The sequence below is a fragment of the Hyphomicrobium sp. D-2 genome, from assembly GCF_029872155.1.
GTDB lineage: Bacteria > Pseudomonadota > Alphaproteobacteria > Rhizobiales > Hyphomicrobiaceae > Hyphomicrobium_A.
The window spans coordinates 173,015-403,700 of the sequence record NZ_JARXLA010000005.1; the positions used below are offsets into that span (position 1 = coordinate 173,015).

General features: G+C 61.3%; 208 protein-coding genes, 6 tRNA genes and 3 pseudogenes (2 of these 217 cut by a window edge). 155 read left to right on the forward strand and 62 right to left on the reverse strand.

The features are described 5' to 3' along the window. From gatB to QEZ49_RS10905, 6 genes are all read left to right on the forward strand, one after another. Window positions 1-1,155, forward strand: partial view of an Asp-tRNA(Asn)/Glu-tRNA(Gln) amidotransferase subunit GatB gene (gatB, locus tag QEZ49_RS10880; protein ID WP_280386811.1) — the 3' portion only. It extends 324 nt beyond the left edge of the window; only the last 1,155 of its 1,479 coding nucleotides appear in the window; its start codon lies off the left edge, out of view; the stop codon is at window positions 1,153-1,155. Between the two features lie 201 nt (window positions 1,156-1,356). After that, window positions 1,357-2,694 (forward strand): APC family permease, encoded by a 1,338-nt coding sequence (locus tag QEZ49_RS10885; RefSeq protein WP_280386813.1) that lies wholly within the window; start codon window positions 1,357-1,359, stop codon window positions 2,692-2,694. A gap of 85 nt (window positions 2,695-2,779) precedes the next feature. Continuing rightward, complete coding sequence (locus tag QEZ49_RS10890; protein ID WP_280386814.1) at window positions 2,780-3,547, forward strand: alpha/beta hydrolase; 768 nt, start codon at window positions 2,780-2,782, stop codon at window positions 3,545-3,547. Between the two features lie 310 nt (window positions 3,548-3,857). Next, complete coding sequence (locus QEZ49_RS10895; protein ID WP_280387290.1) at window positions 3,858-4,439, forward strand: cytochrome b; 582 nt, start codon at window positions 3,858-3,860, stop codon at window positions 4,437-4,439. Between the two features lie 35 nt (window positions 4,440-4,474). Next, window positions 4,475-5,047, forward strand: a complete 573-nt coding sequence (locus QEZ49_RS10900; RefSeq protein ID WP_280386815.1) for a YceI family protein — start codon at window positions 4,475-4,477, stop codon at window positions 5,045-5,047. A gap of 170 nt (window positions 5,048-5,217) precedes the next feature. After that, on the forward strand, window positions 5,218-7,740 hold the full coding sequence (locus QEZ49_RS10905; protein ID WP_280386818.1) for an EAL domain-containing protein: 2,523 nt from the start codon (window positions 5,218-5,220) through the stop codon (window positions 7,738-7,740). A 70-nt stretch (window positions 7,741-7,810) separates the two neighbouring features. On the opposite strand, the gene QEZ49_RS10910 is transcribed toward QEZ49_RS10905, so the two are convergent. Next, entirely contained in the window at window positions 7,811-8,038 is a 228-nt protein-coding gene (locus QEZ49_RS10910; protein WP_280386820.1) for a hypothetical protein, read from the reverse strand. A 174-nt stretch (window positions 8,039-8,212) separates the two neighbouring features. Between QEZ49_RS10910 and QEZ49_RS10915 the strand changes: the two genes are divergently transcribed. Beyond that, a complete protein-coding gene (locus QEZ49_RS10915; protein ID WP_280386822.1) occupies window positions 8,213-8,962 on the forward strand; it encodes a class I SAM-dependent methyltransferase in 750 nt (249 codons plus the stop codon). 118 nt (window positions 8,963-9,080) lie between these two features. Here the strand turns inward: QEZ49_RS10915 and QEZ49_RS10920 are convergent, their stop codons facing one another. Further along, on the reverse strand, window positions 9,081-9,260 hold the full coding sequence (locus QEZ49_RS10920) for a hypothetical protein (protein WP_068461717.1): 180 nt from the start codon (window positions 9,258-9,260) through the stop codon (window positions 9,081-9,083). 269 nt (window positions 9,261-9,529) lie between these two features. On the opposite strand from QEZ49_RS10920, the gene QEZ49_RS10925 reads away from it, so the two are divergent. Further along, window positions 9,530-10,792: a DUF3419 family protein gene (locus QEZ49_RS10925; RefSeq protein ID WP_280386824.1), complete on the forward strand. Its 1,263-nt coding sequence runs from the start codon at window positions 9,530-9,532 to the stop codon at window positions 10,790-10,792. Window positions 10,793-10,802: 10 nt separating this feature from the next. After that, on the forward strand, window positions 10,803-11,471 hold the full coding sequence (locus QEZ49_RS10930; RefSeq protein ID WP_348534811.1) for a class I SAM-dependent methyltransferase: 669 nt from the start codon (window positions 10,803-10,805) through the stop codon (window positions 11,469-11,471). A gap of 85 nt (window positions 11,472-11,556) precedes the next feature. Here QEZ49_RS10930 and QEZ49_RS10935 read toward each other — a convergent pair whose 3' ends face one another. Next, entirely contained in the window at window positions 11,557-12,576 is a 1,020-nt protein-coding gene (locus QEZ49_RS10935; RefSeq protein ID WP_280386825.1) for a DedA family protein, read from the reverse strand. Window positions 12,577-12,683: 107 nt separating this feature from the next. Next, window positions 12,684-13,127 (reverse strand): hypothetical protein, encoded by a 444-nt coding sequence (locus QEZ49_RS10940; RefSeq protein WP_068461712.1) that lies wholly within the window; start codon window positions 13,125-13,127, stop codon window positions 12,684-12,686. 100 nt (window positions 13,128-13,227) lie between these two features. On the opposite strand from QEZ49_RS10940, the gene QEZ49_RS10945 reads away from it, so the two are divergent. From QEZ49_RS10945 to QEZ49_RS10955, 3 genes are all read left to right on the forward strand, one after another. After that, window positions 13,228-14,202: a quinone oxidoreductase gene (locus tag QEZ49_RS10945; RefSeq protein WP_280386828.1), complete on the forward strand. Its 975-nt coding sequence runs from the start codon at window positions 13,228-13,230 to the stop codon at window positions 14,200-14,202. 337 nt (window positions 14,203-14,539) lie between these two features. Next, the gene (locus tag QEZ49_RS10950) at window positions 14,540-14,809 is read left to right on the forward strand and encodes a hypothetical protein (RefSeq protein WP_246274753.1); all 270 of its coding nucleotides are present in this window, start codon (window positions 14,540-14,542) and stop codon (window positions 14,807-14,809) included. Window positions 14,810-14,966: 157 nt separating this feature from the next. Then, on the forward strand, window positions 14,967-15,524 hold the full coding sequence (locus QEZ49_RS10955; RefSeq protein ID WP_280386832.1) for a hypothetical protein: 558 nt from the start codon (window positions 14,967-14,969) through the stop codon (window positions 15,522-15,524). A gap of 64 nt (window positions 15,525-15,588) precedes the next feature. Here QEZ49_RS10955 and phaC read toward each other — a convergent pair whose 3' ends face one another. Continuing rightward, complete coding sequence (gene phaC, locus QEZ49_RS10960) at window positions 15,589-17,415, reverse strand: class I poly(R)-hydroxyalkanoic acid synthase (protein WP_280386834.1); 1,827 nt, start codon at window positions 17,413-17,415, stop codon at window positions 15,589-15,591. A 200-nt stretch (window positions 17,416-17,615) separates the two neighbouring features. On the opposite strand from phaC, the gene QEZ49_RS10965 reads away from it, so the two are divergent. The 7 genes from QEZ49_RS10965 to QEZ49_RS10995 all read left to right on the forward strand — a co-directional run bounded on the left by QEZ49_RS10965 (window position 17,616) and on the right by QEZ49_RS10995 (window position 25,563). After that, window positions 17,616-17,906, forward strand: coding sequence for a hypothetical protein (locus QEZ49_RS10965; protein ID WP_280386836.1), 291 nt, complete (start codon window positions 17,616-17,618; stop codon window positions 17,904-17,906). A 284-nt stretch (window positions 17,907-18,190) separates the two neighbouring features. Then, complete coding sequence (locus QEZ49_RS10970; protein ID WP_280386838.1) at window positions 18,191-19,417, forward strand: LL-diaminopimelate aminotransferase; 1,227 nt, start codon at window positions 18,191-18,193, stop codon at window positions 19,415-19,417. Window positions 19,418-19,431: 14 nt separating this feature from the next. Further along, complete coding sequence (locus QEZ49_RS10975) at window positions 19,432-20,763, forward strand: homoserine dehydrogenase (protein WP_173954520.1); 1,332 nt, start codon at window positions 19,432-19,434, stop codon at window positions 20,761-20,763. A gap of 65 nt (window positions 20,764-20,828) precedes the next feature. Next, window positions 20,829-21,812: a class II fructose-bisphosphatase gene (glpX, locus tag QEZ49_RS10980; RefSeq protein WP_068461701.1), complete on the forward strand. Its 984-nt coding sequence runs from the start codon at window positions 20,829-20,831 to the stop codon at window positions 21,810-21,812. Between the two features lie 100 nt (window positions 21,813-21,912). Beyond that, entirely contained in the window at window positions 21,913-22,428 is a 516-nt protein-coding gene (locus tag QEZ49_RS10985) for a hypothetical protein (RefSeq protein WP_280386842.1), read from the forward strand. A gap of 204 nt (window positions 22,429-22,632) precedes the next feature. Beyond that, window positions 22,633-24,471 carry a single-stranded-DNA-specific exonuclease RecJ gene (gene recJ, locus QEZ49_RS10990; protein ID WP_280386844.1) on the forward strand — a complete coding sequence of 613 codons (1,839 nt, stop codon included), beginning with the start codon at window positions 22,633-22,635 and terminating at the stop codon, window positions 24,469-24,471. A 360-nt stretch (window positions 24,472-24,831) separates the two neighbouring features. Then, window positions 24,832-25,563, forward strand: a complete 732-nt coding sequence (locus tag QEZ49_RS10995; RefSeq protein WP_280386848.1) for a porin family protein — start codon at window positions 24,832-24,834, stop codon at window positions 25,561-25,563. Between the two features lie 119 nt (window positions 25,564-25,682). Here the strand turns inward: QEZ49_RS10995 and QEZ49_RS11000 are convergent, their stop codons facing one another. Next, window positions 25,683-26,603: an autotransporter outer membrane beta-barrel domain-containing protein gene (locus tag QEZ49_RS11000; protein ID WP_280386850.1), complete on the reverse strand. Its 921-nt coding sequence runs from the start codon at window positions 26,601-26,603 to the stop codon at window positions 25,683-25,685. A gap of 8 nt (window positions 26,604-26,611) precedes the next feature. Beyond that, window positions 26,612-28,759, reverse strand: a complete 2,148-nt coding sequence (locus QEZ49_RS11005; protein WP_280386858.1) for a pertactin-like passenger domain-containing protein — start codon at window positions 28,757-28,759, stop codon at window positions 26,612-26,614. A gap of 1,147 nt (window positions 28,760-29,906) precedes the next feature. Between QEZ49_RS11005 and QEZ49_RS11010 the strand changes: the two genes are divergently transcribed. Beyond that, window positions 29,907-30,938: a hypothetical protein gene (locus QEZ49_RS11010; protein ID WP_280386860.1), complete on the forward strand. Its 1,032-nt coding sequence runs from the start codon at window positions 29,907-29,909 to the stop codon at window positions 30,936-30,938. Window positions 30,939-31,042: 104 nt separating this feature from the next. Then, a complete protein-coding gene (locus QEZ49_RS11015) occupies window positions 31,043-31,282 on the forward strand; it encodes a hypothetical protein (protein WP_280386862.1) in 240 nt (79 codons plus the stop codon). An 81-nt stretch (window positions 31,283-31,363) separates the two neighbouring features. Here the strand turns inward: QEZ49_RS11015 and QEZ49_RS11020 are convergent, their stop codons facing one another. The 5 genes from QEZ49_RS11020 to QEZ49_RS11040 form a co-directional block, all read right to left on the reverse strand. After that, the gene (locus QEZ49_RS11020) at window positions 31,364-33,784 is read right to left on the reverse strand and encodes an autotransporter outer membrane beta-barrel domain-containing protein (RefSeq protein WP_280386864.1); all 2,421 of its coding nucleotides are present in this window, start codon (window positions 33,782-33,784) and stop codon (window positions 31,364-31,366) included. A gap of 384 nt (window positions 33,785-34,168) precedes the next feature. Beyond that, on the reverse strand, window positions 34,169-34,759 hold the full coding sequence (locus tag QEZ49_RS11025; RefSeq protein WP_280386865.1) for a recombinase family protein: 591 nt from the start codon (window positions 34,757-34,759) through the stop codon (window positions 34,169-34,171). A gap of 1,122 nt (window positions 34,760-35,881) precedes the next feature. Next, window positions 35,882-36,139: a hypothetical protein gene (locus QEZ49_RS11030; RefSeq protein ID WP_280386866.1), complete on the reverse strand. Its 258-nt coding sequence runs from the start codon at window positions 36,137-36,139 to the stop codon at window positions 35,882-35,884. Window positions 36,140-36,325: 186 nt separating this feature from the next. After that, window positions 36,326-36,640, reverse strand: a complete 315-nt coding sequence (locus tag QEZ49_RS11035) for a hypothetical protein (RefSeq protein WP_280386867.1) — start codon at window positions 36,638-36,640, stop codon at window positions 36,326-36,328. A 70-nt stretch (window positions 36,641-36,710) separates the two neighbouring features. Then, complete coding sequence (locus tag QEZ49_RS11040; protein ID WP_280386868.1) at window positions 36,711-37,853, reverse strand: AAA family ATPase; 1,143 nt, start codon at window positions 37,851-37,853, stop codon at window positions 36,711-36,713. Between the two features lie 924 nt (window positions 37,854-38,777). Here QEZ49_RS11040 and QEZ49_RS11045 point away from each other — a divergent pair. Continuing rightward, window positions 38,778-39,284: a hypothetical protein gene (locus tag QEZ49_RS11045; protein ID WP_280386870.1), complete on the forward strand. Its 507-nt coding sequence runs from the start codon at window positions 38,778-38,780 to the stop codon at window positions 39,282-39,284. Window positions 39,285-39,300: 16 nt separating this feature from the next. On the opposite strand, the gene QEZ49_RS11050 is transcribed toward QEZ49_RS11045, so the two are convergent. From QEZ49_RS11050 to QEZ49_RS11065, 4 genes are all read right to left on the reverse strand, one after another. Beyond that, a complete protein-coding gene (locus QEZ49_RS11050; protein WP_280386872.1) occupies window positions 39,301-40,155 on the reverse strand; it encodes a hypothetical protein in 855 nt (284 codons plus the stop codon). Window positions 40,156-40,218: 63 nt separating this feature from the next. Further along, window positions 40,219-42,054, reverse strand: coding sequence for a site-specific integrase (locus QEZ49_RS11055; protein ID WP_280386873.1), 1,836 nt, complete (start codon window positions 42,052-42,054; stop codon window positions 40,219-40,221). Window positions 42,055-42,154: 100 nt separating this feature from the next. Continuing rightward, window positions 42,155-42,229, reverse strand: a tRNA-Glu gene (locus QEZ49_RS11060). A gap of 440 nt (window positions 42,230-42,669) precedes the next feature. Then, window positions 42,670-42,763 (reverse strand) — tRNA-Ser (locus tag QEZ49_RS11065). Window positions 42,764-42,951: 188 nt separating this feature from the next. Here QEZ49_RS11065 and QEZ49_RS11070 point away from each other — a divergent pair. Then, window positions 42,952-43,668, forward strand: coding sequence for a hypothetical protein (locus tag QEZ49_RS11070; RefSeq protein ID WP_280386875.1), 717 nt, complete (start codon window positions 42,952-42,954; stop codon window positions 43,666-43,668). Between the two features lie 719 nt (window positions 43,669-44,387). On the opposite strand, the gene QEZ49_RS11075 is transcribed toward QEZ49_RS11070, so the two are convergent. After that, window positions 44,388-45,677, reverse strand: coding sequence for an O-acetylhomoserine aminocarboxypropyltransferase (locus tag QEZ49_RS11075; RefSeq protein WP_280386877.1), 1,290 nt, complete (start codon window positions 45,675-45,677; stop codon window positions 44,388-44,390). A 483-nt stretch (window positions 45,678-46,160) separates the two neighbouring features. Between QEZ49_RS11075 and QEZ49_RS11080 the strand changes: the two genes are divergently transcribed. The 8 genes from QEZ49_RS11080 (at window position 46,161) to QEZ49_RS11115 (ending at window position 59,305) form a co-directional block, all read left to right on the forward strand. Continuing rightward, window positions 46,161-46,682 (forward strand): hypothetical protein, encoded by a 522-nt coding sequence (locus QEZ49_RS11080; protein WP_280386878.1) that lies wholly within the window; start codon window positions 46,161-46,163, stop codon window positions 46,680-46,682. Between the two features lie 367 nt (window positions 46,683-47,049). After that, on the forward strand, window positions 47,050-47,394 hold the full coding sequence (locus QEZ49_RS11085) for a hypothetical protein (protein WP_280386880.1): 345 nt from the start codon (window positions 47,050-47,052) through the stop codon (window positions 47,392-47,394). Between the two features lie 331 nt (window positions 47,395-47,725). Then, complete coding sequence (locus QEZ49_RS11090) at window positions 47,726-49,294, forward strand: hypothetical protein (RefSeq protein WP_280386881.1); 1,569 nt, start codon at window positions 47,726-47,728, stop codon at window positions 49,292-49,294. Between the two features lie 80 nt (window positions 49,295-49,374). Continuing rightward, complete coding sequence (locus QEZ49_RS11095; RefSeq protein WP_280386882.1) at window positions 49,375-50,814, forward strand: mannose-1-phosphate guanylyltransferase/mannose-6-phosphate isomerase; 1,440 nt, start codon at window positions 49,375-49,377, stop codon at window positions 50,812-50,814. A 671-nt stretch (window positions 50,815-51,485) separates the two neighbouring features. Continuing rightward, window positions 51,486-52,880 (forward strand): cyclopropane-fatty-acyl-phospholipid synthase family protein, encoded by a 1,395-nt coding sequence (locus QEZ49_RS11100; protein WP_280386884.1) that lies wholly within the window; start codon window positions 51,486-51,488, stop codon window positions 52,878-52,880. A gap of 198 nt (window positions 52,881-53,078) precedes the next feature. Continuing rightward, window positions 53,079-54,491, forward strand: coding sequence for an OmpA family protein (locus QEZ49_RS11105; RefSeq protein ID WP_280386886.1), 1,413 nt, complete (start codon window positions 53,079-53,081; stop codon window positions 54,489-54,491). Window positions 54,492-54,644: 153 nt separating this feature from the next. Then, window positions 54,645-57,386 carry a hypothetical protein gene (locus QEZ49_RS11110; RefSeq protein WP_280386888.1) on the forward strand — a complete coding sequence of 914 codons (2,742 nt, stop codon included), beginning with the start codon at window positions 54,645-54,647 and terminating at the stop codon, window positions 57,384-57,386. A gap of 347 nt (window positions 57,387-57,733) precedes the next feature. Next, complete coding sequence (locus tag QEZ49_RS11115; RefSeq protein ID WP_280386890.1) at window positions 57,734-59,305, forward strand: bifunctional aminoglycoside phosphotransferase/ATP-binding protein; 1,572 nt, start codon at window positions 57,734-57,736, stop codon at window positions 59,303-59,305. A gap of 122 nt (window positions 59,306-59,427) precedes the next feature. Here QEZ49_RS11115 and QEZ49_RS11120 read toward each other — a convergent pair whose 3' ends face one another. After that, on the reverse strand, window positions 59,428-60,126 hold the full coding sequence (locus QEZ49_RS11120) for a polysaccharide deacetylase family protein (RefSeq protein ID WP_280386892.1): 699 nt from the start codon (window positions 60,124-60,126) through the stop codon (window positions 59,428-59,430). Window positions 60,127-60,131: 5 nt separating this feature from the next. Here QEZ49_RS11120 and QEZ49_RS11125 point away from each other — a divergent pair, with 5 nt between their 5' ends. Then, entirely contained in the window at window positions 60,132-60,704 is a 573-nt protein-coding gene (locus tag QEZ49_RS11125) for a hypothetical protein (RefSeq protein WP_280386894.1), read from the forward strand. Between the two features lie 94 nt (window positions 60,705-60,798). On the opposite strand, the gene QEZ49_RS11130 is transcribed toward QEZ49_RS11125, so the two are convergent. After that, on the reverse strand, window positions 60,799-61,785 hold the full coding sequence (locus tag QEZ49_RS11130) for a polysaccharide deacetylase family protein (protein WP_280386896.1): 987 nt from the start codon (window positions 61,783-61,785) through the stop codon (window positions 60,799-60,801). A gap of 230 nt (window positions 61,786-62,015) precedes the next feature. On the opposite strand from QEZ49_RS11130, the gene mgtE reads away from it, so the two are divergent. After that, window positions 62,016-63,392 carry a magnesium transporter gene (gene mgtE, locus QEZ49_RS11135; protein WP_280386898.1) on the forward strand — a complete coding sequence of 459 codons (1,377 nt, stop codon included), beginning with the start codon at window positions 62,016-62,018 and terminating at the stop codon, window positions 63,390-63,392. A gap of 10 nt (window positions 63,393-63,402) precedes the next feature. Beyond that, the gene (locus tag QEZ49_RS11140; RefSeq protein ID WP_280386900.1) at window positions 63,403-63,843 is read left to right on the forward strand and encodes a GNAT family N-acetyltransferase; all 441 of its coding nucleotides are present in this window, start codon (window positions 63,403-63,405) and stop codon (window positions 63,841-63,843) included. A gap of 97 nt (window positions 63,844-63,940) precedes the next feature. On the opposite strand, the gene QEZ49_RS11145 is transcribed toward QEZ49_RS11140, so the two are convergent. The 4 genes from QEZ49_RS11145 to QEZ49_RS11160 all read right to left on the reverse strand — a co-directional run bounded on the left by QEZ49_RS11145 (window position 63,941) and on the right by QEZ49_RS11160 (window position 67,588). After that, a complete protein-coding gene (locus tag QEZ49_RS11145; protein ID WP_280386901.1) occupies window positions 63,941-65,269 on the reverse strand; it encodes a hypothetical protein in 1,329 nt (442 codons plus the stop codon). A gap of 103 nt (window positions 65,270-65,372) precedes the next feature. After that, complete coding sequence (locus QEZ49_RS11150; RefSeq protein ID WP_280386903.1) at window positions 65,373-66,299, reverse strand: DUF5655 domain-containing protein; 927 nt, start codon at window positions 66,297-66,299, stop codon at window positions 65,373-65,375. 11 nt (window positions 66,300-66,310) lie between these two features. Next, entirely contained in the window at window positions 66,311-66,916 is a 606-nt protein-coding gene (locus tag QEZ49_RS11155) for an isoprenylcysteine carboxylmethyltransferase family protein (protein WP_280386905.1), read from the reverse strand. A gap of 219 nt (window positions 66,917-67,135) precedes the next feature. After that, a complete protein-coding gene (locus tag QEZ49_RS11160) occupies window positions 67,136-67,588 on the reverse strand; it encodes a hypothetical protein (RefSeq protein ID WP_280386907.1) in 453 nt (150 codons plus the stop codon). A gap of 202 nt (window positions 67,589-67,790) precedes the next feature. Here QEZ49_RS11160 and QEZ49_RS11165 point away from each other — a divergent pair, with 202 nt between their 5' ends. From QEZ49_RS11165 to QEZ49_RS11185, 5 genes are all read left to right on the forward strand, one after another. After that, complete coding sequence (locus QEZ49_RS11165) at window positions 67,791-68,237, forward strand: hypothetical protein (RefSeq protein ID WP_280386909.1); 447 nt, start codon at window positions 67,791-67,793, stop codon at window positions 68,235-68,237. A gap of 32 nt (window positions 68,238-68,269) precedes the next feature. Then, window positions 68,270-68,707 (forward strand): DUF1489 domain-containing protein, encoded by a 438-nt coding sequence (locus QEZ49_RS11170; RefSeq protein ID WP_280386911.1) that lies wholly within the window; start codon window positions 68,270-68,272, stop codon window positions 68,705-68,707. A gap of 44 nt (window positions 68,708-68,751) precedes the next feature. Next, complete coding sequence (locus QEZ49_RS11175) at window positions 68,752-69,861, forward strand: pyridoxal phosphate-dependent aminotransferase (RefSeq protein ID WP_280386913.1); 1,110 nt, start codon at window positions 68,752-68,754, stop codon at window positions 69,859-69,861. Window positions 69,862-70,059: 198 nt separating this feature from the next. Next, a complete protein-coding gene (locus QEZ49_RS11180) occupies window positions 70,060-70,386 on the forward strand; it encodes a hypothetical protein (protein WP_280386915.1) in 327 nt (108 codons plus the stop codon). 197 nt (window positions 70,387-70,583) lie between these two features. After that, window positions 70,584-70,757: a hypothetical protein gene (locus QEZ49_RS11185; protein ID WP_280386917.1), complete on the forward strand. Its 174-nt coding sequence runs from the start codon at window positions 70,584-70,586 to the stop codon at window positions 70,755-70,757. Window positions 70,758-70,794: 37 nt separating this feature from the next. Here the strand turns inward: QEZ49_RS11185 and QEZ49_RS11190 are convergent, their stop codons facing one another. The 3 genes from QEZ49_RS11190 to QEZ49_RS11200 form a co-directional block, all read right to left on the reverse strand. Then, complete coding sequence (locus QEZ49_RS11190; RefSeq protein ID WP_280386919.1) at window positions 70,795-71,643, reverse strand: DUF4846 domain-containing protein; 849 nt, start codon at window positions 71,641-71,643, stop codon at window positions 70,795-70,797. Between the two features lie 99 nt (window positions 71,644-71,742). Beyond that, on the reverse strand, window positions 71,743-72,831 hold the full coding sequence (locus QEZ49_RS11195) for a hypothetical protein (RefSeq protein ID WP_280386921.1): 1,089 nt from the start codon (window positions 72,829-72,831) through the stop codon (window positions 71,743-71,745). 412 nt (window positions 72,832-73,243) lie between these two features. After that, entirely contained in the window at window positions 73,244-74,155 is a 912-nt protein-coding gene (locus QEZ49_RS11200) for a sensor domain-containing diguanylate cyclase (protein ID WP_280386923.1), read from the reverse strand. Between the two features lie 224 nt (window positions 74,156-74,379). On the opposite strand from QEZ49_RS11200, the gene QEZ49_RS11205 reads away from it, so the two are divergent. Further along, entirely contained in the window at window positions 74,380-74,697 is a 318-nt protein-coding gene (locus tag QEZ49_RS11205) for a hypothetical protein (protein WP_280386927.1), read from the forward strand. Between the two features lie 111 nt (window positions 74,698-74,808). Here QEZ49_RS11205 and glnA read toward each other — a convergent pair whose 3' ends face one another. Both glnA and QEZ49_RS11215 read right to left on the reverse strand, forming a co-directional pair. Next, complete coding sequence (glnA, locus tag QEZ49_RS11210; RefSeq protein WP_280386930.1) at window positions 74,809-76,218, reverse strand: type I glutamate--ammonia ligase; 1,410 nt, start codon at window positions 76,216-76,218, stop codon at window positions 74,809-74,811. Between the two features lie 92 nt (window positions 76,219-76,310). After that, window positions 76,311-76,649, reverse strand: coding sequence for a P-II family nitrogen regulator (locus QEZ49_RS11215; protein ID WP_068464298.1), 339 nt, complete (start codon window positions 76,647-76,649; stop codon window positions 76,311-76,313). A gap of 224 nt (window positions 76,650-76,873) precedes the next feature. Here QEZ49_RS11215 and QEZ49_RS11220 point away from each other — a divergent pair, with 224 nt between their 5' ends. From QEZ49_RS11220 to QEZ49_RS11230, 3 genes are all read left to right on the forward strand, one after another. After that, on the forward strand, window positions 76,874-78,403 hold the full coding sequence (locus QEZ49_RS11220; RefSeq protein WP_280387294.1) for an NAD(P)H-hydrate dehydratase: 1,530 nt from the start codon (window positions 76,874-76,876) through the stop codon (window positions 78,401-78,403). Between the two features lie 208 nt (window positions 78,404-78,611). Then, window positions 78,612-80,255, forward strand: a complete 1,644-nt coding sequence (locus QEZ49_RS11225) for a tetratricopeptide repeat protein (RefSeq protein WP_280386933.1) — start codon at window positions 78,612-78,614, stop codon at window positions 80,253-80,255. A 370-nt stretch (window positions 80,256-80,625) separates the two neighbouring features. Continuing rightward, window positions 80,626-81,390 carry a L,D-transpeptidase gene (locus QEZ49_RS11230; protein WP_280386935.1) on the forward strand — a complete coding sequence of 255 codons (765 nt, stop codon included), beginning with the start codon at window positions 80,626-80,628 and terminating at the stop codon, window positions 81,388-81,390. 403 nt (window positions 81,391-81,793) lie between these two features. On the opposite strand, the gene QEZ49_RS11235 is transcribed toward QEZ49_RS11230, so the two are convergent. The 3 genes from QEZ49_RS11235 to QEZ49_RS11245 form a co-directional block, all read right to left on the reverse strand. Next, window positions 81,794-83,032: a DUF1134 domain-containing protein gene (locus QEZ49_RS11235; RefSeq protein WP_280386936.1), complete on the reverse strand. Its 1,239-nt coding sequence runs from the start codon at window positions 83,030-83,032 to the stop codon at window positions 81,794-81,796. Window positions 83,033-83,107: 75 nt separating this feature from the next. After that, window positions 83,108-84,040 (reverse strand): polysaccharide deacetylase family protein, encoded by a 933-nt coding sequence (locus QEZ49_RS11240; protein ID WP_280386938.1) that lies wholly within the window; start codon window positions 84,038-84,040, stop codon window positions 83,108-83,110. A gap of 279 nt (window positions 84,041-84,319) precedes the next feature. Continuing rightward, complete coding sequence (locus QEZ49_RS11245) at window positions 84,320-85,081, reverse strand: PRC-barrel domain-containing protein (RefSeq protein ID WP_280386940.1); 762 nt, start codon at window positions 85,079-85,081, stop codon at window positions 84,320-84,322. Window positions 85,082-85,401: 320 nt separating this feature from the next. On the opposite strand from QEZ49_RS11245, the gene gyrA reads away from it, so the two are divergent. Continuing rightward, entirely contained in the window at window positions 85,402-88,203 is a 2,802-nt protein-coding gene (gyrA, locus tag QEZ49_RS11250) for a DNA gyrase subunit A (protein WP_280386942.1), read from the forward strand. Then, window positions 88,200-88,415, forward strand: coding sequence for a hypothetical protein (locus tag QEZ49_RS11255; RefSeq protein WP_280386944.1), 216 nt, complete (start codon window positions 88,200-88,202; stop codon window positions 88,413-88,415). The genes gyrA and QEZ49_RS11255 overlap by 4 nt, the downstream gene beginning before the upstream one ends. Before the next feature lie 63 nt (window positions 88,416-88,478). On the opposite strand, the gene QEZ49_RS11260 is transcribed toward QEZ49_RS11255, so the two are convergent. Continuing rightward, complete coding sequence (locus tag QEZ49_RS11260) at window positions 88,479-89,222, reverse strand: Crp/Fnr family transcriptional regulator (protein WP_280386945.1); 744 nt, start codon at window positions 89,220-89,222, stop codon at window positions 88,479-88,481. 293 nt (window positions 89,223-89,515) lie between these two features. On the opposite strand from QEZ49_RS11260, the gene QEZ49_RS11265 reads away from it, so the two are divergent. The 5 genes from QEZ49_RS11265 (at window position 89,516) to QEZ49_RS11285 (ending at window position 93,015) form a co-directional block, all read left to right on the forward strand. Beyond that, window positions 89,516-90,250: an OmpW family outer membrane protein gene (locus tag QEZ49_RS11265; RefSeq protein ID WP_280386947.1), complete on the forward strand. Its 735-nt coding sequence runs from the start codon at window positions 89,516-89,518 to the stop codon at window positions 90,248-90,250. Between the two features lie 186 nt (window positions 90,251-90,436). After that, on the forward strand, window positions 90,437-90,934 hold the full coding sequence (gene coaD / locus QEZ49_RS11270) for a pantetheine-phosphate adenylyltransferase (RefSeq protein ID WP_280386949.1): 498 nt from the start codon (window positions 90,437-90,439) through the stop codon (window positions 90,932-90,934). Between the two features lie 161 nt (window positions 90,935-91,095). After that, a complete protein-coding gene (locus tag QEZ49_RS11275; RefSeq protein WP_280386951.1) occupies window positions 91,096-91,641 on the forward strand; it encodes a peptidylprolyl isomerase in 546 nt (181 codons plus the stop codon). A gap of 352 nt (window positions 91,642-91,993) precedes the next feature. Then, on the forward strand, window positions 91,994-92,461 hold the full coding sequence (locus QEZ49_RS11280; RefSeq protein ID WP_068459188.1) for a peptidylprolyl isomerase: 468 nt from the start codon (window positions 91,994-91,996) through the stop codon (window positions 92,459-92,461). A 176-nt stretch (window positions 92,462-92,637) separates the two neighbouring features. Further along, complete coding sequence (locus QEZ49_RS11285) at window positions 92,638-93,015, forward strand: DUF423 domain-containing protein (protein WP_280386955.1); 378 nt, start codon at window positions 92,638-92,640, stop codon at window positions 93,013-93,015. Window positions 93,016-93,139: 124 nt separating this feature from the next. Here QEZ49_RS11285 and QEZ49_RS11290 read toward each other — a convergent pair whose 3' ends face one another. The 3 genes from QEZ49_RS11290 to QEZ49_RS11300 form a co-directional block, all read right to left on the reverse strand. Next, window positions 93,140-93,553: a thioesterase family protein gene (locus QEZ49_RS11290; protein WP_280386957.1), complete on the reverse strand. Its 414-nt coding sequence runs from the start codon at window positions 93,551-93,553 to the stop codon at window positions 93,140-93,142. A 152-nt stretch (window positions 93,554-93,705) separates the two neighbouring features. Then, complete coding sequence (locus QEZ49_RS11295) at window positions 93,706-94,392, reverse strand: Crp/Fnr family transcriptional regulator (protein ID WP_280386958.1); 687 nt, start codon at window positions 94,390-94,392, stop codon at window positions 93,706-93,708. Window positions 94,393-94,560: 168 nt separating this feature from the next. Then, window positions 94,561-94,857 (reverse strand): hypothetical protein, encoded by a 297-nt coding sequence (locus tag QEZ49_RS11300; RefSeq protein ID WP_173954581.1) that lies wholly within the window; start codon window positions 94,855-94,857, stop codon window positions 94,561-94,563. A 408-nt stretch (window positions 94,858-95,265) separates the two neighbouring features. Here QEZ49_RS11300 and QEZ49_RS11305 point away from each other — a divergent pair, with 408 nt between their 5' ends. Beyond that, window positions 95,266-95,919 carry a polymer-forming cytoskeletal protein gene (locus tag QEZ49_RS11305; protein WP_280386959.1) on the forward strand — a complete coding sequence of 218 codons (654 nt, stop codon included), beginning with the start codon at window positions 95,266-95,268 and terminating at the stop codon, window positions 95,917-95,919. Between the two features lie 47 nt (window positions 95,920-95,966). On the opposite strand, the gene QEZ49_RS11310 is transcribed toward QEZ49_RS11305, so the two are convergent. Then, the gene (locus QEZ49_RS11310) at window positions 95,967-96,248 is read right to left on the reverse strand and encodes a DUF3175 domain-containing protein (protein WP_280386960.1); all 282 of its coding nucleotides are present in this window, start codon (window positions 96,246-96,248) and stop codon (window positions 95,967-95,969) included. A 176-nt stretch (window positions 96,249-96,424) separates the two neighbouring features. Here QEZ49_RS11310 and QEZ49_RS11315 point away from each other — a divergent pair, with 176 nt between their 5' ends. Beyond that, complete coding sequence (locus QEZ49_RS11315; protein ID WP_280386961.1) at window positions 96,425-96,724, forward strand: hypothetical protein; 300 nt, start codon at window positions 96,425-96,427, stop codon at window positions 96,722-96,724. Window positions 96,725-96,746: 22 nt separating this feature from the next. Here the strand turns inward: QEZ49_RS11315 and QEZ49_RS11320 are convergent, their stop codons facing one another. Both QEZ49_RS11320 and QEZ49_RS11325 read right to left on the reverse strand, forming a co-directional pair. Beyond that, on the reverse strand, window positions 96,747-97,124 hold the full coding sequence (locus QEZ49_RS11320; protein WP_280386962.1) for a hypothetical protein: 378 nt from the start codon (window positions 97,122-97,124) through the stop codon (window positions 96,747-96,749). 36 nt (window positions 97,125-97,160) lie between these two features. After that, a complete protein-coding gene (locus QEZ49_RS11325; protein ID WP_280387296.1) occupies window positions 97,161-98,042 on the reverse strand; it encodes an ATP-binding protein in 882 nt (293 codons plus the stop codon). Window positions 98,043-98,287: 245 nt separating this feature from the next. On the opposite strand from QEZ49_RS11325, the gene yajC reads away from it, so the two are divergent. The 6 genes from yajC (at window position 98,288) to QEZ49_RS11355 (ending at window position 105,506) form a co-directional block, all read left to right on the forward strand. After that, entirely contained in the window at window positions 98,288-98,620 is a 333-nt protein-coding gene (yajC, locus tag QEZ49_RS11330) for a preprotein translocase subunit YajC (protein ID WP_068459202.1), read from the forward strand. Between the two features lie 52 nt (window positions 98,621-98,672). Then, window positions 98,673-100,295 carry a protein translocase subunit SecD gene (gene secD, locus QEZ49_RS11335; protein WP_280386963.1) on the forward strand — a complete coding sequence of 541 codons (1,623 nt, stop codon included), beginning with the start codon at window positions 98,673-98,675 and terminating at the stop codon, window positions 100,293-100,295. An 11-nt stretch (window positions 100,296-100,306) separates the two neighbouring features. Then, entirely contained in the window at window positions 100,307-101,293 is a 987-nt protein-coding gene (gene secF, locus QEZ49_RS11340) for a protein translocase subunit SecF (protein ID WP_280386964.1), read from the forward strand. Window positions 101,294-101,431: 138 nt separating this feature from the next. Then, window positions 101,432-101,821 carry an MTH938/NDUFAF3 family protein gene (locus QEZ49_RS11345; protein WP_280386965.1) on the forward strand — a complete coding sequence of 130 codons (390 nt, stop codon included), beginning with the start codon at window positions 101,432-101,434 and terminating at the stop codon, window positions 101,819-101,821. Between the two features lie 149 nt (window positions 101,822-101,970). Continuing rightward, window positions 101,971-102,816, forward strand: a complete 846-nt coding sequence (locus tag QEZ49_RS11350; protein ID WP_280386966.1) for a squalene/phytoene synthase family protein — start codon at window positions 101,971-101,973, stop codon at window positions 102,814-102,816. 77 nt (window positions 102,817-102,893) lie between these two features. Continuing rightward, window positions 102,894-105,506 carry a hypothetical protein gene (locus QEZ49_RS11355; protein ID WP_280386967.1) on the forward strand — a complete coding sequence of 871 codons (2,613 nt, stop codon included), beginning with the start codon at window positions 102,894-102,896 and terminating at the stop codon, window positions 105,504-105,506. Between the two features lie 41 nt (window positions 105,507-105,547). On the opposite strand, the gene trmFO is transcribed toward QEZ49_RS11355, so the two are convergent. Continuing rightward, window positions 105,548-106,966: a methylenetetrahydrofolate--tRNA-(uracil(54)-C(5))-methyltransferase (FADH(2)-oxidizing) TrmFO gene (gene trmFO / locus QEZ49_RS11360; protein ID WP_280386968.1), complete on the reverse strand. Its 1,419-nt coding sequence runs from the start codon at window positions 106,964-106,966 to the stop codon at window positions 105,548-105,550. 268 nt (window positions 106,967-107,234) lie between these two features. On the opposite strand from trmFO, the gene QEZ49_RS11365 reads away from it, so the two are divergent. The 3 genes from QEZ49_RS11365 (at window position 107,235) to QEZ49_RS11375 (ending at window position 109,446) form a co-directional block, all read left to right on the forward strand. Continuing rightward, window positions 107,235-108,341, forward strand: a complete 1,107-nt coding sequence (locus QEZ49_RS11365) for a DUF2157 domain-containing protein (protein WP_280386969.1) — start codon at window positions 107,235-107,237, stop codon at window positions 108,339-108,341. Further along, window positions 108,338-108,946, forward strand: a complete 609-nt coding sequence (locus tag QEZ49_RS11370) for a GDYXXLXY domain-containing protein (RefSeq protein WP_280386970.1) — start codon at window positions 108,338-108,340, stop codon at window positions 108,944-108,946. Before QEZ49_RS11365 ends, QEZ49_RS11370 begins: the two co-directional genes overlap by 4 nt. A 152-nt stretch (window positions 108,947-109,098) precedes the next feature. Beyond that, on the forward strand, window positions 109,099-109,446 hold the full coding sequence (locus QEZ49_RS11375) for a hypothetical protein (RefSeq protein WP_280386971.1): 348 nt from the start codon (window positions 109,099-109,101) through the stop codon (window positions 109,444-109,446). A 506-nt stretch (window positions 109,447-109,952) separates the two neighbouring features. Here QEZ49_RS11375 and QEZ49_RS11380 read toward each other — a convergent pair. Then, on the reverse strand, window positions 109,953-110,777 hold the full coding sequence (locus QEZ49_RS11380; protein WP_280386973.1) for a DUF937 domain-containing protein: 825 nt from the start codon (window positions 110,775-110,777) through the stop codon (window positions 109,953-109,955). Between the two features lie 553 nt (window positions 110,778-111,330). On the opposite strand from QEZ49_RS11380, the gene QEZ49_RS11385 reads away from it, so the two are divergent. Next, complete coding sequence (locus tag QEZ49_RS11385; protein ID WP_280386975.1) at window positions 111,331-113,505, forward strand: sodium-translocating pyrophosphatase; 2,175 nt, start codon at window positions 111,331-111,333, stop codon at window positions 113,503-113,505. A 401-nt stretch (window positions 113,506-113,906) separates the two neighbouring features. Here QEZ49_RS11385 and bamE read toward each other — a convergent pair whose 3' ends face one another. Beyond that, window positions 113,907-114,362 (reverse strand): outer membrane protein assembly factor BamE, encoded by a 456-nt coding sequence (bamE, locus tag QEZ49_RS11390; protein ID WP_280386977.1) that lies wholly within the window; start codon window positions 114,360-114,362, stop codon window positions 113,907-113,909. A 223-nt stretch (window positions 114,363-114,585) separates the two neighbouring features. Here bamE and QEZ49_RS11395 point away from each other — a divergent pair, with 223 nt between their 5' ends. The 16 genes from QEZ49_RS11395 (at window position 114,586) to QEZ49_RS11470 (ending at window position 134,458) form a co-directional block, all read left to right on the forward strand. Beyond that, the gene (locus QEZ49_RS11395; RefSeq protein WP_280386979.1) at window positions 114,586-115,167 is read left to right on the forward strand and encodes a ubiquinol-cytochrome C chaperone family protein; all 582 of its coding nucleotides are present in this window, start codon (window positions 114,586-114,588) and stop codon (window positions 115,165-115,167) included. A gap of 34 nt (window positions 115,168-115,201) precedes the next feature. Beyond that, on the forward strand, window positions 115,202-115,726 hold the full coding sequence (locus QEZ49_RS11400) for a YceD family protein (protein WP_280386981.1): 525 nt from the start codon (window positions 115,202-115,204) through the stop codon (window positions 115,724-115,726). Between the two features lie 188 nt (window positions 115,727-115,914). Beyond that, complete coding sequence (plsX, locus tag QEZ49_RS11405; protein WP_280386983.1) at window positions 115,915-116,967, forward strand: phosphate acyltransferase PlsX; 1,053 nt, start codon at window positions 115,915-115,917, stop codon at window positions 116,965-116,967. A 104-nt stretch (window positions 116,968-117,071) separates the two neighbouring features. Next, window positions 117,072-118,049 (forward strand): beta-ketoacyl-ACP synthase III, encoded by a 978-nt coding sequence (locus QEZ49_RS11410; protein ID WP_280386985.1) that lies wholly within the window; start codon window positions 117,072-117,074, stop codon window positions 118,047-118,049. A 134-nt stretch (window positions 118,050-118,183) separates the two neighbouring features. Beyond that, window positions 118,184-118,504 (forward strand): integration host factor subunit alpha, encoded by a 321-nt coding sequence (locus QEZ49_RS11415; RefSeq protein WP_068459234.1) that lies wholly within the window; start codon window positions 118,184-118,186, stop codon window positions 118,502-118,504. A 49-nt stretch (window positions 118,505-118,553) separates the two neighbouring features. Further along, window positions 118,554-119,078, forward strand: coding sequence for a MerR family transcriptional regulator (locus tag QEZ49_RS11420; protein ID WP_280386987.1), 525 nt, complete (start codon window positions 118,554-118,556; stop codon window positions 119,076-119,078). 174 nt (window positions 119,079-119,252) lie between these two features. Then, a complete protein-coding gene (locus tag QEZ49_RS11425) occupies window positions 119,253-119,963 on the forward strand; it encodes a hypothetical protein (RefSeq protein WP_280386988.1) in 711 nt (236 codons plus the stop codon). Between the two features lie 54 nt (window positions 119,964-120,017). Beyond that, a tRNA-Pro gene (locus QEZ49_RS11430) sits at window positions 120,018-120,095 on the forward strand. 463 nt (window positions 120,096-120,558) lie between these two features. Next, the gene (locus tag QEZ49_RS11435) at window positions 120,559-121,809 is read left to right on the forward strand and encodes an Hsp70 family protein (protein WP_280386991.1); all 1,251 of its coding nucleotides are present in this window, start codon (window positions 120,559-120,561) and stop codon (window positions 121,807-121,809) included. A 742-nt stretch (window positions 121,810-122,551) separates the two neighbouring features. Further along, window positions 122,552-124,933, forward strand: a complete 2,382-nt coding sequence (locus QEZ49_RS11440) for an autotransporter outer membrane beta-barrel domain-containing protein (RefSeq protein WP_280386993.1) — start codon at window positions 122,552-122,554, stop codon at window positions 124,931-124,933. A 271-nt stretch (window positions 124,934-125,204) separates the two neighbouring features. Beyond that, window positions 125,205-127,916, forward strand: coding sequence for a DUF2339 domain-containing protein (locus QEZ49_RS11445; RefSeq protein WP_280386994.1), 2,712 nt, complete (start codon window positions 125,205-125,207; stop codon window positions 127,914-127,916). Between the two features lie 89 nt (window positions 127,917-128,005). Then, complete coding sequence (locus QEZ49_RS11450) at window positions 128,006-129,325, forward strand: dicarboxylate/amino acid:cation symporter (protein ID WP_280386997.1); 1,320 nt, start codon at window positions 128,006-128,008, stop codon at window positions 129,323-129,325. 211 nt (window positions 129,326-129,536) lie between these two features. Beyond that, complete coding sequence (locus QEZ49_RS11455) at window positions 129,537-130,490, forward strand: rhodanese-related sulfurtransferase (RefSeq protein ID WP_280386998.1); 954 nt, start codon at window positions 129,537-129,539, stop codon at window positions 130,488-130,490. A gap of 131 nt (window positions 130,491-130,621) precedes the next feature. Further along, window positions 130,622-131,059 carry a DUF6636 domain-containing protein gene (locus QEZ49_RS11460; RefSeq protein ID WP_280387000.1) on the forward strand — a complete coding sequence of 146 codons (438 nt, stop codon included), beginning with the start codon at window positions 130,622-130,624 and terminating at the stop codon, window positions 131,057-131,059. A gap of 281 nt (window positions 131,060-131,340) precedes the next feature. After that, window positions 131,341-132,765: a TAXI family TRAP transporter solute-binding subunit gene (locus QEZ49_RS11465; protein WP_280387001.1), complete on the forward strand. Its 1,425-nt coding sequence runs from the start codon at window positions 131,341-131,343 to the stop codon at window positions 132,763-132,765. A 232-nt stretch (window positions 132,766-132,997) separates the two neighbouring features. Beyond that, the gene (locus QEZ49_RS11470; protein WP_280387003.1) at window positions 132,998-134,458 is read left to right on the forward strand and encodes an undecaprenyl-phosphate glucose phosphotransferase; all 1,461 of its coding nucleotides are present in this window, start codon (window positions 132,998-133,000) and stop codon (window positions 134,456-134,458) included. Window positions 134,459-134,494: 36 nt separating this feature from the next. On the opposite strand, the gene QEZ49_RS11475 is transcribed toward QEZ49_RS11470, so the two are convergent. The 3 genes from QEZ49_RS11475 to QEZ49_RS11485 form a co-directional block, all read right to left on the reverse strand. Further along, the gene (locus tag QEZ49_RS11475) at window positions 134,495-134,974 is read right to left on the reverse strand and encodes a DUF411 domain-containing protein (RefSeq protein ID WP_280387005.1); all 480 of its coding nucleotides are present in this window, start codon (window positions 134,972-134,974) and stop codon (window positions 134,495-134,497) included. Between the two features lie 65 nt (window positions 134,975-135,039). Then, the gene (locus QEZ49_RS11480) at window positions 135,040-135,387 is read right to left on the reverse strand and encodes a hypothetical protein (protein WP_280387007.1); all 348 of its coding nucleotides are present in this window, start codon (window positions 135,385-135,387) and stop codon (window positions 135,040-135,042) included. 197 nt (window positions 135,388-135,584) lie between these two features. Then, window positions 135,585-136,319 carry a ParA family protein gene (locus QEZ49_RS11485; RefSeq protein ID WP_280387008.1) on the reverse strand — a complete coding sequence of 245 codons (735 nt, stop codon included), beginning with the start codon at window positions 136,317-136,319 and terminating at the stop codon, window positions 135,585-135,587. A 229-nt stretch (window positions 136,320-136,548) separates the two neighbouring features. On the opposite strand from QEZ49_RS11485, the gene QEZ49_RS11490 reads away from it, so the two are divergent. Then, a complete protein-coding gene (locus tag QEZ49_RS11490) occupies window positions 136,549-137,883 on the forward strand; it encodes an aspartate aminotransferase family protein (protein WP_280387010.1) in 1,335 nt (444 codons plus the stop codon). A gap of 66 nt (window positions 137,884-137,949) precedes the next feature. Here the strand turns inward: QEZ49_RS11490 and QEZ49_RS11495 are convergent. Both QEZ49_RS11495 and QEZ49_RS11500 read right to left on the reverse strand, forming a co-directional pair. Next, window positions 137,950-141,070, reverse strand: a pseudogene (locus QEZ49_RS11495) (efflux RND transporter permease subunit). A gap of 13 nt (window positions 141,071-141,083) precedes the next feature. Further along, window positions 141,084-142,421, reverse strand: a complete 1,338-nt coding sequence (locus tag QEZ49_RS11500) for an HlyD family efflux transporter periplasmic adaptor subunit (RefSeq protein ID WP_280387012.1) — start codon at window positions 142,419-142,421, stop codon at window positions 141,084-141,086. On the opposite strand from QEZ49_RS11500, the gene QEZ49_RS11505 reads away from it, so the two are divergent. Continuing rightward, complete coding sequence (locus QEZ49_RS11505; protein ID WP_280387014.1) at window positions 142,392-142,841, forward strand: hypothetical protein; 450 nt, start codon at window positions 142,392-142,394, stop codon at window positions 142,839-142,841. The two genes, QEZ49_RS11500 and QEZ49_RS11505, sit on opposite strands and share 30 nt — an antisense overlap. 121 nt (window positions 142,842-142,962) lie before the next feature. Here QEZ49_RS11505 and QEZ49_RS11510 read toward each other — a convergent pair whose 3' ends face one another. Beyond that, window positions 142,963-143,337, reverse strand: coding sequence for a hypothetical protein (locus QEZ49_RS11510; RefSeq protein ID WP_280387016.1), 375 nt, complete (start codon window positions 143,335-143,337; stop codon window positions 142,963-142,965). Between QEZ49_RS11510 and QEZ49_RS11515 the strand changes: the two genes are divergently transcribed. The 3 genes from QEZ49_RS11515 to QEZ49_RS11525 all read left to right on the forward strand — a co-directional run bounded on the left by QEZ49_RS11515 (window position 143,327) and on the right by QEZ49_RS11525 (window position 146,784). Further along, entirely contained in the window at window positions 143,327-143,527 is a 201-nt protein-coding gene (locus tag QEZ49_RS11515) for a hypothetical protein (RefSeq protein WP_280387018.1), read from the forward strand. The genes QEZ49_RS11510 and QEZ49_RS11515 overlap by 11 nt on opposite strands. A 70-nt stretch (window positions 143,528-143,597) precedes the next feature. Continuing rightward, window positions 143,598-143,882, forward strand: a complete 285-nt coding sequence (locus QEZ49_RS11520) for a PepSY domain-containing protein (protein WP_280387020.1) — start codon at window positions 143,598-143,600, stop codon at window positions 143,880-143,882. Between the two features lie 208 nt (window positions 143,883-144,090). Beyond that, on the forward strand, window positions 144,091-146,784 hold the full coding sequence (locus QEZ49_RS11525; protein ID WP_280387022.1) for a bifunctional acetate--CoA ligase family protein/GNAT family N-acetyltransferase: 2,694 nt from the start codon (window positions 144,091-144,093) through the stop codon (window positions 146,782-146,784). A gap of 115 nt (window positions 146,785-146,899) precedes the next feature. Here QEZ49_RS11525 and QEZ49_RS11530 read toward each other — a convergent pair. Then, window positions 146,900-146,973: transfer RNA gene (locus QEZ49_RS11530), tRNA-Gly, on the reverse strand. A gap of 666 nt (window positions 146,974-147,639) precedes the next feature. Between QEZ49_RS11530 and QEZ49_RS11535 the strand changes: the two genes are divergently transcribed. From QEZ49_RS11535 to rplQ, 42 genes and pseudogenes are all read left to right on the forward strand, one after another. Next, the gene (locus QEZ49_RS11535) at window positions 147,640-150,090 is read left to right on the forward strand and encodes an autotransporter outer membrane beta-barrel domain-containing protein (protein ID WP_280387023.1); all 2,451 of its coding nucleotides are present in this window, start codon (window positions 147,640-147,642) and stop codon (window positions 150,088-150,090) included. 236 nt (window positions 150,091-150,326) lie between these two features. Further along, entirely contained in the window at window positions 150,327-150,647 is a 321-nt protein-coding gene (locus QEZ49_RS11540) for a YbjQ family protein (RefSeq protein WP_280387026.1), read from the forward strand. A 157-nt stretch (window positions 150,648-150,804) separates the two neighbouring features. Continuing rightward, window positions 150,805-150,880: transfer RNA gene (locus QEZ49_RS11545), tRNA-Trp, on the forward strand. A 98-nt stretch (window positions 150,881-150,978) separates the two neighbouring features. After that, entirely contained in the window at window positions 150,979-151,173 is a 195-nt protein-coding gene (gene secE / locus QEZ49_RS11550; protein WP_280387028.1) for a preprotein translocase subunit SecE, read from the forward strand. A 63-nt stretch (window positions 151,174-151,236) separates the two neighbouring features. Beyond that, window positions 151,237-151,773, forward strand: coding sequence for a transcription termination/antitermination protein NusG (nusG, locus tag QEZ49_RS11555; RefSeq protein WP_280387030.1), 537 nt, complete (start codon window positions 151,237-151,239; stop codon window positions 151,771-151,773). Window positions 151,774-152,030: 257 nt separating this feature from the next. After that, window positions 152,031-152,477 carry a 50S ribosomal protein L11 gene (gene rplK, locus QEZ49_RS11560; protein WP_068459032.1) on the forward strand — a complete coding sequence of 149 codons (447 nt, stop codon included), beginning with the start codon at window positions 152,031-152,033 and terminating at the stop codon, window positions 152,475-152,477. A 5-nt stretch (window positions 152,478-152,482) separates the two neighbouring features. After that, entirely contained in the window at window positions 152,483-153,235 is a 753-nt protein-coding gene (gene rplA / locus QEZ49_RS11565; RefSeq protein WP_083509390.1) for a 50S ribosomal protein L1, read from the forward strand. A gap of 370 nt (window positions 153,236-153,605) precedes the next feature. Further along, window positions 153,606-154,124 carry a 50S ribosomal protein L10 gene (gene rplJ, locus QEZ49_RS11570; protein ID WP_280387033.1) on the forward strand — a complete coding sequence of 173 codons (519 nt, stop codon included), beginning with the start codon at window positions 153,606-153,608 and terminating at the stop codon, window positions 154,122-154,124. A gap of 96 nt (window positions 154,125-154,220) precedes the next feature. Beyond that, window positions 154,221-154,592, forward strand: a complete 372-nt coding sequence (rplL, locus tag QEZ49_RS11575; protein WP_068459033.1) for a 50S ribosomal protein L7/L12 — start codon at window positions 154,221-154,223, stop codon at window positions 154,590-154,592. A 232-nt stretch (window positions 154,593-154,824) separates the two neighbouring features. Beyond that, window positions 154,825-159,000: a DNA-directed RNA polymerase subunit beta gene (rpoB, locus tag QEZ49_RS11580; RefSeq protein ID WP_280387035.1), complete on the forward strand. Its 4,176-nt coding sequence runs from the start codon at window positions 154,825-154,827 to the stop codon at window positions 158,998-159,000. Between the two features lie 177 nt (window positions 159,001-159,177). Next, on the forward strand, window positions 159,178-163,401 hold the full coding sequence (gene rpoC, locus QEZ49_RS11585) for a DNA-directed RNA polymerase subunit beta' (RefSeq protein ID WP_280387037.1): 4,224 nt from the start codon (window positions 159,178-159,180) through the stop codon (window positions 163,399-163,401). 404 nt (window positions 163,402-163,805) lie between these two features. Then, a complete protein-coding gene (gene rpsL, locus QEZ49_RS11590; RefSeq protein ID WP_068459036.1) occupies window positions 163,806-164,177 on the forward strand; it encodes a 30S ribosomal protein S12 in 372 nt (123 codons plus the stop codon). 92 nt (window positions 164,178-164,269) lie between these two features. Continuing rightward, a complete protein-coding gene (gene rpsG / locus QEZ49_RS11595) occupies window positions 164,270-164,740 on the forward strand; it encodes a 30S ribosomal protein S7 (protein ID WP_280387040.1) in 471 nt (156 codons plus the stop codon). Window positions 164,741-164,764: 24 nt separating this feature from the next. Beyond that, entirely contained in the window at window positions 164,765-166,855 is a 2,091-nt protein-coding gene (fusA, locus tag QEZ49_RS11600) for an elongation factor G (RefSeq protein WP_280387042.1), read from the forward strand. Window positions 166,856-166,948: 93 nt separating this feature from the next. Continuing rightward, window positions 166,949-168,139 (forward strand): elongation factor Tu, encoded by a 1,191-nt coding sequence (tuf, locus tag QEZ49_RS11605; protein WP_280387044.1) that lies wholly within the window; start codon window positions 166,949-166,951, stop codon window positions 168,137-168,139. A gap of 65 nt (window positions 168,140-168,204) precedes the next feature. Continuing rightward, window positions 168,205-168,513 (forward strand): 30S ribosomal protein S10, encoded by a 309-nt coding sequence (gene rpsJ / locus QEZ49_RS11610; protein ID WP_068459040.1) that lies wholly within the window; start codon window positions 168,205-168,207, stop codon window positions 168,511-168,513. Window positions 168,514-168,578: 65 nt separating this feature from the next. Then, window positions 168,579-169,292 carry a 50S ribosomal protein L3 gene (gene rplC, locus QEZ49_RS11615; RefSeq protein ID WP_068459041.1) on the forward strand — a complete coding sequence of 238 codons (714 nt, stop codon included), beginning with the start codon at window positions 168,579-168,581 and terminating at the stop codon, window positions 169,290-169,292. Further along, window positions 169,292-169,930 carry a 50S ribosomal protein L4 gene (gene rplD / locus QEZ49_RS11620; protein WP_280387047.1) on the forward strand — a complete coding sequence of 213 codons (639 nt, stop codon included), beginning with the start codon at window positions 169,292-169,294 and terminating at the stop codon, window positions 169,928-169,930. Before rplC ends, rplD begins: the two co-directional genes overlap by 1 nt. Next, window positions 169,927-170,220, forward strand: a complete 294-nt coding sequence (locus QEZ49_RS11625) for a 50S ribosomal protein L23 (RefSeq protein WP_280387048.1) — start codon at window positions 169,927-169,929, stop codon at window positions 170,218-170,220. Before rplD ends, QEZ49_RS11625 begins: the two co-directional genes overlap by 4 nt. Window positions 170,221-170,244: 24 nt before the next feature. Continuing rightward, window positions 170,245-171,066: a 50S ribosomal protein L2 gene (gene rplB / locus QEZ49_RS11630; protein WP_280387050.1), complete on the forward strand. Its 822-nt coding sequence runs from the start codon at window positions 170,245-170,247 to the stop codon at window positions 171,064-171,066. A gap of 27 nt (window positions 171,067-171,093) precedes the next feature. Next, window positions 171,094-171,375 carry a 30S ribosomal protein S19 gene (gene rpsS / locus QEZ49_RS11635; RefSeq protein ID WP_068459045.1) on the forward strand — a complete coding sequence of 94 codons (282 nt, stop codon included), beginning with the start codon at window positions 171,094-171,096 and terminating at the stop codon, window positions 171,373-171,375. Between the two features lie 24 nt (window positions 171,376-171,399). Beyond that, a complete protein-coding gene (gene rplV / locus QEZ49_RS11640; RefSeq protein WP_280387053.1) occupies window positions 171,400-171,861 on the forward strand; it encodes a 50S ribosomal protein L22 in 462 nt (153 codons plus the stop codon). Beyond that, complete coding sequence (gene rpsC / locus QEZ49_RS11645; protein ID WP_280387054.1) at window positions 171,861-172,658, forward strand: 30S ribosomal protein S3; 798 nt, start codon at window positions 171,861-171,863, stop codon at window positions 172,656-172,658. Before rplV ends, rpsC begins: the two co-directional genes overlap by 1 nt. A 34-nt stretch (window positions 172,659-172,692) precedes the next feature. Next, window positions 172,693-173,103, forward strand: coding sequence for a 50S ribosomal protein L16 (rplP, locus tag QEZ49_RS11650; RefSeq protein ID WP_280387055.1), 411 nt, complete (start codon window positions 172,693-172,695; stop codon window positions 173,101-173,103). A gap of 31 nt (window positions 173,104-173,134) precedes the next feature. Next, window positions 173,135-173,338, forward strand: a complete 204-nt coding sequence (gene rpmC / locus QEZ49_RS11655; protein WP_068459049.1) for a 50S ribosomal protein L29 — start codon at window positions 173,135-173,137, stop codon at window positions 173,336-173,338. Between the two features lie 10 nt (window positions 173,339-173,348). Continuing rightward, window positions 173,349-173,585 (forward strand): 30S ribosomal protein S17, encoded by a 237-nt coding sequence (gene rpsQ / locus QEZ49_RS11660; RefSeq protein ID WP_068459050.1) that lies wholly within the window; start codon window positions 173,349-173,351, stop codon window positions 173,583-173,585. Between the two features lie 89 nt (window positions 173,586-173,674). Further along, complete coding sequence (rplN, locus tag QEZ49_RS11665) at window positions 173,675-174,043, forward strand: 50S ribosomal protein L14 (RefSeq protein WP_068459051.1); 369 nt, start codon at window positions 173,675-173,677, stop codon at window positions 174,041-174,043. Next, entirely contained in the window at window positions 174,043-174,321 is a 279-nt protein-coding gene (gene rplX / locus QEZ49_RS11670) for a 50S ribosomal protein L24 (protein WP_280387059.1), read from the forward strand. Before rplN ends, rplX begins: the two co-directional genes overlap by 1 nt. A 183-nt stretch (window positions 174,322-174,504) precedes the next feature. Then, a pseudogene (gene rplE, locus QEZ49_RS11675) lies at window positions 174,505-175,036 on the forward strand (50S ribosomal protein L5). A 41-nt stretch (window positions 175,037-175,077) separates the two neighbouring features. Then, window positions 175,078-175,383 carry a 30S ribosomal protein S14 gene (rpsN, locus tag QEZ49_RS11680; RefSeq protein WP_068459053.1) on the forward strand — a complete coding sequence of 102 codons (306 nt, stop codon included), beginning with the start codon at window positions 175,078-175,080 and terminating at the stop codon, window positions 175,381-175,383. Window positions 175,384-175,398: 15 nt separating this feature from the next. Continuing rightward, window positions 175,399-175,797 (forward strand): 30S ribosomal protein S8, encoded by a 399-nt coding sequence (gene rpsH, locus QEZ49_RS11685; RefSeq protein WP_280387061.1) that lies wholly within the window; start codon window positions 175,399-175,401, stop codon window positions 175,795-175,797. Between the two features lie 53 nt (window positions 175,798-175,850). Then, window positions 175,851-176,390, forward strand: coding sequence for a 50S ribosomal protein L6 (rplF, locus tag QEZ49_RS11690; protein ID WP_280387063.1), 540 nt, complete (start codon window positions 175,851-175,853; stop codon window positions 176,388-176,390). A gap of 12 nt (window positions 176,391-176,402) precedes the next feature. Beyond that, window positions 176,403-176,756, forward strand: a pseudogene (rplR, locus tag QEZ49_RS11695) (50S ribosomal protein L18); the annotation flags it as partial. Window positions 176,757-176,786: 30 nt separating this feature from the next. Beyond that, a complete protein-coding gene (rpsE, locus tag QEZ49_RS11700; RefSeq protein ID WP_068459057.1) occupies window positions 176,787-177,362 on the forward strand; it encodes a 30S ribosomal protein S5 in 576 nt (191 codons plus the stop codon). A 36-nt stretch (window positions 177,363-177,398) separates the two neighbouring features. Continuing rightward, entirely contained in the window at window positions 177,399-177,602 is a 204-nt protein-coding gene (rpmD, locus tag QEZ49_RS11705) for a 50S ribosomal protein L30 (RefSeq protein WP_068459058.1), read from the forward strand. Between the two features lie 14 nt (window positions 177,603-177,616). Next, window positions 177,617-178,171, forward strand: a complete 555-nt coding sequence (gene rplO / locus QEZ49_RS11710; protein WP_280387065.1) for a 50S ribosomal protein L15 — start codon at window positions 177,617-177,619, stop codon at window positions 178,169-178,171. A 156-nt stretch (window positions 178,172-178,327) separates the two neighbouring features. Next, window positions 178,328-179,692, forward strand: coding sequence for a preprotein translocase subunit SecY (secY, locus tag QEZ49_RS11715; RefSeq protein ID WP_280387067.1), 1,365 nt, complete (start codon window positions 178,328-178,330; stop codon window positions 179,690-179,692). Beyond that, window positions 179,689-180,282 carry an adenylate kinase gene (locus tag QEZ49_RS11720; RefSeq protein ID WP_280387069.1) on the forward strand — a complete coding sequence of 198 codons (594 nt, stop codon included), beginning with the start codon at window positions 179,689-179,691 and terminating at the stop codon, window positions 180,280-180,282. The genes secY and QEZ49_RS11720 overlap by 4 nt, the downstream gene beginning before the upstream one ends. A gap of 203 nt (window positions 180,283-180,485) precedes the next feature. Further along, a complete protein-coding gene (gene rpsM, locus QEZ49_RS11725; RefSeq protein WP_068459062.1) occupies window positions 180,486-180,857 on the forward strand; it encodes a 30S ribosomal protein S13 in 372 nt (123 codons plus the stop codon). Window positions 180,858-180,957: 100 nt separating this feature from the next. Continuing rightward, entirely contained in the window at window positions 180,958-181,353 is a 396-nt protein-coding gene (gene rpsK, locus QEZ49_RS11730) for a 30S ribosomal protein S11 (protein ID WP_068459063.1), read from the forward strand. 145 nt (window positions 181,354-181,498) lie between these two features. Beyond that, window positions 181,499-182,521 (forward strand): DNA-directed RNA polymerase subunit alpha, encoded by a 1,023-nt coding sequence (locus QEZ49_RS11735; protein WP_068459160.1) that lies wholly within the window; start codon window positions 181,499-181,501, stop codon window positions 182,519-182,521. Between the two features lie 147 nt (window positions 182,522-182,668). Beyond that, the gene (gene rplQ / locus QEZ49_RS11740; RefSeq protein WP_280387072.1) at window positions 182,669-183,094 is read left to right on the forward strand and encodes a 50S ribosomal protein L17; all 426 of its coding nucleotides are present in this window, start codon (window positions 182,669-182,671) and stop codon (window positions 183,092-183,094) included. A 214-nt stretch (window positions 183,095-183,308) separates the two neighbouring features. On the opposite strand, the gene QEZ49_RS11745 is transcribed toward rplQ, so the two are convergent. Then, a complete protein-coding gene (locus tag QEZ49_RS11745) occupies window positions 183,309-183,755 on the reverse strand; it encodes a regulator (RefSeq protein WP_280387074.1) in 447 nt (148 codons plus the stop codon). 139 nt (window positions 183,756-183,894) lie between these two features. Here QEZ49_RS11745 and QEZ49_RS11750 point away from each other — a divergent pair, with 139 nt between their 5' ends. The 6 genes from QEZ49_RS11750 to QEZ49_RS11775 all read left to right on the forward strand — a co-directional run bounded on the left by QEZ49_RS11750 (window position 183,895) and on the right by QEZ49_RS11775 (window position 190,131). Then, window positions 183,895-184,902, forward strand: coding sequence for an AraC family transcriptional regulator (locus QEZ49_RS11750; RefSeq protein WP_280387076.1), 1,008 nt, complete (start codon window positions 183,895-183,897; stop codon window positions 184,900-184,902). Between the two features lie 105 nt (window positions 184,903-185,007). Next, the gene (locus QEZ49_RS11755) at window positions 185,008-186,036 is read left to right on the forward strand and encodes an NAD-dependent epimerase/dehydratase family protein (protein ID WP_280387078.1); all 1,029 of its coding nucleotides are present in this window, start codon (window positions 185,008-185,010) and stop codon (window positions 186,034-186,036) included. 253 nt (window positions 186,037-186,289) lie between these two features. Beyond that, complete coding sequence (locus tag QEZ49_RS11760; protein ID WP_280387080.1) at window positions 186,290-187,777, forward strand: Do family serine endopeptidase; 1,488 nt, start codon at window positions 186,290-186,292, stop codon at window positions 187,775-187,777. A 4-nt stretch (window positions 187,778-187,781) separates the two neighbouring features. Continuing rightward, window positions 187,782-189,101, forward strand: coding sequence for a replication-associated recombination protein A (locus QEZ49_RS11765; protein ID WP_280387082.1), 1,320 nt, complete (start codon window positions 187,782-187,784; stop codon window positions 189,099-189,101). Window positions 189,102-189,268: 167 nt separating this feature from the next. Then, window positions 189,269-189,814, forward strand: coding sequence for a type VI secretion system amidase effector protein Tae4 (locus QEZ49_RS11770; RefSeq protein WP_280387084.1), 546 nt, complete (start codon window positions 189,269-189,271; stop codon window positions 189,812-189,814). Between the two features lie 74 nt (window positions 189,815-189,888). Then, window positions 189,889-190,131 (forward strand): hypothetical protein, encoded by a 243-nt coding sequence (locus QEZ49_RS11775; RefSeq protein WP_280387085.1) that lies wholly within the window; start codon window positions 189,889-189,891, stop codon window positions 190,129-190,131. A 57-nt stretch (window positions 190,132-190,188) separates the two neighbouring features. Here the strand turns inward: QEZ49_RS11775 and QEZ49_RS11780 are convergent, their stop codons facing one another. Next, window positions 190,189-191,862, reverse strand: a complete 1,674-nt coding sequence (locus QEZ49_RS11780) for an L-lactate permease (protein WP_280387087.1) — start codon at window positions 191,860-191,862, stop codon at window positions 190,189-190,191. A gap of 275 nt (window positions 191,863-192,137) precedes the next feature. On the opposite strand from QEZ49_RS11780, the gene QEZ49_RS11785 reads away from it, so the two are divergent. The 5 genes from QEZ49_RS11785 to QEZ49_RS11805 all read left to right on the forward strand — a co-directional run bounded on the left by QEZ49_RS11785 (window position 192,138) and on the right by QEZ49_RS11805 (window position 196,815). Then, window positions 192,138-193,145, forward strand: coding sequence for an RluA family pseudouridine synthase (locus tag QEZ49_RS11785; RefSeq protein WP_280387089.1), 1,008 nt, complete (start codon window positions 192,138-192,140; stop codon window positions 193,143-193,145). After that, a complete protein-coding gene (locus tag QEZ49_RS11790) occupies window positions 193,142-193,822 on the forward strand; it encodes an HAD-IA family hydrolase (RefSeq protein ID WP_280387090.1) in 681 nt (226 codons plus the stop codon). The genes QEZ49_RS11785 and QEZ49_RS11790 overlap by 4 nt, the downstream gene beginning before the upstream one ends. Further along, a complete protein-coding gene (locus QEZ49_RS11795; protein WP_280387092.1) occupies window positions 193,819-194,610 on the forward strand; it encodes an ATP12 family protein in 792 nt (263 codons plus the stop codon). Before QEZ49_RS11790 ends, QEZ49_RS11795 begins: the two co-directional genes overlap by 4 nt. A gap of 63 nt (window positions 194,611-194,673) precedes the next feature. Next, window positions 194,674-195,006 (forward strand): hypothetical protein, encoded by a 333-nt coding sequence (locus tag QEZ49_RS11800; RefSeq protein WP_280387094.1) that lies wholly within the window; start codon window positions 194,674-194,676, stop codon window positions 195,004-195,006. Between the two features lie 276 nt (window positions 195,007-195,282). Further along, window positions 195,283-196,815 (forward strand): acyl-CoA carboxylase subunit beta, encoded by a 1,533-nt coding sequence (locus QEZ49_RS11805; protein ID WP_068459076.1) that lies wholly within the window; start codon window positions 195,283-195,285, stop codon window positions 196,813-196,815. A gap of 155 nt (window positions 196,816-196,970) precedes the next feature. Here the strand turns inward: QEZ49_RS11805 and QEZ49_RS11810 are convergent, their stop codons facing one another. Next, the gene (locus QEZ49_RS11810; protein ID WP_280387096.1) at window positions 196,971-197,135 is read right to left on the reverse strand and encodes a Flp family type IVb pilin; all 165 of its coding nucleotides are present in this window, start codon (window positions 197,133-197,135) and stop codon (window positions 196,971-196,973) included. Window positions 197,136-197,543: 408 nt separating this feature from the next. Between QEZ49_RS11810 and QEZ49_RS11815 the strand changes: the two genes are divergently transcribed. From QEZ49_RS11815 to QEZ49_RS11830, 4 genes are all read left to right on the forward strand, one after another. After that, window positions 197,544-197,885, forward strand: coding sequence for a hypothetical protein (locus tag QEZ49_RS11815; RefSeq protein ID WP_280387098.1), 342 nt, complete (start codon window positions 197,544-197,546; stop codon window positions 197,883-197,885). 301 nt (window positions 197,886-198,186) lie between these two features. Further along, entirely contained in the window at window positions 198,187-199,197 is a 1,011-nt protein-coding gene (locus QEZ49_RS11820) for a hypothetical protein (RefSeq protein ID WP_280387100.1), read from the forward strand. Between the two features lie 347 nt (window positions 199,198-199,544). Next, window positions 199,545-201,548 (forward strand): acetyl/propionyl/methylcrotonyl-CoA carboxylase subunit alpha, encoded by a 2,004-nt coding sequence (locus QEZ49_RS11825; RefSeq protein ID WP_280387102.1) that lies wholly within the window; start codon window positions 199,545-199,547, stop codon window positions 201,546-201,548. Further along, window positions 201,548-201,937: a RidA family protein gene (locus QEZ49_RS11830; protein WP_280387104.1), complete on the forward strand. Its 390-nt coding sequence runs from the start codon at window positions 201,548-201,550 to the stop codon at window positions 201,935-201,937. The genes QEZ49_RS11825 and QEZ49_RS11830 overlap by 1 nt, the downstream gene beginning before the upstream one ends. A gap of 167 nt (window positions 201,938-202,104) precedes the next feature. On the opposite strand, the gene QEZ49_RS11835 is transcribed toward QEZ49_RS11830, so the two are convergent. Next, window positions 202,105-202,953 (reverse strand): LysR family transcriptional regulator, encoded by an 849-nt coding sequence (locus tag QEZ49_RS11835; RefSeq protein ID WP_280387106.1) that lies wholly within the window; start codon window positions 202,951-202,953, stop codon window positions 202,105-202,107. 304 nt (window positions 202,954-203,257) lie between these two features. Between QEZ49_RS11835 and QEZ49_RS11840 the strand changes: the two genes are divergently transcribed. Beyond that, window positions 203,258-203,605, forward strand: coding sequence for a hypothetical protein (locus QEZ49_RS11840; protein WP_280387108.1), 348 nt, complete (start codon window positions 203,258-203,260; stop codon window positions 203,603-203,605). A 113-nt stretch (window positions 203,606-203,718) separates the two neighbouring features. Here the strand turns inward: QEZ49_RS11840 and lipB are convergent, their stop codons facing one another. Together lipB and QEZ49_RS11850 are read right to left on the reverse strand one after the other, a co-directional pair. Further along, on the reverse strand, window positions 203,719-204,420 hold the full coding sequence (gene lipB, locus QEZ49_RS11845; protein WP_280387298.1) for a lipoyl(octanoyl) transferase LipB: 702 nt from the start codon (window positions 204,418-204,420) through the stop codon (window positions 203,719-203,721). Between the two features lie 196 nt (window positions 204,421-204,616). Continuing rightward, a tRNA-Leu gene (locus QEZ49_RS11850) sits at window positions 204,617-204,701 on the reverse strand. Window positions 204,702-205,088: 387 nt separating this feature from the next. Between QEZ49_RS11850 and QEZ49_RS11855 the strand changes: the two genes are divergently transcribed. Beyond that, window positions 205,089-206,054: a hypothetical protein gene (locus tag QEZ49_RS11855; RefSeq protein ID WP_280387110.1), complete on the forward strand. Its 966-nt coding sequence runs from the start codon at window positions 205,089-205,091 to the stop codon at window positions 206,052-206,054. 22 nt (window positions 206,055-206,076) lie between these two features. Here the strand turns inward: QEZ49_RS11855 and QEZ49_RS11860 are convergent, their stop codons facing one another. The 4 genes from QEZ49_RS11860 to QEZ49_RS11875 all read right to left on the reverse strand — a co-directional run bounded on the left by QEZ49_RS11860 (window position 206,077) and on the right by QEZ49_RS11875 (window position 211,652). After that, window positions 206,077-208,035, reverse strand: coding sequence for a hypothetical protein (locus tag QEZ49_RS11860; protein ID WP_280387112.1), 1,959 nt, complete (start codon window positions 208,033-208,035; stop codon window positions 206,077-206,079). A 67-nt stretch (window positions 208,036-208,102) separates the two neighbouring features. Further along, the gene (locus QEZ49_RS11865; RefSeq protein WP_280387114.1) at window positions 208,103-209,080 is read right to left on the reverse strand and encodes a hypothetical protein; all 978 of its coding nucleotides are present in this window, start codon (window positions 209,078-209,080) and stop codon (window positions 208,103-208,105) included. Between the two features lie 231 nt (window positions 209,081-209,311). Next, window positions 209,312-210,820 carry a globin-coupled sensor protein gene (locus tag QEZ49_RS11870; RefSeq protein ID WP_280387116.1) on the reverse strand — a complete coding sequence of 503 codons (1,509 nt, stop codon included), beginning with the start codon at window positions 210,818-210,820 and terminating at the stop codon, window positions 209,312-209,314. A gap of 448 nt (window positions 210,821-211,268) precedes the next feature. Then, the gene (locus QEZ49_RS11875; RefSeq protein WP_280387118.1) at window positions 211,269-211,652 is read right to left on the reverse strand and encodes a DUF1622 domain-containing protein; all 384 of its coding nucleotides are present in this window, start codon (window positions 211,650-211,652) and stop codon (window positions 211,269-211,271) included. Between the two features lie 187 nt (window positions 211,653-211,839). Here QEZ49_RS11875 and QEZ49_RS11880 point away from each other — a divergent pair, with 187 nt between their 5' ends. Next, a complete protein-coding gene (locus QEZ49_RS11880) occupies window positions 211,840-212,658 on the forward strand; it encodes a YdcF family protein (RefSeq protein ID WP_280387119.1) in 819 nt (272 codons plus the stop codon). 21 nt (window positions 212,659-212,679) lie between these two features. Here the strand turns inward: QEZ49_RS11880 and QEZ49_RS11885 are convergent, their stop codons facing one another. Together QEZ49_RS11885 and QEZ49_RS11890 are read right to left on the reverse strand one after the other, a co-directional pair. Next, the gene (locus QEZ49_RS11885; protein ID WP_280387121.1) at window positions 212,680-213,603 is read right to left on the reverse strand and encodes an alpha/beta hydrolase; all 924 of its coding nucleotides are present in this window, start codon (window positions 213,601-213,603) and stop codon (window positions 212,680-212,682) included. A gap of 95 nt (window positions 213,604-213,698) precedes the next feature. After that, a complete protein-coding gene (locus QEZ49_RS11890; RefSeq protein WP_280387123.1) occupies window positions 213,699-216,017 on the reverse strand; it encodes a lytic transglycosylase domain-containing protein in 2,319 nt (772 codons plus the stop codon). Window positions 216,018-216,369: 352 nt separating this feature from the next. Here QEZ49_RS11890 and dapA point away from each other — a divergent pair, with 352 nt between their 5' ends. From dapA to QEZ49_RS11910, 4 genes are all read left to right on the forward strand, one after another. Then, window positions 216,370-217,260, forward strand: a complete 891-nt coding sequence (dapA, locus tag QEZ49_RS11895; protein WP_280387125.1) for a 4-hydroxy-tetrahydrodipicolinate synthase — start codon at window positions 216,370-216,372, stop codon at window positions 217,258-217,260. A 78-nt stretch (window positions 217,261-217,338) separates the two neighbouring features. After that, window positions 217,339-217,815, forward strand: a complete 477-nt coding sequence (gene smpB, locus QEZ49_RS11900; RefSeq protein WP_280387128.1) for an SsrA-binding protein SmpB — start codon at window positions 217,339-217,341, stop codon at window positions 217,813-217,815. Window positions 217,816-217,818: 3 nt separating this feature from the next. After that, window positions 217,819-218,400, forward strand: a complete 582-nt coding sequence (locus QEZ49_RS11905; protein WP_280387130.1) for a peroxiredoxin — start codon at window positions 217,819-217,821, stop codon at window positions 218,398-218,400. After that, a complete protein-coding gene (locus tag QEZ49_RS11910; RefSeq protein WP_280387132.1) occupies window positions 218,376-218,969 on the forward strand; it encodes a peroxiredoxin in 594 nt (197 codons plus the stop codon). Before QEZ49_RS11905 ends, QEZ49_RS11910 begins: the two co-directional genes overlap by 25 nt. Window positions 218,970-219,008: 39 nt before the next feature. Here the strand turns inward: QEZ49_RS11910 and QEZ49_RS11915 are convergent, their stop codons facing one another. Beyond that, window positions 219,009-219,707 carry a uracil-DNA glycosylase gene (locus QEZ49_RS11915; RefSeq protein WP_280387134.1) on the reverse strand — a complete coding sequence of 233 codons (699 nt, stop codon included), beginning with the start codon at window positions 219,705-219,707 and terminating at the stop codon, window positions 219,009-219,011. Window positions 219,708-219,722: 15 nt separating this feature from the next. Then, window positions 219,723-220,367, reverse strand: a complete 645-nt coding sequence (locus tag QEZ49_RS11920) for an NYN domain-containing protein (protein WP_280387136.1) — start codon at window positions 220,365-220,367, stop codon at window positions 219,723-219,725. Window positions 220,368-220,796: 429 nt separating this feature from the next. On the opposite strand from QEZ49_RS11920, the gene rpoZ reads away from it, so the two are divergent. The 8 genes from rpoZ to QEZ49_RS11960 form a co-directional block, all read left to right on the forward strand. Then, on the forward strand, window positions 220,797-221,231 hold the full coding sequence (rpoZ, locus tag QEZ49_RS11925; RefSeq protein WP_068459096.1) for a DNA-directed RNA polymerase subunit omega: 435 nt from the start codon (window positions 220,797-220,799) through the stop codon (window positions 221,229-221,231). A 103-nt stretch (window positions 221,232-221,334) separates the two neighbouring features. Further along, the gene (locus QEZ49_RS11930) at window positions 221,335-223,599 is read left to right on the forward strand and encodes a bifunctional (p)ppGpp synthetase/guanosine-3',5'-bis(diphosphate) 3'-pyrophosphohydrolase (RefSeq protein WP_280387139.1); all 2,265 of its coding nucleotides are present in this window, start codon (window positions 221,335-221,337) and stop codon (window positions 223,597-223,599) included. 76 nt (window positions 223,600-223,675) lie between these two features. After that, on the forward strand, window positions 223,676-224,257 hold the full coding sequence (locus QEZ49_RS11935; RefSeq protein WP_280387141.1) for a DUF2062 domain-containing protein: 582 nt from the start codon (window positions 223,676-223,678) through the stop codon (window positions 224,255-224,257). A 45-nt stretch (window positions 224,258-224,302) separates the two neighbouring features. Beyond that, entirely contained in the window at window positions 224,303-225,058 is a 756-nt protein-coding gene (locus tag QEZ49_RS11940) for a pyridoxine 5'-phosphate synthase (RefSeq protein WP_280387143.1), read from the forward strand. Between the two features lie 253 nt (window positions 225,059-225,311). Further along, on the forward strand, window positions 225,312-225,746 hold the full coding sequence (locus tag QEZ49_RS11945) for a hypothetical protein (protein ID WP_280387145.1): 435 nt from the start codon (window positions 225,312-225,314) through the stop codon (window positions 225,744-225,746). A gap of 442 nt (window positions 225,747-226,188) precedes the next feature. Next, window positions 226,189-229,080, forward strand: a complete 2,892-nt coding sequence (locus tag QEZ49_RS11950; RefSeq protein WP_280387147.1) for a monovalent cation/H+ antiporter subunit A — start codon at window positions 226,189-226,191, stop codon at window positions 229,078-229,080. After that, a complete protein-coding gene (locus QEZ49_RS11955) occupies window positions 229,080-229,418 on the forward strand; it encodes a Na+/H+ antiporter subunit C (RefSeq protein WP_280387149.1) in 339 nt (112 codons plus the stop codon). Before QEZ49_RS11950 ends, QEZ49_RS11955 begins: the two co-directional genes overlap by 1 nt. A gap of 14 nt (window positions 229,419-229,432) precedes the next feature. Next, window positions 229,433-230,686, forward strand: the 5' portion of a protein-coding gene (locus QEZ49_RS11960) for a monovalent cation/H+ antiporter subunit D (protein ID WP_280387300.1). 444 nt of this gene lie beyond the right edge of the window; only the first 1,254 of its 1,698 coding nucleotides appear in the window; the start codon lies at window positions 229,433-229,435; its stop codon lies beyond the right edge, outside the window.

The window sequence follows — 230,686 nt, forward strand, 5'->3', positions numbered from 1 at the left end:
CAGATCAGCCAGTTCAAGCAGCCGATCGTCGGCGAGGGCGAGATCGAGATCGATGCTGACGGCGAGACGCTGACGATCGGCATCGAGCGCCTGCATCTTGAGCAGGACGCCGGCAAGTCCGTGCACGATCAGCATCCGGATTATTCCTACGTCGATCTCAACCGTTCCGGCGTTGCGCTGATGGAGATCGTGTCGAAGCCCGAGATGCGCTCCTCCAGGCAGGCGCAGGCTTACGTCACCAAGCTGCGCACCATTCTGCGTTACCTCGGCACGTCCGATGGCGACATGGAAAAGGGCAACCTGCGCGCGGACGTGAACGTCTCGGTGCGCAAGCCCGGCGATCAGCTCGGCACCCGCTGCGAGATCAAGAACGTCAACTCGATCCGCTTCATCGGTCAAGCGATCGAAACGGAAGCGCGGCGCCAGATCGACATTCTGGAAGCTGGCGGCAAGATCGATCAGGAAACGCGGCTGTTCGATCCCGGCAAGGGTGAGACGCGCTCGATGCGCTCCAAGGAAGAAGCGCACGACTATCGCTACTTCCCCGACCCCGATCTGCTTCCGCTTGAGCTGACGATGGATTTCGTCGGCGAGCTTGAGGCGTCGCTGCCGGAGCTGCCGGACGCAAAGAAGCAGCGCTTCACGCAGGAGTTCGGCCTCAGCGACTACGACGCGACTGTTCTGGTCGCCGAGCGCGCTTCGGCTGACTACTTCGAAGCTGTAGCCTCAGGCCGCGATGGCAAGGTTGCTGCGAACTGGGTCATCAACGAGTTGTTCGGCCGCCTGAACAAGGAAGGCAAGGACATCGCCGACTCGCCGGTTTCCGCTTCCCAGCTCGGCGCGATCGTCGATCTCATTTCGTCCAACACCATCTCGGGTAAGATCGCCAAGGATCTGTTCGAGATCGTGTGGTCGGAGGGTGGTGATCCGGCCGAGATCGTCGAAGCGCGCGGCATGAAGCAGGTGACCGACACCGGCGCGATTGAGAAGGCTGTCGATGAAATCATCGCGGCAAACCCTGACAAGGTGGAGCAAGCCAAGGCCAAGCCGACGATGATCGGCTGGTTTGTCGGCCAAGTGATGAAGGTCTCCGGCGGCAAGGCCAATCCGCAGGCCGTCAACGAGATCCTGAAGCAGAAGCTCGGTATTGAATAAATCTCACCCCTGAAGGGTTGAGGCTGATTAGCGATGGCAAGGCTTATACGCCGATGCCATCGCTTCTTCCTGCTGCATAGAAGGTTTTGTTACGTCTCGCCGCCGTAGCGTTTTGCTAAGCGCGCGCCGCTTGATGGGCATCCGGATCAATCAGATCAGCATCGGTGTGTTCGCGCGTGGCATCCACGTGGGCGAGGCGCCATGCAGCACAGCACCGTAAAGTCCGTCGCATCCGGTTCTTCATCCGGCACACGCTCAGGCGCCGGACAGATCGGCATGGCAGCCGCTGTCTCGATCGGCATCGGCGGCATGGTCGGGGCCGGTATTTTCTCCATCCTCGGTGTAGTTGCGGAAGCCGCTGGCAACGCGATGTGGGCGGCGTTCGCAATCGGCGGCGTTGTGGCGCTGCTCTCCACTTACTCTTATGCCAAGCTGGGCACGCGTTATCCGTCAGCCGGCGGCGCAGTCAGCTTTCTGGTTGTCGGATATGGCGACGGCGTGTTCGTCGGCGGCCTCAACCTGTTCATGTGGGCCGGATACATTATCTCGCTGGCTCTCTATGCGATGGCGTTCGGCAATTACGCCGCCACTTTCATTTCCACAACGCCCGATCCCGTGCTGATCAAAGGCTTGGCCATCGCTTCAGTGCTGCTGGTGACACTGCTGAACGCGTTTGGCGCCAAGGTGATGGGGCGGGGCGAAACCATCATCGTCGGCATCAAGCTGGCGATCCTCATCCTATTCTCTGTCATCGGACTGTATTTCGTGAAGGGAGAGAACCTCTCGCCATCGCAATGGCCGGGTCCGGAGTCGGTGCTGTTCGGCGCCGGGCTGCTGTTCATCGGCTATGAGGGCTTCGGCCTCATCACCAACACGGCAGCCGACATGCGCGATCCCAAGAAGATGCTGCCGCGTGCGCTCTATACCGCTGTGATCCTCGTCATCATTCTGTATCTGGCGGTGTCGCTCACCGTTTCGGGCAATCTCACCAACGCGGAAATCGAGCGCACGCGCGACTACGCGCTGGCTGAAGCGGCAAAGCCGTTTCTGGGTGAAACCGGCTTCCGGCTGATTGCCATCGCGGCGCTGTTGTCGACCGCGTCTGCCATCAACGCGACGCTCTTCGGCTCGGCCAACATCTGCTACATGATCGCGCGCGACGGCGAACTGCCGAAGCGGCTGTCGCAAATCGAATGGCGGCAGGCGACGGGCGGCCTTCTGTTGACGGCGGCGCTGGTGATCGTGGTGATGCTGATGTTCGATCTCGCCGGTATCGCGATGATGGGCAGCGCTGCGTTCCTGCTGCTCTATGCGGCGGTCAATGGCGGCCATCTGCGGATACTGAAACAGACCGGCGCCAATCCCTTCATCGTCTGGCTGGCGATGCTCACCTGTCTGGCGATGTTCTGCATCCTTGCGGTCTACACCTATCAGAAGGAGCCGGCAGCCATCATTGCCCTGGTGGGCATCGGGCTGGCGGCCTTCGCCTTCGAAGCGATCTACCGCCACTTCACCGGTCGCCGCATCAATCTGCCCTGATTGCTTCTTTCGGCCGTGTGGAGACGCGCGCAAAAAATGGTAACCCTCTGTTGGCATGCTGCTCCAGTCACAGGGGGAACTGGGTATGACCAACACGGCGGTGCTTATTCACGGCGCTTTTTGCGGCGGCTGGTGCTTCGCGGACATGATGCCGGTGCTGCAGCAGCGCGGCTGGGAATGCCACGCGCCTGATCTGCCCTATCACGTGCCCGGTCCGGCCCAGCCGGCCGATCCCAGGCTCGCCGAACAGAGCGTCGCCGACTACACCCGCGACATGGCTGCCTTCGTGAAGCAGTTTCCAGAGCCACCGGTGATCTTCGGCCATTCGATGGGTGGGTTGATTGCCCAGAAGCTTGCGGCGCAGGGGCTGGCCAAGGCCATTGTGCTGCTGACGCCCGCAGCGCCCTGGGGCGTGCTGCCATCTACAACGCGGGAGATGGCGCTGGCCAAGGGCCTGATGCAGGCGTCGCCGTTCTGGAACAAGGCGCTCAATCCTTCATTCGAAGTTGCGAAGGGTGACTCGCTGGCCAGCCTGCCGCCCGATGCGCAGCGCCGCGTGTTTGAGATGTTCAGTCCAGAGTCCGGCAAAGCGCTGTTCGAGCTGTTCTTCTGGATGTTCGATGCCGAGCGGGCGACGACGGTGGAAACGCACAAGGTGCAGTGCCCGGTGCTGGTCGTTGCGGGCGCGGACGATCTCGTCATCTCGCCCGAAACATGCCGGGCGGTTTCAGGCCTATATGCCAATTCCACATTCCGCGAGGAGCAGGGCCGGGGGCACTTCCTGGTGATGGAGGATGGCGCTGCTGAGCTGGCAGGCCGTTGTGCCGACTGGATTGATGCCTCGGTCAAGTGACGGCTTCTGTTGAGGCTGTAAGCACTGCGCATCGCGTGCAGGGCAGTCATGCGTGTTCTGCAAGCGGTGCTGCGGCCGCATGAAGCATCGTATTTGATGCAGGTGAGAATCGGCTCTGATTAGCGTCAGCTGAGGCCGCTTCCAGGCTCGCAGACAAGTTCAACCTTGCGACTAAACGTATTGGCTGGCCGGTTTCCGTCGTTTTGCCAACTCGTTCTATCGTATGATGTTTTTCGCCTTTAGAAACATCTGCTCGTTGTTCTGATCCGGCTTGATCTTCACGCCCGGATGCCTACATCACCCCGTGCTGATGACCGCAGGGGGCGAGGCGAACGGCATGATGATCCGCGATACGAGCGCAGGCTACGGCGTGCCGACACGGGTGCTCCATTGGGGCATGGCGGTGGCCATACTTGGAATGTACGTGCTCGGCCTCTGGATGGTCGATCTCAACTATTACAGCCCCTACTACCAGCTCGCGCCCGACATCCACCGCAGCATCGGCATGGTGCTGCTGACGCTGCTGCTCGGGCGCTTCCTGTGGCGCATCGTCAACGACAAGCCCGACGACAGTGAGCTGTCGACGATGGAGCGCACCGCTGCCCGCGTCGTGCACTGGGGCTTTTATCCATTGCTGCTGGCGCTGATGATCAGCGGCTACCTGATGTCGACCGCCGATGGCCGTGCGATCGAGGTGTTCGACTGGTTCAGCGTTCCGGCCATCATTGAGAACAAGGGCATGGAGAAGCCGGCCGGTGCCGCGCACGCGCTGCTGGCGCACCTCACCATCCTGCTTGTTATCGTTCACGCCCTGGCGGCGTTGAAACACCAGTTCTACGACCGCTCCGGCGTTCTCGGCCGCATGTGGTCTGGTTCATCCAGCAATCGCTGACCCCCATTATCCATTCCAATCCTGAGGAGCTTAGTATGAGACTGACGACCGCCACTCTGGCGCTGGTTGCCGCTGTGCTTGCAGCACCGGCCGTGCAGGCCGCCGACTATGTAATCGACACCGCCCGCGCGCACGCCTCCATCAACTTCCGCATCAAGCATCTGGGCTTCAGCTGGCTGACGGGCCGCTTCGACAAGTTTAACGGCACATTCACTTTTGATGAAGCCAAGCCGGAAGCTTCGAGCGTGAAGGTCGAGATCGACCCGAGCAGCATCAACACCAACCACGCCGAGCGTGACAATCATCTGCGCGGCAAGGATTTCCTTGATACCTCTGCATTCCCGAAAGCCTCGTTCGAGAGCACCTCGGTGAAACTGGATGGCGACAAGGCGAAGATTACCGGCAACCTGACCTTGCATGGTGTTACCAAGGAAGTAACGATTGACGCCACGCGTATCGCCGGCGGACCCGATCCGTGGGGCAATCACCGCGAAGGCTTCACCGGCACCACCAACCTGCGTCTGAAGGATTTCGGCATCAACTTCGATCTTGGCCCGGCATCTGAAGTTGTCGAGCTGGCGCTTGAGGTCGAAGGTGTCCGCCAATAGGACACAACGGGCATTGATGTCATAGGTCGTTAACTGCGCTTGCATTCATTGATGCAAATGCGGGCATCAACTGCCCAACGAACAAACGGATGGTAACCGCCCTCTGTCAGCGTGCACCTCCGAACGCGTGATGTCTGACCCGCTTCCCTTTGGGGAGGCCGGGACAGGCGTTGTCGCGCGGAGGTGTACTGCTGTGGGAGGGTACGTTGGTAAGCGCGCCGACGTCCAAATCAGACGGGTGGGGGGACGGTGTTGGCATAGCCAACGGCGTCAACGGTAGCTCGCGCCGTCTGACACAGAGTTTGCTTGAGCAGGACGTTCGCAGCGAGAAGGCGATCGCCTGTGCGCAAGGTGGCCTGGCCATCTTTATCCTTCTGCTGAATACATTCGGTTTGCGTAACGGTCTGCCCGATCTCAACGGCTGGCTTGCGCTGGCGTTGGGCGCACTGGTCGCGACATCTGCGGCGCGCTGGTATTTGGTTCGCGCCGGACGCCTGCCCGAGCGCCGTCTCGATATTCTGACGATGCTCGACGTCATTATCGTGCTGGCGGCGATCTGGAGCTATCAGTTCGTATTTGATCATCCGGCCAGTGGGATCTTGAAGGCGCCGACCTTCGTCATGCTGCTGGTTCTCATCGGCGTGCGCGCGCTGCGGTTCCATCCGCGCCCGATTGCCGTTGCCGGCGCATCTGCAGTCGTTGGCTGGAGCGCGCTGGTGCTTGGCGTGGTGATGGCCGACGGGTTGCCGTCCGTCACCGGCGATTACCGCTATCATCTGACCTCGTTTGAAGTGCTTCCAGCGGCGGAGGTTGAGCGCATTGTTGCCTTGGCCGCGCTGACGTTTGTGCTGGCGCTTGGTGCCTGTGCAGCGCGCGGATTGCTGGGCCGTTCTGCGCATATGACCGACTATGGCGAAGCGCTGGATTCGGCGCGTCACCACCTGCGCGAATCCGTGCAGGCCCGCGAGGAAGCTGAGGCAGCGTTCGACGCGTTGGCGACGCGGGATGTCGAGATCAGCGAACAGAACCGGATGTTCACGACGGCCTTGGATAACATGTCCCAGGGCCTTTGCATGTTTGACAGTGAGCAGAAGCTGCTCGTCTGCAATCATCGGTATCTTGAGATTTACGACCTGCCGAAACGGCTGGCGCGGCGCGGCACCAGTTTCCGCGATATCATTGAAAGCCGCATAAAAGCCGGCAATTTCCCGGGCGGGAATGCTGACACGTATCTCGTCGAGCGGCTCGCTTCAGTGCGCGAACCGGTGCGTAACACGCAGCTGCATGAGTTGCAGGATGGGCGGATCATAGCCATCACGCACCAGCCCATGGAAGGCGGCGGCTGGCTTGCAACGCACGATGACGTTACGCAGCTGCGGCGCATCGAGGCCAAGCTTTCCTATATGGCACGTCACGATGCGCTGACGGATCTTCCCAACCGCACACAACTCAAGGAACGGCTGGAGCAGCTTCTGCCCGTTTCCGACGGACGCAATCTGGTCGTGGCTGTCGTTGAAGTCGACCGCTTCAAGGAGATCAACGAAACGCTAGGTCCATCGGTTGGCGATGTGCTGTTGCAGGGCGTGGCCCAGCGACTGCTCCGCCGTATGGAAGCGGCGGAAATCGTGGCCCGCATCGGTGCGGACGAGTTCGTTATCCTGCAGTGTGTCGACGACGCCAATGAAGTCGATAATATCGCTACGCAGGCGCAGTCCGTGCTCGGCACTTCGTTCGACATCGAAGGACATTCTCTGACGATCACGGTAAGCGCAGGCGTTGCGGTTGCGCCGGCCGATGGCGAAACCGCTGATGATGTGTTGAAGCGCGCTGAACTCGCGCTGGGCCGTGCCAAGGAAGATGGGCTCGGCAATATCCGCTTCTTCGAACATGAGCTGGATGGGCGCATGCGCGCGCGCCATAAGCTTGAGCAGGATATGCGCATTGCTCTGCGTGAAGGGCAGTTCGAACTCTATTATCAGCCGCAGATAAATCTGGCCGATGGCAACATCGCGGGCTTTGAAGCCTTGCTGCGCTGGCAGCACCCAGAGCGCGGCTTCATTTCGCCATCGGAGTTTATCGCCGTGGCCGAAGATTGCGGTCTGATTGTACAACTGGGCGACTGGGCGTTGCGGCGGGCGTGTGAAGAAGCCGCAAGCTGGGCACAGCCCAAACGCGTTGCAGTGAACCTGTCCGTAGCTCAGTTCCGATCAGGCTGCGTGCGTCAGTCGGTAATATCCGCGCTCGGTTCATCCGGGCTGCCGCCGAACCGGCTGGAGCTGGAAATCACTGAATCGGTGTTGATGCAGGAGGGAACCGAAGTTCCCGCCGTGCTCGGCAAGCTTCAGGACATCGGCATCGACATTGCGCTGGATGATTTTGGCACCGGTTATTCGTCGCTCAGCTATTTGACACGGATGCGCTTCGACAAAATCAAGATCGACAAGCACTTCATAAGCGGTGCCGGACAGGAGCTTGATAGCGCGCTGGCCATTCTGCGATCGGTTGTGGCGCTATCTCAGAGCTTGCACATCAAGACTGTTGTTGAAGGTGTGGAGACGGCCGAGCAGCTTGCAATGGTGAAGAGCGAAGGCTGCACAGAGGCACAGGGCTTCTATGTCGGGCGCCCCATGCCGGCGCAGCAGGTTGCGGCGTTGCTGTCGCGGGAAACATCTGGCCGCAAAATGGTATCGTGAGATACATGCGGGGCTGAAAGCTGAGGCCTGTTTAGGCCCTCAGATTCAGTCGGACGTCTGGTTGTCTGGGCTATTGTTCCAGCGACGCCGGTGGCCAGGGCCAAGCTTCTTCGTAGCCGCCCTCAGGCTCAAGGAAGAAAAAATCAATGCCGATGGGCAGCACTTCAGGATCACCGACAGGGCGCACCGTCTGCTGCTCGCTGTAATCTGATGGTGGCGATCGATATAGCGTTTCGCCATGGGAGCTGGCGGCCAGAAGCGGGACAAAGACAAGCGCCAATACGCCGACGCGAGACATGGATCATCTCCAGAATGGACGAGATGCATAGTGCATGTCCGCGCTTAAGGAAGGCTCGGCGCTATGTGTTCGAGTTGAAGCAAATAGCGAACAGTGCCGTTCCGCTGAATCGCGAAGCGCTTTACTATCGGCCATGGAATGCGAAGCATGGCCACGTCAGGCCGTGGCGAATAAATGATCGATGAGGAGACCATGGCGGAAACGGCGCAACGGGGCACGAGTGTGCCGGACGAAGAAGCCCTGGTGATTTTTCAGAACCAGTGGGACGTTTATCGCAAGTTCCTGCAGCACGATTATCTGTCCAACGGTGTTGCATGCAGCGTGTTGCAGCGCTTCCTTACCAAGGACATAGCGCGTCCGTTTCATTTCATAGATCTTGCATGCGGCGATGCCAGCGGCATTGCTAAAGTGCTGCGTGATGCGCCGGTTGAAAGCTATCTCGGCGTTGATCTGTCTGCGCCTGCGCTTGCTTTGGCAGCTGACAATCTGGCCGCAGTCAATGCGCCGGTCACGCTGACAGAGGCGGACTTTTCAACTGTGCTGCAGGGGCTGGAGCAGCCGGCCGACATCGTCTGGATCAGTCTGTCGCTGCACCATCTGGAAACGGACGGAAAGCTTGAGTTCATGCGCGGCGTAAAACGCGCGCTGGCTCCGCAGGGTGCGTTCCTGGCCTACGAGCCGACCTGCCGCGATGGCGAAACGCGGCCGGCATACCTTGAGCGCTTCGATGAGATCTGCCGGCGGGAATGGACTGCGCTCACCGCGCATGAATACGCCGAGGCGATACATCATGTGCGAACCTGCGATCTGCAGGAGACAGCCACACAATGGTTGGAGCTAGGGCGGGAAGCGGGTTTTGCTTCGGCTGCGGAGCTTTATCGCTCGCCTGACGATCTGTTCCGCTTGTTCCTCTATCGGCACTAGGCTGCCGATCTGAATTGCGGGCGACATGCGCAACAAAGACGCCTGCACAACAAAAAAGGGACGCTGAAAGCGTCCCTTTTGAAATCCGTCATTGCTGATAAGTCGGTTTTCCGACCGATCAGGCCTGGGCGGAAGCCGCCGCGGCACCGCGACGCAGGCCGGCCAGCTTCTTCAGGCGCGTGCGGCCACCGGCAGTGTTGCCCTGGGTCCGCGTGATCGTGGCGCGCGGAATAGCCCGGCGTGCCTTTTTCTTGCGGGTTTCAACGTTGCGGAGGCTGCGTTTGCTGCTGCTGCTCATGGCGTTCACCGAATTGGGGCGCGCGCGCCCTTCACAGAATTGGATTAACGCTCTCGGAGCCGGTACGGCCATTCAAGCGTGAAGGGCGCTTCCTAGGTCATCTTTCGCCCTGACGCAAGGGCTGCCGCCGAATTGGGCGACATAAAACTGCAACATGAGTCCCTTAGCCGGACGCCAACGCCCCCCCGCATTCCAGCCCATGGCTTTGGGCGCGGCGGGGCCAATGGGATCAGCCTGCGGGCTTTGATTAACGGCGAGGATCGAACAGCATGGCTGTGGGTGAGGATGCCGTCGCGCGCGGTGACAATGGACTGCGGCGTGGACGCAACCAGCGGCTGCGGCAGGCGGTGCATCGCCACCGCGCTGTAACGCGGCAGGGCCTTCAGGAACGTCTCTTCACGCTGGCGTTCAGCGGTCTCGTCTACCCCCAGATCTGGGAAGATCCGATTGTCGATCTCGAAGCGCTCAATCTGCGCGAGGACGAGCATCTGGTCGCGATTGCTTCGGGCGGATGCAACGTATTCAGCTATCTGGCCACCGTACCGGTGCTGGTAACGGCGATCGATCTCAATCCGGCGCATGTTGCCCTCAACCGGCTGAAGCTCGCCGCGTTGCGCTATCTGCCGGACTATGACGCTTTCCGCAGCTTCTTCGTTGATGCCGATAGCAAAGACAACGTCGAGGCATACTTCGACTATCTGCGCGACCACCTTGATCCGCAGACGCGGAAATATTGGGAATCGCGCGATCGGCTGGGGCGTCAGCGCATCGGCTATTTCGCCACCAACTTTTACCGGCACGGCCTGCTGGGTAACTTCATCGCGGCCGGGCACAAGCTCGCGCGACTGCACGGCAAAGATCCGCGCCGGGTACTGGAAGCCAAATCGATGGCGGAGCAACGCACGTTGTTCGACAGCGAATTGGCGCCGCTGTTCGAGAAGCGCCATATCCGCTGGCTGCTGAACAAGCCATCGGCGCTGTTCGGGCTGGGCATTCCACCGTCGCAGTTCGATGCGCTGAAGGGCGGCGCCGACAGCATGGCGGATGTGTTGCGCGCACGGCTGGAGCGCTTGGCGTGCGGCTTCGACCTGAAGGAAAACTACTTTGCATGGCAGGCCTTCGGCCGCCGCTATTCGACGGCTACCGATGCACCGTTGCCGCCCTATCTGCATCGGCAGGGCTTTGAAAAGCTGCGCCGCCGCGCATCGGATCTCAACGTCGTGCATGCCTCGTTCACCGAGCATCTGGCGGCGTCTCCTGCCGCTTCATGCGATGCTTATGTGCTGCTCGATGCGCAGGACTGGATGACGGACGAGCAACTCGGCGCGCTGTGGAGTGAGATCGTGCGCACCGGACGCCCGGGCGCCCGTGTGATCTTCCGCACCGCTGGCGAAGAAACCATCCTGCCGGGCCGCGTGCCCGACGCAATTCTTTCGCGCTTCAGCTACGACCGCGATTATGGCCGTACACTGACGGAAAAGGATCGCTCGTCGATCTACGGCGGCTTCCACCTTTATACGCTCAACGCCTGAGGAGCAGCGCGTGGCTCAGCCGGCTTCGGGATCATCCGCCAGTGCGCACATGGATGCCATCTACCGGCGCCAGCGCTACATCTACGATGCGACGCGCAAATATTATCTGCTGGGGCGCGATCGCCTGATCGGCGAATTGCGCCCGCCAGCCGATGGCGCAGTGCTGGAAGTGGCGTGCGGTACCGGCCGCAATCTCATCGCGGCAGCCCGCGCCTATCCCGACGCGCGGTTCTATGGCTTCGACATTTCCGCGGCGATGCTGGAGACGGCGCAAGCTTCCATCAACGGCGCTGGGCTCGATGGCCGCATCCAGATTGCGCACGGGGATGCAACCAGCTTTTCCGCCGTTGAACTGTTCGGCGTCGAGGCGTTCGATCGCATCTTCATTTCGTATGCGGTGTCGATGATTCCGCCGTGGCGTGAAGCGTTGCAGCAGGCATTGCATGCGCTGGCGCCGGGCGGCCAGTTATTGCTGGTGGATTTTGGCGATCAGGCTGGGTTGCCGGGCTGGTTCAAGCGCGGTTTGCGGCGTTGGCTGGCACACTTTTCAGTTACGCCGCGCGATGCGCTGGCCGATGAGCTCGCCCGCATCGCCGCTAAGTCGGGATTCAGCGTGCAGTGTAACCAGCTCTATCGCGGCTATGCGGTTTACGCCGTCATCAGCAAAGATCCGGCTTAAGCCGCAGCACACCGACAACATGCGTCATCCGTTGCGCCGTTGCAGTTGAAGCTGTGCTGGGCAGATGCCGCTTGGATGCCGCGGGCTAGCCGGCGAACATGCCCCGCGCGATCAATCCCGGCACCAGCAGGGCAGCGGACCACAGCGCAGCGGCGACCACGCTCAGCGGGATGAAACTCGCCAGCGGCATGTTCTCAACGCCCGCTGCAATCGGAACCGTTGCCCGGCGCGTTCCCAAAGCCTTGCTGGTGATGACACCGATCACACCGTTCTGGCGCAGGAAGCTGCGCGCTGCCGCAACGCCTTTACCGGCGTCATTGATGTACCAGGCGTCGGAAAGTTCGCCCCGTGATGTCGCGCCGGCACGATGAAAGAACAGGTCGGCGGCGAGAGCACCGGCGGCACCCGCAAGGAAAATGGGCAGGAATGAACCGCCCGCATAAAGGTGCAGGCCGCCAATGAAGGCAAAAACCACCATCATCGGAATAACCAGCGACGCCATCGGGATCGCGCCCGCGAAGGCAACGGCGAACATGATCGCCGCGATCAGCCATTCGTGGTCGCGCATGAAAGCGAAGATCGCGTCCTGATAGGCGACAAAGAGCACCGGCCACAGGATGACCCAGATGGCCCAGATGAAAGCGCTGGCGACATTGGCGATCTGAAACGGGACCTGCGGCATGGCAAACATGCCCGCCACGACTGGGATCACCGCGCGCACCGGGCCGACGAAGTGGCCGAGGAAAACGCTCCACAGGCCATGCTCTTCGAAGAAGGCTTCACCGCGCGGAATGAGCGTTGGGTTGTTCTTGAACGGCCAGACGTTCGGAATGGTGTCCTTGAAGTAGAGGCCGATCCAGTAGGAAACGGTATAGCCCGCCACGCCGCCTAGCCCTGCTGCTACAACACTCCACAGCAGAACGCTGGAGCCGACACCGCTGGCGGCCAGCAGAAAGGCCAGCGCGGTGAGGATGGCCCAGCCCGGCCACACGATGGAGAGGAAGCAGAGCGATTCACCGAAGGCGACCAGAAACGCAATCGGTATGGCCCAGCCCTGACCCTGTCGCACTACGGAAACGATCGATTCGACGAGGCTATCGGTCATGGCGTGGTCCCATTGTTATCGGAGCGACGGGCGCTTGGACGTGGACAGGTTGGCCGATGCGCAAGACCGGCAATTAGTGCCGCCCGACGCGGGACTCAACCCGGCCATCAACCCCGGCGGCAGCGGCGCTTCATTTCGGCGCCCAGTTCCCTTGATACCTCGGTGGCCAGCATCATGCCGCGCGAGACCTGTGCCGGTGTCAGGTTATTTGCACCGCGCAGCACACCCGGCGCGCGGTCGGCCTCGTTCTTGCCATGGGCAAGCTCTTCGCAGGAGAGCTCTTTCTTTTTGCTCTTGAGCGCAAACAGGCGCACGCCGGAAGCATAGGCCTCGGGCGGGGCAGGGGCTCTTAGCCAGGCGCGATCATGGTCATCGACGAGATGGCGCAAGGTGCGCTGCCGCTTGGCGATGCAGTCGCTCGAATCGTCAACGCAGGTCAGGCCGGAACTGGCGCCCCCGGTGGTGACGTTAGGGCCGGTGCAGCCGACCGGCGCGAGGGGCACAAAAACGATGAGCAGAACCGGAAACCTCCGGCGTCGGTCGAGATTCATTCTTGGTCCCTTGTCGGCGCACGGTTAAAGCCCGTAGAAGGCCACCATGGCCGCGTCAAGGCGAATTCGATGCGCGGCGGCAACAGCGAAAGGCGTTCCCATGGCACACGCGATCCGTATCCAGGCAAATGGCGGTCCGGAGGTGTTCTCCTGGGAGGCAATCGCGGTGGGCGCGCCGGGACCGGGTGAGGCACTGCTGCATCAGCGGGCGGTGGGCCTCAACTACATCGATGTCTACCATCGCACGGGGCTTTATCCGCTGGCATCCTTCCCGGCCATCATCGGCATGGAGGGCGCTGGCGTCGTTGCCGCGGTCGGGCCGGGGGTGACGGACGTGGCCGTCGGCGATCGCGTCGCCTATGCCGGTGTGCCGGGCGCCTACGCCGAGGAGCGCCTGATCCCGGCCGATCGGCTGGTGAAGCTGCCGGACGACGTGAGTTTCGAGACGGCGGCGTCGGTGATGTTGCAGGGTATGACCGCGCGTTACCTGCTGCGCGAGACGTATCCTGTTTCCGCCTCCACGGTGCTGCTGTTCCATGCCGCTGCCGGCGGTGTGGGCCTCATTGCCTGTCAGTGGGCGAAGGCGCTGGGTGCCACCATGATCGGCACTGTCGGTTCGCCGGAAAAAATGGAGCTGGCCAAGGCCGCCGGCTGCACGCACGTGATCAACTACCGGACAGAAGATTTCGTCGCGCGCGTGCGCGAGTTGACCGGCGGGCAGGGCTGCGATGTCGTCTACGACAGCATCGGCAAGGATACGTTCCCGGCGTCGCTCGATTGCCTGAAACCGAAGGGCCTGTGGGTCAGCTTCGGCAATGCTTCCGGCCCGGTGCCGCCGTTCGATATCGGTCTGCTGTCAGCCAAGGGATCGCTGTTTGCCACCAGGCCCTCCGTGATGGCCTACACCGCGACCCGCGCCGACCTTCTCGCCAACGCCAATGAGCTGTTCGGAATGATCGCCAGCGGCGCCATCCGGCCGAACATTTCGCGCACCTATCCGCTGCGTGATGTTGCGGAGGCTCACCGAGATCTGGAATCGCGCCGCACTACGGGTTCGATCGTGCTGACGGTTTAACGCCCGCTGCACTTTACCTGCCTGCCGCTGCTGCCGATCTTTCGCGGGCCGTTTCTTGCGCCCTGGCGCAAACCCAAAACTAGGGTTAGCGAGCAACTTCTGGTTATGGTTTACCGCAGGTAACCATGACGGTGAACGCTTGCTTTCCGGCTGCGCGGAACCGAGCCATTTGCGCCAGCTTGGAGCGCATTTGAACGGTGCCGTTTACCTATATGGCGGCCGCCATTTACCAGTTTTCATCCCCTGCCTGCCATCCTCGATCATGGTTATCGAGACGCCGGGATAAGCAACAAAAGCGGCGTCGTCCGAAATGTAATGAGTACGGGCGGGACACGAAATGGCACGGCTGGAACTGAGAAACCACGGATTTGAGGAAAGCACCGATTACGCAGCAGCGCCGGATGCTTTTTTCCAACTCGGCCTTAGGTATTGCGTAGGCCGGGATGTGAAACTCGATCTCATCGAAGCGCACAAATGGTTCAACCTTGCCGCCATGCGCGGCAACGACGACGCCAAGCGCTATCGGCTTGAGATCTCACGCGAGATGACGAAAGTGCAGATCTCCCGTGCGCAGCGTCTTGCTCGCGAGTGGATCAAGAAGCACTGACGCATCCCTATCGGAATGTGTTCCGGTTGTCCGTTGCGCTGGATCAAGATCATTGGCTGTCTGCCGCAAATAAGTCTGGAGCTGGGCGCTACTGTCTGCGCGGCTCGGATTGCGAGCCCGTGATAACTCCAGCGCTATCGCAAGGGGCAGCCAGAACATGTGGGAAGCCGTCGCCGGTTTTGTCTCCGCAATCATCGCCGCCATCGGTCTCATGGTGGCGTGGCGGCGCAGCAGGGAAACCGCGCTTCGCACCGGGGAAGTGTTGAGCTGGTCTCAACAGGTCATCTCGGCCATGCAGCGGCTCAATCTGATCTGTCAGGGACATGCTTCCATCGATCCTGAGATGGAGCGTGATGCGCTGCGTCAGGTCTATTTCGAAACGTCGGTGCTGGCCGAGCAGGGGCGGCTGTTCTTCAGGAACGCGGCCGCAGGCGATCATGGGGCTGACAAGCCCGAAGCCTATCGCGGTCGTCGCCCGGAAATTCTCGATCAGATCCTCGTTGCCCACGCGATCGCGGGCACCTTTACCGCTGCCGATAAGGAGCGCCGCGCCCGCATGTGCTGCGTCGCGCACGATGCCGCCCGCCGCTTTGTCACGCTGGCGCAGAAGGAAGTGGGCCGTAGCCGCACCGTTTCGGCCGAAACCAGCAAGGGCGGCACCGGCACCAATCTCGATATTCTGTTGGCTGAGGTCGCGCCGGAGCGGCTGGCTTAGCTTCGGCAGATGCGCGCCCGAACGTGCGCGCATCCCATCGGGGAAAGTGAGAGGCAAAGACGTGTTACGTCTTCGCCTTCACATAGCTGCCCGGTGCGTCTTCGATTGCACCCAGCGTTTCGCCCGGCTCGCGCGGAACAGTCCAGTCGCCCGAACGCTCATGCAGCCACTCTGACCAATAGGGCCACCAGGAACCGGGATGCTCTTTGGCGGTCTTCAGCCAGCCGTCCAGCGTGTCGGCGTGCTTGCCATCGGTCCAGTACTGATACTTCATCTTGTCAGGCGGATTGATAACGCCGGCGATGTGGCCTGAGCCGGACAGCACAAACTCGACATCACCGCCCAGCAGCAGCGACCCCGCATATACCGACTTGGCCGGCGCGATATGGTCTTCCTTAGCGGCCAATTCGAACACCGGGATTTTCACCTTGCCGACATCCAGACGCGTTCCGGCAACGGAAAGCTGGCCTTTCGCCAGCCGGTTCTCGTTGTAGAACTCGCGCAGATAGAAGTTGTGGTTGACCGGCGCCATCCGCGTCGAATCCTGGTTCCAGAACAGCAGGTCGAACGGAAACGGCTTCTTGCCCAGCAGGTAGTTGTTGACGATGTACGGCCAGATCAGATCGCGCGGGCGCAGCATGTTGAACACGTTGGCCATGCGCGAGCCGTCAAGATAACCGCGCTCGGTCATCAGTTCGTTCAGCGATTCAAGCTGTTCTTCATCGGTGAACAGCAGCAGGTCACCGGCAAAGGTGAAGTCGATCTGCGTCGTGAGGAAGCTGGCGGAGTTGAACAGATCTTCGCCGCGCGTCGCTAGATACGACAGCGTTGTGGCCAGCAGCGTGCCACCGACGCAGTAACCGGTGACGTTGATCTTATCGACGCCGGTTTCGCGCTTAACGGCATCGGTGGCGCTCAGGATGCCTTCCTGCATGTAGTCCTCGAAGGACTTGTGCGCGAGCGTGGCATCCGGGTTCACCCACGAGATGACGAAAACAGTGAAGCCCTGATCGACGAGATACTTGATGAGGCTCTTGGCCGGCGTGAGATCCAGCACATAGAACTTGTTGATCCACGGCGGTGCAATCAGCAGCGGAATTTCGCGCACCTGATCCGTCGTCGGCGTGTACTGGATGAGCTGCAGGATGTCGTTCTGGTAGACGACCTTACCCGGCGTGGTCGCCAGATTGCGTCCCACCTCGAACGCCGTCGCGTCCGTCTGGCTGATCTTGAGCAGATCGCCGGACTTCTTCATGTCCTCTGCCAGCAGTGTCATGCCCTGCACGAGGTTTTCGGCGTTGGTCGCCAGTGTTTCGTGCAGCACTTCCGGATTGGTCAGCGGAAAGTTTGATGGCGAGAGCGCGCTCGTCACCTGACGCATGTAGAATTCCGCGCGCTGGCGATCCTTGCCCTCCAGCCCGTCGGTGTTGAGCAGCATGTCGTCAGCCCACCGTGCCGTGAGCAGATACGCCTGCTTCCAGAAGTCGAAGTAGGGATTTTGCGACCATTCGGGGTGCTTGAAACGGTTGTCGCCGGGATCGGGTTCGGCCACCGGCTTCACGGTCTCGCCGAACATCCGCATCACGGTGTTGTTCCACAGCTCCGCGTAGGAGTGCATCAGCTTGCCCTGCGCCTGTGCGAAGCGGGCAGGATCGGCAAGCCACTGCTGGGTCAGCTCGGTCATGGTCGTGGTAGCCTCGGTAATTTCCGAGGCCGCCGAATAGGGGCCCATCTTTGCGTCGTCGCGTTCGATGAACTCGGCCAGCACATGGCCACCCTGTTCGAACAGGCGCAGCAGGTTGCGGGACAGCTCTTCAGCGTTCACCGCGGGGTAAGGCGGTTGCTGGCTGCCGGGTCCGGCTTTCGGAGGCTCCTGCCTGGTCTTGGTCATTGAACCCTTGAAAATTAACTGCGGCCGCACTTATCGGCCATCTATCCTATGCCAATGTTTTGCGACATTGCGCGGCTAGTGTCACTTGAACGTGTGGACAAACTGCGACCGTGGCGGCCTCTGCTGCTCACGATCAGAATCGCGTAATCTCACAGCAGAAATAAGCATTTGGAGGCCGGATGCCGGACGGGCTGCCCAGGATGTCGCAACGCGGCCTTTTCGCACCTGCGTGCGCTTCAGTGCTGCCGACGCGTCCATTGCGCAGCACAGGTGACCGCATCCTGCGAGCCGCGTCCGGTGCAGCCATCGCATTCGGAATTTGCCTCAGCCTGACCGCATGTGCCGGCAGCACCACGCCGCTGCCCGACCTGAGGCGCGCGTCGGCGCCCTCGCTTTCCCAGCAGGAACAGAAGGAGGCGATGGAGGCGCTGAGCCGCAAGGGCAATCATCACGCCGACGACGCTGTGCGCGAAATCGAGGGACAGGAATAGCGTACTCAGCCTGTGAAGGCGGCCGCGTTCGGGGAGAGGCAGGCGTCTGCAGGCAAAGTTTACCTTCCTGGCCAGAACTGGACGGAAGCAGACATCTTCTGTTGGGGCAGATCGCACTCTGTTTGCGCGCCATAAAATTCGCGCTCTACTCCAACAATAGTGCAGATGCCGCCCATGCATTGCCGTCAGGTCTGGACGGAGGGTGGCGCGAGGGCGTAAACACGCGAACATCATTTGAAATAGCCGATTGTTCCAAGCGATCCGGCTCGACCGAGAGGCGTCCTGTGCACGAGGACTTTCACCGTATCAAACGCTTGCCACCCTATGTGTTTGCCGAGGTCAATAGGCTGAAGGCGGCCGCCCGTGCACGGGGCGCCGACATTATTGATCTCGGGATGGGAAACCCCGATCTGCCGACGCCGCAGCACATCGTCGACAAGCTGGTCGAGACAGTGGCGCGTCCGCGCACCCACCGCTACTCCGCTTCCAAGGGTATTCCGGGGCTTCGTCGCGCTCAGGCCGCCTATTACGAGCGCCGCTTCGGCGTGAAGCTCGACCCTGAGACGCAGGTGGTTGCGACGCTCGGTTCGAAGGAAGGCTTCGCCACCATGGCGCAGGCCATTACCGCGCCGGGCGATGTCATTCTGGTTCCGAACCCGACCTATCCCATTCACGAATTCGGTTTTCTGCTGTCGGGCGCCGCGATGCGCCACCTGAAAGCCGGGACGGGTGAGGAGTTTCTGCGCCAGGTTGAGCACGCCTGCGTGCACACTATCCCCAAGCCGCTGGCGCTGGTGCTGTCGTATCCGTCGAACCCGACGGCGATGGTGGCCGACCTTGATTTCTACAAGGATGCGGTTGCGCTGGCGAAGCGTCTGGGTCTGATCATCCTGTCGGACATCGCCTACACCGAGATTTATTTCGACGGCAATCCACCGCCATCGGTGCTGCAGGTGCCGGGCGCGATGGACATCGCGGTTGAGTTCACGTCGCTGTCGAAGACCTACAACATGCCCGGTTGGCGCATGGGCTTTGCGGTTGGCAATGAACGCCTGATCGCCGCGCTGGCGCGCATCAAGTCCTACCTCGATTACGGCGCCTTCACGCCGATCCAGGTGGCCGCCGCTGCTGCGCTCAACGGTCCGCAGGATTGCGTCGAAGAGATCCGCGCCACGTATCACAGCCGCCGCGATTGTCTGGTGGAATCCTTCGGCCGCGCCGGCTGGGATATTCCGCCGCCACCCGCCACAATGTTCGCATGGGCGCCCGTGCCGGAGCAGTTCAAGGAACTCGGCTCGGTCGAGTTCGCCAAGCTGCTCATCGAAAAGGCAGAGATCGCCGTCGCCCCGGGCCTTGGTTTCGGCGAATACGGCGAAGGTTTCGTCCGCATCGCGCTGGTTGAAAACGAGCATCGCATCCGTCAGGCAGCCCGCAATCTCAAAAAGTTCCTCGCCCAGCCGGGTGAAAGCGGGCATAACGAGTTTCCGATTCAACAGAACGCGAGCCGTTAGTTCGCGGCAATCCAATGACAAAATCACTGAAATTAGGCGTGGCCGGCCTTGGCACAGTCGGCACCAGCCTCATCGAATTGCTTGCCACCCATCGCGACCGTCTCGCCAATCTGGGCAGCACGGTTGATGTCGTCGCTGTTTCCGCACGCTCGAAGGACAAGCATCGGGCGATCACGGAAACCGCTGGTGTCACCTGGTTCGATGATCCGATTGCGCTGGCGCGCGATCCCGCCATCGACGTGTTCGTCGAACTGATCGGCGGCGAGGACGGCGTGGCGAAGGAAGCGGTTGAAGCCGCGCTGAACGCCGGCAAGCATGTCGTCACCGCCAACAAGGCGCTGCTTGCCAAGCACGGCGTTGCGCTGGCGCAGCTGGCGGAGGAAAAGGGCGTTGCGCTGAACTTCGAGGCGGCGGTTGCAGGCGGCATTCCCGTCATCAAGACGCTGCGGGAGTCGCTGGCGGCCAACAGCGTGCGCCGCGTCTACGGTATTCTCAACGGCACCTGCAACTACATCCTTTCGACGATGACGGACGAGAAGCGCTCGTTCGCGGATGCGTTGAAGGAGGCGCAGGATCTGGGCTACGCGGAAGCCGATCCGACGTTCGACATCGGCGGCTTTGATACCGCGCACAAGCTTGCCATTCTCGCCAGCCTCGCGTTCGGCACCGAGATCAACTTCGACGAAATCGACGTCGAGGGTATCCAGTCCATCACCGACGCCGACATCGAAGCGGCCGAGGACATGGGCTACTGCATCAAGCTGCTGGGCGTCGCGACGCAGACCGATAGCGGCATCGAGATGCGCGTTAATCCCGCCATGGTGCCGGAAGAATCCGCCATCGCCGAAGTGTGGGGCGCGACCAACGGCGTCGCCATCGATTCCGACTTCTGCGGCAGCCTGCTGCTGGTTGGTCCCGGCGCGGGTGGCAAGGCCACCGCGTCGTCGGTTGCTGGCGATATCGTCGACATCGCGCGCGGCATCATCCTGCCGCCGCTGATGCGCAAAGCCGCCAGCCTAACGCCCTGCGTGCGCTCGAAGCTCGGCTCGCATCAGGGCGCCTACTACGTGCGCCTATCGGTTTACGACCGTCCCGGCACGATGGCCGCCATCGCCAAGCACATGGGCGATCGCGACATCTCGATCGAAAGCATGGTGCAAGGGCAGATGCGTGCTGGCGTGCCGGGTGCAGAAGCCCGCACCAAGGTGCGCGGCGCGCCGGCGCCCGTTCGCATCATCACCCACGAGACCACCGAGGAGGCGATCCGCCAGGCGGTGGAGGCGATCGAGCAGGATGGTAAGGTGTCCGAGCGTCCGCAGGTCATCCGGATCGAAAAGCTCGGCTAACGATTTTTTCGCGCTCCAGCAGGAGCGCGGTTCAGTGGCAACGCGACTGTGTGAGGATTTGAACTATGGCGGAGCCCGTCGGCAATTCTGGGCTTGATCGAGTGCTGGTGCTGGAGGTGACACGCGTCACTGAGGCGGCGGCGATTGCAGCGGCGCGCCTGCGCGGACGCGGGGCGGAGAAAGCGGCCGACAAGGCTGCGGTTGATGCCATGCGTCGCGAGTTGGCGCGGCTCAGCATTCGCGGCACCGTCGTGATCGGCGAAGGCGAGATGGACGAAGCGCCGATGCTCTACATTGGCGAGAAGGTCGGCTCGGGCGAAGGCCCCGAGGTCGACATCGCCGTCGATCCGCTGGAAGGCACCACCATCTGTGCCAAGGCGATGCCGAATGCGCTCGCAGTGCTGGCGATGTCGGAGCGCGGCGGCCTGCTGCATGCGCCCGATATGTACATGAACAAGATCGCCATCGGTCCAGGCTATGCGCCGGATCTTGTCGATCTCGACGCTTCGCCCGCCGACAACATCAACGCGCTGGCCAAGGCCAAGGGCGTGCCGGTTTCGGGCATCACGGCCTGCATTCTGGATCGGCCACGCCACGCCGAGCTGATTGCGGCTGTGCGCGCTGCCGGCGCTGCGGTGCAGCTCATTCCCGATGGCGACATTGCGGGTGTGATCTGGACCACCGATCCGGAAGAAACCGGCATCGACATTTATCTCGGCTCGGGCGGCGCACCGGAAGGCGTGCTGGCTGCTGCCGCGCTGCGCTGCATTGGCGGCCAGATCCAGGGTCGTCTGATGCCTGCCAACGATGAGGAGCGCACGCGCGCGGCGTCGATGGGCATCACCGACATCAACCGCAAGTTCAAGCTTGAGGACATGGCGTCCGGCGATGTCATCTTCTCTGCCGCTGGCGTCACCGATGGCTCGCTGCTCGACGGCGTGCGCTTCAACGGTGAATTCGCTGAGGTTGAATCCATCGTCATGCGCTCGAAGACAGGTACCGTTCGCCGCGTCCATACGCGCTGCCGCGACACCTCCGGCGGTGCCTAAAATTCAGCGGCGCAATGCCTGAAGTTGAGGCTTGCCGCAACCTGCTGCCTCCCTGAAGATCATACACGGCAAACGTGTACCTGATCCGGGGAGGTGCAGCGTGGACGAGCGCAACGCGGGCGGCTACTCAATCACCTACGGCGGTGAGGAAATTGAAACGCCGGTTTATGTGGCTGCCGGGCTGGCGGCTGTGCTGTTCGCTGCCTGGATCGCAACCGGGGCCACCCTCTGGCTGGTGCCCGCCGTCGCCGCTGCCGGTGTCACCTATTATAATGTGCCGCTGCTTGAACGCCGCCCGGCCATGGGCGCGAACCAGTACGGCATCTTCATTCAGGGGCTTGGTCTCATCCGCTGGCGCGCGATCGACAGGATCGAGCTGGTGGAAGTGGCCGTGCGCGCCAGCACCATCCACGAGCTGCAACTGAGCCTGAAAGAGCGCCTTTCCAGCGCGCTCGTTGCCGACTGGCGCAAGCAGCCGTTCTATCGCTCATTGATGCGCCTGCCGTGGAAGATGGCCAGTACCAACGTCGTCAGCATCAATCTTGAGCCGTTCAACCGGGAACCGGAAGAGGTGCATCGTACGGTTTTGCGGCTCTGGCGCCATTACCGCAGTTAGACCTGCACCGGCGGCCGGCTCCCCGGAGGGGAGGCGCCGAGCGCCAACTTAAAATGCGCTGGCGGCCGGCTGCGCGGAGCGCAGTCGCCAGCGCGAGAGAAGTCGCTGCGACGCCTGTTGAAAAGTCTCGCTTCCTATCGCCAACGCGGGAGCAGGGTGGTCAACTTCGCTGGTGGGCGAATCGAAATCATCCGGGGGCGGTCAATGGCTACGGCGCTGAAACAGCGGGAAATCGATGCAGAACTTGCGCCCCCGTTTCTTGGTATTGCGTCATCGGCGCGTGGATTTACGTGGCGCGAGCGGCTGACGCCCGATGCGCATCTGCGCGCGACCACCATCAGCCAGCGCCACGGCTTGCCGGAATTGCTCGGCCGCATGCTGGCTGCGCGCGGCGTTGCAATCGATGACGTACCTGTGGTGCTCAATCCCACACTCAAGGCGCTGATGCCCGATCCCAGCACCGTGCGCGACATGGACGCCGCTGCTGCCCGTATTGCTGACGCTGTCGTAAAAGGGCAGCGCGTGGCTATCTTCGGCGATTACGATGTCGACGGCGCTTCTTCGTCGGCACTCGTTGCGCGTTTTCTCAGCCATCACGGTTTGCAACCACGCATCTATATTCCTGATCGGCTGTTTGAAGGCTACGGGCCAAATCCCGCAGCCATCGAAACGCTGGTGAAGGAGGGCGCGCAGCTCATCATCACCGTTGACTGCGGCACCACCAGCCGCGAGCCGCTCGCACGTGCCGCTGAGCTCGGCTGCGATGTCGTCATCATCGATCACCATCAGGCCGACGAAGAGCTTCCCATCGCATGTGCGGTGGTCAATCCCAACCGGCAGGACGATGTGTCCGGTCTCGGTCACCTGTGCGCGGCCGGCGTTTGTTTCATGGTTCTGGTGGCCGCAACGCGCGAGCTGCGTCAGCGCGGATTTTACGGTCAAATCGCGCCGCCGGATCTGATGGGCGAAATTGATCTCGTGGCGCTGGCAACGATTGCGGACGTCGTTCCGCTTGTCGGTCTCAATCGCGCTTACGTCACGCAAGGGCTGCAGGTGATGCGCTGGCGCAAGAACATCGGCCTGCGCGCGCTGATCGACGCTGCGGGGCTCAACGAGCCGCCGACACCCTATCATCTCGGTTTCATTCTTGGCCCGCGCATCAATGCCGGTGGCCGTATCGGCGATGCAGCGTTGGGATCGCGGTTGCTTGCTGGTGAGGATGAGACGGAGGCGGCACGCATCGCTGCGCTGCTCGACCGTCTCAACAAGGAACGGCGCGATCTTGAAAAGCAGATGCTGGAGGAAGCGCTGGGTGCGGCCGAAGCGAAGCTCATGCAGGAGCCAGATACGGCCGTGCTGCTGGTCGGGTCGCACACTTGGCACAAGGGTGTCGTCGGTTTGGTGGCCAGCCGTCTGACTGAAAAATTCCGCCTGCCATCCTGTGTTATTGCATGGGCCGATGAAACGGGCGGTGAGGGGACGGGCTCGTTACGGTCGCTGCCCGGTGCGGACATCGGCGGCGCAGTGCGCGCCGCTGTAGCCGCAGGCCACCTGATCAAGGGCGGCGGTCATTCGATGGCCGCTGGCCTCACCGTAGCGCGCGAAAACATCGCCGTGCTGGAAGCATTTCTGCAGGAACGTTTGCAGGGCAGCGTGACGGAGGCGCGCGCGCGCGATGCGTTGCAGATTGACGGCGCGCTGACGCCGGGTGGCGTAACGGACGAGTTAATCGACCTCATTGGTCGCGTCGGCCCATACGGCCAGGGCAATCCGACGCCGCGCTTTGCCTTTCCGGCCGTCAACGTCAAATTCGCGAAGATCGTTGGCGAGGCGCATGTGCGCTGCGTGCTGCAATCGGCTGACGGCTCCAAGCTTGAGGCCATTGCGTTCCGGGCTGCGGGGCAACCGCTGGGCGACATGCTGCTGAGCTCGGGCGGGCTGCCGCTGCACGTCGCGGGCAGCGTCAAGCGGTCGTCGTTCAACGGTCGCGACAAACTGGAAGTGCACATCGACGATGTCGCCGATCCACGTCGCCAGGGTTGAGAGCGCTGCTGCGGCGCGTCCCGCTTGCGGGCTGCGATCTTCATGCTTGAGCGCGCGCAGCGTCGATACTGTATCGTATCGCGATATTCAATCGCGGCATCGTCCTATGTGGGCCGCTGCCCCATTGTCGCCGCGCGCGACGCTTGCATCCCACAGATTCCAGGCGTTCGGAACAGGTGAGCAGTTAGCTGCGCTACCTTTGATGGAAAATTACTGCGTCAAGCAACTGTAAATTGCAGTGCCCTAACAAACACAGTCGGCATCCCAGAGCGGACGCAGTTGTCGAATCAGGTTGTCTCCGCTGAGGGCGAACAGGATTATGGAAGAAGTCTAGTTTAGTGTGTGTGTTGGGAGTTGCGTATGTTGCGTTCAGGCATTTGTGGTGCCGCATTTGCGGCCATTCTCGCTGCATCCCCTGCGGTTGCCCAGGATCATAATTGGTCCGGCCTCTATCTCGGCGCTCATGGCGGCTACGGTTGGGCAGATACCGACTATCCAGGTACCCCCGCACACCCACGGGGAGCTCCGCGCCCTGATCTTGAGGGCGGATTGGTCGGTGGCCAGGTCGGCTACAATCACCAGATCAACAACATCGTGCTGGGCGTTGAAGCGGATTATTCGTTCACGCATATGGCTGAGACCGCGCGCGACGGTAATTTCATCACGCAGGATCACGAGTTGTCCGGTTTCGGCAGCATTCGCGGCCGCCTTGGCTTCGCTTCTGGCAACTGGTTGATTTACGGCACCGCCGGTTGGGCATGGAACCGTGCGGACCATAACCAGACGTGCCCCGCAGGCGCATTGGCTGGAACGCATTGCGCCACTGCAGGACAGTACAACCTCAGCAAGTCCGAGACCGAAACTGGTTGGGTTTATGGTGCTGGTGTTGAAACCGCGATCACCGAAAACTGGTCGCTCCGCGCAGAATATCTCCGCTACGACTTCGACAGCGAAGGCTATAATCTCGGCACTGCGCCGTCCGGCGTCGTGATCGGCACCAAGACGCTTGAGCATGAAGTCGACGTCGTTCGTCTTGGCGTAAACTATCGTTTTGGCGGACGTTCCGATCATCATCCGGTGTCGCTCAAGTAAGTAAGCCGGCGCGTCCGGACGACGGGCAAGGAATATAAAAAGGGGCCGTAACTGGCCCCTTTCGTGTTTCAGTTTGTTGGGCTGGGCATGTCGCTAAGAGCGGCTTCACTGTAGCCCGATCACCACGCAACCTTGACGCCGAGTTTGCCGTCGTAGGCGTTTCCGTCGGCGTGTTCACCGATGCCGACGAGGTACGATGCGTTGGCATAGATCGCGGCACCGTCGCCTACATCCGCTGTGAAGCCGGTGTTGATTTCGAATGTCGTGCCGCCCATGTCGGCTGCGAACGGGATGAAGCCCGTTGCAGACGAGAACTTCGTCTTTGGATCGCCAAGGAATTCGTACCAGAAGTTCGGCCGTACCCACGCGGTGAAGCTGGATGGTTCGCCCGTCAGCCAGGTCGGCGTGCCGAAGTCCTGCGCGAAGCGCACACCCACGCGGCCCACCAGCGAGTTGACGTTGTCGAAGTGCACCTGTGCGGCGACATCCGAACCGTTGTTGAGGTTGATGGTCTGATAGGCGAGCTGCACCTGCGGCTCGATGCTGAAGCCACCAGGCTCCGTGTAAACCGGATAGCCGCCTTCAAGCGATGCACCGAATGCGCCGCCATCGGTTTTCAACTTGTCGATGCGGTTGGACTTGGCGTCAATATCGTACCACGAGCCTAACAGCAGCGCGTCGACGTACGCGTTGTCCGGGGTGTAGTGCGTCCAGTAGGCGCCCCATGAGTAGGCCATGAAGCTGTTCTCGCCCGCCTTGCCGTCGCCGATGTGCTGCACATCGCCGGAGCCGTGACCGATGGCGAAGAAGGCACCGGCATGGTTGCGCGAGGTCCCGACATCGCCGTCGCGATAAAGATCCATGCCGCCCTGGAAGGCCCAGAAGTCATAGTCATACTTCGGGCCGGCGCCGTAGATGCCGCCTTTGCCGCCGTCGCGATCGCCGTGCTGACCGATGACACGCGCCCAGGCTGCGTTCGGTGCGCCTTCAGCGTATGCGCTAACGACTGTCCCGCGCCGCTCATGCAGCGTGTCGAGCATCAGTCGACCTACAGCAGCGTCATGGCCGGAACGGCGGCATAGAGCGAGGTTTCCTGGCGCCAGTCGGGAATGTCATCGCCGCCACCGCCACATATCGCCGCCGATGGATCGAGCGCGCAATCGAGATCGGAGCGCAGATACCAGTTGTCGGGATTGGCGCCGTTCTCGCCACCGCGATAGAGGGAGTATTCATACGGACCAGCGACGACCGGAGCTGCGAGCGTGAACAGGCCTGGCACCGTCGTGCTGCCGTTGATCGCATCGACAACGAGAATGCCGTCAAGCGTAGTGAGATCGCCCCCACCGCCGACGTTGTTGACACGAAGTGACGATGTTCCAATGCCGACGCCGTTATCAATCACAAGCCTATCAGACGGTGAACCGTCTGTGCCTAGATGAGTGTTGATACCCAGTGCGCCACCAGCACCACTGTAGGTATTGACGGTCAGCGTTTTGAACGGACCGGCAGCGGATGCGGGCGGCGTGAACTGCACCAAACTGTCCGCCCCATTGCTGAGCGATGTGAGGGATGAATTATCCGGGATATGCCAAGTTGATTGAAATAGATTCACGTCAGAATTACCGCCCGCTGCCGTCGTAGCAGCACCGAAAAGCGTGGAGTTGGCCGCTTCAAACGTTAGCGTTGCCCCGGCGTCAACATTCAAAAGGCGATCAGCATTAAGGGTCGAATTTCCGATCGTTGCGTCCAACGATCCACCGGTAACGTTGATGCCGATACCATCCGCCGCGCTCGTTGAGCTGTTGTAGAGGGTGATGCTGTTGGCGCCGGAAATGGAGCGAAAATTGTCTGAGGCTGGCCCATGAGATGTCAATGTAACACTATTGAGATCCATCGAACTGCCGTTAGCAAGCATTGCTGTTACGGCATTGCTGCCTGAAGTAACGACTGCGCCCGTGTTGAGTGTAATCCGCCCGATGGTGTCGACGTAAAGACCATGAGCGTTGTCCCCTTCGGTGCTGATTTCCGTATCGATTAACGTAATTAACGCGCCTGGACTGACAGCCCCAGCACCCACGGCTCCGTCACCGGTGGTGATGACCGTACCTCCAGTCATCTCAATTATACCGCCTGATGTTGCATTTAAGCCGTAGGCGTCGGAGCCTTCGGTCGTGATCGCGACACCGTTACTCAGCGTGATGAGGCCGTCTAATGCCCAGGCGCCGTGTGCCTCATCGCCTTCCGTACTTATCGTGCCGCCATCAGAGGTGATCGTGTCACCGAGCTGTGCATTTAAACCATGGCTCTGTTGACCTTGGGTGTTGATGATCACTCCGGTCAGTTCAATATTAGAGCCAATGCCAAGGGCTGACCCGGACGCACCGTAGGCGGCTTCACCCTTAGTTGTAATTGTGCCGCCCACGGCTGTGATAGTTCCGCCGTTATAACTAGCCAGACCATGGCCATTTTTGCCTTCAGTGCTGATCGCCACCCCTTGCAGGGTGATGAAGGAATCGCTGCTCTGCGTAACGGCCCCGAACGAAAATTCGCCCATTGTACTGATTGTGATACCGTCAGCTGTGACGCCGCCTCCGGAAGCCTCCAGCCCTGCGCTCTGTTGACCTTGGGTACTGATCGCCACGCCATTTAGCAGCGTGATGATTGAACCCGTGCCCCTTGCATAGGCGCCGACTTCATAGTCGTCCATTGTGGTGATCGTGGTTGTGCCGGCGGTGATGCTGCCGCCATCTAGCGCATACAGACCATAGCTGGAGTTGCCTTGGGTAGTTATCGTGCTGTGCTCCAGCGTGATGCGCGCATCGGCGCCCCATGCGTAGACGCCGAATGCCGAAGTGCCGGTTGTGGAGATAGATGATCCAGGAGAGGTTATGGTGATTGATCCATTCTGATCCGCATATGCTCCGTACGCGCCGTTTCCGCTTGTTGTTGCCGTCACGACTCCGCTGCTTACAATGGTTCCGCCGTTCAGCGCCCAAAGCGCATACCCGGCGCTGCCGGATGCTGTTGTGTCATAGTTCCCGCTGGCAATCTCATTGGTGCCATTCGCTATAAGTTGCTGAGCTTGCGCTCGCCCTCCTTGCATCACGGCAAACATCGCGATGATTGAAAACGCGCAGCAATGCGCATGGCATGACAAGGTCATAACCGTCCCTCTCGAAAAACTGGTTGCGGTCATGCCGCTGAAAATTGGAAGTGTCGCGCAGCGCAATGCAGCAACACCTGACGCGCTAGCTGGGGCACGGTATGAAGGTGACTAAAACAGCGGACGTCATCGCGCGTCATAGAGCGACCCCGACTGATCTGAACACAGACCAGCATCGGTGATTCGCAACGTGCGGCTATTCCTGCTCGCTGGGGCAAGAGTAGATGTGCTCAGTACCGTCGCAAATTAAGCACGGTGCACTGATTAATTTGAGATGACAGACATCCACTATCGGGTAGTGCAGTAATGGCGGAGTACTCCACGCTTCGATCTGGTCTCACTTCGGCTGAGAGGATCATCCAACTTGATGACTACAAACGTCGCAGAGCCGAAAACATCCGCTGTGAAAGAGAACCCGGGTGACTTCGTCACCTGACTCATTGCCTTCAGCGGAATGGGCATCGCGAGATTGATAATGCCATCGTCCCGGCACATCTGCTGTTTGCGCAGTAAAACTGACGACTTGCGTAGGCTGCCAGCTCATTCTTGGCGAGGAATATAATAGTGAGCAAACCGATGCGCTCTATCGCAACCGACATTTGCCTAGCAGTTTATTGACTGACGATGGTCGCGACCGTGGTGCTGCGGGATGTTCGGTCGCCCAACTTCACAAGGCTGCGTCGAATGTCTTCGATCCGCATATCACCTATGTTGGTGATTAGGGCTGATTGAGTGCCGCAACGTGAGCCACGCGGTCCTGCGCGATCTACGTATGATAGATCACGCCAGTCTTTATCCTACCGTACAGGAGCCGGTGGAGGAACCAGAAAAGAGGAGGATCAAGAAAACCAAGCTTTACCCGCAGGTTAGCTTGTGATGCTGGCGGTCCCTACGGGAAGACCGCTTCGGCCCGACAAGGCCAGCAAAATCAATGACTTACAACGTCGCCCCGCTCCAATTGATACCACCTAGCGATAGCCCTGAAGGGCTCGAAGATGGCCGTTCGGGAGCTGTATCACGTTCGCGCTTCAACGTCGCGTCGATGATGTATCGTGTTCCGAGGGTCGCAACTGTTGCTTCCGCTGTTACACTAGTGGCGGCTTCCGCTGGCTTCGGGGCATTTTACGCGTGGACCACGGGCAATCATCACGGGCCCTTCATTGGCGCTTTGAGCGTCTGCATGGCGCTCGGCCTTGAGGCTGCAAAGCCCTTTGCGATTGAAGGCGCGGCCGCTGCGTTGCGCTCATGGTCGCCAGTCCGTGCAGCGGCCCTTGCGGTTCTCAGTATCGTCGCCGTCACCTACAGCCTGACCGCCGAGCTATCGCTTATGGCCGCGTCCCGCGCCGATGCCTCCGCAACGCGCTCACAAGCTGCCGACGCCGCCGACGCCGCTAAAGCCCGCTATGACGCCGCCCGTCACGAACTCGCCACTTTGCCCGTAACGCGGCCCGTAGCAGCCCTTGAAGCGGAGATCGCCCGCCTCAAGACGACGCCAAGGCTAGCGCCTTGTGACGACACGGGCTCCAAGGCGTTCGGCAAGGTTTCTCGCCGTGTCTGCGGAGAGATCGCCACGCTCACCGCCGAAGCCGCGACCACGGCCCGCCGCACGGAATTGCAGACGGCGCTTGCAGCCGCCGAAAGTGACCTTGCATCGGCCCCGCTGGCGACTGACGCCGATCCGGCCGCCGCTGCATTGGTCACATACCTAGGGGCTCTTGGTGTCCGCGCCGACGCCGCCGAGCTGTCCCGTTGGTTGGCCTTGGTGCCGGTGCTGGCCCTTGAGGTCGGGAGCGCGTTCGCGGTTCTTCTCGTGGGCGGTACGCACTCTGTTTCAAGCCGTCCCAAAGGTGTCCCGGACAGCGTCTCAGAAGCTGCCCACAAGGCCTCTGGCGAGGCCATTGCGTCCGATGTTGCAGCGTTCGGTACTGTCCCACCCCTCCCGGCACTTGCCGCGCAAAGGCCCGTTTCTGAGGCCTCATCGGCAGCCCTGAACGATGGCGGTGCAACGGCCTCGGGCGGCGCTTTGAAAGCAGCCTTGCTGGAACACCTACAGGAACATGGCGGAGAGCTGCGAACGGGGCAACGAGGGCTGGCGAAGGCGCTGGGAACATCCACGTCGGAGCTGAACCGGACGCTCCACAGCCTAGCCGCCGCTGGCGTCATCGCCCTCAGCACGGCCCCGCACGGCACCGAGCTGCGCTTGATTGGCTGATCATAACCACCGCAGCCACCGCCTCAGAAAAACACTGAGGCCCGGCTGAACGCATCCACAATTTCACCGGCCAACAACGGCCACAACACCAAGGGGACACGATCATGATGACGACCACCACCGACTTCACGACCTGCGAAGCCCTTACAACACCTCTCACGGCCCGTCAGTACGTTGAGCGGCACGATGAGGACGTGTTGAACTACGTCGCAGACCTCGACAAGGCCCTAGAAGAGATCACGTCACGGGCCCACGTAGAGGCCGCGCGGCTTGGTGTTCCTCATTCCGCTGACGGCCGTTATCCGGCTGCGGTATGGGCTCTTGAAGCCACCCGCAACTGCTGAGGCGCAAGCCCATTCCTGCCCTAGAAGAGGCCCGTATCGCTTAGCAGCGGTGCGGGCCCTGCTGTTACCGGGGGGCTTATCTCACCACGCGACCTTGACGCCGAGCTTGCCATCATAGGCGTTGCCGTCGGCGCGTTCACCGAGGCCGACGAGATAGGATGCGTTGGCGTAGATCGCCGCGCCGCCGCCGATGTCAGTGCTAAAGCCGGTGTTGATCTCGAACGTGGTGCCGCCCATGTCGGCCGCGAACGGAACGAAGCCGGTGGCCGATGAGAACTTCGTCTTAGGATCGCCGAGGAACTCATACCAGAAGTTCGGACGCACCCATGCCGTGAAGGTTGACGGTGCTCCGGTCAGCCATGTCGGCGTACCGAAGTCCTGAGCGAAACGAACGCCCACACGTACGACCAGCGAATTGACGTTGTCGAAGTGCACCTGAGCGCCAACATCCGAGCCGTTGTTGAGGTTGATCGTCTGGTAGGCAAGCTGGGCCTGCGGTTCGATGCTGAAGCCACCGGGACCGGTGTAGACCGGATAGCCGCCTTCGACCGAAGCACCGAACGCGCCGCCATCGGTCTGCATCTTCGGGATGCGGTTGGACGCCGCGTCGATATCGTACCACGAGCCCATCAGCAGCGTGTCGATGTAAGCGTTGTTCGGTGTGTAGTGGGTCCAGTAGGCACCCCATGAATAGGCCATGAAGCTGTTTTCGCCCGCCTTGCCATCACCGATGTGCTGCACGTCGCCGGAGCCGTGGCCGATGGCGAAGAACGCACCGGCATGGTTGCGCGACGTGCCAACATCGCCGTCACGGTAGAGGTCCATACCGCCCTGAAAGGCCCAGAAGTCGTAGTCGTATTTCGGGCCAGCGCCGCAAATGCCGCCTTTGCCGCCGTCGCGATCACCATGCTGACCGATGACACGCGCCCAGGCTGCGTTCGGTGCGCCTTCAGCGTAGGCGCTGACAGCCGTGCCGCGCCGCTCGTGCAGCGTGTCGAGCATCAGGCGACCGTACAGCAGCGTCATGGCCGGAACGGCCGCATAGAGCGATGTCTCCTGCCGCCAGTCGGGTGTATCAGGGGCGCAAAGCGGCGCTGATGGGTCGAGTGCACAATCGAGCACGGAGCGCAGATACCAGTTATCGGGGTTGGCACCGTTCTGGCCGCCGCGATAGAGCGAGTATTCATAGGGTCCGACTACCACCGGCCCGGCGAGCGTAAGCAATCCCGGCACGGTTGTGCCGCCGTTAATTGCATCGACCACGAGGATGCCGTCGAGTGTTGTGAGATCACCGCCACCGCCAACGTTAGTCACGCTAAGCAGCGAAGAGCCAAGGCCGCTGCCGCCGTCGATTATAAGTTTATCGGATGGCGAGCCATCGGTGCCGAGGAACGTATTAACGCCCAGCGTGCCGCCAATGCCTACATAGTCCTGCACCGTCAGCGTTTTGAACGGACCGGCACTCGAACCGGGTGGAGAGAACTGCGCGAGACTGCCAGTCTGATTGATCAGTAGCGTAAGGTTGGAATCGTCGGTGATATTCCACACGGATGAGCCTAGAAGGTTTATTTGCGCCGTGCCGCCGGCGGCCATTACCGCGCTACCGGTAAGCGTCGTGCTGTCCGCGTAGATGTTGAGTGCGCCGATGTCGCTCACATTCAATAGTTTATCGCCGCCGGTGATGGTGGCGTTTGTGAGCGTGGCAGTGAGCTGGCCACTAACAACTTCAAAACCCGCTCCATCTGCGGCGCTCAAGCTGCTATTGGTGATCGTGACCGTGCTTGGGCCGGTTGAATGCACGATATTGGCGATAGCACCGGAAGTAGTCACCGTGCTGTCAGTCAGAGTGACCTCTCCACCGGATGCTAGTACGACACCATGCGATCCGGCTCCGGAAGTGCTTACGGTGGCGGACGTGGCAATCAAGTCCGTAGAAGCGTAGAGGCCGGCGGCATCACTGCCGGATGTCGTTACTGTCACATTGTCCGCCGTAAGCACACCCTGTGTGAGGGCCCGGAGCCCTTGGGCGCCTGTGCCCGACGTCGTGACAGCCCCATTTATGAAAGTGACCGAAGCGGAGTTCGCAACGACACCGAAGGCTCCGTCGCCGTTGGTAACGACGGTGACGCCGTTTGCATCAACTGTACCAAAGGTGCCTGCAAGGATGCCTTGGCTGTTGTTTCCGTGCGTGGTTATCGTTGTCCCGGTCCCGATAGTAATTAGCGACCAAGATGAGGTCGCCCGCGCACCGGCAGATGCGTTGCCAGATGTTTCGATGGTTGATCCGGAAGCAATGTCGATCTGTCCTCTGCTCGTCGCCCTCGCGCCATCGCCACCGGCTCCGGTTGTGGTGATGGTCAACGGCGACGTGCTGACGATGATGCCGTCGATGTCCGCTAGCAGGGCAGGCTCCCCAACCGTGATGATGGTCCCGCTGGCCGTCTGGGTTGCACCGCCCGTTGCGTGAACTTGCTGAGCTTGCGTTTCGGAAGACTGCAACACTGATAAAAGTGCCAACATCGAAACCGCGCAACAATGCGCATGGTATGGCGCGGCCATAACAAGTCCTTTCAATTCGGTGCGCGGCGTTGCCGCTGAATTTGGAACTCTGTTGACGCGCTCGCGCTCTATCTGGCGCGGCATTAACCTAGTCGCGGCTCACCTGAGCTGTTTAAGCATCAGCGATCTGATCATGGCAGTGAGCGACGTTCAGGCCATACGGTCGTGTTATGCTCAGGACCGTCGCATATTAAACACGGTCCACTGAACGTTGTTCTCAGTGCTTTGACGGATAGTGTTTAGGTCAGCCACAAACGCAAAAGGGCTCGCGAAGAGCCCTTTCCGTGCCGTGCTAACTGTTGTGCAAATGCCCCTTTGCAGAGGCCTTCACGAGTCAGCATCGGCCTTGTAAGAGAACTCACGCTTCAGCCCGCGATCATCCATGATGCGGTAAACCGACGACCTGCCGATGTTTAGAAGCTTCGCAACTGCTGTGGGGCTTTCACCCGCCACAAGCATAGCCTCAACCTCGTCGGCCTTTGCCATCGCAGTCGGCGCACGGCCTTTGTACTTGCCCTCTGACTTCGCCTTTGCGATGCCCTCGCGCTGGCGCTCCAACATTAACGAGCGCTCGAACTCCGCTACGCTGCCGAGTACGTTGAGCATCAGCTTCCCGGTGGCGGTGGACGTGTCGAGGTTCATTGCGAGGATGCGCAGCGAAGCGCCCTTTGCCTCGATCCTATCAACAATCGTCAGCAGGTCGCGCATCGACCGTGCAAGGCGGTCCAGTTTCGTGACGACAAGCGTGTCACCGTCTCGGAGGTAGTCGATAGCCGCTTCCAGCTCCTCGCGTTGCGCCACCGACGAAACTTGTTCGGTGAAGACTTTCTCGCAACCTGCCGCCGCAAGGTCGCGCTGCTGCGCCTCAAGTCCAGCCTCTTGCTCGGAGGTCGAGGTCCGTCCGTATCCAATCTGCATGTGCTTCCCCTATCCCACGTCATGCACCGTATGATCTAAAGATATGAAGGCACAAACGTCCCAAAATAGCAATGCCGCTTTAATGGGACACTCTTCACGGCTCTTGCCGGTCGCCCTCAACGAGTCACTAGGGCCTGCTCTTGTGGGACACTCTCTAGCCGTCACCGTTTTCCAGCGGACGGGGTTTCGTCGGCACTGGCACCCGTAGCGCCCTGAACCGCCAAGCACCCGTCAGCCGGAAAACGGTCAGGCTCTATGCAGCGGCTTTGAAGGTGCCGTCGAAGGGCTGGTAGCGGACGACCACGGGCCCCTCCAAGGCGCTCTCACGGGTGTGCAGCCGCGCCGCATCGCTCACTCGGCGGTAGCGCAGCGTCGGCGTCCACTTGTCAGGTGTGATGAGTGAAGGGGCGAAGACGTGTAAGGGGCGGTTTCCCGTGCCACGAGCGACGCTAGTCGCGTCTCGGTTTTCCAGCACACGGGCGGCGACGTGAACCGGGTCTTTGGCATCCGAGACAATCTCTTCTCCGTCCGGCGAGTGCAGCGTGACGGTGTAACGAAGGCCCTTAGAAGGGATAGAGGCAGGGTGCAGGTAGATGGATAGTGGCGCTATGGCAGTATCTCCGTGGGTGTTGGAAGGGCAGGTGAATGCTCGCCGTCGATTGAGAGACGGACGCGAGTGAGGTGTTGGTGCGCGGGACGGGAAGCCGAGGAGGTCTAGCGCCGCTTGAGACGCGACTGCATCGGCCGGGAGACAACAGCCCCCGCCCCCCTGCTGCTGCTCAACGGCGACCGACACTCAACGAGAAGCCAAGCATCCGAGCGGCGAAAGCCTCGCGCTCAAGAACGTCTCAGAAATTCGGAGGTCGGTCGCCGGAGCAAACCTATAGGAACGGGCCCGGCGCGGGGGGAATGGCGGGCGGCGGGATATTCTAAATACCCCCTCGCGTTTTCGCAGCAAAACATCCGGGGTCTCTTCCACCCCGTCCACGGTCCTAGGACACCGCTCACAGCCCCTACCGTATCCCCCCGTACAGAGCCTCTTGAGTGGTTCCGGCTATATGGGTCGCCAGCTTCTTCAAGATGCCGCTGTACGGGCCTTGTTTGGGCACCTATCGGCAGCGTTTACACGCCAGCTAGGCCGGGAGTTGCCGCCCACGCCGTCGCCGCCTCCAACGCCGCCCTGCCAAGCTTGAGCTGCCGGACTGCGTTGGGAACATAGCGGGCTCTGGTGAGATACTTGCGGCCGGTCCATCGGTCGGGGCCGTCTCGATATTGAATCGTCCAACACGTTGCGTGACTGCCGTCTACGCCGCTGGCGATGAGGCGGTGGCGCTCATCGAGTTGCAGTACGACACCGGGGAAGTCGTCCGAAGACAACATGGGTTTTCGTGCAAGGGTCCGTTCGGGTGCGGTGAAAGATGGTGCGATCGTCTCTGTCGAGTGTGGCGGTGCGAGCGTTATGTCGTTCTCCGAGGTTTCAGGTTGCGGGACGTGGTCTTCACAGCAAACGACAACGCCCCTGAGGGGCTTCCTCAAGGGCGTGTCATCGGCGTTTAGCGGGTCGTGTTAGGTCGTGCGAGGTGTTGGCACGGGCTGTACAAGGCAGCCGCGTTCGGCTTCGATCTTGTCCCACACCTCCGGCTTTATCCCCGACCAGAAGCGGAGCCAGAGCGCGTAGTGATCCTGCCGGAGCCAGTAACGGGCATTTGTCACGGTCATTCCGGTCTCGACCGCGACCTGAGTGATGGGCTTTGCACGGAACGGAGAGAGGCCGCGACGTTTCCGGTCGGCGTCGAAGATGAGGTGGAAGCCTTCGGAGAGATAGGCGGCGAGCTTTCGCTGGTGCCGCGTGGGGTATTCGCTCTTCCGAGGTATCGCCACGCCTTTCGGAGCTTGGCTTGAGGCGGTTCGAGAGGGCTTGTCGGTCCGGACTTTGGGGCGGGAAGTCATTTCAGTGAGCCTCGCCATCTTCTGCGTTTCGTTTCGCCGCCGCCATAGCGGCCTGAATTTCCGCCTTTGTCGTCAAGCCCGCAGCATAAGCTTTCCCGAGACGCTTTGAGACCTCGCCCTTTGATATGCCGAGGACTGATGCAGCTTCGGCTTGCGACTTGAACTCGCCGTCGAGGAAACGACGCACCAGCTCTGCAATAGCGGGATCAACTAGCGTATCCCAATGCCATCGGGCATCGGCGAACGACACGTTGAACACCTTGCGGCTGTCCGCCGACTGCATTCGCGTCTTCGTGAAGTCTAACAAGAACGCAGCACCGTCCGATGCAGCCTCACGAGGGTTAGGCCGTAGTCGGACGATTGCTTCAAAGGTCGTCGCGATCTTGGAAGAGCCCCGATACTGCTCGCCGTTCTTATTCGAGTGGTGGACGACAAGCACGGCCGCGCCTGCTGACTTTATCCGCAGCAAGAGCTTCAGGAAGTTGTCCCACGCGGCGGCTGCGTTCTCGTCATCGACGGTCGCTAACGTGCTGAGGTTGTCGAGGACCACGAGTTGGGGGCGGTGCTGCCGAACGATGGCAAGGATCGCGTCCGCGTCGTCGGGATTGCTGAAGTCAGGGAAGTTGTCTTCCTCCTCCGGCTGGTCGTGCCTTGCGAAGAGGACGACGTTCTCGCGGATGAGGTCGGGGTTGCCGCCTTCTGCGGCCTTGATGGCGAGCTTAGCGCGTCCCTTCAGGTCCGCCATATCCATTTCGCCGTCGATATAGAGAACCCTGTTCGGGCTTTCCGCTGACCAGTGCCCGAACGTGCCGCACGTTGCCACGGCGGTTGCGACGGCAAGAGAGAACCAGCTTTTGCCTACGCCGGGTGGGGCGAAGACCATGGTAGCGCCTCGCTCAAGTAGCCAAGGACCGAGTAGGCGGTTCCTCGGCTTGATCGTCTCGTCGTCGAGAACGTCGCCAAGAGGCCGGATGCGGGGCGCGGAAGGGGTTGGTGAGGTAGTCGAAGCATTGGTGGTGGTCGTTGAGGTCTTCATAATCTCCGTGAGGAAAGCGCCACCACCGAACGGTGAGCGCGGGTTGATGCCGACGAAAGGGAGGAAATTCCACCCGTATCGGCGGGTTTGTAAGACACTGACAATCAATAGTATTTCCGGGTTTCCTAGCTATATAAGCAAGAGAAACTGGAAACATCTGTACTGAACTAGGGTGAGACCCGAAGGTCTCTCTCATCCCTTAGGTCTTCCAGACACAGCCAGCAGGTAAGAGCTGAGACAGCAGGCTCAACCCTAAGGGCATCGGCAGGGCCTTTGACTGGTATCTCAGGGCCTCTTAGGGGGTGGTGTCTTGGAAAGACGGGCACCTAAGGAATTGTCTGAGGGTGGGGATCTTGGTGGCGGGGCTGCTGATAGGGGAGCCCCTTCAACAATCGGCACCACCAGCATTCCCACCGCAAGAGCCTCTGCTCCGCACAATCCTGCGATTGTCATGCAACGGCTTTGCCGATGCCTTGAAGATGGGGCTGCTGCCGGGAGCCTTGCGCCTATGTTGTCGGCCGACGCGGATGCGTCTGCTTGTCCAAATTGGGCAACCTATGTTGTCGGCCGACACGTCTCCTTAGACCGGAGGAGGCAACCTTTCGTTCTCTCCGTCACCTTCGAGGGCCCCGACGATGCCTTCGGAGCCACGTCTGATTATCCGGACTAGGCAACCTATTCGGTCTTTCACCGCCGTCACCGCCCGAGCGGCACCCCTCCCACACCCCTGCACGGAAGCCTTTGTTGTCTTCGCACGACTTCCCCGGCACACCACCGCCGCTCGGACAAGGCTTCGTCAAAGAGCCGATGAGGGGCTTTTCAGAGGGGTATGCGCCCGACTTTGAGGTCGGGGGGTACTATGGGAGGGTAAGGGCGGCGAAGGGCCTGTAGCGGGGTTTCTGAGGGGCTGTGACACGGGCGGTCGTCGTGGCGTAGAGCGCCCGTCTGACGGACCATGCGAGCGCGGCGCACTAGCTGCGGATCAGCAAATCAGGCAGCGTTCACGCGAAACCTTTTGCAACGGAGGGGCTAGTGAGCTGGTTGTGGAACTGGTTGTCGGGAAATGCGCAGAGCATCTCAATCTTCGGCGGTGGCTTCTTCACACTCTGCATCGCTTTATGGAAGTGGCGCACCAACACTCAAAAAGTGAAGCTCGATTTATTCGACCGCCGGTTGGCGATCTACAACGCCACGATGGATTTGGTGTGTTCGGTGCGCCGCGACGGGCAACTAAACTGGGATCAGTTGAGAGCTTTCAGCAGAGACACTAGGGACGCTCGTTTTTTGTTCGGAGATAAGCTTGCGAAGCATCTAGCCGAAATGGACGTTCGTGCAGAGCTGTTGATCCGAGAGGAAAAAGAATACCGCCGCATTCGGGACGAAAACCTAGAAGGCATTGAGCCGGTTTTAGATCGGCTTGAAGCGATAACTGACTGGTTCAAAAACACCTCGGAAGAACGTGACCGGATGTTTCAGAAGAGCTTGAGCTTGGCAGGTTGGCGGCCGTCGCTTGGGTGGCTTACACGTGCTCGGAGCTAGAACAGCCGGTGGATGCTTAGGCGTCCCTAGTGAGCGAGGGGGCGTCGTTGCGCCTTACCTTGAATAGACGCCACGCGAGGCCTATTTCCTGCCCGCAAATACAGGTCCAGTGAAACACTTCGCCCGGCTTTGTCCGGTGAACTGGAACCCAAGGCACACTCTGCGAGACGCCACATTCGTGACAAGGAACTTCTATGATACGTCGCTCGAACGAAGTTTCTGCCAAGTGGAAGACATAGCTTTCGTAACATTTAGGACTGGCGCAGCTAACCACCTGCTTGTCGCTTAATAAGCTGCCTGTTCGTTTGTTGGGGAATCCGCACACGCAAACAAAGGATATCGTTCCGAGCGTACCTGTTATTGATAACGTACTTCCTGAGATATTTCTCAGCTCTGCTAGAGCCTCCTCGACTTTCGGTCGGATGGCTCCGCTCGCACCGTACTGCCCCACATAATCCTGACCGTCTTCGGGGAGTCGCAAATGCAGAGCAACATTTGCTAGAGCATTCCATAGTCTCCCCAGCGTCCGGGGATCAAATCCAACTTGCGTTCCAACTTCGGTCCAAACCTGATTTGCGAAGTCGTCTTCTGTCTGCTCACTCCTATCGCAAATGGGCATCCGCGAGATTGAGAACGTAGCCGTCGCGGCGGCTAATTCGTCTGCTGTTTGTGCAATGAAGTTGACGACTTGCCTAGGCTGCCAGCTCGCCAATTCTTTGCGCGGAATGTAAGCGTGAGCCATCCGCAGCCGGTCATAGCAAATGCGCTCTATCGCAAGGCGGCACTCTAGCGCTGCGTAGGTCAAATCCCTCGCCGTTCCTGCCAGCAACAGCTTTTCGATTTGTTCAATGGTGTCCTTAAGATCAATCAATGCGGCGTCTCCTGAGCTTTACGCGCACATCAATCTTCCCCTCACACAACGCGGTTGAACTGTTTATCCGTTTTCGGCCGCGTCTACGCTAGGGTAAAGGTGCTCAAGCGAAAGCCCCGGATATTCCACTTTCGCCACCGCATCGGCCAACCGTTCCATACCAAAGCGGCGAGCGCTGTCGCGAGCCCCGTATCGTCGCCCTACACCGCCCCCTGAGTGTCCCGTAAGAGCGTCGTTCACGTCTTCGCTTTCAGCCTTCCAGCGCAAGGCGTCCTTGAACCCGTGCCGGAACGAATGGAAGACCGGAGCATCGGTCCCCTTGATTCCGAGCTTGGTTAGGTAGCGGCCAAACCACTTCGACCAACGCTCCGCAAAGCCGTCGCGCGGGCCTTTTTCCATGAGCGGGAAGAGCGGCGCTTTCTGTCCGCCAAGGCGGCGACGAGCATCGACATAGGTAAGGAAGCCGAGGCGCTTTAGCTCAGGGTGGACGGGCACGACACGACGCGATGATTTGTTCTTTACGCGAGCACCGCGCTCTTCGTCGTTGGTGATGCGGAAGTAGCGGATGCCGGTGGGCTCATCGGTCTCAACGTCATCCGCCGTGAGGGCCGCTAACTCGCCCTGCCGGGCCCCCGTAAAGAGCGCCAGCAGCGGCATCCAATACGCGCCTTCGCCACCGCCACCCTCCGGCCTATCGCCCTGAGTGAAGACGCTTGAGTTGAACAGAAGCTTGAGGCGGGCCGTATCCCAAAGAACAGGGTCCGGCTCCGGCTCATCGACGCGCATCTTTGCAAACGGATCGGCCCAAATCCGGTCGTCGGGAATAAAGCCGTTGTCGTAAGCCCAATTGCATATAGCCTGCCCTCCGCCGAGCAGCTTGTTCACCGACGCGGGCCCGAGGCGCTTTGCGGCGGGGTGTGCTTCCGACCACTTCACAAGTTCCGGCAACTTGGCCTTGCGCAACGGACCGGCTCGGTTCGTGGGGATCATCTGCACGGCCTCGCGGTACTCGCGGACGTGGCTCCGGCGAATGTCTCTGATCCGCATATCGCCGTGAAGTTCTATGAAGCGCTGGATGGCGTTGTAGTATTCGCGGTCAGTGCTCGCCACGGATGAACGAGCTTTCTTCCAGCCTTCGTAAGCGGCGCTCAAGGTGTCCTTGGCGGATGATGCCGACGACGCGGGACGCTCAGAAGCGCTCAACGGCGGCTCAAGAAGGGGCGGCGTCTCCACCACCTCGCCAGCGTTGCGCCGGTCCAGAGCTTCGAGGTGCTGCACATAGCGTTTGAGAACGGCCGTGCCGAGGGCCCGGTAGGCCTTGGAAGATGGGTCTAGGCCGATGCGGAAGACGGCCATCAACTCGTCTAGCTCGTCATCGACGAAGCTGAGGTCGCCCCTTGCAAGGGCCTTGCGGGCTGCCGGTAAGAGGAAGTCCACGGTGCTCTTGTGCTTGTCGAACTCGCGTTCGCTCATCCCGTAGGGCGGTGCAGCCTCATCAAGGTCGAACGCCGACGCGACGACCACGCCAGACACTTGGTCGGCGACTTCCCGAAAGAGCTGCTGCGATCCAGCGCCATCGCGCCGGACCTCATCGTCTTCGCTGAGCAGCGAGGCATAGAAGTAGTCGGCCATCGTCTTGACCTCGCCGTCGCTGAGGTCGTCACGCTGCGGGATGGGGCTCACGAGCGCCGCCGCCTTCGCCAGCACCGCATCGAACTCTATCAGGATGGGCTTGGCGGCTACGTTGGCGATCTTGAGGTCTTTGGTGCCGAGTGAGCGCTGCAACCACGCCACGCGTTGCCGCTCGTCCCCGAGCACTCTTGCAACGGCCTCTTCAAGGCCCTTGGGCACTTTCTTGCGGACGACATAAGTGCCGTGCCGATTCTTCACGACGCCCATGAGTACCCGCACGATTGATACCACCCGTTGATACCACCGGGGCGGTTGCAAGTTGCTGATTTTGCGATATTCTCGTCGGGCCAATCACTTAGGATGGCTGTGGCGGTCCCTACGGGAGTCGAACCCGTCTTTTCAGATTGAAAATCTGACGTCCTAACCGATAGACGAAGGGACCGCAGGCGCATGGGTATAGGGGTGATTTGCCGATCGCGCAAGCAACACTCGGGCGCGGCGAAACGGCCCGGGTCTGCGGCTGGCGATTTGTCCACATAATACCGCCGGACAAGCATCTAACCCACTGATGCAACGTGTTTTCCTGTAGGGCATTCTATTTCTGGTGGCACCGGGCGATCGCGACGCTGGTCGATGTATATGGCGCTGAAGTTGGCGTGGGGTTTCGGAGATAGGCGACGTGACCGGTTCCGGTGCTCAGCACCAGTGTGTGACCAGCGTCTGGAGCACCGCGGAGGGCAAGGATTTGGGCGCCGCCATTCCGCAGAAAGTACGCTCATGGCGTGGAGATGATGTCTGACAATCGCGCCGGCGCAAAAACACTCCCTAGGGAATGGCGAACGCCCTAATAGCCGGATTTAAAAAGATGTTTTCTGAATGATATGGCGGAGACGGAGGGATTCGAACCCTCGATACGTCTTTAAAAACGTATAACGGTTTAGCAAACCGCCGCCTTCAGCCTCTCGGCCACGTCTCCACAAGCGTGCGGTAATAGATGCGACCCGCTGCGAATGCAAGCCGCCGTTTGTCTCCATCCCACCTATTCAACGGGCTGCGCCAAAAATGCGCAATCAGCCTTGACGCTCCGCCCGTAAGACGCCCATCGTCAAGGGGCGGTTAACTGTTGGCAAGACGATGGGAAACACTGGTTTCAGAGAGTGGCTCATGAACACGGCGTCGAAGCCTGCCGCTGTGAAGTTTGCCGCTGTGTCGGGCGCTTTGATCGTCCTTGGTACGGCTGCGCATTTCACGGGGGCACAAGCTCAGGAGTTCTGCGTCGCCTGCCAAGGACCGGAGGCCAGCTATCGCTGTCTGATCGGCGGCGAAGGCACCCCGGCGGCGCGCTCCTCCAGAGGACAGTTCCTCTGCATCACGGAACTGGCCAAAGCCGGGGGGCATGCAACCCGTAGTGTTTCGCGCAGTCAGGCGACGCCATGCCCTGGTGAAACGCGCTCGGTGCTGTTCTCTTTGGCCGACCCCGAAACATCGCCACTGGGCCAGGCACGGACAGACGGTGCGACCGCTCCGGCAATGGGGCTTTCGGGCTCGCCCCAGATCCCCCCTGCAGCGGTTGGTTCGACGGTTCCTCACGCTGCTCCGGGGGGTGGCATGCCACCGATGACACCGGTGGGCACGATCGATGGTGGGGCATACCCGCCAGGACATGGACAGCCTGCGGGTGAGGAGGGCTATCCGACGCCACTGCCGCCGGAAACTGCCGCGGAAGCCGAGCGTGCTGCCGCCGCCAAACCCCAAAAGCCGGGCGCCCTGCAGGATATGGCGAACAAGACCGGGAAGGCATTCAACGACACCGGCAAGGCCGTGGGCAAAGCCGTCAAGAAATCGTGGGACTGCGTGACGTCTCTGTTCGGTGACTGCTGACAGAGGAGCAGGCGCGTTCGGCAGCGCGGACGGTGGTGGTCCGCTGGTCGATCTCGGATTGCGTCCTTCTTTAGCAGGTGAGCGCAGAGGCGCGTTGCTTGATTGCGCACGAACTGGCGCCGAAGCCCGCAAGGGTGGCCTTTGCGCGTGCAAATCTATCGCCTGACGATGTTCTTTTGGCGGTGTGCGGAAGCAAGCGGATGAAGCTTCAATCCCGGCTTCGCTCACCGATGCGGCAGGACAATCACGCACCGGCAGCCAGCTACCCGGAGAGGAGTCGTCGGTGCGAAAAAGTTCAACTTGGCATGGATCCCGGCCGTTGTCGGGATGACGGTGTGAGGAGGTGAGCGGTTTCAGCGCGACACCCGACTTCACTCACCGAGGTGCCGGCTGCGCCGGGGCGTCGCCGCGCAGTTGCGAAAAAAGACGTCGAGCATGTGTGCTGCCAACATTGGTGGAGGGCGGAGCCGTCCTCGACCAGTTTGGCGCCGCACGGGCAGCGCGTGCGTCACGCCAGAAAACCCGTGGGTGCGGGACGGCAATCATGCACCGGCGGCCGGCTACCCGGAGGGGGGGCGCCGGTGCGAAAAAGTTCAAACTGGCGTGGATCCCGACCGTTGTCGGGATGACGGTGTGCGGAGGTGAGCGGTTTCAGCGCGCACCAATCAGCGCTGGCGGCCGGCTGCGCGGAGCGCAGTCGCCAGCGCTAACTTAAATCGTCAGATCTGCGCCAGTGCCTGTTCCAGGTCGGCGATGATGTCGTCCTTGTCTTCAATGCCGACCGACAGACGCACAACATCCGGCCCGGCACCGGCGGCGATGCGCTGTTCGTCCGTTAGCTGACGATGTGTGGTTGAAGCTGGGTGAATGACGAGGCTGCGCGTGTCGCCGATGTTGGCCAACAGGCTGAACAGCTTGAGGTTGGATACCAGCTTCACGCCGGCCTCATATCCACCCTCAACGCCGAAGGTGAACACGGCGCCTGCTCCGTTGGGGCAAATGCGTTTGTGCAGATCAAAATAGGGGCTGGAGGGCAGCCCCGCATAACTGACCCAGCGAACCTTCGGATGTTTTTCCAGCCAGGAGGCAACCGCAAGCGCGTTCTCACAATGGCGCGCCATCCGCAGCGACAGCGTTTCAGAGCCGGTCAGCAGCATGAAGGCATTGAAGGGCGAAATGGCGGGGCCGAGATCGCGCAGGCCCATCACGCGGGCAGCGATGGCGAATGCCATGTTGCCGAAGGTGTCGGCGATCTTGAGGCCGTTGTAAGAGGCGTTCGGATCCACCAGCGTTTTGTAATGGTGTGGACTGGCGCACCAGTCGAAGGTGCCGCAATCGACAATGGCGCCGCCGATAGAATTGCCGTGACCGCCGATGAACTTCGTCAGCGAGTGGACAACAATGTCAGCGCCGAATTCCTTCGGACGGCACAGGTATGGCGTTGCGAGCGTGTTGTCGACGATGAGCGGCACGCCAGCCTTTTGGGCAACCGCAGCTATGGCAGGCAGATCGACAACAACACCGCCGGGATTGGCCAGCGATTCAACGAAGATTGCGCGGGTCTTTGGCGTGACGGCCTGCTCAAAGCTGGCGGCATCGGTGGCGTCTGCCCAACGTACGTTCCAGTCAAACTTCTTGAACGAGTGATTGAACTGGTTGATGGAGCCACCATAGAGCTGACGACCGGCGACGAATTCGTCGCCCGGCTCCAGCAAGGTATGGAAGGTGAGGAATTGCGCGGCGTGGCCGGACGCGAGCGCAAGCGCTGCGGAGCCACCCTCAAGCGCAGCCAGCCGGCCTTCCAGCACAGCCTGCGTCGGGTTTGTGATGCGCGTGTAGATGTTGCCAAAGGCTTCGAGGCCGAAGAGCTGCGCAGCATGGTCGGCGTCGTTGAACACGTAGGATGTGGTTTGATAGATCGGCGTCGCCCGCGCATTGGTGGTCGGGTCCGGCGCCGCACCCGCATGAACCGCGAGGGTGTCAAATTTGGGCGCGCGAGAATCCGTCATCGTTATCTCCCTATTCCTGTTCTTTGACCGATTAGGGAAGGGAAGGGGCAGTGCAAGTCAACGGTCATTCTGATCATAAACAACGCGCGGGGCATGGACTTGGGGAGGAGGCTGCGCGCGGGGCAACTTTACTGCAACGTTTCTCAAAGGCAGCGCAAAAGTGGCCGGGAACAGCGCGCGGGTATGCCAGCGGATGCAGCTTTAAATCGGGCTGCGATGCAACGGAAATGACGGAATAGTCAGCAGTTTGCAGGGGCTTTTCTTTGCAGCGGCTGCCTGCGTTAACGCCGCGCGCCAGCCGTTATCGCGCGCTGACAGCGGACTGTTGCCCAAACCATGGCTCTATCGGCTATAGTCCGGCCCGCGGCATTGACATCGTGCGCGGGGTTCATCCACTGGCCCCCGTGATGGTGGCTATTCGTGAACGGTAGTCGCTCTCACGGATACTTCGTGCGCCGTTGCATTCTCTACTGGAGACACGCCTTGATAAACTCGCATCTTTCCGGCCGGTCCGCAGCTTTGATCGTCGTCGGGATCGTTGCTGCCATTGTGGTCGGGTTGGCCGTGGTGGCGATATATCAGGTGGAGAAAACCTTGACGCCGACTCCGGTTGCGGAAGTCGTTGAGGAAACGCGTGAAGCGGAGTTGGCGCCTTCGCTCGATTGTGCGTTCCGTCCCTTCATCACTCGCAGCAACGCGTTCTATTTCTATTTCGATGTCGATTATGCGAAGGGCAAGACGCCTCTTTTCTATGAGCGTGCGCTGGTTTCAGCCGATGGCAGCCGGAAGCGCTACGCGGGCGATGAGCGGCCGGTGTGGACGTACGCAATCAACGAAGATGGCAAGCCGACGATCAAGTCGGCCGACGGCACGCTGATCGTGCTGTATGGGCTGAAGCTTGGCGCTCCCGGCATTGTGCCGGTGGAAGCGGGCATCAGAAGCACCGTGTTGCGCAACCTGGGTGGCGAATGCCGCCAGACCAATCTTGACGGCCTGCCCCACTGATAAGCGCGCGCAGTCAGGTCGTTGCTGCGTGATTAGCGAATGCGATGGCAGCGGATGGCTGCAGCCATAATATCGCGCTGCGATATTTGTCGTTCCGCGTCGCGCTGAGCTGAGCTGCTTTAGCCATTGATCTGTTGTGCGGATCAAATTTCACGGCGCAATCGGGCTTGCGTTGCGGCGCACCCGTGCGGACGGCGAGGCAAAGCCGCTCTCCACCATAGATCGCGTATTAAAAGCGTTAAGCACGTTGCAGGCGGAGTTGATCGTGGTTATATTCGGTGCGACAAGTTGGCAGGTATTCTGTCTGTCACAAAGGTTGCTGACTTAGCTCTGGCCAATCGGCTGGTGGGGTCAGCCGGAGGCTTCCATGGCCACACTTGAGCAGCCTATTGCCGCCGAGAGCACAGTCATTGTGCATTTTGCTGAGGCGGCTGAGCCATCGATCGTCCGGTCGCAAGCCTTTGATGTCGCGAAAGTACCGATGCTGTTACAGGTTCTAGGATTGAGCTGGTTGATCGGGGCGGCGATAAGCGTGGCTTTTGTGTCCACGCTTTTGTTGTTCAACGTCGCCGGTCTCAAGGATCTGATCGTACGGTCGGACGTCTACTTCCTGGCGATGTTTTTGCTGTATTTCTTCAATATGTTGACGTTCTCAAGCGTCTCCATGGGCATCACGATCATGCGGTTGCCCTGGGACGACGATAAGCGCTAGCCGGAGTTCGGGCAGCGCAATCGCGCCGTAGCGGCAACTTGTGGTTCCTGATCCCCGCAATGAGAGGCGGCCGCAGCGCTGGGCGGCGGTGCTCCGTGGCGTAGCTACGGAAGTGACGGCGGATGCCGGGTGGGCGAGCCACCACCGGCGCCGCTCCGATGGCCATCCAAGCCGTCTTCGGCCTGCCTTTTTCAACGATAACCATGGCCGCAGCCTTATGCGCTGAATGGGTGCAACCCGTTGTAGGGTTCGCGCATCGGTTGGCGGGGGATTTGCTGTGTCCGTTGGCGGTGCGGCGGCGCCCGTATTGGGCGTTGGAAATAGGGGCAGCATGGCTACGATCGTCACGGTCCATGGCACATTTTCGAGTGGACCGGTTGAGGGGCAGAAGTGGTGGCAACGGGGAAGCCGCTTCAGCACGCGCATTGCCGAACTGGTCGAAGGCAGCAACGGCAAGGTTCAGGTTGAGCCGTTCATCTGGGATGGCCTCAACAGCGAGATGGCGCGCAACGCGGCCGGGGCGCGACTGGCGGCGAGGCTGCACGAGCTTGATGAGCAGGGCGAACCATTCGCCGTTATCGGCCACAGCCATGGCGGTTCGGTGCTGAGCGCGGCGCTGCTGAATGCGTCGCGCATGAAGCAGTCGATGCAACACATGCAGCGCTGGATCACCGTTGGCACGCCGTTCATTGAAACGCGTCGGCAGCGGTTTTTATTCTCGCGGCTGAGCGTTCTGGGCAAGGCGGTCTATCTCACGCTGCTGATGTTTCTCGTGTTGGGCATCATGATTGCTATGGGCGGTTCAGTTGATTCCGCGCCCGAGGCGTGGGTGATGCTGGTTTTAGTGTTTCTGACGCCGATTGCGGTTTTCTATGCGGTGCTGCGGTATCGGGAATCGAAGCGCTCACTGCGGTTCAATCGCAGGCTGCTGGGCTTTGCCGACAAGCATTTTGCCGATCGCTGGTTTTCGCTGTGGCACGCGAAAGACGAGGCGGTGCAATGTCTGAAGGCGGTGAAGCGCCTGGATCTGACGATCTTTCCGCGCCACTTTGCGGTATCATCACTTAATCTGCTGGCGGTTGGTTTCGTGCCGCTGCTGTGTCTGCTGGCGCTGAATTCGCAGACGGTGATGAATGCCATTGCCGCGCGTGTGTTCAGCAGTATCGACGCGCTGGCGGCGGAGCAGCTTTATCCTTCCAATGGCACCAATATTTTCGAGAATGCTGCAGTGCTGTTTCTTGGCCTGCTGGTCATTCCCGCCAATCTGATCCTGCCTGATGTGCAGTTCGACGGGACGCCGCTACCGGTGCAGATCGGGCTGGTGGTGTTTGGCATCGCGGTGCTGATCGGCGCTGTTTATCTGCTGACGCTGGTGTTCCACGCCATTGCGCGCGCCATCAGTCACGGCCTGAGCCTGATGCTGAACCCGGTAACGCTTTCGCAGCTCAAGGCCGCCACCTACGGCAGCGATGCGCGCGAGGATTTTGCCATTGATGCACGCGAGTGGCCGATCTGGCTGTCGCGCGGCTTTCCTCCGCTGACGCCTGACATCGCCGCTCCGCTGGAGCAGGCGAGCGATCGTGCCATCGGCAACGCTGTGCCAAAGTTCCGCAACATTATCGACAGCCTCACCTGCGCTGAAACAGCGGAGGCGACGTCCGATGTGGTGGCGGATTATCTGACCTGGCAGGAGCTGATCCACACGTCGTATTTTGACCAGGACAGCGTCGTGAAGCTGATCGCGTTTGCGCTATGCCAGTCCGATGGCTTCAAGCCCTCGGCGAAATTTGCGATGGACCCGGACTTCACAGCCGTGCAGCGGGCGTATGCTGCGATCATCCATGGTGAAGTAAAAATTGCCGGTAGCCACGCGGAACCGCAGCCGCTCATACCCGGCTAACGGTATTGGCAATTGATGTGGTTCGGCGAGACGAATTGCTGGTAAGCCACAACTCTCCAACCACGCGAAAATCGTTGATCATGCATATTCATCCAGTACTTCTATGCGGCGGCTCCGGCACCCGGCTGTGGCCGTTGTCGCGTCAAAGCTATCCGAAACAGTTCTCGCGCCTGATCGGTGATGAAAGTCTGTTTCAGCAGGCGGCGCGGCGGCTGTGTGGCCACGGTTATGCTGCGCCTGTCGTGGTGACGGGCAATGATTTCCGCTTCATCGTGACGGAGCAACTGGCGGCGGTCGAGATTGCTCCGCAGGCGATCCTGATCGAGCCGGATGGCCGCAACACTGCGCCTGCGGTTCTTGCCGCCGCGCTCGTTCTGGCGCAGAGCAACGCGGACGCGTTGATGCTAGTGGCGCCATCCGATCACGTTGTTCCCGACGCGCAGGCTTTCCGCGCTGCTGTAGCCGCTGCTGTGCCGCGTGCGCGCGCTGGCGATCTGGTGACGTTTGGCATTGTGCCGACGCGGCCTGAAACCGGCTATGGCTATCTTGAACTGGCGGCGGATGGGCGCATCGATGCCGATGATCCGCAGCGGTTGGCGCGGTTCGTAGAAAAGCCTGATGCCGACCGCGCAGCCGCGATGGTCGCCGCCGGAAACTTTCTCTGGAACGCGGGCATTTTTCTTTTCACCGCGCGCACGCTGATCGATGCATTTCGCGCCCATGCGCCGGACATTCTGGCGCCGGTTGAAGCATCCGTTGCGGAAGCGACCACGGATCTTGGCTTCACGCGGTTTGCTCCCGAACCCTGGGCGCGTGTGCCGTCCAACTCGATCGATTATGCGATCATGGAAAAGGCTTCGAACCTTGCGGTGATGCCGTATCGCGCCGGATGGTCTGACCTTGGCGGCTGGGAAGCTGTGTGGCAGGAGACCGGGCCCGATGGCGCAGGCAATGTGTGCTCGGAGCACGCAACGGCGATCGACTGCGAGGGTTCGTTGTTACGCTCGGAATCGGAACGGATCGAGCTTGTCGGCATCGGACTGAAAGACATCGTTGCCATTGCTACAGCTGATGCAGTGCTTGTGGCGCCGAAATCGGAAAGTCAGCGCGTGAAAGAAGCGGTGACCGCATTGCAGTTGGCCGACCGGCATCAGGCTACGACATTCCCCATCGATCATCGGCCGTGGGGCTGGTTCGAGAGTTTGGCCATCGGGCCACGCTTTCAGGTGAAGCGCATCGTGGTTCATCCTGGCGCGGCGCTGTCATTGCAGTCGCACCATCACCGCTCGGAGCATTGGATTGTTGTCGAAGGGACCGCGAAGGTCACAATCGATGGCGAGACAAAGCTGGTAACAGAGAACCAGTCCGTCTATGTGCCGCTCGGTTCCATCCACCGCATGGAGAACCCCGGCAAGGTGGCGATGGTGCTGATAGAGGTGCAGACCGGCAGTTATCTCGGCGAGGACGACATCACCCGCTACGAGGACGTTTACGCGCGCGGGCAGGGCGCGAAGGGATAAGCGCTGTCGCGCTGAGGTGGCGCGGATGATTGATGTGACCGGCGCACTCTAGAGCATTGCCGGAAGCTTATTTTAGCTCACTGCTTGCTGGCGATAATTGCATCGCAGCCCGATTGCATTTTTCAGACCGGATAAACATCTAGAGGACTTAGATGGCCGGGGTGCCCGGGTGTGATCTTGTAGTGGAGTACGCGTGATGGGTTTTGTCCGATTGATTGTTGCGGCGGGAGTGGGCGCTTGCATGTTGGCGCCGTCCGTTGTTTTAGCCGACTCCTATTGGGAAGTTGAAGCCGCGCGCGCAAACGCCAGAGCGGGTGGGCCGACGAATGCGCGGGATGCAGAGTTGTTGAATCGGTATGGCTGCCTGAGCGGCACCAGAAGCCGCTTTTGTGAAGCGCAAGCTGCTGGCGAGCGGCCTGTTTATCGCTCGCAACGGGGCAAGGTGCGTCGCTGATCAACTGGCTCTGATGTTCGTCTGAATAGTCGTCGGGCAGGTTCGTTATGCGCAATATGCACAAACATTGTGCGGAATTTTCTGCGCGAATGTGTTGGCGATAGCGGCGTGACGATTTAGTCTCTCATAAGACAATACGCGTACGCTCGCAATTTTGGAGCTGACGCACGTGTGACGTACGTCGTTGGCCTTTCGCACATTGCCGGTGGTCGTACATATGGAAAAGATACTTACGACAGTACTTGCCCGTCTGGTGAAGCGCGGCTCGTTGGTGGTGGTGAGCGCCAGCGGCAAGGAATACACACTGGGTGACGGCACAGGCGAAGAAGTGCGGGTGCGCTTCATGGATCGCGGTGCTGAGCGCGCTGTAGCGCTAAATCCAGAATTGCGCCTCGGCGAAATGTTCATGGATGGCCGCTTTGTTGTCGAGCGCGGCACGATCTACGATTTTCTCGAACTGGTGATGCGCGATGCGGCGGTCGAAGATCGCTCGCTGGCGGCGCGGATGCTCGGCAAGCTGCGGATGGTGACGCGACGCGCCGTGAGTGCGAACAGCCGCTGGCGCTCCCGACGTAATGTCGCCCACCATTACGATCTCGATCATCGTCTGTATGATCTGTTTCTCGATCCAGACAAGCAATATAGCTGCGCCTATTACGAGCGCCCGGGATGCACGCTGGAGGAAGCGCAGGCATCGAAAAAGCGGCTGGTGGCGGCCAAGCTTCTGGTCGAGCCCGAGAGCAGGGTGCTGGATATCGGCTGCGGCTGGGGTGGGCTGGGCCTTTACATGAAGCGCGTTGCGGGCGCTCGACAGGTGTATGGCGTTACGCTTTCAACCGAGCAACTCGAAGTGGCGCGCGCGCGGGCGGAAGCTGCCGGTGTTGCTGACAGCGTGCGCTTTGTGCTGCAGGATTATCGCGAGCTTGAAGGTAGCTTCGACCGGATCGTGTCGGTTGGCATGTTCGAACATGTGGGGCCGCAGTATTATCCGGCCTACTTCAACAAATGCCGTCAGGTGCTGAAGCCCGACGGCGTGATGGTGCTGCATACCATCGGCCATATGGATGGGCCGTGGTATCCGAACCCGTGGCTGGACAAGTACATCTTCCCCGGCGGGCAGCTGCCGGCGCTGTCTGAAATTGTGCCGGCGATCGAGCGCGCGGGCTTGATGGTGACGGATGTTGAATGCCTGCGCATGCATTATGCTGAAACGCTGCTGGATTGGCGCAAGCGTTTCCTGGCGCGCCGCGATGAAGCAAAGGCGTTGTACGACGAGCGCTTCTGCCTGATGTGGGAATATTATCTAGCGGCCCGTGAGGCGGCATTCCGCTTCCAGAACGTGGCCGTATTCCAGCTCCAGTGTGTGCGTCGCGTCGATGCGGTGCCGCTGACGCGAAATTATATCGCTGAGCGATATGAAGACCTGCGGATGCGCGAGGCTGAGCTGGCGCGGGCAGAGGCGGTGCGCAGCGGCAATGACGGCGTTGAGCGTATTCGGCCCGACGTTGTCCGGGCGGAGCAACGCGAGAGCGGCGCCGTGAACGGTACTGTTTCTGGCCACGGTGCTGCGGTCCCCGAGCCAACGCCTATCCGCAAGCAGCAGCAGAATTAGCCATTTTTGACTTTTGGCCAGCGTGTGTGGCCGGGCATCCGCTTGGAAAGCCAACAGCATTTGACTATAGTTGCGCAGGCACGGGCACACCCGTGGCTGAAGTGTATCAGGCGCCCGGCCGCGGGCGGGGGGATCCAGGGGACGGGGTCTCGGCAACAGTAGCGTAACAGCGCTCAATGCGGAGGCGCACGAGTTCGTATGAGATGCCATCCGGCACGGTGGCTGTGGGGGCTCATTCCGGTTGCGATGTTGAGCTGGCTCGCCATCCATGTCGAGACAGATGCCATCGAAGCCGAGCTCGAACAGCGCAGCGCAGCAGCACTTGCGCGCTCCGGCCATGGCTGGGCTTCCGTTGCATTTTCCGGCCGCGATGGTTTGCTCGTTGGCTTTGCCGATAATCAGCATCAGGTCGATACGGCCGCCAACATGGTGCGCGACTTGTGGGGCGTGCGCATGGTTAACGTGCGTGCGCGGCTGCCGGAGACGGGCCGCATCCCGGCGTTCGTGGGCGATGACGCGCTGCCGGTGCCGAAAGAACCCGACGACGGTCCGTCGTTGCTGGCGGATGAGTATCCGGTGGCGGCGCTCGGCTCGGATGGTCCGTCGGAGACGGTTGCGGCGGGTGTTGCCGGTTCCATGACCGTGACGGCGTTCAGCGGTTTTCCGATCGAGACGGTGCGCGAACAGGCGCCCGCGCGTTCAGCCTGGCAGGCGGTTGCGGCCTGGGCCGGTTATCCCGATGGCGATGTTGGTCCCGTTGCGGAGATTCCGGAATTGCTGGCTGACCGCAAAGCGCCGCGTAGCGTGCGGGCCCGCACGGTGGCGGTCTACGACATCAAGACCGGAGCTGAGGAGGCGGAGGCCGAGCCGCCCGCGCCGGAGCTGAAAGGGCCGCCGGTGCCGGTGATGCGTCTGACGGCGCGGATGCCGGAGGCGGAGGCATGGCCGTTTGGTCCGGCAGTGCCGGTGCTGGAGCCGGGCGAGCCGGTGGCGGCATGGGATGCCGATGAGCCGGAGCCGGAATCCGAGGCGCAGATGCCGGTGCCGGAACCGGAGATTGCCGCTCTGGAGCCGGAGCCGGAGCCCGAACCGCTGGTCGTGGTTGCGCCGAGGCCCGAACCGAAGCCCAAACCCGTCCGCAAGGTCGAGCGCCCGGCTGCGGAACCGACCGCTCCGCGCTTTGACACCGCTGCGTTACCGCAAAGCAACAGCGATCCGAATGCGGGTTGTATTCTGGGGGTGCTGGAAGCGGCTGAACGGGTGGAAGTGCATTTCGCCCATGGTGTTGCGCGGCTTGATCGGATTGAAAAATCGATACTCGATCAACTGGTTGATGCGTTGCTTGGATGCCCCTACGCGTCGTTGCGAATTTCTGGACACGCCGATTCAACGGGCAGACCGCGCAGCAATCTGGCACTGTCAAAACGCCGTGCACGGGCCGTTGTAGCGTATATGGTCGATAGGGGTATTGACGCCGAGAGGCTAACCGCCGTTGGCTTTGGCGATACGCAACCCGTCGCGCCGAACACCACGGGCACCAACCGGGCCAAAAACCGCCGTGTCGAGGTGATCGTCATGGTGCGCAGGACGGGTCCGGACGCGAGGGGATAGGGGAGATCGATGGACTATCTCATCGTCAATCTCGGCTGGTACATCGCCGGTGCGTTTCTGATCGGTTTCGTTGTTTCGTGGATTTTGTGTGCGCGGGTGGATGGCTAACCGCACCGGGATGCGGCTGGTCTGTTTGTGGGGGAGTGGGAAGTTATGTCGGAGTTGGCTTGGCAGGCGTGTCTGCTTTTGGCCGCGGCCTTCTTTTTCGGTGCCGTGCTGGCCTGCGGGCTGAAACGCCACTTCTATTATAGCCGCGCCAGCAAGGCTGCCGCCGTCGCCGCTGCCGGCACGGCATACGCCGCCGCCCCCGGAGAGCCGCGCATTGAGGTGACGCCCCGCGGTGAGGTGGACGATCGCTTCAATCGGGCCATCAGTGGCCAGATCGCTTCTGGCGCCCGCCGCGATTTCATCCCACACACCGCACTGCCAGTACTGGGCCCCAACTTCATTCCCATTCCGAAGCATGGCGAGGGTGGCGTCGGAGCAGCCGTTGCGAGTGTGATTGCAGCCGGCGGCGTGGCATCCGCTGCTGCTGCCACCATCGTGCCGGTGACGGCCGCACGTGGCGATGACCTGACGCGCATTCGCGGCATCGATCAGGTCATGCAGAAGCAACTGCATGATCGCGGGATCAAGAGCTTTGCGGCATTTGCTGCGTTGAGCGATGATGAAGTGAAGGCGGTTGAAGACGGGCTCGGCGTTGCGCGCGGGCGTGCTGCCGCTGACAACTGGCTGCGTTCCGCCCAGGTGCTGGCTGCTGGCGGATCGACCTACTACGCGCTGCGCGCCGACAGCGGCGTTCCTGTGCCCGCATTCACCGTTCCGGTTGCGACCACTTCCCAGCCTGTTGCGATCAAGCCGATCGAGCTTGGCTCGCTGCCGCGCATTGTGGGTACCGATCCGCATCAGGATCTTACGCGCATCTACGCAGTTGATACCGGCATCGAGGGCGAACTCAACCGCCTCGGTGTAGTGCGGTATGAGCATGTCGCGGCGCTGAACGACACCGATGTGCAGACGATCAGCGAGCGGCTGGATTTGGGCGATCGCGTTGGTAGCGAGAACTGGCGCGGGCAGGCCCGTGTTCTTGCTGAAGGTGGCACGACGTATCAGATGCTGAAGCGCAATCGCGCATCGGCCGCCGCAACGGCGGCAGCTTCCGCTGCGGCGGTGGCTGCGGTTGCGGCGCGGATCGGTGGCCGGTCGGCGCCTGAGACTGCTGCGCCCGCTGCTGTGGTTGTTGCGGAAGAGACGATTGCCGAGCCCGCCGTTGTCATTGAGCAGGAAGTGGTGGCGCCCGCCGCAGCTGTCGAGCCTGAAATAATAGAGCCGGCATCGATCGATCCGGAGCCAGAGTCCGAAGCGTCCAGCGTGGCGACGGACACCGTCGCTGACGATGAAAATGTTGACCTGGCAGCTGCCGCCGCCGCTACGCTTGCTGCTGCTGCTGCTGCTGCTGCTGCTGCTGCTGCTGCTGCTGTGGCGAAGGACGAGGCGCCTGCTCCCGTCGTCGAAAGCTCGGTTACCGTTCTGACAGCACCTACGGATGATTTTACCCGCATCCGCGGTATCGACAGTGCATTGCAGAGCCAGATCCAAGAACTGGGCATCACGCGGTTCCATGAGCTGGCGTCGCTTTCGGTTGGGGATGTCGAAGAACTCGAAGAGGTGCTCGAGATCGAGCGCGGCCGCGTTGCACACGAGAACTGGGTGCGTCAGGCGCATATTCTGGCGACCGGCGGTGAGACCTATTACGCGCGCCGCGCCGACAGCGGTGATCCGGTGCCTCCGTTCACGGTGCCGATGACGTCGACCGGCAGCGTGACGGCTGCTGCTGAAACACGGTATCAGCCCGTGGCGCCGGGAACGCTGCCGCGCGAGCTTTCTGCACGCGGCCCGAGCGATGACCTGACGCGCATCCGTGGCATCGATGTTGGCATGCGCAGGGCTTTGAACGAGCTGGGTATCCGCCATTTCCGTCAGCTTGCATCGCTGAACGCGACGGATGTTGCCGACCTCAGCGCGCATTTTGGTCTGGGCAATCGGATCGTCGACGAAAACTGGCTCGGGCAGGCCGGCGTGCTGGCGCGGGGAGGCGAGACTTATTATGCGCGCCGCCACGACCTTGCGACCGCTGCTGCCGCCGCTGCGATTGTTGTTCCCTCGGCAACGGTAGCTTCGCTGTGGCCGGAAATTGCAAGCGCACCGGAACCGGAGCATGTGGCTGAAGCCGTCGCCGACGTTGCGCCAGCGGCCGAGCAGATCGCCGAACCGGCGTCCGCTGAAGCAGTGGCAGCGGTTGAGGAGATCATTGCGGCGGTGAGTGGGGCATCGGCCGCAGCTGAAGCCGAACAGCTATCGGATGAGGAAGTGCCGATCGCCGTCTACGCCGAGGCGGAATATGCCAGGGCGGCAGCGGAAGCTGAAACGTTGGCGGAGAACGCTGCTGTTGAAGCGGGCGAAGATGCGGGGGTTGCGATCGCTGAAGTGGCATCGCCGGTTGAGCCTGCAGTAAGTGAGCTATCGTCAACCGACGACAGTGCTGAACCGGTGACGCATCACACTCAACCGCATCACACCGGTAGCGAGCTGGGGGCGATGCGTTCGGTCCGTTCGGAGCTGCTGCTGGGCGATGCATCGCGTGCGCTGTATCTGGATGGCAAGCCGGACGACCTGAAGCGCATTCGCGGTGTGGGCGTGCTGATCGAGCGCAAGCTGCATGAGCTTGGCGTTCATTATTTCGAGCAGATCGCCAACTGGTCGGTTGAGGACGTTGAGCACGTCAGCAATCTGCTCGATTTCCGTGGCCGCATCGAACGCGAGAATTGGATCGAGCAGGCGCGCATTCTGGCGTCGGGCGGACAGACGGAATTTTCGCGGCGCGGAGACAGCTGAAGCCTGATGGCTGGTGGTGGTCGGCTGCGGTGCGGTGCGGTGCGGTGCTCTCAGTAACGGATGCTGACAATGGAATAGGCACTGCCGTTTAAAGGCGGTGCCGTTTCATGTGTCGCCGCCCAACTGCTGTTGCCCGGCTGTGCATCGGTTAGCGGTGGGCTTGCCCTTGTCCCTGCGCAAAGACCAGCGCGTGCCGGCCTGTCATATTAGCCAGGAATATAGCGGTGATGCGGGATGCAAGCGCAAGCGCTAGACGTTTGTCCGGGCGGGCTGCGGCTGTTATAGCCGCATTTATCATTGCACCCGCATTGATAATCTGAACCAGCGCATACCGATGGGGTGAACCGATGGGTGATTCAGTGTTCACCTTCGCCGATGAAGAAGAGCGCGATGTCTGCGCTCTGTTGGGCGATCCGGCGACCTACGGTGTTGACCGGGTGGATGTTGTCGAAACCCATATCGGGCGCGTGTTTTTGGCCGGCGAAGACGCCTACAAACTGCGCAAGCGGGTGAACTTCGGCTTTGTCGATTTCTCGGCGCTGGCCGCGCGTCATGCCGCTGCGCTGCGCGAGCTGGAGCTCAATCGGCCGCATGCGCCGCGCATGTATTATGGTCTGCGTCCGATCGTGCGCTGTGATGGCCAGCTTCAGCTTGGTGCGGGCGATGGGCCGGTTGCGGGCGAGATCGTCGACTGGCTGGTGCACATGCGGCGCTTTCCGCAGGAAGCCGTGCTGAGCTTCAAGGCGCAGCAGGGTCCGCTTGGTGATGCGCTGGCAAAGGCGCTGGCCGATATGGTGGCGCGCTATCATCAGGACAGCGCCATTGCGACGCTGTGCGATGGCGCCGGTCGAATGCAGGCGGTGGTGGAGCAACTCGCTACGGCGCTGGCGCAGGAGCGTCCGCAGATTGCCAGCGGGCTGCGCGGTGCGTTTGATGCCGTGCGCACACAACTTGCCGAACGCGGCAACGCGGGCTGCGTGCGCCGCTGCCATGGCGACCTGCATCTGGGCAACATCGTGCTGATCGATGGCCAGCCAATTCCGTTCGACGCGCTGGAGTTCAGCGAGGCGCTTGGCACCATCGATGTGCTTTACGATCTGGCGTTTCTGCTGATGGATCTTGAGGCGCGGGCCGATCATGCAGCCGCGAACGCCGTGTTCAACGCTTACTGTGCGTTTGAACCGCTGGGCGGCGAAATCGAGGGGCTGGCCTGTCTGCCGTTGTTCCTCGCCTGCCGCGCTGGTGTGCGTGCCATCGTTGCAATGGCGCGGCTCAGCCAGGTGGTGGAACGCGAACGGGCGGAGGTGGAGCGCGTCGTCGATCACTATGCGCGTCTGGTCGAGGGCTATCTGACGCCATCGCCGCCGCTGCTTATTGCCGTCGGCGGGTTGTCGGGAACCGGCAAGACGACACTGGCAGCCATGCTGGCGAGCCATATCGGGTCGGCGCCCGGCGCGCTGCATGTGCGCAGCGATGTCGAGCGCAAGCGGCTGTTCGGGGTGCCGGAGACGCAGAAACTCGATCGGCAGCATTATCGCGTCGCCACCGCGCAGCGGGTTTACGGCATGCTGGAAGATCGGGCCCGGCGCGGGCTGCGCATTGGCCATGCGGTGATCGTGGATGCCGTGTTTGCCAAACCGGAGGAGCGCGCCATGGCGGCGGCTGTTGCCGAGGAGGCTGGTTGCCAGTTCGCCGGGCTGTGGCTGACGGCGCCGGAAAGCACGCTCATTCAGCGCGTGGAGCAACGGGTCGGCGATGCTTCGGATGCGGATCGTCGCGTGGTGCGTGAGCAGTTGAAGTATGACATCGGGCCGATGGAATGGACCGAGGTTGATGCTTCAGCCAGCATGTCGGGCAGTCTTGATGCAGCTCTGAATGCGCTTGCAGCTCAGGGCATCGCGCTGCGTAAGCTTGGTTAGAGCGCGCACGCTTTGCAAATTAGCGCTGGCGGCTGCGCTTCGTGCATCCGGCCAAGTATTTTCTCGCACCGGCGACTCCGCTTCGCGGAGCCGGCCGCCGGTGCGTGATGGCACGTAGCAGCCTACCAGCGTCCGCCGATCGCCTCGCCGAGGCTTGAGGGAACCGAAAATTCTTTCTGTTTTTTGGCTGCAGCTTTGGCGCGCGCCTGTGAGGGTTTTGGTGCCGGATCGCTGTCATCCTCGTCCGTCGAACCGGTGTCGGCTGCTACGGCGCGATCGACGGGATGCGTGCTCTTGCCCGTGCGGGCACGGTCTTTTGCATCCGGCTCAATCGTCGTCACCTCAGGCTCGCTATTGGTGTCGAGGTTGGTGACGGCGAAGAACGGCACCAGTTTTGACCTTGCCGGTTGTTCCGGGATCGCCTTGGAGAGCTCGGCAGTCAATTCGGGCAGCGGCTTGAATTCGGTTTTGGAACGCAGATGCACGACCTTGTAGCCGCGCTTTTCCAGCTCGGTGAGGATGGTCGGCAGTGCTGCGGCGGTTGAGGCCTTGATGTCGTGGAACAGGACGATGCCGCCGTTGCGGGCCTCAACCTGCTGGATGGTGCGTGCAACAAGGCGCTGGGGGTTGGCGATGTAACTGTCGTTGGAGACGACGTCGACTGTGAATGAGGCGATGCCGCGCTCCTGCATATGGGCGAGCATCGGCCCGGAATCGGACAGGCCGGGGAAGCGGAAGAACGGTGCGATCGGGCGTCCGGCGGCGAGCGCAACGGCGGCAAACCCGCGCTCGATCTGATCGGTGGCCTTGGACAGCGGCAACGCGCATGTTCATCGGATGCGACGGTGTGCGTGCCCATGGTGTGGCCGCGGTCCATCACCTCTTTGACCATGCTGGGATAGGCCTGCGCCATCCGGCCGACATAGAAGAATGTCGCCTTGGTGCAGAACTTGTCGAGCGTGTCGAGGATGCGGTTGGTGAACTTGGGCAGCGGGCCGTCGTCAAATGTCAGCACGACTTCCTTCGGACGCAGGAAGCGCGGCTCCTGCTCGTACTTGGTGAGGCCACCGAACAGCGGGCCGGTGGATGGGTCGATTTCGACGATGCGTTCAACGCCGAGCGCGCCTTTCGGGGAGGCGCAGGCCTCTTCGGCTTTCGCCCTGACGGCGCCGAGGGAGGCGGCTGTGATGCAGATGGCGATGGTCAGGGAAAGTCGGCAGATCACAGGCTTTTCCTCGGTTGGTTCAGAACCCTGAAATCCCATCTACATTGTGTCGGCGATAAATCACAGGGCTGTGCGCGCACTTCGTGCCAGGGTGAGGCGCAATTCCCACGGCACGCTGAACACAGGATGGATTGGACCCAGCAAGCTGTATGCATTGAGCAGGCTGAATGTTGAGCTTGTGGGGACGTGGCGCGGCGCGGACACGGACATGTACGGCGCGGACGCCAGCGGCTGGATGCGTGCGCCGCAGATGGCATCAGCTTAGCTACTAGGGATCAGTGGCCTTGCGCGCCCAGGGCAGAATCTCGCGTCCGTTTTCGTCGGTCTCGATAGCGGCTTGCGTATCGGCATTTGGCCAGGTAACCGCGCGCTTGGCCAGCGGCTGCTTGTTGGCGGCGGCCAGCTTGTGCGCAATCAGCTTGCTGGCGCGCTCGTCGTATTTCGCCACCGTTTCCACGTCGTCCTTCGGCACCACGTGCACGACCTTGAAGCCACGCTCTTTCAGCTTGGTCAGCAGGCTCGACAGCGCCTTGGCGGTTGAGGGCTGAATGTCGTGAAACAGGATGATGCCCTTGCCCCGCTCCGCCAGCTGAGCGAGCACGGTGCGTTCTACCGTTGCTGCATCCTTGGTGCGGAAGTCGCGCGAGTCGATGTCGATGGTGAAGTTGGCAACGTTGCGCTGCTTCAGGTAGTCGGTGCCGGTTTTGTTGAAGCTGAGATAAGGGAAGCGGAAAAACGGTGCGACGTCGCCCTCAAGCGCCTGCGAGAGCGCGCTGAAGCTGAGCTCGATTTCCTCTTCCATTTTCTCCTTGGACAGCGATGGCAGGCGCGCGTGCGTCCAGGTGTGTGCGCCGACGGTATGACCGGCGGCGGAAACCTCTCGCACCATCGCAGGATCGGCGACGACCATACGCCCGACCATGAAGAAGGTGGCTTTGGTGCAGTGCTCGGCGAGGGCCTTCAAAACCGTGCGGGTGTGGGACTTCAGCGGGCCGTCATCGAACGTCAGTACGATCTCGCCCTTGTTGAGGAAGTCGTGGTGACCGCTGACGGTGCGCCCGAACGAAGGGCCGCCCGTGGTATCCACTTCGACGATGCGTGACAGGCCGATGCCATCGCCGCCGCTGGCGCATGCTTCCACCTGCAGAGCGCCGTGCGCCAGCAATGGCGAAGCCTGCCCCAGAACAAGGCAAAGCAAGCCAACGGTGAAAGCTTTAAACAGCCGCATCCCCGCAACCCGTTCAAATCCAGCCATCAGCAGCGCCCTCCGCCGATAAGCTTCATGAGCCTGTTAGTAGGCCGAAACGGCAAAGAGTTTCCGCCTTTTTTGCTTTTCCACGGCACAACATCAGGGCGCTGTTGCATCTGCGCACACGGATGTATTCATCGTCGCAGCGTGCTAAAGGCGTTGCATCGCGCATCATATCATCTCTAAACGGGCAGACACCGGCCGTTACCTGCCGCCATCCGGGGTGCCTCCTTGCCATGACGAACGCTGACGAGACCGTCGCGCCAGAGCGCGGCAACACACCCATCGCCGAATGCATTTCTACCATCTCGGAGGCGCTTGAACGCCACGATCTGGCGAAGGTGCGCGAGGTTGCCGCGGGGCTGGAAAATCCGGATCTGGCCGACGTCATCGAGGAGCTTGCGCCGGAGCAGCGTGTCGAGCTGATCGAAGCGCTGGGCGCCGATTTCGACTTCGAGGTGCTGACCGAAGTTGACGAAAAAGTCCGCGACCAGATTTCCGAGGCTTTGCCGAACGACGTTCTGGCCAAGGCCGTTACCGAGCTGGACAGCGACGACGCCGCCTACTTGCTTGAAAGCCTTGAGGCCGACGACCGGCAGGAAATTCTCGACCAGCTGCCGCAGAGCGATCGCGCCGCGCTGGAACGCAACCTGCTTTATCCCGGTGAAACCGCCGGCCGACTTATGCAGGCCGACTTTGTCGCCGTGCCGCCGTTCTGGACCGTGGGCCAGGTGATAGACTTCGCCCGCGATACCGAAGACCTGCCGGAGACATTCTCGGAAATCTTCGTCGTCGATCCCGGCTTTCATCTTCTGGGCAGCGTGAACATATCCCGGCTGTTGCGCACCAAGCGGGACGTGCCGATCAGCACCATCATGGATGCCGACCGCCATATGATCTTGGCGACGGCCGACCAGGAGCAGGTGGCGCGCCAGTTTGAGCGCTATGGCCTGATGGCGGTACCGGTTGTCGACAGCGACGAACGGCTTGTCGGTGTTGTGACCGTCGACGACGTCGTTGAGGTGATCGAGCAGGAAGCGGATGAAGACGCCAAGCTGCTGGCCGGTGTCGGCGACGAGCGGCTGAGCGACAGCGTGCGCGAGATTGCGCCGCCGCGGTTTCTGTGGCTACTCGTCAACGTGATGTTCGCGATGGTCTCGGCTTCGATCATCGATCTGTTCGGCGGTTCGATTGAGCAGATGGTGGCGCTGGCGGTGCTGATGCCGATCATCGCGTCGATGGGCGGCAATGCCGGCACGCAAACGATGACCGTGACGGTGCGCGCGCTGGCAACCAAAGAGCTGAGCGACATGAACGTGCGGCGCGTTGCGCTGCGCGAGGTGACGGTGGCGTTGATAAACGGCGTGCTGTTTGCCTGTCTGCTGTCGGCGCTGGCGATCCTCTGGTTCGGTGGCGCGGGGCTGGGTGTTGTGATCGCCATTGCCATCATGATCAACCTGCTCGTGGCCGCCGTTGCAGGCATGTTGATCCCGCTGGGATTGCAGCGCCTGGGGTTTGACCCTGCCGTTGCGTCGACGGTGTTCGTCACCTCGATCACCGATGTCGTCGGCTTCTTCGCCTTCCTTGGGTTGGCGACGTTCTGGCTGCTGTGAGGATCGGAGCATGGCGATAACCATCAGGCGCCTGAACGCGGATGATCGCGACGGCTGGGAAAGGTTGTTTCGGGACTACATCCGTTTTTATGAGGCGGAGGTGCCCGACGAAGTGATCGCGCTGACATGGCAGCGATTGCTGGGCGAACAGGACGGCATGCTGGGGCTGCTGGCTGTCGGTGCTGACGGTAATGCGGTGGGGTTGGTCAACGCAGTGTTTCACCGCTCCACTTGGTCGCCGACGGAATATTGTTATCTGGAGGATCTGTTCGTCGATCCTGCTGCGCGCGGTGAAGGCGTCGGCCAGATGCTTATCGAGGCGGTCTATCGCGAAGCCGATCAGCGCGGTGCCACGCGCACCTATTGGGCGACGCAGCACAACAACGAAACCGCGCGGCGGCTCTATGACAAGCTGGCGACGCTGAGCCCGTTTGTGCAGTATCGGCGCTGAACTGCTGCTGCTGTTGTGCGTGTAGCGCGGTGGCTCCAGCCGTTTGTTTTCTCGTGCTTCTTATCGGAAAACCGGTTCCCACTTTTCCGGAAGCACTCTAGCTCGACGGCGCGTCGAGACGGCGGGTCAGGTTTTCAAATTCCTGCCGCAGCGCTTCATTGCGGAAAATCTGGTCGAAGGTCGGCGCCTCCAGCTTCTGGATGGCTTCGAACGACGCGGCGCTATCTTGCATCAGGTTCTTGAGCTGGAAGCTTGCTTCGACCGTTTCGTAGGTGTTGTCGGCGATGCGCAGGTCATGCACCGCGCGCGTGCGGGCGCAGGCGATCTGCTCACGCTGCTGCTGCAGATATCGGCGATAGGCCTTGGCTGCTTCCGCCGCCACCTTCTGTGCTTCGCGGTTGGCTTCCAGCGCGCGCCGCTGATCGGGGCGGTTTTCAGCCTGCAACAGCCGCGCGGTTTTGCCCTGCGCGGTTGCGATGTCCTTCAGGATGGCATCCAGCTTCGGCATGTAGTTGGTGTCGATGCGCTCGATGGCGGACGACTGCGCGTGCACCAGCATGGCGAACAGCGCCGCGTGCATGGCGAAGTATTTGCGCGCCGCGTTCATGTTGTCGCCGGCGGCGTTGAGAAGCTTGCCAAGCTGGCTGTCGATCACCTTGGCTGCGCTGAAGGCTGCAACGAGCCGCACCAGATCGCCTGACAGCACGCTGTCGAGCAGCAGATCCACCTGGTCGGGCGAAAGCTGAACGCCAGCTTCAGCCAGCGCGACGGCGACCTCGGTTTTCGCCTTGGCGATCTCTTCGCGGTTCTTGTCGATGCGCTTGTGCGCGTCCTGGATGTTGCCTTCAAGGCTGTCGACCGTATCGGTCAGCAGGCCGGGCAGCATGGCATCCTTCGGCGCGGTGAGCTGCTTCTCCTTCATCGTCGCGATCTGGGTTTCGATATCGCGGATGTTTAGGCGCAGCGTCTCGATCTTGCGCTGCATCTCCACCACCGGCACATCGGTGACGATGCCAAGCGCGGAATCGAGCAGGCCACGGATGCGCGCCTCGCGGTCCTCGCGCGTTTCCGTCCACAGCGGTGTCAGGATGAACTCGTCGCGGCCGGGCAGCTTCTGTGCCTGCGCGCGGTGGTCGGCGGCATCGCGCAGTACGCTGTCGATCTCGCGCATGAGGCGGCGCGCCTGCTCAAATGCCTTGTCGCCCTCGCGCGGATCGGCGGGCTGCTTGGGCTGGGCCTGTGCATTGCCGGGTGTCTGGGGCGGTGCTTGTGCGGATGCCGGTGATTTGTCGGCGCCCGTTTCGGCAAGCCGCAGCAACTCCGCTATGCCATCACGACGGGCGGTCTGCGCATCGGCGGCAAAACTGGATGCAGCGAGGATGAGCGCTGCTGCTGCGGTGGGCCAACGGACGTCGGCGGCGGACATGGCGAAAGCCTCCAAACATATGTCACCCCAGTGGGCAGCAAATTCGGGCCTTTCAATGGTCCGAACCGGCGCGCACGCGTTTTAGCGGCGGAAAACCGTGCCTTCAGGTGCTTACAGTGCCGGAGGCGCGCGCCAGAAGATCGCTGAACCGCTGGTCGATCTGGCGCGCATCCGTCAGCACAAGCATGTGGGAAAGCGCTTCGCCCTTGCCAACCCCGCCGCCAGCCTGACCGCGCCGCACAAAATCGTCCGTAGGGTGATCGCCGAGCGCCAGATGCAAGCGTAGTTCCTTGCCGGTGATGCCGAGCACGGCGAACGGTGCGGGGCTGCCGAACGACAGCGAGCTTTCCTGAACAGCCAGCGGGGCCTTCGGAACGGCGCCTTTGATCCGCGCGAGAATAAGCTGGGCGAGCGGGCGATAGGCTTTGGCTTTGGCGAGCACACTGTCGATGTCGCGCGGGCCTGTTGCGGCTGGCGATGGGGCGCTGCGCTGCGGGGCGCGTGCGGCTGCTGGATCCGATGGAGGTGATGTGTCCGCAGCGGAACCCGCGGCCGCGCCGCCCATCACGACAGTCAGGCGTGGTGGAGCAACGATGCGCTCGGGCGTCGGGGCAGATGACTGCGGTGGCTGTTGCTCCGGCAGCGGAGTATGTCCGTCGGCAATGGATCTCGACGCGCTTGGGTTTTCGGTCGGCTGGCGCGAAGGCTGTTCACCTACGGTTGCTGTCGGCGCTGCGGGCAGAGACGATGGCGCCAGCACTTCGCGCCGCCGTCGCGCGGCTGGACGGCGCGGAGCTTCCTCCTTCGCCACCTCCGCATAGATCGGTCGGCCGCCGTTGTGATGGATACGCTCCAGCCACGACGCCTTTGAGAACATCAGCCCTTCATGGCGCAACCAGTCGATGATGTCGTTGCGCTCGGTTTGACCGCTCTGCGCAATCGCGTGCATCCACTGTTGCAGGTTGCGCCCGGTGTTCTCCTCGAGCCCATCAAGAAAGGTGCGTTCCTTTTCACCGAAGCCTTTAGTCATGCCCTCCTGCCTCAGATCCAACGGCGCGATCTGGATTTGTAGTCGAGATATGCTTGTCCGAAACGCCGTTCCAGATGGCGTTCTTCCGGCACGATGGCGAGCTTCGTAACAAGCGCGGCGAACGCAGCGGCGGCGCCAACCAGCCAGATGTTTTTTGTCAGCTCGGCCGCGCCAAGCAGGATCATGGCATCGCCCAGATAGATCGGGTTGCGAAAGCGCCAGAACGGACCGGACGTGACGAGGTGCGTGGCCCCGACGTCGGGAAGCATGGTCGTGTCGTGGGTGCGAAGTGTAACGATGCCCCAAACGACAAGCACGATGCCGAGCACGCCGATGCCAAGCCCGATGAAACGTGCGGGCGTATCGTCAACGCCGGGCCACTCAATCGGTGCGGCATAGCCAAGGATGATCGCCAGCGCAGCAAAGCCCGCCAGCAGCAGCGGCGGCCATGGCACCGAACTCGGCCGCAGCTCGATATCGCTATCGTCCTGCGTTTCGGCATCGCGCTGCATTTCAGCGCTCTCCGACGCATCCTCGGCCAGTGGCTCAGCCGATTGCTGACCGGGCTGCTGCGTTGCCTGTCGGGAGGCGGCGTTGTCTGGTTCGTTAATCGACATGAAATTCCCGTCGTGGGCTGCACCGCACAACATCTACACCAGAAACATGGCGGGCTGCGAATCGGCGCTAGAGCAGGGTTCGATTATTCAAAACGCACCGTGCTCTAGCTTCTTTGTGAGACCGATGATCCACATCCCGAACTGGAAGGGCCGGAGCGATCACGATCTTGAGGGCAGGCGCGGTTCTGTGAATTGCGATAATGCGAAAGCGATGACGGTCTAGTTTGTCGGTGAAGCTTTGAATGGCTCGGGCGTTGCGCCGGATGTGTCGGCCAGCGCCGCCGCAATGTTGAATGTCTTGCAGTTCTTGCTGGCGAGGCGCTCGTTGTAGGCATCCAGCATGGCTCGTTCGCGACTGTATTGCGCGTCAGGGTCCAGCCCTTCGCGCGTGCCGCCCCAGATCGGTGTTGTGACGCTGCGGATGCCACGGGCAATGGCGGACGGTTGCGCATCGGGATTATAGCCGCGCAACTGCATGATGCGGATCTGCATGGTGCCGGTCAGCTTGCGGCAGTCAAAGCTGAGTTCCTCGGCGGTGAGCTGATAGCCGGGAGAAGGGGGAACCGAGCCTGTTACGATGCCGTCAGCGGAAGCGGGTGGAATGTCGCTGGCCAGTGAGGGAACGGGCGCGGAAGGCGAGCCGGCGCATCCGCACAGAAGCGCGGTTGCCATCACGGCCAATGCCCGTATTCGTCCCAGCCGCATCATTCCCCCGCTCAGGGCCGTTTATCGGGTATTAATAGGGGCGGATTAAGGGCGCGCCTAGCGGCGCTGGGCCGCAATCCAATAGTTTTATGAACCGGTTGCTTAGCGCGAGGGGCCGGGCTTCAATGGCGCCGCTTCAAGGACGCACACCGGCGCGCGGGATGGGTATATGCACATCAAGACTTCTGTTTTCGGTCAGTCATTGCTGATGGGGCTGGCACTCGCCGTAGCTCTGCCAGCGGCCGCCCGCGCTGAAAATGAGCCCACCGGTTATGTGTGCACCTTCGCGAAGGGCACGTCCTGGACTTTCGAGGACGGTGCATTCAAGGACAAGGCGCCCGAGGCGATGGGCTTCACCATTGCCGATATCGATCTTGAAAAGCAGTCGGCCAAGCTGCAGGCGGACGGAGCGGCAGCGCCGGGCGAACTGAAGATTGTGCGCGCCATCAACGCCAATCACTTCCTTGAGGTCGTCAACGAAGGCTTCCTCAATCTGACGACCGTCTACGACAAGGACGATGCCAGCGGAGTGTATCCGGCCGTCCATTCGCGCCATTTCGGCGTGTTGGGTCAGCCGGTGATCGCACAGTACACCGGCACCTGCACCGCGAAGTGAGCGTCCGGCCGGTTCATCTTGGAGCGTGACGGGTGGCTCTGCATCTCATCAAGCTGTGCGTCGGCGTCGACAGCATTGAAGAGCTGGCCGAGTGGCAGCAGGCGCGCGTGGCGGAGCAGAAGCGTGCGGGCTTAGCACCACGCATTGTGCACTCAACCTTCCAGTCGCCAAAACGCGATGCTGAGCTGCTGGATGGCGGCTCGCTGTATTGGGTAATCAAGGGCACGGTGCAGGTGCGCCAGCGCCTGCTGGGGCTGGAAGCGGGTACGCGCCCCGACGGCCGGGCGGCCTGCCACATTCTGCTTGATGCTGAATTGGTGCCCGTGCGTCCGGTGCCACGCCGTGCCTTTCAGGGCTGGCGCTATCTTACCGCCGATGATGCGCCGCCGGACCTCGCCGCGACCGGCAACATTGCCGACGATATGCCTGATGCCTTGCGACGGGAGCTTGCGGCGCTGGGCTTGCTCTGAGATCTAGGTGCAGCATCCATCCGATTTGCGGAGCACGCACCACCATGGCCAAACCGCGCCTGACCCAGTTGATTGAAAGCCTGCCCGCCATGGTGCCGTTTGTCGGCCCGGAGGCGCTGGTGAGGGCACGCGAGAAGCCGTTCCGGGCCCGTATCGGCGCCAATGAAAACGTGTTCGGCCCATCGCCGCGCGCCATTGCTGCGATGGCGGAAGCGGCTGCTGGTAACTGGATGTATGCCGATCCGGAAAGCTTTGAGCTACGCGAGGCGCTGGCCCAGTTCCACGGTGTTGATCGCGCGAACATCGTGGTGGGTGAGGGCATCGACGGACTGCTGGGGCTGACGGTCAAGCTCACGATTGACCCCGGCCATACGGTTGTGACGTCCAACGGTACCTATCCGACATTCAACTTCCATGTGGCAGCGGCCGGTGGCCGTCTGGTACGCGTGCCCTATCGCGACGACCGGCAGGATCTTGGCGCGTTGCTTGATGCCGCAATCGCCGAGGATGCGCGCCTGCTCTATGTGTGCAATCCGGATAATCCGATGGGATCGTTCTGGGCGGCTGACAAGCTGCAGGAGCTGATTGCGGCGTTGCCGGATGGGCTGTTGCTGTGCCTCGACGAAGCCTATTGCGACACCGCCACGGCGATGCAGCCGCTGGCGTTCGATGTCGGCAATCCGCAGGTCATCCGCATGCGTACGTTCTCAAAAGCATACGGGCTGGCAGGCGCGCGCATCGGCTATGCGGTGGGTGAAGCCGGGTTGATCGCGCAGTTCGAGAAGGTGCGCAATCACTACGGCATCAACCGCGTCGGTCAGATCGGTGCACTGGCTGCGCTTGGCGATCAGGCATACCTGGCCGATGTCGTTGGGCGCATTGACCGGGCGCGCGGGATGCTGGGCGACATCGCGCAGCGCAATGGATTGCAGCCGCTGCCCTCGGGCGCCAACTTTGTAGCGATGGATTGCGGGCGCGACGGTGCCTATGCACGCCGGGTGCTGGACGGATTGCTGGCGCGCGATGTGTTTGCCCGCATGCCGGGGACGGCAGGGCTGGATCGCTGCATTCGCGTGAGCTGTGGCACCGAGGCCGATCTCGATGTGTTCGCGGCGGCTTTGCCGGAGGCGATAGCCGATGCCGACGCGGGTTGATGGGCGCGGGGATTTTGATGACCACAGCGGGCTGCAAATCCGCGGTCGGACGCTGCGGTTTCATGCGGTGAGTGGGTGACGGGCTAATGCTGCTGCGGTTGCAACCTGTGCGGCTGTCGGTGGGATTGGCAAAACCTTAAGTCGGAGCGGGCATTATGCGCCGTCCCGTTTGAAGCCTGCCGATCAAAAAGGCCCGCCATGCACGAACAGCTGCTTGAATACTCGTCCTGGTCCTTCCAGCTCGCATTCGTCATTATCGTTCTTTATCTGGTGCTTGGCCTGATCAAGCCGTCGCTGGTGCTGGCCGCAAAACGGTCGACCGTGGTGGTGGTGTCGGTGATTGCGATGCTGCTGGCTGCGACGGCGTTCTATGTTGCGGTTCGTCCGCTGGATAACGTGGGCCCGCAGCCACCGGCGGCCGACATCATTCCTGAGCCCGCACCTGCACCGGCTGAAGCTGATGCGCCGGCACCGGCCGATCACGATCATTCCGCACCGCAAGAACCCGCTGCCCCGCAACAGTAATTCGCGGCTCCCCGCTCCCCTGCCTGGCGACGCTGGCGCGTGGTTTGACCACGCCCAGCTTGATGCGCGTCAAGCAACTATTGTGCTGCACACGATTCTATTGATACTGCTGCTCACTAGGGGAACGGGGAAGCTCTGCGTCAGCGCCCCGAAAAGAAGCCGGCACAGGCCGGCGATCGAATGGGAGAGAAGCGATAATGAGCGGGACCTTGGGATTTCTTGTCGGCGTGGTGCTGTTGGTTGTTGGTCTGGGCGGCCTTGGTTTGGCGCTGCATCAGATGATGATCGACGCAACTGTGCAGGGTCCGATAGCCGGTGGCCTGGTGACATTCGTCGTCGCCGCGTTCGCTTCGCTGCTGATCATTCGTTGATCCTGTCCGCACTGGCGTGGCGGTAGAGGTGCCGTCTCTAGGGCCAGCGTCGTAGGGACTGCCGCGAGAACGTCCACTCAGGCGTAATCAATTCGCCGTCGAAGGCCGCCGGATACCACGGTGAGCCATCGGCGGCGTTTTCGTTTGCGGGGGGATCCGGGGCAGGATTATTGGCTATTGCGCCCACCATGTGCATGTTCCGGAGCACATGGATGTTCTGCGCTGGCATATAGCTTTGCAGCAGCAGGAAGCGCTTTTCGCCGGTGCCGGGATTTTCCACCATGTCGGCCACCAGCACGGCGTGCCCCGGAAAACCGCCCTTGATGAAGACGTCGCCGATGGCGATTTCGGTCAGCGCAACGGGTTTCAGCTCGCGCTCAAGCGAGTAGGTGCCCGCGTAAGCAAACACGTAATCCATGTATTTGCGGAATGAAGGATAGCTCTGGTCGCGTCGCGCCGAAAAGGCGAGCGGCTTGCCTTCGGTATTGTTGAAGCGGATGTCGCGCTTGCGATCCTGGGTGAACAGCCATTCGCCGCGCAGGCGCATGATGGCATCGGCGCATTGCTGCAGGTCGCGCCTGCCGACATCGATATCGATCACCGCCGCGTGCACATCCTGCCGCCATTTGTTGGCGCCGGTGAAGGTTTGCACCGGCGTACCCGGTGGCTTCATCGGCAAACCGCGCAACCATGTGGCCCAGCTTCCTGCCGAAGCGGGCACACGCACGAAGCCGGCGGGTGGTGGCACGGATTGCGCGAGTGTCGGCGCGTCAGGCGTATGCGGCCGGGCGTAGCCCGGCGCTGCAATGGCGGGTGCTGACGGCGTCAGTGACGCCAGCATCAGAATGGCGAACAGGGCAAAGCGGAATGGTGGTGAATGCTGCATGTCCGTTGCATGCAGCGTTCCTGTGGCACGGCCAAGGCGATGCGCAAACACTTGGCCATGCGCGAGCGGAAGCAGTCGCAGAGGGAGAGGCAGACGCGATCAGCGATTGTAAGAGAACGCCTGCGAGTGCCAGGTGGTGGCGTACATCTGCTGAGCCCACGCCGGTGCGCGCTGCGCCAGATGGGCGTTCGTCACTTTCTTTTTGCGCTGACGCTTCACCTGATGCACCGGCGTGCGATAGGCGCGAATTGCGCCGCGCTTGCGGCTTGAGCGGGCATGACGCCGGTCGTCATCGTCATCATCCGATTTTGCGCTGGTGTCGCGCCGCGCTTTTCTTTCGGCAGCCACATCGGCGTTATTTTCGGAGGCTGCGGCGTGATCGGCATCGGCGCTGTCGGCAGGGTTGTCGGCCAGCGCGGCGACGGTGAGCGGCGCTTCCGGCGATGCGTCGGCTGCTGGTGTTGATTGAGCCGACGTTACATCGGCAATTGCTGCTGTGCTTTGAGGGGCAGCGGCTTCGGCATGGCGCGCCTGGGTCGTGGGCGCGGCCGCAGGTTCGCGATCAGTGGCGTCGATGCCCTGGGCAAGCGATGCGGTGACCGTCGGCTCGCGTTCCATCAGCGGGCGATCGCTGGCAAGAAACGCCAGATCGTCCGGCGAGGCAGGTGGATACGAGGGGGCAGCGCCGCTGTCGCGCGTGTCAATGAAGGCCGCGTTCTGGATGTAATCCATACGATCGAGATCCGCCTGATCGAACGGCGTTGAGCATGCGCAACTCGAAGGGCCGGAAAGAACCGCGACCGCAAGTCCACCGATAAGCAGAACCGAGAGAAAGCCGCTGGTCTGCAGGCGTCCACCGCCAGTAACCGCAAGCGAAGCGATTTTTGAACTGTGCCGGACAATCCGCTCACGCATGGCGGCGAGTGCAGGCTCCAGGCGCTCAACTGTCACGGGGGCGGCGTCGCGGAACCGTTCCAGCAGCCATGACGAGGAGCCACTCAGCCGATCACCGAGCCATTCCATCCAGTTCGCGGGGAGCTGCGGTTTGGTGGGCGCAAGCACCCGGTAGCCGCCAATCGTCGGCTGGGCGCCTGCATAGCTGCGCAGGGCGGCAAACTGATCGAGAACCTGCAGAAAATTTTCCGCCGGGTCGATGCTGTCACGATCCGAGGTCGTGTTTGCCCGCATGGCGTTACTCCGCTTGCTGTCCCGCTGTCTCTGCTTTTTGAACGGATCTATGACCCGTTTAGCCAGGAAACAGCGTCTGTTGTGCCCCCACGATCACGCAAATACTCAACTGTCAGGGCGCAGATCCCTGAATAATCGCAACAAAGGTGCGATCTGCATTGTTAAGCTGGCACGGATATAGTGAATTTTTTCCAAATATTATGGATAGATACGGCGAGCGGTTGATATGATGTTTTAGCCATAAGTCCGGGGCCTTAGCGGGCCAAGAAAAGGCTCAGAATGCGGAGGAATGCGCGTAGGTGGCCGGCGCGGATCGGCCCGGTCGCTGCGATGTTGGACGCATCGGCCGCGGGCTCATGGCCCGGCGGCGGGCTCCACCGGAGGCGAGTCGGCCGGGTTCACTAAATAAAAATCAGGCCGCCATCGGTTTCTTGAACCACTCCCAACCGCCTTTGCGGTCGACCTTGCGGCGGTACAGCGCCTCGTCGGCGCACTTGAGCAACGAGCGCAGGTCTTTGCCGTCCTGAGGCGCCAGACTGGCGCCGATGCTGGCGCCGACGGTTGCCGGTCGCGACATCAGATTCATGGGACGCGTCAGTTCGGTCTGGATGCGCCAGCAGACCTGCTCGACCTGATCGGGAATTTTGAGACCGCTCAGCAACACGACAAATTCGTCGCCGCCCATTCGGCAAACAAGGTCGCCGCTGCGGACACTGTCCGTGAGGCGCTTGGCGACGATCTTCAGGGTTTCGTCGCCCGCGTCGTGACCCAGCGTGTCGTTGATGGCTTTGAAGCCATCAAGGTCGATCAGCAGCATGGCGGTGAGAGTTTGCTCGGGATTCGCAACGATCCGCGCCCAGTGCTGTTCAAGGGCGCGGCGATTGGGGAGGCCGGTGAGAGGATCCTCAAGTGCGACGCGGCGCAGTAGCGTTTCGGTGCTGCGCTGCTCCGATATGTCTTCAAACAACGCAATAGCGATATTCAGATCATGAAGCAGGATGCCACGGATCTGCGCTGTCTTCACACTGCCGTCGGCACACAAAATATCGACTTCGGTCTGTTCGACGTCGGAAACGCCATGGTTGCTGTTGGTCCAGACATTGCCCCACTTCTCCTTCGAGATCTCGCGATCTTCCGGACGCGGATAGGCGCGAACGATCCAGTCGGTGATGGTGTCGAATTCCGACGCCTTGTAGCCAAACGTCTTGGTAAACGCATCGTTCATGAATTTGATGCGCTCGTCGTCAAGGCTCGCCCACGACACCGGCATTGGAAGGGCGTTGAGGATCGCGAACAGATGTTCTTTTGAAAGAGTGAGAGGCATGGACGCTCGACAATTCACAGCCAATTGGAGATCCGATTGCGCTTTGTCGGGGAACGAGCGCCGGCAGTCTTAAAATTATTCCAAGCCAATTGCGTATGAATGAATCTGATCGCGTGGCATTTAAATAGGCAGGAAGAACGTGGGGGCTGTGGCCCGGCATGGTTAAGGTATTGTTGAAACCCGCACCGCTATTCTCCGATCGAGTGTTACATCGCAGGTGGTCGATGCGGGCTGTTTTAAATCTGATTTCGTTGCTGGCGGTCGGGCTGATAATGGCCGCCATCATCATGGCTGCGCCGACTGAAACAATGCGCGGCACGGAGCTGAAGCAGTTTCTTGAGGGCTTCGATTTTGCGGCGCCGGCATTGGACTATCGCTCTGTGCTGGCCGGTCTGGCGCTGGGTGTCGTGATCGCGCTGATCGCCCGGATATCCTGGGTGGATATCGCGCGTCGCACCGCCGGATGGATCGCCAATCAGGCGCACCGGCTGCTGTTGCTGGCGCTGGCCGCCATTCTGATCGGCGTCATCATCTACGTGTAGCGCACGCACATTCGCAATTCGGTTTCGGCGTCTTCGGCCCGGACATAAAAAGAAGGCCCGGAATTGCTTCCGGGCCTTCTTGCGTATTTGCAACCTGATGGTCCGCGCCTGTTACAGCGAGTAGTACATGTCGTACTCGACCGGATGCGGCGTCATTTCATAGCGCTGATTTTCAGCCATGCGCAGATCGATGTAGGCGTCGATCATGTCGTCGCTCATCACGCCGCCAGCCTTGAGGTAATCGCGGTCGGCGTCGAGGGAGTCGAGGGCTTCACGCAGGCTGCCGCACACGGTCGGGATGCTGGCAAGCTCAGCCGGCGGCAGGTCGTAAAGGTTCTTGTCCATCGGGTCGCCCGGATTGATCCGGTTGAGGATGCCGTCGATGCCAGCCATCAGCATGGCCGTGAAGGCCAGGTACGGGTTTGCCATCGGATCGGGGAAGCGCACTTCGAAACGCTTCGCCTTCGGGCTCGATACGTGCGGGATGCGGCACGAAGCGGAGCGGTTACGCGCCGAGTAGGCGAGCAGCACGGGGGCTTCGTAGCCCGGCACCAGACGCTTGTAGGAGTTGGTGGTCGGGTTGGTGAAGGCGTTGAGCGACTTGGCGTGCTTGAGGATGCCGCCGATGTAGAACAGCGCGTTCTCCGACAGATCGGCATAGCGGTCGCCAGCGAAGGTCGGCTTGCCTTCCTTCCAGATCGACTGGTGGACGTGCATGCCCGAACCGTTGTCGCCGAACACGGGCTTCGGCATGAACGTAGCCGACTTGCCGTAGGCCTGGGCGACCATGTGCGTCACATACTTATAGATCTGCATGTGGTCGGCGATGGTGACCATCGGGCCGAACTTGATGCCGAGCTCGTGCTGGGCAGCGGCCACCTCGTGATGGTGCTTTTCAACCGACACGCCCATTTCAACCAGCACCGAGATCATCTCGGAACGGATGTCCTGGCAGCTGTCGATCGGCGGCACGGGGAAGTAACCGCCCTTCATGCGCGGACGGTGGCCGAGGTTGCCCATTTCATACTGGGTGCCGGTGTTGGTCGGCAGCTCGTTGGAATCGACGCGGAAGCCGGTGTTGTACGGATCGGAGGTGAAGCGCACGTCGTCGAAGATGAAGAACTCGGCTTCCGGACCCATGAAGATGGTGTCGCCCAGACCGGTGGACTTCAGGTAAGCCTCGGCCTTCTTGGCGATGCCGCGCGGGTCGCGGTCATAGAACTGGCCGGTGGAAGGCTCGTGCACGTCACAGAATATGGCGAGCGTCGACTGGGCGAAGAATGGATCGATGTGGGCGGAGCTTGCGTCCGGCATCAGCAGCATGTCGGAGGATTCGATGCCCTTCCAGCCGCCAATCGACGAGCCGTCGAAAGCATAGCCATCGGCAAACACATCCTCATCCACCGTCGAGGCGTGCGCAGTCACGTGCTGCATCTTGCCCTTGGTGTCGGTGAAGCGGAAATCGACAAACTTGACGTCCTTATCCTTGATCGTCTTCAGGACATCACTCACGGTCTGCATGGGAGTTCCCCTATTTGAGTGCCGTTTTGACGGCGTCTTCAGTGCGTTTGATGGATGAACGGGCGCTGGCTGCCCGGTCGTCGGGATACGGGTTAGATCGCGTCGCCGCCGGTTTCGCCGGTGCGGATGCGGATGGCGGTGTCGATCGTCGAGATGAAAATCTTGCCGTCGCCGATGCGGCCGGTTTTGGCGGCCTTCTGGATTGCCTCGACCGCCTTGTCGACGAGTTCGTCGGCGAGAACGACTTCGATTTTAACTTTCGGCAGGAAGTCCACGACATATTCGGCGCCGCGGTACAGCTCCGTATGCCCTTTCTGGCGACCGAAGCCCTTCGCTTCGAGTACGGTGATGCCTTGCAGGCCGATTTCCTGCAGGGCTTCCTTCACTTCATCGAGTTTGAATGGCTTGATGATCGCTTCGATCTTCTTCATGACCCTTGGCCCCTTCGCGTTATGTCATTTCCAGCAAGGGCGGCTTGCGTGAACGGCCAAGAGTTAGCACGGTGCGTGCCAGTTCAAGCGCCATGTAAAAAATGCTGAAAACACAAACTGTTATGTGTTTGCCTCGGCAAGCCGCCGTCAAAAACAACGGCATGAGTGCCTATCAAGTAGGCAGCGTGCATGAAAAGTAGTCAGAGCCGGTGACCAACACTTTAATGTCGATGCAGGGCGCTCATTCCTTGGGCGGCGGACGCAACCAAGGTGTGCTTTTAAGCACCGAAGAGATGGGCCGTGCCGACCATCTGGCGGTGGAACTGGGCGTGCCAAGCCTGACGCTGATGGAAAACGCGGGTGCGGGCGTGGCGGCGCAGGCCCGGCTTTTGCTGCCGGGTGGTGCGGGGCGGATCGCGGTGTTGTGCGGACCCGGCAACAACGGTGGCGACGGCTTTGTCGCCGCCCGGCTGCTGCGGGAAGCCGGCTTGGACGTTCGCGTCGCGCTGCTGGGCAATGTGGCGGCGCTCAAGGGCGATGCCGCCGAAATGGCCGCGCGGTGGGCGTGGGAGATCGTCCCCCTCACGGCGGATGCAATTGCTGGCGCCGACCTGATCATCGACGCGCTGTTCGGCGCCGGGCTGGACCGGCCAATCACGGGCATCGCTGCGGAGGCGATCGCGGCGCTCAATGGTTCTGGCGTCCCGGTGTTGGCGGTGGATGTTCCGAGCGGCCTTGATGGCAATACGGGACAGCCGCTAGGCCCGGTTGTGCGGGCTTCCCACACGGTCACTTTCTTCCGTCGCAAGCCGGGGCATCTGCTGATGCCGGGGCGGGCGCTGTGTGGCGGTGTGACGGTGCATGACATCGGAACGCCGCCGGAGGTGCTGGACCGGATCGCCAGCAAGACCTGGGTAAACGGGCCGGACCTGTGGCGCGGCGCGTTTCCGTGGCCAAGGCTTGAGGGCCATAAATACGGTCGCGGCCATGCGCTGGTCGTGTCGGGTGCTGCGGCGTACACGGGAGCGGCCCGTCTTGGCGCGCGCGGTGCGTTGCGGGCTGGGGCGGGTCTGGTGACGCTGGCCAGTCCGGAAAACGCCCTGATCGTCAATGCTTCTCAGCTTACTGCGGTGATGCTGCTGCCGTTTTCAGGTCCGGAAGGCCTGTCGGGCATTCTGGCCGATCGGCGCAAGAACGCCGTGCTGCTGGGCCCGGCGCTGGGCGTCGGCGAGGAAACCCGTGCGCTGGTTGAGGCCGCTCTGGCCGCCGGGGCTGCAACCGTTCTCGATGCAGATGCGCTGACGTCATTCGCCGGACATCAGGCCGAGCTGTTTGCCGCCATCGCCAGCATTGCCGAACGGCCGGTGGTGCTGACACCGCACGATGGCGAGTTTCAGCGGCTGTTCCCGGATCTTGTGTCGGCGGCCAAGCCGGAACGGGCCCGACAAGCGGCGGCTCGGTCTGGAGCGGTCGTTGTGCTGAAGGGACCGGACACCGTGATTGCCGCTCCCGATGGCCGTGTGGCGATCAACGATAACGCGCCGCCGTGGCTGGCAACGGCCGGGGCGGGTGACGTGCTGGGCGGCTTTACCGTCGGTCTGCTGGCGCAACGGATGCCGCCATTCGAAGCGGCCAGCGCGGCGGTCTGGCTGCATGGTGCTGCTGCAGCGGCGTTCGGGCCGGGCCTGATTGCGGAAGATCTGCCGGACTCGCTGCCGCAGGTTTTGCGCGGCCTGATTGATCCGGTGTCCTGAGACGCATGCAAAACATCAATCCGGCGCCACAATCGCCGGCTATTTGTCCCGGACAGGCTTGGCGCGATGCTATCGGCGCACTAGAGCCTTGCACCGTTTCGTGCTTCTTGTCGGAAAACCGGTTCCCACTTTTCCGGAAGCACTCTAGTCTAGATTCGATGGGCGGCGCTTGGCTGCCGGTGGCACAATCTCGATCTGCGAGAGGCGAATGTTTCGACGGGCCCTGATGGCTTGCGCCCTGTTGCCTGCTGTAGGCGCTGGCGCTCTGGCCGCTCCGGCGGAAACGGGTTTGAAGGCGCAGGACGCCGCCACAGCGTTGGTGCGTGGCGATGCCGGTCAGGCCGTTGTCGGTTACACGGACGCGCTGAAGGATGCCGGGCTGACGAACGATCGCCGGGCCACGCTGCTGAACGATCGCGCCGTAGCCTATGCGCGCCTTGGCCAGACCAAGCTTGCGATTGACGACTTCAATCGCGCTGCGCAGCTTTTTCCCGAATATGCGGCGATCTACAACAATCGCGGTAATCTGCTGCTGGCGCTGGGCTATACCGAAGAAGCCATCAAGGATTTCAACCGCGCTATCGTGCTGGCGCCGGGTTATGCCGCCGCGCTGTCCAATCGCGCCGGTGCGCTGGCAAAGGACGGCGACCACGGCGAGGCCTTGCGCGATTACACTGCCGCCGTGCGCCTGATGCCGCAAGCTGCTGCTCCGCTGGCTGGCCGGGGGCGGGTGCATATGGCGGCGGGTCGGCCCCATGCCGCCATTCGCGATTTTTCCCGCGCCGTGACGTCCGATCCGCGGTTTGCGGCGGCCTATCGCAATCGCGCCGAAGCCAAGCTCGATATTCTGCGTATGGGCGATGCTATCGAGGATCTGTCCCGCGCCATCGCCTTCGACGTCAGCAATCCGGAACTATATCTGCTGCGCGGGCAGGCCTATCTTGCTTCTGATAACGCAGCGGCGGCGCTTAAGGACTATTCGCACGCGATCACGCTCGCCCCGGCCATGGCGCGCGGCTATGCCGAGCGGGGCCTCGCCTACGGCCTGACCCAGTCGTTTGATCTGGCGTTCGCCGATCTCAATCGGGCGATTGAGCTTGATCCACGCGGGGCGCTGGCGTTCGCCTATCGCGCGGTCGTCTATAAAATGAGCGGGCAGACAGACGTCGGCCTGAAGGACGCCGAGACAGCGGCCAAGATCGATCCCGATGGCGCGGAAGTGCTGTGGGCCAAGGCGGAGATCGAGGAAGCGCAGGGCCGCGTCGAGTTGGCGGTGGCCGACTACAAGAAGGCGCTGGCGGCCAAACCGCGCCTGAAGCTAGCATCCGATGCGCTGACGCGTCTGGGTGCCGACGGCGCCGATGCGGAAGATCGCGAAATTGCCGACGCAGGGGTCGACGTCTGGCGGGTGGTGCAGCGTGGCACGCAGTTTTATGCGGTGAGCGAGCGCTATCGCCGCCTTCGCATTCCGCTGGAAATGGCGGGCGCGGGTACGCCCAAGCTGCTGGAATTCGAAATCAAGAAGCCGCCGCTGCGGGGCATCGCCATCCTGCGGTTTTCTGCCGGTGCCATAGCCAGTGAGACGGGGCCGGCGCCGACGGAGCAGGTGGCCATCCTCGATCTGCAGGCCAACTCGGTGATAGGCATCGAACCGCACCGCGAGGGCGACAAGGTCGCGAACTGGACCTGGCAGAATGATCGCGTTGTCGTCGCCAGCGTCGATGGCGCGACGGACGAGTTCATGCTGCGCAATGCGCAGGTGCGCGCGGCAGAGCAGGAGCAGCGCCGCCAGAGGCGCCAGCAGCAACAGCGCGCCAAGCCGAAGACGTTCTTCCAGTTCCTATTCAACTAATTTTGATCACCGCGAATTTAGCGGCGGGCGGCAGCGGCGTGTGTGCCCGCCCGTTGCTCTAGGCGTCTGCGTGACGGCTGAAGTGCTGCAACAAGGCTACAGCCATCGCGGGAAATGCTGCCTGCAATGCTGAATTACACCGCGAGCGGTTGAGCTTAGCTGTCAATCAAGGAATGCTGCATGGATAGGTGCTGCAACTTTTGCTGCGCCCCGTAATGCCTCTGGCCGGGGGCTTCGCGTTTGCTGCGCGGTTAATATGCGTTCTGCGCGTGAGGCCATAAACATCGGTCAGAATTAAGCTTTCTGCATCATTCACCATCTATTCTGGTGCGAGGCTTTGAGTGTTCAGTTTCTTTAGTAGGTGAGAGCAATGCGTTCGGTTGCGGCAGTGTTTGCGGTCCTCGCGGCTGTGAGTGTGATTTCAACAGCATCGGCGGCTACGGAAATGCAGGTTGCCGCTGCTGATCCGGTTGAAGCGATTGATGCGGTGCGCCCGGATGTTCAGCATCAGGCGCTTGATGCGGCCCTGCCGCCGGCGGTTGCCCGCGATGGCGGGGAGACTGCCGAAGCACCGGCAGCAGCATTGCCACCTCCGCAGCCAACGCTGTTTGCGTCGATCGATCTTAGCAAGCAGACGATGACCGTCTCCGACAAGAATGGCGTGATCGCCAGCTGGAAGATCTCGTCCGGTCGCCACGGCCATCTGACGCCGACGGGTACCCACACGCCGCATTACACGGCGCGGATGCACTACTCGAAGCAGTATTACAATTCGCCGATGCCCTATTCGGTGTTCTTCAATCGCGGCATCGCCGTGCATGGCACCAATGATCTGCGCAACCTGGGCCGTCCGGCTTCGCACGGTTGCATCCGGTCCCATCCGAAGAACGCCAAGGTGTTTTACGATCTGGTGCAGAAGCACGGCCGCGAAATGACCCGTGTGACGGTGCACGGCAAGGTGCCAGCTTCGTCGGCTCCGGCGGTGGCCCGCAAGCAGCAGCAACAGCGTTACGCCCAGCCGCAGCAGTGGAACGGTGGCGGCCTGTTTGGCTACTCGCAGCAGGCGCCGAAGGCGAAAGCTAAGGCCAAGGGCAAGCAGAAGCAGCAGTACGGCGGTGGCGGTCTGTTCTGGTAAGCCGCTGCTACGGCTGTCCCGCCGCGCGTGACACGTGTCCGTGCGGCGGAGCGTTATGTGATCGGCAGAAAGCTAAACTGACTTCAGCCGACCCGATGCGGAAACGGGCGTAGATGCTGGCCTTCTTTTCTGGCGCTCGGCGACTCTCCGTCGGGGAGCCGGCCGCCGAGCGCCACAAAAAAACTAACTGTCATCTCGCTGGGGCGGTTCCATGGGGTGGCTGGAAGGACGCTCTGTTGGGGCTGCGAATGATACTTCGGCCGATCAAAGGCTGAAGCTGGCGTGGATCCCGACCTTCGCCGGGATGACGGTGTGCAGCGGCAAGCCGGTTTGGCGAGCACCAATCAGTGCTCGGCGGCCGGCTGTGCGGAGCACAGTCGCCGAGCGCAACAAAAAACCGCGATCAGAACGGGTTCCACGTCGGGCGCGGCGTGAAGCGGATGTAGCCGATGTTGGCTCCGAGCCTGAGGCCCAGACCGGTGCGGATCGGCGCCATCATGACCTGCCCGCCCTTCAGGAACGTGATGCCCACGCCGCCAATGAGATAGGCTGAGCCGTCGATGCCGGTGAAGTGGCGATAAAGATCGTCGGGCTGATGCACGCGGTAGATCAGGAACATCGTGCGCGAGCCGGCGGCGCCGAAGTCGGTGCCGATCGAGGGCCCGTGCCAGTAGATCTTGCTGCTGCCACCCGAGCGCATGTAGAGCGTGCCGCTGCCGTAGCGCACACCGGCCAGAAACGCGCCGCCGCCTTCGGTGCCGAGAACATAACCGGATGGGCGGCCCGCGCTTGAGAACGCGTATTCGATGACGCTGCCGAGCTCGGTGGAAATGGTGCCGAAGAAGCCGCGCGTGATCTCGCGGATTTCGTCGATGTCGTAGCCCTGTTCCTCCGGCGGCAATGGCTCCAGCATCGCGAGGCCAGCGCCGGGCTCCATCGTTGGCACGGACGGTCCAACGCGCAGGGTGTCCAGCGTGTGGGGCGTTTGAGGCGTGGTTTGTGCCGCCCAGTTCTGAGCCTTGGATTTTGCAACCGGCTTGGGTGGTGCAGCCTGCTCGGCGGCGGTCGCCTTCGCGGCAGGCGTTTCATTAGAACGCGGAGCGGCTGGCGATGGCGATGCTGCAGGTGCCTTGCTGGCGGCAACCTTTTTATCGCCGGCAGCGCCGCTGGCGATTGCGGCATCGAGCTTTTCGAGCGTGTAGCTGGACTTCGCCTTCATGACGCCGAGCAGCTCAAGCCCGGCGGCCTCAAGCTCGGTCAGCTTGCTGCAGTCGAGCAGGGCGTTCTCGGGGGGGCGGCCCAGCATGTCGATCTTGGTGATCAGATCCTCGGCGTCGGCATCGAGCTTTTCGGTGCGCGCATCGCGTAGCGCATTAAGCGCCTTTTCCTCGCTGTCGGCCTCGTTCCAGCCGCGCTTGGCGCCAAGCTGGCGGATCTTGTCCTGGATCTTCGGCAGCACTTCGGCGTTGAAAGTCCGTAGCGATGCGCCCGAGCGGTCCACCGCAGCGGCAAAGTCGTCAGCCGAGCAGGTGGCTGCTGCGGCCTGTTGCTGGGCCTGAGCGTAGGCCGGTAGCGGCGCGGCCAGGCTGAGAAGCTGGGCCGCAGCCGTAGCAGCGATTGCAGTGAGATTTCGGGGCAGCATCGCGACGCCTGTGATTAGCTTTGTCAGTTCACCGGCGCTGGAAGCTTGCGTGCAACGTGATCGTGGCGTCGCCGATTATTCGCCGTCGATCGTCTTGATGACAGAGTTCATGGGCCGGTCGGTCAGCACCGTGGGCATGCCCTTCATGTCCTTGGCGACCAGCTCGTCATACTCCGGCAGGGTCTGGATAGGATCTTTGGCCGTCATGTGCACGATCTTGTATCCGCCAGCCTTAAGCTGCTTCAGCAGGTCGGGCATTGCTGCCGCCGTATGGGGCTGGATGTCGTGCATCAGCAGGATGCCTTTGCCCTGCTTATCCAGCGACGCCATGATCCGCTTCACCAGAGCTTTGGCCGTGCCACCCTTATAGTCGAAGCTGTCGATATCGGTTGAGAACACGGCCACATTGCGGTCCGCCAGGTACTGCAATGTGTCATTGGAGTGGCGCAAAAATGGGAACCGGAAGAACGACGCAGTGGGCCCGTTGACGGCGCGACGGATGACGCTGAACGAGCGCTCGATTTCTTCCTTGGCCTGATCGAGCGTGAGCTTCGACAGATCCTTGTGGTTCATGGTGTGGCCGCCGATGGTGTGGCCGCTCTTGGCAACTTCGGCGAGGATGTCGGGATATCCGGCGGCAACCTTACCGACCGAGAAGAAAATCGCCTTCGTGCATTCGGCGTTCAGTGCCTTGAGAATGGCCGTAGTGCGATTGGGCAGCGGGCCGTCGTCGAAGGTAAGCACAACTTCCTTGGGCTGAAGGAAGTCATACATCTTGTAATGCTGGAAACCGAAGCCGGGTGCGCCGGTGGTATCGATTTGAACCGTGCGCGAAACGCCAAGCGGATTGGGATTGCCCGGACACTCAGCCTGCGGCTTGGCGCTGGCGGGTGCAGCGGCTTCGACCTGTGCCGCTGCTTCATCGGCGCCGTCCTGCGCATATGCGCCTATGGCGAGCGGCGTACACAGAAGTGCAGCGATGATTGCCTTGCTGACGGTCGAGCGCATTCAAACCTCCCCCGGAAACTTGCGAACTGATTCTCAGTTGTTAGCCGCAAATCTGCCGGTTAGCGGTGCGCGCTTGCAAGGAGTTTGTCTGCTCTACCGCAGATTTCACCGTCTTCTGTGGGTTAAATGTTTGCGACTGGTGTCGCGAGTGCTGGCACCGATGCCCTTTCGAATTAAGGGTGGGCTATCGAGCCTGAACCGTGCACGGCCGGATGTATGGCCGGAGCGGATGCGTGCCCCGTCATGCAGGTCACGCATCCGATGTTCCTGACGCTGAGCTTACGGAGCCGGCGTGGTCGGAGCGTCAGTTGCAGGCGCTGCCGGAGCCGGTGTTTCCGCGGGAGCTGCCGGAGCTTCTGCCGGGGCAGCCGGTGCTGGCTGTTCCGGTGCTGGCGGCGTCGCAGCCGGTGTTTCAGTCGGGGCAGCCGGAGCGGCCTCAGTTGTAGGCGTTTCGGTAGCAGGCGTTTCAGTCGCTGCGGGGGCAACAGCCTCCTTGGCGGCGTCATATGCCTTCTTGGCTGCTTCGCCAGCGCGTTCCATCGCCGGGCCGGCTTCTTCCTTGGCCCGCTCGTAAGCGTCCTTGGCGGTTACGGAGCCCTTGTCAGAAAGCTCCTTGGCCTTTTCGATGGCGCGATCCATCAGCGACTTCGCCGGCTGCTTGCGCTGGAATTCCGGCAGAGCGTCCAAAGTTTCTTTGGTGGCCTGCGGCAGAGAAACGTTCACAAGACCGTTCTCATGCTTGATGACGAGAGCGGGCAGCGCCACGGCGATGCGCTTCTCACCGAAGCCGGCGAACCCGCCGACGCCCATGATGACGCCTTCAACCTGATTGTCGCCGTTGAGGATCAGATCTTCGATGTCGCCAATGATGGCGCCATCGGCGTTATGTACCTTAGCGCCGAGCAGAAGATCCCTGGCGAGGTACTGATTCTCGCCCTGTGCGGTGAGAAACACATCCTGGGGAGCGGGGGCCGTCTGGGCCATTGCCGGCAGGGTCCAGAAAACCGCTGCGGCCGCCAATCCCAACACGCCTTTGTGCATCAAAATCTCCTTCGCTATGGGGGCCAGATGCCGTGTTTTGCGGCATCCGGGCGCTGCGGTTGATTAACCAACGCGCGCGATCAGGCATGTAAACCCTACATGTGGCGTCCACAAGTCAGCCAGGATGCGACGTCGAAGGAATGTGTGGGTTCGCGCAACGCCCTGAAATCGCGCTATAAATTATCCTAAGGCGGAAAAGTCGCGAGACGTTGCGCGCATTGCTTTCACGCTGGCCGATGGGGTATCATTGCGCCGAATTTCTATGCCGATGCGCGCCCTTAGCGGTGCGCCTCTCGCCCTGAAGCGGATAGCAAACCACAGTGGCCGATAACACCGACGACAAGACGCCCGGCAAGCCCGAGCCGAGCGATATTCGCCCTATTTCGATCTCCGAGGAGATGAAGCGCTCATACCTTGAGTATGCGATGAGCGTTATCGTCAGCCGTGCGCTGCCCGATGTGCGCGACGGCCTGAAGCCGGTGCATCGCCGCATTCTGTATGCCATGCAGCGCCTCGGCCTCGACTGGAACAAGAAGCATATGAAGTCGTCCAAGGTCGTGGGCGACACGATGGGCGACTTCCACCCGCACGGCAACCTGGCCATCTATGATGCGCTTGTGCGTCTGGCGCAGGATTTCTCCATGCGCGTGCCGTTGATCGATGGCCAGGGCAACTTCGGCTCCGTCGATGGCGATCCGGCTGCTGCCGAACGTTATACCGAAGCGCGCCTGTCGAAGATCGCGCAGTACCTGCTCGATGATCTCGACAAGGAAACGGTCGACTACAAGCCCAACTACGACGACCGTCTGCTTGAGCCGTCGGTGATGCCGGCGAAGTTTCCGAATCTGCTCGTCAACGGTGCGGGCGGCATCGCCGTCGGCATGGCGACGAACATCCCGCCGCACAATCTGGGCGAAGTGATCGACGCGTGTCTGGCCCATCTCGACAATCCGGAAATCTCGATCGATGAGCTGTGCCAGATCATCCAGGGCCCGGACTTCCCGACCGGCGCGCTGATCATTGGCCGCCACGGCATCCTCTCCGCCTACCACAAGGGTCGCGGCTCGATCCTGATGCGGGCGAAGGTTGAGGTGGAGGAGATCCGCAAGGATCGCGAGGCGCTGATCGTCACCGCCATCCCCTACCAGATCAACAAGAAGACACTGATCGAGAAGATCGCCGATCTGGTGCGCGAGAAGCGCATCGAGGGCATTGCGGACATCTGGGACGAAACCAACCGCGAAGGCATGCGCATCGTCATCGAGCTCAAGCGCGATGCGGTTGCGGATGTGGTGCTGAACCAGCTCTATCGCTATTCCGATCTGCAGACGACATTTGGCGCCAACATGCTGGCCATCAATGGCGGCCGCCCTGAGCAGTTGCACCTGAAGGACATCATCGAGGCGTTCACGCACTTCCGCGAAGAGGTGGTGAGCCGGCGCACGAAATACCTGCTGCACAAGGCGCGTGACCGTGCGCACGTGTTGGTGGGTCTCGCCATTGCTGTCGCCAACATCGACGAAGTCATCAAGCTGATCCGCCACGCGCCGAGCCCCGCCATTGCGCGCGAACAGCTGATGGAACGCGCCTGGCCGGCAATGGACATCACGCCGCTGGTGGAGCTGATTGCCGATCCGCGCCATACGGTTTCCAGCGATGGCACCTACCGTCTGTCGGAAGAGCAGGCCAAGGCCATCCTAGAACTGCGCCTTGCCCGCCTTACCGCTCTGGGCCGTGACGAAATCGGCGATGAGCTGAAAAAGCTGGGCGAAGAGATCAAGGAATATCTCGCCATTCTGGCTTCGCGCCTGCGCGTTGTGGAAATCGTCAAGGGCGAGCTGACGGCGATCCGCGATGAGTTCGCCACGCCGCGCAAGACCGAGATCCTCGACATCGAGGGCGACGTTGACGACGAAGACCTGATCCAGCGCGAAGACTGCGTCGTTACCGTTTCGCACAAGGGTTACATCAAGCGCGTTCCACTCGGCACCTATCGGGCGCAGCGCCGCGGCGGTAAGGGTCGCTCGGGTGCCGGCACGCGCGATGAGGACGTCATCACCACGCTGTTCGTGGCCTCGACGCATACGCCGGTGCTATTTTTCTCATCGCGCGGCATGTGCTACCGCATGAAGGTATGGCGCCTGCCAGCGGCAACTCCGCAGGCGGTGGGCAAGGCGCTGGTGAACCTGTTGCCGCTGGCGCAGGGCGAAGTCATCACGTCCATTCTACCGTTGCCGGAGGATGCCGAGACCTGGGGCACGCTGCAGCTTGCGTTTGCCACGCGTTCGGGCCGGGTGCGCCGCAACGCGCTGACCGATTTCGAGAGCATCAATCGCAACGGCAAGATCGCGATGAAGCTGGACGATGGCGATTCCATCGTATCGGTGAACATCTGCACGCCCGAAAATGACGTGCTGCTGACGACTGCCAAGGGCCGTTGCATTCGCTTCCTGCTTGAAGATGAAGTGCGTCTGTTCAAGGGCCGCGATTCCGATGGCGTGCGCGCCATCAGGCTGGATGATGGCGACAGCGTCATTTCGATGACGGTGCTGACCCACGTCGATGCCGATGCTTCCGAACGCACGGCCTATCTAAAGCAGGCCAACATGCTGCGCCGTGCGCAGGGCGATGATGTCGCTGACGATGCCGTCGAGGTGGTCGAGAGCGATGCCGAAGCCGATGCGGAAGAGGAAGTGATCGAGGGCAACGCCGAGCTTACGCCGGAGCGTTTTGCCGAGCTTTCGGCCAAGGAGCAGTTCCTGCTTACGGTCTCGGAGCGTGGTTTCGGCAAGCGTTCGTCGTCGTATGAATACCGGACCTCGGGCCGTGGCGGCAAAGGCATCGTCGCTATGGTCATGAACGATCGCAACGGCCCGCTGGTGGCGTCGTTCCCCGTCGCCGATACGGATCAGATCATGCTGGTGACGGATGCCGGTCAGCTCATCCGTTGCCCGGTGCATGACGTGCGCATCGCCGGCCGCAATACGCAGGGCGTGCGCATCTTCAGAACCGACGCTGACGAAAAGGTCGTTTCGGTTGAGCACATTCCGGACGACGGCAGCGACGGCGACGAGGAGGGTGTCGACACAGCCCCCGACACCACCCCTCCAACCGCCGAATGAACGAGGAGACGGCAAAGGCTCTGATCGCCGAGTACCTCAAGTGGGGCGAATGCTTCAATCGCCTCACTGAGCTGTCGAACGAGTTGCCGGAAATGCAGGCGAAAGCGCTGCGCGGTGTTACCGCTGAGGCTGAATTTGCACTTTACGACGGTCTCGTAAAGATGGTCACGAGGGAGTTCCCAGAGCTCGAACCGTGGCCGGATGAGGACTAGGGCGGTCCATCCTCCCACCGTCATCCTCGGGCTTGTCCCGATGATAGCGAGGCGAGTAGTCGACTAACCCGGTGGCGTGTGAAGCGCCTTCAGCGTCGTCGCGATGGGGCTCGCCGCGCACAGCTCTTCCCAACTGGGCAGCAATATCTGGCCGCCACCGAGAGGGACTAGCAAGCCACGGGCACGGAACCGCGACGTGATACGGCTCAGCGTATCGGGATTGAGCGCCAGATAATCGGCGATGTCGGTGCGCGAGAGCGGATTGTCGATGCCAATGCCGGCAGCACCGCGCTGGCCGATGCGTAGCCCCAGTTCGATCAGCAGCGAGGCGAACCGTTCGTCGCCGGAAAGGGCGCCAATGATGGAGGCGTGCAGCGACGCGCGCGCATGCTGTTCGCCAAGGCGGCGCTGCATGTTTGCGTGCTGGTCGACGTTGGCGGCGAGCAGTGCCTCAAAGCCGCGCGCAGGCAAACGCCAGACTTCGGAGACGTTCAGCGCCGTCAGCGTTGCGTTCGGCAGTGGTGGCATGTTCGCGCGGCGAATGATGTCGCCCGGATAAAACAGCTCCAGCAGCTGGCGCGGCTTGCCAAGAATAGCAGCCTCAATACCGAGCAGGCCTGAGCGTACGATATAAACTGTATCGGGCGTCGGCTGATCGAGCGACAGGCGTTGACGCCTGCGCACCCGCACGGGCGTGGCATGCTCGCGCAGAGCGGCGTCAGTTTCTGTCAGCCGCGCGACCGGCAACTCGCCAACGCGGTCGCGGTTTGCAGTATCGGACATGGCGTTTTGTAGAATGATGGTCATGCGCGGACAGTGTCCGTGCAAAGGCGGAGGTTGGCTTTGATCGCCGTCAAAGGGCTTCGCGCCTTGGTGAATCGGGAACTGGCCACGCCGCCGCAGGGGGTTTTGATCCCGATCAACAGATTTGTTGCGGCCTCACCACAGCGCTGTCCGGAGCGTGCACCGGGCTGACAGGTGTCAGCTTGAGGCTTCGATAAACGATAGGAAAAGCGCGCAGTTAGGACGAACGCTCGCAACGATGGGCCGATGAGTCGTGACGCGATGCGCAGATGGCCCCGTTTGGAATGGGGGACGGAATGATGGGATTGAAGGCTTTGATGCTGGGCACCGCCACGATGGCGACAGTGGCTGCTGCCACGCTGGCGACGGTGGTCGCCGGGGCGATGCCAGCGCAAGCGGGCGACAACAACGGTAACTTCATGGTGCGCGTGCTGGCGACCGGAGTGCTGCCCGATACCGACGCAGGCGCAATTTCCGTGAACGGTGTGCCGACGTTTGCATCCGGTAACCTGGATGTGCCGAATGAGATCATCCCTGCGCTGACGCTGTCGTACTTCTTCAACAAGAACGTGGCGCTGGAGTTGTTCTGCTGCTTCGCGAACCTCGATGTCGATGGCAAAGGCGCGCTCGCTGGCACTGACGTTGCTTCAACGTGGATCTTCCCGCCAGCGCTGACACTGCAATATCACTTCGATCCGGTTGCGGGTCTGAAGCCCTATGTTGGCGCTGGCGTTCAGTACATCGCTTTCTTCGATACCAAGTCGAAGGCGCTGGGTGGCACGATGGATATCGATAACGCGTGGGGCTTCACGCTGCAAGCTGGCGTTGACGTCGAAATCGGCCAGGGCTGGTATCTCAACGCCGACGTGAAAAAGACGTGGCTCGATACGTCCTGGGAGATCAACACCGGCGGCAATGTTTTGTCCGGCAACATTGATGTCGATCCGTGGATCGTCAGCGCGGGTCTGGGCTACCGCTTCAATCTTGAGGACATTTTCGGCGCACGCACCGCGCAGGTGCCGCTGAAGTAACGCTTTTGGCGTTGGTTGTGCACGTTGACTACCGTCGTTGCTGAGAGACGGTTGACTGGGTGAGCGGGGCTGTTGCAGCGCCCTGTCTCACCCTTTTTTGTGCGGGCCGGTTGTTCAAAGCTGCGTTGGCGCGATATGACTGTTGTGGGCGTGCGCGCCGCGGCGAACAACGGAACACAACAGGCCATGGAACGCATCGGATTCTATCCCGGCTCCTTCGACCCGGTGACGTTGGGACACACGGATATCATTGCGCGTGCGTGCCGGCTGGTTGATCGCCTGGTGCTGGGCGTCGGCACACACGATGCAAAGCGCCCGATGTTTTCGCCGGATGAGCGCATCGGCATGCTGCGCGGCGATGTTGCGTCGATCGCCGCACGAACCGGCACGACGATCGACATCGTCACGTTCGGCGGCCTCGCCGTCGATGCCGCGCGGGAGGCGGGGGCGCAGGTGATCGTGCGTGGTCTGCGCGATGCCACCGACTTCGACTACGAAATGCGGATGGCGGGCATGAATGGCGAGATGGCGCCGGATGTCGAGACCATCTTTATCGCTGCGGGTCCCGGCGTGCGCCACGTCGCTTCCAGTCTGGTGCGTCAGATTGCGATGATGGGGGGCAATGTTGCGCCGTTCGTGTCCGCGGCCGTGGCGCAAGAGCTGGCCCAGCGGGTCGGCGGTTAACGCTTGCTGAACCATATGCGCGGCGACGCAGCGCTGGAACATGCTCCGTCGATGTCTGCCGCAGCGGGAAGTTGCGCGGCCGGTATGAAACGCTAAGAATGCGCGGCCGGCCGCCTGGAGCTGCCAGCGAGACCTTTGGCAGCGAGCGGAGAAACAGCGCCATGCGAATGTACAAGTGTCTGGCCGTAGCGGTTTGCATGATGGCCGGAGCGGCCTTGACAGGGCAGGCCAGCGCCGCCGGTTCGGAAGATATTCTCGTCATCGAGACGAAGGACGGCAACGTGCTGGTGCAGCTGCGTCCGGATCTGGCGCCGAAGCATGTCGAGCGCGTCAAGCAGCTTGCCAAGGAAGGCTTCTACGATGGCGTTAAATTCCATCGCGTGATCGATGGCTTCATGGCGCAGACGGGCGATCCCACCGGCACCGGCATGGGCGGTTCGAACCACCCGGATCTGCCCGCAGAATTTTCGAAAGAGCCATACAAGCGCGGCACGCTGGGTGCGGCGCGCACGAGCGATCCCAATTCCGCCAACAGCCAGTTCTTCATCTGCTTCACTGACGATGGCTGCTCGTTCCTCACCGGCCAATATACGGTTTTTGGTCAGGTGATTGAGGGCATGGACAACATCGACAAGGTTGCCAAGGGCGAGCCGCCGGCCAACCCCGACACGATGAAGAAAGTCTATCTGCAATCCGACGCGAAGTGATCGCGCCGTTGATGCTGATACTGTGATTGAGGGCCGTAGCGATCGATTGCTGCGGCCCTTTTTGCATTTTATGGCCGTATTGCTGGTCGATAGCGTGTGCGGTGTGGGATGCCCATGGAGCGCTGCTTCAGGGCGTGCTGTCATTCGGCCATTTGCCATAAGGGCGTAATAATCACCACATGCAGCGCAACCCAAGTGGCGGGCAATGCGTTGTCTTCTTCGGTCTTTGCAGGCGGCACGTGCTGTCTCACCTGCGCTGGCATTCGCCATTGCAGTGGCTGCGGTTCAGGTTTAAGCCCTGCCACGAACCTTTCCCCCAACAGATCAATCAGAAAAGCAACGGAGACCTTCCATGGCAGCCGATCCCGAAAATACGCTGATCATCGAAACCACGAAGGGCCGCGTCGTGATCGAACTGCGCCCCGACCTTGCCCCACAGCACGTCGAGCGCATCAAGAAGCTGGCCCGCGAAGGCTTCTATGACGGCATCGCGTTTCATCGCGTGATCGACGGCTTCATGGCGCAGACCGGTTGCCCGCGCGGCACTGGCACGGGCGGCTCTGAGTATCCGAACCTGCCGGCTGAATTCAACGCTGAGCCGCACGTGCGCGGCGTGTGCTCGATGGCCCGTGCCCAGAGCCCCAACAGCGCCAACAGCCAGTTCTTCATCTGCTTTGATGATGCAACCTTCCTCGATCGCCAGTACACGGTGTGGGGCAAGGTGATCGAGGGCATGGAGAATGTCGATCAGATCAAGCGCGGCGAGCCGGTGCAGGATCCAGATCGTATGGTCTCGGTGAAGGTTGGCGCAGACGCCTAAAAGTGCTTCCGGAAAAGTGGGTACCGGTTTTCCGATAAGAAGCACGGTTAGAAGAGTGCTTCCGGAAAAGTGGTCACCGGTTTTCCGATAAGAAGCACGGCAAAACAAATGCTAGAGCTGTCTCGCGAGCCGACGGCAGCGAGACGGCTCTAAGCTCACATTGAGGAACGCGTGGGATGAATACGCAGGCCGGTTTGCTTGTACTTTTCGCCGGGTTGGCCGGTGCTGCTGGTGTAGCGCTGGCGGCGATGGGTGCTCACGGCGGCGACACGGCCGGCCTGACAACGCCTGCGCACTTCCTTATCATGCATGCCGCTGCGGCGCTGGGCGCGGTGGCGGTTGCATTGCGCGCCGACAGAGCGTGCATCTTTCTGCTCGCGGGCTTCGTCATGCTCGTGGGCGTGACGCTGTTTTCTGGCGATATCGCGATGCGGACTCTGAGCGGCGACCGGCTGTTCCCGATGGCCGCTCCCATTGGCGGTTCGACGATGATGCTCGGCTGGGCGCTGGTTGGCGTCGCAGCGCTGCGCGAACTGTTTGCCCGCCGCGCCTGAGAAGGCGAAGCGCTTCACTTCACACTTCCGTACTGAAATCAATGTTCGCGTATCGGTATCGCCGCGCGGTGCATTCGCACGGCTTTGCGCGCCAATGCATTTCGCGCGCAGCTGGACGTAGGCGTCAGGCCGCGCCCTTAGCCTGCACCTTGGCGCGAAAACGCGCGCTGTCGACGATGATGCGCGTGTGATGGCCACGGCCAATCAGTTCACGTCCGTCGCGCGCTTCGAGTGCGAATGTCAGTTTGCGGCCATCGCGCTGGATCAGCTCGGCGCGGGCCGTCACCTCCATGCCTTGCGGCGTAGCGGCGATGTGCTCAACATCGATGTGGATGCCAAGCGTCTCCTGGCTGTCGTCCAGCGCGCTCTCGACGCAATCGACCGCAGCAGCTTCCATCAGTGCGACGAGCGCAGGGGTGGCGAAAACAGGCGCGCGCCCGCTGCCCATATGCGGTGCCATAAGGGTTTCGACGACACGGACCGTCGCGCTGCCGGTCCGGCCCAGTGGCAGCTCTGCTGAGTTGCTCGTTGCTGTCATTGTCGTCCCCCGCTTTGATGATGACGCAGCGTTACCATTTATTGCGGGGCGAATGCACGTGAGGAGAGTGGTGCCGGAGTCGATTGTGGCCAATCCGTGGCCGGGACAGCTCTGCGGCTGTGGAGGCGCGTCGGTGGCAGGGCTGGCCGTCGTCAGCGAAGCGGTTTGCCGTCGGCAAGTTGTTCAAGCGCCGTGATATCCCGGATACGCAAGCCGGATCCTTCAGCAGCGATGATCCCTGCCTTTTCAAGCAGCCTCAGCGTAGCGGCCAGCTCATTGACGCCCAGATCGAGATATCCGGCGACAACTCCGCACTTAAGATCATCCGCAATCAAGGTTGGGTCGCGGCCTTCGTAGGAATTGCATCGGGAGATGGTGACGAACAGGGCGGCGAGGCGACCGGCGACGTCCGGCAGCTTGGCGGCACGGGCCTCCGCATTGCGCAGGAGTGAGACCTCGCGTTCGATCGCGGCGGTGAGGGGCGCGGGTACGCCAGTGTCTTTATTCTGCGGCGCGGGCATCTCTGCCCTTGGGATGCAGCGAACGGTTGCCGGGATGTTGGCTTGGGCCGAGCAGGCGTGACGGTCGAGATAGCCAAGGCCGACGATATCGCCCGGGAACGCGAATTCGATGACATCCGCAGTGCCATCGGCGCCGGAGGTGAAGATGCAGATTGCGCCTTCCTCAACCCGAAAAACGTGAGTGCGGAGATCGCCAGCGCGGAACAGCACTTCGCCCTTGGCGAGGCGACGCACTTCTGCGGCGTTGCCGAGGTTGGCCGATTCCCGCGTTCCAGTGTGGCGGGCGCTTACTGATACTGGGTCAGATGGTGAGAGCATGGCGGTGGCGAGCTCGATACCTACGCAGACCACTGAATATTATGTGGCTACAATACAACAAGCAAGCAATTATGTGTTAATAATTGCTAATTTGTGCTAGACGCTTATGCAGGAAACGGAACAGGCGCCGCGTTTCCGTCGCGCCCACCCCAATCTCCAGCCAGTGGCTTACTGCGGCAGCCGGCAGGCATATGAAGTTGCAGCGCATTCCACGCCGAAGATGCCGGCTGAGGTGCAGGATTGCAGCTTGGCTTCGCCGATCACGGTGTAACCGCGATTGGACGCGACGTTGACGGCGCCCTGGGTTGCCATCAGCGTGGCGATGCTTTCTGTCAGGCCGCTGCCGACGGCGCGGAAACCTTTGCAGTCCTTGGCGCCGCGCGGAACCGCGGGATTGGCGGATGCGATAACGGGCGTCAACGCAACAAGGCTGACTGCGGCGGTGGCGAGCAGGAACTTCAACATGACGAGATCCCTCTGATGTCCGGCCGGCGCGTGCCGGATGGGCCAGCGCCCGAAGGCCGATTTCTTCAGTAAGCTGCGCTTGAGGCCTGTCATTCTCAAGGCGCCGGGGCACACAGTGTTGTGGATTACGCCCAGTGTTGCGCGGAAGCTTCTATCGCCGTCGAAGGAATCGGGGTGCGCGTCTCAGGGCTCCGTGGGGCAGGGGAAGTGGCGTGGGCTGCGCGGCCGGGAGGGCGGGGCCGATCCCTATAGCGAGTGCGAGAGGGGGCGCGATGCCTAGCGTGCCGCGTTTAACCTCGTGGAGCGTTCGTCCTCGGAACTGTCGTCAGCGTGGCTTATTCAAATGCTTCATGATCGGGGGAAGGCATCGGACCGATCGCCTCGATGCCATTGGGAGCAGGTCGACCCGTGGAAGACAAGTCGCGCGTCATCATCATTCGAGAAGATACGTTCCTTAAGGGCGAAATCCGCAACGCCGGTCGCATTGAGGTGTTCGGCTACATCGAAGGCGATGTCTTCACCGACAAGCTGATCGTGCAGCAGGGCGGCCGCTGTTTCGGCCGGATCAAAGCCGGTTCGGCGGAGGTCCACGGCCAGTTGCAGGGCGAGATCCACGTGCGCGAGGTGATCAACATCCGCGCAACGGGCGATGTGGCCGGCAATGTTAAATACGGCAAGCTTGGCATGGATCTGGGCGGCTCGTTGACCGCCGAGGTGCGCAACATTCCGCCTTCCATTTCCGGCGATCTCGACCTCTCCGTCGATCGCGGCAGAACCGCCCGCATTACGCTGCAGGATTTGTCTGCACTCGACCCCGATGACCGCGCCGAGGATCTGACCTTCACGGTGTCCGAGGTGCTGAACGGCTATGTCGTGCTGGCTTCCGATCCCGCGCAAGCGGTTGCCAATTTCACGCAGGCCGATCTGGAGCAGGGCTCGGTGCTGTTCCATCACGATGGCACGGGCGCAGAGCGCGCCGGGTTTGCAGTCGTCGTCGCGGATCGCGCCGGTGCGATGTCAAACGTGGCACAGGTGAACGTGGCGGTCCGCCCGGGCCGCTGACGGTCGCGTGCTGGCTCTAGTCAGCGATTTGGCTAATCGATTAGGCGCTAGCTGTGCGCAGCTTTGCCGAAGCGCTTGCGCAACGCTGCCTTGGCCTGTTCCAGCGTTGCCATCTCGCTGTCGTCCAGATTTTTGCCGGCGCGATTGATGTAGAAATCCAGCATGGACATCGCAGTACGATAGGGATCCTTCGTGTCCCGCTGCGGGTCTTCGGCCGAGTGCTGGAGCGCTGCGGCGATGACATCGGGATCAGCCGATTTGAAAATGCCCGGCGGCAGATCGTAGGGATGATCGTGCTCGGTAACGTCCTTCGACCATTTGTGGACCATGACGTTGCGTCCTTGCTGATGCGCAAACTGATATCTGAGCAAACTCGCCAAGATCAGAATGTTCCGTGACATCGACCGGAATAATTTTCGACAAATTGCGATTTAGACCGCAGCGGCTTTGCGAGAAATTGCGTCTACTATTGGCCGCATACTGAGCTGTCGCGGGGCTGAGTCAGATGCGGATATTTCGCTGGATCATGCTGCTAATCGTGGCCATCTGCGTGCTGCCGTTTATCTGCACACTGCTGGCGGATCTGATCGCCGCTATGGCGGGCTGCGATTTCAGTCTTGGCGCCAGCCACACATGTGCTATCGGCGGGCTGGACATCGGGCCGGCGCTGTATGTTCTGGCGATGCAGGGATACGCGCTGTTCTTCACCGTGCCGGTGCTGATGCTCGCGCTGCCGCTTTGGGCGATCGTCGAGATCGGGCATTGGCTGCGCAGCCGCCGTGCTGCACCGCTCAACGTAAAATAAGCGCGCCATCGGAGCGGCAGCGCTACTTGCAGCGAAGCAAATCGTCCGTGAAAGAGCTGTCGCGGAATGTCAGCGTGTCGCCCGATACGGTCAAAGTGAAGTTGTAATCAAATTGGGTGCCCTCGGCGCTGCATTGCGCGGATACTTTCCAGCCGCCCTCATGTTGGCTCAACGATGTGAACGTGCAGCGGCGCTCGAAACGCTCGTAGGTCGAGGCAGTGAAAACGTAAGGCGCGTCTTCACTCGCTTGCCCGACCGAGCACTGGGCTGGATCGAGTGACCAGGTGCCGACGAATGGCGGCTCCTCGGCATGCAGCGCTGTGGCGCCGAACAGCGCCGACGCCACGATGGCAAGCACCAGCGGGCGGATATGGCGAACGGTAGTCGTGGGCGTCGTCATGGCGTGTGCTCCGCTGGCGTTTGCTATCAGCAACTATCAAACGTCGAGGTGTTTGCCGAGGCGTCCGGCTACGTGCTGGGTGAACTGCCAGGCAACGCGACCCGACCGTCCGCCACGCGTGATGCTCCATTCCAGAGCCTCCCGCACCAGCTCATCGTCCGGTACGCCAAGACCGAAATGGCGTGCGTACCCGCGCACCATTTCCAAGTATGCGTCCTGACCGCAGTTGTGGAAACCGAGCCAGAGGCCGAAGCGGTCGGAAAGCGAGACCTTTTCCTCCACCGCTTCCGATGGGTTGATCGCCGTCGAGCGCTCATTCTCCATCATGTCCCGCGGCATCAGATGGCGCCGGTTCGAGGTGGCATAGAAGATGACGTTGTCGGGCCGCCCCTCGACGCCGCCTTCCAGCACCGCCTTAAGGGATTTGTAGCTGGTGTCATCGTGGTCAAACGAGAGGTCGTCGCAGAACACGATGAAGCGGTGCGGGCTGGACCGCATGGCGGCGAGGCATCGCGGCAGCGAATCGATATCTTCGCGGTGGATCTCAACCAGCTTCAGGTCGCCCGATTTTGCCGGGTCACTGGCCAGCCGCTCTCTCACGTCTGCGTGAACGGCCTTCACCAGCGATGACTTGCCCATGCCGCGCGCGCCCCACAACAGAGCGTTGTTCGCGGGCAGGCCACGGGCGAATTGCTCGGTGTTGGCAATAAGCTGCGGCGCTACGTTGCCGACGCCCTTCAAGAGCTCCAGCGGTACCCGGTTTACCTTGTGGACCGGTTCAAACCGCTCTTTTTCCGCCGACCAGACAAAAGCCGATGCGACCTCCAGATCGATCGGCTCCGGCGGCGGCCCGGCCAGCCGTTCCAGTGCGGTGGCGATGCGCTCCAGCTGAAGCGTCAGTTTGGCGTCGTCGTTCATGGTCGGACCTGTAAATTCAGTCATCTAGGGCTTTTTTGCTTGCCGGAGAGGGGCAGTGCTTCTATAGCGCCGCCGAGCGGCAAGTCACACGGGTTGTGTGGCATCGCACAACCGGTCCCTGTATTGCAAAGAAGCTGTTGGACACTATAGTCACGGCTCTTTTCACTCAGGGCAGTCGCGCTTATCTGCGCTCGCGCAGGTAAATGCACGCCGTCCGCCTATCATCGGCAAGGGGAAGCACTAGCATGTTCATTACGCCAGCATACGCGCAGGCTGCCGGAGCGAGTGATCCGTTCATGGGTCTGATCGCACCGATGCTGGCCATGATCGTCATCTTCTATTTTCTGGTGATCAGGCCCCAGCAGCAGCGCGCCAAAGCCCACCGCGAGCTCATCAATCAGATCCGCCGCGGTGACACAGTTGTTACGGCAGGCGGGTTCGTTGGCAAGGTGACAAAGGTTTCCGACACGTCCGACGAAGTCGAGGTTGAGCTTTCCGACACGATGCGCGTGCGGGTGCTCAGGTCGACGCTGATGGATGTCCGCAGCAAGGGCGAAGCTGCGAAAGAAACGGCGTAAAAGGTCGGCCGCCGCCACTTGGCGTTGGCTGCAAACGGGATCGGTTGAATAGATGCTGCACTTCGAACGCTGGAAGATCATCGCAATCGTCATGACCTGCATGGCGGGCATCTTCTTCACGCTGCCCAACTTCTTCTCCAAGGAGACGGTTGAGAGCTGGCCGAGCTGGATGCCGCACAGGCAGCTTCCGCTTGGCCTCGACCTGCAAGGCGGCGCCCATCTTCTTCTCGCCCTTGACACCAAGGAGCTTGAGAAGGACTGGCTGACGACGATGCGCGATGACGCCCGCAAGCAGCTGCGCGAGGCGAAGCCAGGCTTCACCGGTCTTGGTATCGTCGGCAACGCGGTGCAGGTGAAGATTTCGAAGCCTGAGGAGCTGGAGAAGGCGAAGGAAGCGCTCGACAAGCTGGTGCTGCCGATTGGCAGCGCGCTTATGGGCACCGGCGCCAACGACATTTCCGTTACCGTTTCGGGCGCCGACACCATCACGTTGGCACCGACCCAGCCCGGTATGCAGCACCGCATTTCCAGTGCGGTCAGCGCCGCCATCGAAACCGTCAACCGGCGTGTGAACGCCATGGGTACGTCGGAATCGACCGTGGTGCGCCAGGGCTCCGACCGTATTCTGGTGCAGTTCCCCGGTCTGCATGACACGACGCTGCTGAAGGACCTGATCGGTCAGACGGCAAAGCTGACGTTCCACTCTGTGCATCCGACCATGTCGGCCGAAGACGCTGCGCAGTCGCGTCCGCCGGTGGGCTACAAGGTTTATCCGGGCGTTGAAGGCGAGGAGAGCGGCCGAAGCTATCTGCTGCGGGATTCGCCGGTTGTTTCGGGCGAAGACCTTGTCGATTCTCAGCCCGGCTTTGACTCGCGCACCAACGAGCCGATCATCTCGTTCCGCTTCAATCAGTCCGGCGCGCGCAAGTTCGGCAATTTCACCAAGGATCATGTCGGCCAGCCGTTCGCTATCGTGCTGGACAACAAGGTTCTGTCGGCCCCGGTGATCCGTGAGCCCATTCTCGGCGGTTCGGGCCAGATCTCGGGCAGCTTTACGGTTGAGAGCGCCAATACGCTGGCGGTTCAGCTCCGTTCCGGCGCGCTGCCGGCCAAGCTGACCGTGGTGGAAGAGCGCTCGGTTGGACCCTCGCTCGGTGCTGACTCGATTGAAGCCGGTAAGCTTGCCGGTCTCGTTGGTCTGCTGCTCACCGCTATTCTGACCACTGTCGCCTACGGCACGTTCGGCGTCATCGCCTGCGTCGGCCTGCTGGTGCACGGCTTCCTCATTCTGGCGCTGATGACGATGATCGGCGCCACGCTGACGCTGCCAGGTATCGCGGGCTTCGTGCTCACGATCGGTATGGCCGTGGACGCGAACGTTCTCATCTACGAGCGCATGCGCGAGGAGTTGCGAAACGGCAAATCGCCGATTGCGGCCATCGAAAATGGCTTCCAGCGCGCGTTCGTCACTATTTTCGACAGTCAGCTCACGACGCTGTTTGCGGCCATCATCATGTTCTGGCTCGGCTCGGGTCCGATCCGTGGCTTCGCCGTTACGCTGACGCTCGGTATTCTTACTTCGGTGTTCGCTGCGGTGACGGTGACCCGTCTGCTGGTGGCTCTCTGGCTTAAGAGCGCCAAGAGCAAGGGCCGCATCACCGAAGTGCCGGTTTAAAGGGGCAAGCGATGTTTTTTCCGATTCCCGATTTCAAGGGGTTCGACTTCTTCCCGCACGGAACGCGCCTGCCCTTCATGAAGTACAAGGGCGTTGCGCTGGTGGCTTCCGTGGTTCTGATGGTTGCGTCACTGGCATTGTTCCTGACGCAGGGTCTGAACTATGGCGTCGACTTCAAGGGCGGTTCGCTCATTGAGGTGCAGTCGAAGTCCGGACCGGCGGATCTGTCCGAGGTGCGTGCCAAGCTCAATGGCCTTGGCATCGGCGACGTGCAGATTCAGGCGTTCGGTTCCGACACCGACTTGCTGATCCGCGTCGAGCAGCAGCCGGGCGACGAGGCCGCTCAGCAGGTTGCGATGAAGAAGGTCGTCGACGCGCTGGGTGATGGCTATGTCCAGCGCCGCATCGAAGTGGTGGGGCCTGCGGTTTCCAGCGAGCTTCGCTCGACCAGTATCATTGCGGTGTTTGCATCGCTGATCGCGGTAAGCCTTTACGTCTGGTTCCGGTTCGACTGGCAGTTTGCGGCTGGCGTTATCCTGTCGCTGTTGCATGACGTGCTGCTGACCATCGGCATTTTCTCGCTGTTCTGGCTGGAGTTCGATCTGTCGATCGTGGCTGCGGTGCTGACCATCGTCGGCTACTCGATGAACGATAGCGTCGTGGTGTCAGATCGAATTCGAGAAAACTTGCGCAAGTTCAAGCGCATGGAATTGAACGAGTTGCTCGACCTTTCGATCAACGAGACGCTGTCGCGTACGGTGCTCACGGGTATGACGGCGATTGCAGGTATCACGGCGCTGCTGCTGTTCGGCGGCGAGGTGATCCGCAACTTCTCGCTCGCCATGCTGCTCGGCATCGTCATCGGCACCTATTCGTCGATCTTCATCGCCGCACCGCTGCTTGGCTTCATCGGCATCAAGCGCGAGAACCTGATCGGCACCGCCAAGCCTGCACCCGGTGCAGAGAAGAGCAAAAAGGAACCGGCCGGCGCCGTTTGACGAGTGTAGCCCGCCGCTTCGCCATCGGGCTTGGCCGGTGGCGCCATGTTCCGCGCTTAGCAATCTGGGATCGTTGGCATAGCTGGCGATCCCATTATGCTGTTTGCTGTTCGACGAAATGCTCGCTGAGGACGCCGGATGCATGAAGCGCAGCCATATTTTCCCGGTCGTGCGCCGATTGACGCCTACGGTAACGGTGGTTTCCGCTTTGCCGACATGAGCCATCGCGGCTCGCTGCTGATCGTGCCGAGCGGCGTCTACGCGTGGGACATTGCCGATTTCGATGCCCTGATCGCCAACCCGCGCGCACCCTCGCTTGCGCGATTTCTCGACGAGCTGAAGCCGCCGGCGTTCGTGCTGCTGGGAACTGGCATTGAGCGTCGCATGCCGCCGAAGCCGATGGCAGATTTGTTCATGGCAGCCGGAATTGCGCTTGAACCGATGGCAACAGGGGCGGCGGCGCGGACCTACAATGTGCTGCTGGCGGAAGGGCGCACGTTCGGGGCGGCATTGATCGCGGTCGATTAGAAGTTTTTCTGCGGCGCTCCGTACTCGGCGGCCGGCTCCACGTAGCGAGTCGCCGAGTGCGGAATGGAAACCATGCGCTATTGCCCGGGCTGTGCTAGGCGCTGCATCGGAAACCATGACAACCATGTGCTGCGGGAGGGCCGAAGTTCATGGACGATAAAGATCGGTCGAGCGGAGCAGGGGTTGTGCGCGATGAAGCGCGCGTGCTCGATTATGATCGCTATCTCGCGGCGCTGCTTGCGCCGGTATCGGCCCGACACAATCTCATCACTCTTGCGGCGTTTCACGGCGAGATTGCACGCATTCCGCAGCAGGTGCGCGAACCCACGATGGCCGAGATCCGCCTGCAATGGTGGCGCGATGTGCTGGATGAGATCGCCACCGAAGTAACGGCTCCCGTTCGTGCTGAGAGCGGGGAGGACGAGGCGGCGATCGGCATGCCGCTGGCCGATGCTGTGCGGCGCGCGGTGGGCGCGGGCGGCATGGATGTGGCGCTGTTGGGTTCCATTGTGGATACCTATGACCACCTGATTTATGGTGGTGATCTAGCGGCTTCCGGCGCGGTGAGCGCGTTCGCAGCAGGCAGTCAGGGGGCCGCGTTCAGCCTCGGAGTGGCGGCGCTCGGCGAGGATGCGGGGGCGCCGGAATGTGATGCGCTAATCGCGGCGGCGGGGCAGGCGTATGGGCGGGTGCAACTGCTGCGGGCGTTGCCGGTGCTGTGCGCGCTTGGACGAAATCCATTCGGAACCAATGACTTGGATGCGGTGGTGACAGAACTGCGCACGGAAGCACTTGCATGGCTGGCTGAGGCGCGGGCAGGGTTCAAGGATGCGCCCCGCGGCGTGTTGCCAGCCATGCTGCCGCTTGCCCTCGTGGAGCCGTATTTGAAGGCTTTTGAAAGACTTGGCGACCGCTGCGTGACGACGGAAGCGAACGTCTCACCGCTGACACGGGTATGGCGGATATATTGGGCGTACCGGCGAGGACGGTTTTAGCTATCTTCGGGACCAGAAATTGGTGCGCTGCGTTCAAGACCCATCAATGGTTTTTCAAGGCGGATAAAGGATCGTTCATGGTGCGATCGGCCACCCGTTCGTTAGCGGCGTTAATCCTGTCGGTTTGCTCGCTGATGATGGCCTGCGGAGCTGGTGCACCGGCGATCGCTCAGAGTGCCGCTTTGCCATTGCCGCAGATCGCCTGGCGGGTGGAAAACCCGTTTCGCTTTTTCACCGATGCGACGGATACGGAAGTTCACCGCGCGACGTTTCTGGCGCTGCCACCGGCAGACCAATTGCAGCGACCCATCCTGGCCGCCGAGCAGGCGCTGAGTGTTCGCCATGACGTGAGCTGGGCAGAGACGATGTTCCGCGACACCTGCTGGAACTCGGACACCAACCAGTTTGTCTGCAAGGACGGGCGTTCGTACATCAATCCGACGTCGCACCGCGCAATTTTCCGCATCACGAATATCGATGAGGCGGCCGGACTGAGCTGCACCTGGCTGACGGCGCCGCGCAGTGGACCCGTCCGGGGTGACGCAGTGACATTGCCGTGCAGCGAAGAGGTACGTTTCGACATTCCCTATCCGTCGGGTGCGCGCGTCACGGTTGAGATTGGCGGGCGTGAGGTTGCTGCCGAGGATGTGCAGGTCAAGGATCTGCTGGTTGTCGGTATGGGCGATAGCTTCGCATCGGGTGAAGGCAATCCAGACCTGCCGGTTCGCTTCTCGCGCGACCGCAGTTCCGATTACGGCACGCACGGCGGCGTTGCGCTCAACGGGTATCCGGCGCGCATCGGTCCGTGGAAGCAGATCGGCGACAAGGGGTTTGTGAAGGAGAACTCGCGCTGGCTGGACCAGGCGTGCCACCGCTCACTCTATTCGCATCAGTTGCGCGCGGCGATGCAACTCGCCGTCGAGGACGACCATCGCTCGGTTACGTATGTCGGTGTGGCGTGCTCGGGTTCGGAAGTGACTTACGGCCTGTTTCTGAAATACGCAGGCAACGAGTGGGTGCCGAACCCGACTGACATGTCGCAAATTTCCGCGATTGCCGCCGCGCAATGCGAAGGCGACAACGCGCCGACGCAGGATCTTCCGGAAGCCTATCACATGAACGGCGCCATTCCGGAGTTGCGGGGCGGCCTGGTGCTGCGCAAGTGCGATGCCATCAATGCGCGGAAGATCGATCTGATGTTTGTCTCGGTGGGCGGCAACGATGTGGGCTTTTCGCGTTTGCTGGCCAACTCGGTTCTGGACGATGCTTCAACGCTACGCATGCTAGGCGGCTGGTTCGGACAGGTGCACGGTCTTGATGATGCGAGCCTCGGGCTGGAAGCGCTTATCAAGCGTTACAAGTCGCTCAATCGGGCGCTGCATTATCTGCTGCATATCCCGTGGGAGCAGTCCGATCGGATTTTGCTGACGGCGTATCCGGGCCTTGCGCTGCAAGGAGATGGCGTGAGCACTTGCCCCGATGGCGCGGCGGGCATGGACGTGCTGCCAGATTTCAAGTTCAGCGAGTCCAAGGCGCGCATTGGCACCTGGGTGGCCGACAAGCTGCACGTGACGATGAAGAAGGCGGCCGATCAATATGGCTGGAGCTTCGTCGATTCGCATCGGCGTGAGTTTATTGGCCGTGGCATCTGCGCAGGCAACACCACCGACGGCACGCGCATTGCTGACGATCTGCGTTTGCCGCGTAAAACGGCGGACGGCTGGCGCCCGTACAACCCGGCGGATTATCGCCCCTATGTGCCACGTCAACGCTGGTTCCGTACGCCGAACGACTCGTTCATGACCGGCAACTTCCATGTTGCGCCATCGCTGCTGCAGAAAGTGCTGAAGCTGGATGCGTTTGCATGGGTGCAGTTGCTGCTGGCGGCAACTTACTCCGGCGCATTCCATCCGACGGCGGAAGGTCAGGCGGCGATTGCGGATGCGGTTGCACACCGGGCGCGAACCGTGTTGCAGAAGTATGGTCAGGGCACGGAGAAGCCGGCGTTGGCGGCGACGGCACCGTCGATGCTGGACGAAACAGGCGCTGCTGCGTCGTCGATTGGCCCCGGCGCCGATAGTCTTCTGATTGCACCGGGTGGCGCTGTTCCGCCACCTGCACCGATCGAGCAGGCGCCCTTGCCGGGTGTTGCGCCGTCAGGAGTTGAGACGCCGGCCGGTGCGCAAGGCGGTGTGCTTACCGCACAGCCCGGCACGCTGAAAGCACCGGTTGCGTCAGGGGCTGTCGCTAAGGCAATCGATGCGCCAGCACCGCCGAAGGTGGGTGCAAATGGCGCAGTGCCTGCCCCGGCTACTGCGGGGCCAGTGTTGGAAAACCTGCCACCGGTTGCACCACCCGTTGCGCCTGCTGCGCCGAATGCGGCACCGGCTGCAGTGCCTGCTCCGGCAACCGGCGCTGCTTCAGCGCCCGCTCCGGCAGCCGCCGTGACGCCACTCGCTCAACCGGCAGTCGGTGGGGCATTGCCATCTTCGCCGCCAGCAGCCGATGCTGGCCCTTCACTTGATGGCGCGATGGGCGAGCCAGATGACGCGGCGCTGACGATGCCGGATCTGACGTTGCCGGCCGATCTGCTCAACGCGCCGCGTTCAGCACTTGAGGATGAGCAGGGCGGCGACGCGCTCAATTCAAAGGCTGTACTGCCGCCGTCGTCTGCTGTGCAGGCGCAGTGACACGCGACGCGCCCGGTGGTGCAAGCGCGCTGTGCTGCGCATCAGGCCGACGCGGGTAAGGACACTTCCGCCAGCCATGCGTCGATGTCTGCGAGCGCGCGCACGCTGACGGCACGCTTGCGCGCACGGCCGCGCTCCTTGCCCTTCAGCCGCTTGCCATCGGCATCGGTGGAAGGCTTCTCGATATCCGGCAGCAGACCGTAGTTGATGTTCATCGGCTGGAACGAACGCGCGCCGCTGTCGTCATCGTCGGCGGTGATGTGCCCGCCGGTGATGTGGCCGATCAAAGCGCCGAGCGCGGTTGTGTTCGGCGGCGGCGGACAGGGATGCCCCCGACGTTCAGCCGCTGCGAAGCGACCGGCCAGCAGGCCGATGGCGGCGCTTTCGACATAGCCTTCAACGCCGGTGATCTGCCCCGCGAAACGCAGGTGCGGCGCTGCCTTGAGGCGCAGTGCTGCGTCGAGCAGCTTCGGCGAATTGAGGAACGTGTTGCGATGCAGACCGCCGAGGCGCGCAAACTCCGCATCCTGAAGACCGGGGATCATGCGGAAGATGCGCACCTGTTCGGCGTGCTTCAGCTTGGTCTGGAAGCCGACCATATTCCACAGCGTGCCGAGCGCGTTGTCCTGCCGGAGCTGCACGACGGCATAGGGCCAGCGGCCTGTGCGCGGATCATCGAGCCCGACCGGTTTCATCGGGCCGTAGCGCAGCGTGTCGCGGCCGCGCTCCGCCATCACTTCGATCGGCAGGCAGCCATCGAAATAGGGCGTTGAGGCTTCCCATTCCTTGAAGCTGGTTTTCTCGCCGGCAATGAGCGCGTCGATGAAGGCTTCGTATTCCTCGCGGTTCATCGGGCAGTTGAGATAGTCGGCGCCGGTGCCTGCGGGGCCGGCTTTGTCATAGCGGGACTGGAACCACGCGATTGTGGTGTCGACGCTGTCGCGGTGGATGACCGGGGCGATGGCATCGAAGAAGGCGAGGTCGGCTTCGCCGGTGAGTTCGCCGATGGCGCTGCTGAGCGCGGCGGAGGTGAGCGGGCCGGTGGCGACAACGACGCTTTCCCATTCGTGCGGCGGCAAACCGGCAACCTCGGTGCGCTCGATGGTGATCAGCGGGTGGTCGCTGAGGCGGCGCGTCACCTCTTCGGCGAAGGCATCGCGGTCAACGGCCAGCGCGCCGCCAGCGGGCAGCTTGTGGACATCACCCGAAGCCATGATGAGCGAACCGGCGCGGCGCATTTCCTCATGCAGCAGCCCGACGGCGTTATATTCCCAATCGTCGGAGCGGAACGAGTTGGAGCAGACAAGCTCGGCCAGGCGATCGGTGCGGTGCGCGTCGGTGCTTTGCACGGGGCGCATCTCGTGGAGCACGACGGGCACACCGGCGGACGCGATCTGCCAGGCAGCTTCGGAGCCGGCGAGGCCCCCGCCAACGACGTGAATGGGTTTGATATGTTGCATGGCGCGGCAAGCTAGTGGAAAGCGCGCCGGGCCTCAACGGGGATGCGATTAACAGAGGGTGAAGATCGCCGGGGCGGATCGTCGGGCGGCGATTGTGGCGGAGCACCTGCCCGCGTGGGTTGTTGTGCTGGCGTTGGCAGCGCGGCCTGGGTCCGGCCCATTGCGGACATAGTTTCGCAACAGGTGGCGGACTATCGTCCGGTCGCCTTTCAATCACGCCGGTGGCTGCCTTTGCAGAAGGTGGCCCCGCAAGTTCTCAGAGATAAGCATGTCACGCTATGCCAAGCGGCTGGACCGCGATCTGGCCCGCTGGCGGGAGGCCGGATGGCTGAACGCCGAAGGTGAGGCCGCCATCCGGCAGGATGTCGCCGCGGGCGACCGCAACAAACTCGACCTCGCAACGGCGCTGGCCATTCTCGGTGCGGTGCTGATCGGGTTCGGCGTCATGAGCTTCGTTGCGGCCAACTGGAGCGAGATGCCGAGGCTGTGGCGTCTGGTGATGATTTTCGCCGGGCTGTTCGCCTCGTATGGCATTGCGGGCGCGTTGTACGAACGCAACCATTCCAACTTTGCCGATGCTGCGGTGCTGGCGGGCGTGGCGATCTTCGGCGCGGGCATCATGCTCATTTCGCAGATGTTCCACATCGAGGGCAATCCGCCCGATGCGGTGCTGGTGTGGGCGATCGGCGCGCTGGCGGCTGGCGTGCTGCTGCGCTCGAATGCGGCGCTGGCGGTGGCGCTGCTGCTGGTCTGCCTGTGGAGCGGATGGCAACGGACAATCGATGGCAGCGTGCATTGGTCATTTCTGCTCGGCTGGCTTGCGGTGGCGGCAGCAATTGCCGCGCAGCGCTGGGTAGGTGGATTGCATCTGGTGGCGGTGGCGCTGGCGGGCTGGATTATCAGCTTGGGCTACAGCCTGCTTGACGGCAGCGGCGGTGGCCATGGCGTGGTTGTCGTCATCGGCCTGCTGGTGTTTGGCGCCGGTGTGGCGCTGGCGAAGCTGGATGACGGCAGGCTGCATGACTGGGTGATCCCGGCCATCGGCTATGGTCTGGTGATCGCGTTCGCGGGGCTGTTTGCGATGCAGTTCATCGAAGGCGCGCCGCTCAATGAGTTTATCGTGCTCGCAGTCGCGGCGCTGGCGTTGGTGCTGGCTGGCATCGCTCTGGGACTGCAGCGGGGCAGCTCTGGATTGCTGTGGCTGGGCTATGCCGGTTTTTCGATTGAAGTGCTGGGGCTTTATTTCAAGACCGTGGGCACGCTGTTCGGTTCGTCGCTGTTCTTCCTGACCGTGGGCTTTGTTGTGGTTCTGCTGGCTTACGTGGCCTACCGCCTGCATGCGCGGGTGCACCCTAACCTGGAGGCTGCGCGATGACCGACGTATTCGCACATCGCAAACTTGAAACGCCGCGCCGTAATCTGTGGCTCGCGATTGCCGCCGTCGCGCTGGGACAGGCTGCGGTGCTGGGCTGGATGATCTGGGATCGCGCGTCGCTGCTCAGCCATGGGCGCGAGGTGGTGCTGGATGTGATCCCGGTCGATCCGCGCAGCCTGTTCCGCGGCGATTATGTGATCCTAGGGTACGACATCTCGCGCGTGAAACTGCCGGCCGGGTCGGTGGTGCCAAAACGGGGCGATGCGTTCTTCGTGACGCTGCACAAGGGTGACGACGGCAGCTGGACTTCCGTGGCGACGTCGGCACATCCGCCGGAGAGCGTTGCAGCGGGCGACGTGGTGCTGCGCGGGCGTGTGACCTATGCCTATCAGCCGTCGCGTAACGAAGCCGATCAGCAACCGAACATCGGGCTCAGCTATGGCATCGAAAGCTATTTCGTGCCGGAGGGAACAGGGCGCGAACTTGAGCGGATGGTCGGTGACCGGAAGATTTCCGCTATATTGGCCGTGGACGACAGCGGAACGGCGGCCATCAAAGGTCTGATGGCGGATGGAAAGCGCGTTTACGAGGAACCGTTGCTCTGACGGGCATCAGATTCCGGCCTCTGCTGTGACCTGATTGCCGCGTCGTGCGGCTTAATTCAGGTCTGGGGCGCCACTGCCTATCGAGGTGTCATAGAGAATCTGTCAGTGTCCATTGAATCACTGGCAAGAATTCACGCACCTGGGGGGTGGAAATGTTGCCTAGAACTATGTTGGCGTTGGCGGTAGCCGCCGTCACGATCACGACTGTAGTACCGGTGGCCATCGCGCAAGAAACAGGCCTGGCAACGGCCCTTCACGCTGTGCGCCGCGAAGGTGGAAAGCTGTGTCTGACTGACCATTGGCATTACGGCAGCAGCGGACGTCATTCGACCAAGGCCGCTGCCCAACGGGATGCCATTCAGTCCTGGCAGGATTTCACCAATCTTGAATATGGCCGCTCATGGGCGTTCTTCAGCCGCGCCGCCAGCAAGAAGGTGGGCTGCTCGCAGACCGCCGCCGGCTGGAGCTGCGATGTGGAAGCACGCGCCTGCAAGCGTTGATCCTGGTTTAGATGTCCCGCAGCGTCACTTGAGGGCGCTGGGCCTGCATGACGAATAGCAAAACGGCCACGTTGCGACGTGGCCGTTTTTTGTTGTGGTCGACGGTTGGTATTTTCCGGGATCAGGGCAGGCGCTGAAAATCTGCGTGCTGATCGTGCGCGTGCACTCATAAAGCAGGGGTGAGCGTGTGCGATACTTCGATGGGTCGCTCGGACGCGAGAAGTACGTTTTCCCGACGCAGGCCGGGAGCCGCGCAAGTCTCCGCGATAATTCCGCTGAAGGCACCCTTTAAACTGCACCGGCGGCCGGCTCCTCGCAGCGGAGTCGCCGGTGCGAAAGAACAATCACCGGCGGCCAGCGCCCCGCAGGGGTGTCGCCGGTGCGAAAAATGAAGCTGGCGTGGATCCCGACCGTCGTCGGGATGACGGTGTGCGGAGGTAGCGCGCACCAATCAGCGCTGGCAGCCGGCTGCGCGGAGCGCAGTCGCCAGCGCTAGCTAAAAATTCTCACCGATCCTCGTGCCGCATCCGGGTGCGGAACTGGTTGAGACGCTGCTGCGCCTGCGTGCCAGCGGACTGCAATGCCGATGTGCCCCATACGTGCAGTTTGGCGAACCAGGGTACGTACCGCGCCCGCATGCCGAAACCGCGCGCAATGATGCGTCGGACTGGCTCGTAGGGATCTGCCGCTGCCGCATTGGCGCCGAGACGGATCTCTTCCGCCAGATGGCGAAACAGATCTGCGCGCTCAGCGTCGCCATAAACAGTGTGGGTTGCGAGCGTGAGGCCGTTGAAGAAGCCGCTGCTGCCGCGCCCAACCGGCAACTGCAATGCAGCGGTGAAATCCTCAGGGATCGCCGGTTCATTGCGGATGAAGCCGATCACTTCGGCGCGCGTCAGGAAAGACAGACCACCAACGATCATCGCGGCTACGACCGGCAACAGATACTCGGCAACCGTGACGCTGATGCCGGCGGCATTCGCGACGTGACTGGACAGGTTTGCTGCGGCCTCAGGGCCGAACAATACATTCAATGCGTCTTTGCCGATGGTCTGCGTTGACGGTGCGCCCATCAGCGTGGGGGTCTCAAGCACGCGCTCATAATCGCCGTTGCCAAGCAACGTGATCAGGCGTGCAAGCCTGTCGCGCGAGAGCGCGTCTTCATCGAGTGACTGCGTGAGCGCATCCAGCATGACCAGTACGGCGGTCTTTGCCTGCATGCGCGGAAGATGAAAGGCTCGTGCCAGATTGCTGACAGCTTGCCGGTTCTGCGCCCGTGTGAGTTCGCCCCAGATGGGGCCACGGACGTTCTGTTCGGCGCCCAACGTCACGGGCGTCCTTCGCTCAGTACCAGAAGGTTTGGCAAGGCGTTGTCCTCCATGTTCGAGGTGTGTCGTTCACAGATTGTGTACGAACGTTTCCAACGTCGCGCCCTGACTAACACAACAATCGGAAAAATTAGCAGAAAAATCGCACATGGCGGTGAACGGTCGCGATTCGCGTGTGACCGATGCACCATTGTTTCAACATGTTGCAGACTTCGGCGACAGCTCTGTGACGGCTGTTTCGAGCGCGGCCGATTTTAAAAATATTGCGCGATCCTAATCGCTTGTCCGGCTGAACTGGAACGCTTCGAAGCTGTCCGTGGCCGCAATATTGATTCGCATGTCCGTTAGTGGCGGACGAATAATCGACTTCCTCCAAATGGCTACTTTCACCGCTATCTGACGGCGCACTAAGAACTGGGTAGGGACTGCCGAGCCGTGTTGCAAGCGGCCCACACATTTGGCATGTTCCGCCGCGAATTGTCACAGAGGCGTTAGGTCAGCAACTTGCGTTGAAGGCCGACAACGGTACGTAAGCCGCTATAGGGGATTACAAAAAATGACGGAAGTGCTGTGGGGGATCGTCGCTTGCGGCGTGCTAGCCCTCGCCTACTCGGCGTTTACAATCCGCTCGGTCATGAGCGCTGACGCCGGTACGGCGAAGATGCAGGAGATTGCGGGCGCCATTCGCGAAGGCGCGCAGGCCTATCTCAATCGCCAGTATACGACGATCGCCATCGTTGGCGCCGTCATCTTTGCTGCCGCATGGTTGCTGCTGGGCTACCTGGTGGCCATCGGCTTCCTGATCGGCGCAGTGCTCTCCGGTCTTGCCGGTTATGTCGGCATGAACGTGTCGGTGCGCGCCAACGTGCGTACGGCGCAGGCGGCAACGCACTCGCTGGCCCGCGGCCTCGACATCGCGTTCAAGTCGGGTGCTGTCACTGGCATGCTGGTTGCCGGCATGGCGCTGCTTGGCGTCGCTGGCTATTACTTCTTCCTGACCGCCGGGCAAGGTTTCGCGCCGGATTCCCGCACCGTGACCGACGCGCTGGTTGCGCTGGGCTTCGGTGCATCGCTGATCTCCATCTTCGCCCGTCTCGGCGGCGGCATCTTCACCAAGGGTGCTGACGTTGGCGGCGATCTCGTCGGCAAGGTGGAAGCTGGTATTCCCGAGGACGATCCGCGCAACCCTGCAACGATTGCCGACAACGTCGGCGACAACGTCGGCGACTGCGCCGGTATGGCGGCCGATCTGTTCGAGACCTATGCGGTGACGGTTGTCGCCACCATGGTGCTGGGCTCGATCTTCTTCGCCGGTCAGCCTAACCTTGAACTGCTGATGGTCTATCCGCTCGCCATCTGCGCCGCGTGCATCGTCACCTCGATCATCGGCACGTTCTTCGTCAAGCTGGGCTCCAACAACTCGATCATGGGCGCGCTGTATCGCGGCTTCCTTGCCAGCGCCATTCTCTCGGTTGCGGGTCTGTGGGCGGCGACGCACTACGTGCTGGGCGGCTTCGGTGAAATTGGAACGGCCGCTGGCCAGACCATCACCGGCTGGAACCTGTTCCTGTGCGGCCTTGCCGGTCTCGGCGTGACGGGCCTCATCATCTGGATCACCGAATACTATACCGGCATCGGCTATCGTCCGGTGCGCTCGATCGCCCAGTCGTCGGTGACGGGCCACGGCACCAACGTGATCCAGGGCCTCGCCATCTCGCTGGAGTCGACTGCGCTGCCCGCGCTGGTGATCGTTGTCGGCATCCTCGTGACCTACGCACTTGCCGGTCTGTTCGGTACGGCAATCGCCACCACGACGATGCTCGGCCTTGCCGGCATGGTTGTTGCGCTCGACGCCTTCGGCCCGGTGACGGACAACGCCGGCGGCATTGCGGAAATGGCGGGTCTGCCGAGCGAAGTGCGCCGCTCGACCGACGCGCTCGACGCTGTCGGCAACACCACCAAGGCCGTGACCAAGGGCTATGCCATCGGTTCGGCTGGTCTGGGTGCGCTGGTGCTGTTCGCAGCCTACAGCTACGACCTGCAGCACTTCATCGATGAAGCCAACAAGTCCGCTACCGGCGCCTATTCCTACTTCAAGGGTGTGTCGCCGGACTTCTCGCTGGCCAATCCGTACGTGGTTGTTGGCCTGCTGCTCGGCGGTCTCATTCCGTACCTGTTCGGCGGCATCGCCATGACGGCCGTTGGCCGCGCCGGTAGTGCCATCGTTGAAGAGGTTCGCCGTCAGTTCAAGGCCAAGCCGGGCATCATGCAGGGCAAGGACCGTCCGGACTATGCGGCGGCTGTCGACCTGCTGACCCGTGCAGCGATCAAGGAAATGATCATTCCTTCGCTGTTGCCGGTGCTGTCGCCAATCGTGCTGTACTTCGCGATTTATTACATCGCGGGCGGCGGTGCAGAGGGCAAGAGCGCGGCGTTCTCGGCTGTCGGCGCGATGCTGCTGGGCGTGATCGTCAACGGTCTGTTCGTCGCCATCTCGATGACCTCGGGCGGTGGCGCCTGGGACAACGCGAAGAAGGCGATCGAAGACGGCTTCGTCGACAAGGATGGCGTGAAGCACAAGAAGGGTTCGGACGCCCACAAGGCAGCCGTGACCGGTGACACCGTCGGCGATCCCTACAAGGACACCGCGGGACCGGCCGTGAACCCGGCGATCAAGATCACGAACATCGTTGCGCTGCTGCTGCTGGCGGTTCTGGCTGCACAGGGCTGAAAGCTGAGCACGTACGTTGCATTGAAAAACGAAAAGGCCCGGAGCGATCCGGGCCTTTTTTATGGCGCTCAGCGACTTCGATACGCGGAGCCGGCCGCCGAGCGCGTAGGAAGCCTTCGCCGGCAAGACGGTGCGGGGAGGTGGGGGCAGCGCTACTGCCTGCCCGCTCACCGATAAGAGCACCAAGCATGCACCGGCGGCCGGCTCCCCAGAGGAGAGTCGCCGGTGCGGAAGGAGAAGCGAAAGCGTAAGCTGGCGTGGATCCCGACCTTCGTCGGGATGACGGCGCTCAGGGGCGAGCGGCAGCGCCAATACTGACTCTTCCAGCACCGGCGGCCGGCTCCGCGGAGGAGAGTCGCCGGTGCGAGAGAAAAGTCGCCGGTGCAAAAGAAGAAAGTCTCTTAGTCGCCGAAGATCTGCTTGGTGCCGAGGTTGCGGAACAGCTGCTTGATGATGCCGTCGTCGTTGCCGCCCGGCGCTGGCGTGGTGCGCGAGACATAGTCGAACACGCGGCCGTCCTTCATGCCATAGTTGGCGACGCGTTCGACGGTGCCGCCGGGCGAGAAATAAACCGCAACGACCTGGCGGTCCTGCTCGGTGGGCAGCATGAACGCGGTCTGCGTGGCGGTGCTGGAGATGTAGTAATAGGCTTGGCTGGTGCCGACCACCGCGGTGGTGGACGGCGTGCCGAGGTTCATGCGCACCTGCTCCTGCGTCATGCCGGGCTGGACCTGCTGCAGATCGCCCTCATGGAACTGCACGCCATGCTTGATGACGTTGGAATCGCAGGCGGCGAGAGCGAGCGCGCTGGCGAGCAGGCCGACAAGCGAAAGGCAGCGGATGCCTCCACGCTTCATGGCAGGCTCAACAGGCTTGAGGCGCTGGGGGGGCGTGTGGCGTTGGTGGTCGTTCATCTCTCGGCGCATTATGTTATGTGTTCCCGAGACTGCATTGAGAGCAGGGCGAAATTGCGCTTAGCCCGTGGGCTGCGCGATTGCAACGGCACAGATACAACCCTGCGTCCTCTTTCCCCGATAGGTTCGTTTACCAAAGGCCCCGGCACCCATGCTGGAATCCCTGATGTTCCGCTCCAGGACCCGCCGTAAGGCAGGAAAAATTTATGGCGCGGTCGTGACGCAATCCCGCAGCCCAGAATTTTACACCGCGCTGGGTGTGCCGGACACGCCCGTCGGCCGTTACGAAATGCTGGTGCTGCATCTCATTCTGGTGCTGGAGCGGCTGCGGGAGCAGGGTGTCGCCGACAGCAAGCTGGATCGGCTGCTGGTCGAGATGTTCGTCGCCGACATTGACGACAGCCTGCGCGAGTTGGCAACCGGCGATCTGTCGGTACCCAAGAAAGTGCGGCGGGCCGCGACTGGGCTTTACGACCGGCTGATGGATTACCGTGACGCGACGGCCACTGACGCCGATGCGGCGGCGCTGGCGGCGTCGTTTGCCCGGCACGTCTATGATGTCGAGGGCAATGCGGACGCTGCCGCCGAGATCAGCGCATATGCGGCCGTGCTGGCGCGCTATGCCCAGGCGGGGCAGCGGGCGCTGGCCGATGTGGATGTATCTGCGGGCGAGGTAATTTTTCCGCCAGTAGCAGATTTTATTGGTGAAGCTGGCGCGCACATCACCGGCGCTGGCGCTACAGATTAACGAACACACGAACGAGCACAGGCGATCACGACCCATGACCGAAGCAGCATTACTTGGCTGGTCCTATCGGACGACGCAAATCCCCGATGGCGGCCTGCGCGAAAGCCGCGTCGCAACCGAGGCCGAACGCGCCGCCATTGCTGCGGAGCTGGGGCTGCTGGCTTGCGACTTTCTCGATACCCGTTTTTCCATCCGGGCGCTGGGCAAGGGCCATTATCGGCTGGCGGGCGATCTGAAGGCGCGGTTGAAGCAGAGCTGCGTGGTGACGCTTGAGCCGCTGGACGAAGATGTGAAGGCGGCGTTCGACGTCGAATACAGCCCGGCGCAGGGTTTGCCTCAGAGCAGCGCGGATGAGGTGGAAGCGCTTTCGGCGGCAGAAATCGAGCCCATCGAGCGGGGCGAGATCGATGCTGGCCGGATTGTTTTCGAGACGCTGGTGGCGAACCTCAATCCCTATCCGCGCAAGGACGGAGCTGCTTTTGAGGGCGGTGACGCGGACGATGATGAGCGGCCAGCGGGGCCGTTCGATATCCTGAAAAAGTTGAAGGACGGGGCCTGAAGTGCGGCACCCTTGCGGTGCGGCATCGTTGCATTATGGCCGCAGTGGCACACAAAGCCGCGGTGGGAGAGCGCCAGAATCCGGTTGTTTCGCATATGCAAAAGAGTATGGTCCGCTACTTCAAGGGGTGGCCAATCGTGTCCTCCGCTACCTCTCCATAGGCGAAAAACTACGAGGCGAGCCGCGCTATGTCTCAGCCGCGGACAATTGCGCTTGATGCCATGGGTGGCGATCATGGCCCTTCGGTTGTGATACCCGGCGCAGCACTGTCATTAGAGCGCTCTCCAGCGCTGAGTTTTATTTTTTATGGCGACGAGCCGGCCATCCGCGCCGAGCTTGAGCGGCTGCCTGCGCTGGCGGCCAAGTCACGCGTTGTGCACACCGATCGCGTCGTGGACATGAGCGAGAAGCCCAGCCAGGCGCTACGGCGCGGCAAGGGCACCAGCCTCTGGATGACAATCGATGCTGTGCGCAACGGTGAAGCGGATGTGGCCGTTTCAGCCGGCAACACCGGCGCGTTCATGGCTATGTCAAAGCTGATCCTGCGTCCGATCAAGGGCATCGAGCGGCCCGCGCTGGCGGCAATCTGGCCGACTGTAAATGCCGAATGCATCGTGCTCGACGTCGGCGCCAATATCGGCGCTTCCTCGCGCGAGCTGTGCCATCTGGCGCTGATGGGCGCGGCGATGGCCCGCGCGCTGTTCCATATCGAGCGGCCGACCGTTGGCCTGCTGAACGTGGGCGTCGAGGAAGTGAAGGGCGTCGATGAAGTGCGCGAGGCGCACAGCATCCTCAAGGGTACGGCGGAGCTGCCGCTTGATTATCGCGGGTTCATCGAAGGCGACCAGATCGGGCAGGGCAGCGTTGATGTGGTGGTGGTTGAAGGGTTTGCGGGCAATATCGCGCTGAAGACAGCCGAGGGCACCGCCAAGCAGATTGCCCAATATCTCCGCGCGGCGATGCGGCGTACCTGGCTTTCAAAGCTGGGTGCGGTGCTGGCTTCGGGCGGATTCCGGGTGCTGAAGGAAAAAATGGACCCGAGGCGGGTAAATGGCGGCACGTTCCTGGGCTTGAACGGCATTGCCGTGAAAAGCCATGGGGGAACTGACGCGCTTGGCTTTGCCAGCGCCGTCGATCTCGCGTACGAAATGGCCCAGAGCCACCTCATTCCTCGGCTTACGGCTGATCTGACGGCGTTCCATCACAAGCTTGAGGCGACGACGGACACAACAGCCGGCTAATGGTCAGGATCGTGAGTGAACTACGTCCTGACCGCTTGTGTGCGCGTGCCATCGGGTTTAGGCAGCAGGCCCAAGGCCAACAATAAGATAAGCAAGGCAGCTCAGTGGCAGTCATCCGTTCAGTGATCCGAGGCGTTGGCGCCTATCTTCCCAAGCGCGTCATGACCAACGCCGACCTCGCGAAGATCGTCGATACCAGCGACGACTGGATTGTTGAACGTACCGGTATTCGCGAGCGCCACATCGCGGCTGACGGGGAAATGACCTCCGATCTGGGCATCGCGGCTGCCAAGCAGGCGCTGGTTCGCGCCGGTATCGATCCGGTTGATGTCGATCTGGTTATCTGCGCGACCGCTACGCCGGATCGCACTTTTCCAGCTACCGCTGTGCGGATCCAGCAGGGTCTGGGCGTCACCAAGGGCGCCGCGTTCGATGTGCAGGCTGTGTGCTCGGGCTTCGTCTACGCGCTGACCATCGCCGATAACTTTATCAAGACCGGGCAGTTCAAGCGGGCCGTTGTCGTTGGTGCCGAGACCTTCTCTCGCATCCTCGATTGGGAGGATCGCACCACCTGCGTGCTGTTCGGCGACGGCGCCGGTGCAGTCGTGCTGGAAGCGCAGTCTCAGATCGGCACGCGCGAGGATCGCGGAATTCTGGCTTCGCGTATCCGCTCCGATGGCCGCTTTGAAGATCTGCTGTACGTGGACGGTGGACCGAGCTCGACCAAGACGGTTGGCCATTTGCGCATGAATGGGCGCGAAGTGTTCCGTCATGCAGTGCAAAAGATTTCCGGCGTGATCGAGGAAACTCTGGTCATGACGGGTTACGCGCCGGACGAGATCGATCTCTATGTGCCGCATCAGGCCAACCAGCGCATTCTCGATGGCGTGCTGCGCAAGCTGGGTGTTCCGGCTGAGAAAATCGTCGTAACGCTCGACAGGCACGGGAATACGTCGGCGGCTTCAATCCCGCTGGCGCTTAACCAAGCCTTTGAAGATCACCGTATTAACGAAGGTTCGCTGGTACTTATGGAAGCGATGGGCGGCGGATTTACCTGGGGTGCCGTGCTGGCCCGTTGGTGAGTGCACCGATCTTTTCTGCAACGCGGCATGTTTCTTTGTTTGATTTCAGCTAGTTGAAATGTTGTCTCGATTGACGCTGGCCGCGCCCGCAAGTAGCATCGGAAAAAAGATGTGGAGTGGGAGGCAAAACGGCCATGAGTGGCAAGACGTTAACGCGGGCTGATCTCGCTGATGCGGTCGTGCGTAAGGTTGGATTACCGCGCAACGAAAGCCAGGAGTTGGTGGAACTGGTGCTGGGCGAAATCTCTTCGAGCCTTGCGCGCGGGGATTCGGTGAAGCTTTCTTCGTTCGGTTCTTTCGGCATTCGCGAGAAGGGCGAGCGCATGGGCCGCAACCCTAAAACAGGGGATGAAGTGCCGATCACGCCGCGCCGGGTATTGGTCTTCCGGCCCAGCAACATTATGAAAGAACGCATCAACCAGGGTCACGCCCGCCGCAGCAAGGCAGCCGAGTGAGCTGCCGCCCGTTTGCGGCGGTGTGCTGGCGCAGCCTGTGGAGGCGTAATTGACGAAGACGGCAGAAGCCTTTCGCACCATCAGCGAGGTCGCCGACGAGCTCAATGTCCCGAAACACGTTCTGCGTTTCTGGGAAGGGCGTTTCCCTCAAATCAAGCCGATGAAACGTGGTGGCGGCCGCCGCTACTACCGTCCGGAAGACATGGATCTTCTGCGCGGCATCTGCCAGCTTCTGCATGCTGAAGGTTACACCATCAAGGGTGTGCAGAAGATCCTGCGCGAGCAGGGGGTGGATACCGTGAAGGCCGCCGGTCTGGGACCGGAGCCGGAAGCGGAAGTTGCGGTAGCTGTGGCTTCCGTTGAGGATGCGCCGGAGCCGACTGCCAAGCGTTCGCGGCTGAAGCGTTTGCGGACGGGGCGTCAGGCGCAGGCCGCTGCAAAATCCCCCGCGCGTGAGCAGATTCTGGCGGTGATCGCTGAGCTGGAGAACTGCCGCAGTCTGCTGCTGGGTGAGGCGGTGGAAACGTCTGAGCGTCGCGCCCAACCGCAGGCACGCCGCAGCGCCCGCGCGTAAGCGGGCTTGCGGATGCCGCATTCGGCTTCAGATGACGTCCGACACACAAACGTCCTGCATTCAGACGTTTGGCATAGTGAAATCTGGTTTGTTGATATTGCCGCTGCTGCGCCCGCGCTGCAGGCGTTCGAGGCGCGCCATCTGCTGTTGAGCGCGGCCGAGCATGAACGGGCTGTGGCGCTGCGCGATGATTTGGTGCGCAGCGAATGGCTTGCTGCACACATCGCATTACGAGCTATTATTGGTCACGTCGGCGGCCCGGATGTGGCACGACAAACATTCGCAGTGACGGAACGCGGCAAGCCTTATCTCGCGCAATCGCCTTACGCCTTCAGCCTTTCGCACGCGCCGGGCGTGGCGCTGATCGGGCTGACTACTGGGTGGACGATCGGCGTTGATATCGAGCGCCATCGCGAGGTGCGGATAGGCGAGGTGCGTCGTGCTGGTATCGAGGCTGCGGCTGAGCATCTCTCCGCGGACGTGTTGCAGTGCGATCCGACAATGCGGTTTCTGCAGGCGTGGGTGCGAATTGAAGCGCTGGCCAAGGCCGATGGCTGCGGGGTGGGGCGGATGCTTACGCGTTTGGGGGTGAGGGGTGGGGCTGTATCGCCGCCATCGGCTGACGCAAGCCGTTTGGGCGCGGATATTGCTGTGTTCGCTGCCCGGGCGCGGGCCGTGCTGGCCGGTGCGGATCAGGACGTGGAATTGGCGGATCAGGCAACCTCTCCGGTGGCTCCTGTCCGGGGCGCGAGCGTGCTGACGGTGGTCGATCTGGCGTTGGGGGATGGCTTGTATGCCGCTGTGGCGTCAGAGGCCGGCGCGGGACGGGTGGTTTGTCGGCGATTGCCGGACCACTTGGAGGGGATTGAAAAGCTTTTTGGGTAAAGGTTTTAAGGCCCCGCTTGACCGATGCGGCGGCAGTTGGCAAAAGGGGCGCTTCGGAGCGTAGCGCAGCCTGGTTAGCGCACCAGTCTGGGGGACTGGGGGTCGGAGGTTCAAATCCTCTCGCTCCGACCATTATCTCAATAAAATCAACGCATTGCCCGACAGGCCCCGGCAGGAGCTGTTTCTGCGTGGGGCTTTTTTGCGCCCAATTCGCTGCGCTGAACGGCCTAAAACGGCTGCGATCGCAATTTCTACCACGATCAATGGACGCCCAGTCCGGTGGCGCCAGTTTTAGGCGGCGCGGGGCGCCTTAGAGATGGCTCAAGCACCTGCTGAGTTCGGTCGAGGCACAAAATCTGATCAGGTATGCGCGGGGTATCAGCTTGTGTGCGGAAGGCTGCGCCGGCGGGACGACGTCGACCGTCCGGCTACACGGGATCGCAAGTGAAACTTGCGGACATCTTCGTAGCTTGCTAGCCCATGCGCCCCTGATGCAGTGCGGGTGTATTTTCGTCCTTAAAGCGTCCGCTCGGACCGCCCACAGACAGCCCCAGCATCGCCTTGCGGCACCTCCAAATCCTCACAGGAAGCGACTATGACACTTGCCTCCGGCGCGTGCGGCCTTGACTTCGGCACCTCTAACAGCGCCATCGGCCACGCTGCGGAAGCCCACCCCGCGCTGATCCCGCTGCAGGACGGGCGGGTTTCAATCCCCACCGCAGTGTTCTTCAGCTTCGAGGACGCAAGCGTCACCTTCGGCCGCGATGCCGTCTCCCGCTACTTGCAGCGCGAGAACGGCCGCCTGATGCGCTCGCTGAAATCTGTGCTCGGATCTTCGCTCATCAACGAGCAAACGCAGGTTGGAGCAAAGCGCCTCCGATTTGACGAGATCGTCTCTCTGTTCCTCAGCTACGTGCGCAAGGCCGCCGACGAGCCTTCATCGGTCGTCATGGGCCGCCCTGTGTTTTTCGTGGACGAGAACCCCGAGGCCGACAAGAACGCGGAGGATCAACTGCGGCAGGCGGCGCAGCATGCAGGCTTCAAGCACATTGAATTCCAGTTCGAGCCGATCGCCGCGGCCCTCGACTACGAGCGTCAGGTGAGCGCCGAAGAGCTTGCGTTCGTGGTCGATATCGGCGGCGGCACGTCGGACTTCTCCATCGTCCGCGTCTCTCCGCATCGGCGCGGCAAGCCGGACCGCAAGTCCGACATTCTTGCCTATTCGGGCGTGCACATTGGCGGTACCGATTTTGACCGCCGACTGGAACTCGATGCCGTGCTTCCCAGTCTTGGACTTGGTGCCAAGCTTCGTCACAAGAACATGGAAACACCCTCATGGTGGTACCAGGACCTTGCAACCTGGCAGCGCATCAACTTCCTCTATGACACGAAGATCTTCGCCGACATTCGCCAGGTGCGCCGCGATATGTTCGAGCCTGAAAGGCTCGACCGGCTGCTTGAGGTGCTGGAGAACAGGAAGGGCCACGCGCTGTTGACCGCCGTCGAGGACGTCAAGATCCAGCTCTCATCCGTTAGTCAGGTGTCGATGGATTTGCAGAGGCTCGCGGGCATCGCGCCAATCGACATCACGAGGCAGCAGTTTGAGCGCGCAATCGCAGACCAGATCAGTCGGATTCATACGACGATCAGAACTACGCTGAGCCAGAGCAACGTGGCGGCCGATGCCATCGGCGCAGTGTTTCTGACCGGCGGTTCGTCGCGGATACCGATGCTGCTGGCGACGTTGCGCGAGGCGTTTGGCAATGCCCGCATCGTGGAAGGTGATGCGTTCGGCTCCGTGGCCACAGGGCTCGCACTCGAAGCGCACAGTCGCTTTGGTTCGTAGCGCGCTTGATGCCGCGCTTCTCCAACGGCAGACGCCCCCGAATGAAGATACCGCGTTGTTCAGTGGTGATGTCGGTGGCGGTTTTTCGTCTGGAACGGTCGAGGGCGCGGCTTCAGCTTCACGACAAGAAGGGGGCAGCGCAGGCCGGTGCGCAAAATTTAAACGGTAGCGTCTAGCAGCGGCCTTTAAATTTCAATTTGCAACGCTCAGCATCGGTCTCTGATTGCGACAGAGTATATAGCGCGAATGTCTGACGGTCATTTGTCAGTGTACCGTGTTTTCTTTGTGACAGAGTTAAACGCATCTCTTTTCGTGCTGGCGATCAGCGTCGCTGGGCGATGCAGATCAATCATTGTGATCCGTGATCTGAGTTGTTGGCGACGATGGCCAAGACCAGAATAAATTTTGCTTACCCGTTTGTATGCAGAAATTTAGAAAAGTCGACTACGGCGACCCAGCCTCTGTTGCGATTTTCCGCGTGATGTGAAGACGGAGTTTTCGTCCGTCACAGGCTTCATTTTATTGGCAGCCGACATGGGCGGCATGACGTTCGATATCAGCACAAGTTTCGCGGCTGCCGTCGGCGACGGCGCCTGACAGGGTTTTTGGCAGGGAGAATTTCCTGCCGTTTGAGCAGCGGCGTGCGGTTCCGGCAACAAGGAGCTCAGCTTTGAAGCCTTCGGTTTTTCAAAACATAAAATCGCGCGGGAGACATCCGTTTTTTTGGGGCTGTGCAGCGGTATTGGCGCATATCTCGATCGAGGTCGCCGTGGTGGCCGATGCTGCCGCTCAAGCCGTGATTGCAAACGGAACGACTGTGAACGCAACAGGCTCTTATAATACCGGTACAACCGACGGGTTGCCCGGTGTTGGTCTGTTTGCAAGGGATGATGGTGTCATCAACGGCGACTCTGCGCTGTCTGTAACGACAGGTGGAGTTGGCGCTCACGGCGCCTACGCTTATACCCGCGGCTTGATTGCGCTTGAAGGCTCGACCATCACGACGAGCGGTAACCTGTCCGATGGTGCGTCTGGAATATATGATAGTGAGCTGCGCATCCTCGCCGGAACGAGCATCACGACAAACGGTAGCTCCGCACGCGGCGTCTCGGCATTTACAAATACAGTAATCTTCGTTGACAGCTCGACCATCACAACGACCGGGAGCTTCTCCAATGGCGCTGTTGGGAGTAACAATGGCACGATCAACATCAACAGTTCGAGCATTACGACGAGTGGAGATGACGGTTGGGGCATGTACGCTGATGGCTATAGCGTTATCACTCTCAACGGTTCGAGCATTGTGACGAGCGGGGCTGGGGCTCATGGTGGCTATTCATATTGGCTCGGCACGTTCAACATCAACAGTTCGAGCATTACGACGAGTGGTATTGGTGCAGACGCTATTCATGTCAATAGCGGCGACAACTGGGTCACTGTCACCGGCAGCACGTTGAGTGCAGCGAACGGTGCCGGCTTCAATGTCGAGGCGGGTAAGCTGTTTGCTACCGTCACAAACTCCACTGTGACGGGAGGCGATGAACTTCTGAACGTTGCCATTGGTGCCACACTTGATTTTGAGGCCGTCGGTTCGACATTGACGGGCTCGGCAACAACTGCTGTTGGCGGCACTTCTACGCTCATTTTGCGGGACACGCGTTGGAACGTCACCGACGACTCAAACGTTACGCTTTTGCTCAATCATGCAGGCAGCGTTGTGCAGTTCACGCCGCCGGGTTCTAGCGCCGGGCCGTTCAAGACGTTGTCCGTAAATGACTACGTCGGTCAGGGCGGCACGCTGGGCATAAACACGCAGCTTGGCGGCGATGGATCGCCTTCCGATAAACTTGTGATCGATGGCGGAGCTGGCGTCGGCACGTCTCAACTCGCGGTCAACAACGTCGGCGGTGGCGGCGACCTTACCCAACTAAACGGAATTCTGGTCGTCGATGCGATCAACGGCGGCACAACGGTGCCAGGCCTGTTCACGCTCGCAGCTCCGGTCATCGCTGGCCCTTATGAATACTCGCTCTATCGGGGCAGCGAAGATGCTTCCAATCCAAACGCCTGGTATCTGCGCTCCGAGCTGAACTGCGCACTCGATCCATCGGCGCCCATCTGCGGCAATGACATCCCAGACTGGCGACAGGAAACTTCGCTCTACGCGGCTGTGCCTGCGATGACGCTGCTCTATGGCCGCCTGATGCTCGACACGCTGCATGAGCGGCGCGGCACGTTAGTCAGTGCATACGCCGAAGGCGCACCTAATGCTGCATGGGCGCGTGTCATCGGCCAGCATGGTGATCGCGACGGCGGCAAGGGCGGCATCTATGGCGCCGGCCCGAAATACGATTATGACTTCTGGGCCTTCCAGGGCGGTATGGACCTTTATCGCGACGGCGATGTCGGAACGTCACGCAATCACGCCGGTGCATTCTTCGTCATCGGCCATGGCTCCGGCGATGTTCAGCACATCGGCGATGGCAAAGCGGGTGAGAACAGCTTCATGGCCTACAGCTGGGGCGCCTACTGGACCCATTACACGCCAGAAAATGCCTACGTCGACGCGCTGCTGTTAGGATCGTGGTACGATATTGATGCCAAGTCCAACCGCATCCCGAAGATGAAAACAGATGGCGGCGCCTTCGGTGCTTCGCTTGAAGGCGGCTATCCGGTTTACACGGGGCCCGGTGGCTTCAGCATCGAACCGCAGGCGCAGTTCGCCTATCAGACCATCAACCTCAACAACGGATCGGACGTTGCCGCGCAGGTGCACTTCGATAACGTCAACTCGCTGGTGGGCCGTGTGGGTGTTCGCTTCGCGCAGGACTTCGGCACCCCGACCTGGCTGACCGGTGAACCATCTACCTTCACCGCCTGGGTGCGGCCGAACTTCTGGTACGAGTTCCTCGGCGATCCGAAGACGAAGTTTTCATCCGCCACCGGTTTCATCCCGTTCGCGGCCGACATGGGCGGCACGACGTTCGAGATCAACACCGGCTTCTCGACTGACATCGGCGATGGCACCGCGATCTACGCCAACGCGTCATATCTTGTCGGCATCGGCGAACACGCGGACGGCAACGCCTATGACGGCAAACTCGGCGTCAAGGTTGCTTGGTGAGGCAGGCAACGCCCCCGCGATAAAACGGGGCCTGTTCCGCCGACAAGCGATGCCGGTTTTTCACGTCATCTCATCGTTCGCTCTAATGAAAGCGACGCGGGTTGCGGTTGCTGAATAGGCAACTCGATCAACGCATGAAGCTGCGCGGCCGGCACAATGCGGGCGAACTTAACCATCGCCGCTGCGAATGCGCCATTTTTCTGTGGCGTGGTCATGGTCTCTGTTAAAGGGTGACGCGATTTGAGCCCGACGCAACACAGGCCTTCAATACATGCTGGCAACCCTCATTTTGATCGCGGTGTTGACTGTTTGGCTGCTGGTTAGCGGACAGCTCACGGCATTGAAGGAGCGCCTTGCGAAGGCGGAGGCCGCAATCCGCGCGCTTGAACTTGAGCTTCAGGGTGCCGGTGTACTGACAGCGCGGGCGGCTGCAGAGCCCGAACCGCTTGCCGACGAGCAATCGGCGCAGGAACCTGCTGCCGTGGAGGAAACGCCGCAAGCGTCAGTTCCGCAAGCTCCGGTTGCGCCTGCGTTGCCGACGCGCGTATCGGAGCAGTCGGATGCCCATGCGCCCGGATTTGAGGAACGGATCGGCACGCGTTGGGCAGTGTGGGTTGGCGGCGCGGCGCTTGCCGTTGGTGGCATTTTCCTCGTCAACTATTCCATCGAAGCTGGACTGATCGGCCCGACAACCCGCGTTGTCTTCGGTGCGTTGTTTGCCCTTGCGCTGGTGGGCGCGGGCGAGTGGATGCGTCGTGGCGAACGCGCGCTGCCGATGGATATTGTGCCGACAGCGCACATTCCCGGTATTTTGACCGCAGCGGGAACGATGGTGCTGTTCGGCACTATCTACGCCGCCCACGCGCTTTACGGACTAATTGGTTCGGGGACGGCGTTCGTGCTGCTCGGCGCGGCGGGATTGACGACAATGCTGGCGTCGGCGCTGCACGGCCCGGCGCTTGCTGGCATCGGCCTCGTGGGTGCCATGGTGACGCCGCTGCTTGTCAGTTCGTCGGAGCCCAATCCCTGGGCGCTGGTTATCTTCCTGGCGATTATCAGCGCTTCGGCGCTTGGGCTTGCCCGCTTGCGCCGCTGGCTATGGCTGGCGCTGGTGAACACAGCAGGTGTCGTGCTGTGGGGCATTGTGCTTGCGCAGCCCGATGAACCATGGGTTTCGGCAGCGTTCGCGCATACGTTGATCCAGCTTGCACTGGCCAGTGTTTGCTTCGCAGTCGCGCCACATACACGAACGCCGGACGCTGAAGCGCAGCCGGATTGGATCGCGGTTGTTTCGCTGGGTGCGCTGACGCTGCTGGTGACATTGGTGCTGTTCGTGAGCGCTTCCGCGGGCGCCGATGCCGGATGGGGTCTGTTCGCCGCCAGTGCGATGGCCATTCTGGCCGCGACGGCATGGCTTTCAGCGCCATCCGCCGTAGCGTCTGTGTTCGCGGGCGTCGTGGCGATTGCCGTTGCGTTGCTGTGGCGGGGTGTTGATGCGCCGCCGCCGGAGTCGAGCCTGTGGCCTGCGGTAGGCGCGATCATGCGACTGCCTGACGTGCTGCATGTTTACTTCCCGTTCGTGGCGTTCTCGTCGCTGGCGGTTTCACTTGTCGCCGCAATGCGCCTGCACAACGGGCGCGAACTGCCGGTTGCAACCGCAGCGCTCTATGCGCTTGCGGCTACGGTGCCGCCGCTCGCCGCACTGACGGTTGCGTATTTGCGCATCACGCAGTTCGACGGCTCGATACCCTTCGCGCTGTTTGGGCTTGTGCTGGCGTTTATCTTCGCCGATGCCGCGAGCCGATTTCAGAACAGTGAAGGTGATCCGCCGTCCGCAGTACCGCATCTGGCAGCTGGCGCGTTCGCCGCTGCGGCGATCGCTGCGCTGTCGTTCGCGCTGGTGGCAATGCTCGACCGTGGTTATCTCACCGTAGCGTTTGCGTTGTCGGCGCTTGGTGTTTCGTATGTGGCCACGCAGAAGCGCATTCCGGTGCTTCGCTATGCTGCTGCGGCGCTGGGTGTCGTGGTGTTGGGACGTGTCGCGTGGGATCCCGTCATCATGGGGGCCGAGGTCGGCTCCTGGCCGATATTCAACTGGCTGCTTGTCGGCTATGGCGTTCCGGCGGTGTGCTTTGCATTTGCCGCACGGTTGTTGCGCCGTGATGGCGATGATTTCGCGGTTCGCTGCGCCGACAGCCTGAGCATTATCTTCGCGGGGCTGCTCGCATTCTTCCAGATCCGTCATCTGACGAACGGCGGAGATCCGCTGGTTGATGGATCGAGCATGATCGAGCAGGGGCTTATCACCTTCGTCAGCCTTGGTTTCGCGGCGGGCTTGCTGCGGCTCGATCTGGGGCGCGCGAATGCCGTGTTCCGCGCCGCTTCCTATGCGTTCACCGGCGTGGCGATCGTCAGCGCCATCGTCGGGTTGGGCGTGGCGTGGAACCCTTACATTAGAAACGAACCGGTAACGGGCGGTTGGATCGTCAACGATCTTCTTCTCGGCTATCTGCTGCCGTCGCTGATGGCACTGTATCTGGCGCGGATCTCACGGAGCGTGCGCCCGCGCTGGTACACGGTCAGCGCAGCGAGTCTGTCGTTCGTGCTGGCGTTCCTTTACGTGACGCTGAACGTGCGTCACCTGTTCCACGGCGCCAACATAGGCTTTATGCGGCCAACGACCGGCATGGAGCAGTGGGCCTATTCGGTTGCATGGCTGGCGCTCGGGCTGGTGCTTCTTGCCTATGGCATCTGGCGCGGGTCTTCCGAAGCGCGGTTGGCGTCGGGCGTGTTGGTGTTGATGGCGACGCTGAAGGTCTTCCTGTTCGATCTCTCCGGTGTCGACGGGATCTGGCGTGCGCTGTCCTTCATCTGCCTTGGCGTTGTGCTGATCGGCATCGGGCTTGCGTATCAACGGGTGTTGTTCGCCCGGCCGCGTCCGCAGGTCGACCTTGCCGGAGATGGCGAGCCGACGGGGGCCTAGCCGCTAACCTGGCAGAATTTCCACCGCACGCCCTGATCGGTGATTTATATATGGCCTAAACAACACAGCCTTTCTGGGGGGATACAACGATGACGCTTTCTGCGCCGCTCGGCGATGCGGGATCGGGCGGCCCGGCGAAGCGGGCGTTCTATTCGCACCTTTATGTGCAGGTGCTGGTGGCCATCGCGATCGGTGTTGCGCTGGGCCATTACTATCCGGAATTGGGCGAGAAGATGCGCCCGCTGGCGGATGGCTTCATCAAGCTGATCAAGATGATCATCGGCCCGATCATCTTCTGCACGGTCGTGCATGGCATCGCGTCGATGTCAAACCTGCGGGCTGTCGGCAGTGCCGGTATCAAGGCGCTGATATATTTTGAGCTGGTGACAACGGCGGCGCTGGCGCTTGGCCTTATCGTGGCCAACGTGTTGCAGCCGGGCGCGGGGATGAATGTCGATCCCAGCAAGATCGATGCTGCGTCGGTGGCCAGTTACGTCGACAAGGCGGAACATCAAAGCACGGTTGAGTATCTGCTCGACATCATTCCGCGCACGGTTGTGAGTGCGTTTGCAGACGGCAATATTCTGCAGATCCTGCTGTTCTCGCTGCTGTTCGCCTTCGCGTTGCAGGCGACCGGTGCGCGCGGAAAGCTGGTGCTCGATTTGGTGGAACAGACGTCGCAGGTGCTGTTCAACATCGTTGGCTACATCATGAAGCTGGCGCCAATCGGGGCGTTCGGCGCCATGGCTTTCACCATCGGCAAATACGGTTTTGAAACCCTTGGTTCGCTGGCTAGCCTGATGGGTGCATTCTATCTTACCTGCGTTGCCTTTGTCGTGTTTGTGCTGGGCCCGATTGCCTGGCTTACAGGCTTCAGCATTTTCCGCTTCATCCGCTACATCAAGGATGAACTGCTGATCGTGCTGGGCACGTCATCATCAGAGTCGGTGCTGCCGCGCATGATCCAGCGCATGAAGAAGCTGGGCTGCGAGGAATCGATCGTCGGGCTGGTGATCCCGACCGGCTATTCGTTCAACCTCGACGGCACGTGCATTTACCTGACGATGGCGACGCTGTTTCTTGCGCAGGCAACGAATGTCGATCTGTCGCTGGCGCAACAGCTCGGTATTCTGGGCGTGTTGCTGCTGACATCGAAAGGTGCGGCGGGCGTTACGGGATCGGGGTTCATCGTGCTGGCCGCGACGTTGGCCTCAACGCACACGATTGACGTTGCGGCCATGGCGCTGATCCTTGGCATCGACCGCTTCATGTCGGAAGCGCGGGCGCTGACCAACCTGATCGGTAATGGCGTTGCAACGGTTGTGGTGGCGCGCTGGGAAGGTGCGCTGGATGTGGACAGGATGCATGCCGAGCTGAACGGAGCAGGCAGTGCCGAGCGCACGGCCTGACACGCATCAGGGGCATGGTTGCTGAGCGGCCCGGCGTTGATATGGCCTAGTAGGGCCGCAAGGCCAAGGTGCGCCGGTTTGATGGTGATCAAAGCCCGATGGCCGCGGTTCATAGCGCTATGGCCGCAGGTGCCTGTGGGTGCTATCTGCGCTATGCTTGCCGGCCAAAACCTTCACCGCTGACGTTAATGCTTACGACTGGAACGATCCCGTGGACCTGCCTATCTGCGTCGCTGCGCTTTACAAATTTCATCCGATTGACGATTGCGCCGCTGCCCGCGAGCCGCTTGCCAAACTGTGCTGTTCGCGCGGTGTGAAGGGTACGCTGCTGCTCGCGCGTGAAGGCATTAACGGCACCATTGCGGGCTCCGACGAAGCCATCGCCGAAGTGCTTGATCACGTGCGCGGGCTTGTGGGCGAAGACAATCTGGAGGTGAAGTTTTCGCGGGCCAAGACGCAACCGTTCTATCGCATGAAAGTGCGCATCAAGCATGAGATCGTGACGATGGGTGAACCCGACATCGATCCTCGACGGGATGTCGGCCAGTATATCCAGCCTGAACAGTGGAACGCGTTGATCCAGGAACCGGGCACAATCCTGATCGATACGCGCAACGATTATGAGGTGGAGGTCGGAACGTTTGCTGGCGCGATCAATCCGCAGACCAAAACGTTTCGTGAGTTTCCGGCCTGGTTCAAGGCTGAGCGCGAACGGCTGCTGGGGCAGGGCACTGCGCCGAAGGTTGCCATGTTCTGCACCGGTGGCATCCGGTGCGAGAAGGCGACCGCGTATCTCAAGGCGCAGGGGCTCGATGAGGTTTATCATCTGCACGGCGGCATTCTGAAATATCTTGAGACGATACCTGCGGAGCAGAGCCTTTGGGAAGGCGAGTGCTTTGTGTTCGACGAACGCGTGACCGTTGGGCACGGGTTGGAGCTTGGGCACTATGCGCTGTGCCGTGCGTGCCGGCGGCCGCTGCGCGACGAGGATCGCACGTCGCCGTTGTTTGAGGATGGCGTGAGTTGTCCGGCATGCCATGGCGAGCGCAGCGATGAGCAGCGCGCCCGCTATCGCGAACGTCAAAAGCAGGAACGTCTGGCTGCGGAGCGTGGGGCGACGCACATCGGTGCGAACCCGAATGAACGGGCGGATGAAGAAATCTAAATACGGGCGTTGCACGGGCCTGCACCGACGTTGCCTGCCGATTGAAAGCGTGCAATTGCTGCGTATGAAGACGCGTATATTTTAGAAGTATTCCGCCAGCGGACTGGCGTGGTGTGCGTTAGGGTTTCGATATGTCGTTGCTCAGCCAAAAGAATATGCTGGCGATAGCCTTCTTGCTGGCTCTTGGTGCCGGATTGCAGGCGCAGGAGCTCAGCGGCTTTCAGGCGCCCTCGGGCAACATCCATTGCATGCTGGAAGTGCTGGGCGATGTGCCGGGCGAGCCTGCAGTATTGCGGTGCGATGTACTGCAGATATCGAACCAGCCGCCTCGCCGTCCCGCCGATTGTGACGGTGAATGGGGACGGGCGTTCCATGTGATTGCGGGCGCGGGAAGTGGCCTCAGTTGCGTCGGCGATACGGTGCGCAACGACGACTGGCCGGTGTTGCGCTACGGCGAGATGTGGCAGCAGGCGGGGTTCACCTGCCGCTCGGAGCAAACGGGTATTACCTGCGCCAACGGCAACCTGCGCGGGTTTGTGCTGTCCCGTGCCAAGCAAACGCTGTTCTGATCTTCGATTTTCACGCGCCGCGGCCAGGGCTTTTCAAAAGACGTTGGTTTTGCTTGCGGGCGGTTGGTGCTGCGGCAGTGCTGGGGGGTAGCGTGGCTGCTGAAGGGAGATCCTGCCCGCATGCCGCCCTGATGCTGCGCCAGGATTGCCAGCGGTTGGGGTCGGCATCGGCCATAGCCGCCATTGGATAATCGCCATTGGAATGTCACCGCGCGATGACTCCAATGGCGTGTGCGAGCTGTTAGAACGTCTGCTCTGGTCAGAAGGTGTCGGGGTTTTCAATGTCCAACTTGCCCAAGATTCTCACGGTCATCGCGTTGAGTGTCATGGCATTGTTTGCGGCCGGCTATTACGCTTTGACCGGTGCGCCGGGCCCCGATGGCAAGATCACCCTCGCGACCGGTGGGGTCGGGCACTATCAGGAGCTCGGGCTGGCCTATCAGAAGGCTTTGGCGCCCTACGGGGTAGACGTCGTTCTGCAGCCCGGCGTGGAGGGGTTTCGCACCCTGCGGGGGCTGGTTGCCGAACCGCCTGAGTTCGATGCGGCCTTCGTGAAGGGCGGCCTGGTCGGCAGCATGCAGGGGCGGCTGGCCCGTGCCAAGGCGCAGGAATGGCAGAGCAAGGAGCTGGGCAAGCTGCGGGCGGCGGGGCGGCTGTTTTACGAGCCGATCTGGGTGTTTGTGCGCTCAGATTTCACCGGCAACACGCTGGCCGATCTGAAGGCCAAGAAAATTCTCATGGGCGCACGCGGCAGCGGAACGCGCTTCATCGCCGGGCAATTACTGCGCGCCAACGGGGTGGACACGTCGCGGGATAACCCGTTGCTGATCATGGGTGATTTGTCGCCCGACGCCGCCGAACTGGTGAGCGGCGACGCCGAAGCTGCCATTTTGGTCCAGCCTGCGGATTCCGAACTCATCCAGAAGCTGCTGCGACTGCCGTCGATCCGGCTGATGGATTTTTCGCTTGAGGCCGATGCATACGTCAACCGGTTCCCCTCGCTCAGCAAGGTCAGGCTGGACCGCGGCGCGGTCGAGTTTGAGCCGCTGATCCCCGCCAAGGACATCACGCTGCTGGCGACCAGCGCCGTTCTGGTTGTTCGCGCCGACCTGCCGCCGTCGCTGGTCAGCCTGCTGACCCACGCGGCACTGCATAATCCGCGGGCGCCGTTCGATAAATCCGGCGATCCGGTACTGTTCCACAAGCCCGGCCTGTTTCCGCACCTTTCAGACCCGGAGTATCAGGTGATGGAGGCTTCGCGTCAGGTCTACAAGAGCGGCGACCTGCCGGTGGCGCTGCGGACGGCTGCGCCTGCTGTGAAGGAAGCGGGCTTCCCTTATAAACTCACAGCCTTCATCTCGGATCACGGCGCGGCGACTGTGCTGTTCGTCATTCCATCGCTGGTGATTTTACTGCCGCTGCTGCGCTTCATGCCCAGCCTCTATTCGTGGACGGTACGACGGCGGCTGATGTACTGGTATCGACAACTCAAGACGTTGGAAAAGCGCCTCGACAAATCGCCATCGACTGTCCAGCGGGCAGACTATCTGGCGGAGATCGAGCGGATCGACAGCGGCGTGCGGCGCATCCGCTATCCGCTCTACTTTTCCGATCAGTTCTATCATCTGAGGCTGCATATCGATCTGGTGCGCCAGCGGCTGACCGAGATGCCGGAAGCACCGGCGCCCCGGATGGCTGCCGAATAACGCTGCCAGCGCGGCGGCATCGGTTTCTCGCGAATGGGCGTCCCAGGCGTGCCGTTATGAGACGGCACGATGCCGCGCAATGCTTTGTCCTGCGACGGATTATGGTATCCAAAACGTTGATATGTGGCGTCTGGGCGCTTTCGGCGTCGGTTTCACTTTGGCACAGGGTTTGCCTTGTCCGGGTTGAAGCCAGCCGTCCGGGCTGACTCACGAACTGGATGCCTTACTTTCGATGAGCCACACTCTGATTTCACGCCATGGAGCAGTCGCAAGTCAGCGCCGTCGCAAGCGCCTGATAGGCGAGCTGTTGTCGGTCGCGATCGCGATCGGCGACGTGCTGTGCATTGTGGCGATGGCGGCGATCAGCGGCGTGGCCTATCACCAGTTCGTCTACGGCGGCCCCGGTGACGTCTATTCCTACATGCGCCTTGGCGGTGTGATCGCCACGGTGGTGGTGATTTCCAACCTGTTTCGCGGCGAATATCAGCTCGGCAATTTTCTCAGCGTTGCGCCCCACACGCGGCGGACGCTGCAGCTTTGGAACATCACCTTTGTCGGCCTGCTGATTGTCGCTTTCATCGGCAAGGTCACCGACGATTATTCGCGCGGCTGGCTGCTGCTATATTTCACCACCGGCCTTGCTGCGCTGCTGACACAGCGCCTCGTCGCGGTGCAGCTCGTGCGCCATTACACCGGCTCGCACGTCATCGCCACCAAGCGCATTTTCCTGATTGGCAATGCGGGTGAGATAGAGCGCTTTCTGGCGGAGCAGAAGCCGCGCCGTGGCGGCATCGAAATCGTTGGCTGCCGTTTTCTCAGCGCTGCTGTGCAGTCGGGATCGGTGTCTGAGCGCCAGCGCGCGCTGACGCGGGAGCTTGAGGCCGTCATTCCCAGCATCCGCCAGCTTGAGCCCGATGCGGTATTCATTCTCACATCGTGGGCGGATCAGTCTGTCGTCGAAGGCTGCATTGAAATGCTGCTGACGTTGCCGGCGGAAATCCATCTGCTGCCCGGCTATACGCTGGATAAGTACAGCAACGCCCGTCTTACCCGGCTTGGGCCGATTGCCAGCCTGCAGCTTGTGCGCCTGCCGCTGTCGCGTTTCGAGCTGCTGCAGAAGCGTTTGTTCGATATCGTGTTGTCGGCGGTTGGGTTGGTGTTGCTGGCGCCGTTGCTGGCGGCGATTGCCGTGCTCATCAAGCTCGATAGCCCGGGGCCTGTGTTCTTTTTCCAGCGCCGCTATGGCTTCAACCAGCAGCCGTTCCGCATTTTCAAATTCCGCACGATGACGACGCTCGACGATGGGCCAGTGGTGCGGCAGGCAACGCAGGGCGATGCGCGGATCACCCGTGTCGGCCGCTGGTTGCGCGCGACCAATCTCGACGAGCTGCCGCAGCTCATCAACGTATTGAAGGGTGAGATGTCACTTGTGGGCCCGCGCCCGCACGCGCTGGCGCATAACCGCGAGTATGAGCATGTCATCGCGCGCTATGCCAGCCGCCACAACGTGAAGCCGGGCATCACCGGCTGGGCGCAGGTGCATGGCGTGCGCGGCGAAACCGATACGCCCGACAAGATGCAGAAGCGCGTTGAATACGACCTGTTCTACATCGAGCACTGGTCGCTCTCGCGCGATTTTCTCATCCTGCTGTGGACGGTGATTTCGCCAAAGGCCTATCGTAACGCCCATTGAGCAACGGATCTGGCGGCGCGGGAATGGTCCCGCGCGTCAGCCAATCCGGGTGCTGGCCCGGTAACGCCCGAATGACTGCCGCGCCGTTCGCGTGAACAGCGTGACGTCATATTCCTCCGGCGCCCCGCCCATGCCCGGCGACCCCATGGGCATGCCGGCTACAGCCAGCCCGATTGCCTCCGGCCGTTCCTTCAACAGGCGCAAAAGCGCATCCGGCGGAACGTGCCCCTCGATCACATAGCCATCGACAATGGCGGTATGGCAGCCCGCAAGATCCTCGGGAACGCCGAGCGTGTCCTTCAGAGCTTTGACCGAGCGTGACTGGATCGCGTGCACTTCAAAGCCCGCGGCCTGAATGTGCTTGCCCCATTCGGTGCAGCAATCGCAATTGGGATCTTTGTGCAGCGTGACGGCGGGCAGGCTTTCATCCGCAGCGCGGGCGGTATGGGCTGCGGAAGCAATAAAACACGCTGAAACTGCGCCGATTCCGGCAACCACTTTTCTGCGGGTGATCATTGCGCTTCCCTTGCCGCTGCATGCTGTCGGCAGGCTAGCACATGGCCGGGTTTGGTCCAGCAGCGTCAGAGCAGCGATGCGATGAACCAGGCAATGGCGGCCCAGAAAAGCGCTGTGGCAGCGACCAGCAGCAGAACCGGCCAACGCGATCGTATGCTGGTGACGCTCTGAACCGGTATCACTTCGCCGGCGACAAGATCCGGCTGCACCGAGCACAGCAAGGCAGAGGCACGGTCTATCTCGGCCTGATAGTCCCGCTGGCGCGCAAGGGCGGCAATGTCGTAGTGCGAATAGCCGCCGGGGCGCTGCTCTTTGGCGTCGCTTGCGGCGGCAGTCGGCTGAGCGGCAGCGGAACGGAGCAGCGCTGCTCCGCCAGCTTTGGGATCCGTATTCAGTTCGATTTTCTCAGCCACACCGATACCGCCTTCGACCGATTGTCCGCGCGACGCTAGAGCGTTCCGTCCGAGGATGAAGCGCAAACGATGCGTACGCTTAAAATATCGTGCCGGGAATGCGGTAAAGCGCGGGGGGGTGCAGGCCGAGGCTTCAAAGCTATCGGCGGGCGAGGCGGCCGGATGGGCGGCCGCTCGCGAGAATGGGGTGTGCGACTTTAGCAGTAGGCCGGCTGAGGCGGCGGCGGTGCAAATGGAGCGGGATACTTCAACACGGGGGCGTTTTCCCGCGTGGCGGTGGCGGCGGCCTGAAGCAAGCGGTGCTTGTCGAGCACGCGGGTCAGCAGAGCACCCAGCAGGTGTCCGGCTGAAGCGGTGAGATCTTCACCGGGAATTTCGATGAAGGCGAGACCGCGATTATGCGCTTCGCGGTAACGCGCGTGATCCATGATTGCGCCAGGAAGCACGGAGAAGCCTGCAACATCGACATAGGCCCGGGCTGCTGTTTCCTCATCGGGCTCTGACAGGCGCGACAGGGCGATCTGCAGCCTTGCCTTCGGTACGCCTGCGTTGGCCAGATTGTAAAACAGCTCCATGGCCGGTTGCAGGTCGTCAAAGCAGGCGCCGCATGGCTGGACGACCGTGTGCGCGACGCTGGCGATCTCGGCGGTCAGCTCAAGGTTCTGGCCGGGGCCGTCGATGATAAGAAGGTCGGCATCTGACGACGTCGCCACAGCGGAATCGGCGTTGTCGAAAGCGGCGACGGAAATGGACGGCAGCACCAGATTGCGGTCGCGCAGGCGCTGCCACCGGCTGGCGGTACGCTGGGCCGGATCAAGATCGGCAAGCTTGGTTTTGAGGCCTTTGCGGGCGGCAACCGCGCACAGCGCGCGCGCCATCGTTGATTTGCCGACGCCGCCCTTGCGGCTCAGAAACGCGACCACGACAGTCATAAAACCCCCACGCATACTGCTGTTGACCGATCCCGCTGCCCTAATGCCTATGGTTAAAAAACGGCGGCAGCTTGGCGCTGAGCGAGTGAAAATGTGGCGGCCGGTGGGGATTGGCTTCACCTTCCGATGCGATCATATGGGTGCGGGGATGCCTCGCGCCTGTCGTGACGGATAACAGCGCCGTTTGGCAGGCGGCAAAGGCATCGATGTGAAACGGAACTCAACGCCCATGAGCAATGCAATGTCGTCGATGCAGACCAACGATCTTGATGCGTTCTGGATGCCATTCACCGCCAATCGAAGCTTCAAGCAGGCGCCGCGTCTCTTTGTTGAGGCGTCGGGTATGTATTACACGACCGCCGACGGCCGGCGTGTGATGGACGGGACGTCAGGGCTTTGGTGCGTCAATGCCGGCCACTGTCGTCCGGAGATTGTCGAGGCAATCCGTAAACAGGCAGGTGAACTCGATTTCGCCGGTACGTTCCAGATGGGTCATCCCAAGGCGTTCGAATGCGCATCGCGTCTGGTGAATATCGCGCCGCCCGGCTTCGGCCATGTATTCTTCGGCAACTCGGGATCGGAGGCGGTCGACAGCGCACTGAAGATCGCGCTGGGGTATCATCGCGCGCGCGGCAACGGCGCCAAGACGCGCCTTATCGGACGTGAGCGCGGCTATCACGGCAGCAATGTTGGCGGCACGTCGGTCGGCGGCATCGGCGCCAACCGCAAGATGTTCGGGCCGCTGCTGGCCGGTGTCGATCATCTGCGCCATACGCACGATCACGACCGCAACGCATTCAGCCGCGGGCAGCCGGTGCACGGTGCCGATCTCGCCGATGATCTGGAACGTCTGATCACGCTGCACGATGCCTCAACCATCGCAGCGGTGATCGTTGAACCGGTTGCGTGCTCGGCCGGTGTTTATGTGCCGCCGCAGGGATATTTACAGCGGCTGGCGGCGATCTGCGCTAAGCACGACATCCTGTTGATCTTCGACGAGGTCATCACGGCGTTCGGGCGTCTTGGGGCTCCGTTCGCTGCCGATTATTTCGGCGTCACGCCGGACATCATCACCAGCGCCAAGGGGCTGACCAACGGCGCCGTGCCGATGGGGGCCGTGTTCGTGCGCGGCGAAATATATGATGCGTTCATGCAGGGACCGGAGAGCGCGATCGAGCTGTTCCACGGTTATACCTATTCCGGCCATCCGCTTGCGTGCGCAGCGACCGTTGCAACGATGGATGTGCTGCAGGCGGAGGGCCTGCTGACGCGCGCGAGTGAACTGGGGTCCTATTGGGAGGAGCGCGTGCATAGTCTCGTCGGGCTGCCGCATGTGCTCGACATTCGCAACATCGGACTGATCGGCGCGATTGAGTTTGAACCGATTGCCGATGCGCCGGGCAGGCGTGCGCATGCGCGGTTCCTGGAAGCGTTCCGTCGCGGCATCCTGGTGCGTGCAACGGGTGACGTGATCGCGCTCGCGCCGCCGCTGATCATCTCGAAGGATGAGATAGATCATCTTATCGGCACGCTGGCGGAAGTGCTGCAATCTGTTGACGATTGATTGCAGCGGAGCAGGGCAGGCGGCTCCGGCGTTCGGAGCCGCCTGCGGTCTTGTCACGCCGTTCCGTTAGAAGGCCTCTTGGGGAGCAGAGCTGTGCGCACGCGATGCCACCAGTCGTTCAAGTGGTTTGCGCCCGAACATGAGAAACAGCGTCGGCGTCGGGAATGCATCCAGCAACGTTGCCGAGATGAGACCACCGACGATGGTGACGGCGACGGGATGCAGGATCTCCTTGCCCGGCTCGTCGGCACCGATCAGCAGCGGGATGAGCGCGACGCCCGCTGACAGTGCCGTCATCAGCACCGGCCGCAGACGTTCTAGCGTGCCGCGCATCACCATCCGCTGGCCGAACTGCTCACCTTCAAACATCACCAGATTGATGTAGTGGCTGATTTTCAGGATGCCGTTGCGCACCGCGATGCCAGCCAGAGTTATGAAGCCGATGGCGCTGGCGACCGAGAATGGCTGATCGGCGATCCACAATGCAGCAACGCTACCTATCAGCGCCAGCGGCACGTTGCCCATGATGATGAGCGCCAGGGTTGCCGATTGATAGCGGCTGTAGAGTACGACAAAAATCAGCATCATCGATGCCAGCGACAGCATGGCTATGAGGCTGGATGCTTCTTCCTGAGCCTGGAATTGCCCTTCAAGGCGGACGAAATAGCCCTGTGGCAGTTGCTCGGTTGCGATGGCCTTGCGGATGTTTTCAACGATCGCCGCCATGTCGCTGCCGTCGGTGTTGGCAAACACGGCTATGCGGCGACGTCCGTTCTCGCGTTGAATTTGATTGGGGCCATCGGTGTCGCTGATGTCGGCGATTGATGAGAGCTGAATGCGTCCGCCGGGGCTCTCGATCAGCATCTCGCCAAGGGCACGGCTGCTGCGATCAGCGTCGGACAACCGGACCACGACGTCGAACCGCTTCGAGCCATCGGCAATCTGCGACACGACCTGGCCGTTGGAAAGAACCTCCAGTGCTTCGGTGATCTGGTTGGGGTTGAGGGCCATAGAGTGCGGCCTTGGCGTAATCGACGCGGACCTGCAACTGCGGGATGCGCACCTGTTTTTCCGTCTGCAGATCGACAATACCGGGAATGGTCCGCAGGCGATCTTCGAGCTGGGCGGCAAGGCCGCGCAACGTGTCGTAGTCGTCGCCGTATATTTTCAGCGCAAGCTGGGCGCGGACGCCTGACAGCATGTGGTCGAGACGATGCGCGATAGGCTGTCCGACCGTGATGCTGGCGGGCAGCATCGAAAGCTTGCGCCGTATATCCGCCAGCACATCCTCGCGGCTGCGGTCGGAAGCGACGATATCGACATCGAGCTCGCTGTTGTGAACGCCCTCGGCGTGTTCATCAAGTTCCGCGCGGCCTGTACGGCGCCCGACCGAACGCACCTCGGGAACTTCCGCGATCAGTTCTTCGGCGATGCGGCCTATGCGATCGGATTCCGTCAGGCTGATGCCCGGTTGCAGGACAACGCCGACGAGCACCGTTCCCTCGTTAAAGGTGGGGAGGAATGCGCGCGGCAATGCCAGCCCCGCAATCGTGGCGGCGACGACGGCAAGGACGGGGACGCCGATAACGAAGGACGGACGACGGAAGCACCACCGGAGGGCCGCCGCCTGCGCACGCTTGAGACCGCGCACCAGCATTGTGTCGTGGTCCGACAGATTGCGCATGCGCGGCAGCAGCCAGTAACTGAGCACCGGGGTTACGGTGAGTGAGACGACGAGGCTGGCCAGAATAGAAACGATGAACGCAATACCCAAAGGCGTGAACAAGCGACCTTCGATGCCTGAGAGCGCGAACACCGGCAGGAACACCAGAACGATGACGATGGTGGCGTAAACGATGCCGGAGCGGACCTCCATCGCAGCGTCGGCGATGACACTGATTAGGCTTCGTCCGTCGCTGCCACCGGCTTCCCTGTGCAGCCCTAAACGCCGGTAAATATTTTCAACGTCGACCACCGCATCGTCCACCAGCACGCCGACAGCAATGGCCAGTCCGCCAAGTGTCATCACGTTGATGGACATGCCCATCACGCTGAACACCAGCAGTGTTGCCAGAACTGAAAGCGGGATGGCGACGAGTGAGATGAACGTCGTCTGCCAGTTGAACAGGAATATGAACAGGATGATTGCTACGCACACCAGCGCTTCCACCAGCACGCGCATCAGCGTGTTGATCGATGTTTCGATGAAGCCGGCCTGACGGAACTGGATGTCGGTGGTGGTTACACCCTCCGGCATCACGCGCTGGAGCTCCGGCAGCATGGCTTCGATCTGTTGCGTGATGCGGACGGTATCGGCGCTGGGCTGTTTCTGTACGGCCAGAATGACGGCGGGCTTGCCGTTGACACCGGCGTCACCACGCTTTGTGCGCGCAGCGAAATCAACGTCGGCAACCTGCCGCAGCGTGATGGCGTGCCCGTCGCGATAGGCGACGGCAAGGTTGCGGAGATCCTCGATCTGGGTCGTGCGCCCGATATTGCGAATGAGGTATTCGCGCATGTTGAGATCGACGAAGCCGCCGCCGGTATTGGAACCGAACTGCTTGATGGCCTTCTCGATGGCATCAAAACTGATGTTGAGGCTGCTCATGCGGCGCGGATCGGGAATGACGCGATACTGCCGCACCTCGCCGCCCATCGGTATGACCTGAGCCACGCCTGGAACGGTGAGCAATTGCGGGCGCACGGTAAAGTCTGCCAGCTCGCGGAGCGTCATAGCGTCGACGGTGGTGCTGGACATGGCGATGAGCATGATCTCACCCATCACGGATGAAATCGGCCCCATCTGCGCCGCGACATTGGCCGGCAGTTGTTCGCGCACGAGCTGGATACGTTCGGAAATCTGCTGCCGGGCGCGGTAGATCTCAACCGACCACTCGAACTCGACATAGACAATCGAGAGGCCAGCGCTTGATACCGAGCGCACGCGGCTGACGCCGGGCATGCCGTTCATCGCGGTTTCGATCGGGTAGGTGACGAGAAGCTCGACCTCTTCCGGCGCAAGGCCATCGGCCTCCGCCATCAGCGTCACTGTCGGACGGTTGAGATCGGGGAACACGTCAACGGGCAATTCGCGCAGCGTAATGAGACCATAAATGGTCAACGCCAGCGCAGCGATGATGACGAACAGCCGGTTATTCAGGCTGGTGCGGATGATGGTGTCGAACATGGCTGCTTGCTCCTCACCGCACCTGATTGATGAGTTCGGCGCCGTCCGTCACGATGCGTTCGCCTTCAGGAACGCCATCGAGCACCAGCACATTCTCGCCGTCGAGTGGGGCGACGCGAACGGGCAGCGGGCGGAACAGCTGTGGCCCTTCCTTGGCCCACACCCGCGCCATGCCATTGGCCGCGCGCACAACCGCAGCGGCGGGCAGCACAACGCCTTCGACCGGCGCACCCTGCTGGATGAGAACCTTCACGGCGGAGTTGATCGTCAGCCCTTCGTGGGGCTCATCAATGCGGAATTGCAGCGGCTGTGCCTGTTGCCGCAGTGAAGGCGCGCGCCCGACCAGGGTTAGCTTCAGGGAGTGATTGTCGAGATCTATGGCATAGGCGTTGCTGATGTCGGGATCGGTATGCTCTGCGCCGCTGATCGCTTCGATCCAGAGGCGATCGGGATCGACGATTTCGAACAGCGTTTCGCGCGTTGTTACAACCTGACCTGCACGCACATTCGCAACTGAAGTGACGCCATCCACCGGAGCTTTCAGCGGCATGAGCTCGGCATCCTTGCTTTGCAGCACGCTCTGTTGCTCGCGCAAAGCTTCAAGTTCAGTACGGGTGTCGTCGATTTCCTTCTGCGCAACTACGGTGGCGATGCGCTTCAACCGGGCGAGCTTCTGTTCTGCGATCTTCAGCTTGCCCGCAACCTCGGCCCGCAGCTGCTGCATGGTGCCAAGGTCGGCAATGGGAATGCTCGGCGCCAGAAACGCCAGCACCTCACCAGCCTTCACCCGTTCGCCAACATGCGAGATGCCGCGCTTGGCCAGTTCTATGCGGCCATCCATAGGCGCCTGCACCTGACCGAAAAACGATGGATCGGGCACCACCGTGCCGATCAGCTCACGTGCTCGCCGTGTTTTCTGGCGTTCTGCAACGATCGTACGCACGTGGAGCAGGCGTTGGGAGGCTTTGGGCAGGAACACGTCGCCATTGGGCAATCGCCGTGGAGCTGCGTTCTGCGCTCCGGCGGGCAGTTCAGGTTCAGCGCCGTGATCGTGACCTTCGTGGGCGCGTGCTTGCCCTGGCATCAGGGCTGCCGCTGCGAGGACGCCGATTGCGAACACTGCGCTGATGGCTGAGATATGTGAATGCGGTGCGCCGTGTTCGTTCGGCGCCGGCACTGTGGCGCCTTCCTCAGTGGCTGCAGACAGGCGGATGGGGCGGAATGCGAACGCCAGCACAAAGCCGAACATCGTGGCAGATCCGGCGATCACCCAGGTGTAGAAATTGCTGAGCGCTGCCTCCCAGGTCTGTGGCGTGGCGGCATGTTCGTGCGCGGCTTCCGCGATGGTCATGTCGCCGGCCAGCACCTGCGCTTTGCCATCGATCGCGACCGAAAACTGCAACGGCTTGAGGCCAGGATCGTCGGCCCACGGCGCTGGGATCTCGAATGTTCCAGCACGGATGCGCTTTGCCGTGCCGCCGGCAATGCCATCTACTGTGAGCTTGATTTCGGCTTCGTCGACCGGCGCGTTGGTGGCGCTGCGATCGAGATAGATCGTGAGCTTGCGATCGGCAATTTCGCCTACAAGCTCAATTCCATCGCCGGAAATTTCAAGCTGCGGCGCGGCCGCCGCTTCCTGGGCAACGGGTTCGTCGTGGGAATGATCTCCATCGCCGTGCGCATGGGCGGTTGCGGCGCAGGCGAGCCGCAGCGAGGGCTAGGATCGTGCGTGATAACAGGCGTGTCATGGCGGCGGCGTTCCGAAGCTTGAGGCATCGTGGGCAGCGCGTCGCGTTGGTGCGGGAATTGTTGCTGCTCTCCCGATTTGTCAGGGAGACGCAATCAAGGCCGGCGGCGCGCTGAGCAACAAACGGCGCGCCGAAGGGCGCGCATCAAGCTGCGGTTCTGGGGGGCCGCATCGGAGGATAGGGCAACTGCCCATAGGGCAGCGCTGCTTGCCGTTCCAGCCGTAGCTGGCCAGCGTCTGACAGGCGCGGCAGCAGCGTGGAACTGGTCAACAATGCCGAAACGGCACAGCAATGGACGTGCACGTGGGTGCAGTCCTGATCGCCGCTGGCAGGATGGTGATCGGATGCGGGAGCCTGCTGGCCCACGGCGGCATAAGTCGCCTTGATGGCATCGCCATGCGATTGGGCTGCGGTGTGGGAATGGGCACCCGTTACCCCGTGTGCATGGGCTTCAAACGTCAGAATGTCATGCAACGCAGGCAGGCCCCCGCTCAGGAGAGCGATGGCAATGACAAGCATCGAGATGCAGCGTTTGAATATCCTTGACACAGGATACAGCAAAGCGGTCCGCCGTCATTTCGTCAAGGCCCATATCAAGGCTGATACGTATGCCTCATGTCGCGGCATCGCGGGGCTTGGCCTCAACAATTCCGTCATAAAGGTCTGCAGAACTGATGCGACCATTAAAAGGAGCCAGCAGCAGCGTTGATGCGTTACAGGCTGCGGTGCGGACTGCGACCGTTACATCAGGTTCAAGATCGATCACTGGGAGAAAGACAATGAAAACTTTCGCGCTGGGCTTGGCCTCAGTTGTACTGGGAAGCGTTTTGTTAACGGTTCCGGCGGCTGCACACGGCTACGATACCTGCACGCAGGAGCCGAAGGACAAATGGAAGTCGCAGGCGGATGCGGAAGCGGCGGCAACTGAGGCCGGCTATATGGTCACGCGGTCCAAGATCGTCGGCAGTTGCTATGAGGTCTATGCGAAGGACAAGGACGGCAAGAAGTTTGAGCTGTTCTACGATCCGGTCAACCTGAAGCTGGTCGAAAAGCACGACGACTGATGCGCGCCAGGCGGTGGCTGCCATAGGGCGGCCGCTGCCCATGCTTTGTAGGCGTTCTTCTATCGGCGGAGGGACATCAGGCGCGATCCGTGCGAACGATGCTGCAAAGGGTAGGCGAACCCCCATCGGCTTTTAAGATCCCGTCATTTGCCGGTGCTTATAGAGGGGAGCAGATCCATGAGGCTCCAACCTTCCGGCCGGTCCCGAAGTGACAGTCAGAAATCTTTCCAGCCTGCTTGCGCCGCGCTCTGTTGCCTTCGTGGGCGCCAGTTCCGAACCCGGATCGGTCGGGCTGATCGTTGCCCGCAATCTGTTGAGCGGCGGATTTGATGGACCGATCTGGTTTGTCAATCCGCGCCATGACACGGTTCTGGATGTCCGCTGCTTTGAATCGCTGGCAGCGCTGCCGGATGCGCCCGATCTGGTCGTTATCGCAACGCCGCCCGAGACTGTTCCTGACATTATAGCCGAGGCGGGCGCAAAGGGCGCGCGTGCGGCGGTCGTCATAACGGCGGGCGTAACGGGTGAACTGCGTCAGCGCATGCTGAATGCAGCGCGGACCTATTGCCTGCGCATCGAAGGCCCCAACTGCATCGGGCTTTTGCTGCCGCATATCGGTCTCAACGCCAGCTTCTCTCACCGCATGCCGATCAAGGGTGATCTAGCGGTCATTTCCCAATCGGGCGCGCTGGTGACGACGATCGTCGACTGGACGGCATCGCGCGGCATCGGCCTGTCGCAGGTTATATCGCTAGGCGATATGGCGGATGCCGACTTCGGTGATTTTCTGGATTACCTCGCCGGTGACATCGCCAGCCGCGCGATCCTGATTTACATGGAAGCAATGACGGATGCGGCGAAGTTTATCTCCGCAGCGCGCCGTGCTTCCCGCGTCAAGCCCGTCATCATTCTCAAGTCGGGCCGCAATGCCGCTGCCGCCAAGGCGGCGATGTCACATACGGGTGCGCTTGCGGGCGCCGACGCGGCCTATAACGCCGCCTTCCGGCGCGCCGGTGTGCTGCGGGTGAACGAGCTGCGCCAGCTTTTCGATGCCGCCGAAATTCTTTCTGCGGTTCCGCATCTGCATGGTGAGCGGCTGACCATTCTCACCAACGGCGGCGGTGTGGGCGTGCTGGCCACCGATGAACTGGCCGATCTCGGCGGCAAGCTGACCGAACTGCCCGCCATGACGCTGCAGCAACTCGACGAGTGCCTGCCGGCGACATGGTCGCGCGCAAATCCGGTCGATATCATCGGTGATGCCGGCCCAGAGCGCTATCGGAAGACAGCGGAGATTCTGCTGGCTGACCCGGCGACGCATGCGCTGCTGGTGATGAATTGCCCGACCGCGATGGCGTCCAGCGAGGAAGCGGCGCAGGTCGTGGTTGATCTGGCGGAGGTGCATCGCCGGCAGCGGCCGCGCAAGGTCATTCTGACGAGCTGGCTGGGTGAGGACGCGGCGGAGCCGAGCCGGCAGCTGTTTGCGAAGGCCGATATTCCGACATTCGCAACGCCGGAGGCCGCGGTTGAAGGGTTCTGGCAGCTTGTGCGCTATCGCCGGGCCCAGGAAGAGCTGATGCAGGTGCCGCCGTCGGCGCCGGAAGCTTTGCAGTTCGACCGCGCGAAAGCCGATCACATTCTCGCCGAAGCGCGCCGCAAGGGGCGCACGATGCTGCTTGAAGCCAAGGCGAAAGAACTGCTGGCCAGTTACGGCATACCGGTGGTGCGGACGCTGCGCGCGGCGACGCCCGAGCAGGTTGAGCAGCGCGCGGCGGAACTGTTGCAGGATCACCGCGCCTGCGTCGTCAAGATCGTGTCGGATGACCTGCCGCATAAGTCCGATTTCGGTGGCGTGCGTCTTGCGATTGCTTCCGCGCGCGAAGCCCGCACGGCAGCCGAAGAGATGCTGCTGAATGTGCATCGTCTGCGTCCGGATGCGGTGCTGCGCGGCTTTACAGTGCAGGCGATGATTGAGCGCGCCAATTCGCACGAGCTGATTGTCGGTGCGAGCGAGGATGCGACCGTTGGCCCGCTGATGATGTTCGGAGCAGGTGGCACGGCGGTTGAGGTGACGGCTGACACGGCCCACGCGCTGCCACCGCTCGACTTGAAGCTGGCCTATCAGATGATGCGTGAGACGCGTATCTACGGGCTGCTGCAAGGCTATCGCGATCGGCCGGCAGCAAATCTCGATGCCATCGCGATGGCGCTCGTGCGGCTCAGCTATCTTGTGGCGCGTCACCGCGAGATCCGCGAAGTCGATATTAACCCGCTGCTGGCAGATGAGCATGGTGTTGTTGCACTGGATGCCCGCATCCGGATCGCCGATGAAGCGGAAGAACCGCGCCGGCCGTTGGCGGTGCGGCCGTTCCCCGTCGAGTGGGAGCGCGCGATAGACGTCGAAGGGCTGGGAGAGGTGACGTTGCGCCCGATCCGTCCCGATGACGAGCCGCATTACGTGCGCCTGTTTGACCGGATCAGTGCGGACGATCTACGCATGCGGTTTTTCACGGCCGCGCCGGAGCGGACATTCCGCTTTTTCGCGCGGATGACGCAGATCGATTATGCGCGCGAGATGGCGTTCATCGCAGTTCACGGCGACGAGGTGCTGGGTGTTGCGCGCCTGATTGCCGATCCCGATGGCCGGCGGGCGGAATTTGCGGTGATCGTGCGGTCAGACCTGAAGGGTAGGGGGCTCGGGTCGGCGCTGATGCAACATCTGATCGCCTATGCGAAGTCCGAAGGGTTGGGCGAGCTGATCGGCGATGTGCTGGCAGAAAACACCGGCATGCTGGCCATGTGCCGGTCGCTGGGCTTCACGTCGGTCTATGAGCCGCAGTCGAACCTGTTCCGATTGAGCCTCGATCTGGGGCGTGGCGCGCTGGGCAGCAAAGAAAGCTGATTGAGCCAGCAATTTCACGCCGGCCATTTCGTGCGGGCGACCGCAGCCAACGTCACGGCACGCGCATAAACGCTGTGCGACAGCGCAATTTCCGATGTTCTGAGGCGGTGCAAACTGGAGCGGGTGAAGGGAATCGAACCCTCGTATTCAGCTTGGAAGGCTGCTGCTCTACCATTGAGCTACACCCGCGTGTCCAGAACTCGGCTTTTTACTCCAATAAGCCGTTCCGTCAACCCGATAAAATCCGAACAAATGGCCGCGCAGGGTAAGCCTGTCCCGGAGCATCGGGGCTGTTCGTGCTGCGTTATGCGGTCAATCGCATGCGCTGGGCCGAGAGTGCAAAGATGCGCCGCTACGTCGACGCGCAAAAAGGTTCGCGCGGGCAGGGCAATCACTGATTAGCGGCCGGAAGCGAATTTCGTAGTGTTGCAACCGACAACGAATGCCTGCTCCAGGTCGCCTGTCTGTTGCGGATTAATCACTCAGTGTGAGGAATGAATAAAGTAGGCTTTTTCGATGGCTGTTGGATCCGGCTCGAATCAATGAACAGTATTTTTGACGTTGTGCTCACTTCATTTGTTTTCGTTTCGGGAGAAACGCCGATCCGTTTACGCATTGCGCCTCGTCGCAGGAATTGAAATTTTGATGTGCGGGTAAATCCGCATCTGGCTTTCTGTTCTGAATGTTGCGCGCGCTTTCAGCGTTCATTTTCAACGATCGGTCGTGATCGTCCGCTATCGCGTAGCCCATAGTCTGGGCCGTCATCGAATAAAAAGTACGCTTTCCAAATTTCACAGGGCGATGTGGCCGCTGGCTGATGGCGGCTGCAAATTTCAGGGGTTGCCAGGGGCTGCTATGTCAGAGCGAAATTTCAAATACCGTCGTGCGCCAATTTCGCATCATGCCGATCCGACGGTCGTTGCAAAGGCGCTTTTGCCGGCGCTGCTGTTTGCATCGATTTTCAGTCCCTCGACAGCGCAAGCACAGCAGGTTCTGGCCAACGGAACGTCAGAGACTGCGGCCGGCACCTATACGCTAAGCCTCAATTCATTCCCGGTTTTCTATGCGCTGAATAACGGACAGATAACAACGACCGCGCCGGTTTTCATTACGTCGACGGGCCAGCTTTCGACGGCAGTCCAGTCGATTATCGGCAGCACTGTGACCATACAAGCTGGATCGACCATCACGACGACGGGTGAGAATTCCGTTGCCCTTGCTGCGCAAAGCAATGGAACGATCGACATTTTTGGGACGACAATCACCACTACAACCGGTGCCTTCTCGCGCGGCATCCTTTCACTCGGTGGTTCGACTGTGACGCTTACGGATAGCACCGTAGATGTCCAGGCGTCGTACGGCATGGAAATTGGCTCGGCGAGCGTCATTTTTAACAATACGACGCTCGAAGCGTTCGGCTTTGGCGCTGACTTGAATGGCAACGCATATCTTAATCTTGAGAACGGGTCTTCGATCACCACGAATGAAGCGGGTGCACACGGCGTAGACATCAGCGGCGTCGGCAACCTGATTGAGATCGATGACAGTTCGATCAATGTTCATGGCGCTGGCGCGGCGGTGTTCCACAGTGCAGGCGACAGCAGTCTCGAAATCGAAGACAGTACGCTTTCATCTGACGCTGGCGCGGTGTTTGAGGTTGTGAGCGGCACGCAGTCGGCGACCGTCAACACCACAACCATCACCGGTCTGGAGATTATGAACGTAAGCGCTGGTGCGTCGCTGTATGTATCAGTCGGGCAGACCACGCTTACCGGTATGGCGACGACAGCAGCCGGCGGTACGGGGGATCTAGGCCTGTATAATTCAAGCGTTTGGAACGTAACGGGAGATTCGAGCCTTACGAACCTGACCAATAGCGCTTCGGTGGTGGAATTTACGCCGCCCAGTTCGAGCGCGGGACCGTTCAAGACGCTAACCGTTCGTGATTACCTTGGTATAGGCGGCAGAATTGCCATCAACACGGTTTTGGGCGGCGATGGATCGCCATCCGATAAGGTTGTGATCGATGGTGGTACGGCGTTTGGCACCTCGGTGCTCGCCGTTAACAACGTCGGTGGCACTGGAGCGCTCACCCAAGTCAACGGCATTCTCGTCGTCGATGCGATCAACGGCGGCACAACGGTGCCGGGTCTCTTCTCACTGGCCGGACCTGTGACGGTGGGTCCTTACGAATATTCGCTGTATCGCGGCAGCGTAGACTCTTCCAATCCCAACGCCTGGTATCTGCGCTCGGTTCTTGACTGTTCGCTCGATCCATCGGCGCCGGTGTGCAACAGCCCTGGCCCTTCACCGACGCCGAACTATAGGCAGGAAACCTCGCTCTACGCCGCTGTCCCGGCGATGACGCTGCTGTATGGCCGCATGATGCTCGACTCTCTGCATGAGCGCCGCGGGACTGCGGTAAGCGCATACGCAGAAGGCGCACCGAACGCCGCCTGGGCCCGTGTTATCGGCCAGCATGGCGATCGAGACGGCGACCGCAGCGGCATCTACGGTTCAGGCCCGAAGTACGATTACGACTTCTGGGCCTTCCAGGGCGGCATGGATCTCTATCGCGATGGCGATGTGGGAACGTCGCGCAACCATGCCGGTGCATTCTTCGCCATTGGCCACGGTTCAGGCGATGTCGATCACTTCGGCAGCGGTAAGGCCGGCGAGAATTCCTTCATGGCCTATTCATGGGGCGCCTACTGGACCCACTACACGCCGAACAACGCCTATGTCGACGCGCTGCTGTTGGGCTCGTGGTACGATATTGATGCCAAGTCGAACCGCATCGACAAGTTGAAAACCGATGGCGGTGCGTTCGGTGCCTCGCTGGAAGGCGGCTATCCGGTTTACACCGGTCCCGGCGGTTTCAGCATCGAGCCGCAGGCGCAGTTGGCCTTCCAGACGATCAACCTCAACAATGGTTCCGATGTCAGCGCGCAGGTGCACTTTGACAACGTCAACTCGCTGGTGGGCCGCGTCGGCATTCGCTTCGCGCAGGATTTCGGTGCGCCGACATGGTTGACCGGAGCACCGTCCACCTTCACCGCCTGGGTGCGGCCGAACTTCTGGTATGAGTTCCTCGGCGATCCGAAGACGAAGTTTGCAACGGGCACGGGCTTTGTCCCATTTGCGGCCGACATGGGCGGCACCACATTCGAGATCAACACCGGCTTCAGCACCGAAGTTGCCGACGGCACAGCGATCTACGCCAACGCGTCGTATCTCGTCGGTCTCGGCGATCATGCCGACGGTAATGCCTACGACGGTAAGCTGGGCGTGAAGGTCGCCTGGTGATGTTAGTGCGGCGGGAAGGCGGCCGCGCCTTCCCGTTCTGCATCCATGCTGCAATCTCAACACTAACAGTGCAGCGGTTTTGTAAACCGGCGGCCGACTGACTGTGTCTCTGTCGATCATCTGAGGCACCCGCACTGGCGTGCCGTCACGGTTCCAGATTTCCTCTGGCGTACCCATATCCGTTTGGGTGATGGTCGCTTCTGCGTGGGGTGGCCAATCCGACCAAGGGGGCGCGAATGCTGATCGTGACGACGAACGACCTGCCAGGATACAGGGTCGTTAAGCATCTGGGCATGGTGCGCGGCTTGACGGTGCGCTCACGTAGCGTGGTCGGCAATATTGGCGCTTCGATTCAGATACTTTTCGGCGGGCACATCTCGCTGTATACAAAACTGGCTGAGGAGGCCCGGCAGGAGGCATTCGACCAGCTTGTCCGTCAGGCTGAGGAGCGCGGTGCCAACGCGATTCTCGCCATGCGCTACGATGCTAACGAGATCGCTTCGGCGGTTACGGAAGTACTGGCATACGGCACTGCGGTTGTGGTTGAGCCTGTTTAGCAGCCTGAGCGTGTGCATTTTGGGCAATTTCAGCGACCCGGGTGAGGCACTTGCGTCTTCCGGGGCGACAATTGCGTCACTAGCAAGTGACAAAGGCAAAAAGTTCGGCTAAGTATGCCGGCCTTGCGGGGACTAGCGCGCGCTTTCCCAGCAAAATAGGGGTGTAGCTCAATTGGTAGAGCGTCGGTCTCCAAAACCGAAGGTTGGGGGTTCGAGACCCTCCGCCCCTGCCAGATACATGGATACATTCGCGGCGCGGGCGTCGGATGGTCCAAACGGCCGACGCTAAAACGCGTCAGGTTGTCGCATGATGCCCGGGAAAGTTGAATTGATGGCCAAATATAACCCGGTCCAGTTTATTCAGGAAGTTCGCCAGGAGGTTTCCAAGGTTACTTGGCCGACCTGGAAAGAGGTCTGGATCACAACCATCATGGTTCTGGTGATGGTGAGTTTGGCCTCCGTCTTTTTTCTTGTTACGGATCAGGTCATCGGTTGGCTGGTTCAGCTCGTGCTGGGCGGGCGATAACGCCGGAGCGGTGAAGAACTAGTGTCCACTGAATTTGCGCAAACGCGCCCTGAAAGAGCGGCTATGGCGAAGCGCTGGTATATCGTGCACGCGTACACCAACTTTGAACGGAAGGTGGCGGAGTCGATCCGCGAGCGTGCCAAGGCGGCCGGACTGGACGATCTCTTTGAAGAGGTTCTGGTTCCGACCGAGGAAATTATCGAGGTAAAGCGCGGTCGCAAGGTTCAGGCTGAGCGCAAGTTTCTGCCTGGCTACGTGCTGGTCAAGATGGAGATGACGGACCCGGCGTTTCTTCTGATCAAGAATACGCCTAAGGTCACCGGGTTCCTTGGCGCTGAAAATCGCCCGATGCCGATCTCTGAGGACGAGGCCATGCGCATCGTCAATCAGGTGAAGGAGGGTGTCGAGCGTCCCAAGCCGTCCATTACCTTCGAGGTCGGCGAGCAGGTCAAGGTGGCCGACGGTCCGTTTGCCTCTTTCCAGGGGCATGTCGAGGAGGTGGACGAGGAGCGTTCACGTCTCAAGGTGGCCGTTTCGATCTTCGGCCGTCCGACGCCTGTCGAGCTGGAATTCGGCCAGGTCGAGAAGGTGGTAGGTTAAGCGCTGGTGTTTTGCCCGGCTGCGCTCAGAGCGTGGTCGGGTTATGCGCTGTTGATGGCTGGTAACGTTTCGGCAGCTGGAAGCGTTTGATTGGCCAATTGAATTTCGGGCGGATGGCGTAACAGCCTATCCGTTCCAGCCCGCAAGGACAGCCTCTCACGGGCCTCCCTGCGGTAAACCGCGGGAGAGCCGGCAGGCTCGTCGCACCGCTAACCCTGGGAAGGAATGCCCCTTCCCGTCAAGTGCTAGGGGATACCATGGCAAAGAAAATCGACGGTTATATCAACTTGCAGGTGCCGGCGGGGGCGGCTAATCCCTCGCCGCCTATTGGCCCCGCGCTCGGTCAGCGCGGCGTCAACATTATGGAATTCTGCAAGTCGTTCAACGCCAAGACCAAGGACCTGGAGCAGGGTACGCCCATCCCGGTGAAGATTACGGTCTATTCCGACCGTTCCTTCACGTTCGTGATGAAGACGCCTCCTGCAACGTTCCTTATCAAGAAGGCCGTTGGCATGAAGGCGACCGGCAAGCCCGGTTCGGGTTCCAAGAACCCCGGCCGTGACGTTGCCGGCTCCATCACGATGGATCAGCTTCGCGAAATTGCGAAGGTGAAGCTGAAGGATATGAACACGGACGACATCGAGGCTGCGGCCAAGACGATCGCCGGCTCCGCCCGTTCCATGGGCCTCCAGGTGAAGGAGTAAAGGCGATGTCAGCTAAGGTAAGCCCCGAAGTCATCAAAGAAGCGCGCGCTGCCGGTGGCAAGCGCATGGCGGAAGCCGTCAAGGGTTATGATCGCAACAAGTTCTACGCGATCGAAGAGGCGATCAAGCTGCTCAAGGAACGCGCCAAGGCGAAGTTCGATGAGACCGTTGAGATCGCAATCAACCTTGGCGTTGATTCCAAGCACGCCGATCAGATCGTGCGTGGCGTCTGCAGCCTGCCGAACGGCTCTGGCCGTACGGTGCGCGTTGGCGTGTTCGCCAAGGGTGCAAAGGCTGAAGAGGCAAAGGCTGCCGGTGCCGACGTTGTCGGCGCTGACGATCTTGCCGAGCAGGTCGCCAAGGGCGTGATCAACTTCGATCGCTGCATCGCGACGCCCGACATGATGGGCGTTGTTGGCCGCCTCGGTAAGGTGCTCGGCCCGCGCGGCCTGATGCCGAACCCGCGCGTTGGCACGGTGACGATGGACGTGGCTGGTGCCGTTGCTGGCGCCAAGGGCGGCTCGGTCGAGTTCCGCGCCGACAAGTCCGGCGGCATCGTTCAGGTCGGCGTTGGCAAGGTCAGCTTCAGCGATGACGCTCTGGTGGAGAACATCAAGGCGTTGGTCGATGCGGTGGTCAAGGCTAAGCCGACCGGCGCCAAGGGCACCTACGTGAAGCGCGTGTCGGTGAGCTCGTCGATGGGCCCCGGCATCAAGGTCGATTCCGCCAGCCTTGGCGGTGGTCAGCCTCTCGCCTAAGGCGAGGCCAAGAGAATTCGGGCGTCGCCTTAGGGCGGCGCTTGATGCCGGATCAAAGCCCGATCCTGTCCAGCTTCACGCTGGGCGGGGCGGGCTATTTCCGGAAGTACTGTCCGAGACTGTGGGTGCCGTCACGCCTTTGGAGTGATGGCTTAAGTCCAAAAAGGGGCCCGCATGAGACAGGAGCGACCCGGTTTCGTTTTTCTCCACAAGGGGAAGCAAGCCGGTTTGAGCCTGGGTCAGCACCGTGCCGCTCTCGCAGGCGCGCGGTTGGACAGAACTAGCGTCGCCGCATTCGGGTGAGCCCGGTCGGCGGCAAGGTGCAACCCGCGGGACGGCGATAAGCCGGTCCGTAAACTGGAGTGAGCAGGTGGATAGAGCCGCGAAACGTGAGCTCGTGACGACGCTCAACACCGTGTTGAAAGACACGGGGCTGGTTGTTGTCGCCCACTATGCCGGGATGACCGTCGCCCAACTGACTGACTATCGCCAGCGCGTGAAAGAAGCTGGCGGTAAGGTCAAGGTGGCCAAGAACCGGCTGGCGAAGCTCGCTGTCAAGGATACTTCGTACGAGACGATCTCGGATCTCTTCAAGGGGCAGACTATCATTGCCTACTCGGAAGATCCGATCGCCGCTGCGAAGGCTTCCGTCACCTATGCCAAGGGGAACGACAAGCTTGTCATTCTCGGCGGCGCTATGGGTGACACGGTCCCTGATGCGAACGCCGTCAAAGCGCTCGCCGAACTGCCCTCACTGGACGAACTCAGAGCAACGCTCATCGGTCTCCTCAACGCGCCGGCGACGAAGATCGCCCGCACGATCAAGGAGCCTGGTGCACAGCTTGCCCGGGTCATCCACGCGAAGGCAGCCCAAGGCGAAGCCGCTTAATGACAGGGGCGGCGCCCTCAGGGCGCCACGACGTCACAGAAATCGCATGTCGAAAGACTGCAACAGTTTATTGGTTCAAACCGAAGGAACTACAACATGGCCGATCTTGCAAAGATCGTTGATGATCTCTCTGCCCTCAGCGTGCTCGAAGCCGCTGAGCTTGCCAAGCTGCTCGAAGAGAAGTGGGGCGTTTCCGCCGCTGCTGCCGTTGCCGTTGCTGCGGCTCCGGGTGCTGCCGCTGCTCCGGTCGAAGAGCAGACCGAGTTCACCGTTATCCTGAAGAACGGTGGCGACAAGAAGATCAACGTTATTAAGGAAGTCCGCGCCATCACCGGCCTGGGCCTCAAGGAAGCCAAGGACCTCGTTGAGGCCGGCGGCAAGCCTGTGAAGGAAGGCGTGTCCAAGGACGAAGCTGCTAAGCTGAAGAAGCAGCTCGAAGACCAGGGCGCGACCGTAGAAGTTAAGTAAGACACGTTCGGCAACGGGCGGCGAGAGGTAAGCTCTCAGAGCTTTTCCTCCCTCTCGCCGTCCACGCCAGCGGTCTGACGGACGTCTCTCCGGAGGGTCTTTTTGGGGGTTGTGCCACCTCCAAACGGGCCCTCCGGTGAGCCGTTTCCAGGCTGAAGCGAGGGTTGGCGGCCCTCGCCGTGAAGGCAGCAGTCGCGCGGGCCGTCACCTGCGCAGATTACAAGGAGCGAAAATGGCTGAGACCTTGAACGGCCGCAAGCGCATCCGGAGGAAATTCGGATCCATTCGTGAAGTCGCGGAGATGCCGAACCTCATTGAGGTTCAGAAGAGCTCCTATGACGACTTCCTGATGGTCAAGGAGCCGCCGGGTGGCCGTTCTGACGATCATGGACTTCAGTCGGTCTTCAAGTCGGTGTTTCCGATCTCGGACTTCTCCGGTCGGGCCACGCTTGAATTTGTGCGTTACGAGTTCGAGCCGCCGAAGTACGACGTCGACGAGTGCATGCAGCGCGATATGACCTTCTCGGCACCGCTGAAGGTCAAGCTGCGCCTTATCGTATTCGATGTGAACGAAGAAACCGGCTCCAAGTCCATCAAGGACGTGAAGGAGCAGGACGTATACATGGGCGACATGCCGCTCATGACGTCCAACGGCACCTTCGTGATCAACGGCACCGAGCGCGTTATCGTTTCGCAGATGCATCGCTCTCCGGGCGTGTTCTTCGACCACGACCGCGGCCGCACGCATACCTCGGGCAAGCTGCTGTTTGCCGCCCGCATCATTCCGTATCGTGGCTCCTGGCTGGACTTCGAGTTCGACGCCAAGGACATCGTCTATGTGCGTATCGACCGTCGCCGCAAGCTGCCGGTGACGTCGCTGCTGTATGCCCTGGGCCTCAACGACGAAGAGATCCTGAGCTTCTTCTACAAGCACATCACGATCAAGGAATCGAAGCGCGGCTGGAAGATGCCGTTCGTGCCCGAGAAGATGCGCGGTATGACGCCGGCTGCAGATCTCGCCGACGCGAAGACCGGCGAAGTGGTTGTGAAGGCCGGTGAGAAGATCACTGCCCGCCGCGCCCGCGAGCTGTCCGAGGGTGGCCTCAAGGAAGTGCTGGTTTCGTCCGACGATCTGGCTGGCCGCTACATCGCTGCCGACATCGTCGATATGGACACCGGCGCGATCTTTGCGGAAGCCGGCGACGAGCTGGATGCCGAACTTCTGGCCGAGTTGAAGGATCAGAAGGTCAAGGAATTCCCGATCCTCGACATCGATCACGTCAACATCGGACCGTTCATTCGTAACACGCTGAGCATCGACAAGAACGCCAACCGCGAAGAAGCGTTGATGGACATCTACCGGGTCATGCGTCCCGGCGAGCCGCCGACGATCGAGGCGGCAACGAACCTGTTCCATTCGCTGTTCTTCGATCCGGAGCGCTATGATCTCTCGGCCGTTGGCCGCGTGAAGATGAACATGCGTCTGGAGCTGGATGCGCCGGACACCATGCGCGTGCTGCGCCGTGAGGACATTCTTGGCGTCATCAAGACGCTGGTCGATCTGCGTGACGGCAAGGGCGACATCGACGACATCGACCATCTGGGCAACCGCCGTGTGCGTTCGGTCGGCGAGCTGATGGAAAATCAGTATCGCGTCGGCCTGCTGCGCATGGAGCGCGCCATCAAGGAGCGCATGTCGTCGGTCGATATCGACACGGTGATGCCGCAGGATCTCATCAACGCCAAGCCGGCAGCGGCAGCGGTGCGTGAGTTCTTCGGTTCGTCGCAGCTGTCGCAGTTCATGGACCAGACCAACCCGCTGTCGGAAATCACCCACAAGCGCCGTCTTTCGGCTCTTGGTCCGGGCGGTCTGACGCGCGAGCGTGCGGGCTTCGAAGTCCGCGACGTGCATCCCACGCACTATGGCCGCATCTGCCCGATTGAGACGCCGGAAGGTCCGAACATCGGTCTGATCAACTCGCTGGCGACGTTTGCCCGTGTGAACAAGTACGGCTTCATCGAGAGCCCGTATCGCAAGGTCATCAACGGCAAATTGACAGACGAAGTTGTCTATCTGTCGGCGATGGAAGAAATGCGCCATCACGTGGCGCAGGCCAACGCGCAGATCGACGAGAAGGGCAATCTGGTCGACGATCTCATCACCTGCCGTTACCAGGGCGACGTGCTGCTGGTTCCGCAGGAGAAGGTCGACTACATCGACGTTTCGCCCAAGCAGCTCGTTTCCGTGGCCGCGGCGCTCATTCCGTTCCTTGAGAACGACGACGCCAACCGCGCGCTCATGGGCTCGAACATGCAGCGTCAGGCCGTGCCGCTGATCAAGGCGGAAGCGCCGCTGGTCGGCACCGGCATGGAAGAAGTGGTTGCCCGCGATTCCGGTGCTGCCATCGCGGCGCGCCGGACCGGTGTTGTCGATCAGGTAGACGCAACCCGTATCGTTATCCGCGCGACGGAAGAGAACGATCCGTCGAAGCCGGGCGTCGATATTTATCGTCTGCGCAAGTTCCAGCGCTCGAACCAGAACACCTGCATCAACCAGCGTCCGCTGGTGCATGTTGGCGATCAGATCCGTGCTGGCGACATCATCGCTGACGGTCCTTCGACCGACCTGGGTGATCTGGCTCTCGGCAAGAACGTGCTCGTCGCGTTCATGCCGTGGATGGGCTACAACTTCGAAGACTCCATCCTGATGTCCGAGCGCGTCGTTTCCGACGACGTGTTCACCTCGATTCACATCGAGGAATTCGAGGTGATGGCCCGTGACACCAAGCTGGGTCCGGAGGAAATCACGCGCGACATTCCGAACGTTTCGGAAGAAGCGCTGAAGAACCTCGATGAAGCCGGCATCGTCTACATCGGCGCGGAAGTGAATCCGGGCGACATTCTCGTCGGCAAGATCACGCCGAAGGGCGAAAGCCCGATGACGCCGGAAGAGAAGCTGCTGCGCGCGATCTTCGGCGAAAAGGCTTCCGATGTTCGCGATACCTCGCTGCGTCTGCCGCCGGGTGTTGCCGGTACGATCGTTGAAGTGCGCGTGTTCAACCGCCACGGCGTCGACAAGGACGAGCGTGCGATGGCGATTGAGCGCGAGGAAATCGAGCGCCTCGCCAAGGACCGTGACGACGAGATGCAGATCCTGGACCGCAACGTGTTTGCGCGTCTGAGAGAAGCGCTGATCGGCAAGGAAGTAGCGAAGGCTCCGAAGTCCGCTGGCAAGGTGACCAACATCACCGGGGAAACCCTCGACGATGTTCCGCGCAGCCTGTGGTGGGAATTCGGTCTGAAGGACGAGAAGGCTCAGGCCGAAATCGAAGCCATCAACAAGCAGTACGAAGAAGCCAAGAAGAGCCTTGGTCTTCGGTTTGCCGACAAGGTCGACAAGCTGCAGCGCGGCGACGAGATGCCTCCGGGCGTGATGAAGATGGTCAAGGTCTTCGTCGCGGTGAAGCGCAAGATCCAGCCGGGCGACAAGATGGCCGGCCGTCACGGCAACAAGGGTGTCGTGTCGCGGATCGTGCCTGCCGAAGACATGCCGTTCCTTGAGGATGGAACGCCGGTTGACGTGGTTCTGAACCCGCTGGGCGTGCCGTCGCGCATGAACGTCGGACAGATCCTCGAAACGCATCTTGGCTGGGCTTGCCGTGGCCTCGGCCGCGCCATCGATGACGCACTGCATGACTACAATGCCAGCGGTGAAGCGAAGGCGCTGCGCGAGGTGCTGACGAAGGTCTACAGCCAGGAGCAGCTCAAGCCGAATGCATCGGATGACGAGTTGGCCGCGCTGGCTGGTCCGCTGACCAAGGGTGTGCCGATTGCTACGCCGGTGTTCGACGGCGCCAAGGAAGCCGACATCGTTTACATGTTGAAGGCTGCTGGCTTCGACAGCTCCGGCCAGGTGACGCTGTTTGATGGACGTACGGGCGAGCCGTTCGATCGCAAGGTTACGGTTGGCTACAAGTACATCCTGAAGCTGCACCATCTTGTCGACGACAAGATCCACGCCCGCTCGATCGGTCCGTACTCGCTCGTCACGCAGCAGCCGCTGGGTGGTAAGGCGCAGTTCGGTGGTCAGCGCTTCGGTGAAATGGAGGTCTGGGCTCTTGAGGCGTATGGCGCTGCCTACACGCTGCAGGAAATGCTCACCGTCAAGTCGGACGACGTTGCCGGCCGTACCAAGGTGTACGAGGCCATCGTCCGCGGCGACGACACCTTCGAAGCCGGCGTGCCGGAGAGCTTCAACGTGCTCGTGAAGGAAATGCGGGCGCTGAGCCTCAACGTCGAACTCGAAAACTCTGACGCGCGGATGCTGCCGTCGCCTGAGGGTGGCCCGCAGCCGACGCCGGAGACCGAGCCAGAGGCGCAGCCGCAGCTTCCGCCGGCTGCCGAGTGATCGATTGACGTTTAAGTCCGGGGCTGGAAACGGCCCCGGACAGCGCGCTTAACAGTGCGCAGGAATTCCGAGGGCTCACAGACGCACTGAGCCCGTTTTGCGTGAGGATCGTCGCGATCGGTCCTTGCAAGCCTGACACGGGGCGAAGGCCGCCACGCGCCCCGAATGGAGAGACGGATGAACGAGATTACCAGCCTGTTCAAGACGCAAGCGCCGCTTCCGACCTTCGATCAGATCAAGATCTCCATCGCCAGTCCCGACGACATCATGTCGTGGTCGTTCGGCGAGATTAAGAAGCCCGAGACCATCAACTACCGCACGTTCAAGCCTGAGCGTGATGGCCTGTTCTGCGCGCGCATCTTTGGTCCGATCAAGGACTACGAGTGTCTGTGCGGCAAGTACAAGCGCATGAAGTACAAGGGCCTGATCTGCGAAAAGTGCGGCGTTGAAGTGACGTTGGCCAAGGTGCGCCGCGAGCGCATGGGCCACATCGAGCTTGCCGCCCCGGTCGCGCACATCTGGTTCCTGAAGTCGCTGCCGTCGCGTATCGGCCTGCTGCTCGACATGCCGCTGAAGGATCTCGAGCGCGTTCTCTACTTCGAGAACTACATCGTCATCGAGCCCGGCATCACCGCCTTCCGCGAAAAGCAGCTGCTTTCCGAGGAAGAGTATGAGCGCGCGCTGGACGAGCATGGTCCGGACAGCTTCACGGCCGGCATCGGCGCTGAAGCCATTCGCGAGATGCTGTCGGCAATGGATCTGCCGCAGATCGCAACCGACCTGCGCCAGGAAATCGCTGAATCTACAACTGAGCTGAAGCCCAAGAAGCTCGGCAAGCGCCTCAAGGTGATTGAAGCATTCATGGAGTCGGGCAACCGGCCGGAGTGGATGATTCTCACCGTTGTGCCGGTGATTCCGCCGGAGCTGCGTCCGCTGGTTCCGCTCGACGGCGGCCGCTTCGCTACGTCGGACCTGAATGACCTCTATCGCCGCGTCATCAACCGTAACAACCGTTTGAAGCGGCTGATGGAGCTGCGCGCGCCGGACATCATCATCCGCAACGAAAAGCGCATGCTGCAGGAAGCGGTTGACGCCCTGTTTGACAACGGCCGCCGCGGCCGCGTCATCACCGGCGCCAACAAGCGTCCGCTGAAGTCGCTTGCTGACATGCTGAAGGGCAAGCAGGGCCGCTTCCGTCAGAACCTGCTCGGCAAGCGCGTTGACTATTCCGGCCGTTCGGTGATCGTGGTTGGTCCCGAACTGAAGCTGCATCAGTGCGGCCTGCCGAAGAAGATGGCGCTCGAGCTGTTCAAGCCGTTCATCTACGCCAAGCTGCAGGCACAGGGGCAGGCGGCCACCGTCAAGCAGGCCAAGAAGCTCGTCGAGAAGGAAAAGGGCGAGGTCTGGGATATCCTGGACGAGGTGATCCGCGAGCATCCGGTGTTGCTGAACCGCGCACCGACGCTGCATCGCCTTGGCATTCAGGCGTTCGAGCCTACCCTGATCGAAGGCAAGGCGATCCAGCTTCACCCGCTGGTTTGCGCCGCATTCAACGCCGACTTCGACGGCGACCAGATGGCCGTGCACGTTCCGCTGTCGCTTGAAGCGCAGCTGGAAGCGCGCGTGCTGATGATGTCGACGAACAACATTCTGCATCCGGCCAATGGTCAGCCGATCATCGTGCCGTCGCAGGATATCGTTCTCGGTCTCTATTACCTGTCGATGATCCGCGACAACGAAACGGGCGAAGGCACGCTGCTCGGTTCGGTTGATGAAGCACGCCACGCGCTGGAAGCAGGTGCAGTCAATCTGCACGCGAAGGTGAAGGGTCGCTTCCACACGGTTGACGCTGAAGGCAACCCGATCGTCGAGGTGCTGGACACCACGCCGGGCCGGATGCTGCTGGGCGAACTGCTGCCGAAGGCAAAAGGCATTCGCCCGAACCTGGTCAACCAGCTGCTGACCAAGAAGGCCATCTCGGCCATGATCGACGCCGTCTACCGTAACTGCGGTCAGAAGGACACGGTCATCTTCTGCGACCAAATCATGGCGCTTGGCTTCAAGCACGCGTTCAAGGCCGGCATTTCGTTCGGCAAGGACGACATGCAGATCCCTGCCAGCAAGCAGAAGATCGTCGCTCAGACGACGGAAATGGTGCGCGAGTTCGAGCAGCAGTACAACGACGGCCTCATCACGCAGCTTGAGAAGTATAACAAGGTCGTCGATGCGTGGTCCAAGTGTACCGACCAGATCGCCAAGGAGATGATGGAACGCATCTCCGCAGTTGAGACGGACGATCAGGGCCGCGAGAAGCCGATCAACTCGGTCTACATGATGAGCCACTCCGGTGCGCGTGGCTCGCCCGCGCAGATGAAGCAGCTCGCCGGTATGCGCGGCCTGATGACGAAGCCGTCGGGTGAAATCATCGAGACGCCGATTCTGTCGAACTTCAAGGAAGGCCTCAGCGTGCTCGAGTACTTCAACTCGACGCACGGTGCCCGTAAGGGTCTGGCCGACACCGCCTTGAAGACCGCCAACTCGGGTTATCTGACGCGCCGTCTGGTGGACGTTGCTCAGGACGCGATCATCTCCGAGGAAGATTGCGGCACGGAGCAGGGCATCAACGTGCAGGCGGTTGTCGACGCCGGTCAGGTGATCGTTTCGATCGGTGCACGCGTGCTGGGCCGTACGGCGGCTGAGGACATCGTCGATCCAAGCGATGAGAACAACATCCTGGTGCAGAATGGCGAGCTGATCGAGGAGCGTCACGCCGACGCCATCGAGAAGGCCGAGGTGCAGGAAGTTCGTATTCGCTCGGTGCTGACCTGCGAAACCGTCACCGGTGTTTGCGGCAAGTGCTATGGTCGCGACCTGGCACGCGGTACGCCTGTCAACATCGGTGAAGCTGTCGGTGTTATCGCCGCGCAGTCGATCGGTGAGCCGGGCACGCAGCTTACGATGCGTACGTTCCACATCGGCGGCACCGCGAACGTTGTCGACTCATCGTTCATCGAGTCGAACTTCAACGGTACTGCCCGTATGCGCAACCCGGCGACTGTCGTTGACAGTCAGGGCCGCGAAATCTCCATGACGCGTACGATGTCGATCGTGATCGTCGACCAGTCCGGCAAGGAACTGGCGGTGCACAAGGTGCCGTACGGAGCCCGCGTGCACGTCAAGGAAGGTGATGCGGTTACGCGCGGCACCAAGCTGGCCCAGTGGGATCCATACACCCGTCCGATTCTCACGGAAGTGGACGGCAAGGTGGATTTCGAGGATCTGCTCGAAGGCGCATCCGTCCGCGAACAGACCGACGAGATGAAGGGCACGACGAACCGCGTGATCGTCGATTGGCGAGCCTCGCCGCGCTCGGCTGATTTGAAGCCTGCCATTGTCGTCAAGGACGCCAAGGGCAAGCCCATCAAGGTTCAGCGTGGTGGTGACGCCCGCTATCTGCTGGCGGTTGATGCGATTCTGTCGGTTGAGCCGGGGGCGGAAGTTCAGGCGGGTGACGTGCTTGCACGTATCCCGACGGCATCGGCCCGTTCAGGTGACATCACCGGTGGTCTGCCGCGTGTTGCTGAGCTGTTCGAAGCCCGTCGTCCGAAGGATCACGCCATCATCGCGGAGATCTCCGGCACGGTGGAGTTCGGCAAGGACTACAAGAACAAGCAGCGCATCACCATCAAGCCGGACGACGAAACGGAAGAGGCGGCCGAGTATCTGATTCCGCGCGGCAAGAGCCTCGCGGTTCAGCACGGCGACCGTATCGAGCGTGGTGACTTCGTCTATGACGGCCATCCGGCTCCGCATGACATCCTTGCCATCAAGGGCGTCGAGGAACTGGCGAACTACCTGATCAACGAAATCCAGGACGTTTATCGTCTGCAGGGCGTGACCATCAACGACAAGCACATCGAGGTGATTGTTCGTCAGATGCTGCAGAAGGTGGAGATCACCGATTCCGGTGAAACGGATCTCATCAAGGGCGAGCAGATCGATCGCATCGAGCTTGATGAAATCAACGCCAAGGCGGCAGAGCAGGGCAAGAAGCAGGCTGCTGCGAATCCGGTGTTGCTCGGCATCACCAAGGCATCGCTGCAGACCCGCTCGTTCATCTCTGCGGCTTCGTTCCAGGAGACAACGCGCGTGCTCACTGACGCCTCTGTCAACGGCAAGGTGGATACGCTCGAGGGCCTCAAGGAGAACGTCATTGTTGGCCGTCTGATTCCAGCCGGCACCGGTGGCGCATTGCGTCGTCTGCGGAAGATTGCTCAGAAGCGCGACGAACTCATCGCGCGCGAGCAGGCAAAGCTCGACGGCGACCGTTCATTGTCCGGTCCCGGAGGAATCGCTTCCCGTCGTCGCCGCAGAACGGCCGAAGAAGAAGCGGTTGAGTAAGCCGTTTAAACTCCGTTAAATGAAGCGCGGGCGCCCCGGTGCCCGCGCTTTTTCGTTTTTTTCGCGCATTGAACCCGCGTCATTTCATCCATTGGCGCATTCGCGTAAAAAATTGTCGCTTTGATAGGGTTGTAGGTGTTGACCAGATTCAGCGAGCTGTATATAGGTCACCCCACTCTCACGGTAGGCCGTAGGTCATTACATCGTCCCCTCTGGTTGGGCGTCCGGACCTAAACGCTATCGTCGCAAAGCAGAGGACATATTCGGACCATGATCTGCGGCCTGAAAGGGCAGCACGATCCTCTGGTTTTTAGTGCCGGGCCCGCTTCCTTTCTAGGACGTGAGCTTGGCAGGCTCGGTTTGGCGCATCGACGTCAACCAAGCAACGTGGACGGAAGAGGCGCATGCCGACGATACAGCAGTTGATCCGGAAGCCCCGGACGCAGAAGACATACCGCGAGAAGTCACGCCACATGGAGGCGTGTCCGCAGAAGCGCGGCGTATGCACTCGCGTCTACACCACGACACCGAAGAAGCCTAACTCGGCTCTTCGTAAGGTGGCCAAGATTCGCCTCACCAACGGTTATGAGGTGATCGGCTACATCCCCGGTGAGGGTCATAACCTTCAGGAGCACTCCGTGGTTCTTATCCGCGGCGGTCGCGTGAAGGATCTTCCCGGCGTTCGTTATCATATCGTCCGTGGTGTGCTCGACACGCAGGGTGTTGCCGATCGTAGGCAGCGTCGCTCGAAGTACGGCGCCAAGCGGCCTAAGTGATCGCTTCGGCGGTCTGTCCCGCGGAGTGCGGGGAGGCAGGACGGAATGGTCCTGTTGTTATCGAAAGAATTGCAGCGAAGGGCTGAGCAACGATGTCCCGTCGTCACAGTGCTGAAAAGCGCGTCGTCAATCCTGATCCGAAGTTCGGTGATGTTGTCATCTCCAAGTTCATGAACGCGGTGATGGAGCAGGGCAAGAAGTCCGTAGCCGAACGTATCGTTTACGGTGCCTTCGAGCGCATGGAGCAGAAGGCCAAGTCGGATCCGGTTCAGCTGTTCCGTTCCGCTCTTGATAACGTGATGCCTGCGGTTGAGGTTCGTTCTCGTCGTGTAGGCGGCGCTACGTATCAGGTTCCGGTCGAGGTTCGTCCCGAGCGTCGCCAGGCGCTTGCCATCCGTTGGTTGATCACTGCCGCTCGCGCTCGTAACGAGAACACGATGGTCGATCGGCTGTCGGGCGAGCTGCTTGACGCTGCCAGCAACCGCGGTTCTGCAGTTAAGAAGCGCGAAGACACGCATAAGATGGCAGAGGCCAATCGGGCCTTCTCTCATTATCGCTGGTGATGATCGGACCGGAGCGCGAATAAAATGGCACGCGAATACGCGATCAAGGATTACCGCAACTTCGGCATCATGGCTCACATTGATGCTGGCAAGACCACTACGACTGAGCGGATCCTGTACTTTACCGGCCGTAACTACAAGATCGGCGAAACGCACGACGGCGCCTCGACCATGGACTTCATGGATCAGGAAGCTGAGCGCGGAATCACGATCACGTCCGCTGCCACGACTTGCTTCTGGAAGGGCCGTGACGGCACCAACCATCGCTTGAACATCATCGACACCCCAGGTCACGTCGACTTCACGATTGAAGTTGAGCGCTCGCTGCGCGTGCTTGACGGTGCCGTTTGCGTGCTGGACTCGAACCAGGGCGTTGAGCCGCAGACTGAAACGGTCTGGCGCCAGGGCGATAAGTATGGCGTGCCGCGGATCATCTTTGCAAACAAGATGGACAAGACCGGCGCCGACTTCTTCATGTGCGTCGACGACATCAAGGAAAAGCTGGGCGCAAGGCCTGTTCCGATCCAGATCCCGATCGGCGCAGAGAACGACTTTGCAGGCGTTGTCGATCTTATCCGCATGAAGGCGTACGTCTGGGAAGGCGACGTCAAGGATGCGAAGATGGTCGAGACGGACGTCCCGGCTGATCTGCAGGCTAAGGCTGAAGAATTCCGCGCGGCTATGATCGAAGCAATCGTCGAGATGGACGATGCTGCGATGGAAGCGTACCTCGAAGGCAATGAGCCGGACGAGGCTACGATCCGCAAGCTGATCCGCAAGGGCACCATCACGACCGCTTTCTATCCGATGATGTGCGGCTCTGCGTTCAAGAACAAGGGCGTGCAGCCTTTGCTTGACGCGGTCGTGGACTTCCTGCCTGCGCCTACGGATCGTGAAGCTTTCACCGGAACGGATCCGAAGACCGGCGAGCCGGTGCTGCGCAAGCCGTCTGATGATGAGCCGCTGTCGCTGCTGGCGTTCAAGATCATGGCTTTCGAGCACGTCGGCTCGATCACCTTCTGCCGCATCTATTCCGGCAAGCTGCAGAGCGGTCAGGCGCTTGCGAACACCACGCGCGACAAGAAAGAGCGCGTAGGTCGCATGTACCTGATGCACGCCGCTGATCGTGAAGAGATCAAGGAAGCCTATGCGGGCGACATCGTTGCCGTATCCGGACTGAAGGATACGCGCACCGGTGAAACCCTGTGCGATCCGGCCAAGCCAGTTCTTCTTGAGAAGATGGAGTTCCCGGTTCCGGTTATCGAAATGAAGATTGAGCCGAAGACGAAGGCCGATCAGGAAAAGATGTCCATGGTTCTTTCGAACATGGCTCTTGAAGATCCTTCGTTCCGCGTCTCCGTCGATCCGGAATCTGGCGAGACCATTCTCAAGGGTATGGGCGAGCTGCATCTCGACATCAAGGTCGACATTCTTCGCCGTACCCACGGTGTCGATGCGAACGTCGGTGCGCCGCAGGTTGCTTATCGCGAGACGCTGGTTCGCCCGACGGAAGTCGACTACACGCACAAGAAGCAGACCGGCGGTACCGGTCAGTTCGCTCGCGTGAAGTTCCGCATCGAGCCGAACGAGACGGGCAAGGGTAACGAGTTCGCTGCTGACATCATCGGCGGCTCTGTTCCCAAGGAATACATTCCGGGCGTCGAAAAGGGCGTCAACTCGGTTTGGGATTCTGGCGTTCTGATCGGCTTCCCGATCGTTGACACCAAGGTGACGCTGTTTGACGGCGCCTTCCACGAAGTCGACTCATCGGCGATCGCGTTCGAAATCGCAGCTCGCGCTGCGTTGAAGGAAGGTTTTGACAAGGCCGGCGTCAAGCTGCTCGAGCCTGTCATGGATGTTGAAGTGGTAACGCCTGGCGACTTCGTTGGCAGCGTTATCGGTGATATCAACTCCCGCCGTGGCCAGATCCGTAATCAGGAGATGCGCGGCAACGCTACGGTGATCCGGGCTTATGTCCCGCTCGCCAACATGTTCGGGTACGTGAGCCAGCTTCGCTCGATGAGCCAGGGGCGCGCGTCCTACACCATGCAGTTTGCGCATTACGCGGACGTACCGCGCGCTGTCGCAGACGAGGTGAAAGCGAAGTACGCCTGATAAAGGCTTCAGCAATTGGACGTGTCTAAAGCACGTCTACTGTAATTAAGAGCCGGTTTCCCAAGGGACCGATAACTTAAGTGGAGAGCCACTATGGCCAAGTCAAAATTCGAGCGGACTAAGCCGCACTGCAACATCGGGACGATCGGCCACGTCGACCATGGCAAGACGTCTCTGACTGCTGCCATCACCAAGGTCCTCGCTGAATCGGGTAAGGCACAGTTCTCGGCTTACGATCAGATCGACAAGGCTCCTGAAGAGCGCGAGCGCGGCATCACGATTTCGACCTCGCACGTCGAATACGAGACCGATAAGCGCCACTACGCGCACGTCGACTGCCCAGGCCACGCCGACTACGTGAAGAACATGATCACCGGCGCCGCTCAGATGGATGGCGCGATCCTGGTTTGCTCGGCTGCCGACGGCCCGATGCCGCAGACTCGCGAGCACATTCTGCTTGCCCGTCAGGTTGGCGTTCCTGCGCTGGTCGTGTTCCTGAACAAGGTCGACATGGTCGACGATCCTGAGCTCATCGAACTCGTTGAGATGGAGCTTCGCGAGCTGCTGTCGTCCTATCAGTTCCCGGGCGATGACATTCCGATCGTTAAGGGCTCGGCTCTGATGGCTCTGGAAGATAAGAGCCCCGAGATTGGCCGCGAAGCAATCCTCAAGCTGATGGATGCTGTGGACGAATACATTCCGCAGCCTGAGCGTCCGATCGATCTTCCCTTCCTTATGCCGATCGAAGACGTGTTCTCGATCTCCGGTCGCGGCACCGTTGTGACCGGTCGTATTGAGCGCGGCATCGTCAAGGTTGGCGAAGAAATCGAAATCGTCGGCATCCGCGACACGCAGAAGTCGACCGTCACGGGCGTCGAAATGTTCCGCAAGCTGCTCGATCAGGGCCAGGCTGGCGACAACGTCGGCTGCTTGCTGCGCGGTATTGACAAGGAAGCTGTTGAGCGCGGCCAGGTGCTGTGCAAGCCGGGCACTGTTAAGCCGCACAAGAAGTTCAAGGCTGAGGCTTACATCCTCACCAAGGAAGAAGGTGGCCGTCATACGCCGTTCTTCACGAACTACCGGCCGCAGTTCTACTTCCGTACGACGGACGTGACCGGTGTTGTCACGCTGCCGGAAGGCACGGAAATGGTGATGCCGGGCGACAACATCACGGTTGATGTTGAGCTGATCACGCCGATCGCAATGGAAGAGAAGCTCCGCTTCGCTATCCGTGAAGGTGGCCGTACGGTTGGCGCCGGCGTCGTCGCACAGATCATCGAATAATCACTTGAGAGCGGAGGGGCGCCCACCGTATTGGGCGCTTCTCGTCTTTTGAAAGAGTGCGGGACATGAACGGCCAGAATATTCGCATCAGGCTCAAGGCTTTCGATCATCGAATTCTTGATGCTTCGACGCGGGAAATCGTCAACACGGCGAAGCGCACAGGCGCTGAGGTGCGGGGGCCTATTCCCTTGCCGACCCGGTTCGAGCGGTTCACCGTTAACCGTTCGCCGCACGTCGACAAGAAGAGCCGCGATCAGTTTGAGATGCGCACGCACAAGCGTTTGCTCGACATTGTCGATCCTACGCCGCAGACGGTTGATGCGCTGATGAAACTCGATTTGGCGGCAGGCGTCGACGTCGAGATCAAGCTTTAATCGGCATCCGAGCCAGCGGATCTTCCGCCTGGCATCATGTGAACTTAGAAGGAAGGAATGCTCTCATGCGTTCCGGAGTGATTGCTCAGAAGGTCGGGATGACCCGTATCTTCACGGACTCGGGAGAACACATCCCGGTGACCGTGTTGAAGATGGACAACGTCCAGGTCATTGCGCACCGCACGAACGACAAGAACGGTTACACGGCTCTTCAGCTTGGCGCTGGAAGCCGCAAGCCGTCGCGTCTCACCAAGGCCGATCGGCAGAACTTCGCCGTCGCTCAGGTTGAGCCGAAGCGCAAGCTCGTTGAGTTCCGGGTTACGCCCGAGAACGTCATCGAGGTTGGTGCTGAGATCACCGCCGACCATTTCGTTCCGGGTCAATTCGTTGACGTCACCGGCACGAACCAGGGCAAGGGCTTCCAGGGCCCGATGAAGCGCTGGAACTTCGGTGGTCTTAACGCCTCGCACGGTGTTTCGATCAGCCACCGCAGCCACGGTTCGACCGGTCAGCGCCAGGACCCCGGTAAGGTGTTCAAGGGCAAGAAGATGGCCGGCCACATGGGTGATGAGCGCGTCACCACCCAGAACCTCGTCGTCGTTAAGACGGACGTGGATCGCGGTCTGGTTATGATCCGTGGAGCGGTTCCCGGTTCGAAGGGTGGTTGGGTTCTGGTTCGCGACGCCGTTCGCAAGGAGCCCCACAAGGACGCTCCGCGCCCGGGCGCATTCCGTGCACGTAACGCTGGCGCCGCCGCCGAGACGAAGGAACAGGCGTGATGAAGGTTGATGTCACCACGCTCGCGGCCGCTAACGCCGGCACCGTTGAGCTTTCGGATGCGATTTTCGGGCTTAGCCCGCGTCCCGACCTGATCCAGCGGATGATCCGCTATCAGCTCGCGAAGCGTCGCGCCGGCACGCACTTCTCCCAGGATCGTTCGCTTGTGAACGTGACTGGAAAGAAAGTGTATCGTCAGAAGGGTACCGGTGGTGCCCGTCACGGCGATCGCTCTGCCCCGCAGTATCGCGGTGGTGGTAAGGCTTTCGGGCCCAAGCCGCGCGATCACGCTATCGATCTGCCAAAGAAGGTGCGTGCACTTGCGCTGCGCCACGCTTTGTCGGCGAAGCTGAAGGCCGGTGAGATCGTTGTGCTCGACAAGGCCGAGGCTGCGGACGGCAAGACGTCAGCGCTGCGCGCCCAGTTTGCGAAGCTGGATTGGAACAACGTGCTCATCATTGATGGCGCGGAGTTGGAAGTTGGCTTCGTTCGTGCAGCACGCAACCTGCCGAACATCGACGTTCTGCCGGTTCAGGGCATCAACGTGTACGACATCATTCGTCGTCGCAAGCTGGTGCTTACCAAGGCTGCAATCGCTGCTCTCGAAGAGCGGTTCGCTGGTGCGGAGAGCAAGCAATGAAAAAGCTTAGCGCTTATGACGTGATTGTCTCTCCGGTCATCACCGAGAAGGCGACGCTGGTTTCCGAAGCCAATCAGATCATCTTCAACGTTGCCCCGCGTGCAACGAAGACGGAGATCAAGGCAGCGGTAGAGCAGCTCTTCAAAGTGAAGGTCACGGCTGTCAACACGCTGGTCCGCAAGGGCAAGCTGAAGGCGTTCCGCGGCCGTCGTGCACTGCAGAGCGATACCAAGAAAGCCATCGTGACGTTGGCCGAAGGTCAGCACATCGATATTTCTACGGGCCTCTGAGGTTCCGGAGACTAGGAAACGACCATGGCACTGAAGACATTCCGCCCGACCTCTCCCGGCCTGCGCCACTTGGTGCTGGTTGATCGTGCGCAGCTCTGGAAGGGCGCGCCGGTTAAGGTACTGGTCGAGGGCAAGTCGAAGTCGGGCGGCCGCAACAACTCGGGCCGTATCACCACCCGCCACATCGGTGGTGGTCACAAGCGCGCTTATCGCCTTGTGGACTTCCGTCGCCGCAAGTTCGATGTGCCGGCAACTGTTGAGCGTCTGGAATATGACCCCAACCGTTCGGCGTTCATCGCTTTGATCAAGTATGAGGACGGTGAGCTGTCCTACATTCTTGCTCCGCAGCGTCTGGCAGCCGGTGACCAGGTCATTTCCGGTGAGAAGGTCGACGTCAAGCCCGGCAATGCGATGCCGCTGGCTGGCATGCCGATCGGCACCATCGTGCACAACGTTGAGCTGAAGTCCGGTCGTGGCGGTCAGATCGCGCGTTCGGCCGGTGCCTTCGTGCAGCTCGTTGGCCGTGACGCTGGCTGGGCCATTCTGAAGCTCAACTCTGGCGAGACGCGTCGCGTTCGCGCCGAGTGCATGGCAACAATCGGTGCGGTTTCGAACCCAGATCATTCCAACGAAGTAGTTGGCAAGGCCGGCCGTACTCGCTGGCAGGGTCGTCGCCCAACCGTTCGGTCGATCACCATGAACCCGATCGATCACCCGAACGGCGGTCGTACCAACGGCGGTAAGCACTGGATGACTCCATGGGGCAAGCCGACCAAGGGTGCGAAGACCCGCAAGAACAAGGCAACCGACAAGTTCATCATTCGTGGCCGTCAGAAGAAGAAGTAATCAGACGACGGTACGAGGAGACACGATATGGCAAGATCAGTTTGGAAAGGCCCGTTCATTGATGGGTACCTGCTCAAGAAAGCAGAGAAGGTACGCACTTCGGGTCGCAATGAAATCATCAAGATGTGGAGCCGCCGCTCGACGATCCTGCCGCAGTTTGTCGGCCTGACGTTCGGCGTCCACAACGGGCACAAGCATGTGCCTGTTGCGATCACGGAAGACATGATCGGGCACAAATTCGGCGAGTTCGCGCCGACACGTAACTTTCCCGGTCACGGTGGCGACAAGAAAGCCACCAAGGGCAGATAAGACTTTAAGGCGAAGGCGAAGATTATGGGCAAGCCCAAACGCGAGCGCAGCCTCTCCGACAGCGAGGCGCAGGCCGTGGCAAGGAACCTCCGGGTTTCGCCGCGTAAGCTGAACCTTGTCGCCGGTCTGATCCGCGGCAAGCCGGTTGACACCGCTCTGGCTGACCTGGAGTTCTCCCGCAAGCGCATCGCGCAGGACGTCCGCAAGTGCGTGATGTCAGCCGTTGCAAATGCTGAGAACAACCACGGTCTGGACGTCAACGAACTCGTTGTCTCCGAGGCTTATGTCGGAAAAAACCTGACCATGCGCCGGTTCACGGCACGTGGACGCGGTCGCGCTTCTTCTATCGTGAAGCCGTTTGCGCAGATCACGGTAGTTGTCCGACAGAAGTCGGATGAAGAGAATGAGAAGGCGGCCAGCAAGAAGGCCAAGGCTGCGAAGGGCTCCAAGAGCGCTGCGACGAAGCCCGCCAAGGAGACTGCATAATGGGTCAGAAAGTCAATCCGGTCGGGCTGCGCGTTGGCGTCAATCGCACGTGGGATAGCCGCTGGTTTGCCGCTCGTGGTGAGTATGGCCGCCTTCTGCATGAAGACATGCAGATGCGCGATCATATCATGAAGCAGCGTCGTCAGGCTGGCATCTCCAAGGTCGTGATCGAGCGTCCGCACAAGAAGTGCCGCGTTACGGTTCATACGGCTCGCCCCGGTGTGCTCATCGGCAAGAAGGGCGCCGACATCGAGAAGCTGCGCAGCCAGCTCGCGCGTTTCACGAATTCGGAAGTGCACCTCAACATCGTTGAGATCCGCAAGCCGGAAATCGACGCTACGCTGGTCGCTGAGACCATCGCGCAGCAGCTCGAGCGCCGCGTTGCGTTCCGCCGTGCGATGAAGCGTTCGGTGCAGTCGGCTCTTCGTCTCGGCGCCCAGGGCATTCGTATCAACGTTGCCGGCCGTCTTGGTGGCGCTGAAATCGCCCGCACGGAGTGGTATCGCGAAGGTCGCGTGCCGCTGCACACGCTGCGCGCTGACATCGATTTCGGTTACGGCGAGGCTCACACGGCCTATGGCGTGATCGGCATCAAGGTCTGGATCTTCAAGGGCGAGATCATCGAGCACGATCCGATGGCCTCTGAGAAGCGTAACGCAGACCTGCAGGAAAGCGGTGGTGGCGGTGGTCGTCCGCGTCGGGATGGTGACCGTGACCGAGGCGATCGCGGTGATCGTCGCGAGCGACGTGAGGCAGCTCCGGCAGCCGCCAACGGCGATAATGCAGAGAAGGCGTGAGGCAGCATTGCCGCGCTGACAAGGACGAAACGACATGCTGCAACCCAAACGCACAAAGTACCGTAAGACTTTCAAGGGCCGCATCCATGGCGCAGCCAAGGGTGGAACGGACTTGAACTTCGGTTCTCACGGCCTCAAGGCCATCGAGCCGGAACGTATTACGGCGCGTCAGATCGAAGCTGCCCGTCGTGCTATCACGCGTCACATGAAGCGTGCTGGCCGCGTGTGGATCCGTATTTTCCCGGATGTTCCGGTCACGAAGAAGCCGGCGGAAGTCCGCATGGGTTCGGGTAAGGGCTCCATCGAATTCTGGGCTGCTCGTGTAAAGCCGGGCCGCATCATGTTCGAACTCGATGGCGTTCCGGATCAGATCGCCCGCGAGGCTCTGGTACTGGGCGCAGCCAAGCTGCCGATCAAGACGCGTATTGTTACGCGTATTGGCTGAGCACTGAAGAATTTTACGAGGAATCAAGGCGATGAAGGCGGAAGGCTTTCGGGATATGACGCTCGACCAGCTGGATGACCAGCTGCAAAAGCTCAAGAAGGAGCAGTTCAATCTGCGCTTCCAGCGGGCTTCGGGCCAGCTCGAGAATACGGCGCGGGTGCGTATTGTCCGCCGCGACATTGCCCGCTTGCTGACCGTTGCACGCCAGAAGCGCGCCGGCGGCGCCAAGGGCTGAGGAGTTAGCAATGCCAAAACGCGTGCTGCAGGGCGTGGTCGTATCCGACAAAAACGACAAAACGATAGTCGTCGAGGTCGAACGCCGTTATACCCACCCACTGTTCAAGAAAGTTGTGCGGCGGACCAAGAAGTATCACGCCCACGACGAGAACAACGCATTCAAGATCGGCGATCGGGTTGAGATCGTTGAGAGTGCGCCAATCTCAAAGAACAAACGTTGGGTGGTTCTAACCGAGAACGGTTAGTACCAACGGTCGCTTTTTAGCGCGGATGCAAGTCCGCCAATTGATGCCAGGTCGCTCTTTGAGAGCGGCAGTTTGAAAGGGAAGCCGCGATGATCCAGATGGAGACCAATCTCGACGTCGCTGACAATTCGGGCGCGCGCCGCGTTCAGTGCATCAAAGTGCTGGGCGGCTCGAAGCGCAAGTACGCGACCGTGGGCGACATCATTGTCGTTTCGGTCAAGGAAGCTATTCCGAAGGGTCGCGTTAAAAAGGGCCAGGTCATGAAGGCGGTGGTTGTTCGCACCGCCCATGGCGTTCGCCGTCCCGATGGTTCATTGATCCGCTTCGACCGCAACGCGGCTGTGCTGATCAACGCCCAGGGTGAGCCTGTCGGTACCCGTATCTTCGGGCCGGTCACGCGCGAGCTCCGGTCGAAGAACCACATGAAGATTATTTCGCTGGCGCCGGAGGTGCTGTAATGGCCTCGCTGAAAATTAAAAAAGGCGATCATGTGATCGTCATCGCCGGCCGCGACAAGGGCAAACACGGCGAAGTTGTCGAGATGCTCCCAACGGAGCAGCGCGCGATCGTTCGTGGCGTCAATGTTGTTCGTCGTCATCAGAAGCAGACGGCGAGCCAGACGGGCGGCATCATTTCGAAAGAAGCACCGATTCAGTTGTCGAATCTGGCGCTTGAAGATCCCAAGGACGGCAAGCCGACTCGCGTCGGTTTCAAGTTCCCTGAGGATGGCAAGTAGGTTCGCTTCGCCAAGCGCTCGGGCGAAGTCATTCCGGAGAGATAATGAGCCATGGCTGACAAAGGTAAATCGGCGAAGAACGCCGGCGGCGCACAGCCGAAGCGCAAGGCCGACAAGGCCGCTGCTGCATCGAGCGAGCCGCGTGCACCGGCGAAGCCGCGCCCGGCTGACTACAAGCCGCGCATGAAGGCTCACTACGAGAACGTCGTCCGCGACGAGATGCAGAAGAAGTTCGAGTACTCGAACTGCATGCTGCTGCCGAAGCTGGAAAAGATCGTTCTCAACATGGGTGTCGGCGAAGCCGTTCTCGACCGTAAGAAGGTCGATAATGCTGCTGGCGACCTGGCACTCATCGCCGGTCAGCGCCCGGTGCAGACCAAGGCCCGTACGTCCCTCGCGACGTACAAGCTTCGCGAAGGTATGCCGATCGGCGCCAAGGTGACCCTGCGCGGCGACCGTATGTATGAATTCCTGGACCGTCTGGTCACGATCGCGCTGCCGCGCGTGAAGGACTTCCGCGGTCTCAACCCGAAGAGCTTTGACGGTCGCGGCAACTACGCCTGCGGTCTGAAGGAGCACATCGTGTTCCCCGAAATCGACTACGATAAGGTCGATCAGATCTGAGGGTATGGATATCATCGTGTGTACGTCGGCTAAAACCGACGACGAGGCCCGCGAACTTCTGCGCGCCTTTAACTTCCCGTTTCGCAGCTAGAGGACCCTCGGGATTCCCGAAAAGGCCTTTGGAGGATTTAGATGGCTAAGACGAGCTCGGTAGAGAAGAACAAGAGGCGGCGCAAGCTGGTGGCTCAGGCCTCCGAGAAGCGCAAGCGTCTCAAGGCAATCGCCAACGATCTGCAGGTGCCGGCAGAGCAGCGCTTTGCTGCCCGCATCAAGCTGGCTGAGATGCCGCGCAACAGTTCCGCGACGCGCATCCGCAATCGTTGTGAGCTGACGGGCCGTGCCCGCGGCTACTACCGCAAGCTCAAGATGTGCCGTAACCAGCTTCGCGATCTCGCTAGCCAGGGTCTGATCCCGGGCATGACGAAGTCGAGCTGGTAAGGGAGATTAGACACAATGGCGATCAATGATCCCTTGGGCGATATGCTCACCCGCATCCGTAACGCGCAGATGCGCCGCCGTCCCAAGTGCGTTACGCCGGCCTCGAACATCCGTGGCCGCGTTCTCGACGTGCTTGAGGAAGAAGGTTACATCCGCGGCTATGCCCGCGTGGACCAGACCGGCGTGATGCCGATCTTCGAGATCGAGCTGAAGTATTATAACGGGCAGCCGGCCATCCGTGAGATCAAGCGTGTTTCCACGCCAGGTCGTCGCGTTTACTCAGCGGTGCGTGATCTGCCGACCGTCGCCAACGGCCTCGGTGTCGCGATTCTCTCTACGTCCAAGGGCGTCATGTCGGATGCCAAGGCCCGTGAAGAGAACGTCGGCGGGGAGATCCTCTGCAACATCTTCTAACTTGCTGCGCGCTTACATCGGCGAGCGGCAGGAAACAGGATTTTGGAACGACCATGTCACGTATCGGCAAAAAGGTAGTCCCGGTCCCGTCCAGTGTGACGGCGACGATCAACGGGCGAGAGATCAAGGTCAAGGGACCGAAGGGCGAACTGTCCTTTACGGTTCCGGACAAGATCAACATCGAGAAGACGGATGACGGCATCGTCGTCACGCCTGTCGACGACACGAAGATGGCGCGCTCCATGTGGGGCATGTCACGCACCATGATTTCCAATCTGATTGGCGGCGTAACCGAGGGTTACTCGCAGATCCTGGAAATTCACGGCGTCGGTTTTCGTGCCGCCATGAAGGGCAAGGATCTGCAGCTTCTCATCGGCTTCAGCCACGATGTGATTCATCAGATTCCGGACGGCGTTGAGGTGAAGGTCTCGGGCGCCAAACAGGAAATCATCACCGTCACCGGCATCGACCGTCAGCTTGTCGGGCAGGTATCAGCAAACATTCGCGCCTCGCGGCCGCCGGAGCCCTACCAGGGCAAGGGCATCCGCTATCAGGGCGAATACATCTTCCGCAAGGAAGGTAAGAAGAAGTAAGGACGCCGCCCCATGGCTAATACCGCGCTCAATAAGCTGTTCGATCGGCGCAAGTCACGTGTGCGCCGTCAGTTGAAAGCTAATTCCACCGGGCGTCCGCGCCTTTCGGTGCACCGTTCGTCCAAGCACATTTATGTGCAGGTGATCGACGATGCCGCCGGCCGCACGCTCGCTTCGGCGTCTACGCTGGAAAAAGACCTGCGCACGTCCCTGAAGACGGGTGCCGATACTGCCGCCGCCGCCGCTGTAGGCAAGCTGATCGCTGAACGTGCGACGAAGGCCGGTGTCAAGGACGTCGTCTTCGACCGTGGCGGTTACATCTATCACGGCCGCGTCAAGGCGCTGGCCGATGCGGCCCGCGAAGGCGGCCTGAACTTTGAAGAAGAGGATTGCAACGTGGCACGTCCCCAAGGAAGAGACCGCGGTCGCGATCGCGAAGAACGTGACAGCGAGTTCACCGAGAAGCTCGTTCACATCAACCGTGTTGCTAAGGTTGTGAAGGGCGGCAAGCGCTTCGGCTTTGCTGCGCTCGTGGTTGTTGGTGACCTCAAGGGTCGCGTTGGCTTCGGTCATGGCAAGGCACGTGAAGTGCCTGAGGCAATCCGCAAGGCGACCGAGGCTGCAAAGCGTTCGTTGCTGCGCGTGCCGCTGCGCGATGCTCGTACGCTGCATCACGACACCGCCGGCCGTCACGGCGCGGGCAAGGTTGTGATCCGCTCGGCTCCGGCCGGTACCGGTGTTATCGCCGGTGGTGCGATGCGCGCCGTGTTCGAAATGCTGGGTGTGCAGGACGTGGTTGCCAAGTCGCTTGGCTCGGCCAACCCCTACAACGTGGTGCGCGCAACGTTCGATGCACTGAAGCACCAGGAAAACCCGCGTGGCGTTGCTGCCCGTCGCAATAAGAAGGTAAGCGAGATCGTTTCTCGTCGCCGCGACGGCTCCGCAGCCAGCGAGACTGTTGCCGAGGCGTAATCGGGCGCGCCTCCGGCAAACTCAAGGAATAGCGATATGGCCAAGAAGACCATCATTGTCGAGCAGATCGCCAGCGCCAATCGGCGTCCGGCCGTTCAGACCCAGACCCTGCGCGGTCTAGGCCTCGACAAGCTGCACCGCCGGCGCGAGCTGGAAGATACTCCGGCCGTACGCGGCATGATCAACTCCGTTAGCCATCTGGTTCGCATCGTCGATGCGGCAGAGGCAAAGAAATCCTGAGGAGCTAGGGTCCGATGCGGCTCAACGAAATCAAGGACAAGCACGGTGCGCGCAAAGAGCGTGTGCGTATCGGGCGTGGCATCGGTTCGGGCGTAGGCAAGACGGGCGGCCGCGGTGGCAAGGGCCAGACCGCACGTTCGGGTGTTGCTATCGGTGGCTTCGAAGGCGGTCAGATGCCGCTTCATCGCCGCCTGCCTAAGCGCGGCTTCAACAAGTGGCAGCGCAAGGACTATAACGAGGTGAACCTCGGTCAGTTGCAGAAGGCTGTCGATGACAAGCGCATCGATGCTGGCAAGCCGATCGACGTTGCTGCCCTCGTGGAAGCAGGCATCGTGCGCCGTCCCAAGGACGGTCTGCGTCTGCTTGGTTCGGGTGAGATCAGCGCGAAGGTCAGCGTGACGGTTAATCACGCGTCGGCGTCGGCGAAGGCCGCTGTGGAGAAGGCCGGTGGCACAATCACCCTGATTGAGCGTAAGGTTCTGGCTGCCGATGAGGCCAAGCGCGCCAAGACAGCGGCCAAGAAGAACAAGAGCGCCGTAGCAAAGCCTGCAGCGGGCAACGAAGGCTAAGGCCTTAGCGTCAGCGTCAAAGGCCGCCAGGCTGTAGATCTGGCGGCTGCTTTGTATAAAGGCGGCGTTGTCGCTCCGGGGAAAGGCTCCCATCTTAGGCGAGGGGACATCCAGAGCGGCCCGCCGCCGCAGGCGCAAAGGTTGGGAGAACGAACCATGGTATCCGCTGCGGAGCAGCTTGCCGCCAACTTGAACTTTGGCTCCTTTGCCAAAGCCGAGGATTTGAAGCGTCGCATCTATTTCACGCTTGGCGCGCTCATCGTTTATCGCTTCGGTACCTTCATTCCGCTGCCGGGTATCAACCCGACGGCATTCGCGCAGACCTTTAACGCCAACTCGGCTGGCATCCTCGGCATGTTCAACATGTTCGCGGGCGGTGCCGTCGAGCGTATGGCGATCTTTGCGCTGAACATCATGCCCTACATTTCGGCGTCGATCATCATGCAGTTGATGAGTTCGATGTCGCCGAAGCTCGAAGCCTTGAAAAAGGAAGGCGAGCAGGGCCGCAAGCAGATCAACCAGTACACCCGTTACCTCACCGTGCTCCTGGCGGCTTTCCAGGCCTACGGCATTGCCATTGGTCTTGAGGGATCGAGCAGTGCGGCCGGATCGGTCGTGATCGAGCCGGGCTGGTTCTTCCGCGTCACCACTGTCATCACGCTCGTCGGCGGCACCATGTTCCTGATGTGGCTGGGTGAGCAGATCACGCAGCGCGGCGTCGGCAACGGTATTTCGCTGATCATCTTCGCAGGTATCGTCGCGGGATTGCCGTCGGCACTTGTCGGCCTGTTCGAGCTGGCGCGCACCGGTTCGCTGTCGGTCGTTCTGCTGCTTACGCTGCTGGTTCTGATGCTGTTCGTCGTCGGCGCCATCGTGTTCATGGAGCGTGCACAGCGCCGCCTGCTGATCCAGTATCCGAAGCGTCAGGTTGGCAATCGGATGGCACAGGGCGAAAGCTCGCATCTGCCGCTGAAGCTCAACTCTGCCGGCGTTATTCCGCCGATCTTTGCTTCGTCGCTGTTGCTGCTGCCGATCACGGCTGCTCAGTTCACGGCCGGTCAGGGTCCGCAGTGGCTCAACGACATGACCGCCGCGCTCGGCACCGGACGGCCGCTGCACATCCTTGTCTATGTTGCGCTGATCATCTTCTTCGCCTTCTTCTACACGGCGGTTGTGTTTAATCCGAAGGACACGGCGGACAATCTGCGTAAATACGGCGGATTCCTGCCCGGTATCCGCCCTGGCGACAAGACGGCGGAATACATCGACTACGTTCTCACTCGCATCACGGTTGTCGGCGCCATTTATCTAGCCGCGGTCTGTGTGCTTCCTGAAATCCTCATCGCCTACGCCGCCGTACCGTTCTACTTCGGTGGTACCTCACTTCTGATCGCCGTGAGCGTAACGATGGACACGGTTTCGCAGGTGCAGAGCCATCTTCTGGCCCATCAGTATGAGGGTCTGATCAAGAAGGCGAAGCTGCGCGGAGCAACGCCAGGTGCGGGACGGGGACGTCGATGAACCTGATCCTGTTGGGGCCGCCCGGTGCCGGTAAAGGCACTCAGGCGGAGCGGATTGCGACGGAGCGTGGCCTGATCCAGTTGTCGACCGGAGATATGCTCCGCGAGGCAGTTAAGGCAGGTTCCCCGATCGGACTGGAAGCCAAGGCGATTATGGCTGCCGGTGGTCTGGTGCCGGATGGGGTGGTCATCAAGATCATCTCTGACCGCATCGCCCAGCCTGACTGCGCCAACGGATTTATCCTTGATGGATTTCCGCGCACGCTGAATCAGGCGGCCGCCCTTGATGAGCTGTTGGCACAGCAGGGCAAGAAACTTGACGCAGTCGTAGAACTGCGGGTTGACGACGCGATACTAGAATCGCGTATCGAGAACAGGGCTCGGGAAACGATCGCTGCCGGTGGAACTCCACGGGCGGATGATAATGCCGAGGCTTTGAGAAAACGGCTTATGGCGTATTACCGCGAGACGGCTCCGCTCATTGGTTACTACTTTGCCAAGGGCAAGCTGGACACGGTAGACGGCATGGCGTCGATTACGGAAGTGGCAGCGAGTGTTGATGCAATTCTGGGCTCACTCGCCGCACCTTGAAAAAACCGTAATAGCGCCAATTGACGGGGAGCTATAGCTCCGCTACAACACCCCGTTCTTAACGCGCCTGAAGTGCTTCCGGTCTGCAACCAGACAGACCGGATGGGTGTGTTTTTTGGCGTAGGAAAAACGGATAGCAGCGACTTAGCCGCGCTGGGGCAGATGCCTCAGTTTGGCGGCAATCGATACCTCAGGAGAGACGTGTGGCCCGTATCGCAGGCGTCAACATTCCGACGCAGAAGCGCGTAGTAATCGCGCTGCAATACATTCACGGGATTGGTCCCAAGTTCGCGAACGACATCTGCGAGAAGGTGGGTATTCCTGCCGAACGCCGTGTGCAGCAGTTGACCGACGCCGAGGTTCTGCAGATCCGCGAAACCATCGACCGCGACTACCTCGTGGAAGGTGACCTTCGCCGCGAAGTCATCATGAACATCAAGCGCCTGATGGACCTGGGCTGCTACCGCGGTCTTCGTCACCGCAAGGGCCTGCCGGTTCATGGTCAGCGTACGCATACCAACGCCCGCACCCGCAAGGGTCCGGCGAAGGCTATCGCTGGCAAGAAGAAGTCTTGATTTGAGCGACGCCAGGGGAGCGGCATACGCCGGTCTCCGCTCGCTCGTTTCGCGTTGTGGATAATTGGGTCGCGCGACGGCCCTTGGAGAGACGACGGTTATGGCCAAGGATACGGCACGCGGGAAGATTCGTCGCCGCGAGAAAAAGAACATCACTTCGGGCGTTGCGCACGTCAATGCATCGTTCAACAATACCATGGTGACGATCACCGACGCCCAGGGCAACACGATTTCCTGGTCTTCGTCTGGCGCCAAGGGCTTCAAGGGCTCGCGTAAGTCGACCCCGTACGCCGCTCAGGTTGCCGCTGAAGATGCTGGCCGCAAGGCTCAGGAACACGGCATGAAGATCCTTGAGGTTGAGGTTTGCGGCCCGGGTTCTGGCCGCGAGTCGGCTCTGCGCGCTCTGCAGTCCGTTGGTTTCCAGATCACTTCGATCCGCGATGTAACGCCGATCCCGCATAACGGTTGCCGCCCGCGCAAGCGCCGTCGCGTTTAATTGTTTCTGTCGTGGCGCCGGGGCTCGGCGCCGCGCCCGTCACCGGTCATTGGCCTCGTCGGCCTTTGGTCGGTGAATGCGATTTTACCCCTCCCGCCTGCGCGCCTGGACGCAGGCCTCACTCTGTAAAGCGAGGCTCCCCGTGGTGAATGTCCTGCAAAAGAACTGGCAAGATCTGATCAAGCCGAACAAGCTCGACGTGGCCTCCGGTCGCGATAGCAGCCGGATCGCGACCGTCGTCGCTGAGCCGCTGGAGCGTGGCTTCGGCATGACGCTGGGTAACGCCCTGCGTCGCGTTCTGCTGTCGTCCCTTCAGGGCGCTGCGATCAAGACCGTTCAGATCGACGGCGTTCTGCATGAATTCTCTTCTATTCCTTCGGTGCGTGAGGATGTGACCAACATCATCCTCAACATCAAGGAAGTTGCGCTGCGCATTCACTCCGAAGGCGTGAAGCGTCTGATCCTCAAGAAAGAAGGCGGCGGCCCGGTCCTGGCAAAGGACATCGAGGCAGGCCCTGACGTCGAGATCCTCAATCCGGAGCACGTCATCTGCACGCTCGATCAGGGCGCTGCGATCCGGATGGAATTCACCGCTGACATGGGTAAGGGCTACGTTGCGGCTGACCGCAACCGTCCGGAAGATGCGCCGATCGGTCTTATCCCGGTCGACAGCCTCTACAGCCCGGTCAAGAAGGTTTCCTACAAGGTCGAGAACACCCGTGAGGGCCAGATTCTCGACTATGACAAGCTGACGATGACGGTTGAGACCGATGGCTCGGTGACACCTGAGGATGCGATCGCTCTCGCGGCCCGCATTCTGCAGGATCAGCTTGCTGTCTTCATCAACTTCGAAGAGCCGAAGAAGGCCGTTGAAGAAACGCGCCATCCGGAGCTGGCCTTCAACGCCGCGCTGCTCAAGAAGGTCGATGAGCTTGAGCTGTCGGTTCGCTCGGCAAACTGCCTGAAGAACGACAATATCGTTTATATCGGCGACCTGATCCAGAAGACCGAAGCCGAGATGCTGCGCACGCCGAACTTCGGCCGCAAGTCGCTCAACGAGATCAAGGAAGTGCTGGCCTCGATGGGTCTGCACCTCGGCATGGAAGTGCCGAACTGGCCGCCGGACAATATCGAAGAGCTGGCCAAGCGCTTCGAAGACCAGTACTGAGGCCAGGCACTACAACACGAGATAACTACAGCACGACGTGCGAATTCCGGCGGGTAGCCCTTGAGGCTACGACGCCGGGACCACGATTAAGCCTAGCGAGGTGAGGCCGTAGAACCTCCCCGTTAAACAACCTAAGGGAACTTTGATATGAGACACAAGAAACTGGGTCGCCGGTTTAGTCGCGACAGCAGCCACCGTCAGGCGATGTTCTCCAACATGGCCGCTTCGCTGATCCGTCACGAGCAGATCGTTACCACGCTGCCGAAGGCGAAGGATCTGAAGCGCATCGTCGACAAGTACATCACGCTGGCCAAGCGCGGTGATCTGAACTCGCGCCGCCTTGCCGCTGCTCGCCTTCGCGACGACGACATGGTCAAGAAGCTGTTTGACGTGCTGGCCGTGCGCTACAAGGATCGCGCTGGCGGTTACTCGCGCGTGCTGAAGGCCGGCTTCCGCTACGGTGACAGCGCTCCGCGCGCCGTTATTGAGCTCGTTGACCGTGACGAGTCTGCCAAGGGCAAGGAAGATCGCGCCCGCCATGAAGCGCAGCTCGCTGCTGCTGGCGAAAGCTGAGAATTGGAGCCGCCGCGAACAAGGTTCGCGGATTGGTTGCCTGAAACAAAAAGGCCGACGCCAACGCGTCGGCCTTTTTTTGTTTTGAGGTTGGGATCACTTGACCGGATCACCGGACTGACAGTGCAAGCCGTGGATGCGTCGGCAAGTTCCGGCTGCTTTTTTGTGGCTCTCGGCGACTCCGCTTCGCGGAGCCGGCCGCCGAGCGTAGGCTTCACGCTGCCTTGTCGGTCGCGCCCTGCGCTTCCATCAGCGCCTTGAATTCGGGAATGCCGAAGTTGGCGACGACGTTGAGGTCCGCGTCGAGGATGTCATAGACGTTGCCGGTCACGTTGCGGTTTGAGAAGAATGCGATCACGTCCACATCGCCGCCGCCCTCGGTGTGTGCCTCGCCGTCGCCAGGCGTCGACACATAGCTGCCAACCGGACGCACTTCCTTCAATTCGCCATTGGCGCGGTAGATGCGCAGTTCGCCCTGCAGAACTACGGTGATGTAATCGCAGCGGTGGCGGTGCAGCGCGATTTTTGAGTTGGCGTCGAACTTGAACAGGATGTCGACGATGCGCTTTTCCTCATCGACGGCGCAGACGTGGAAGTGGACGTGATCCAGGCCTTCCAGCGTGTTCCAGCGGATGTTGCTTTGATCGAAGGGGATGCTCATGGCGTTCCTCACGTTTTTCTCATTGGACTAATTACCCGGTCACGACGGGCGGGCCTAACACCAACGTGACTTGTTGCGCCTGCGGCCGCTTGCCATTTTGCGCCAGGATCTTCATTGGGCATACCGACTGGGAATTGCCATGGCACCCCGACTTTCTGGCTTCACCCGTGCCAGTTCGCTTGGCCCCATCGCTGAGTTCATGGGCCAGCATGGCGCTTCGATCGAACGGGTGCTGAGCGACGTCGATTTGCCGATGACGCTGCTGGAGCAGCCCGAAACGGTGGTGCCGCTGCGCGAGCAGTTCCGCCTGCTGGAGCGGGCGGCGCGGGCTACGGGCGATGAATTTTTCGGCGCGCGGCTGGGGCAGGTTGTGCGATCGCGCCAGCTCAGCGGCTTTGGCGCCTGGATATGCGGGGCGCCGACGCTGCGTGATGCGATTGCGCGTGCTCACGCCGGCCTTGGCACAATGCTGCAGACATCGACAGAGCTTACGTTCGCGGTTCACGAGGGCCGCGTGTGCTGGACGATTGAGTTCACCGATCCGGAAAGCATTGGACGGCACCACAACGAATTGCTGGGCGTCAGCTACATGATCGATACCATCCGCAGCTATGCCGGATGCGCCTGGCGACCTGATACACTCGTGACGGTGCTGCCCCGTGGAACACCGCACGCGGAGCTTGAGGACATCTTCCGGTGCAACATCGGCCACGGCGCGGCGGCGACGTCGATAACGTTTGATGCCTGCCTGCTCGATAGCGTCAATCCTTCAGGCACGCTGCCAGTGATCATTGCACCGTCAGCGCTTGAGCCAACGGTGCCGGGCCAACGCGACGCCCTGGCCATGATTGGAGCCGTCACCGATCTGGCATTGCATGATGGCTACCCGCGCATCGATTGGGTGGCCGCGAAACTCGGGACGACGCGCCGTACGCTGCAACGGCTGTTGGCCCAGAACGGAACTTCCTTCAGCCGCATCGTCGACGATGCCCTGTTGCGGCGCGCGGTTCGCTATCTGGAAGATAACGAGCGCAGCATTACCGCCATCGGGTTTGAGCTGGGATATCGGGATGCGGCGCATTTCAGCCGCGCGTTCCATCGCTGGACCGGGATGGCGCCGCGGGTTTATCGCCAACGCCTCAATTGAGCCTTGGCTATGGTGCGCACTCCTGTAAATCAGCTGGATGATGAAATGCCTCGGGTGTTCCGTAGCGCGCATTCGATGAAGCCATGAGCGGAAGGGCGGAAGCCAATGTCCAAGCAGAAGGTTTTGGTCACCGGGGCGTCGGGCCTCGTCGCCAAGTTCTGTATCGCGGAGCTCATCCGTCAGGGCTACGACGTCCGCGCGACCGTTCGAAGCCAAGCGCGGGTGGACGCAACCCGGCGCGGGATCGCCAGTGCAGGCGCTGATCCTGCAGCAGTGGAGTTTGTCGAGGCCGATCTGTTGTCCGACAACGGATGGGATGCGGCAACGGCGGGTTGCCGTTTCGTGCAGCACGTTGCGTCGCCATTTCCGCTGAAAAATCCGCGTAACGCCGATGAAGTGATCCGCCCCGCGCGGGAAGGTACGCTGCGCGTGCTGAAGGCGGCGCATCGCAGCGGCGTTGCACGCGTTGTGCTGACGTCATCCATCGTTGCCGTTTCGCTGCCGTGGCCTGAAGCGCCGGCGGGGCACGTGTTCGACGAACACGACTGGAGCAATCCCGAGCGTCCCGATGTTACGCCGTACGTCATGTCGAAGACGCTGGCAGAGCGCGCCGCGTGGGATTTTGTCAATGCAACACCGGGCGCGCCCGAGCTTGCTGTCGTCAATCCGGGCTTCGTGCTTGGCCCCGCACCTGACGGGGATCTATCGACATCGCACGAAGTGGTCCGGCTGATGGGCAAAGGCGCTTATCCGGTGGCGCCTAAGGTTGGATTTCCGGTTAGTGATGTGCGCGATGTTGCCGTGACGCACGCGCTGGCGATGACGCACAATCAGGCGAAGGGGCAGCGCTTCCTGTCCGCCAACGGATTTCTGCGTCTCTATGAGCTGGGCCAGACCATCGGCCGAACGCTGCCTGATATTGCCCGCAAGATGCCGCGCGGAGAAATGCCGGATGGTCTGGTGCGGGTGCTTGCGTTCGTTGATCGCCGCCTGAATGCGGTTAAGCCGGAACTTGGCTTCCCGCGCCCGGTCAGCAACGCCAAGGCGAAGGAGATGCTGGGGCAGTCGTTCCGGTCCGCCGAGCAGGCTACGGTGGCCGCATCGGAAAGCCTTCGCAAGCTGGGAATAATCTGAGCGCTGGCGATCCAAAGGCCGCCGCTATCTAGTTAATTTGGCGGCGCTGGCCGCGCGTGAATCGCGGCTAGTCCTAATTTTGCGCGCAAAAGCGCGCGCCGGTGCTGATTTTCTGTCATTCAGGCGCCATATGCCGGGCATCCCGCCACGGGGGTGCCACGAAATCAGGCCGCTATGCTATTGCTTCGCTCAGAAGTGGGGCAGCGCGCTGGCGTGCTGCGGATGAATGACAACCGGAACCGATATTGACCGCATGAGCAGTGATACGAGACCAACGTTTTCGCGCCGCATCGGCAACCGCATGGCGGCGAGCATGAAGGTCGCGGCGGTGACATTCGCCGGCATCGGCCTTGTCGCAACAGCCGTTTGGGGCACATCCCTGTTCGCCGAGGCGCAGGACCGGCGCGTACCACCGCCTTCGCAGGCGTTGATGCAGTATTCGTTCTCGCCGGTGGTGAAGAAGGCGGCGCCTGCGGTGGTGAACGTCTATGTGCGCTCGAAGGTGCGCACGGCCGCGTCGCCCTTCGCCAACGATCCATTCTTTCAGCGCTTCTTCGGCGGTCGCGGCGGTTTTGGTCTGCCGCAGGAACGCGTGCAGTCATCGCTTGGCTCCGGCGTCATCATCAGCCCGGATGGCGTCATCGTCACCAACACGCACGTTGTGCGCGGCGGCACTGATACGCAGATCCGCGTTGCGCTGGCCGACAAGCGCGAGTTCGACGCGCGCATCGTGTCACAGGATGATCGCACCGATCTCGCCGTGCTGAAGATCGAAAAGGGCGGCGATGATTTTCCCTTTCTTGAGTTTGCCGACAGCGATGCGCTTGAGGTTGGCGACATGGTGCTTGCCATCGGTAATCCGTTCGGCGTCGGGCAGACCGTAACCAGCGGCATCATCTCGGCGCTGGCGCGCACGGAGATGGCGCAGTCCGATACGCAGGTGTTTCTGCAGACCGATGCCGCGATCAACCCCGGCAACTCCGGTGGCGCGCTGGTCGACATGGACGGCCGGCTTGCCGGCATCAACACGATGATCTTCTCGAAGACCGGCGGCTCGGTCGGCATCGGCTTTGCAATCCCGTCAAACCTCGTGCGCTTCTACGCTGACAACGCTGTGGCCGGTCGCAAGATCGAGCGCCCGTGGCTGGGTGCACAGCTTGAAACGGTGAGCCGCGAGATGGCGGCGACACTGAAGCTGGAGCGCGTCGCAGGCGCCGTTGTGGTGCGGCTGACGGATAAAAGCCCGGCCACGAAGGCAGGCGTTCAACTGGGCGATGTCATCGTCAAGGTCGATGAATTCGACGTCGCCGATGCGCACTCGGTACTGTATCGCCTTACGACCCGTGGGGTCGGCAACAGTGCCAACCTCGAGGTGATCCGCAACGGCAAGCGGTTGACGCACAACATCGCGCTGCTGCCCGCGCCCAAGCCCGGCAAGGATGACGTGCGCAATCTGTCCGGTAATCATCCGTTCGACGGCGCGCGTGTCTCGAACATCCTTCCGAGCGTTGCGGATGAGTTCAATCTCGATGAGACCGATGGTGTTGTGATCGTCGCCGTGCGTTCCGGCGGCGTTGCCGCGCGCCTCGATTTCCAGCCGGGCGACATCATCGTCGCGATTGGCGATCAGCGTATCACCGATGTCATCATGCTTGACGAACTGACGCGAAACCGGCAGCGCATATGGCGCGTCACGGTCAAGCGCGGTGGACGCCTGATGAAGCTGCAAATGGCAGGATAGAAAGGTGACAAACCTTTTTGAAGCGGCCGGTCTGGAGAAGGGGGCACCCAGCCCGCTGCCGGAACGGTTGCGCCCGAAGAAGCTGGCCGATGTGGTCGGGCAGGATCATCTGGTCGGCCCCAACGGCACGCTGACACGCATGCTGAAGAGCGGCCGCCTGCCGAGCCTCATTCTGTGGGGGCCGCCCGGTTCCGGCAAGACGACGGTCGCGCGTCTGCTGGCGCACGAGACGCAGCTTGAGTTTGAGCAGCTCTCGGCGATCTTTTCCGGCGTGCAGGATCTGCGCAAGGCGTTCGATCGCGCCAAGGCGCGGCGCGAACTCGGCAAGGGCACGCTGCTGTTCATCGACGAGATCCACCGCTTCAACCGCGCGCAGCAGGACAGCTTCCTGCCCTACATGGAAGACGGCACGATCACGCTTGTCGGCGCGACGACGGAGAATCCGTCGTTCGAGCTCAACAGCGCCGTGCTGAGTCGCGCGTCGGTGCTGGTCTACAATCGCCTCGATGAGGCCGCGATCGAAACGCTGCTGCAGCGGGCTGAAAAGGAAGAGCAGCGTCCGCTGCCGTTGGACGCCGATGCGCGCGAGGCACTGATAGGCATGGCCGATGGCGACGGCCGCTCCGCCATCAATCTGGCGGATGAGGTATTCTCTGCCGTCGCGCCCGGCCAGAAGCAACTGGATCGCAATGCGCTGAGCACGCTGGTGCAGAAGCGCGCGCCGCTTTACGATAAAACCCGCGAGGGTCATTACAACCTTGTCAGTGCGCTGCATAAGTCGGTGCGCGGGTCCGATCCCGACGCTGCACTCTACTGGCTGTGCCGCATGCTGGACGGTGGCGAGGACCGGCTGTTCCTGGCGCGCCGGCTGGTGCGGATGGCGGTGGAAGATATCGGCCTCGCCGATCCGCAGGCATTGGTGCAGGCGCTGGCGGCCAAGGATACCTACGATTTTCTCGGCAGCCCCGAGGGTGAACTGGCGTTGGCGCAGGCGACGATCTATCTGGCCACGGCGCCAAAGTCGAACGGCGCCTATGTGGCCTACAAGGCTGCGATGCGTGCCGCGAAGGAGCACGGCTCGCTCAGCCCGCCCAAGCACATTCTCAATGCGCCAACCAAGCTGATGGAACAGCAGGGCTACGGCGAGGGGTATGCCTACGATCATGACGCGGAAGATGGCTTTTCGGGGCAGGACTATTTCCCCGAGGAGTTCCCACGCCGCCCGCAGTATTATGATCCGCCCGAGCGTGGGTTTGAACGGGAAATCCGCAAGCGGCTGGCCTATTGGGGCGATCTGCGCCAGAAGCGGGGTGGCGGAAAGTAGCCACGCATTCGGGGTGGCCCGGCTGTTCTGACTGGTATCCGAACGGCCGATCCGCCTTCACCACATCGCATCCGGACAGTTCACGAGAATGCCACGGGCGGCTAACATAGTGGTGGCCAGACAAGGCTAGGAGACAGGGCCTGGAAACAGGCGGGGGAGGCTGTGGCGTGGTGACGTTCATCGATCTCTGGCGCGGCCATCCGATCAATGAATCGGTGACGGCGCCATGCATCGCGCCGCAGGATCTCACCAACATGGAAGGCAAACAGGTGGCCATGGGCTATCCCGTTTTTGCCAACCAGTGTGCGATCCGCGTCGGTGTCGCGCTGCGCCGTGCCGGCGTTACGGACGCTCAGATCGGCGGCTGTGCTGCGTGTGGTGTGCACCCGCGCTCGCAGATGCACTTCATCAATGCCACCCAGCTCGCCAACGCCATCGCACGCGCCAACCTGCCCGGTGTCGGGCCTGTCGAGCGCATCAAGGGTACCGACGCGGCGGACTATTATCCGCGCATCTTCGGCCGCACCGGCATCATCTACATTCAGGACTATTGGAAGCGTTCAAGCGACGCCGGGCGACCGACCGGTGATCACATCGATCTTTGGAACGGCTATCGCACATCGGCCAAGTGGCTGCTCGAATGGTTTTCGTGGGCGGGCTACTATTCAAACTACGCCAACGCGGGCGAGATCTGGTTCTGGGAAGTGAAATAGCTGTGCACTGATCAAATGTTGATTGATCAGTGCTGTCGCACCTGATTGCGCACGCAGCTCGAAGGGGACGGGGAATGCGCTACGTTATCGCGATGGTGTTTGCCTTCATCGGCGCCGTGCTGGCAGCGATGTTTCTCAGCTCGCCCGCCGCCGATTGGGTGACAGCGCATCAATCGTTCGAAAGCTCTGACGACGCCGAAAACCTGCACATGCTGGTGTTCATCGTCGCCAACATCGCCGGCCTCGTCATCGGCTGGGTGGTGGGCTGGATCATCGCTGGCATTGGCCGGGGTGGGGCGACGTCGGCGAACGAGTAACGCAGCACACAGCGGCACTTGCTTTCGTTGCGCAAAACGGAGGCGCGCCAATCATCATCAAGGCGCCAGCAGCTTCAACGGCCACATGTAGGCTTGTCCCAGCACCAGCAGGCCGACCAGCGTCGCCAGCGCGACGGAGTGGAAAGCGACAAAGCGCAGGATCGAACCTTCATGGCCATACCAGCGTGTGGCGGTTGAAGCGACGACGATCGACTGCGCGTCCATCATCTTGCCCATCACGCCGCCGGAGCTGTTGGCGGCCGCCATCAGCACCGGGTCGATGCCGAGCTGCTCCGCAGTGACGCGTTGCAGGCCGCCGAACAGCACGTTTGAAGATGTATCCGATCCAGTCAGCATGACGCCGAGCCAGCCGATATAGGTGCCGAACAGCGGATAGAGCCAGCCCGTGTTCGCCAGCGCGAGTCCGAGCGTTGCGTCGACGCCGGAGTAACGCGTGACAAAACCGATGGCGAGCATGCATGCGATCGTCAGCAGCGAGAAGCGCACTAGGTAGAGCGTGCGCGCATACATTCGGATGAGCCCGCCTGGTCCATAGCCAAGCAGCAGACCGGAAATGATTGCTGCCAGTAGAATGCCGCTGCCCGTTGCTGACAGCGCATTGAAGTTGAAGATGGCGGCTTCGACTTTCGGCTCGGCGACGACGGGCGGCATTTTCTGCACCGCTTCGTGCAAGCCAATTACCGGTAGTTTCAGCGACCAGACGCCGTCGAGTGCCGCGCGCACCTGCGGCGTGCCCCACAGGAACACAAACGCGCTGAGCACGAGCCATGGCATCCATGCGCGTCGTACGGCAGCGCGAGAGTGCGCGGGCCGTGCATTGGCGCCGCTGATGTTGGTGTTGCCAGCGCTGGGCGTCGCCGCGTTAGCGTCGTCAGATCCAGATACAGAGCGCATCGGATTGGCTGGCTGCCAGACCTTGAGAAACAGCGCCAGGCAGGCCATCGACACAACCGACGCCACGATGTCGACCAGCCATGGCCCGTGGAAGTTTGAGACGAGATACTGCGGAATGGCGAAGGACACGCCCGCAACAAGAATAGGTGGCCACACTTCAAGCATGCGTCGCCAGCCGACGAAGGCGACGATCAGCCAGAACGGAACCAGCACCGAGAAGAACGGGAGCTGACGGCCGACCATGCCGCTGAGTTCGTGCAGGTCGAGACCCGTGACGGCGGCCAGCGCGATGATCGGCGTACCTAATGCGCCGAACGCAACCGGCGCCGTGTTCGCGATCAGGGAAAGTCCGGACGCGGCAAGCGGCGTGAAGCCCAGCCCGATCAGCATCGCGGCGGTCACCGCAACGGGTGTGCCGAACCCGGCCGCGCCTTCGAAAAATGCGCCGAGGCAGAACGCGATGAACAACAGTTGCAGGCGGCGGTCGTCGCTGATGGCGCCGATGGAGGTGCGCAGGATTTTAAAGTCGCCGCGTTCTACCGTGAGCTGATAAAGGAAGATCACATTGAGGATGATCCAGCCGATGGGCAGTAGCCCGAACGCGGCGCCATAGGCGGCGGCGAGGCCAGCCATCGGCGCCGGCATGCCAAAGAAGACGATGGCGACCAGCAAAGCGGCGGCCAGTCCGAGCAGGGCGGCCACATGCGCACGCAACTCGAAAATCCCGATGCCGCCCAGCAGCACGACCACCGGAATGGCCGCCACGGCAGTGGAAAGCGCCATGCTGCCGAATGGGTCGTAAACCTGAGACCACATGCGCTTTCCCCCTGACTGGCGTTTTCTTGAGAAGCTACGTCGCGCCGCTGAGCTGGGTCAAACCGGAAAGGCACAGTGGTGTTGCCCGGGGGCCAAAAACGCAGCCAGGCCTGCCGCCAAAGGCATGGGATGTCGCGACGCTGGACAGAATTGGCGGTGCACCGTAGTTGAACGCAGGCAATCCGACTGATTTTCCAGTTATAAAGCCGTGTCATGCTGGGCATCGGCCGCCCGCTGCGTGTTAGCCACCAATCCTATCAGAGCTCCGAATCCGAATGAACGACCGCGTAGAGACCATCGAAGTGAAGTCGAGCGAAGCGGACATGCGCCTCGACCGCTGGTTCCGCGTCCACTTTCCGGAGGTGGGCTATTCCTACCTGCAGAAGCTGCTGCGCACCGGTCAGGTGCGGGTGAACAGCAAGCGCGCCGAAGCAAATGCACGCCTTGAGGCCGGGGCACAAATCCGCGTGCCCGCAGTGGTGCGCAACGCGCCGAAGGCTGCGGCGGGTGCTACGGGCGTCAAGCCGCCGATGGGCGTTTCGAAGGCGGATCGCGACCGCATCGAAAAAATGATCCTGTTCGAGGACGATCATCTCCTCGTGCTCAACAAGCCGTTCGGTCTGGCGGTGCAGGGTGGCACCGGCACCAAAAAGCACATCGACGGCATGCTGGAAGGCATGGCGGATCGTTTCGGCGGCGAGCGTCCGCGCCTTGTGCATCGCCTCGATCGCGACACCACCGGCGTGCTGCTGGTGGCCAAGCATCGCGATGCGGCAGCCAAGCTCGGCCGCGTTTTCCAGACGCGCTCGGCGGCAAAAACCTATTGGGCGCTGGTGAAGGGCGTTCCACGTCCTCCGCAGGGCAAGGTGGAAGCGCCGCTGGTGAAGGCGCCGGGTCCCGATGGTGATCGCGTGCGCAAGGCATTGCCGGGCGAGCAGGATGTGGCGATGCATGCGACGACGCATTATTCCGTCATCGACCGGCTGGCACACAAAGCGGCGTGGATGTCGCTGAAGCCGGTAACGGGCCGCCAGCATCAGTTGCGCGCCCACATGGAGCTGATCGGGCATCCCATCGTTGGCGACAATAAATACGGCGGCGATGAAAACCTGCCGGCGGAGCAGATCGAGAACAAGCTGCACCTGCACGCGCGCCGTCTCGTGCTGCCGCATCCCTATTCCGGCGGCAACCTTGATGTAACCGCGCCGCTGCCCGATCACATGCGCGCCACCTGGGAACTGCTCGGCCTCGACGCCGAACGTTATGGAGACAACGATAAATGAAGCTGGTCGTTCTTGATTGCGATGGGACACTCGTCGACAGCCAGAACGGCATCTGCGAAGCGATGACGTTTGCATTCTCCGGTTTCGGACTGACGCCGCCGCCGCGTGAGGCGACGCTGGCTATTGTCGGTTTGTCGCTGCCTGAAGCCATAGCCGCGCTGGCGCCTGACCACGACGCCGGACTGCGCTATCAGCTCGTTGAGCGCTATAAATCGGCTTTTCTGGAAATTCGCCGCGATCCCGCGCTGCATGAGCCGCTGTTCGAGGGCATCGGTGCTGCGATAGAAACGCTGGCCCAGCGGGGCGACGTGCTGCTTGGCATCGCCACAGGAAAATCGCGCAAGGGCGTCGATCGTCTGTTCGAGCGCGAGGACTGGGGCAAGCGTTTCATCACCATTCAGACCGCTGACAACAATCCTTCGAAGCCGCATCCGGCGATGTTGCATTCGGCGATGTCGGAAGCGGGCGTCGGTCCGGAACGCACCGTTATGGTGGGAGACACCACGTTTGACATCGAAATGGCGGTTGCAGCCGGAACCGGTGCGCTTGGCGTCGGTTGGGGTTATCATCCGCTCGATGAACTGAAGGCGGCTGGTGCGCATCACGTTATCAGCACCAGCAACAATCTGATTGCGGGCCTGGATGCCTGTTTCGCCAGTCGGGAGATTTCCGCATGAGCGATGCCAGCGACAACGACGATGCGCAATCGGCCGACAGCAGTGACGGCGCTGTAAAGGTTCCCGGTCGCGATGCGCCCAAGCCGCTGCCGAAGCGCTTCTATAAAGATGTATCCGTTGGCGAAGCTACCGATGGCGGCTTCAATGTGCTGCTGGATGGCCGTGCCGTGCGCACGCCAGCCAAGCAGCCGCTGATCGTGCCGACGCGCGCGCTGGCCGATGCCATTGCGGAAGAATGGTCGGCGCAAACTGAAAACATCAATCCCGCTACCATGCCGCTGTCGAAGCTGGCGATCACCGCCATCGACGGCGTAACCGGCTCCCGTGCCGAGGTTGCGGCGGATATCGTGCGCTACGCCGGCAGCGATCTGCTGTGCTATCGCGCCGAGGGGCCGGAAGCGCTGGCGGTGCTGCAGGCAGCCGCGTGGGATCCGATTTTGCGCTGGGTGGAAGACGAAACCGGCGCCCGCTTTTATCTGGCGGAAGGCGTTATGCCGGTAACGCAGAGCGACGATGCGCTGGAGCGCTTCGGCACGCTGGTGGCGCCATACGATGCCTTCGGCCTGACCCCGCTGCACGTGATGACGACGCTCACCGGATCGGCCTTTATCGCGCTTGCGGTTGCGAACGGCCGTCTGGACGCTGAGCAGGCGTGGCTGGCGGCGCATGTCGATGAGGATTGGCAGATCGCGCGCTGGGGCATCGATGAGGAAGCCACGGAGCGGCGCGTGCGACGGCATCGCGAAATGCTGGCGGCCAGCCGGTTTCTGCAACTGCTGGCCGCGTGACGGGTGGCGGCTTACCGGCGTGCGCGTCCGGCTGAATCCGTGCCGCGCGGGGGAGGTGACGCTTTGGATGCAACCATCGAGCTGGCCATTGTCCTTAGCATTCTCATAGTGTTCCCGCCGGTCATCTGGGGCTTTTACCATCACCGCTATAGCGGGCTGGCTGGCTATCTGTGGCGCCGACACCCCGGGTTTGTGTTTGTGTTGATGGCGTTCGGCACCGCGCTGTGGACGACGGCAGCGCTCTGGGTCGCCGGACGCGCCGGGATCCTGTCGCCCGCAACCATCGAGATTTTCTCAACCGCGCTCAGTGGTCCCGTGGCCCTTCTTGCCATCGCGACTTTTGTGACAGGCGTGCCGGCTCTCATTGATTATCGACGTCTGCGCGCCCGGAAGTGAAGGCTGTTCACAACCCGAGCCCAGCTGTTGGAACGCGCTAGGAAGCGTTGAAATCCGGCCTCAGTGCTCCCGAGATGTAAAGTAGCAGCCTTTCAACGGCTTCCATCCACAGCCCTAAGACCATGAAACGCCGTTGAAAATGTCAGAATTGCCGCCCCCGTTCCTATAGGTCGCACGGTGCGGCGCAGCGCCCGCGTTCCAAGCGCGCCAAGTGCGTGCTATGAGGCCAGCCATGCGGCGTCAGGCCGCGCGTCGACGAGGGAAGGCAAAGCAAGCATGAAGGACATCATCGGGGAGCTTGAGAAGCGCCGCGCCAACGCACGGCTTGGTGGCGGACAGGCGCGTATCGATGCCCAGCACAAGCGTGGCAAACTCACCGCGCGCGAACGTATCGAGCTGCTGATGGACGAGAACTCCTTCGAGGAGTTCGACACCTTTGTCGAGCATCGCTGCACCGACTTCGGCATGGAAAAGCAGAAGACGCCGGGCGATGGCGTCGTCACCGGCTGGGGCACCATCAACGGCCGCGTCGTTTACGTATTCGCCAAGGACTTCACCGTCATGGGCGGCTCCCTTTCGGAGAGCCACGCCCGCAAGATGACGAAGATCCAGGACATGGCGCTGAAGAATCGCGCGCCGATCATCGGCGTGTTCGATGCCGGCGGCGCCCGCATTCAGGAAGGCGTTGACGCGCTGGGTGGCTACGGCGAGGTGTTCACCCGCAACGTGCTGGCCTCCGGTGTCATTCCGCAGATTTCCGTCATCATGGGCCCGTGCGCGGGTGGTGACGTCTATTCGCCGGCGATGACCGACTTCATCTTCATGGTGAAGGACACGAGCTACATGTTCGTGACCGGTCCAGACGTCGTGAAGACGGTGACCAATGAAACCGTCACCTCCGAAGAGCTGGGCGGCGCCAAGGTGCACACGTCCAAGTCGTCGGTTGCCGATGGCGCCTATGAGAATGACGTCGAGGCGCTGCTGCAGATGCGCCGCCTGATGGATTTCCTGCCGGCCAACAATCAGTCCGGCGTTCCTGTGCTGCCGACCGCTGACAGCCTGGACCGCGTGGATTATTCGCTGGATACGCTGATCCCGGACAATCCGAACAAGCCTTACGACATCAAGGAACTGATCCTGAAGGTTGCCGACGAGGGCGACTTCTTCGAGATCCAGGAAGCTTACGCGAAGAACATCGTCACCGGCTTTGCCCGCATGGACGGCCATACTGTCGGCATCGTCGCCAACCAGCCGATGGTGCTGGCGGGCGTGCTCGATAGCGATGCTTCGCGCAAGGCGGCACGTTTCGTGCGCTTCTGCGATTGCTTCGAGATTCCGATTGTCACCTTCGTCGACGTGCCGGGCTTCCTGCCGGGTACGGCGCAGGAATACGGCGGTCTCATCAAGCACGGCGCCAAGCTGCTGTTCGCCTATGCCGAAGCCACGGTGCCGAAGGTTACGGTCATCACCCGCAAGGCTTACGGCGGCGCCTACGACGTGATGAGCTCAAAGCATATTCGCGGCGACGTGAACTATGCCTGGCCGACCGCTGAAATCGCGGTGATGGGTGCCAAGGGTGCAGCGGAAATTCTCTATCGTTCGGATCTTGGCGATCCGGAGAAGATCCAGCAGCGCATCAACGAATATCAGGAGCGGTTCGCCAATCCGTTCGTTGCCGCCGAGCGCGGCTACATCGACGAAGTGATCCTGCCGCACGGCACGCGTCGGCGCATCGGCCGTGCGCTGGACATGCTGCGCAACAAGACGCTCGAAAATCCGTGGAAGAAGCACGACAACATCCCGCTCTAAGCGAGTGTTGAACAAATAAGGGCGAGAGCGTCGAGGCGGTGGATGACAATCCCGGCTTCGCGCTCTTGCCCTTTTTATTTCTTCAGCTCAGCGCGTGGCGCGGATTGAGAAACCGATGCGCTGGGGATCGGGATGCGATATGCCCGGCACGGCCGTTACGGCGCCAGGTACTTCACTATTGAGTCGAAGATCGGCACCAGATTTTCGCCGATTGCGTAAGCGCCCGTGGCGATCATTACGCTCGCAAAGCCTGCGAGCACGCCATATTCGATCGACGTCGCGCCGTTATCGTCGGCGATAAAGCGATTTATAAGTTTCACGGCGTCCTCCGGTTCGTGAAACTATTGAGGCGGATTTCTTCACAAATGGTTCTTTGCAGCGGTGCTGATGCGCGCTGCTGAATAGCGGTGGTTACCCGTTTGCTTAGCCGTTTCGACCACTTGTTTGCATCCGGCGACTGTGCTCTCCGCAGCGCGAGCCGCCGCAGATTAGACACGCTCCAATCAGGCCCCGGCCGGCTCTCCGCAGGGAAGTCGCTGCGGTTAGACCACACTCCAACCAGGCCCGGCGGCCGGCTCCCCGCAGGGGAGTCGCCGGGCCTAATAAATAATGAACATCACCTGCAACCGGTATTCAGAACGGGTTCAAGGCGGCGCGGGCAATCTCCTTTCATCAGATCAACGGCGCCTCCGAAATGACGGCGCGAACCGAAGAAAGAGGATGGACCCATGAACAAGATTGCTCTCATCGCTGCCACGGTGGTTACCGCTGTCGCTGCCACCTCGGTTGCCGCTTCTGCCGGTAGCATCAACCGCACGCAGGACCGTCAGCTCGATCGGATCGAGCAGGGCCGCAAGAGCGGTTCGATCACCTGGACGGAAGGCCTGAAGCTGCGCGCGGAGCAGAAGCGTATCGCCAACCGTAAGGCGCAGCTGAACTCGAAGGGTTACCTCACCAAGTCGGACCGCCGCGAGTTGAACAGCATGCAGCGTGACGCCTCCTACAACATTACGAAGGAGCGTCACGACACCAAGCGCCGCCCGACCTGGCTGCCGCGCGTCGGCAAGTAAGCCGAACCAGGATCACCTGCTCCGATTGGTTTGCGGAGCAGGTGCATCAACCGACGGTTTCCCCTCACACGTCACGTTTCAGCTTTCCTTACGCGTAACTCCCCCCGGAAAACTTGCACGGGCCGCCCCTAAGCGGCCCGTTTTTTTACCCGCAACGATTGAGCCCGTGGCGCTCATGGATGAAGCCAGTTGCGAAAAATACAACATCTGCTCCGGCGCGAGGCACCTGTTAGCCAATTAGTAAGCCTGTTTTCCTAGTGTTTCGGCATCGAGTTTTTTTATTATGCGAGCGGGGCCCGAGATGAGTGCGTTGCAGTCGCTTCCGATTACCGAGATGTTGCAGCGTGGAAGCATCCACGAAGTTGATGTCCTCAGGCTCAAGAGCGCGTTTCACCACGACAGTGCGATTACAGCGGATGAGGCCGAGGCGCTTTTTGCGCTCAATGAAACGTGCCAGTCGCAGCATTCGACCTGGGACGGTTTTTATGTCGAGGCGCTGACCGATTATGTCGTCGCGCAGGTTCTGCCCGAGGGATATCTGACTGCGGATGAAGCCAACCGCTTCTTCAAGCGCATTGCGTCTGAGGGACTTGTCGAGCGTAAAACGGATCTGGACCTGCTGATCAACGTGCTCACCAAATCCCGCTGGTCGCCGGTTAGCCTGTCGTGCGCGGCGCTGAATCAGGTGAAGCATGCCGTCACCACCGGCTCAGGGCCTTTGCGGGCTGCGTATCCGGGTGAATCCGGAACCATTCGTGAAAGCGAAGTCGAGCTGGTCCGGCGCATTCTCTATGCGTTCGGTGGCGACGGTGCGGTGCCCATTACGCAAGCTGAGGCTGACGTTCTGTTCGAGATCAACGAGCAGCTCTGCGAGCCGCAGGCGAACGCCGCGTGGATGGATCTGTTTGTGAAGGCGCTGACCAACGTGGCGATGGCGTGCTCGGGGCAGGCAGTACCGACCCGCGAGGAATCGCTGCGTCGCGATCCGTGGCTGATGGAAGCGACCGGGGAGCTGTCGCAGCTCGCGCTGCTGTCGGCGATGGTTTCGTCCAGCCTCAAGGGTGTCCGTTCGGGCTACCGCGAGCAGTCTTCTGAGGAGCGGGCGCTGATGCGTCTGGAGATGCAGCGGATTGAGATCATCACCAACGAAGAGATTGTAGCGGCCGATGCTGCATGGCTTTGCGGCCGGATTGGTCGCCGGGGCCGGCTTACGGCGAGCGAAGCGGCGCTGGTGGCGTATCTCAGCCAGGAGAGCCGGAAAATCCATCCGGAATTGCAGGCGACGGTGCAGCGCCTGGCCGAAGCTGCGTAATCATTGAGATTTCAGGAGGCCGTTCGGGTTCTGCCCGAGCGGCCTTTTGTCATGCTTTGCGTGCCGAGTTTTGAGGCATGGTGAGGAAATTCACACTCAAAACGGCAGGTGCCACAATTTTTTGCCAGTAATATCAACGGCAAAGGAGTCCGCGAGGCTTTAAGCCAAGGCGGGCGGCGGTTTTGGGAAACGGATCGCTGGCGGGTTTGTGAATAGAGTGGATTTCCGCCCGGGTTTTCGTGAATTCGCTAGTTTACGGCCCTCAAAGGGCCGTTTAGAACGACTGCTACGCAACCGGCTGGCGCCCCGATCCCGGGCCGCGCCTACCTAGTGGACCAGCGGGGAAAATGTTTAAAAAAATCCTGATCGCCAACCGTGGCGAGATCGCCTGCCGCGTCATCAAAACCGCGCGTAAGATGGGTATCAAGACCGTCGCGGTCTATTCGGATGCCGACCGTGAGGCGCTCCATGTCGAGATGGCTGATGAAGCCGTCCACCTGGGACCGCCACCCGCCGCGCAATCCTACCTGCTGATCGACAAGATCGTTGAGGCCTGCAAGAGCACCGGCGCCGAAGCGGTGCATCCGGGCTACGGCTTCCTTTCCGAGCGCGAAGCATTCCCGATCGCGCTGCAGAAGGCCGGTATCGTGTTCATCGGTCCGAACCCCAAGGCCATCGCGGCCATGGGCGACAAGATTGAGAGCAAGCGCGCCGCCGCTGCCGCGAAGGTTTCGACCGTTCCCGGTTACATGGGCGAGATCACCGACACCGCGCACGCGATCAAGATCGCCGAAGAGATCGGCTATCCGGTGATGATGAAGGCCTCGGCCGGCGGTGGCGGCAAGGGCATGCGCATTGCCAACAACCGCAGGGAAGTTGAAGAGGGCTATTCGCTGGCCCAGTCGGAAGCCCGGGCGAGCTTCGGCGATGATCGCATGTTCATCGAGAAGTTCATCGTCAATCCGCGCCACATCGAAATTCAGCTCATCGGCGACAAGCACGGCAACGTGATTCATCTGGCTGAGCGCGAGTGTTCCATTCAGCGCCGTAACCAGAAGGTGATTGAGGAAGCCCCGTCACCGCTGCTCGACGAAGCAACCCGTCAGGCGATGGGCGCACAGGCCGTCGCGCTGGCCAAGGCCGTTGGCTATGACTCGGCCGGTACGGTTGAGTTCGTCGCCGGTCAGGACAAGAGCTTCTACTTCCTTGAGATGAACACCCGCTTGCAGGTGGAACATCCGGTGACGGAGCTTGTGACCGGCGTCGATCTCGTCGAACTGATGATCCGCTCCGCTGCCGGCGAGAAGCTGCCGTTCGGTCAGTCGGACGTGAAGATCAACGGCTGGGCGGTCGAAAGCCGCGTGTATGCCGAAGACCCGTTCCGGGGCTTCCTGCCTTCCATCGGCCGTCTGGTGAAGTATCGTCCGCCTGAGGAAGGTGTCAGCGATGGCATCACCGTCCGCAACGACACCGGCGTGTTCGAGGGCGGCGAAATTTCGATGTTCTACGATCCGATGATCGCCAAGCTGGTGACGCACGGACCGACGCGCATCGAGGCCATCGACGCACAGGCAAAGGCGCTGGACAGCTTCTACATCGACGGCATTCAGCACAACATTCCATTCGTATCCGCGCTGATGCACCATCCGCGCTGGCGCGAAGGCGCGCTCTCGACCGGCTTCATCGCCGAAGAGTTCCCTGACGGCTTCACGGCTCGCCAGCCGGAAGGCGATGCGCTCCAGGTTGTTGCTGCCGTGGCGGCAGTGATCGATCACGAGAACAACATCCGCCGTCGCGAGATCACGCATCAGATGTCGGGCCAGCCGGTGGCTTTCGCGCGCCGTCGCGTGGTCAAGGTTGCCGATCAGTTGCTGCCGGTGGAAGTTGAAGGTGGTTACGGCAACTATTCAGTTGCGTTCCCCGACACCGGTGCAGAGCTTGAACTGACATCGGAATGGCTGCCCGGCGAGCCGGTATGGTCGGGCACGATCGACGACAAACAGGTTGCGGTGCAGGTGCGCCCGATCCTCAATGGCGTCAATCTTGCTTATGGCGGCATGCAGTCGCCGGTTTACGTCTACACCGAGCGTGAGGCGGAACTGGTGGCGCTGATGCCCATCAAGCAGGCCGCTGATACCTCGAAGTACCTGCTGTGCCCGATGCCCGGTCTGGTGAAGGCCATCAACGTCGAGGAAGGCGCTGAGGTGCAGGTGGGCGACGCTCTCGCCATCGTCGAGGCGATGAAGATGGAGAACATTCTCCGCGCCGAGCGCAACGCCAAGGTGAAGAAGATCAACGCCAAGCCGGGCGACAGCCTTGCGGTTGATGCCGTTATTCTGGAGTTCGAATGATGGCTGGCCGCGAGCTTATTTCCTCCGGTTCGGAGTTCGAAAAGAAGATCGGCTATTCGCGCGCGGTCGCTGATGAGCGCTGGGTGTTCGTGTCGGGTACGACCGGCTTCGATTACGCCACGATGACCATCTCGTCCGACGTGGTCGAGCAGACCGACCAGTGCTTCCGCAATATCGCGGCGGCATTGGAGAAGGCTGGCTCGTCGCTGGCGGACGTGGTGCGGGTGCATTACCTGCTGACGCGCCGCGAGGACTTCGAGCCGATCTGGCCGGTGCTGCAGAAGTATTTCGGCGACGTTCGGCCGGCGTGCACCGTTATGGTGACGGGGCTGGTCGACGAAAAGATGCTGATCGAGATTGAAGTGACGGCGCTGAAGCCCGAAGCCTGATGGGCTTGAGGGCGCGGTCAATTTGCAAACATCAATGGCATCTCAGGTTCGCCTGAGGTGCCATTTTACTTTGGTGCGATCATCTGCGGCCATGGCCGAGGGCCAGCTGATTGAGGCACGACTGCACACACCGACACCGCCTTGGAATCGGCGCCGCGGCGCGCCGCTCAGGTGTGTTTCGACACGAACTGGCGCAGGCTGTCGAGAATGGGTTCGTAGGCTTCCTCGTTCCGAGTCTCCGGATAGACGGCATAAACCGGATAGGTGAATTTGCGAGCGCGCTTGGTGAGCCGCAGACGGCCCGCTGCGATGTGTGGCCGTATCAGCCGCGCCGGAAAATAGCCCGAGCACGGGTTGGCCAGCATGTAGTCCAGCGCCATCGAGCCGAGGTCGAGGCTGATGGCGGGATTGGCGCGTTCGGGAAAAGCGGCGGCATGATCCTGCTGAAAATCCGGGCCCCAATCGATGAACAGGTAATCGCCGGTGTGGCGCCGCTGCGGTGTCAGAACGCTCGTTACGAGCACAATTTCTTCGTCGAACAGATGTTCGATCATCAGGCCGCGCGGTTGGCGCGGTCGGTAGAGGACCGCGAGATCGAGCGTGCCTTCCAGCAACCGTTGCATCAGGGCTGTGGATAAACCGGTGCTGGCCGACAGAGCGATTTCCGGCGCGTTGGCACGCAGAGAAGCGAACCAGTCGAGCAGCAGCGCATCCCAGAACATGCTCGGCGCACCGACTGCGAGGTGGTCAGAGTGCTGGTCGGAAATGCCGACCTCAAGCTGAGCACGCTGCCAGATGCGCACCAGCGCCAGCGCGTGCTTCTGGAACTGTTCGCCCGCTGCGGTCAGCTCCGCACCGGCTTTGGAGCGCGCAAACAGGGGCTTTCCGAGCTGATCCTCAAGCCCCTTGATGCGTGCCGACACGGTGGACTGGGTAAGGTTCATCTTGCGCGCGGCATGGATGAAGCTGCCGGTCTCCGTCACCATCAGAAAGGTGCGTGCGAGATTGACGTCCATGGCGTGGTGCTCCGAAGAGCGGACAACGGACCGCTATCTATCGAAATTTCCGATAGTGTCCTTCGGAAAAATCCGTTTGTGAATAGGGTTGATTCTCCTCAGATTGATCTGTGTCCCGATCGAGGCAACTCATGACGATCCTTGATGCGGGCAGGCAACTGAAGGACGACGAACATGGCTGCTGCTGCTAAGGCGAAGAAACCCGCTGAGAAGAAGCCTGCTGCGAAAAAGCCGGCTGCTAAGAAACCCGCTGCGAAGAAGAAGTAATCGGGTCTTTCGCGCGATGAAGGGAGCTGCCGCGAGATTGGTTCTAGCCGTTGCGGCGTCTCTCGCCAGCGTTCTGGGCGTGCATGCGGATGCGCTCGCATCCTCGATCACCAACCGCGATGATACGGCCTACAAGATCAGTATCGTCGAGGAAAATGCGGTGGCGGAGCATAACCTTGCTCCGTCCGCGACGGTGACTGGCATCTGCGCCGGAGGCTGTGTGTTACACCTCAATCGCGATCCGGACCACGACGGGTACACCCTGCAAGGGACGGACGTCGTATCGATTGAGGACGGATATCTTTATTACGATGCGCCTCCGGCAGCCGCCGCGCCAGCGGTTGGCGACGATGCGGACCGGCCAGAGGTCCCCCGCAACGAATAGAGTGAAATCCGGTCATGAGGACGGTTGGAAGCCCGGTCCTTCGGTGGCCGGGCTTTCAGTTTGTAGCGATCGCGGTCGCGCAATCGAACGGCCGTCACGCGCCGCGCGTGGTTTCAGCATTTTCCAAATGCATCGCTTTTGCCGATTGATGGCGCGGTGGCATCCTGCGTCGGACCGAAGCGCCGTTCGAATTGGCGGCGGAGTATGGCATCGACGTGGGGCATGTCGCGCGGTGCGCCCAGATCGGCGAGGCTGGTGACGCCGTGTTCGCTGATTCCGCACGGCACGATGCCGTCGTAGTGGCTGAGGTCGGGATCGACGTTGAGGCTGATGCCATGCAGGCTGACCCATCGCGTCAGGCGCAGGCCGATTGCGGCGATCTTGTCTTCGGCGCTATGGCCGCGATCGGGTCTGGCAACCCAGACACCAACCCGGCCGGAGCGGGTTTCACCCCTGACGCCGAGGTCGGCGAGGCTGGCGATGATCCAGTCCTCAAGCGCGGAGACGAACGCGCGCACGTCGCCGGTGCGGGCCTTTACGTTCAGCATCAGATAGCAGATGCGCTGGCCGGGCCCATGGTAGGTGAGCTGGCCGCCGCGTCCGGTTTCGAATACGGGGAAGCGCGCGGGCGCGGGCCGGTCTTCGGGGCGGGTGCTGTTGCCGGCGGTATAGAGCGGGGGATGTTCCAGCAACCATACCAGCTCGGGCGCCTGGCCGGAGGCGATGGCTGCGGCGCGCTGCTGCATGAAGGCGACGGCTTCCGGGTAAGGGACCGGCGTGCTGCTGCTGGCCCAGTCGGTGGCGAGGGCGGGCATCCGGGGGCAGGGGCCGGATGACGGCGCACTGGGGGCGTCGGGATTGGACGGCTGCGGGACGGGTGCGCTGGGCGGCATTGTGGCACTCTAGAGCACAATCGCTTCTATTCGAAGGGCGATGGAGACCGAGTCCAGAAAAGGCAACGCCCCCGAAGATGGCTTCGGAGGCGTTAGGTAACTGCCTGAAACTGTTCACTGGTGCGGACGAGAAGACTCGAACTTCCACGGGTTGCCCCGCTACCACCTCAAGGTAGTGCGTCTACCAATTCCGCCACGACCGCGATCCGGCGAACAGGAAGCGCTCATATAACCAAGTTACGCGCCGGGAACAAGATCACCCGGACACTATTCCCAGCCTCAAATGCGAGAAATTTCGCCCCATCGGGCGGCAAATCGCCTCCCACTGCCCAAGCGGCCATCTGGCACTCGGTGCCACACGGCCCTGGACCATAATCTCGTCGGGTTTCTATCCTCCCGAAGCGTGAATCACCGCTCCCATCAAAAGGCTAAGCCTGCATCGCTTAAATCCAGCCATTGCCGATGCTGCGTCAGGAGCTTCCGTTCATTTTGAGCGGGCCCGACGTTCGATCCCGCTGAGCACGAAAGGCTCTGCGGAACGCGCCGAATCGTCCGAGTATGATTTCGCTAAAATCGGCTAGGAGGATAGCATGCGCATCCTAGTTCTCGCGGTTGCGATCTGCCTGAGCGCCGTTGCTGCGCTGGCTGCCAAGAAAAATGTGCGGGGCTGGGAGATCGAGCCGCGCTTTGAGAACGGGCAGCTCCAATATTGCATGATGAGCGGCATCTACCAGCGCGGGCAGGTGTTCGGCGTGCTGCTGACGCGCGAATTCAACTGGAGCATCAGCATCGCCGATCCGCGCTGGAAGCTGGTCAAGGACCGACCGGTGTCGGCCGTGGTTATGGTGGATGGTCAGCGTCTGACACTGCAGGCGGCGGAAGCGCTGACAACGCAGACAGCAATGATCATGCTAGCGCACGATCAGGCGTTCCGTGCATTCCAGCGCGGTAATGGGATGACCATCAGCATAAATGGCATGCCGGTGCGGATGAGCCTTGCGGGCACCCACGCGGCGATGTCGGCACTGGTGGATTGCGTTGCCAGTAACAACCGCACCACGACCGCGAGCATCGAAACCGGCTCGCTGGGCGACAATGTTATGCTGTCGGAATCTGAAGCGCTGGTCATGGTTTCCAATCTGCTGTCACAGGCCGGAATATCCGGCTACAGCCTGCGTCCTCCTTCCAACGGCGTCGTGAGCTGGACATTCGCCAACGGAAGTCGGGGCGTGTTCTATGGCTTCAAGCGCTTCGCAGGTTCGATCGACAAGCTGGCGTCGGACACCGTCGCGATCATTGGCGAAGAATGCGTCGGCGATTTTGCGTCCGCCAAGAAAGTGGGAATGGACAGCGACGGTACGCACAGCCGCAAGGTCTCGATGGCTTGCAGCAGCGGCGGCACAGTGCATGAATATTATGTGCATGTGCTTCAGCTTCAGAGCTTGGCCGCGGTATTCATGCACTCTGGACCATCGAACGGGACGGAGGACGGACGCTCGCTGGAAGCCGCCAACGACAGCGTGGCATCGCAGGCGGTGATCACATATCCGCGTTAGGCGGTAACGCCGGATGTGCCTGTTACCGGGTGCGGGTGAACAGGCGGATGATGCGCACGCCCAGCGGCTTTACGACGTAGAAGAACACGACCAGTGCAGCCAGCATCACCAGCACGAAGCCGGTGAACTGGATCAGCAGGCTCGCGATGTAATTGATGTTCGCGATGTTGCCGAAGTTGATACCGAAGAACACCTTGCTGGTCTGCGGATCGTCGATGTGCTTCTCGAAATAGTCGAGGATCTGCAGCACGACCTGCAGAATGCTGAACGCACCGACACCGGCAACGAGGGTGGTGAGCTGGCGATCCTCGTTGGACCTGATGCGGCCTTCAAGGTCGCGGGTCTGTGCCTCCAGGTTGGTGACGATCTGCTCAAGATATTGATCTTTTCTGAGGCTGCCGCGCCGGCGCTCCACTTCCTTGAAAACATCCGCTTCTGTGTCATAGCGGAAAATATTGGCGTAACGGAATTTGCGATACTGCGTGTAAGTCTGGGTGCGGAAATTATAGAAGCGCCGCGCCGCATGGCTAAGCTGGCGTTTGGCATTGAGCCCGCCGATATCGCGCGTCAGCTCCTCGACCTGCTGTTCGTATTGGCGCACCAGAAACTCATTATGCAGAGCGATGGTGTGAACGAGGAATGCGTAAGGGCAGGTGCCGATAAAATCGTTGCCGGTTTCGAGGCTGCGTGATGCGCGCACAAACTGGATCAATGCGCGCGGATTGGCGTAACGGACAAAGAAGCTTTCTTCTTCCTGCTCGCTGGTTCTGGGATAAATCGGGTCGGTACTGTCGAGAATTTCCGACGCTTCCTGATTGATGAAATCGATGATGTTCTGATTGAAACCGGCCAGAAACAGGTAGCGCAGCCGATCCGGCGTTTCCGAAGCCAGGTAGTCGAGAAACTCGTGCGAGATGACAACGACAGGTTTCGTTTTGTTGAGCGCAGACGCAAGCTTGGCCTCGCTGATCCGCTCCTGAATCCATTCCTTGAAACAGTCATAGTCGGCGTCGGTCACCAGCTCGCGCCGGGGCCGGGGCGCGCCATCCGCTGTTTTCGGCAGCAGATCCTGGAAGAAGGTGCGGTCCTGAAACAGAAACAGGAAACGCGCGCGCGGCATCGCCAGCCGGGGCACCTCGATGAAAGGGTCGTTGGCGATAAGCTGATCGAAGTATGAGTGTTGGCGGGGCGCGGCTGGCAGCAACGCTTCAACCTGGCGCTTCAGTTTATCGACGAAACGTTCATCGCCGCGCGGAGCATGCAACGAAACGCGCATGTGCCGGAACAGGTGATCGGCATGCTGATCGAACGTTGTCCGGATGAAGTCCCAGAATTTGAGCGGCGCGGGGCCTGAGCTTGGCGAACGCGCAGTCATGTTCTCAAGCGGAAACAGCTTCAGGTGTCGCTCGGTTGCGGTGAGAAATTCGCCCGTTGGCGGCGCGTCGAGCGTGAACTCTTTTGGCGCGACCACCTTCTGCAACATCGAGATGAAGTAAAAGTCGGCGGGCGTGTGCTGATACCGAAACGCGAACGATATGTGATACGAGAGCGCGCCGTTGAGATGGACATACCAGAAGCGCCGGCAGCGGAGCGTGCGGGATATTGGCTCTCGGAACTGGGCCTGAAACGTCGTGCCTTCCGTGGACCAGGTGATCGTTTCGGGGACGGTTATGACGACGGGTTCGCCCTGACGCGGGCCGGGCACGTCGAGCAGAAAATCATCAACCTGTGACAGCCGCTCGCGATCGGCGATGTCGTTGAACAGCGGCTCGATGGTGTCGCGCAGATCAATGGAGCCAAGATAGCTGGCCTGGACGCGCAGCTTGTTGGCGGGATGCAACCTCTCGCGCAGCGCAGCCGGAAGCTGATGGGGATCGATATAGAGCGAAAGGGTCCAGTAAAGAGTTTTGTCTTCGCACGTTTCCCAGCTGGAGCTGTCAGAAAATGAGCGCTCGCCGTGGTGCACTGTGTACTCGTTCATTACTGTTCCCCCGAAATCAGCGTTGCATGACAGCGCTTCATTCGCACTCTTAGTATGCGTGATGCCCTCAAACTTCAGGGCGCAAAAATTCCCTCAACGAACCTATAGCAGCATTGTTTTTGGCATAGGCATGTTCTGCCTCGTCAAGCGCAGTCGAAGGATCGAGCAGTGCGAACGGGCGCTGGGCCTGACACGCAGCTTCGAGCAGCTGCACCTGCGATGCAGCTACCGGTTCCTGCATCAGATCACGCCCCTTGAGCACTGATATGGCGAAAAAGCGTTCCAGATGGTGGTGGAAGTCGCAAGGGTCGAGCCGTGGCGGCAATGCACCGTAGACCGACAACAGCAGGCTGTCGTCGGCGGATTGCTGCTCTGAAAGAGGCGGCTGAACATAGGGGAAATCGATGATGCGGGCACCGAGGGCGGTCCAGATGCGGATGCGATCAAACTGACCGATACCGGAATGGGCCGTGTCCTTCTCGGCATCCGCGCGGCTGATGCGCAGCGGATCGTTCTGTTCGATGAACACCAGCGTGTCATGATGTGCTGGCGGCTGGTCCGATGTGGCATCGTTAAAAAGCCACGCGGATGCAATCTCGCTGACGGCTGTTGCCATGCGCCGCAAATGCCCCTGGCCACGGGCTTCCGGCGCGACAAACACATAATTGAGATTGATGGTTGCGCGCAGCGCCTGCGGACCTGTGCGCTCCCGCGCGGGGAAGGCAATCAGATTGGCGCCGGCAATGCAGCGGCCGCTTTCCGGGTCCAATGCGATCGCCACGATCTCGCGAAAAAGCCCGTACTGTCGTGCGAGGTCTTCGTAAGCGGCGCCATGGTTGAGGGCGAGGCACTCGCGAAAGCCGGACAGTTCCTCTTTTTCGTTGGCGAGGACGAAGGCGCGGTCATAACCGGCATAGAACGTTTCCAGGATTGGGCTATCCGGGCTGTCGGTCGCATGGATATGCAATCCCGTGGCCGACTGGAACGCGATGTCCGAGCCGCTGTCCGGCCCGTGCGAGGCAGTCTGATATCGAGACGTGATCACTTGATGTGTGTCCCCGCGGATGGCGCTGCCGGGCACAGTCGTTTTGTTGGTGCGCCCGCCGCCCGATTGATCGCCCACGACCACGGGGGGTGTCCATGCAATTTTTCGCAGCGGGCCCAAACTGACCCGGCTTTCGTTTAAGCCCGCAGAAACAAATCAGGCGGGACCTGCGAAGACCCCGCCTTTTAAATCGCGTCAGTGCCGAAAACCGCTGCGTTGTTGCAGCCGGATTCAGGCGGCCCGATTGCCTGGGCGTGACGCCGATCTGTGACCGGCGCTGCCGCCGAGATTGAACTGGTTCACAAGCTGCTCAAGGTGCTTGCTTTCGCCGGCCAGCGCCTGACTGGCGTTGGTGGCCTCCTGCGCCATGGCTGCATTCTGCTGGGTGGTCTGGTCCATCTGATTGATGACTTCATTGACCTGCTTGAGGCCCATCGCCTGTTCCTGCGCGCCGGAGGCAATGTCGGCAACCATCGTGTTGATCTCGCCGACACGATCGACGATGCGGTGCAGTGCCTTGCCGGTTTCGGCCACCAGCTTGACGCCTTCCTCGACCTCGCCGGTGGACGTGGAGATGAGCTCCTTGATCTGCTTGGCGGCTTCGGCAGACCGTTGCGCCAGTGCGCGCACTTCCGATGCAACAACCGCGAAACCACGCCCGGCCTCACCGGCGCGCGCGGCTTCGACACCGGCGTTGAGAGCGAGAAGGTTGGTCTGGAATGCAATCTCGTCGATCAGGCCGATGATCTGGCTGATCTGATCGGATGATTGCTCGATGCGGCCCATCGCGTCGATAGCCTGCTGCACGACCTTGCCGCCAAGTTCAGCGTCCGTTTTGGTTTGTGCAACCGCGAGGCGCGCGCTGGCGGCGCTTTCCGCCGTCTTGTTGACCGTTTGCGTCAGCTCTTCAAGGGTGGCAGCGGTTTCTTCCAGGTTTGCGGCCTGCTGTTCCGTCCGGCGGGACAGGGCATTGGCCGAAACCGCGATCTCCTGCGTACCGGCGGCGATGCCATCGCTGCTTTCGCGCACGCTGCGCAATGCGCTTTGCAACTGCTCGACTGCGGCATTGAAATCGGACTGAAGTTGATTGTACGCCTGCGGCATCGCCTCGTTGATGCGATAATCGAGGCTTTTATCGGCGAGACGCGCCAGTGCTGCGCCAAATGATGAGGTGACGAGCGTGCGCTCCTTGGCCTGCGCTTCAGCTTCGGAAGCGATGCGCGCATCTTCGGCGGCGTCGGCATAGACCGATATTGCAAGATCCATATCCAGCAACACCGCTTTCAGCAGTGCACCGAGTGAAGCGCCGACATCATCGCCGGAATATTTCTGGCGACGTATCATCATGCCTTTCGGCCAGGTCTCGTTGACGACCGAGCGGACAAGGTGCTCAAGGATGATTGCATAGCCGCCGATATACCAACGGGTGTCGAGGCCGATGCGCGCGTGGGTGAGCCCGATGGTGCGCACCTTCTGCACATATTGCTCATCGAACGCGCCGGCGCTGATTGTGCGCCAATGGTTCGCTTGCGCGCCCTTGGCACGGGCCATAGCGACATCGGAGGGGAAGAACTTTTTGACCTGCTGCGTCCGGATCAGGCGCTCGTAGAATTTTTCCAGCCCGTTGGGAAGTTCGCGATCGATAAGCGTCTTCAGTTCGCGGATCAGTGCGATGGAATCCGGTGTCAATTCCATGAATTCAAGGCGCTGGGCGAGATCGGCGTCGTATGTCTTCGACATAGGGATGGCTCTATGGTTGGTCCGGTGAGGGATGGTCAAAGCATCGACGAGAGGGAGTTTTCGCGCCCTTTAGTGATGTGCGTGCGCGCCGATGATCTGTATGCGTCTGGACGCTAGGGGGGATTCCTTGCGTGAAGCTTGTTGAAGTGAACGCTGTTCGATTGCTGGTTGGGGGAAAATAACCGCGAGCGGCGGACGGGATTTGGCCGGCTGTAGGAGAGCAAGAAGCTCTTGGCGACACGCGCGCATTGGCGGCCGCGCGTCGTTGTGCGCGGGCAGCGGCTGCCGGAGAGGAGCGGGCGGCGGGGCGAGGGCAATCGACGGTTCGTGGCGTCAGAGCCTTTCGGCGTTTCGTTGAAACGCGGAACGGCTCTGGATGTTTGTTTTATCGTGCTTCCTCCCGGAAAACCGGTTCCCACTTTTCCGGAAGCACTCTAGGCCAAACCGATCAGGCGACGTCTTGCTGTTGCGGATAGGTGGGACTGTTTTCCTGGGCCAGCCGCGTGGACTGCCAGGGCCAGTGGCCGTTGATCTCAACATCAAGCGAGATCGACAGGAAGGTGCGGATGGCGACGATGCCGCCGAGAACGATGATGCCTTCCACCGTGGGATCGACCACGACGGATTTCAGGATGTCGGCGGCGATCAGAATTTCCAGGCCGATAAGGATGCCGCGGCCGAGGTTGGCGCGGTACTCGCGGTAATTGGCCAGGAAGCCGGAGCGCACGACCTTGGTGAGGAACACAGCCGTTGAGACCGCGACCGCGAGCAGGATGACCACAAACGCTACAACATCGAGCGCCTCGCTCGTAACGCGGGCGATTTCGATCATGGAAGCCCCGTAATTCACCGATGGTCCTGATTGCATGTATCGACAGCGGCGGTTGCCGATAACCACACTGACCCGGCAGGGGTTTCAGAACCGGTAACGCGCCGGGTAAGAGATGCTAGGCGAGAAAACCGCAGCGCTCGGTTGCGGTGGCCAGAACCCGTGGCCCCGATCGAGGGAGAGCTCGGCTTTGTACTACATCTCGAAACTGTTCTGGGGCATGTCGCGGCCGGGGATGTTGCTGGTGCTGCTGCTGACAGTCGGGCTGCTATTGCTGGCGACGCGCTTTCAACGCACGGCGAAAGGCCTGCTGATTGCAGCGCTGGCGTTGCTTGTTATCGGCGGGATATCACCGCTGAGCACGTGGATGATCGTGCCGCTTGAGGAGCGCTTTCATCGGCCCGCGCTGGGCGACAGGCCGATCGATGGCATCATCGTTCTGGGCGGCGGCGAGGAAGCACGTATTGCGGCCGGCCGCGGCGTGCACGGCCTGAGTGGATCAGGGGAGCGCATAACGGAAGCGGTTGAACTGGCGCGCCGCTATCCGGCGGCGAAGGTTGTCTATGCGGGCGGGGTGACGGAAATTCTGCGCCAGCCTGTGAGCATTGCCGAAGCGGGTGGCGCGGTGCTGCGTGGCCTCGGCATAGGGGATGATCGCCTGATACTGGAAGGTGCCTCACGCAACACCTGGGAGAATGCTCGCTTTACGAGGGATCTGGTGCAGCCAAAACCCGGCGAGCGCTGGGTGGTTGTGACGTCAGCCTGGCATATGCCCCGTGCTATCGGCAATTTCCGCAAGGCTGGTTTTGACGTCGAGCCATGGCCGGTTGACTATCGCACACTTGGATGGGGTGACATGTGGTCCCCGATAGATAACCCCGTCCAGGGGCTGAACCTAGTTGATATTGCGGGCAAGGAGTGGATCGGTCTTGTGTTCAACTGGCTGAGCGGGCGCACCGACGCGTTGTTTCCTGCTCCGGCTGATCCAGCCGCCGCACACAACGAGTGATGCTGCGCGCTGCCCTGCTGGTCAGTACGCTGAAACGGCTGCAGCGGTCTGGGCCCCGACGTCCGTCGCCGCGAGAAAATGGCGGATGGTTTCGATTGTCGGTGTGTCCTTCAGCAACGGGGCATGGCCTTGCTGTTCAACCGTAGCTGTTGCCATGGCCGGGTGACGGCGGCGCATTTCATCAACCGTGGCGGCGGTCAGAATATCCGAGTTCTCGCCGCGCAGCACCAGCAGCGGCACGCGCTTTAGAGCCTCAAACTGGGGCCACAGCGTTGGCATCGGACCATCGAGAATGGACAACGCCTTGCCGATGTTTGGATCGTAGCCAGCCGCGGGCTTGCGCGTTTTCTCGTTGTACCACTGGTGCGCCAGCTCGGCCCAGACATCATCGCCGAGGGCCGGGAACTGACGCCGGTTGAGATCGCGTGCCATGCGAGCTGCATCGTCCCACGATATAGGCAGCGGCATGCGCCCGACATAGCTGCTGATGCGCGTGAGCCCTTCGTGCTCGATAACGGGGCCGATATCGTTGAGCACCGCGACGCCGATAGCGGTGGGCTGAGCGGCGGCGATCAGCATGGTGATGAGCCCGCCGCGCGACGTGCCGATGAACGCGGCATTCGCCAGTCCGGTCATCGTGACGAAATCGAGCACATCGAGCATTTCAACCGGCAGGGAATAGTTGCGCCAGTCGGGGTCGAAGTCCGACTGGCCACGACCGCGATAGTCCAGCGTGTATACGGTGCGCGGTGATGTCTGATGGCGGCTCAGGGAAACGGCCAGATCGTGGAAATCGCGGCCGTTGCGCGTCAGCCCTGCAAGGCATAGCACCGGGCGCGCAGGTGGCGCTCCGGCTGGTGCTGCATACTTGCGCGCATGGAGCCGCAGCCCATCGCGCGACGTGTAGTAGATGTCGTCGTAGAGTTCGCCGGACGTCGACGTCATTGGTTTACCTGGCTACCCGTCCCGATGGACATTGAAGACAATTGCAGTTGCAGCCGTGACGCGTCGAAGTGAGGCGAACGGCGGCAGTCGGATGATCAGTCGCTGGTGGAATCGGCGGTGTCGGTGTTGCCGCCGGTTACTGGGCGGCGTGGTTTGTGGGCGGCGGCACGGTAAAGATCGTCCTCAATGCGCAACGGGGAATCGACGCCGAGACGTGCACGGTAAACCTGAATGTTGGACAGCACCTTCGCAACATAACTGCGCGTTTCTTCGATCGGGATACGTTCAATCCAGTCGACCGGATCGATGCCGGCTTCGCGCGGATCGCCGAACTCGCGCACCCACTGGCGCGTGCGTCCCGGTCCGGCATTGTAACTGGGCAGGCCGAGGACGTACGATCCCTTCCAGTCGTCGAGCCGGTCGGCAACGTAAGCAGATGCGATCATCGTGTTATACGACGCATCGTTGAGCAGCCGCCCGTGGTTGCATTTGATTTTGTAGTCCTTGCAGACGTGATTGGCGGTGATCTTCATCACCTGCAGAATGCCCCGAGCGCCTGCGCCCGAAACCGTTGATGTGTTGAATTCGGTTTCCTGCCGCGCAAGACCCAGCAGATATGCCGTTTCCGGTGGTGGCCGGAGCGGGTCGTACTTCGGCAGCGCGTGGATGGGATAGCTGTAATAGATGAGATTGAGACCGCGCGCGATGGCAGCCTTGCCGATGCGTACGCTGGTTTGTGTGTCATCGGTTACGCGTGCCAGATGCGCGGCCATCGCAGCCCATGCTTCATCGTTTTCGATCCGTGCTCCGCTGAGCAGGAATACACGCGTTATGTGACGGCCCAGTTTCGCCCTGTCAGCAATCGCAGCAGCGCGCATGGCCGGATGGGAAGTGAAGCGCTTGGCGAGATCAGCCGACGGCATCGCGGGTGGATCGAAACGCAGCGCGCGTGAGCCGGGGTTCAGCTTCTGGAGCGCCAGCAGTCCGTGGAATGTATCGTTGAAGCTGGCGGCTTTCTCATAGCTGGCCCGCGCAGCTTTCTTGTCGCCCCTGACCTCGGCGGTGCGCCCCAGCCAGTAGTTGCCGCGGGCGCGTGACAGCGGGCCATCGGCGTTGGCGATGAGATCGGTGAAGTGCTTTTCCGCCGCCTTGGCATCGCGCAGATAACGCAGGGCCAGCCAGCCGGCCATGAAGGTCTGGTCGTTGAGCGCGTTCGCACCCAGCGGGCCGGCATCACGCACCAGCTCATAGGCGAGTTTCGGCTTGTTTTCCTTCAGCGCCAGATAGGCAAGGTTGCGCCGCTCGGTCCACCATTCATCGAGGTTTGCGACCTGCTGCGGATCGCGCGGCGCGCTGCGCATCAGCTTGGCAGCTTCGTCGATTTCGCCGGCGCGGCGCAGCTTCTGGATCTTGTGGAATACGACGCCCCAGTCGGCATCCTTGCCGGGCTTCACGTCGCCAAGCTTGGTCTTGTCGTTATGCAGGAAAACGGCAAGCCGCTTGTCGGCGATCTTCTGTTCGCTGTCGGACAGATGTGGAATGACACGCTTTGCCAGTGCTGCGCGTTCCTCGCGGCTGGCCTTGTAACGCAGGTCGTCGATCAGCAGGCGATCGAGCCGCCATTTATGGTCGGCTTCCGTCAGCATTTTGCCGAAGCGCGCTAGGAAGCCTTTCTCCAGTTTCTCCGGCAGGTCTTCTTCGCGCCAGATCTTTGCCGCCAGCTCTTTCGCCTGAGCCTGTTCGCCGTATGCCAGATGCATTGAGGCAAGAACGGCCATGCCGGCGGCGCTCTGGGCGTTGCCATCTTTGAAGAAGGTGGAGAGGGTGTCGGTGTCACCGCCTTCGGTGAAGAGTTGCTCCTCCATGCGCCGGGTCAGCAATTCGCGGCTGGGCCAGTCCGGATTTTCGGAGAGGAACGCCATGTAGTCCTTGGCGGTGGCGCCCTTGCCGCGACGCAGGCGTTCCCATGTGATCAGGCGCTGCCCGGCCGGGTCGGTGACAGCCCGCTGCAGCTCGCTGGCGCGATCGACATCCCCAGCGGCCAGCGCTTTGAAGGCGGCCTGGATGTTGGCGATGTCGGCATCGGAAATCTTGTAGTTGGAGAGCGGTGCAACGAGGCCGTCCAGCTTGCCCATGTACGCGTTCTCGCGTTTGACAGCGGCGGCGACCTTCTCGTTCACCGCTGCATTTTTGCTCGCGGTCGGGGTGGCGTCCCCGGCGGTGCCTTTGGACTTCGGCGCAGGCTGAGCCTTAGCTTGCGGCGTCGGGGGCTGCGCGCGCACAGCGGCCTTGGGGGCGGGCGCAACGGGTATGGCGGCCTGGGCGAGCACGATGCTGGATTGGGGCTGATTCGAATCAGCTTGCGACGTGGCAGCGCCAAGGGGCAGACAGAGCGCGGCGATGGACAGCGACATGCGTCGCCACCGTTGCGCAGACGCGGATTTCAAGGCGCGGTCAAACCGGTGGTTAGCCGGAATTTTCTGCAATCGGGGCTTGGGTTGGGGCAATGTCCGTCCTTCCACAGGGACTGCGGGCCCGTCCGGGTTGCGGGGCCCATGGCAAGGCCCTAATGTCCCGCTCGACAGGGCGCTGCGACTCCACCATCACCAACGCGCCATTAAAAATACCAACTCCCCCAACAAGGGACAAGGCGCTGAGCATGCTGTCCTGTTGGGCGATAGCAAGGCGTTAAGGTATTTTTTCCTCTCACATTCGGTTTTTAGACCGCGTAAGAATGGGCTTCTCAGCTCGCAAGGTATCGGGGACATGTTCAAGGGATCTTTCACCGCGCTGATCACACCGTTCAAGAACGGTCAGGTGGATGAGGCGGCGCTCGCCCGCTTCGTCGACTGGCAGATCAGCGAAGGCACGCACGGTTTGGTTCCGGTCGGCACAACGGGCGAGAGCCCGACGCTGTCGCACGATGAGCATAAACGGGTTGTCGAGGTGACGATCGCGGCGGCCAAAAAGCGTGTGCCGGTGATGGCGGGCGCGGGCTCGAATGCGACCAGCGAGGCGGTCGATTTCGCCAAGCATGCCCAGCAGGCCGGTGCCGATGCGGTGCTGGTGGTGACGCCGTATTATAACAAGCCGACGCAGGAAGGGCTTTATCAGCACTTCAAGGCGATCAACGACGCTATCGACATTCCGATCTTCATCTACAACATTCCAGGCCGTTCCGTCGTCGATATGAGCATCGAGACGATGGCCCGGTGCTATGAGCTGAAGAACGTTGTCGGCCTGAAGGATGCAACCGCCAATCTGGCCCGTCCGGCGCAGCAGCGGGTGGCGTTGGGCCGTGACTTCATCCAGCTTTCGGGTGAAGACGCGACGGCGCTGGGCTTCATCGCGCACGGCGGCGTTGGCTGCATCTCGGTGGCGTCCAACGTGGCGCCGCGTCTGTGCTCGGAACTGCAGAACGCGTGTCTTGCTGGCGACTTCAAGAAGGCGCTGGAGATTCAGGACCGCCTGATGCCGCTGTTCGACGCCATGTTCTGCGAAGCCAATCCGGGGCCGGTGAAGTATGCCGCTTACCGTCTTGGTCTTTGCGAGCCGGATACGCGGTTGCCGCTGGTGCCGATTTCGGAAGCTTCGAAGCGCACCGTCGATGCGGCGCTGGCGCAGGTCGGTCTTGTTCAGGCGCGCGCGGCTGAATAACTGACAGAACAACAATATGCAGTGGGGCGGCTCGCATGATGTGCGGCCGGCCCCGTTCAATCGAAAAGGACAGCGGCCATGGCGGCCAAGGAAAAGGACGGCCGCCTCATCGTTGCCGAAAACCGGCAGGCCCGTCACGAATTCTTCCTGAACGAAACGCTGGAAGCGGGCCTGCAATTGCTGGGCACCGAGGTTAAGTCGCTACGCAAGGGCCAGGCGAATATCGCCGAGAGCTATGCCTCGATTGAGGATGGCGGCGTGTGGCTGATCAACTCGTACATCCCCGAGTACAAGGGTGCGGGGCCGTTTTACCAGCACGAGCCGCGGCGCAAGCGCAAGCTGCTCATGCACGCCAAGGAAATCCATAAGCTGGCGATCGCGATTGAGCGGCGCGGCATGACGATGATCCCGCTGGAGCTCTATTTCAACGAGCGGGGCCGCGCCAAGCTGAAGATCGCGCTGGCGGAAGGCAAGAAGCTGCACGACAAGCGCGAGACGGCCAAGAAGCGCGACTGGGATCGTGAAAAGCAGCGGATCATGCGCGACAAGGGGTGATCGATGTCCGGCCCCGATGCGCACGCGTTGCAGAACGTTGATTGGTCACGCTTGCCGCGTCCGGAGGACGATGGCGCGGCCGATCATCTTCGTGGCGCAGTCGTCGCGAACATCGCGCTGCCGGCAACCGATGGCTCAGTGGTTTCGCTGGCGACGCTGACTGGTCGGACAGTCGTCTACATCTATCCGATGACCGGAAAGCCTGGCATTGCACTGCCGGAGGGCTGGGATGATATTCCAGGCGCACGCGGGTGCACACCTCAGGCCTGCGCCTTCCGGGATCATCATGCGGAGCTACTGCACGCGGGCGCAGCGCATGTGTTCGGTCTTTCGACACAGACGCCGGACGATCAACGCGAAGCAGCCCAAAGGCTGCATCTGCCGTTTGCACTGCTGTCGGACGCGGCGCTCAGGTTCGCGACCGCTATGGGGCTGCCGACCATGAGCGTGGCCGATACGGTGCTGTTGCGCCGCATGACGTTGATCATCGCCGACGGGCGCATCGCGCACGTGTTTTATCCCGTCTGGCCGCCCGACCGGAATGCTGCTGAAGTGTTGGAATGGCTGAAAGTACATCGAACATGAGTGATGCTGATAGCGGCACTGCGAATAGCGACGACGCGGCCGTGCGCCACCTGATTTCGGGTGTCGAGTTGCCGGACGTGACGCTGCTTTCCCATCGCGGTGAAGGCGTGAACCTGGCGACACGGCGCGGGGCTGCTGTCGTGTACGTGTACCCGTGGACGGGCCGTCCAGGCGTTTCCGATCCGCCGGGCTGGGATGACATTCCAGGCGCCCACGGCTCAACGCCGGAAACCGAAGGCTTCCGCGACCATTACCTGAAGTTCCGCAGCCAGAAAATCGAAGTGTTTGGCGTCAGCACGCAGTCGGATGAACACCAGCAGGAACTGGCTGCGCGTCTGGCGGTGCCGTTTCAGCTTTTGAGCGATGAAATGTTCGCGTTCCAGCGCGCACTGGCGCTGCCGACTTTTCAGGCTGGCAACGAGCTGTACCTGCGCCGGCTGACGCTGTTCATCCGCGACGGCATCATCGCGCACACGTTCCATCCGGTTGAGCGCCCCGGCGAGCATGCACGCGAAATTCTCGACTGGCTGGATGAAAAGCGCCGCGTTCTCAATAGCGGGCAAATTTAGAAGCGTTTTTCGCGCTGGCGGCAGCTATTGAGCAGGCCGTCACGCTGGCTTGCTGGCGCGCCGTTTTGGCGGGGCAGGAACGCCGTTATTCAGCTCATCGCGCACTGCTGCGAAAACGGCGTGGAACATCTCGGGCGTCAGGCGCCGCGTGTTCGTATTGTAACGCGAGCAATGGAAGCTATCGAACAGCCGCACACCGGCTGCGATGTCGTGTTGCGCGCCGTGCGAGAATGGGAACAGCGCCTTGCGGCATGAGAATGCCGACAGCACGCTGTCATGGGCGATGCGGCCGAGGGCAACGATGGCGCGCAGGTTTGGCAGCGCGGCCATGCGGGCGCGCAGATAATCGCAACAGGTGGCGATTTCCTTCGGCGTCGGCTTGTTCTGCGGCGGCACGCAGCGCACCGCATTGGTGATCATGCAGCCGACCAGCTTGAGGCCGTCATCGGGGCGGGCATCGAATTTGCCTTTGGCAAAGCCGAATTGCAGCAGGGTCGAATAGAGCAGCTCGCCGGCATAATCGCCGGTGAAGGGACGCCCGGTGCGGTTGGCGCCCTGCACGCCCGGCGCGAGACCGACGATAAGCAAAGGGGCCGTTTCATCCCCGAAGGATGGAACAGCCCCGTTATACCAGTCGGGTGCCTTGAGGCGATTTTCGTCGCGATAGGCGACGAGACGCGGGCACAGGCCGCACAGCTTCGGCGCCTCAGGCGCGAATTGAGCCGCTCCCGCGTCCATCATACCGGAAGCCTATCAGACTTCTTCCGGCAGATCGTCGTTGTCTTCATAGGCCGCCTGATCGCGAGAGTACGACGGCGCACGACCGCCGAAGCCCGAGCGGCGGGTGTCTTCGCGACCCACGCGCGTGGACGGATCGCGGCAGATCTGCTGCTCCAGATCGGCCAGATCGACGAACTGATCGGCTTGACGGCGCAACTCATCGGCGACCATTGGCGGCTGCGTCTGCAGCGTCGACACAACGGACACGCGTTTGCCCATCTGCTGGAGGGCACCAACAAGGCTGCGGAAGTCGCCATCGCCGGAGAAGATCACGATGTGATCCAGCGAAGCGGCAAGACGCATGGCATCGACCGTGAGCTCGATGTCCATGTTGCCCTTCACCTTGCGCCGACCGGCGGCGTCGGTGAATTCCTTGGTGGGCTTGGTCACCATCGTGAACCCGTTGTAATCGAGCCAGTCGATCAACGGACGGATCGATGAATATTCCTGATCCTCGGCCAGTGCCGTGTAGTACAGGGCCCGAACGAGCTGACCCTTCTGTCGGAACAGACCTAGCAGGCGCTTGTAGTCGATATCGAACCCTAGCGACTTGGCTGTCGCGTAGAGATTGGCACCGTCGATAAACAGGGCGATGCGTTCGGATTGATAGAAATGCATTCGTTCACCCTTAGGCCGCTAGTGCCGGCAAGCACATTCGCAGTAGATGTATTTGAAATGGAGGTGAGACTCTAAATAGGAGCCGCTCACCAATTGTCGGTTTCTTATCATCTTCGGTCGCTGGCAAAACATTATATTGTCTTCATATCTGGCGGCAATGTGAAGCACCAGAAATCTCAGGGACTTAGCAGCAGTAAATTGATATCGATCCGACCACGACGTCATTCAATGGCATAGTTTAACTTGTCGCACATGGCGACCATATTAATGACATAGCAAGAGATTGAAGCATCACCAATGCTTCTTCGTAGCTTGCGTTGCAGCATATTTCATGCAACTAGAAGTGTCCAAAAGTGTGCGTTCCGGCTCCGGGTCGGAGTGAGTACGCTTTTGTACCGTCCCAGATAATCGCTATAAGGGGTGTCGCTGATGGCGCGCGTTACCGTTGAAGATTGCGTCGATAAGGTCCCGAACCGCTTTGAGCTGGTTCTGCTGGCGGCCCATCGCGCACGCTCCATTGCGGAAGGCAGCGCGGTCACGGTTCCAGTCAACGCCGACAAGAACCCTGTTATTGCGCTCCGCGAGATCGCCGAGCGGACCATCCCGACTGAGGATATGCGCGAGTCGCTGATCCACTCGATCCAGAAGAACGTCGAGGTTGATGAGCCCGAGGCCGTCGCCGCGCCGCTTCTGCCGCCGGATCGCCGCAGCAGCCCCATTCTTGGCCGGGACGACCAATCCAGCGACACGGTTGTCGACGTGATGACCGAAGAACAGCTTCTGCGCGGCCTTGAGAGCATGACGCCGACTGAGCCGTCAGCCAACACCGGCCCCACCGGTGCCCCGCGCGAACGCGGTCGCTGAGCATTCAAGCCCAGCCGTTGAACATTTAGAGCGGCGCCTGCAGCGGTTTTGATGTCCGCTGCGGGGGCAGGTTCTGGCAGCGGCTTCCAAGGAAACCGCGGCCATGATGCGGCAGTACGAACTCGTTGAGCGGGTTCTCAGCTACGATCCGAAGGCGGACGAGGCGCTACTCAACCGCGCCTACGTTTACGCCATGAAGGCGCACGGCAACCAGAAGCGCGCATCGGGCGATCCCTATTTTTCGCACCCGCTGGAAGTTGCAGCAATCCTCACCGACCTGAAGCTTGACGATGCCACCATCGTCACGGCGCTGCTGCATGATGTCATCGAGGATACCCCGGTCACACGGGCGGAGATCGACCAGTTGTTCGGTGCCGAAATTGGCCGTCTTGTCGACGGGCTGACCAAGATCCGTCGCCTCGATCTGGTGACCAAGAAGGCCGAGCAGGCGGAGAACTTCCGCAAGCTGCTGGTCGCCATCTCCAGCGATATCCGGGTGCTGCTGGTGAAGCTGGCCGACCGTGTGCACAACATGCGCACGATGGAATACATGAAGCCGGAATCGCGCAAACGCATTTCGGAAGAAACGCTGGATATCTATGCTCCGCTGGCGGCCCGCATGGGCATGGAGCAGGTGCGCGAAGAGCTTGAAGACCACGCGTTCCGCTGGCTGCATCCGGACGCCTATGCAGCGGTGACTGCCAAGCTTGTTGAGCTGCGCAAGACCAACCAGAACCTTGTCGAAGAGATCCGCGCTGCGCTGGCCGCGAAGCTGGCCGAGGTCGGGATCGATGCCGAGGTTTCAGGGCGCGAGAAGAAGCCCTATGCCATCTGGCGCAAGATGGCGAACAAGCAGATCAGTCTGGAGCAGCTCTCGGACATCTACGCCTTCCGTGTCATCACCAAGTCGATCGACGATTGCTACCGCGTGCTGGGCGTCGCCCACACCACCTGGCGCACGGTGCCGGGCCGCTTCAAGGACTACATCTCGACGCCGAAGCAGAACAACTATCAGTCGATCCACACAACGATCGTCGGCCCTCGCCATCAGCGCGTCGAGCTGCAGATCCGCAGCCGCATGATGCATGAGATCGCCGAATACGGTGTGGCGGCGCATGCGATCTACAAGGATGCGGCGCGGCTTAATGCGCAGACCCAGTCGCAGGTTCAGTCGTCGGATGAATTCCAGCGCGACAGTGGCCCATATGTGTGGCTGCGCCGTCTGGTTGAAACGCTGCTGGAAGGCTCCAATTCGGAAGAATTCCTGGAGCACACCAAGCTTGAGCTGTTTCAGGATCAGGTGTTCTGCTTTTCGCCGAAGGGCCGGCTTATCGCGCTGCCGCGCGGGGCGACGCCGCTCGACTTCGCCTATGCGGTGCACACCGACGTTGGCAACGCGGCGGTGGGCGCGTTCGTCAATGGCCGCCGCGTGCCCATCGACAGCACGTTGCGCAATGGCGACGAGGTCGAGATCGAAACGGCGAAGAATCATACGCCGCCGGTGGCCTGGGAAAATCTGGTTGTTACGGGGCGCGCCCGGTCGGCGATCCGCCGTGCTGCGCGTGACGCGGTGCGGCGCCAGTATTCCGAGCTTGGCCGTCGATTGATCGCGGCACAGTTCGATCGGCTGGGCGAGGAGCTGACCGACGAGGTGCTGAAAAAGGCGCTGCCGCGTCTGGGCTACAAATCGGCGGACGACGTGCTGGCTGCGGTTGGACGTGATGAACTCGATATCGAGAACGTGCTGAAGGCGGCCATCCCCGAAGCGCTGGAGCAGGCGGCCAACAAGCAGGAAGGCTACCGGCGCACCCGGCGCTTCGGTCGCGCGAGCGGCCAGGAGGGCTGGTTCAACATCGACCGGGTGATGAGCCTGAAATTCCGCGAAGGTGGCGACGAGAACGTCGAGAGTGTCGCCGGGGCCAGCAGTGGCCTAGCCATTCGCGGTGTGCGCGATGATCTGCCGGTGACGTTCGAGCCGGGCGGCGCCGTGCCGGGCGACCGCATCGTCGGCGTGATGATTCCGGGCGAGGGCATCCGCATCTTCCAGATCCATTCGCCGCACCTGCGCGACTACGAGCATGAAGGCTGGATCGATGTGACCTGGGACGTCGATCCCGATACGCCGCAACGGTTTCCGGCCCGCATCAGCGTTACCGCATTGAACGAACCTGGAACTTTGGCGCAGATTTCCAAAGTAATAGGAGAGGCCGGCGGCAACATCGATAACGTGCGCATGGTGCGGCGCGCTTCCGACTTCACCGAGATGCGGATCGAACTTGAAGTGCTCGATCTGGTGCATTTGAACCACATCATCGCGGGGCTTCGCGAGAAAGCAGTGGTCAACAAGGTTGAACGGGTATTCGATTGATACCAGAATCTGGCAGGCGGATAGGGTTGAAGCCCGGCCGGACGTCCCAGCCGGGATTGGAGTAGCATTTTAAGGTATGGACAAATCCCGCCCGCATAATCTGACGGAGCGCTCTGGCGCTCTGCTGGCGCCATTCAAGCAATGGGGCTGGTTGCAGGGTACGCGCGAGTCCATCAGCCGTATGCTGCAACAGCGTGCTACGGCCCACGAGATCGCGCTGGGATGTGCGCTGGGTGCCTTCGTTTCCATCACGCCGCTTCTGGGTGTCCAGACGCTGATGGCCATTGTGATGGCGTTTGTGCTGCGCGCCAGCGTGCCTGCTGCCATTGTGGGAACATTCATCGGCAATCCGCTGAGCTGGCCGTTTATCTGGGTTTCTACCTATCTGATGGGCCTGCAGATGGTTGGGCTGGAAGGCGCATTCGATGCCGCTGCGGTGCAACGCAACATCGAGTTGCTGGGCAATGCGCTGCTCGACCCTTCGCCGCAGCTGCTGGATGCTACCGCCGCGCTGTTCTGGCCGCTACTGTGGCCGATGCTGGCCGGCAGCCTGCCCATTGGCCTGCTGACGGCAGCGATCGTCTACTATGTTTCGCGCAATTCGGTGCGCGCCTGGCGCTCCCGCCATATGGCTAGCGGCACTGCAGCGTCGGAATGATGCTCAGGAAAGCTGCTTCAAGTTCCTCATCCCGGTTTGCATCACATGTCTAACTCTGCCCAACTGCGCCTTGGCGTGAATATCGATCACGTAGCGACGGTGCGGAACGCGCGCGGCGGCGCGCATCCAGATCCGGTGCGCGCAGCAAATCTTGCGATCGCTGCCGGCGCCGATGGCATCACCGCACATCTGCGCGAAGATCGGCGTCACATCCGCGATGGCGATATCGCGCGCCTGAAGGCCGAGCTGACCCGGCCGCTCAATCTGGAGATGGCGGCGACCGATGAGATGCTGGCCATTGCACTGCGGCACCGTCCGAACGCATGTTGCATCGTGCCGGAGCGGCGCGAGGAGCGCACGACCGAGGGCGGTCTTGATGTCGTCGGCGGTGGCGCGCGGCTGGAACGCCTGGTGGGCGAGCTGAAGCAGGCGGGCATCCGTGTTTCGCTTTTCATCGAGCCGGATGCTGCGGCCATCGAAGCCTCAAGCCGTTTGGGCGCCGATATCGTCGAGCTGCATACCGGGGCCTACTGCGAGCGTGCACTGGAAGAAAATTCCGGCGCGGTTGCGCACGAATTGAAGCGCATCACCGATGCGGCCCGACTGGCCCATGCCGCAGGGCTTGAGGTGCATGCGGGGCACGGCCTGACCTACAATACGGTGGGGGCAGTGGCCGGGCTGCCGGAGATGGTTGAGTTGAATATCGGGCACTTCCTCATCGGCGAGGCGATCTTTGATGGCCTGGCGACTTCGGTGACGCGCATGCGCGCGCTGATGGATGCTGCCCGGGCAGGAGACTGAGGTCACTGAATTAGCCCGATTGGCGAAGAGCGCGGTCCCTCCAAGGCGCGCGATTTTTTGCCGGAGCGCAATGTAACTGGCGCGGAGTGCCTGCTCCGGCGGCAAGCTAAAATATCGGCATTGTTTCGCTTGAATTTGAGCTAGGTCGGATGCTTGGCATTCGCGGGCCAGCAATGACTCGGGGCGCACGATGATTTCCTATCGGATGGCAGGCCAAGAGCTGGCTTGGCCCCAATCCCAACGGAGATCTCGCATGGCAGACATCACACATTCGATTGTTCCGGAGCGAAGCACGTCCGCAAACCTGATCGTCATGCTGCTCGTGTCGGTGGTGGTGGGTGCGATTGTCGGTGCGATCCTCGGTGCTGCTTCGGCCGCGCCCACGTGGCTGGCGCTGATCGCAGGCCTGTGCGGGACACTGGCGGCGCTGTTTGCCCGCAATACGATCATCAACCGCATTGCGGGGATCGGCCTCAATGAATTCAATATTCCTTCGGTCGTGATCGTCTATGCGCTGATCGCATCCGTGGCTGGCAGCCTTGCCGCCAAGGAGGTGCTGGATAATGCGGCGACCTACGTTTCGAGTGGGGTGCTGGGCGCCATTGCGGCCCTGTTCTCGGCCATACTGATGGCGATGCTGATGCTGACCTATTATCTCAACCCGCACTGTGAGCGGTTGAATCGTTGAGCAGTGGTGCCAAGCCGACGGCGGAACTGACGTCCGCCGTCGGATCGTAGCCGGATTGGAAAAGATATTTTTGTCAAAGGCGCCGCAGCGATCCGCCGCGGCGCTTTTTCGTTTGCCAGCGCATGAGCGACAGGCGCGCCTAGATTCATTGAGCTGACGACCGGAGTTTTATGGCTGAAAAGCACCGGGTGCGCGGATGTGTACACCGGGATTTGACCTCAGTCGGGTTGACCGGAGATACGTCGTTTGCTCCGCTGTGACTCTAAGGGTGCCGTTTGGCATCAGTGGTGCAAAAAATCGGCACTGCTGGGCCGGGAATCGATGGTAATCCAGAATCGCCACGCAATATTCTGATCTGCGGATAACACCGCAGCGTGTGGTTGGTGCCGACTTGTCGTGTGCACGTGCGATTGGTCCCAGGGGAGAAGGTTTTCGCTGAACGATGATATCGAACGAGTCGCTGCTTCTCGCCGCAATCGCGATTCCCTTCCTAGGCAGCCTCGTCGCTGCGCTGCTTCCGACCAATGCCCGTAACCTCGAAGCCTGGCTCGCCGGGAGTGTCGCGCTTGCGGAAATTGGCATCTTCAGCGTTCTCTATCCGGCAATAACCGACGGGCAGGTCGTTCGCAGCGAATGGGCATGGATGCCCACTGCGGGGCTGAACTTCGTCCTGCGCATCGATGGTCTGTCGTGGATCTTCGCGCTGCTCATTGCCGGTATCGGCGGCCTCGTGTTCCTTTACGCGCGCTATTACATGTCGCCGCAAGATCCGGTGCCGCGCTTCTTTTCGTTTCTGCTCGCCTTCATGGGCAGCATGCTGGGCATCGTATTTTCCGGCAACCTGATCCAGCTCGTCTTCTTCTGGGAGCTGACGAGCGTTTTCTCATTCCTGCTCATCGCCTATTGGCATCACGATGCAAGTGCGCGGTCGGGTGCCCGTCTGGCGCTGACGATCACCGCGGCGGGCGGATTGTGCCTGTTTGGCGGCGTGCTGGTGCTCGGCGAGATCGTCGGCAGCTACGATCTGGATGAGGTGCTGGCGTCGGGCGTGCTGATCCGTTCGCACGATCTATATCTGCCGGCGCTGGTCCTGATCCTGCTCGGCGCCTTCACCAAGAGCGCGCAGTTCCCGTTTCACGTCTGGCTGCCGCGCGCGATGGCGGCGCCGACGCCGGTTTCGGCCTATCTGCATTCGGCAACGATGGTGAAGGCGGGCATCTTCCTGCTCATCCGCCTGTGGCCGGTGCTGTCGGGCACGGAAGCATGGCTGTGGCTGGTGGCAACGACCGGGCTCATCACCTTCGTGACCGGCGCGTATCTGGCGATGTTCCAGAACGACCTGAAGGGCGTGCTGGCCTATTCCACCATCAGCCATCTTGGGCTGACGACGCTGCTGCTGGGCATGGATGCGCCGCTGGCGACAGTGGCGGCTATTTTCCACGTGATGAACCACGCGACCTTCAAGGCGTCGCTGTTCATGGCGGCAGGCGTCATCGACCACGAAACCGGCACGCGCGACATCCGCAAGCTCAGCGGGCTTTACCGATACATGCCGGTGACGACAGCGCTGGCTACGGTGGCGGCTGCGGCGATGGCGGGTGTGCCGCTGCTCAACGGCTTCCTGTCGAAGGAAATGTTCTTCGCCGAGACCATCGAAACCCACGATGGCTCGCTGATGGATACGCTGCTGCCATACTTCGCCACCGTGGCGGCGGCGTTCAGCGTGGCCTATTCGCTGCGGTTTATCCGCGATGTGTTCTTCGGTCCGCCGCCGACCAACCTGCCGCATGAGCCGCACGAACCACCACACTGGATGCGTTTCCCCATCGAGTTGCTGGTGGTTGTGTGTCTGCTGGTGGGCATGTTCCCCAACTACACGATCGGTCCGTTCCTCAATGTCGCGGTCGCCTCGGTGCTGGGTGCAACGGCGCCGAAGTTCAACCTTGCCATCTGGCACGGCTTCACGCTGCCGTTTGTGATGAGTATCGTGGCGATGGCGGGCGGCATCGCGGTCTATGCGTTCCTGAAGCTCTACAACTTTGACAACCGCAGGATGCCGTGGCCGGCGGTGGGCGAACTGATCCCGACCGACTTTGTCGGCGCGACGGCGCGTTCGGCGATGCGGTGGATCGGCACGCGTTCGTTGCAGCCGCAGTTGCGCTCGGTGGTCTGCTTTGCCTTCGTGGCAGGGCTGGCGCCTCTGGTCGGCCGGACGCTGTTTCCTGAAACGCTGCAACTGACGAAGATCGATGCGGCGTTCGCGCTGGTCTGGATCATCGGCGTCGTGTGCGCGCTGGCGACCGCCTATCAGGCGAAGTTCCACCGGCTGGCGGCGCTCATTTTCATGAGCGGTGCCGGCATCGCCACCTTCCTCACCTTCATCTACCTGTCGGCACCGGATCTTGCGCTGACGCAGCTTCTCGTCGAGGTGGTGACGACTGTGCTGATTCTGCTGGGTCTGCGCTGGCTGCCAAAGCGCGATGAGCGTCTGCTGAAGACGGACTCGTCCATGCTGATGCGCCGTTATGTCGATCTGACCATCGCGATGGTTGTCGGCACTGGCCTCGCCATGCTGGCGTTCGCGGTGATGACGCGTCCGGCGCCGCAGTACAATCTGGCCGAGTTCTTCCTGCATCGCTCCTATGCTGAAGGCGGCGGTCGAAACGTCGTCAACGTTATTCTGGTCGACTTCCGCGGCTTTGATACGCTGGGCGAAATCACGGTCCTGTGCATCGTGGCGCTGGTGGTGTTCGCATTGTTACGCCGCTTCCGGCCGTCGCCGGAAAGCATCGGGTCGCCGGAGCAGAAGCGTATTCAGGAGGCGTTCGACGTCGATCATCCTGACCGGCGGCCGGGCGAAACGATTGCCGACTACCTGCTGATCCCGTCGGTCATCATGCGGTTGCTGTTCCCGGTCATCGGCACGCTCGGAATTTATCTGTTCCTGCGCGGCCATGATCTGCCCGGCGGCGGCTTCGTGGCCGGACTGACGCTGGCGATCGCCATCATCCTGCAATACATGGGCGGCGGCGCGGCCTGGGTGGAAGACCGCATTCGCGTGTTCCCGCTGCGCTGGATGGCGGTTGGCTTTGCGTTCGCACTGGCCGGCGGCGGCATCGCGCTGGCGTTCGGCTATCCGTTCCTGACGGCCTTCGCCTACGATCTGCATCTGCCGGTCGTTGGGTCGCTGCATCTGTCGACGGTGCTGCTGTTCGATCTGGGCGTGCTGGCGATTGTGCTCGGCGCTACGGTGCTGATCATCATCGCGCTTGCTCACCAGTCGATCCGTACGCACCGCAAGCCTAAAGCCGCTGCTGCCGAGGAGGCCACCTGATGGAGATCATTCTGGCTCTCAGTATCGGTGCGCTTGCCGGTTCCGGCATCTGGCTGATCCTGCGCTCGCGCACGTATCAGGTGCTGATCGGGCTTTCGCTGCTGTCCTATGCGGTCAACCTGTTTATCTTTTCGATGGGGCGGCTGCGCACCGATGCGCCGCCGATCCTGGAGAAGGGGGTGCCAAATACGCTGGCTCACTACACCGACCCGGTACCGCAGGCGCTGGTGCTGACGGCCATCGTCATCACCTTCGCGATGACCGCACTCTTTCTGGTTGTTCTGTTGGTTGCGCGCGGCCTGACGCGTAACGACCATGTCGATGGGCGAGAATCCTGACCGTGACGCTGAATATGAATAGTCTCGCCATCGCGCCGATCCTGTTGCCGCTCGCAACGGCGGCGATCATGGTTGCGCTGGGGGAACGGCGCAGAAACATCAAGGCCGTGCTTGGCGTCGTTTCGACGATGATGACGCTCGGCATTGCCGTGTCGCTGCTGTTGTTCGCCGACAGCGCGCCTGCAGGCGAGCCCGCAGCGATCAGCGTTTATCTGGTTGGCAACTGGGCCGCGCCCTACGGCATCGTGCTGGTGGTCGATCGGCTTTCTTCGCTGATGCTGGTGCTGGCCAGTACGGTGGTGTTGGCGGGGCAGCTATATTCGATCGCCCGCTGGCACAGCGCCGGCATGTTCTTTCATGCCTTGGTGCAGCTGCTGCTGATGGGGCTCAACGGCGCCTTCCTCACCGGCGATCTGTTCAATCTGTTCGTGTTCTTCGAGGTCCTGCTGGCGGCGTCCTACGGTCTGGTGCTGCACGGATCGGGCGCGCCGCGTGTGAAGGCGGGCCTGCACTACATCGCGGTCAATCTCGCCGCGTCGTCGCTGTTCCTGATCGGCGCCAGCCTCATCTATGGCGCTGCGGGCACGCTGAACATGGCTGATCTGGCGGCGCGGGTGCCAATCCTGCCGGATGATGAGCGCATGCTGATGGAGGCGGGCGCCGCCATTCTCGGCGTCGCGTTCCTGGTGAAGGCCGGCATGTGGCCGTTGTGCTTCTGGCTGCCATCGGCGTATGCGCTGGCGGTGCCACCGGTCGCGGCCATTTTCTCCATCATGACCAAGGTGGGCGTGTATGTGATCCTGCGTCTGTGGCCGATGGTGTTCGGCGTGGACGCGGGCGCTTCGGCCTTCTTCGGCAGCAACTGGCTGCTTGTCGGCGGCATCCTGACGGTGGCATTCGGCGTCATCGGCTTGCTAGCGTCTCAGGATCTGCCGCGCATGGCCGCCTACAACGTGATCATTTCGTCTGGCACACTGCTGGCGGCGATCGCTGCGGGCAGTTCGGGCGTGACCGCCGGCGCGCTGTTCTATCTCATCAGTTCGACGCTGGCCGTCAGTGCGTTCTTCCTGCTGATCGATCTTATTGAGCGCGGCCGTATTCCGGGCGCCGACGTGCTGGTTGTCACCTTCGAAGCCCTGAGCGAGGAAGACGAAGAGGAACCGGACGCTGCCGACCCGGTGGGCATCGCCATTCCCGCAACGATGGCCATTCTCGGCATTGGCTTTGCCGCGTGCGCGCTGCTGCTGGCGGGACTGCCGCCGCTGACC

Coding starts and splice junctions, on each gene's coding strand:
- QEZ49_RS11345 (WP_280386965.1), top strand. CDS start 101,432: ATGCATGAAGCGCAGCCATATTTTCCCGGTCGTGCGCCGATTGACGCC.
- QEZ49_RS11090 (WP_280386881.1), top strand. CDS start 47,726: ATGGCTACGATCGTCACGGTCCATGGCACATTTTCGAGTGGACCGGTT.
- QEZ49_RS10995 (WP_280386848.1), top strand. CDS start 24,832: ATGTTGCGTTCAGGCATTTGTGGTGCCGCATTTGCGGCCATTCTCGCT.
- QEZ49_RS11160 (WP_280386907.1), bottom strand. CDS start 67,588: ATGGCAACCGCGCTTCTGTGCGGATGCGCCGGCTCGCCTTCCGCGCCC.
- bamE (WP_280386977.1), bottom strand. CDS start 114,362: ATGAAGCGTGGAGGCATCCGCTGCCTTTCGCTTGTCGGCCTGCTCGCC.
- QEZ49_RS11325 (WP_280387296.1), bottom strand. CDS start 98,042: ATGAACGACGACGCCAAACTGACGCTTCAGCTGGAGCGCATCGCCACC.
- rplC (WP_068459041.1), top strand. CDS start 168,579: ATGCGTTCCGGAGTGATTGCTCAGAAGGTCGGGATGACCCGTATCTTC.
- QEZ49_RS10955 (WP_280386832.1), top strand. CDS start 14,967: ATGTGGGAAGCCGTCGCCGGTTTTGTCTCCGCAATCATCGCCGCCATC.
- QEZ49_RS11510 (WP_280387016.1), bottom strand. CDS start 143,337: ATGCTTGTCATTGCCATCGCTCTCCTGAGCGGGGGCCTGCCTGCGTTG.
- QEZ49_RS11195 (WP_280386921.1), bottom strand. CDS start 72,831: ATGCGGGCAAACACGACCTCGGATCGTGACAGCATCGACCCGGCGGAA.
- plsX (WP_280386983.1), top strand. CDS start 115,915: ATGTCTCAGCCGCGGACAATTGCGCTTGATGCCATGGGTGGCGATCAT.
- QEZ49_RS11385 (WP_280386975.1), top strand. CDS start 111,331: ATGACGGAAGTGCTGTGGGGGATCGTCGCTTGCGGCGTGCTAGCCCTC.
- QEZ49_RS11485 (WP_280387008.1), bottom strand. CDS start 136,319: ATGACTGTCGTGGTCGCGTTTCTGAGCCGCAAGGGCGGCGTCGGCAAA.
- rpoZ (WP_068459096.1), top strand. CDS start 220,797: ATGGCGCGCGTTACCGTTGAAGATTGCGTCGATAAGGTCCCGAACCGC.
- QEZ49_RS11790 (WP_280387090.1), top strand. CDS start 193,142: ATGAAGCTGGTCGTTCTTGATTGCGATGGGACACTCGTCGACAGCCAG.
- coaD (WP_280386949.1), top strand. CDS start 90,437: ATGGAACGCATCGGATTCTATCCCGGCTCCTTCGACCCGGTGACGTTG.
- QEZ49_RS11375 (WP_280386971.1), top strand. CDS start 109,099: ATGTTGCCTAGAACTATGTTGGCGTTGGCGGTAGCCGCCGTCACGATC.
- QEZ49_RS11780 (WP_280387087.1), bottom strand. CDS start 191,862: ATGTGGTCTCAGGTTTACGACCCATTCGGCAGCATGGCGCTTTCCACT.
- rpsC (WP_280387054.1), top strand. CDS start 171,861: ATGGGTCAGAAAGTCAATCCGGTCGGGCTGCGCGTTGGCGTCAATCGC.
- QEZ49_RS10915 (WP_280386822.1), top strand. CDS start 8,213: ATGATCGATGAGGAGACCATGGCGGAAACGGCGCAACGGGGCACGAGT.
- QEZ49_RS11070 (WP_280386875.1), top strand. CDS start 42,952: ATGAACACGGCGTCGAAGCCTGCCGCTGTGAAGTTTGCCGCTGTGTCG.
- QEZ49_RS11255 (WP_280386944.1), top strand. CDS start 88,200: ATGAACGAGGAGACGGCAAAGGCTCTGATCGCCGAGTACCTCAAGTGG.
- glnA (WP_280386930.1), bottom strand. CDS start 76,218: ATGCAGACCGTGAGTGATGTCCTGAAGACGATCAAGGATAAGGACGTC.
- QEZ49_RS11745 (WP_280387074.1), bottom strand. CDS start 183,755: ATGAGCATCCCCTTCGATCAAAGCAACATCCGCTGGAACACGCTGGAA.
- QEZ49_RS11095 (WP_280386882.1), top strand. CDS start 49,375: ATGCATATTCATCCAGTACTTCTATGCGGCGGCTCCGGCACCCGGCTG.
- QEZ49_RS11515 (WP_280387018.1), top strand. CDS start 143,327: ATGACAAGCATCGAGATGCAGCGTTTGAATATCCTTGACACAGGATAC.
- dapA (WP_280387125.1), top strand. CDS start 216,370: ATGTTCAAGGGATCTTTCACCGCGCTGATCACACCGTTCAAGAACGGT.
- QEZ49_RS10965 (WP_280386836.1), top strand. CDS start 17,616: ATGTCGCAACGCGGCCTTTTCGCACCTGCGTGCGCTTCAGTGCTGCCG.
- rpmC (WP_068459049.1), top strand. CDS start 173,135: ATGAAGGCGGAAGGCTTTCGGGATATGACGCTCGACCAGCTGGATGAC.
- QEZ49_RS11625 (WP_280387048.1), top strand. CDS start 169,927: ATGAAAAAGCTTAGCGCTTATGACGTGATTGTCTCTCCGGTCATCACC.
- secD (WP_280386963.1), top strand. CDS start 98,673: ATGCTGCACTTCGAACGCTGGAAGATCATCGCAATCGTCATGACCTGC.
- glpX (WP_068461701.1), top strand. CDS start 20,829: ATGGCGGAGCCCGTCGGCAATTCTGGGCTTGATCGAGTGCTGGTGCTG.
- QEZ49_RS10935 (WP_280386825.1), bottom strand. CDS start 12,576: ATGACCGATAGCCTCGTCGAATCGATCGTTTCCGTAGTGCGACAGGGT.
- QEZ49_RS11460 (WP_280387000.1), top strand. CDS start 130,622: ATGTCGTTGCTCAGCCAAAAGAATATGCTGGCGATAGCCTTCTTGCTG.
- rpsK (WP_068459063.1), top strand. CDS start 180,958: ATGGCCAAGGATACGGCACGCGGGAAGATTCGTCGCCGCGAGAAAAAG.
- QEZ49_RS11220 (WP_280387294.1), top strand. CDS start 76,874: ATGTCGATGCAGGGCGCTCATTCCTTGGGCGGCGGACGCAACCAAGGT.
- rpsQ (WP_068459050.1), top strand. CDS start 173,349: ATGCCAAAACGCGTGCTGCAGGGCGTGGTCGTATCCGACAAAAACGAC.
- QEZ49_RS11235 (WP_280386936.1), bottom strand. CDS start 83,032: ATGCTGCCCCGAAATCTCACTGCAATCGCTGCTACGGCTGCGGCCCAG.
- nusG (WP_280387030.1), top strand. CDS start 151,237: ATGGCGAAGCGCTGGTATATCGTGCACGCGTACACCAACTTTGAACGG.
- QEZ49_RS11905 (WP_280387130.1), top strand. CDS start 217,819: ATGTCCGGCCCCGATGCGCACGCGTTGCAGAACGTTGATTGGTCACGC.
- QEZ49_RS11155 (WP_280386905.1), bottom strand. CDS start 66,916: ATGTCGATTAACGAACCAGACAACGCCGCCTCCCGACAGGCAACGCAG.
- QEZ49_RS11025 (WP_280386865.1), bottom strand. CDS start 34,759: ATGCAGATTGGATACGGACGGACCTCGACCTCCGAGCAAGAGGCTGGA.
- QEZ49_RS11285 (WP_280386955.1), top strand. CDS start 92,638: ATGAATACGCAGGCCGGTTTGCTTGTACTTTTCGCCGGGTTGGCCGGT.
- QEZ49_RS11915 (WP_280387134.1), bottom strand. CDS start 219,707: ATGGACGCGGGAGCGGCTCAATTCGCGCCTGAGGCGCCGAAGCTGTGC.
- QEZ49_RS11365 (WP_280386969.1), top strand. CDS start 107,235: ATGTCACGCTATGCCAAGCGGCTGGACCGCGATCTGGCCCGCTGGCGG.
- QEZ49_RS11260 (WP_280386945.1), bottom strand. CDS start 89,222: ATGACCATCATTCTACAAAACGCCATGTCCGATACTGCAAACCGCGAC.
- rplD (WP_280387047.1), top strand. CDS start 169,292: ATGAAGGTTGATGTCACCACGCTCGCGGCCGCTAACGCCGGCACCGTT.
- QEZ49_RS11930 (WP_280387139.1), top strand. CDS start 221,335: ATGATGCGGCAGTACGAACTCGTTGAGCGGGTTCTCAGCTACGATCCG.
- QEZ49_RS11140 (WP_280386900.1), top strand. CDS start 63,403: ATGGCGATAACCATCAGGCGCCTGAACGCGGATGATCGCGACGGCTGG.
- QEZ49_RS11225 (WP_280386933.1), top strand. CDS start 78,612: ATGTTTCGACGGGCCCTGATGGCTTGCGCCCTGTTGCCTGCTGTAGGC.
- tuf (WP_280387044.1), top strand. CDS start 166,949: ATGGCCAAGTCAAAATTCGAGCGGACTAAGCCGCACTGCAACATCGGG.
- QEZ49_RS11500 (WP_280387012.1), bottom strand. CDS start 142,421: ATGACCATCGCGGAAGCCGCGCACGAACATGCCGCCACGCCACAGACC.
- QEZ49_RS11075 (WP_280386877.1), bottom strand. CDS start 45,677: ATGACGGATTCTCGCGCGCCCAAATTTGACACCCTCGCGGTTCATGCG.
- QEZ49_RS11885 (WP_280387121.1), bottom strand. CDS start 213,603: ATGACGTCGACGTCCGGCGAACTCTACGACGACATCTACTACACGTCG.
- QEZ49_RS11115 (WP_280386890.1), top strand. CDS start 57,734: ATGGGTGATTCAGTGTTCACCTTCGCCGATGAAGAAGAGCGCGATGTC.
- rplO (WP_280387065.1), top strand. CDS start 177,617: ATGCGGCTCAACGAAATCAAGGACAAGCACGGTGCGCGCAAAGAGCGT.
- QEZ49_RS10925 (WP_280386824.1), top strand. CDS start 9,530: ATGGCTGTGGGTGAGGATGCCGTCGCGCGCGGTGACAATGGACTGCGG.
- QEZ49_RS10890 (WP_280386814.1), top strand. CDS start 2,780: ATGACCAACACGGCGGTGCTTATTCACGGCGCTTTTTGCGGCGGCTGG.
- QEZ49_RS11400 (WP_280386981.1), top strand. CDS start 115,202: ATGACCGAAGCAGCATTACTTGGCTGGTCCTATCGGACGACGCAAATC.
- QEZ49_RS11950 (WP_280387147.1), top strand. CDS start 226,189: ATGATATCGAACGAGTCGCTGCTTCTCGCCGCAATCGCGATTCCCTTC.
- QEZ49_RS11490 (WP_280387010.1), top strand. CDS start 136,549: ATGAGCAATGCAATGTCGTCGATGCAGACCAACGATCTTGATGCGTTC.
- QEZ49_RS11015 (WP_280386862.1), top strand. CDS start 31,043: ATGATGACGACCACCACCGACTTCACGACCTGCGAAGCCCTTACAACA.
- QEZ49_RS11920 (WP_280387136.1), bottom strand. CDS start 220,367: ATGCATTTCTATCAATCCGAACGCATCGCCCTGTTTATCGACGGTGCC.
- QEZ49_RS10950 (WP_246274753.1), top strand. CDS start 14,540: ATGGCACGGCTGGAACTGAGAAACCACGGATTTGAGGAAAGCACCGAT.
- secY (WP_280387067.1), top strand. CDS start 178,328: ATGGTATCCGCTGCGGAGCAGCTTGCCGCCAACTTGAACTTTGGCTCC.
- QEZ49_RS11470 (WP_280387003.1), top strand. CDS start 132,998: ATGAGCCACACTCTGATTTCACGCCATGGAGCAGTCGCAAGTCAGCGC.
- QEZ49_RS11910 (WP_280387132.1), top strand. CDS start 218,376: ATGGCTGAAAGTACATCGAACATGAGTGATGCTGATAGCGGCACTGCG.
- QEZ49_RS11415 (WP_068459234.1), top strand. CDS start 118,184: ATGAGTGGCAAGACGTTAACGCGGGCTGATCTCGCTGATGCGGTCGTG.
- rplK (WP_068459032.1), top strand. CDS start 152,031: ATGGCAAAGAAAATCGACGGTTATATCAACTTGCAGGTGCCGGCGGGG.
- QEZ49_RS11180 (WP_280386915.1), top strand. CDS start 70,060: ATGCACGAACAGCTGCTTGAATACTCGTCCTGGTCCTTCCAGCTCGCA.
- rplN (WP_068459051.1), top strand. CDS start 173,675: ATGATCCAGATGGAGACCAATCTCGACGTCGCTGACAATTCGGGCGCG.
- QEZ49_RS11200 (WP_280386923.1), bottom strand. CDS start 74,155: ATGCCTCTCACTCTTTCAAAAGAACATCTGTTCGCGATCCTCAACGCC.
- QEZ49_RS11010 (WP_280386860.1), top strand. CDS start 29,907: ATGGCGCTCGGCCTTGAGGCTGCAAAGCCCTTTGCGATTGAAGGCGCG.
- QEZ49_RS11520 (WP_280387020.1), top strand. CDS start 143,598: ATGAAAACTTTCGCGCTGGGCTTGGCCTCAGTTGTACTGGGAAGCGTT.
- QEZ49_RS11105 (WP_280386886.1), top strand. CDS start 53,079: ATGAGATGCCATCCGGCACGGTGGCTGTGGGGGCTCATTCCGGTTGCG.
- QEZ49_RS11110 (WP_280386888.1), top strand. CDS start 54,645: ATGTCGGAGTTGGCTTGGCAGGCGTGTCTGCTTTTGGCCGCGGCCTTC.
- QEZ49_RS11450 (WP_280386997.1), top strand. CDS start 128,006: ATGACGCTTTCTGCGCCGCTCGGCGATGCGGGATCGGGCGGCCCGGCG.
- QEZ49_RS11275 (WP_280386951.1), top strand. CDS start 91,096: ATGCGAATGTACAAGTGTCTGGCCGTAGCGGTTTGCATGATGGCCGGA.
- rplP (WP_280387055.1), top strand. CDS start 172,693: ATGCTGCAACCCAAACGCACAAAGTACCGTAAGACTTTCAAGGGCCGC.
- QEZ49_RS11945 (WP_280387145.1), top strand. CDS start 225,312: ATGGCAGACATCACACATTCGATTGTTCCGGAGCGAAGCACGTCCGCA.
- QEZ49_RS11245 (WP_280386940.1), bottom strand. CDS start 85,081: ATGCACAAAGGCGTGTTGGGATTGGCGGCCGCAGCGGTTTTCTGGACC.
- QEZ49_RS11150 (WP_280386903.1), bottom strand. CDS start 66,299: ATGACTAAAGGCTTCGGTGAAAAGGAACGCACCTTTCTTGATGGGCTC.
- QEZ49_RS11355 (WP_280386967.1), top strand. CDS start 102,894: ATGGTGCGATCGGCCACCCGTTCGTTAGCGGCGTTAATCCTGTCGGTT.
- fusA (WP_280387042.1), top strand. CDS start 164,765: ATGGCACGCGAATACGCGATCAAGGATTACCGCAACTTCGGCATCATG.
- QEZ49_RS11185 (WP_280386917.1), top strand. CDS start 70,584: ATGAGCGGGACCTTGGGATTTCTTGTCGGCGTGGTGCTGTTGGTTGTT.
- QEZ49_RS11785 (WP_280387089.1), top strand. CDS start 192,138: ATGAACGACCGCGTAGAGACCATCGAAGTGAAGTCGAGCGAAGCGGAC.
- QEZ49_RS11320 (WP_280386962.1), bottom strand. CDS start 97,124: ATGACGACGCCCACGACTACCGTTCGCCATATCCGCCCGCTGGTGCTT.
- QEZ49_RS11165 (WP_280386909.1), top strand. CDS start 67,791: ATGCACATCAAGACTTCTGTTTTCGGTCAGTCATTGCTGATGGGGCTG.
- QEZ49_RS11215 (WP_068464298.1), bottom strand. CDS start 76,649: ATGAAGAAGATCGAAGCGATCATCAAGCCATTCAAACTCGATGAAGTG.
- QEZ49_RS10895 (WP_280387290.1), top strand. CDS start 3,858: ATGACCGCAGGGGGCGAGGCGAACGGCATGATGATCCGCGATACGAGC.
- QEZ49_RS11860 (WP_280387112.1), bottom strand. CDS start 208,035: ATGAACGAGTACACAGTGCACCACGGCGAGCGCTCATTTTCTGACAGC.
- rpsJ (WP_068459040.1), top strand. CDS start 168,205: ATGAACGGCCAGAATATTCGCATCAGGCTCAAGGCTTTCGATCATCGA.
- QEZ49_RS10920 (WP_068461717.1), bottom strand. CDS start 9,260: ATGAGCAGCAGCAGCAAACGCAGCCTCCGCAACGTTGAAACCCGCAAG.
- rpsN (WP_068459053.1), top strand. CDS start 175,078: ATGGCTAAGACGAGCTCGGTAGAGAAGAACAAGAGGCGGCGCAAGCTG.
- rplQ (WP_280387072.1), top strand. CDS start 182,669: ATGAGACACAAGAAACTGGGTCGCCGGTTTAGTCGCGACAGCAGCCAC.
- QEZ49_RS11475 (WP_280387005.1), bottom strand. CDS start 134,974: ATGATCACCCGCAGAAAAGTGGTTGCCGGAATCGGCGCAGTTTCAGCG.
- QEZ49_RS11955 (WP_280387149.1), top strand. CDS start 229,080: ATGGAGATCATTCTGGCTCTCAGTATCGGTGCGCTTGCCGGTTCCGGC.
- rpmD (WP_068459058.1), top strand. CDS start 177,399: ATGGCCAAGAAGACCATCATTGTCGAGCAGATCGCCAGCGCCAATCGG.
- QEZ49_RS10900 (WP_280386815.1), top strand. CDS start 4,475: ATGAGACTGACGACCGCCACTCTGGCGCTGGTTGCCGCTGTGCTTGCA.
- QEZ49_RS11540 (WP_280387026.1), top strand. CDS start 150,327: ATGCTGATCGTGACGACGAACGACCTGCCAGGATACAGGGTCGTTAAG.
- QEZ49_RS11315 (WP_280386961.1), top strand. CDS start 96,425: ATGCGGATATTTCGCTGGATCATGCTGCTAATCGTGGCCATCTGCGTG.
- rplV (WP_280387053.1), top strand. CDS start 171,400: ATGGGCAAGCCCAAACGCGAGCGCAGCCTCTCCGACAGCGAGGCGCAG.
- QEZ49_RS11830 (WP_280387104.1), top strand. CDS start 201,548: ATGGCTGGCCGCGAGCTTATTTCCTCCGGTTCGGAGTTCGAAAAGAAG.
- QEZ49_RS11720 (WP_280387069.1), top strand. CDS start 179,689: ATGAACCTGATCCTGTTGGGGCCGCCCGGTGCCGGTAAAGGCACTCAG.
- QEZ49_RS11175 (WP_280386913.1), top strand. CDS start 68,752: ATGGCCAAACCGCGCCTGACCCAGTTGATTGAAAGCCTGCCCGCCATG.
- QEZ49_RS11300 (WP_173954581.1), bottom strand. CDS start 94,857: ATGTTGAAGTTCCTGCTCGCCACCGCCGCAGTCAGCCTTGTTGCGTTG.
- QEZ49_RS11435 (WP_280386991.1), top strand. CDS start 120,559: ATGACACTTGCCTCCGGCGCGTGCGGCCTTGACTTCGGCACCTCTAAC.
- rplF (WP_280387063.1), top strand. CDS start 175,851: ATGTCACGTATCGGCAAAAAGGTAGTCCCGGTCCCGTCCAGTGTGACG.
- rplA (WP_083509390.1), top strand. CDS start 152,483: ATGTCAGCTAAGGTAAGCCCCGAAGTCATCAAAGAAGCGCGCGCTGCC.
- QEZ49_RS11825 (WP_280387102.1), top strand. CDS start 199,545: ATGTTTAAAAAAATCCTGATCGCCAACCGTGGCGAGATCGCCTGCCGC.
- trmFO (WP_280386968.1), bottom strand. CDS start 106,966: ATGCAACATATCAAACCCATTCACGTCGTTGGCGGGGGCCTCGCCGGC.
- QEZ49_RS10975 (WP_173954520.1), top strand. CDS start 19,432: ATGACAAAATCACTGAAATTAGGCGTGGCCGGCCTTGGCACAGTCGGC.
- QEZ49_RS11370 (WP_280386970.1), top strand. CDS start 108,338: ATGACCGACGTATTCGCACATCGCAAACTTGAAACGCCGCGCCGTAAT.
- QEZ49_RS11005 (WP_280386858.1), bottom strand. CDS start 28,759: ATGACCGCAACCAGTTTTTCGAGAGGGACGGTTATGACCTTGTCATGC.
- recJ (WP_280386844.1), top strand. CDS start 22,633: ATGGCTACGGCGCTGAAACAGCGGGAAATCGATGCAGAACTTGCGCCC.
- yajC (WP_068459202.1), top strand. CDS start 98,288: ATGTTCATTACGCCAGCATACGCGCAGGCTGCCGGAGCGAGTGATCCG.
- rpsS (WP_068459045.1), top strand. CDS start 171,094: ATGGCAAGATCAGTTTGGAAAGGCCCGTTCATTGATGGGTACCTGCTC.
- QEZ49_RS10910 (WP_280386820.1), bottom strand. CDS start 8,038: ATGTCTCGCGTCGGCGTATTGGCGCTTGTCTTTGTCCCGCTTCTGGCC.
- mgtE (WP_280386898.1), top strand. CDS start 62,016: ATGACGAACGCTGACGAGACCGTCGCGCCAGAGCGCGGCAACACACCC.
- QEZ49_RS11535 (WP_280387023.1), top strand. CDS start 147,640: ATGTCAGAGCGAAATTTCAAATACCGTCGTGCGCCAATTTCGCATCAT.
- QEZ49_RS11130 (WP_280386896.1), bottom strand. CDS start 61,785: ATGGCTGGATTTGAACGGGTTGCGGGGATGCGGCTGTTTAAAGCTTTC.
- QEZ49_RS11875 (WP_280387118.1), bottom strand. CDS start 211,652: ATGATCGAAATCGCCCGCGTTACGAGCGAGGCGCTCGATGTTGTAGCG.
- QEZ49_RS11890 (WP_280387123.1), bottom strand. CDS start 216,017: ATGTCGCTGTCCATCGCCGCGCTCTGTCTGCCCCTTGGCGCTGCCACG.
- rplX (WP_280387059.1), top strand. CDS start 174,043: ATGGCCTCGCTGAAAATTAAAAAAGGCGATCATGTGATCGTCATCGCC.
- QEZ49_RS11350 (WP_280386966.1), top strand. CDS start 101,971: ATGGACGATAAAGATCGGTCGAGCGGAGCAGGGGTTGTGCGCGATGAA.
- QEZ49_RS11775 (WP_280387085.1), top strand. CDS start 189,889: ATGCGCTACGTTATCGCGATGGTGTTTGCCTTCATCGGCGCCGTGCTG.
- QEZ49_RS10945 (WP_280386828.1), top strand. CDS start 13,228: ATGGCACACGCGATCCGTATCCAGGCAAATGGCGGTCCGGAGGTGTTC.
- secF (WP_280386964.1), top strand. CDS start 100,307: ATGTTTTTTCCGATTCCCGATTTCAAGGGGTTCGACTTCTTCCCGCAC.
- rpsL (WP_068459036.1), top strand. CDS start 163,806: ATGCCGACGATACAGCAGTTGATCCGGAAGCCCCGGACGCAGAAGACA.
- QEZ49_RS11205 (WP_280386927.1), top strand. CDS start 74,380: ATGCGGGCTGTTTTAAATCTGATTTCGTTGCTGGCGGTCGGGCTGATA.
- QEZ49_RS11465 (WP_280387001.1), top strand. CDS start 131,341: ATGTCCAACTTGCCCAAGATTCTCACGGTCATCGCGTTGAGTGTCATG.
- QEZ49_RS11055 (WP_280386873.1), bottom strand. CDS start 42,054: ATGGGCGTCGTGAAGAATCGGCACGGCACTTATGTCGTCCGCAAGAAA.
- QEZ49_RS11030 (WP_280386866.1), bottom strand. CDS start 36,139: ATGTTGTCTTCGGACGACTTCCCCGGTGTCGTACTGCAACTCGATGAG.
- QEZ49_RS11855 (WP_280387110.1), top strand. CDS start 205,089: ATGCGCATCCTAGTTCTCGCGGTTGCGATCTGCCTGAGCGCCGTTGCT.
- QEZ49_RS11230 (WP_280386935.1), top strand. CDS start 80,626: ATGCGTTCGGTTGCGGCAGTGTTTGCGGTCCTCGCGGCTGTGAGTGTG.
- QEZ49_RS10940 (WP_068461712.1), bottom strand. CDS start 13,127: ATGAATCTCGACCGACGCCGGAGGTTTCCGGTTCTGCTCATCGTTTTT.
- rpsH (WP_280387061.1), top strand. CDS start 175,399: ATGGCGATCAATGATCCCTTGGGCGATATGCTCACCCGCATCCGTAAC.
- rplB (WP_280387050.1), top strand. CDS start 170,245: ATGGCACTGAAGACATTCCGCCCGACCTCTCCCGGCCTGCGCCACTTG.
- QEZ49_RS11750 (WP_280387076.1), top strand. CDS start 183,895: ATGGCACCCCGACTTTCTGGCTTCACCCGTGCCAGTTCGCTTGGCCCC.
- QEZ49_RS11000 (WP_280386850.1), bottom strand. CDS start 26,603: ATGCTCGACACGCTGCATGAGCGGCGCGGGACAGTCGTTAGCGCATAC.
- QEZ49_RS11835 (WP_280387106.1), bottom strand. CDS start 202,953: ATGGACGTCAATCTCGCACGCACCTTTCTGATGGTGACGGAGACCGGC.
- QEZ49_RS11145 (WP_280386901.1), bottom strand. CDS start 65,269: ATGTCCGCCGCCGACGTCCGTTGGCCCACCGCAGCAGCAGCGCTCATC.
- QEZ49_RS11805 (WP_068459076.1), top strand. CDS start 195,283: ATGAAGGACATCATCGGGGAGCTTGAGAAGCGCCGCGCCAACGCACGG.
- secE (WP_280387028.1), top strand. CDS start 150,979: ATGGCCAAATATAACCCGGTCCAGTTTATTCAGGAAGTTCGCCAGGAG.
- QEZ49_RS11295 (WP_280386958.1), bottom strand. CDS start 94,392: ATGCTCTCACCATCTGACCCAGTATCAGTAAGCGCCCGCCACACTGGA.
- QEZ49_RS11940 (WP_280387143.1), top strand. CDS start 224,303: ATGTCTAACTCTGCCCAACTGCGCCTTGGCGTGAATATCGATCACGTA.
- lipB (WP_280387298.1), bottom strand. CDS start 204,420: ATGCCCGCCCTCGCCACCGACTGGGCCAGCAGCAGCACGCCGGTCCCT.
- QEZ49_RS11310 (WP_280386960.1), bottom strand. CDS start 96,248: ATGGTCCACAAATGGTCGAAGGACGTTACCGAGCACGATCATCCCTAC.
- rpoB (WP_280387035.1), top strand. CDS start 154,825: ATGGCTGAGACCTTGAACGGCCGCAAGCGCATCCGGAGGAAATTCGGA.
- QEZ49_RS11505 (WP_280387014.1), top strand. CDS start 142,392: ATGTTCGTGCGCGGCTTCCGCGATGGTCATGTCGCCGGCCAGCACCTG.
- QEZ49_RS11795 (WP_280387092.1), top strand. CDS start 193,819: ATGAGCGATGCCAGCGACAACGACGATGCGCAATCGGCCGACAGCAGT.
- QEZ49_RS11240 (WP_280386938.1), bottom strand. CDS start 84,040: ATGCGCTCGACCGTCAGCAAGGCAATCATCGCTGCACTTCTGTGTACG.
- smpB (WP_280387128.1), top strand. CDS start 217,339: ATGGCGGCCAAGGAAAAGGACGGCCGCCTCATCGTTGCCGAAAACCGG.
- QEZ49_RS11755 (WP_280387078.1), top strand. CDS start 185,008: ATGTCCAAGCAGAAGGTTTTGGTCACCGGGGCGTCGGGCCTCGTCGCC.
- QEZ49_RS11815 (WP_280387098.1), top strand. CDS start 197,544: ATGAACAAGATTGCTCTCATCGCTGCCACGGTGGTTACCGCTGTCGCT.
- QEZ49_RS11760 (WP_280387080.1), top strand. CDS start 186,290: ATGAGCAGTGATACGAGACCAACGTTTTCGCGCCGCATCGGCAACCGC.
- QEZ49_RS11125 (WP_280386894.1), top strand. CDS start 60,132: ATGTTCATCGGATGCGACGGTGTGCGTGCCCATGGTGTGGCCGCGGTC.
- QEZ49_RS11190 (WP_280386919.1), bottom strand. CDS start 71,643: ATGCAGCATTCACCACCATTCCGCTTTGCCCTGTTCGCCATTCTGATG.
- QEZ49_RS11395 (WP_280386979.1), top strand. CDS start 114,586: ATGTTCCGCTCCAGGACCCGCCGTAAGGCAGGAAAAATTTATGGCGCG.
- QEZ49_RS11820 (WP_280387100.1), top strand. CDS start 198,187: ATGAGTGCGTTGCAGTCGCTTCCGATTACCGAGATGTTGCAGCGTGGA.
- rplL (WP_068459033.1), top strand. CDS start 154,221: ATGGCCGATCTTGCAAAGATCGTTGATGATCTCTCTGCCCTCAGCGTG.
- QEZ49_RS10885 (WP_280386813.1), top strand. CDS start 1,357: ATGCAGCACAGCACCGTAAAGTCCGTCGCATCCGGTTCTTCATCCGGC.
- QEZ49_RS11290 (WP_280386957.1), bottom strand. CDS start 93,553: ATGACAGCAACGAGCAACTCAGCAGAGCTGCCACTGGGCCGGACCGGC.
- QEZ49_RS11100 (WP_280386884.1), top strand. CDS start 51,486: ATGGAAAAGATACTTACGACAGTACTTGCCCGTCTGGTGAAGCGCGGC.
- phaC (WP_280386834.1), bottom strand. CDS start 17,415: ATGACCAAGACCAGGCAGGAGCCTCCGAAAGCCGGACCCGGCAGCCAG.
- rpoC (WP_280387037.1), top strand. CDS start 159,178: ATGAACGAGATTACCAGCCTGTTCAAGACGCAAGCGCCGCTTCCGACC.
- QEZ49_RS11870 (WP_280387116.1), bottom strand. CDS start 210,820: ATGTCGAAGACATACGACGCCGATCTCGCCCAGCGCCTTGAATTCATG.
- QEZ49_RS11280 (WP_068459188.1), top strand. CDS start 91,994: ATGGCAGCCGATCCCGAAAATACGCTGATCATCGAAACCACGAAGGGC.
- QEZ49_RS11085 (WP_280386880.1), top strand. CDS start 47,050: ATGGCCACACTTGAGCAGCCTATTGCCGCCGAGAGCACAGTCATTGTG.
- QEZ49_RS11265 (WP_280386947.1), top strand. CDS start 89,516: ATGATGGGATTGAAGGCTTTGATGCTGGGCACCGCCACGATGGCGACA.
- rpsG (WP_280387040.1), top strand. CDS start 164,270: ATGTCCCGTCGTCACAGTGCTGAAAAGCGCGTCGTCAATCCTGATCCG.
- QEZ49_RS11935 (WP_280387141.1), top strand. CDS start 223,676: ATGGACAAATCCCGCCCGCATAATCTGACGGAGCGCTCTGGCGCTCTG.
- QEZ49_RS11445 (WP_280386994.1), top strand. CDS start 125,205: ATGCTGGCAACCCTCATTTTGATCGCGGTGTTGACTGTTTGGCTGCTG.